The organism is Micromonospora pallida (assembly GCF_900090325.1).
Taxonomy (GTDB): Bacteria; Actinomycetota; Actinomycetes; order Mycobacteriales; family Micromonosporaceae; genus Micromonospora; species Micromonospora pallida.
The window spans coordinates 805,189-1,035,874 of record NZ_FMHW01000002.1 but is presented as its reverse complement, the minus strand read 5'-3'; the positions used below and the strand labels follow the sequence as shown (position 1 = coordinate 1,035,874).

Below are 230,686 nucleotides of genomic sequence, written 5' to 3'. Positions count from 1 at the left end.
TGCGGACCCGGTCGCGGACGAGTATCGCCGCCTGCTGCTCGTGCACACCCGGTGGGTGCAGCAGCAGTGGGACCCGGCGATCGGCGCGTACCGGGCCGCGGATTTCCGGTTCGCTGCCGTCCTCGGCAACGCCGTGCTGCTCACCACCGACGGCTACGACGCCGGTCTGGCCGGTGTCGACGCGACCGTCCTGCGCGGGCAGACGCTCGCCACGATCACCCGGTTCGCCGCGACGAACCGGCTCGCCGGTGGCACCGAATGGGGCCGACGGCTGTTCTGGGACTCGACGTTCGAGTTGTACTTCGTGCTCGCCGCCCGGCTGCTGTGGGCGGAGCTAGACGCCGCCACCCGGTCGAACGTCGACGCGATCGCACGCGGGCAGGCCGCCTACGCGTACGGGCTGGGCACCGGCAACGACCCGCTCAGCGGCTCCTGGACCCCGAACGGCAGCGCCGGCGGGTACCGCGGCGACACCAAACTCGAGGAGATGGGCGTCTACGCGCAGGCCATCGCGCCCGGCCTGGCCTGGGCTCCGGCCGGTGACGCCGAGGCGAGCCGCTGGCAGGAGCGGTTCGTGTTCTGGGCGGCCAACGCCAGCGGGCTGCCCGCCGCCGACCGCGCCAACCCGGCCGTGATCGACGGCCGCCCGGTCAGCGCCTGGAACGTCGCGCACAACCTGCACGACACGTTCGTGGTGGAGAACCACGAGTCGGTGAACCCGCACTACCAGGCCGAACTGTGGCGCACCGCCGGGCGGGCCGCCGCGCACTTCCTCGCCGCCGGCCGGCCGTTGCCCCAGGTGCTGACCCGCCAGCCCAACGGGCGGGAACTGTGGGCAACCCTGCGGCTGCTGGCCAGCGACGCCGGTGAGCCGGTCATGCCGATGATCGCCGACCGCTACCACCTGTACGGCCGTGATGTGCTACCTCTGGCGTTCCTCGCCCAGGTTCAGGGCGACCGGCACGCCGCCCGCGCCGAGGCGGACCTGGCGGCGCGGCTGATGCCCTACCTGCGGTACGCGCCGGAGAACCGGCTCACGAAGTTCAGCGGCGAGGAGAAGTACGAGCCGGAGGCCCGCGCCGAGCTTGCCATCGCGTACCTGTTCCACCGCTGGCGGACAACGCCGGTACAGCCGGTGACCAGCGCCGAGTTCTTCACCGCCGCCGCCGGAACCCGGTTCTTCGGCACAGCCGTCGGTCTGACCGCGCACCAGAGCACCACCGGCTTCGCTGCCGCCGTCACCAAACCCGGTCAGGTCCGGTTCCTGTGGCAGCCCGGCCACGACAACTGGCTGATCGACACCCGGGCACCCGCCTTCCTGCCCGCACAGACCGCGCCGCCGATGCGGCAGTGGACGGCCGCCTACACCGCCGCCCGCGACGGCGTCGACTCCACCGCCACCGTGCTGCAGACCGCCGCCGGGTGGGCCGGATACGCCACCCTCCCGACCGGCACCGTCGTCTACACCGGCCCCGGCCCGTCGTCACTGACCCTGTTCAACCTGACCATGCCCGGCGTCCCCGGCCTCGACGGCTCCCGGACCTTCACCGGCCCGGCAGGCACCGTGACACTCCCTGCCGGGCTCGGTGACGGCGGCACCGACACGATCACCTTCACGGCCCGCAGCGCCAGACACGTCCGGTTCCTCGGCCAGGCCGCGTCCGGGCAGTACGGCTACTCCCTGTTCGCCTTCGAGGCGTTCGACGCCACCGGCACCGACCGGGCTCGCGGCCGTACCGTCACCGCGTCGTCGGCCGACCCGGCCTATCCGGCCACGAACGCCGTCGACGGCAACGCCACCACTCGCTGGGCGGTCTCCCGCGACGAGCGCAGCCGCACCGACAGCTGGCTCGCCGTCGACCTCGGCGCTACCGTCCAGCTCACCGGCGTCACTCTCACCTGGGAGGCCGCGTACGCCACCTCGTACCTCGTGCAGACCTCGACCAACGGCACCACCTGGACCACCGCTGTCGCCGTGCCCTCGACCACGACACTGGGCGCCTGGGCCGGCATCGACGGCCGCGCCGGCCTTGTCACGCACGGCGCCACCGGCCCGATCACTGCGTCACCGACGCGGATCACCATCCCGCCCGCCACCCTCATCGAGGGCTACAGCGGTGCCGGAACGGACCTGGCCGCCGCGGCGGCCAGGCGGCTACCCACCGGCGGGCCGGCCACCCTGCGCGTCAGCGACGCCGACGGGTACCTCACCCTGCTCAACCTCTCCCCCACTGCCGTCAACGGCGCGGTCCTGACCCTGCCGCGCGGCGACCGGCTCTACCGCGGGGTGTCCGTTGCCCGCGCCGACGGCGGCCTGGACCTGACCGCTTCGGTACCCGCCGGCGGTGGCGCCGTACGGCCCGCCCGGTTCACCGTGACCGGCCGCGCACCGACCGGCGCCCGATTCTCGGTCGCCGACTCGCACAACGTCACGGTCACCGCACCGGCAGGCGCCGCCATCGACGTTCGCCTGACCGCCGGGTCCTGGTCGGCGCAGGCGCAGGTACCCGCAGGCGCGACCCGGAGTTTCACCAAGCCGGTCGACGGGCCGGTCACCCCCACCACCGACCTGGCTCGCGGCCGCACCACCTTCCCCACCTCGCCGCTACCCGCAGGCATGGGCGAACCGTCGCACGCCGTCGACGGCGACCCTGGTACCTCCTGGCGCCCCGGCCCGAACGGGCGGATGGTCGTGGATCTGGGCACGTCACGCACCGTCGCGGCCGTGTCGCTGGCCTGGACCAGCGGCACCCGCCGTGCCGTGCGCGTCGAGACTTCGACCGACGGCACCACCTACAGCATCTTCAGCGGGCCGTTGTCCGCGCGGTACATCGCGGTGGCTGTGCCCGGCTGGACCACCGGCGACGCGGAGATCGTCGAGTTGTCCGTCACCGCGCAGCCCGCGTCCCCCGAGCCTTCATGACGACACGAGCACCCGTCGCGCACGGAAGGAACCCATGAGAGAGCGTCTCCTGGCGGCCGACGCGGCCACGAGCGTCGCCACGGCCGCCATGATCGCGGCCGTCGCCCCCGTGACGACCCACGGCGCGCCCGCCGCCGCATGCCAGCCGGCGTACGTTGCCGGCGCAATCTACGCCGCCGGCCTCGTACAGGAACAAGAACTGGACCGTCAACTGGTGGACACAACATGAGGTGCCCAGCACCGACGGCTCCGATCCTCACAGGCCGAATTGCCAAGCGGACCGGGCTACAGGACGGGACACGCTCCCCCGTAATGGAGGAGCAGCGTCGAGCGGCTGAACTCGCGAGGCTGGAGGCGAGGTCGCCGAGACCGAGGCGAACACGATCCTGCTGCGACGCCTCTACGCGCTGGTGGGACCTGGGTGGGGGTGCCAGCAGTTCCAGTTTCTTGTCCGCGACGGGTGTCCGGCTGACCGGCGTAGCTTCGTCGCCGGTCCGCCGGAGACGATCGACCGGTTGGTCAAGTTGGTGACCGCGGCTCAGCGGATCGAGCCTCAGGTTCGCCAGTTCACGCCGATCGGTTTTACCAGCGTCGGCTGGTGAACGGCGGCAGCGGACGTGGGACGTTGGCCGGTCAGGTGGACGGGTCGAGCAGCAGGGCGGTGACGCTGGCGGTGGTGGCCAGGGCGGCGAGGACGGCGCTGGTGGCCACGAACCGGCCCAGCGGGACCGCGACCCCGGCGGCCCGGCAGCGCTCGTACCAGATCAGCGTGGCCAGCGACGCCCACGTGGCCGGCACCAACTTCAGACGGGTCGGCACCGAATGACTGCGACCAATATGTTCGAACCGGCCCGGGTCGGTGAGAAATAGGTTCGCGAGACGAGTGGAGCGGATGGCAGGGTGCGGCGCATGGCACCCCAGTACCAGATCCGCGCCGACTACGATGCGCAGACCATCGTGGTCTACCAGGCGTACTCGCCTGCCATCGCCGACGCGGCGCTGCGAGCGGGCCGCTTCGTTGCGCCTTTCTCCTTCCACAGGATGACATGGATCAAGCCCTCCTTCCTGTGGCTGATGCACCGCAGCAACTGGGCCCGCAAGCCCGGTCAGGAGCGTGTTCTTGCCGTGCGGATGACCCGGCAGGGCTGGGAAGAAGCGCTGTCCCAGGCGGTGCTCACGACGGCCGACCCGGCGACCGTGGCCGAGGCAGCCGTACATGTCCAGTGGGATCCGGAACGCTCGCCGCGCGGCGCGGCCCTGAACCACTACAGCATCCAGGTCGGCATCGGCCGCCGTCTGATCCGCACGTTCACCGACGACTGGATCGTCAGCCTCACCGACCTGACGCCCCAGGTTCGCAAGGCCGCGGCACTGACACAAACCGGGCATGCCGCCAAGGCCCAGCGGCTGTTTCCCGCAGAGCGCGTCTACACACTGCCACGGGCACTGGAAGGTCTTCTTTCCCCGGGTAGATGACAGCCGACTGTCCGACGATCGAGGCGTTCACGGACTGCGGGGCGGCCGACTCGCCGGGCGGCCCTGCGTACCCGGCGAGGGCGGCCGGTGGGGTGAACGGTCGCCAGTCGAGTCGGCCGCCCCGCAGAAATCGCAGTTCACGCACCGGTTGCTCCCGCCAGTTGCGGGAAGAGCGCTCGTGCTCGTCGCCGGTCCGGGGTGAGGAACAGTCCGTCGACGGTGACCAGGGCGGTGCCTGGAGCGGCTGCGGTGGTGATCGAGCCGGTCACCTGAATTGTGCGGTCCCGAGTGGTGGTGACGCGGGCCGTGACGAGGAGAGGGATGGTCAGCCGGACGCGGTCGAGGACGGCGAGTTGGGTGGCGGAGCATCGGCACCGGGCCGTTGCGGCTGCCAGACCGAACGAGGAACCGTTCGGGAAGGGTGCTACGACGTTCCGGGAAGCCGGACCGTGACGAGGAGACCTCCGTTGGGGCTGGGGACGAGGTCGAGGGTCCCGGCGTGGGCGCGGACGATGCTGTGCACGATGGCGAGGCCGAGGCCGACGCCGGCGTGTTCGTCGGTGCGTACGCGTTCCGTTCCGCGCTGGAAGGGTTCGGTGAATGTCGGTACCAGTTCGGGTGGGAGCCGACGACCCGTGTTCTCGATCCGCAGCACGCTCGTGTCGCCGTGCGCCTCGGTGTGAACCGTCACGGAGCCGCCAGCGGGGAGGTTGTGGACGATGGCGTTCTGGACGAGGTTCGTCACCATCCGCAGCAGGAGTTCGGCGGAGCCGCTGGTTCGGGCCGCCCCGCCGGAGACGTCCAGCGTGATCCGACGCCGTTCAGCGAGGGAAAGCAGCGTTTCGGCGGCTTCTTCGGCGACGAGGGAGAGGTCGACGCTGTCGCGGGTGAAGTTTCCGCGGCCGCCGCGGCTGAGCAGCAGGAGGGCCTCGGTGAGGTCGATTGCCCGCTGGTTGACGGTGTGCAGTCGTTCGATGAGTTCGGCCCGCCCCTGTGTGGGGTCCTTGCGGGCGACGTCGAGGAGCGTCCGCGAGATCGCGAGCGGGGTGCGCAGTTCGTGGGAGGCGTTGGCGGCGAACCTCTGCTGCTCGGCGACGTGGGACTCGAGTTGTTCGAGCATCGAGTCGAACGCGTCGGAGAGCTCACGAAATTCGTCCCTGCGGCCCTCCAGACGGATCCGGTGGGACAGTGATCCGCCTGCGGCCACGCATGTGGCACTGGTGATGCGGGTCAGCGGCGCGAGCATCCGGCCGGCGAGGATCCATCCGCCCAGCAGGCCGAAGACCAGCAGAAAGGCCAGCACCGCGACTGCTCTCGGGGCGAAAGCGCGGAGCAGGTCGGAGCGATTCGGTACGAACATCACGGGGACGGGGACGGGGACGGGGAGGCGGGAGCGGTTGGGTGCTGGTGCGGGCATCTGGGGGTTGTCGATCACCTCGGGTACGTAACGCAGCAGGAACACCCACACGGTGACGAGGAGCAAGCCACCTGCCAGCATGACGAACCCGGCATAGCTGAGGGTCAGTTTGAGGCGGACGCTCAAACCGGGCTCCCTATTCACGGTCCTCTCCCTCACGCCCGGTGCCGGGTGCGGTGTCGATGCGGTAGCCGACGCCGGGCACCGTGGCGATGATCCATGGTTCGCCGAGCCGTTTGCGCAGTGCGGAGACGGTGATGCGCACGGCGTTGGTGAAGGGGTTGGCGTTCTCGTCCCAGGCCCGTTCCAGCAGCTCTTCGGCGCTGACGACTCCGCCCTCGGCGGCGACGAGGACTTCCAGCACCGCGAACTGCTTGCGGGTGAGCGCGACGTGGCGTCCGTCGCGGAAGACCTCCCGGCGGAACGGATCGAGCCGCAGGCCCGCGATCTCGCGGACCGGGGGCCGGGCGTACCCACGTCTGCGGTCGAGCGCCCTCAGCCGCAGGACGAGCTCCCGCAGGTCGAACGGTTTGGTGAGGTAGTCGTCGGCGCCCAGCTCGAACCCGGAGGCCTTGTCGTCGATCCGGTCGGCAGCGGTCAGCATGAGGATGGGGGTGCCGCTGCCGGAGGCGACGATGCGCCGCGCGACCTCGTCGCCGGAGGGGCCGGGAATGTCGCGGTCGAGGACCGCAAGGTCGTAGGAGTTGACGCTGAGCAGTTCCAGGGCGGAGTCGCCATCGGAGGCGATGTCGGCGGCGATCGCTTCCAGCCGCAGGCCATCCCGGATAGCTTCGGCCAGGTAGGGCTCGTCCTCCACGATCAGTACGCGCATGCCGGAACCCTATGACCGCGCTGGTATTTCATGCTGGACACACGGCTCAGCCTGCCGGTGCCGGCGCGGGGCGAGGCCGGTCCGACGGCGCCTCCGCCGTAGTGCGCCACCAGTGGCGCGACGCCAGCGCGGCCAGCACGGCGCCGGTGGCGTTGACCAGTACGTCATCCACGGAGGACACCCGGTCCAGCCGCAGGACGTACTGTGCGGTTTCGACCAGGACCGAGCAGCCCGCCCCGAGCGCCAGGATCCGCGGCACCGACGCCAGCGCCGCGAACCGCATCGGGGCGAAGAACCCCAGCGCCGCGAAGATCAGCAGGTTGCCGCCGATCCCGACCGGCCCCATCGTGACCAGGTCCCGCAGCGGCATCAGGCTCACCCGGCCGGGGACGATGCCCGCCCCGGACCCGGCATCAAGGTCATCCACACGAACGGCACCGTCCCGTAGACCATGCCCACCTCGGCCAGCGACATCCGCCACGCCGAGGTGACGCCGGCAGCACGCCGAAGGCGCGCCAGAGCCCACACCACCAGAGCCGCCAACGGCAGCCCCACCAGCATCATGAGCACCACACCGTTGAACGTGTCGTAGCAGCCGTGCCACCGCCCGGCCATGCACCTCGGCACGGACATCATGAGCGGCCGCCGCACGGCGAACGCCGCGCTCGCCAGCCCGACGACAGCCAGGCTGGCGAGCACGATCCGGCCCGTACGGCGGGACGGTGCGGACGGGAATGCGCTGTGGTTCATGCCCCCATCAAAGCCGGAGGGCCGTTGCGGTGGCGTATGCGATTTTCCATACGTCCGCGATACACACAGTGCCCGGCGCCACTCAGCCACCACCCCCGCCGCCGGGTGGGCCGACTGGCCCGCCGGTGACGGCCTCAGCCTCCCGCAGGCAGATGTCCAGCATCGGCACGCCGTCGTGGTTGCTGAGGACGACGCCGACCCAACCGGTGTCCGGGTAGATGCTCCAGTTGGCGCCGATGCCACCGCCCCCGCCGCCGCGCCCGATCACCCACTGACCGTTGACGATGCTGACCGGCATCGTGTACGCCTCGTACGATGTGGGCTCCGGGCCGGGGAGCTTGGGGCCGGCGAACAGGTCGGCGTAGGGCCGGTCGAGCACCGTGCCGTCGCGCAGCGCTTCCGCGAACCGGACCAGGTCCGGCGCGGTGGCGAAACCGTCACCCGAGGCGTAACCGATGAAGCTGCGGCCCGGATTCCTGCCTCGTATGTTCGGATCCAGGCTGCCCTTGTCCAGGTTGCGGACGGCGTCCACGAGGCTGCCGTCGGCTTGCCGCATGTACGGATGCGCGATGTGCTCGTCGGTGAGCCACTGCTCCCTGGTGTAGAACGCCGAGCCGCTCATGCCGGAGCGCTCGAAGACATGCTCGTGCACGTAGTCCCAGAACGTCACGCCGGACACGGCCTCCACGATCTGCGCGGCCATGGCCAGGCCGACGCCGCCGCCGGGACGGTGGCCATTGGACCTCGTGCCGGGAACCCCCACCAGCGTCGCCTGCCGGGCCCACTGCTCGTTGTACTCGTGCACCTCCTCCCGGCTGTGGAAGACGCGTTGCCAGTCCGGCATCGGGGCGTCCAGCCCGGAGGTGCTGGTGAGCAGGTGGTGGATGGTCACCTGCTCGGCGATCTCTCTGGCGAAGCCCGTCAGGTGGGTGCCCACCTTGTCCGACAGCGTCACCCTGCCCTGCTGCACCAACTGCAGGACGGCCACCGACAGGAAGGGCTGGCTCCCCGAGGAAAGGTTGAACGCGACGCCCTCGTGGTTGCGGATCCTCTTCTCCTGGTCGGCCATGCCGTAGCTGCGCGACAGCACCGTCCGGCCCCGGTACGACAGCAGCACCACGCCGGAGAACTTGCCCTCGGCGGCCAGCCGCGCCACATACCGGTCGTAGGCTCCGCCGGGCCGGGTCTCCGGCGGGATCCGGTCGCGCCCGGACGAGCCGGTGGGGGCTGAGTCGGCGTGGCCGATCCTGGCGCCTACCAGCGGCCCGCCCGCCGCCACCATACCGGCGGCGGCCACCCCGCCCCATGTGACCAGCCGCCGCCGGTCGATACCACGTGCGGTGTCCGAATCCATGATCACGCTCCTTTCCCGGTCGACGAATCGTGCGCTGACAGTGATGCGTTCGGCTCCACTCCTGCACCTAAGACGCACGACCGTTGCGGTGGCATATGCGTTTTTCGATACGCCCGCGATACAGCAACATGTCCTCCTGGCGCTCGCCTTCGCCATCAGCACATGGACCTTCGCCGACCCACACGGAAGGGAACTGCGTGAAACAAGTTGCGGCGCCCGCCACCTCACCAGACCTGCGGCGGATGCTTCTCGCATACACGGTCAGCACCGTCGACACGCTGCTCGGCAGCGGCGTCGTCTGATGGATCGCCATCACGGAGGTCGGTGTCAGCGGCGGGTAGCCGGAGCGAGGACGGATCCAGCACGCGATGTTGCACAGTCTGGATCGGCCGCAGATACCGCAACCGCGTGTCTCCTCGCCAGCCGGCCGCGAGGCGGACAGCGAGCACCCCAGCCGCTCGGACCGAGGTCAGGCACGTCGCCGTGCTGCCGACATTCACCCTGCCCCGCATCCCTGTTCCTCATCTGACAGGACCATGGGGACACCCCACCCGTGAACGACAGGCGCTGGTACGGGCCTCTGTGCGCAGCAAGCCATTGACATCAACTCGGGTGGCCTCCACGATACTGGCCTAGGCCGGTATTTGGTCGCGCCGCGGACAACGACGGCCGACCCCGAAGGGAGCCCGCCATGCGTATCCCGCCCATCCGCCGCAGCCAAGCCAACGCGGCCTCGCTCGCAGTGCTTGCCACCCTCGCTCTGGTCGTTCCGGCCGCGCCGGTCGTGGCAGGCCCGAGCGCCGTCACCGCCGTAGCCGAAGGCCCCAGAAAGCTCATCGCCCAAGGGTTCGCAGACCCGGACGTGGTCCGCATCGGCCAGACCTGGTACGCCTATGCCACCAACGACTTCAGGCACCTCCCGGTGGCCAGCGCGCCTACCATCGACGGGCCGTGGCAGGTCCTCGGTGACGCGATGCCGGGCGGGCCCGGCAGCTGGGCCGTCGCCGGCAGGACCTGGGCTCCCGACGTGCAGCCCAACCCTGACGGCAGTCTGACCCTCACCTACACGGCCCAGGACGCCGCCTCTGGTCGTCAGTGCATCGGCGTCGCGATCGCGACCTCGCCGCTCGGGGGGTTCGTGCCCTACGGATCGGGGCCGCTCATCTGCCCCCTCAGCCAGGGCGGCGCGATCGATGCGAACACCTTCGTCGCACGGAACGGAACGCGCTACCTCACCTGGAAGAACGACGGCAACGCCATCAACCGGCCGTCCACGCTCTGGGTCAGCCAGGTCACCAACAACGGCACCACCCTGGTCGGTTCGACGACCGCGATGCTGACCGTTGCGGCAGGTCAGATCATCGAGGCGCCGGACCTGGTCCAGCGTGACGACAAGATGGTGCTGTTCTACTCCGGTGGGTCCTTCGCCAGCTGCGGCTACTACACGTCGTACGCCACGGCGCCGGCGGTCACCGGCCCCTGGACACCGGCGCCGCAGGCCTTCATGACCCAGGCCAACACGGGACTCTGTGGTCCAGGCGGCGCGGACGTCGTGACGGCCCAGGATGGGCTGGGCGGCGGCGACAAGGTCGTGATGCACGCCGCGGTCGCGGACGGCAGCAGGCACATGTACTCGATCAACCTCCGCTGGGTCAACGGCCTACCGGTTCAGGGCGGCAGCCGGAAATCCTCGCTCGACGGCAACGGCCGCGCCGAGATCGCCCTGATCCAGACCGACGGCCAGATCAAGGCCTGGCACAACTACAAGGGCTTCGACACCATGCCGTACGGCGCCGCCGCGGTCATCGGGACCTCCTTCACCGACCCGGCCAGGGTGCGCTTCGCCGACCTCGACGACGACGGAAAGTCCGAGCTGATCCAGATCCAGGCGGACGGCCAGATCAGGGCCTGGCACAACGACCTCGGCTTCGCCACCTCGCCATACGGGAACTCCGTCGTCATCGCGACCGGATTCACCGACCCGGCCCGGGTACGCTTCGCCGACCTCGACAACGACGGAAAGTCCGAGCTGATCCAGATCCAGGCGGACGGCCAGATCAGGGCCTGGCACAACGACCTCGGCTTCGCCACCTTGCCATACGGGAACTCCGTCGTCATCGCGACCGGATTCACCGACCCGGCCCGGACCGTGTTCACCGACCTGGACGACGACGGCCGGTCCGAGATCGCCCTGATCCAGACCGACGGCCAGATCAAGGCATGGCACAACGACCTCGGCTTCGCCACCTCGCCATACGGCTACACCGTCACCCTCGCGACCGGATTCACCGACCCCGCGAGGGTACGCTTCATGGATCTCAACGACGACGGCCGCGCCGAAATCGCGCTGATCCAAACCGACGGCCAGATCAAGGCCTGGCACAACTACAAGGGCTTCGACACCATGCCCTACGGCGCCGCCCAGATCATCGCGACCGACTTCCTCGACCCGGCCCGCACGATCTTCATCTGATCCGGGCTCGGGTGACCAGCACCGCAGGTAGGTCCTTCCGCGCGCCGGGTCCGCAGCTGTGCAGCTACCACTCCGCGGTGGGGGCGGCGAGGTGGTCGGCTCACACGGAGGCGCGGCCGGCATGACGGTGACGCGTCGGGTCGCAGCCGACACCACGGAGCTAGTTGTACTGCCCAGGGAGGTTGGTTGAGGTGGTATGACGACACGGTCTGAATCTGCTGGATGACGAAGGCCTCCGGTTGTGGAGTGGAGCTGTCTAGGAACCGCTCCGCCAACCAGGAGGCCTTCGTCATCCACCCTAACGCCGCGTTGACCCTCCCCGTGCACGTCCTCGTCTCGCGCGTCTGGTCGGCCGGCTCGGCATGGCCGCCTCGACGGTGCACGCCGTGTGGACCCGCTGCCGGGCGAACCGGCTGTCCCACATCGACCAGCGAACCGGCGATCCCATTCGCCGCTACGAACACGACCAGTTGAGGCGGTCCACAACCTTTGCTCGGTTTGTTTGAGACCGAGCTATGCCCGCGCCGCCCGGTGGGGCGGCGCGACGGCCAGAGCCCGTCGCGGAAGCCGCAGCCCGGGTTAGAACGGCTGGGTGCCGCCGCTGGCGCGAAGTTCGCCCTCGCTCTTCACATCGATGATGTAGGCCATACCGTCCGAGCCCTTGCAGCGGGTCGACGAGCCCTGCCGGTTGGTGAGGCCACCCTCGCACTGAAGGGTCACATCCTTACCGAGGTCGCGCTTGACCGCGGTGGACCCATCCTTCTGTAGCTGCTCGTTGGACCAATTACCCTCGTGTCCGCCACCACAGCCGGCAAGGACGAAGGCCATGGTGACGGCGAGGACCACGCGGGATGTTCTCATAACAGCTCCTCTGGACGGGCGGCTGACCTTACCTGTCAGGTCCGACACGACCGTGCGCCTCGAACCCCGCATCAGGACAACCCACCAGACACCACTGCTCGCCGCCGACGGTGGACCGGTGACGACCGGAGTCGGCATTGTGGTCGACGCGTATCCCTCCCTGGACACCTGGCCGCAACGCGCCCACCTGGTGCGGGCAGTCTCCGGCCACCACGGTCCAGTGGTCACACCAGTGATGGCAGCCATCCTCGACATCCCCGACGACGCAGGCGGATCGGACGACCCCGACATGGCACGGGAAGTCCGAGCCATCGCGCTGACGCCAAGATCCTCGCGCTACGCCCCCAGATCATCCGAGAAGCCCTCGCCGACGGGCAGTTGGCCCTCCAGACGTTGAGGATCTTGTCGCCGTTCTGCGCAGCACCGATCTTCTCGTAGAAGCGCTCCGCCTGCCGTTGTCACGATCGGTTGTCCACTCGATCCGACTGCAGTTCGTAGTCGCCACGCCCAGTCAGGATCCCCGCTCGCCGCCCTCGGCACCAGCCCAGACGAACTCCCTCGCAGTTGGAAGGAGGATCGCCACGAGGAGGCGACAGCGGCCATTCGCTGCGGAGTCACTCGCCGGCGAGGTCGCGATGGATCGCGGCGATGGCACCGACGACTGCCAGGGTCGCCCAGCCGGCGAAGATCAGCAGGTGGAGGCGGTCGCCGGCGCTGGCTTGGAGGAAAGCGGTGAACGGCCACGGCTTCTCCAACGTACTGATCAGTCCTTCGATGATGATGAACCAGGCGCCGGACGAGAGGAACAGCCACGTCGGGCGGCGGAGGATCGTTGCGGTGGCAGTGGCGAAGATGGCCATCAGCGGCACGACGACCAGCGCGTCCCGATAGTGCTCGACGTGGCCCTTCCCGAGCACGGTCGCTCAGGGCGGCGAAAGCCACGGTCACGATCACGCCTGCGATGAGCTGAGCGACGAGTGCCAGCACCCGGTTGGGGCGGCCCAGGTGGAGCAGTACGGCGGTCTGGTGCTGGTAGTGCTGAGCTGTCTGCATGGTGGCGAGGCCGAAAGCGCGAACGAGGGCGATCACCGGGTCGTCGCCAGGCTGAGAAAGACCTGCTCGAGGTTGGGGGTGTCGACGGTCAGCTCGTAGAGGGATACCTGCACGTCGAGAGCGATCTCGCCAGCGTCCTCGGCGGAGAGTCCGGTCACCTCCAGGGTGTGCCCGTCGGTGCTGACGTGGCCGCCGGCCCGCTCGTACGCCTGCCCGAGACGCCCTGGATCCCGACTGCGGATTCGTAGCGCGGTGGTCGCATAGCCGTACAGGTCAGCCGACGTACGCGATCAGCTCCTCGACCCTGGCGTAGCTCGCGTCGGTGAGGATCGCATGGCTGATGAGATGTGCTCGGCCGGTCTGGCCCGGATGGCTGATGCCTTGTTCGAGGACCGCTCCGACCTGCCGGAGCGGTTCGGGAAGGTCGCGGTATCGCCTGCCGTTGATCAGTTCGGTGCCCGATGTCGGGCGGATCAGGCCGAGCAGCATCCGCAGGCATGTCGTCTTGCCTGAGCCGTTGAGCCCGAGGAAACCGGTGACCCGGCCGGCTGCGGCAGTGAAGGTAGCTCCGTCGACGGCCGTTACCGACCCGTACCACTTCGTGAGTGTTCTAACTTCGATCATCAGCGAGTTCGTCCGTTATTCAACATGAGCTACACCGTTTCCTGTCTGCGACCTGGGCGGTTCGTCTCTGCGACCTGGAAAGGTCGTCGCCGGACGCGACCAAGGACTCGCTGATGTCACAACTTTGCCGGCTGTCGGCCCAACGCCGACCGCCTCGACAGCCCGCCAACGCCACTCTCGCGGATCCTCGCTGGCCGTGGAGATCTTCCGGTGTGGTCTGCTACGGGCTCAGGGCCTGACTCCTCGTCTCGGGTGATCGCTCGGAGGTGAGGCGTCCGAGGAGTTCGACGAGCTGGGCGAGATCCTCGGTCGACCAGTCCTGTGTGCGGGCGTAGAACTCCTTGCCGCGCTCCTCGATCGTCGCCGCGACCCGTTCCTGGCCTTGGGGACTGAGCTGGATGATGATGCTGCGCCGGTCGTCCGGGGCCGGTGAGCTGTCCAGCAGGCCGAGTGATCGCATCTTGCCGATCAGGGTGCTGGTGGAACTGCGGTCCATGCCGACGGCCTCGGCGACCTCGCTGGGTCGTGCTGGGCCGAAGGCGTAGAGCCAGCGCGCGATGTGAAACGCGGCTGGTTGCAGCTGCGGGTGGAAGTGCGCGGCGCTGCGTTCGCTCAGCGCCCGGGTCGCGCTGATGAGGGCGTTGATCCGCTCACCGAGGGCCAGTTCGATCCGGTGTCGGCGCTCGTCCCCGGACGACGAGATGGTTTGCATATCCCCACTATATCAGGCTACGGTGATGGGCATCAGCAAACTACTTCGAGGGAGATGCTGGTGACCACGGACATCGCCCGGACAACCAGAGCCAGTGGTCTGCCGTTGCTGGCCGTGACGCTCGGAGCGTTGATGCCGGGACTGGCCACGACGATCCTGGCGGTCGCGAACGGCGCCATCGCGACGGACCTCGGTGTGGGACTGGGCGACCTGCAGTGGATCACCAGCGCCTACCTGCTCGGCCTGACCGGTTCCTTGGTGTTGGCCGGCAAGCTCGGTGACCGGTTCGGGCGACGTCGGGTCTTCCTGCTCGGTATCGGCGGCTTTGGCTTGACATCGTTGCTCATCGGGTTGTCAACGCCGGTCGTCCTGATCGTCGCACTTCGCGTCGCGCAGGGTGTGTTCGGTGGGTTCCTCACCACCAATGCGCTGTCGTTGCTCCGCGTCAGCGTGACCGAAGAACGACTGCCCTCAGCGATCGGAATCTTCAACTCCGTACAGGGCCTGTCCATCGCTGCTGGTCCGGTCCTGGGAGGAGTGATCGTCCAGGCGCTCGGCTGGCGCTGGACAATGTTCATCAACGTTCCGATCGCGGTTCTCTGCCTGGTCTTCGGCGCTGCCGCACTCCGAGAGGTCCGCCTCCGTACGGCGGAACGGTTCGACCTCGCCGGCACCGTTTCGCTGGTCGTCACGCTGACCGCGCTGGTCTACGCCCTTATCGACGCACCGAGATCCGGATGGACGGCCACCTCCACAGTCGCGCTGTTCGTGGTCGCCGCAGTGGCCCTCGTCGCGTTCCTCCTGATCGAGACGCGCGCCTCGGATCCGCTCGTACCGCTCTCGCTGTTCCGGAACCGTTCGTTTGCGGCCGGCGCGGTGTTGAGCGTTCTCGCGTTCTTCGCGCTCAACGGCGGGCTGTTCGTCGTTTCCCTGTTCTGGCTACAGATCCAGCACCTGTCAGCAACCATGGTCGGTGTACGGCTGCTCCCGCTTGGCCTGGCCATGCTGGCCGGGGCGATCCTCTCCGGCCGCATCATCACCCGCATCGGTGACCGGTGGACCCTCGTCATCGGCTGTCTACTCGTGGCAGCCGGCCTGACCAGCAGTTCGTTCGCCCGCCCGGACGGCGGTTACCCACAACTCGCCGTCGGCCTCACCCTGATCGGCATCGGGCTCGGCCTGCTGGTCACCGCCACCGTCAACGCGACCGTCGGCACCGCACCCGTCAACCTCGCCGGTCCTGCAGCGGGTGCGCAGCAAACCGCCAGCCGCCTCGGGGCCACTCTCGGAGTCGCCGTGCTCGGCGGGTTCATGGCCGTCGCCACCAGCGCACACTTCAGCGATCTTCTCGACCACTCGGGCCTACCCGCCGCGCTGACCGGGCCGATCAAACGATTCGGCAGCACCGCCGTCGCTGGTGGCGTGGCGCCGATCCCCGACGGAGCCACACCCCACCTCGCCGCCACCCTGACCGACTACACGAACGTGTCCTTCCTCGCCGGCATGCACACGACCATGCTCGCCGGGGCCGTCATCGCCGCTGCTGGCGCACTCGTGGCCCTGGCGGTCCGGCGAAGCGCCCCATCAACGGGACGCTGACACCGTCACAGCCGACCACAACTTTCGTCACCGCATAAGCCAGCGCCGACAACCGGGAACAGGACTGTCATGGAACCCACGATCGTCATCACCGGCGCCACCAGCGGACTCGGCCGCCTGGCCGCCATCACACTCGCCCAACAGGGCGCCCGCATCATCATCACCGCCCGCAGCCGGGAAAAGGCGGAACAGACCTGCCAGGAGATCGGCACGGACCGCGTGGACGCATTCCTCGGCGACTTCACCCGGCTCGACGACGTCCGGCGCATCGGCAACGAGATCGCCGGCCGCTACGACCACATCGACGTCCTCGTCAACAACGCCGGCCTCCACGCCTTCCAGCCGCGCACCACCCCCGACGGCCACCCCGAGATGGTCGCCGTCAACTACCTCGCGCCCTGGCTGCTGACCCACACATTGCTGCCCGCACTTCACCGGGCCCCTGCCGCCAGGATCGTCAACGTCGTCTCGCCGGCACCACCATCACCGCGAACTGCCTCAACCCCGGCTTCAACACCACCGGCCTCGGCCGCGAGCTCCGCTTCGCCGGCGCCCTCGAAGAAGTTCTCACCCGGCTCGGGATCGGTGACCCTGCGCGCGGCGCCGGCCTCATCGTCACCCTTGCCACCGACTCCCGCTTCACCGGACACACCGGCGGCTACTACACCGTCCGCGGAGCCCGCCAGATCAACCCCACACCACCCGGAAACGACCCGAGCCTGCAAGCCGAACTCTGGCATGAGACCCACCGACTCCTCGAACCCGAAGCCAGGTAGACCTCCGCGACGATGCGCGGGCTCCACCGCGCGTCACCTCACCCCACTTCCGCCAGAACCTGAAGGGCACGATGGGATCCGCGTACCTAGTCAACTTCCGACCGCACGCCGCAGCCTCAAGATCAGCGGCCGGCGGTGGCACCCGCCGACCAGGAGTAGCGGCGTGATCAGGAACAAGACCGCCAGGCATCCGACAAAGCCCAGGCAAAAGCGAAAGCAGTGGCGACGAATCCTCCTGGGGCCCATGCTCGCGATCGCCGTGGCCACTCCGGCCGCGGTCCTTGGCAGCGGAGCGTGGGTGGGCGCCCGCGCCGACGGCCACATCTACAGAATCGACGACGTACCTGACGCGCCGGTCGTACTCGTCCTCGGCGCGCGAGTCGACCCGGACGGCACCCCGTCCAGCTTCCTCGCCGCCCGCCTCGAACTCGCCCGGCAGCTCTACGAGAACGGCACCGCGCGGGCGATCCTCGTCTCCGGGGACCAAGGCTCCAGGGCAGGCTACGACGAGCCGGGCGCCATGCGCCGCTGGCTGGTGGAGCGAGGCGTGCCGAACCACAAGATTGTCCAGGACCACGCCGGATACGACACCTACGACTCGTGCATACGAGCGCGACAGGTCTTCGGCGTCGAGCACATGATCGTGGTCACCCAGTCGTTCCACATCGAACGGGCGGTCGCCCTGTGCCGCGAGGCGGGCATCGACACGACCGGGGTCGGCGACAACACCGTCCGCCACCAGCAACTCGCCTGGCTGCGCGGCGCCATCCGGGAGCGGGCCGCAAACATCAAGGCCGTCGCCGACATCATCACCGGACGCGATCCGAGCTTCCTGGGCCCGCGCCAGACCGGCATCGACGACGCAATGACAACCCCCTAAGCCGGGCCGGCAGTGGTCTCTCGACCTCGCCGACCGGGTGCTGCTGGTGGCCGCGTACTGGCGCACGAACCTGACCCATGCGCCAGATCGGCCCGCTGTTCGGGGTGTCGCACTCCGCCGCGCATCGGGTCATCGACACCGTCGGCCCCCTGCTCGCCCTGACGCCGGGGCGCCGATGTCGAGTCGACCAGCTCACCATCGTCGACGAACGGGCGGCAGCACCCCGACGCCGAGCCCCTCCCCTTCGTAGTCGAGCGTGCGTCTACCGCATGATCGCGCTGATGACAGCCGGCGCGACGACTCCGAACAGCAACGGGATCAGGCAGCCGACGACCGCGCTTCCACGCACCCTCGTCCTCTCGAACAGCCCTGCTCTGCGCGATCGACGCGCCTCATCCGCGACTCGCATGCCCGGCACGGCAGAACCGCCCTGTCGGTCCAGTTGCTCGCCCACCAGCGCGGCGAGGTCCTCGATCCACTCCCAAAATGCGGGAGTTGTGTTCGGCAGCGCCCGACGGGCGATGAAGAAGACCCGGCCGTCGACGATCTCGACGTCGCAGTTCCCCGCGAGCTCGACGAGCGTCTCCTGCACCTCGGGGGTGAGCAGCCTCCGGACGGCGTCGTCATCCTGCGGTGCGCAGTGAACCTGGAAATGCGCGTCGAACGAGCCGCCTATCACCAACGGCCGCTGCGACGGCGGCACCGTCCACGCGCACGACGGGATATCTCGCGCGGCGGTCACCAGCGTCATCGGCGGCAACGCTGTCCGCACCGTGAACATGACGTAGCAGGCCGTGTGCGGCATGCGCGTCCGTGCCGTCCATGTGTCGTAGGCGTAGTTCGCGACCTCGAACGGACGATGCGCAGTCGCCGTCACCAGATCGCCCGCGACACGCGACGATCCGACGCGGAACAAGGCCGCCGGTCGGACCGGATCCTTCTCGATGGCTGTGTAGGACATCCCATTCGCCTCGGTGAAGCGCCTCAGCCGGTACCAGCCGACCTCCGCGGCCCGACGCCCCCGGACGACACCCCGGATCTGCATCACGGCGAGCGGCACCACCATGAGACCTGCGATCACCACCGTCGTGGCATCGGCGCCGGGCGCCCCGAACATGAGCTGCACCATTAGCACGTACAGGGCGGCCAGCACCCCCGCACCGACCACAAGTACGGCAGCCTGGAACACGATCCGACTTCCGGCCGCGGCCTCGCCGAAACGTCCACCTTCGTGACGTATCAGATCGCGACCCTCCGCACGGGCGAGCGCAGGATCGACGGGGACGCGAAGCGCGACGTCATCGAAGCGCGACGTCATCGGACCACCTCCGCCACGGGTCCACGGCAAGGTCCGTCGAGCTGCGTCAGCGATCCGGCTGCCGTGACCCTCCTTCGACCAACGGCATCTGCACGGTGACCTGCCGCCCCGCCTGCTTGAAATCGCCGATCCACACGTCCGGCTTCGACTCCGCCACCGTGGGGCACGAGTTCAGCGTCCCAGTCGGTGCTAACCGTTTGGTGAACCATGTGACTCCTATTTCGCCTGAGGCATGAGCACTCCCAGCATGCCTGTACGGCGCTAGAACCCGCGCACATCGCGTGAGCTGCTCAAGCGCGGCCCAGACGAGCGTCCGGCGCAGTCCGCGACGACCTCGCGTACGCGAGCCGGCCGATGCGCCGTGTGGCCGCGTTCAGATCCTCGGCGTGCAGCCGCGAGTAGGCCGGTGGCTTCTCGGGCGTACCGCCAAGCGGTCGTGACGCTGACTGCGAAGCCGCAGGCCAGACGGGTGACGGTGTCACCGTTACGGAGATGGGCCAGCGCGAGCGCAGACGGGTGAGACAACACAGCGAGGCTCCCGGTTGGGGCATCGGACGCTTCTATAGGTGTGCCGGTTCCGGGAGGGACTGGTGCCGGTGATCTTGGTCGGCTGCTGTCTTACCGGGCACCTCGCCCTACGTCGATCCCCGCACCACCGTGCCACCCGTGACCAGCGCCGTCACGATGAGAAGGCCTCAGTACTTGTGATCGTGGCGCAATGTGGCGTCGTGATTCTGGTGCTCAAGAGGCCGCCTGGTTAGAACAGCCATCGTCGCGATGCCCCACAGAGACGTGCCTGCCATATGGTCTGCGGGTGCGTGGACGAATCGAGCATTGGGCACGTCGGACGCCGATCGGGGTCGCTGCCGGATTGACGCTGGCATGGCACGTCGTGTTGTTCGCCCTGGCAGATCTCGTCGGGGGCTTGTCCGCCTCCTGGTTCCCGGATCTGGGTCCCGCGCTGGTCAACGCCGGCACCGCAGCCGGGGTCCTCGTGCTGGCCGCCTGGATGGGTTGGTGGCGCCGTGCCGCTCTGGGCTGGCGGAGCCCTGATCGCTCGTGGTGGTGGTGCCTGCCGATCGTGGCCGTCATCTTGTCGTACACGGCCCCGGGCCTCACCGGTTCGGTCACCGTGTTGATCAGTACTGCCGTGACCATGCTGGCCGTCGGTGTCGCCGAGGAGTCTCTCAGCCGTGGGGTCAACCAGCATGTGCTCGCCCGCCTCGGTCCGACGCGCGCTGCTGTCTGGGTGGGTGTGCTGTTCGGACTCGGCCACGCCTTGAGCGCCCTGTGGTTCGGACGTCCTTGGGACGACACGGTCGCACAGGTGATCAGCACCACCGCGTACGGATTCGGGCTAGCGGCGATGCGCTGGCATCTCGGCACGATCTGGCCACTGGTCGTGCTGCACGCGTCAGACAATTTCGTGCAGCTCCGCAGCCCGGGCGCAGCCCCGCTGTGGTGGCAGGCGGTGATCGCTCTGCTGTTCGTCGTGTACGGCTGGTGGCTGATTCGACGTCTGCCCGAACGGCTGAGCCTGCCGGTGTCGAGCGACCTCGACCCACGGTAGGGGTCTCCCCGGCTACGGCTACCACGGATTCGTCACCAGTCGGTGATCGGCGAGCGCGTCGAAACGCTGATTGGCACCGCCGACGTGGACGACATCGGCGCGTTACGCATGTGGCCCTCGACCCGACGGCGCCGCGACTGGCTCACTCCACTGCGGTCATCGGCCCAGGCAGCGCAGCGAGCCTGAGTCTTGTCGGTTCCACGTGCAAGTTGACCCCGTGGCAGGACGGGCCCGGGCGGGCGTCCGGATCTTTCGATGAGCGGATGCGGTCATCCGTCCACCGGCAGAACCATGAAGTGACCGACTTGTAACCAGGGCTCTGGGTTCGCTCGTGAAGTGACTGCTGCCTGTGGGTTGGCTCCAAGAGGGGTGTGTGACCCGGTCTGGCGCCGGCCGCGGTCTGACTCAACAGAGGCGTGAAGGTGTAGGGGACTGCAAGTCGGTCCGAGGTTCCCCCGGTAGCTCGGAGGCTTTCGATCATGCTCTGCTGGCGCTGAGGGAAGTCATCCGTGGCAGCACCGAAGAAGTACCCCAATGAGCTGCGTGAAACGTGCAGTGCGCCTGTACCGGGACCCGGATCCGAAGCCGGTGATCCGGCAGTTGGCACGGCAGCTCGGCGTGCATCACGAGGCGTTGCGCAACTGGATCCGCTAGAACGAGGCCGACCGGGGCCAGCGTGACAACCGGCCGACCACCTCGGAGCTGGAGGAGTTGCGCAGGCTACGACCACGAGACCGCCTTCTCAACACTTTCTGAGGCGTATCCGGGATCGCTGTCCGCGGCCGAAGGCGGCTCACCGCGGGCTGGTCGGCGATGGGCAGGCGCTCCCGGCGTAGGCAAAGAGGGAGTCAGCCACACCCACTCTGATCGATCTGCGCCGAAACATCGAATCTGCGTTCACGATCGGGGCCGAGGCCAGCGGGTCCGGGTACACCGGGCAAGCGTTGATGCGGTCGAGTAGCCACGCCCGTTGCCCGCTCGGGCCGGTGCCGGGGCTGAAGGACAGGCTCAGGGCGGTAGTGCCGATGTATCGCGGCACCGGGGCCTCCCCTGGTGTCCGGGTCAGGCAGGACGGGGTCGTCTCGACCACCCGGACGTCGATCACCGTGCCGCCGCCCGACGTGGCGCTCACCCGCACCGTCGAACGTTGCGGGCGCACCTCGATGCGCTGCGGGTCGTCCCAGAAGCCCACCGGTGGCCCGGAAGCTTCCGGCGTGGGCGTGGGCGTGGCGGTCGGCAGCACCGCCTGGCAGGACCGGACCGCCCGATTCGCCGCGCGGAGAGCGGCGGCGTGGTCGTCGTCCCGGTGCAGCGCGCTGAGGTACGGCCCGACATCCCCGCCGGGAACCTGGGCGCCGAGAAGGACGAACAGCCGGTCCAGGTAGGCGTCGACCAACGCCGGGCCCGGGCGAACCTCGTCAGCCGGTATCGAGAGCAGGTGTCGCAGCCCCACCGGACAACGGCTGGCGAAGGTCGGCATGTTGATCACCATGGCTGCGGCGGAAACCGGGTCGTTGCACGCCCGTTCGAACAGGGCCCGCTCGTCCTGGCGCCGCTGCTGCTCCAGCGAATCGGACCGCCGTTCGATGTACCAGGTGGCCGTCGATGCCAGAAGGAGGAGGGCCGCCGTAAGCATGGCGGTGACCGGGCGGGCGGGCCGGCCGAGCGGCCGATCGCCGCGGGGACCGGGCGGGGCGTCTTCGGCGTCTGCGGTGCGGCCTGCGTCATCCATGCCCCGGCACCCCCTCACGACTGCGCCCAGAATAGCCGGGGCCCGCGACCCGGGCCGCTGCCCAGCGAGTCCCGGCCATCCTCGTCGGATCTCACAGAGTGACGCCGACGCCGTCTCCAGCGGCAGCCAGACGCAACGGTCGACGACCAGCAGTTGATCTGGACGAACACCAGCCCGGGCCGGCGGACCCAGCCGGACCCGCCAAACGGACAGGATCCTCGTCGCACGAGCACCCACCGAGCACCGCAGAATGAAGGGGCCTGACCCGCGCTTCCGCGAGTCAGGCCCCTTTGTTGCTTGCGCGCCCGAAGGGACTCGAACCCCTAATACGGCAGCCGCCGTTTGAGATTCCGCTGGTAGAGCGGGGTGGACGCGAGGCGGCCACCGCGTGATCGTCTGTATGTTGTGGACATAACTTCAGATTCGGCGGTGGCCGCGTGCCACAGCGTAAACCCTGGTGGGTGGGAGCGGGTTCTGGCCGGGGTGCTCGCCTCGTTCGCGGGCCGGTTCGGGCGGGTCGAGCCGCGTCGGACGGCGGCGGCGTTCGTGACCGGGCTGCTGTCGGATATCGAGGTCAAGACGTGTTGGCAGTTGGCGGAGCAGGCCGGACACGCCCGCCCGGATGCGATGCAGCGGCTGCTGTTCCGGGCGGTGTGGGACGCCGAGGCCGTCCGTGACGACCTGCGCCAGGTGATCGTCGGCCGGTTCGGCGCCCCGGAGGCGGTCCTGGTCGTCGACGAGACCGGTGATCTGAAGAAAGGCGTGCACACCGTCGGAGTGCAACGCCAGTACACCGGCACCGCCGGCAGGATCGAAAACGCGCAGGTCGGGGTGTTCCTCGGCTACGCCGGCCGGGACGGGCACACCCTGATCGACCGCAGGGTCTACCTGCCGGTGTCGTGGACCGAGGACCGGGGCCGCTGCCAGGCCGCCGGTGTCCCGGACGAGATCGGGTTCGCCACGAAGTCCGAGTTGGCCGCCGAGATGATCACCGCAGCCGTTGACGCCGGCGTGCCGGTGGCGTGGGCCGCAGCGGACGAGGCGTACGGCAACAGCAGCGTCTTCCGCAACCGGCTGCGCGGACAACGGCTGGGCTACGTCTTGGCCGTGTCCCGCAGCCATCTGGTGCCGCTCGACGGTGGCAAGGTCAAGGCTCGTGCCGACCGGATCGCCGCCGAACTACCCGCCTCGGCGTGGCAGCGCCGCAGCGCTGGGGCCGGGTCGAAAGGGCCCCGCTACTACGACTGGGCCTGGCTCGATCAGGTCACCACGGACGCCGACCCCGACGACGGTGGCCGGCACAGCCTCCTGATCAGGCGCAACACTTCCACCGGAGAGTTGGCCTTCTACCGGTGTTGGACACCACAGCCGGCCACCCTCGCGCAGCTCGTGCGGGTGGCAGGGATCCGCTGGACCGTCGAGGAAGCCTTCCAGGCCGCCAAGAGTCAGGTCGGTCTGGACCAGCACCAGGTCCGCCGCTGGGACTCCTGGCACCGCTTCACCATCCTCGCTCTGGCCGCCCTCGCCGTCCTGGCGATCTGCGCCGCCGACACCGCAGGCAAAGCCGACGACGACCCGGGGCGCACCGGGCTGATCAAGCTCACGGTCAACGAAGTCCGCCGTCTGATCAACGCCTTCATCATCCGCCCGATCAGCGACCTCGCCCACCGTTTGCGCTGGTCACAATTCCGGCGCCGCCATCAAGCCCGAGCCCGACGATCCCACTACACGCGACGCCTCAACCCCGGATTCCAGCCATGATCCCGAACGGCGGCTGCCGTACTAACCTTCTGATTCCGTAGTCAGATGCCCCAACAGCAAGGGACCTCTCAACAACCGGCGGTCCAACGTGCCCTGCTCAACGAGTGGCCAGTGCCCAACGCACTGGCCACTTCTCTTTGCCCAGCAGAACGACCGGCACACGGCCAACTCTCGGAGGACATCCACCAATGGCAGCCCACCAATCCGCTACGGCACTGGCTACGGACTCTTCGCCATCGCCGAAGGACTGACCGCCAACCACGTCCCGTGCCCCTCAGCACACGACCGCGCCCGCAACCCACACCGCAGCGGCATCGCCTGGTCCAAGAGCGCCATCCGCGTAATCCTCACCAACCCCCGCTACACCGGACGGCAAGTCTGGAACAAACAACGCACCGACGAGGTACTCCTCGACGTCGACGACGTCGCCCTCGGCCACACCGGCGTCATGCGCTGGAACAAACGCGACAAGTGGATCACCTCCAAAGAGATCGTCCACCCACCCCTCATCGACGACACCACCTTCGAACAGGCACAGACCCTCCTCGGCCAACGCGCGCGACGAGAATCCGGCAACCAACGGCTCCGACGCGCCCGCAACCCGTACATGTTCCGCGGACTCGTCTAATGCGCCGCCTGCCAACGCCGCATGCAGGGCCAACACAACCACGGCGACGCCTACTACCGCTGCCGGTTCCCCCAGGAATACGCCCTCGCCAACAACGTCGACCACCCCCGCAACGTCTACCTACGCGAAGACGCCCTCATCGCACCACTCGACACCTGGCTCGCCACCGCCTTCACCGGTCGCCTGGCTCGGTATGACTTGCTCCCCTGCCGTAGGGATGTTCGGGAGTGTTGTAGCCGGGCCGGGTGGCACCGGCGGACAACTGATAGCGCCTCTGTTTGTCAAGCGGTCGCTGGGTGCACTTCCTTTCGATCTCCCTCAGGATCCGTCGGCAGGGATCAGGGGGCACGGTCCAGTCGACCATCAATGGCCGGGTTTCCGCTGGCAAGGGCCTTGAACCTGTCGGGACGGCCGGATTTGACCCGACGACCCCTTGTTACCAACCGTAGCCATCCAAAGCTTGTCATCAATCGCCACAAGTAAGCATTTACCTGCACAGACATGCTCGGACAGCAACCACCTCTTGTCACTGCTAGTCACTGTCGGGCCAGGGTTTTCGGGGGGTAAACGGGGGCCGCCGTCATGGCGTTTCCAACCGCCACCCGCACCGCTCCCCCGCCAGCGCCCCGTCAACGACATGACCAACTTGCTCGCACCGGGAAGGGCCCCGGCGGTCAACCGCGGCCCGACTGCTGCCGGAACCCTCCATCAACACGCCGGCCACAAGCAGCCGATGTGAGCCCGCGCGCTCTCGGCTGCCAGGGGCTACAGTCAGGCCGACGTCGTCGTGAACCCCTACGCAACAGGCGCGAACCACGTCGACGAGCCGGGAGAGCTTCGCTATGGCGAAGTACGACCCCCTGACCGACTTCCTGAAGCGGCACGAACGAGGCGAGATCCGGATGTCGTTCCAGCGGCTGGAGGAAGTTCTCGGCGCACGCTTGCCGCCGAGCGCCCGGTACGACAGGACATGGTGGGGCAACACCTCCCACCGGACACGCGTCCAAGCACACGCGTGGCTGAACGCCGGATGGAACGTCGAAACGGTCGACCTGACGCGCGAGCTGGTGACCTTCACCCGAGGCCGGTCGTAGCACTCGCCCTAACCGGCCCAGACGTCCCCACCGGCCGATGAGCGCGAGTCCGAGAGGTTGCCCGTTTCTCTGGGTGCCGACATTGGCCGCGATGGGAGGGGCGGCTATCCGGCGGTGGTGGGAGGTCGGGTGAACGCTTGGTCGTGGGGTGTCAGGCGGTGGCGTGGTCCGGCGGCGCGGAGCACCACGTCAAGGACCTGGTCGGGGTTGGCGGCGTAGCTGGTGCTGAACCAGGCCATGTTCGCCTCCACCACGGCCCAGTGTTCGTCGCCCCGGTCGGCGTCGCTGGCGAGGCCGACGTCGACGACGACCGCGCTGGGCAAGCTGTCCGCGCAGGCGCCGAGCAGGCTGGCGGCGAAGTCGAGCACAGCGGTCCGGTGCGCGCAGGCGTCGAGGGGAGCCGGGTCGAGCCGGCCGTTGACGGCGTAGCGGCTGGCGGCGTGCACCACGCCGTCGAGGACGAACAGCCGGTACTCCACCAGGAACGTCACGATCTCGCTGACCAGCACCGGAGTGTCGGCGGGGTAGCGCTCGTTACCGGGCAGGCGGGAGCCGTCGGCATAGACACCAGCCGGCAAAGTCTTGTCCCGGGGCTGCTTGACGAACATCGGCGTACGGGACCAGCGCGCCTCGCCGAGAGTGGTCAGGATGATGTCGCGATGGGTGTACTCGTACGGCAACCGCGCCAGCCAGTCGTCAGCCGGTTCGAGCAGCGCCAGGTCGAGATCCTCAGCGACCGCACCAGCGAAGCTGGGCCCGCCGTAGAGGTGCCCACCCACGGCATGCCGCAGCCGGGCCGGCACGACCGGACTGGACAGGTGCTCCACCGCCAAGCCTCGTCGCCAGGCCGCCTCGGCATGCAGTTCGGCGGTCCGGTCAAGGCGTGGGGGCACCACCAGGAAATCGGCGACGGGGACAGCGATGGTCATGACCCACGATTCTGGTGATCCGCCCACCCTGCCGTCGCCCGATTATCCCCGCCGCAGCAGACCACCGACCCGAGCGCAACAGGGCGACACGCGCCTCCAATACCTCTAATACAGGCCCGGATGTGCAGGTTGGCCATCACAACGACCATTGCGGCACCCTCCGGTGCCGCCGCGATCCAGACAGACCCGGAGTCAACCCCAGCCGAGCGGGTCTCTGCGATCAACATGCGTGGCACTGCGGTCCAGGTCCTCCCGGCCCTGGTCCCGACCGCTAGCGAGCGTCTCCCGATGTGTCGGTACCGCCGCTTCTCCCTCGCACGGTTCGTGCAGGTCGGAGATGCTGACGCACGCTCTCTAGAGCGTCCTAGTACGGCAGCCGCCGTTTGAGATGTCGCTGGTCGCGAGGGGTGGACGCGAGGCGGCCACCGCGTGATCGTCTGTACGTTGTGGACATAACTTCAGATCTGGCGGTGGCCGCGTGCCACAGCGTAAACCCTGGTGGGTGGGAGCGGGTTCTGGCCGGGGTGTGCGCCTCGTTCGCGGGCCGGTTCGGGCGGGTCGAGCCGCGTCGGACGGCGGCGGCGTTCGTGGCGGGGCTGCTGTCGGATATCGAGGTCAAGACGTGTTGGCAGTTGGCGGAGCAGGCCGGACATGCCCGGCCGGATGCGATGCAGCGGCTGTTGTATCGGGCGGTGTGGGACGCCGACGCCGTCCGTGACGACCTGCGCCAGGTGATCGTGGGCCGGTTCGGCGCCCCGGACGCGGTCCTGGTCGTTGACGAGACCGGTGATCTGAAGAAGGGCGTTCACTCGGTCGGGGTGCAACGCCAGTACACCGGCACCGCCGGCAGGATCGAGAACGCGCAGGTCGGGGTGTTCCTCGGCTATGCGGGCCGGGACGGGCACACGCTGATCGACCGCAGGGTCTACCTGCCGGTGTCGTGGACCGAGGACCGGGGCCGCTGCCAGGGCGCCGGTGTCCCGGACGAGGTCGGGTTCGCCACGAAGTCCGAGTTGGCCGCCGACATGATCACCGCGGCGGTCGACGCCAGCGTGCCGGTGGCGTGGGCCGCCGCGGACGAGGCCTACGGCAACAGCAGCGTCTTCCGTGCCCACCTGCGCGGACACCGGCTGGGCTACGTCCTGGCCGTGTCCCGCAGCCACCTGGTGCCCCTCGACGGCGGCAAGGTCAAGGTTCGCGCCGACCGGATCGCCGCCGAACTACCCGCCTCAGCGTGGCAGCGCCGCAGCGCAGGGACCGGATCGAAAGGGCCCCGCTACTACGACTGGGCCTGGCTCGATCAGGTCACCACGGACGCCGACCCCGACGACGGCGGCCGGCACAGCCTCCTGATCCGCCGCAACACCTCCACCGGAGAGTTGGCCTTCTACCGGTGCTGGACCCGACACCCGGCCACCCTCGCGCAGCTCGTGCGGGTGGCAGGAATCCGCTGGACCGTCGAAGAGAGCTTCCAGGCCGCCAAGAGTCAGGTCGGTCTGGACCAGCACCAGGTCCGCCGCTGGGACTCCTGGCACCGCTTCACCACACTCGTCCTGGCAGCCCTCGCCGTCCTGGCGATCTGCGCCTCCGACGCCGCCGCCGCACGCGACATCGACAACTCGGGAGACACCGGGCTGATCAAGCTCACCGTCAACGAAGTCCGCCGGCTGATCAACACCTTCATCATCCGCCCGATCAGCGACCTCGCCCACCGTTTGCACTGGTCACGGTGGCGACGCGGGCATCAAGCCCGAGCCCGACGATCCCACTACACCCGACGCCTCAACCTCGAACTCCAGTCATGATCCCGATCGGCGGCTGCCGTACTAGGGCAACACTCGAGCCAGCGAGCCACCGCTACGGCGATTCGACGTGCGATCTCGCAGCATCCATCGTTCCGTAGGTCCGCGGGCGAGCGCTACAGCATCGGGGCCCCTGCCGCAGGCTGACAATCGCGGCGGGGCGTCCACCAGCGGGCTGTCACAGTCGAGCTACCGTGACGGGCATTGCTCGGACGGCCGGACTGCCGACGAGCCCAGCCGCGACCCGCTTCCCCCGATATCGATCGGCGTTACCTCGGCGCCTTGCCGCCGGAACAGGTCGACGAAACTCATCGGCAATGCCTGCGGCACATGGCGCAGGACTCTGAGGATGACGCCGTCAGGCAATTCGGTGTCCCGCACCCTGTAGCTCTACATGTAGTAGGCGTAACGCGTGGCAATTCGAGCGTTGGTCGGAACATGCTTGAGGATGGAGCCGACCCTGTAGGCGGTGCGTAGGGTGAGCGGGTCGCGTTCGTCGAGTTGGGCGTTGTTCCAGTTCATCTTGGATAGGGCGAGTATGTCGGCGCCGGCGGCTAGCAGGTCGGTGCCTGGCGATGCTGACCGGATCAACAGCGGCTGCGGGACGTACATGCCGGGGTAGGTACGGAAGTAGGGCACCGATCCGCGGGTGTAGAGCAGCAGCGTGCGCGCATCCATTTGAACGGTGGTACCCCGCAGGGGTGGAAGTTGCCCGGCGCGGTATAGGTGTGGGGCACCGCGTCGCTGGATCCACAGCATGTCGACGTGGTCGATGTCGCGCTGGTCGGCGGCTTCATGGAAGCCATCAATCTCGCCGGGGGTGAAGTTCGAGGTCTTGTGCACGGCGATGCGCGCGGGCTGGTGGCCGTGGGTGCTGCGGTACTCGGCCAGCGCGTCGAGCAGCAGCCGGCGGGCGTCGGAGAGCGCCAGGTGGGGCTGCCGGTCGCTCTTGGAGATCTGCGCGGTGCCGCCGCGTACGACGACGCCGTCGCCGCGCTCGTTGAATACCTGGGCGACGGCGGTGTGGAGCTCCTGGCCGCTTTGGGTGCGGTAGAAGCTGACGCCGACGTAGCAGGTGGCGAGGTCTGAGCTGTGGCGCTGCATGCGCCAGGGTGTCCCGCCGGCCTTGTAGTACAGGGCCGTGTGTAAGTTCCAGGCCCTGGTGGCTTCGTCCTGCAAGGGCCGGGCGGCCTGCCCGCCGGTCCTGGCCCGGACCCCGGTCCAGGTCTCTCTGCGCATCAGCTGCAGGGGCGCCGGCAGGGTGAGTGCGGTGGCTTTGAGCAGATCATGAAAGTCGCCTCCGGCCTCACGCTCGTCCTGCTCATCCTGGTGTTCGGCTGCGCCTTCGACCGACGGCGGGTGGTTTTCCCTGTCGTTAAGCTCATCCGGACGGGCGCAGATCACTACCCGGCAGCGCCCGGTCTCGGCGAGCGATCGGGCGGCATCAGCGTAGATCTCGACCGCATCGGCGGTTGCGGAGATGACGTCGGCGCGGGCCAGGCGGCGCAGCTGGCGCTCGGGGATCTCGCGGACGAGGGAGTCATCGAAGATGAGCTCGGCGCCGAACTGCGCGTCGCTGCTGAAACCGGGAAAAGGCTGGTGGAGGTTCTCCTGCCCGGGCTTCGTGTCTTTGGCGTCGATTTGATTCTGGCAGCGCTGCAACCAGCTCCGGATGCCATCGATGGCCTGGGCGGGGCCGACCAGGGCGACCGGGATCTGGTGCGGCGCGGCCGGGGAGTCGGCGTCGGCCGGGCCAAAGACGCTGATGCCGTAGCGCGGGTCGATGTGCCGGTTTCCGGTGCGAAACTCCAGCTCCGGCTCGTGAAGCACGTGCGCCCTCATCGTGGCAACTCCCACAGCCCCTTTGTCAGCCCGCTCACGCTCGGCTTCGGGACCGGCTCCTGCGGAATCCAGACCGTCTCGTCGATCGTGGCGTCGCAGTCCAGCTCGAGGAGCTGGCCGAACCGGATGCGCTCGTCTCGGCGGCTGAACAGGGTGTCCTCGCCTTGCAGATAGTCGGCCCAGGCGCGCACGAGCTGGTAGACGGCGTTGTTGCGCTCCATGCGCTTGATCTTCTTGACGTATTCAGAGTCGTACAGAGAATCGCGCCAGCCGTCGATGGTGAAGTGGTAGGTGGGGTTAATCTCCAAGTACCACTGCTCGCCCCAGCGGCGGAAGTACAAGCCGGCGGCGTAGTGACGACAGAAGCTGATCTTCGTTTCGTCGTCCTTCCCGAAATAGGGGGTGAAGAAGCTGCGCCCACGGCTGCCCCGATAGCGGCCCTTAATTCTTCGGTTGGAGCGGTCGGGTGGGGCCTGCATGTAGACGACCTTCTTCTTGAGATGCCAGACCAGCTCAGGGTGGTGCGCCGCTCGCAAGGTGAAGTTCAACAGGGACACGAAGCGGCGCTGCAGGTCGGGATCCTCGGTGCTCGCCCAGGTCTCGGTCGGGATGGAGGTCACCGGGCCGTCGCACAGGATAGCCAGCGGGCCCTCGTCCAGTCGGCACAGTGAGAAGATTCGCCCGGCGGCCAGGTGGAAGCCGCCCTCGAACTTGTTGCCGTTCGAGCGCATCCGCTCCCAGGCGTCGCCCCGGTCACGACATGGCGTCGACGCCTCGTAGATAAGGGGAGCGAACCCTTCGACAGTGAGCAGGTTCGAGACCAACCGCTCGCTGCCCTCTAGCCGCGGAAGTTGCTCCCCCATCGGCACGCCCAGGGCCGACATCTCGCTGAAGGCGTCTGGATCGAACCGATCCGCCGACTTGTCGAACTGGACGACGCGGCGCGCCCTGCGCTCGGGGTCGGCGAACCAGGTGTCCACGCGCTTCCACCACGCCTGCTGGCTGCGAAGGTCCACGCAGATCAGCACGACTGGTCTGCCCAGCCGACACCAGTAGTCGATGTGGTCGGCCTTGCACGGGAACCTGAAATGAGTTGGCGTCCCGCCCGGAAACCCAGCTTCCGTGGCCTTCACCTGGGCTAGAACGGCAACTCCAGTAACTTCCCGATGGGTGTCCACGAACTCGATCTGGCCGTCAATCGCGAAGTCACGCCGGGTGTCGTTCCACACGTGGCCGGCGTCGGAGACGGCCTTGTCGACGAAGGCCTCGCCCCGGTATCCAGCCCGCTGCTGGACGCTACGCTTCGGCATCCGATCACGACCCCAGCGGTAGGGCGGGTGTCTGTGTCGCAGCCCGGCCGGGTCTGATAGGCCGATGCTTTCGTACGCGCTTGTTCCACGCCATGCGCTGATCCTTCGCTGTCAAGGTGTGGCTCGAGTCAGCATAGGCAGGCCCACCGACAACTCCGGCGGGTGCGGCAGCGGACGTGCGCATGCGTCAGACCCACGCCCCTGATCGGGCGCAGAAGTCCGGTTATGTGGCGGTACCAGGCGTCGTGCCGCCGGACCTGGTAGTGGTCCAGGCCGACCTCGGTCTTTGCGCTCTGGGAGCACTCCTCGATCGCCCAGCGGTCCCGGCGACACGGATTAGGGTCTGTCGTCGGTGTCGGCGGGACCGAAGCACAGGTAGTAGGCGCGGTCGTCGGGGTTGCTGATGCTGCGGCGGATCAGCAGCCAGTGCCGGTAGCCATCGGTGCCGGTGTCCGGCAGGGTGGCCGCGGCCCAGTCGTAGAGCCGGGGGCCTCTCGCTCCATCGCCGCAGCTGCGCCGCTTCCACGCCTCGATGGGGGCACCGGAGGCGAGGACGTCGAGCCGGGAGCTACCCATCACGGTGAAGATGCGCTGGCCGCGGGGCACGGCCAGGACGTAGCCGACGCGCTGCTCCTCAGCCAGGTGCGGAACTTCGAGTCCTGGCCGTAGGCCTCGTCGGCGGTGACCCACCGGGCCGGCAGGCCAGCGGCGATGGCGCGGCCGAGCATCCGCAGGCCAAGGGCGGGCTTGGTGGCGAACCCGACCCGGCGCCGATCGCGGCCTCGGCACGGCGGGCGGGGTCGTCGCACCAGCCGCGCGGCAGGTACAACTCCCGGTCGACCAGGGTGCGACCTGCCGGGGTGGCGTAGGCGAGGAACACCCCGAGCTGGCAGTTCTCCGTCCGCCCGGCCGTGCCGGAGTACTGACGTTGCACCCCGGCCGACTTGATGCCCTTCTTCAGGAAGCCGGTCTCGTCGACGATCAGCACTCCGTCGTCGTGGCCGAGATGCTCGGCCACGTAGGCGAACAGGTCTTCGCGGACCGCGTCGGGATCCCACAGTGAACGGTTGAGCAGCCGCTGCATCCGGTCCGGCGTCGCGTCACCGGCTGCCTCAGCGAGAGTCCAGCCGTTCTTCGCCGCCAACGGCGACAACAACCCGACCAGGTAGCTGAGCGCCTTCCGGCGGGGCTCCGCACGAACAAACCGGTACGCGATGCGCGCCAGCAGGTCGTCCAGACCCGCCCACCACCCGATGGTCTCATCGACCAACACAAGCGCAAAGCCTGCCCGGCCTATGCAAGACGTAGCATCCGAATCCTATGTGTTCGGAAGAGGTCGTTCCATGCAAACAGGACGTTCTTCCCGATCTACGCGCATCGCGCTCAGAGCAACCGCGAGAACCTTGCGGTTATCCACTATGGTCTTCGAGTGCGCGTGACCTCCCCACTTGCCCATGCAGTCTCATTGCCAGCAGCCGACATCGTGCGCTCGGTTCCTGAGCCAGGCCAAGTAGTCGAGGTGCGCGGGTCGACCTGGGCGGTGGCGCAGATCAGGCAGCAGGGTCTGCCGCGGAGCCCGGCGGACGAAGCCGTGGCTTCGCTGAACCACGCTGTGACCCTTCAGGCGCTTGACGAGGACCGGCTGGGTGAGGAGTTGACGGTCGTGTGGGAGCTGGAGGTCGGCCACACCGTCACGCCCGCTCAGGGATTACCAACGCAGGTCAACCCGGACGCCTTCGATGACCCGAACACCCTGGCTGGTTTCGTCGATGCGATGAAGTGGGGCGCGGTAACCTCGGCCGACGATCGAAGCCTGCAGGCGCCCTTCCACAGTGGTGTGACAGTGGAGGCGTATCAGCTGGAGCCGTTGCGGCGAGCGCTGTCCTCGCCCCGGACGAACCTGCTGCTGGCCGACGACGTGGGTTTGGGTAAGACCATCGAGGCCGGTTTGGTGGTGCAGGAGCTGTTACTGCGGCACCGGGCGCGGACCGCGATCGTGGTATGCCCGCCGAGCCTGGCGCTGAAGTGGCAGGACGAGATGCGAGACAAGTTCGGTCTCGACTTTACGATCATCAACAGCGAGATGATGCGGGAAGTACGGCGGCGCTACGGGTTGCACGCAAACCCGTTCCAGCTGTATCCGCGTGTGATCGTCAGTATGGCGTGGCTGCCGCAGGTGCGCGCCCAGCGGATGCTGCGTGACGTGTACGCACAGGCGTCGAGCACAAAGACCGCCCGGCGGTACGCGTTTGACATCCTAATCGTGGACGAGGCGCATCACGTCGCGCCGGCCAGCCCGTCGGCGATCGGGGGTGGGCGCGGCTACGCCGTCGACACGCAGCGCACGATCGCCGTGCGGGAGCTGGCGGACAAGTGCGAGCACCGCTTGTTCCTCAGCGCCACCCCGCACAACGGGCATCCGGAGTCATTCACGGCGCTGTTGGAGATGATCGATTCGCGCCGGTTCAGCCGTGGTGCGCTGCTGGACGAGCGGGCGTTGCGCGAAGTGACGGTTCGGCGGTTGAAGTCGGACCTGCCGGAGAAGGGTTTCCGCCCTCGGGAGCTGCGGATCATCCCGTTCACACCGCGCGCCGACGAGCAGGAGATGTTCGCTCTGCTGGATCGGATTCTCACCGAGAGTGCGAAGACGAACGGGACCGGCGAGTCCGGTGACATCACCGCGATGCTTTTCAAGAAGCGGTTCTTGTCGAGCCCGTGGGCGTTCGGCATGACTTTGCAGTCGTACCTCGCCGCGCGGTCGGTGGGCCAGGCGCCGACGGACTGGGACTACGACGACATCCTCGGTGAGGGGCAGGCCGACGAGGAGGAGGGGCTGTGGGAGCAGGACGAGGCGACTGCCCTGCGGCACAGCAAGGCCACCGATCCGCTGGTCGCCGCCGCGCCAGGCGAGTTGCAGCGGCTGGCCGAGTGGGGGCTGAGCTTCGAAAGTCGACCCGATTCCCGTCTCGATGAGCTGATCATGGCCTTGGACGCGATCTGCCGGCCGGGCGGGTTCTGGTCCAACGAGCGCGTCGTGGTGTTCACCGAGTACGCCCACACCTTGGAGTGGGTGCACCGGGTGTTGGTGCAGCAGGGCTACGGCGAGGTGTTGAAGGTCATCCAGGGGCAGACGCCGACCGATGAGCGGGAGCTGATTCGCGAGCACTTCACCACCGAGCCGTCGGCGAGAAACCCCGTGCGGGTGCTGCTGGCCACCGACGCAGCCGGTGAGGGCATCGACCTGCAGGACCACTGCTACCGGTTGATCAACCTGGACATCCCGTTCAACCCGTCACGGTTGGAGCAGCGCATCGGTCGGATCGATCGGTACGGGCAGCAGCAGACCCCGCTGGTGTTCCAGTTCTCCCCTGACCGTTCGGCGACGTTGTACGCCGCGGACATGGAGTTCATGGGCCGGATCGCCCGCAAGGTGGTAACGGTCGCGCGTGACCTCGGGTCGGTCAACCAGGTCATCGCTGACGAGATTCAGGAGCACTTCGCCCGTTCCACCGGGGGGCGGCGTAAGAAGGCCGCGCTCGACGGCAACGCCGTAATCAACAAGGCGTTGGCCGGTGGGCTGGACCTGAACAGCCGGTTGACCCAGTTGGAGAAGGGCTACGCCGACAGTCGGGCGGAGCTGCACCTGGAGCCGGAGAATCTACGGCGGGTGGTCGACACTGCGCTGCGGATCAGCCACCAGCCGCCCTTGGTGGTGGCCGGCGACGACCGGACCGACGCAGCCGTGTTCACCGTGCCGCCGCTCGGCCCGGCCTGGCAGTCAACGTTGAAGGGCCTGGACACCCGCTCCGAGCCGGGCGTGTTGCGGCCGATCACGTTCGACGACAAAGCCGCGGCCGGTCGCAAGGACCTGGTCTACGTCCACCTAGGCCATCCGCTGGTGAAGAAGGCCCAGCGGCTGCTACGCCGTTCGCTGTGGAGCGCGGACGCGCCGTTGCACCGGGTCACGGCAGTCGTGGTGGATAGGCTGGAGGAGTCCTTCGTCGCGGCCGTCACCCGGATGGTGTTGGTCGGCCGGGGCGGGCTACGCCTGCACGAGGAAATCTTCCTCGCCGGCGTACGCCTGCGGGGCCGCCGGACCATCGCCGAGGAACGCGCCGAGCAACTGCTCGACCAAGCCCTCGACACCGGCAGGCTGACACTGGCCGCTGCGGACGTCCGCGTCGACCTGGCCAGGCAGTGGAACGAGCCGGAGTCCCCGCTGCGGTCCCGGCTACTCGACTCGATGACACGCCGCGCCGAGTCCCGCCACCAACGAGTCAGCGACCAGCTCGCCAAACGCGAGGAGGCCGACGTCACCCGGGCGCGGGAGATCTTCGCCGCGTTCCGCCGCAACCTAGACGAATCGCTGGACCAGCTCACCAGCGCCGAGCTGCAGGACCAACTGGCTCTCTTCCCCGATGAACAGCAACGGCAGCGCCGCCGCGACATCGACACGATGCGCCGCCGCCGGGACGAGCTCGGCGATGAGGAGCAGCGGGAGATCGCGGCGATCATCGAGCGGTATCGCGACGTCAAGCCACACACCACCGCCGCGGCGGTGGTGTTCGCGCTCACCCCGGCCGACGCCCGGCGAGGAGGTTCACGCTGATGCGGACCGCCCGCACCTTCCGTCCGAAGACGGCCGCCGAGCTGCACCGGGCGTGGCTGGAACTGGTCGAGACCGACGGCCCGTTCCTGGCGATCCCGCCGCTGAAGCGTGTGTGGCCGCAGGGCATGCCCGTCCTGGGCCCCGAACGCCTCGACGTCCTTCGCGAGGCCAGGCCGGCGTTCGACCACGCCTGGGAGGCCCTCGACATCGACCCGGGCGACGAGATCGTCCAGGCCAAGTACGCCGAGGTCCGCGATGTCTGGGTGCAGACCGTCCTGCGGGACGTCGTCGGTTGGCGTACCTCGCTGGCCTGGGGTCCCGACTGCGCGCCCGGGGTGAATGCGCACTCGCCCGATCGGCGGATCTCCGTCACCCCGCAGGCCGTACTGCACGGGCCGGACGGCATCGGCGCGTTGGTGGGCGTGGTCGACAAGTGCGACAGCCTGCACGCCACCGGCACCGACGGCTGGGCCGCCACCGCTATCGACCGGATGGAAGCGATGCTGCGCGGCGCCGGCATCGCGATCGGCATCGTCACCGACGGCCGCTGGTGGGCGTTGGTCTGCGCCCGGCCAGACGCGATGGTCGCCTCCGGCATCGTCGACGCCCAGACCTGGGTCGAGGAACCGCTGACCCGCAACGCCTTCCTCACCGTCGTCGCTCGGCAGTACATCATCGGCGGTGACCCTAACGAGCGGCTCCCGAAGCTGTTCGAGGAGTCCGTCGCCGCCGCCGAGGAGATCACCGAAGCTCTCGGTGCCCAGGTCCGCCGCGCCGTCGAGCTGCTGATCCAGGCGTTCGCCGAGACCGCCGCCGACCATCACAGGCGCGGCCTACGCGATCCGCTCCCGGACGACCCGCACGACACCTACTCCGCGGCCGTCACGGTCATGATGCGCGTCGTCTTCCTGCTCTTCGCTGAGGAGCGCGGGCTGCTGCCGCAGAGCGAGCTCTTCCTGCAGGGGTACGGCATCAGCGGTGAACTCGACGACCTGGAACAGCGCCGGCTGCGCGACGGCGAGGAATCGCTGGACAGCACCTATCTGACCTGGCACCGGCTGCTCGCCACCAGCCAGGCCCTCTACCGGGGCGCTTCGTTCGAGAACATGCGAATGCCCGCGTACGGCGGGTCGCTGTTCGACCCGGACCAGTACCCGTGCCTGATCGCCGCGAACGACAACGGCACCCTCGCCATGCCCGTCTCCGACCGGGTCATGCTGCACGTCCTGCGCTCGGTGCAGGTCGCCCAGCTCAAGGGCGGCGACGCCCGCCGGATCTCGTTCCGTGACGTCGACGTGGAACAGATCGGCTACATCTACGAAGGGCTGCTCGGCTACTCCTGCACCCGGGTCACCGGCGACACTCATGTCGGCATCGTCGGTGCCACCGGGGCCGAGCCGGAGATCCCGCTGACCGTGCTGAAGCAGCTCGCCGACGCCAATGCGACTCCGGCGAAACTGGCCACCGCGATCATCGCCTGGCTCAAGGAAAACCAGCCTGCTGCCACCCCGCCGGGCGCGAACGCCTTAGCAAAGCGGCTCTCGGCCCCGCCCGGCGACGACGCCGACCGCATGCTGCGCGCGGTAACCGATGACGACGACCTGCGCGCACGCCTGCTCCCCTGGGCCACCATCACCCGGCCCGACCTGCGCGACCGCCCCACCGTCGTCCTGGACGGCGGCCTGGTGGTCACCGAGACGCCGTCACGGCGCAACGCCGGCGCCCACTACACCCCGAAAGACCTTGCCGAGGAAGTCGTCAAGCACGCCCTCGAACCGCTCTGCTACTCCCCCGGCCCGCACCAGGTCCCCGAGAGCAGCGGCGCGTGGAAACTGCGCGGCTCGGACGAGATCCTCAACCTCAAGGTGGCCGACATCGCCGCCGGCTCCGGCGCATTCCTGGTCGCCGCCGCCCGCTACCTCGCCGCCCGCCTCGTCGAGGCATGGATCGGCGAGGACCCCGCCAACGCCCACCGGGACGACCTCGGCCAACACGCGATCCGTGAAGTCGTCGCCCGCTGCCTGTATGGCGCCGACATCAACGCGATGGCTGTGGAGATGTGCAAGCTGTCGCTCTGGCTGGTCTCACTCGACCGCGACCTGCCGTTCTCGTTCGTCGACGACAAGATCCTGCACGGGAACTCCCTGCTCGGCCTCACCGACCTACGCCAGCTCCGCACCCTGCACATCGAGGCGCCCACCCACCAACAGGCCAGACTGACGGCCCAGGACGTGGACAGCACCATCCGGCGGGCCGTCGATATCCGCCGCGACCTCGCCAGCGAGGTACGCGAACATGACCCCATGCGCAGCGCCACCGCCAAGCGCCGCCAGCTCAACCAGACTCGCAAGATCACCGCCGACCTACGCGCCGCAGCCGACGGGGTGATCGCCGCCGGCCTCCGCCTCGGTGGCAAACCCGGCAAGGCCTTGGACGAAGCGTACGAGAACCTGGCCGAGGCGGTGACCGCCGCGATGCCGGCCGACGTCACGGCGGCCAAACGCAAGTTCCTTGACTCGATCCTGGAGGAGGGGCTGACCCCGACCGTCGCGACGGATTACGAACGCTGGCAGCCTCTGCACTGGGTGCTCGAAGTCCCCGACGTGATGGTCGATCATGGCGGCTTCGACGCCATCATCGGCAACCCACCGTTCCTCGGCGGCAAAAAGCTCACCGGTGCAATGGGCACCAACATCCGGGACTGGCTGGTCCACCAGTTGGCAAATGGGGCGCGTGGCCACGCCGACCTCGTCGCGTACTTTCTTCTGCGCGCGCTCGTGCTACTGCGGCCGTCCGGGACAATCGGCCTGATCGCCACCAACACCATCGCTCAGGGCGACACCCGCGAGGTCGGCCTCGACCAGGTCGTCACGGCCGGGTTCGCCATCACTCGGGCCGTGCGGAGCGCCACGTGGCCGTCGGCCAGCGCCAACCTGGAGTACGCGGCGGTCTGGGGCAGCCTCGGCCCCGTCGCCGATGCCGCCGATCGGGTCGCGGACGGGGTGGTCGTGCCGCGCATCTCCACGCTGCTCGAACCGGCCGGGCAGGTTGACGGCACTCCGGCCCAGCTGACCGAGAACGAGAACATGGCGTACATCGGCTGCTACGTGCTCGGCAAGGGCTTCGTCCTGGAGCCCGAGGAAGCCCGGGTGTGGCTCGCCGAGGATGAGCGCAATGGTGAGGTGCTGTTCCTCTACCTCAACGGCGAAGATGTCAACTCCCGGCCGGACTGCTCAGCCTCCCGCTGGGTGATCGACTTCAATGACCGCTGCCAGGTTTGCGCCGCTCGGCACAGTAGCCCGTTCCGACATGTCGAGCAGCTCGTCAAACCCGAGCGGGCGAAAGCCGCTAAGGCCGTCGCCGAAGCAAACTGGTGGCAGTTCTTCCGGACGCGCCCGGCGCTGCGCAGCGCGATCGCCGGGCTGGATGAGGTGTTGGTGATCACGCGGGTCAGCAAGTCGGTGATGCCGGTGCGGGTACCGACCAGGCAGGTCTTCAGCGACAGTCTTGCGGCTTTCGCGACCGACTCGTTCGTAGATCAGGCGGTGTTGTCGTCGAGTCTGCATCAGATGTGGGCGATCAAGTACGGCTCGGGGATGCGCAACGACCCGCGATACACGCCGTCGGACGTGTTCGAGACGTTTCCACGGCCGGAACCGACGACTCGGCTGGACGAAGTAGGCCGCATGCTGGACCTCGAACGGCGCGAGATCATGCTGCGGCGCGGGCTGGGGCTGACCAAGCTGTACAACCTGGTCAACGACCCAGGGGTCGCTTACGGCGACGACGCGGACGTGGCCCGGTTGCGGCGGATTCACGTCGAGGTGGACGAGGCGGTGATGGCGGCGTACGACTGGTCGGAGATGCCGCTGGAGCATGGCTTCCACACGTACCGTCAGATGACGCGGTGGACGGTGAGCCCGGTGGCGCGGGTGGAAATCTTGGACCGGTTGCTCGCGGAGAATCTTCGCCGCGCGGCGGCGCAGCAGCCAAAGGCTGCAAAGAAGGCCGCTGCCCGCCAGCGAAAGCCGGCGGTCCACGAGGGCCAGGAGGCGCTGCTATGACTGACTCGGCGGCGGGTTTCCAGCTCGTACATGAGCCGGATGGCACCTCGTACACGGTTCGGGAGAACCTGGTCGACATCCTGGAGCGTGAGCTGCTCGGGCCATCGGGTGGTCCGGAGGAGCTGTTGGCGGTGAGCCCGCGTCAGCTGTACCTGGTAGGGCACATCGCGCCGGTGAAGCTGACCGAGCCCGATGCTGATCCGGCCGGCTCTGAGGACGGGTATGGCCTGGTAGGCATCCGATCGGATGCGGCGGGTGTTCATGCCCAGCGTGGGATTCCGGCCGAGTCCGCCGACGGCACCGACGTCGAGGGTGAGGAGGACGACGCCGACGACAAGGCTCCGCGGCAGGGGCTGATGATTCCGTCGTCGATGGGGTTGCGGTTCCAGGTGCCGAACGATCTGGCCGAGTTCACGGTCACCGCGTCGTGGGGCACCTACGAGAGTGTGAAGACCGGTGAGGTCGACAAGCGGGGCCGGGCGGTGCGGCGGTATCGGCGCACGCCGGTTGGGATCGTCGAGAAGATCGCGGTGGCCGAGCTGACGTCGGGCCGGACGTACACGCGGGTGCTGACCGGGCAGATCTGCCTGCGGATTGACGCCTACGACGACGCGCGTTTCGGCCGGCGGTTGATCGAGATCGCGCTGGTCAATGACCGGGAGACGCCGCCGACGATCCCGGTGCACGAGTGGCTGTTCCAGACGAAGCTGCACATCGACGCGGGCGGTGCGGCGGTGTTCCTGCCGGTGCGCGATGTCATGGAGCAGGAGTGGCCGGAGCACGACGACGAAATGCGCCGGTTGCACTTGCAGTACCGCAACCGGCTGGAGTTCGCGGTCGGGCGAACCTGCTCGGTGAACTGGCGGGCGGAGCCGGGGGCACGGCGGGCGACGGCGGTGTGGACGACATGGCTGCCGGTCGCGGAGACTCCGCAGACGCAGGCACGGTCGGTCACGGGCGCGATGCTGTCCATGGACGCACTGGCCAAGGCCAGCCCTGAACAGGTTTGTGATGGGCTCGCCCCGCTGGTGAACGGGTACCGGACCTGGCTCGACGGTGAGGCTGCGAAGGCGGCGCAGCTTCCTGAACATCTGCGGGACCTGGCCGAGGAGGTCGTGGACGAGGCACGCGCGGCACAGCAGCGGCTGGCGGACGGGCTGGCGCACGTGGTGGCTGATCCGGAGGCGTTCGCGTGCTTCCGGTTCATGAACGAGGTCATGCGGGACCAGCGGGTCCACTCCCGGATCGGGGCATTGCGTAGCTCCGACCCGAGCCTGTCGTTCGACAGTGCCCGCGGCCAGATTGAGGCCGACGAGCGCGAGAAGCCGTCGTCGTGGCGGCCGTTCCAGCTGGCGTTCATCCTCATGCAGTTGCCCGCGCTGACTGACCCAACGGCGCCTGCGCGCAGCGGTGAGCTGTCACGGGTGGAGTTGTTGTTCTTCCCGACCGGTGGTGGCAAGACCGAGGCGTATCTAGGTCTGGCGGCGTACACGTTCGCAATCCGGCGGCGGCAGCAGGTGGTGGCGTCGTCGGATGGGCCGTTGGACGGGCGTGACGGGGTGGCCGTGTTGATGCGGTACACGTTGCGCCTGCTCACCGCGCAGCAGTTCCAGCGGGCCACCACGCTCGTGTGCGCCGCGGAACTGATCCGCCGCCGAGACGAGGCAACCTGGGGTAGCAAGCCGTTCCGGATCGGGCTGTGGGTCGGCACCGACGTAAGCCCGAAGCGTTGGGAGGAGGCGAACGAGCAGCTACTCAAGGCCAACGCGTACGGCGGGCACCGTTTGACGGTTTTGCAGGTGCAGCGGTGCCCGTGGTGCGGCAGCCCGATCGGCGCGGCGAACGTGAAGCCGGTCAAGATGAGCCGGCGGGTGCTGGTCTTCTGCGGCGACGACATGGGGCAGTGCCCGTTCGCCCAGGGCGGTCAGGTGGGTGAGGGCCTGCCGATGCTGACGGTGGACGAGGAGATCTACCGGATGCCGCCGGCATTCGTGATCGCGACGGTCGACAAGTTCGCCCGTCTGGCCCGCGAGGGTGAGGCGGCGGCGCTGTTCGGCTACGTCGGCAGGTACTGCGGCCGGCACGGCTACGTGCACCCCGACTATGACGGCTGCAGCGTCACCACCAGACATCAAGCCGAACCGGGCCTTCCTGCCGCGACCGTACGCCCGGTCGGACGTCTACGGCCGCCGGATTTGATCATTCAGGACGAGCTGCACCTGATCACCGGGGCGCTGGGAACCGCCGTGGGGCTGTTCGAGGTGGTCGTAGAGACCCTCGCCTCGTGGCAGACCGCAGACGGCAACCCGGTCCGGCCGATGATCGTGGCGTCGACGGCCACCGTGCGCCGCGCCGACGACCAGGTGCGAGGGCTGTACGGGCGCGGCGTTCAGATTTTCCCGCCGCAGGTGTTGGACGTGGCGGACACATACTTCTCGCAGGAGCTGCCGATCGGGCCGGCCACTCCAGGTCGACGCTACATCGGGGTGAGCGCGCAGGGGGTGCGGCTGTCGAGCGCGGAGATCCGGGTCGCCGAGGTACTGCTGCTTGCCGGGCAGTTACTGTTCGACTGCAGTGGGTCCGCCGCCGATCCATACATGACGTTGGTGGGCTACTTCAACGCGACCCGGGAACTGGCCGGTATGGCCCGCTATGTGGCCGACGACGTGCAGAACCGGGTCCGGCAACCCCGCCCCGGATCGGGTTTCCCACGGCGGCTCGGCTCGTACGGACGGCTGGTCACTGGCGAACTGACCTCCCGCATCGCCTCGGTCGACATCGGACGCACGCTAGACAACCTGGCCCTGGAATTCGACCCGGATTACGCCACGACCGCAGCGATGCGGCAGCGGCTCGAACAGCAGGAGGCTGGCGGGCGGATGGAGCGATCCAAGGCCGACCCGTTCGACGTGGTGCTGGCCACCTCGATGCTGCAGGTCGGCGTCGACGTGCAGCGACTCGGACTGATGTTGGTGGTCGGGCAGCCGAAGAACACCGCCGAGTACATCCAGGCGTCCTCGCGGGTGGGCCGCGACGTGGGCCGTCCGGGTGAGGATTGCGGCCGACCCGGGCTGGTCGTGGCGCTCGGGAACTGGGCGCGGCCCCGCGACCTGGCCCACTACGAGCAGTTCCGGCACTACCACGAGACGTTTTACGCACAGGTGGAGGCGCTGTCGGTCACCCCGTTCTCGCCGACCGCGCTGGACCGGGGCATCGACGGGGTGCTGGTCAGCGCGGCGCGGGTGCTGCAGGCGCACCGCGACGACGGGCTGTCGCCGGAGCGGGCCGCGTGGCGGGTCCGTGACGAACAGGACGCTCTCGCCGCCCTGGTCGATCGGCTCTACGCCCGAATCCGGCCGGCTGCTCAGCTGGACGACCTGATGGCACAGGCGCACCAGCGGCTGATCAACCGGCTGGACCAGTGGAACGCTCGGGGAAAGTACGCCGGAAAGCTCAGCAAGACCCTGGTGTACGAGCGCACCGGCGACAACGACAGCTATCTGCCGTTGCTGATCAGCCCGGAGAATGCGAAGGCCCACCAGGGCCTGCCGGACCGTGCGCCGTTCGTCGTCGCGCACTCGATGCGGGAGGTCCAGCCGGAGATCAACCTGCTGGTCAGCCCCATACCCGAGCGGCTGTTCGTCGTCGAACCCGACGACGCGCCGGCGTGGGAGTTGCCCGAAGGAGAAGACGAGTGACGGACGACGACGCGACTCAGATGATTTTCGAGTCGGCGCAGCCGTTGGACCCACTCGCCGATAGCGAGCAGTCGAACGTCAAGAACCGGGCCAAGGTCGGCTCCGCCCGCCCGTCGTCGTTGCTCTACACCTACGGTGTCGGCTCGATCATGGACCTGCCGCAGTTCTCGATCATGCCGGCTGGCCTCGACGACTGGGAGCCGATCTGGCGACGACGGCCCACCGTGCCGACGATCGAGGAACCACGGCTGCTCAAGGTGGTCCAGCTTCACCTCGGGTCCCGCGTGCAGCAACTGCGGCCGTTCCCGTGGCAGCCGAAGGCCCGCGCGATGTCACAGGAGGGCTCCGACCTCGGCATCCCGGCCCGGGTGTTCCCGCAGTGGCTGCGCTGCACCGGCTGCGACTACCTCGGGCCGCTGTCGCGGTTCAGCTACACCAACACCCACCCGTTCCGGCCCGACCTGGCGACCTTCGAACACGCAAGTTGTCCCGGCCGTACGTTCGCGGGGGCGGCGAAGGGAAAGGCCAAGGATCCCGCGAAGGGACAAGCTAGGCGCAGCCCGGCGGTGCCCGCCCGTTACCTGCTCGCCTGCGCCAACGGCCACCTCGACGAGTTCCCGTACGCGCTGTGGGTGCACCGCGGCAGAACCTGCCCCGCCGCCCCGCACCCGGACCTGAAACTGCGCGACAGCAACATCGGTCAGGGAGCCGGCGCGGTCATCACCTGCGAACGTTGCCAACAGCGGCGCGGCATGGGCGAGGCTCAGGGCGAGGCCGGCAAGCGGAAGCTGCCGACCTGCCGGGGCCGGCACCCGCACCTGAACGCCTTCGACCCTAAGTGCGGGCTGGACACCTCGCTGATGATGATGGGCGCGTCCAACCTCTGGTTCGCCTCGACCCAGTCGATCATCGTCATGCCCCGCAGCGAGGAGCAGAAGCAGACCGCGCTCGCCACGAACCTACGCACGTACCTGACTCCGGAGGAACTGGCCGACTACGCGGCCCTGCCGAAGATGCTTCGTTCGCTGCTCGCCGCGCACAAGTGCGACATCGCCGGAGTCACCGACGAGCAGCTGACCGCAGCGGTGGCCGAGGCACTCGCCCCACCACCGTCGGAGGAGGAACGCCGGGAGAGGCTGCGCGACTGGGACCCGGTCGAGCTGCTTGTGCCGGAGTGGAACTACTTGCAAAACCCGAGCTTGTTCGCGCAGCAGCAGGACGCCAGCGGGCTGATGGTCACCGAGATGCCCACCGCCGCCGAGCTGCCGAAGCAGGTGCACCGGGTCATCGCCGTGAACCGGATGAAGAAGGTCAACGCGGTGATCGGCTTTACCCGCATCGACGAGATGGACCGGGTCAACGACCTCGCGAGCCGGCTCGTCAAGCTCACCCGGGACGGCCGCCCCACCTGGGTCCCAGCCACCGAGGACCGCGGCGAGGGCGTCTTCCTGCAACTCGACGAAAACGCCGTCTCTGCCTGGGAAGCGCAGATCCTGCCCACCGCGCTGTGGCGGGCGCACCGCGGAGCCCATAGGCACAACTTCTCTCGACGCTTCTCTGCCACCGCCGCGCAGATCAACCCCGACACCCGGTTTCCCGCACCCCGCTACTGGCTGATCCACACCCTCGCGCACATCCTCATCCGCCAGATGGCGATGTCCTGCGGCTACGGCGCCGCCAGCCTCAGCGAACGCCTCTACGCCTGGCCCGCCACCCCCGACCGCCCCGCTGCCGCCGGACTTCTCATCTGCACCACCGCCTCCGACAGCGAGGGCACCCTCGGCGGTCTCGTCGCCCTCAGCCAACCGGAACGACTCCACGGGCTCCTCCTCGACGCGCTCCGCAGAGCAGGCCGCTGCTCGTCCGACCCCGTCTGCGGCCAACGCACACCACGGCACGGCGAGGACTTCCTACATGGTGCGGCCTGCCACTGCTGCTGCTTCGCCTCGGAAACCTCCTGCGAACGCGCCAACCGATTCCTCGACCGACGGTTCCTGCTCACCCTGCCAAGCATCGACGACGAACGGGTCCCCGGCTTCTTCGGCACCATCGATGTCTACTGACCCCCACACCGAGCTCGGCGCCTTCCTGACCGCCTACGAAGCACAACGACTCGCCACCGTGCTACAAGCCGGCGGCACCACCGGCCAAGCACTGAAAGAGGTACACGCCGCCCGCCGCAGCGAGGTCAAACGCCTGCTCACCGCAGCCAAAGTCGGCGTGGAGCACCGGGACAACTCGGTCGCCGTGCTCCGAGCCATCGCCGGTGCACGAGCGGTCCGGACCGCCATCACCCCTGTCTGGACCATGCCCGGCGTCGAGGCCACCACCGGCCGCCTCACCAGCGAAGCCCAACGCATCATCGACGACGCACGCATGTCGATCGTCTGCTCAAGCTTCAACTTCACCCCGCACTCAGGGATGTGGCCCGCCCTGAAGAACGCCGCAGCACGCCCCGGCCTGAGCGTCACGGTGTACCTCGACGCCCACGCCGGCTCCCCGGCCGCCGTCGCGGCACACCTGCCTAAGGCGACCGTATTCCGGACGCTCACCCCACCCGGAGGCCGCCATCCGCTAGTCAGCCATGCCAAGTTCATCGTCGTCGACCGCGCGGTCATATTGCTGACCAGCGCAAACTTCTCCTACAGCGCCGAGACCAACAACATCGAACTGGGGCTGCTGGCACACGACACCAACCTCGCCACATCGATCGAGACCCTCATGCGGAGCAAACACGGCATCCTCTATGAACAAGTCAGATGACGAGCCGAAGCGCACCAATCTGCCTGTTTTGGCATATTCGGCGCGCGGATGGCGGCCGGGCCTGGGTGACCGCGATCCGCCTGCCAGCCCACGCCCCCGACCTCAATTGCCCGCCACTGTGGTGCATTAGTTAAAACCGGTCGTCAACAGCACATCGCAATCAGTCCGCCGATGACCAATCCGGCCAGCGCCACTACAACACCTCTCCGCCCTCGATGAATCTTCTCGGCAATGTCGCCGCAACACGTTCATTACATGCGAATAGGGCCCAACCCGGCGGCAGCCGAGATCAATTAGTCCTCGGGTCCGGGGGCGCCTAGCTGCCCAGTTGCGCAGGCCCGAAGATACCGACGGTGAAAGAGTTCAATGAAGTCGGATAGCTTCTCAACGCGGGAAAGATCCCTGGTTGTTACCACGATCATCTTGATCCCACGTGAGGCTGCGCCCAGCCCGAGAGCGTGAGCATGAAGGCCTTTGGTGAGGTCTCCGGTAACCCCGTTGGCGGCGATGAGTACACCTAGTTCGAGTGATCGACTTGCAAGGATGTTGAAGAAGTAGCCAACTGCCTGGCTGTCGACGGGTTCATCCCAGTTCTTGCACTCCACCAGGAAAACCGGGGGGAACAGGCGCAATCCGCCAACTTCATGGATGTTACCGACCGCTAGGTCGATCTGCTCGGTTCCAAAAACGTTGGTAATATCGCGGTCCACAATACAGCCGGGCACCGCTTCGAACAGGTAGGCGATCAGGTCCTCATACGCCTTGCCCTTGGCCTGACTGTGTGGCGCTTCGGCCGCCGCCTCTAGCAGGTTCTTGATCGAGCTCGAATCCACGTCTCACACACCGTGAACCACTCGGTTGCGCGCTTCGCGGAGCAGCCGCTCTAGCCCGGTCGTCCGCAACGCCTCACTAAGGTCTTCGAGCGAGTAGACGAGGATGTTCGCAGGGGCCTGACGCACAAGCGGTCCGGCAGGGGACTTGTCAGTGATCAAGAGGCCAAGGTCAGCGCCAGTTTCCTCGATGTGCCGGGAGAGTTGCTGGATAGCCGATGTCGGTGCCCAGTGGCCACTGAAAGGCTTCACTTCCACAACGACGGTCGTGGGAACGCGCTGGATATCGACAGCGAACGCCAGATCGACTCCGGGTTGATCACCAACTACGGCGGCACCGAGTAGCGCTCCGGAACTGCTCAATAGAGCGGCGACATCTGACTGGAGTTTGTGGCCAGCAAAGGTCCAAGAGTCGGATGTTTCAACATGGGTCGTCACCGTATCGGTGTGCCGCGTGGGGCGACTTCCGGCCGCCTGGGACACCTGCCGGGCGCCGCGCAAGAACATCCCGATGTGGAGACGCAATGAGTCTATGTCATCTAGCCTGGCCCGCGCGTGCCGCACTGGGGCGAGCGCCGGAGGCAGCTTTTCACTCGGATCCACGATTAGCAACAGAGGGATCGCCATTCCGAGGCAAATGCCCACCTCGACCATTATCGCCGACCATCCTGGATGCTCTGCGGACCGCTTGGGCAAGATAGCGATCGCAGCACGAGCCTCCGGTTCGATACTTGCGGCCAAGTAGGCGCCCGCCCCTAGAGCGCCGGTCGGGACGAGTTGGACGTTCTCGCGAGCCGAGATGTCCACGACGTGCCGTAGCTCATCGCTGTCAACCTCGGTCAGAGTGGTGATGAGCAAGGCCCGCATGGCCGGAGTGTAGTACGCGGGACTACTCGTGTTCATCGATCGCGTCCTTGAAGCTGCACAGTGCCGAGGCGCAGAGCCGACCGATGGACCTCGCGGTGGAGCCGAAGGGCTGCCGCAGCCGGCATGCTCGCACTGCGATAGGTTGCCGCGTGCTGCCGAACAACACACTCCAGGCAGCCCAGGTCAGAGACCAGCGTCGGAGAGCATCCATACCCTGCGCAGTGGTACCTGGGCGCGGATCTCTTCCGGCAGCCGGTCATACGTACGCAGGACTGCCTCGACCACGTCGCCTGCCTCCCACACCCGTACCCGCAGGTGCTGGTTTTTCAGGGCGTCTCGGGCGGGCTTCGTCAGTCCGCCCCATGCGACGAGCAGGCCCTGCTCGGCGCCGTGGGTCGTCATGACGCCGTGGAGTTGAGTGACGGTGGGCGCCCCGATCTGCGAGCCTGACTTGACCTGGGCGAGCAGGCGGGGACTGTCGAGACCAAGCGGGCCGCGTCCGGCAGTGATGTCGATGCCGCCGTCCGGACCGGGGGGTGCCAGTGTGCAGTGGAAGCCTTCGGCGGTAAGGATCGCGGTGACGAGCGTCGCCAGGTCGTGGCCGGTGAACTCCTCTGCGATGCGGGCGGTGATCTGGTCGAGGGCGACCTGTTCGATGTCAGCTGCCAGCTCCGGCTCGTCAACATCTGTCTGTGCGGCGGTATCGCTCGCCTGGCTAGTCGCGGCGGTTTTTGGCGTGGTGCCGCTCAGTGCGGCATTACCGGGGTCGGTGCCGTAAGTAAGCAGGTGCTCCAGCCGAGCAACCGCGTTGTTCTTGCTCGGCGCGAAGATCGACATGGCACTGCCGAGGGTAAAGAGCAGGTCCTGCTTGACCGCAGCGCGTGGCAAGTCGATACGTTGCCAGTCGACGGTGACGACATGCCGCCGATCGGCCTCCGCCTCGCCGGCACGATACTGGTAGCCACCGGTCACTCGCCCGAAGGCGATCTGCTTCGTCGTTTTCAGCGGCATAACCAGTAGATCCTTGGGATGGATGCGGAACCGCAGAGCACACAGTTGCCCGGTAAAATTGTGGCGCTTGCCCACAGACGCGCCCGGCCACGTCGCTTCAACGACCTTCGCAACGTCCTCACGGCTCGCGCAGGCGCTCAGGTCAGGGACCTCGCGCCATCCGCCGCCCGAGAACCCGTTGAGCAAAGCCCACTGGTCACGCTCACCATGCCTACCAGACCGAATCACCCACGCATGCGCCATGCGGTGCATCCTCCTATCTCGGCCGTCTCCCGTCGACATGTCCGGCGCAGAAGCGATGTTTGCCGGGGCGGCAGCCCAGCCTGGCACGGCGTGAAGAACGACCTGCCGCCTGGGCGGCGCGGCATGATGGCCGGATGGCGGCAGTAGAGGCGTGGTTTCTGGGTGGACCGGTCGACGGGAGACTGATGCTCGTGGAGGTCGCCGCCGACGGCAGGCCGTCGGCGGTGGTCAAGCTGTCTCAAACAGGCTTCTACCTCGGGACGAGCAATGTCGCTGTGCCCACGGTTGAGCACGTATATATCCTCACGGACAGACTCGACGACGTCGAGGTCTACCAGTACCGGCAGCCTGTTTCGGAGGAAACGGGCTGACAACCCTCCTCTGGCGGGGGTGACCGAAAGGTTTACTGCAACACATCCATAATCGTATGGAGCAGTAGTTCCGGCACTGCGGTCAGTAGTGGCTCGCTCGATACCGCGGCTTTTCTGCTCGACGCGATTGGGTCCGCCCATGCCTCTGGCTGGCATCGGGCAAGCATGGACAGCGCGAACAGGACGGCCACCACGCTCGCCGTAGGCAGACGAACAAGCGCTCCCGCAGGGCGCGCCGGACCTGCCGGTGCTCGCCCCACGCCGAAGCCTGAGCTACGTCGTGCTGGTGAGAGCTGGCGGTGGCAATCGGTGGCCTCAGCAGCGACGGGCAGCCGAGCCGTGTGGAGAAACTCCGCCAACACGGGCAAGGTGTCTGTGGGCTGTTCGGTGGGGATAACGCTTGGGGGTCAGCATGCCACGCAGTCCGCCTCTCTCGTTCCTGTCCGCCGTACGGGTTTCACCTCGCCACGCTCGTTTCGAGTCGACCGGCCATGGAGGCATTGAACTGGGTTGACCAGGGCTGTTGGGTGGCGCCAAGGGCGTGTTCGGCCAGTCGTAGGAGTTGGATGTCGGTGGTGCCGGCGGGGGCGAAGATGTGTAGGGCGTCGCGGAAGTAGCGTTCGATGGGTGATTGCGCCGGGTGGAGGCCGTGTGCGGCGTGCATTTCCATGGCGGTACGGGCGGAGTCGATCGTGAATTCGGCATTGATGAGCTTGGCGTTGATAAGTTCGGCGTCGCAGGGTTGGCCGTGGTCGAGTAGGTGTGCGGCGTGGTAGGCGGCCAGGCGGGCGGTCATGAGCCGGGATTGCATGGTGCCGAGCCGTTGTTTGATCGTCGGCAGGTCGGCCAGTGGTTTGCCGTAGCGGTGCTGGTTGGTCGTGTAGGCGATGGTGGTGTCGAGGGTCGCTTGGTGGATGCCGAGGGCGACGGCGGCGAGGTTGGGTCTGCCGTACAGGACGCTGGAGGAGTAGGCCACGTCGAGGCCGTCGCCTTCGGCGCCGAGCCGGTTGGCTGCGGGGATGCGGCAGTTGTCGAAGGCCACCTCGCCAAAGCTGAAGCCGTGCAGGCCCATGCTCGGCTGGTGTGGAGTGAGGTGTACGCCGGGTCGGTCGGCTTCGACGAGGAAGGCGGATAGTCCGCGGGTGCCGGGGCTGGTGCGTGCGACGACGCCGTGGAGGTCGGCGATGTGGCTGTTGCCGACGAAGGTTTTCGTGCCGTTGATGAGGTAGTGGTCGCCGTCGGGGACGGCGGTGGTGGTGATGCCGAGGACGTGGCTGCCGGATCCGGGTTCGGTGACGGCGATGGTGGGCAGGCAGGTGCCGGCGGCGATGGCGGGTAGCCAGGTCTGTTTCTGCTCGTCGTTGCCGAAGTGGATGATCTTCGCGGCGCCGAGTTGGGATGCTTGGAGCATGGCGCCCATGGCGGCCGAGACGCGGGACAGTTCCTCGATGATGATCGTTTTGGCGAGGTGGCCGAGTCCGAGTCCGCCGTGGGTGGGGTCGATCGTGACGCCGAGCCACCCTTGGCAGGCAATCTGCCGGGACAGGTCGTACGCCACGCTCCGAGACGCCTCCAGCTCCGGGATGTGGGGGCGGACCTCGGTCTCGGCGAACACGCGGACGGTGTTCCGCAGGTGCGTGTGGCGGGGGGTGAGGTGGTAGCCGTCGGTCATGCCGGGTCTCCTCGTGAGTCGCCCACGGTGCCGTCTGGTGGTAGTTGCGCCGCAAGGTCGGGCCGTGGTGGAGGTGCTGTCACCAGCAGTTCCTGGAAAGTGAGCTGCCGACCTGGGCGGCGAGGCAACGCGGGAAGGTCCAAGGTGCCTGGGGTCGGTGGCGCGGCGGGAGGCTGTCGGGCACGCCCCGGGTTGTTAGCCGGGGCGGTGTTCCCGCTGGTTGATAAGGGCTGACAGTTCGGCCGCCAGGGTCTTGATGGTGGTGAGCCCTTTCTGGCCCCAGGCGCGGGGTTCGGGGCCGACGACGCAGATCGTTCCGAGGGCGGTGCCGGTGTGGTCGATCAGTGGGGCGCCCATGTAGGTGCGGATGCCGAGTTGGTCGACGACGGGGTTGCCGGCGAACCGTGGCCAGGCGCAGACGTCTTCGAGGACCAGCGCGCGGCGTCGGGCGACGACGTGTGGGCAGAAGCCCTGGTCTCGTGACATGCGGCGGCCGGGTTCGATTGGGGTAACGGGTGCGGACACCCCTGGCTGGGTGGTCGGGGTGGTGTAAAGGCCGGCGAAGAACTGTCCGTGCTCGTCGAGGAAGTTCACCATCGCCCAGGGCATGTCGGTGGTCTGCGCCAGCTTGTGGGCAAAGTCGTCGAACTCCGGCTCCGGCCGTCCGAGTCGGAGGGCCTGCAGCCGGTGTAGCCGCTGCGGCGCCTGCAGGTCGGGCGGGGTGAGGAGTCGGGGTTCGTAGCTGTCGTTGATCATGCTGGGCTGCCTGCCTCTATCGGATCGAAGCTCAAGGGTGTGGGAGGGGGTTGGGTGAGCAGGTGCTGCACGAGCGTCGCCAGGACGGCGGTGGCGGATCGTTGGTGGCGGGCGTCGCACGTCACGACCGGCACCTCGGGCCGCAGTCCCAGGGCTGCGCGTACCTCCTGAGGGTCGTATCGGTAGGCACCGTCGAACTCGTTGACGGCGACCAGGAACCGGAGGCGGCGGGACTCGAAAAAGTCCACGGCGGCGAAGCAGTCCGGCAGGCGGCGGGTGTCGACCAGCACCACCGCGCCGAGCGCGCCCTGGCACAGTTCGTCCCACAGGAACCAGAACCGGTCCTGCCCCGGTGTGCCAAACAGATACAGGACGTTCTCGCAGTCGATAGTGATGCGGCCGAAGTCCAGCGCCACGGTGGTGGTTGTCTTGGCTTCCACTCCGGCGAGGTCGTCGGTGCCGACGCTGGCCGCGGTGAGGAGTTCCTCGGTGCGCAGCGGCGGGATCTCGCTCGTCGCCGTGATGAAGGTGGTCTTCCCGACTCCGAACCCGCCAGCGACCAGCACCTTGAGCGCGTTCGGCGTGCGGTCAGAGTCGTTGCTGTAGGCCGACAAGGAGCCTCTCCAGGATCGATCGGTCGGTCGGGTCGGCGACCGGGCTGGGTGGACGGGTGCGTACCGCGCCGACCGCTACCAGGTCCGACAGCACCACCTTCGTGACCGCGGCTGGGAGTCTCATCCGGGCGGCCACCTCGGCGACCGTGGTCGCCTCGCCGCACAGGCCCAAGGCCACGTCGTGGTCCGGCTCCAACCGCCCGCGCGGCCGTACGCCGGTGGCGACGACCCACGACAGCAGGTCCATTGCTGTGGTGGGTCGGGTCCGCCCGGCGCTGACCGTGTAGGGGCGTACCAGCCGCCCGGCCGCCTCGTCGACCCACGTCTCCTGATGCGCGCCGCCGAATCTCATCGCACGGCGGGAGACGGGACGGCAGTGCCGCGGGTGGGTGTCGCCAGGTACGGCCGGACGCTCTTGACCATCTGCGACATCTCGTAGCCGAGGACGCTGACGTCAGCCTGGCGGCCCGCCAGTACCGCCAGTACCGCACCTTCACCCGCGGCGGTGACGAACAGCAGCGTGTCGTCGAGCTCGGCCACTACCTGCCGCACGCCGGAGCCTTCGTCGAACATCTCGCCAGCGCTGCGGGTCAGGGAGAACAGCCCGGAGGAGATCGCTGCCAGGTGGTCCGCGCTGTCATCGGTCAGTCCGTGGGCGGCCCGCGGCAGCCCGTCGGAGGACAGCAGCAGTGCGCTCCGGGTGTGCGGTACCCGTTCCACCAGGGCGGACAGCAGCCAGGTCAGTTCCTGGCCGGGCGTCGTGGTCATCACAAGACAACTCCTTCTGAACATCGGCGGTCAGTGGTCAACGGGCAGGAGGTCCTGTGGGCGGGTCGGCGTTTCCGGAGTTGGCGCCGCGTAGGAAATTGGCCATCAGAGTGGGGTCGTGGCCGCCGGTCGGCTGGTTCCCCGACCCTGGGCGGGCCTGCCGTAACGGGGCCGCCATGTGTGCCTGCCGTGTCCGGCGCGGCAGCACGGGACGCACGCCGTCCCCGCCCGCCTGGCCCGTGTCGGTGCTGTTGTGGGGCGCTGGCAACGCCCCATGTGGCGCGGCCCGCGTCAGCTCCGTCAGGGGCGCAGGTGGGCGGTGACGAGGGTCGGCCGGCGCAGGCGCAGCACCGATCAGCGGTGATGGCACGGTCGCCGCGCCGCGTGGGGGCGTTCGGGCCGCGTCGACGGCCGACGGTTCCTGGGCCGTCTGGTCTCCGAGCAACGTCGTCGGCAGGATCACCACCGCCTGCACACCGCCGTAGACGTTGCTCTGCAGTTTGACCGTGATGTCGTGCCGGCGGGCCAGCGCCGAGATCACCCAAGCCCCGATACGGCCATCGCGCAGCAGGTCCCCGACATCCACCCGGCCCGGATCCGCCAGCAGAGCGTTCAGCCGGTCCTGCTCGGGATGCGGCATGCCCAGGCCGCGGTCGTCCACCTCGACCGCCACGCCGGCCGCGACCCGCCGGGCCCGCACCGTCACCTCCGTGTGAGGAGGCGCGAACGCGGTGGCGTTCTCGATCAGCTCGGCCAGCAGGTGCACCACGTCGGCCCCGGCGTGGCCGCGCACTGTTCCCTCGACCGGTGGCACCACCCGAACCCGCGGGTACTGCTCGACCTCGGCGATGGCGGAGCGCAGGACCTCGACCAGCGGCAGTGGCCTGCTCCACTGCCGCCGTGGCACGGCCCCTCCCACCACTGCGAGGTTCTCCGCGTAGCGGCGCATGCGGGTCGCGAGGTGATCCACCTGGAACAGGCCCTTGAGCAGGTCGGGGTCCTCGACCTGCGCCTCCAGGACATCCAGCAACTGGATCTCCCGATGCACCAGTCCCTGCAGCCGGCGCGCGAGGCCGACATACACCTCCTGCTGCCCCACCACCGGCTGAACGGGCTCAGGCCGGGCAGCCACCGCAGTCCGGGCAACGGACCGGGCGAGTCCACGACCGTACGACGCAGCACCCGCGATGACCGCGGCGCAGGCCACAGCCGCGCACACCAGCACCAGCCCGGCCATCGCCGGAACGTGCCCCGGTGACAGCGCCACCACCCACGTCGCCGCACCGAGGCCGATCATCGCCACCACAGCGGCCGGCGCCACACACATCCCCAGCAAGCGGGCGCGCAGGCTGGTCGCAGGCGGTTCTTCAGCCGACGCGTCGAGTCGGACTCGCACCCTGCCTCCCCAAGTAGTTAGGTGGCGCCGAGCAGCAGCTCCCGCCACCGGCTGCGACCCCGCCCTCATTCACAGGTGTCGGCCACCTGCCGGGTCCGGTTGGTCCCGGCGTCGCAGCGATCGATGCCATTGGCAATCAGTTATGGCGGGCGCGTGGAGTGTCGAACACCGTCGACACGAAGAACCGACACGGAACCCGCACCACTTGGCCCGTATGGAGGGACCAAAGCGCCTCTCGGCTGGCCACTCCGATCCTTCGGGATCGGTCGATGTTGCTGGCCAACGCAGATCGGGACCGGGTGAACGCGGGCACGGCCGGGTCTGCCGCGGTGTCGGATTTCGGTGTCGAGGGTGTTCGACACGAGCAGACGCCCCGTTAGCTGGACGAGGAATCCCGTGACCCAGGCCAGGCGATGTCAACGCCGCTGGGAGCGGGTGGGCGCTGGGAGGGTTCATGAGCAAGCGTCTGGTCGTCGAGACACACGCCAGCTCCTGCTATTTCCGCACCTCGGTAGAGGGCGACGAGCGTAAGGCGCTGGTACAGATCACGGAGCGGTGCAACCTGCACTGCGCCCACTGCTTCGTGTCATCCACCCAGGTCGGCATGGATATACCGCTGGAGGAGATGATCGAGACGGTGCTGCCCCGGCTGCGGCGGGCCCGGGTGACACGGTTGACGTTGACCGGCGGGGAGCCGTTCGTGCACCCGCACCTGGTGGAGATCTGCGCGGCGACGGCGCGGATGGACCTATCGGTCAAGATCTGCACGAACGCCACCCAGACCAGCGACGCGCAGATCGCCGCCCTCGCCGCGCTGGGCAACGTGCGAGTCAACGTCAGCTTCGACGGGTTCCGCCCCTCGTCGCACGGCCGGTTCCGGGGTGACCGCAACTCGTTCGCCATCACCCTGGAGACGACACGACGGTTCGCCGACGCCGGTCTGCTGCACGGGATCCTGTCGACGCCCAACGTGCTCACCCGCCCCGAGGAGTTCGCCGAGCTGTGCGCGTTCGCCGCGGACTTGGGCGCGGAGTATGTGCTGATGAACCCGCTGTCGAGCTTCGGCCGGGGCGTGAAGTCCCACGGCCGGCTCGCCGCGCCGGAGCAGACGATGCGGGCGATCGCCGCCGCCACGGCGCCCCTGGCCGGCCGTGTCGAGCTGGTGCCGATCCGCTTCCCGAACGACAACCGGCCGTTGTCCGGCTGCGACGCCGGCACCCTGATCTACGTGTTCGCCAACGGCGACACCGCCGTCTGCCCCTACCTGGTCTTCGCCGCCCGGACACCACAGTCACGGCACGCCGACCGCGAGTTCCTGGTCGGCAACATCCTCCACGGCGAGATCGCCGACGCCCTTGACCGCTACCGCTTCCACGACCGCTACCAGGTCGGGGCCAACCCGACCTGCGGCGCGTGCGCGTTGAGCGACTCCTGCGGCAAGGGCTGCCCAGCGGCGGTGGTCGCCGCCGGCCAGCCCATCGGTGGCCCCGACGCCGACCAGTGCCCGCCCGAGACCGTCCGGCGTCCGCTGATCCCGATCCAACCTGTCAGGGCCTGACCGGTCATGCTCATCGTGATCGAGGGACCCAACGGCGTCGGGAAGACAACGGTCGCGGGGCTGCTGGCCGAGCGGCTGCGCCACCGCACCGGCCAGCCGGTCCACCTGACAACCGAACCCACCAGGACCCGCCTCGGGGAACTGCTGCGCGAGGCCGAGGCCGTCATCCACGGACGGGCCCTCGCCCTCGCGATCGCCGCCGACCGCACCATGCACGTCGAGGACGAGATCATCCCCGCGCTCGACTCCGGCACTATCGTGATCAGCGATCGTTACGTGCAGTCCTCGCTGGTCCTGCAGCGCGTTGACGCGGTCGACCTCCGCGAGATCTGGAGCTACAACCGGTACGTCCTGCAGCCTGCCATCTCCGTCTACCTGGTCGACGACCCGCGGGTCATCGCCACCCGGCTCGCCGTACGCCGGCGCCTGACCCGGCTCGAGGCGACCGGCACCCCCGCACGCGAGCTGCAGCTCTACGACCAGGCTTTCGACTTCCTCAAGCGGCAGTCGTGGCACCAGGTGAAGATCGACTGCCGGAACCGGGACCCGGACCAGGTCGTCTGCGCCATTCTCGACACGCTGACCCCCATGCTCGCCCGACGCCCTGCGGCCTGAAAGTCTCGCCTCGTGTTGTCGTTCCTGACCGTGAACATCCAGGCCGCCTCGCGGCGGCGCGCCGAACCGCTGCTGCGGTGGCTCGCCGGCCGCCCGGAACAGATTCTCCTGCTCACCGAAACCAGCGGGGGCGACGGCAGCGCCTACCTGCTCGACCACTTCCGCCGCGCCGGCTGCCACGTACTACACCCGCCCTTGCCCGGCGACCGCGGCGCGGCGATGATCAGCCGCGTACCGGTCACCGCCCGCCCGGACATCACCGCTGGACTCACTATCCCGGGCCGGGCCGTCGCCGCCACCGTTCACACCGACCCGCCCGTCACGGTCCTCGGCGTCTACGTGCCGTCCAGCGACCGCGCCCCGGCCAAGGTCGAACGGAAACGGGCGTTCCTCGCCTCCCTCGTCGACACCCTCGGCCGCCTGAAGGCCGACGAGCGGGCACATCTGGTGCTCGGCGGGGACTACAACGTCATCCCCCGCGACCACCAGCCGCCCTACCCCGGGGTGTGGCTGCCGTTCGAGTACGCCCTGTTCGACGCCCTCGCCGACGCCGGCCTCACCGACGCCCACCACCACCTCTACGCCGGCGTCCCGCAGCACAGCTGGTTCGGTCGGGCCGGCAACGGCTACCGCTTCGACTACCTGCACGTTGGCACCGCCCTGCGCGGCCGGCTCCAGGGCGGCGGCTACCTGCAGGAGCCCCGCGAGCAGCGCCTCACCGACCACGCCGCAGTCACCCTGAACCTCGACCTGCCCGTCGACACCCTCGACATATGCCCCATGCCGCAGGTAGCCGAGCCGGCGACCCTGTTCTAGACCCCGGCCATCCTCGCCGCCCGGATCAGCGAGTCATAGGTCTCGTTCGTCCGCCGTAGCGGCGCGCCCAGCGCGACGGCGAACCGGTCAAGCTCGGCCTGGACCCGCTCACCCGACTCGCCGCCATCGACGATGCGCTCGATCTCCAGGAACGCGCCGATGCCGTCCACCTGATCGACGCACAACGACATCAATCCGAGAGTCGCGGTGCGGCGGGTCTTACGGATGCGCACCGTCGGGTAGAAGCCCAGCTGCTGGATCGCGGCGTGCATCTGCTCCCGATCGGCCACCTCGGTCTCGTGCTCGACGCACGACTGCTCGTTGGCCACCGGCGTCTTGACCGTCAGCAGATGCCGTCCCCGCTCGGTCCGCAGCCGCGCGAACGGAACCCCGATCTTGGACTGGCCGTAATCCCAGCCGACCCGCGCGTATGCCTGATCATCCTGAACGACCGGCGCTGACAGGACGACACCGTGGGCGGCCAGAGCCGCTTCCAGCGCCGCGAGGTCGCCGACCTGGTACTTGACCTCCACCTCGCACGCGGCCACCGCGGTCGTGCCCGTCGTCTGGGCGATGTCGATGCTCGTCACGTCGTGGCAGCCTACGGCGCGACCGGCGAACCCGCGTCTCGCCCCGCCCAACCCTCGGTGGCAGTTCACAACTATTACCGCGCGACCGGTCCACCCTTCGGCGGTCAATGCTGCACCACCTTGGGCGGGTGAAGCCGGCATCAACGGTCCGGACGCTGCCAGCAAAGCGACCAGCTCTTCCGTCCGGTGCGCTAGCGAACCCTGACCGCCCCGCAGACGGTGATGCGGCACCTCGGCCCCTGGCAGGCGATCGCCAGCGCGAGACGCCGTGTCGAACACCCCCGACACGCACCTTCGACATGCGCAGCACCACGAATCCCGCCGCTCCCGCAGGTCCTGGGCGCTACAGAGCATCAACTCGACGCTGCCGGCAGCGTATGGGCGAGCCATTGCCGCCAAGGTCGATACGAATCGGTGTCGAAAGTCTGTGTCGGAGGTAGTCGACAGGCGCGCCCAAGCGGTTACGTGAATGTCGCGGCACAAGTCTCCGCAATCGTCGGTGACCACGCAGTGCCCGAATCCAACACTGCTCGCGAGCAACCCTCGGGAGGTATCGATGACTCTGCAGCCAGGACAGGCCGCCACCAACGGCCAACGTGGCAGCCAGCAGCGGGCGTCCGGTCGGGACGCGGACCTGCCGGTCGGGACCGCCGAGCGTGACCAGTTCGCCGAGCCGATAGGCGACCAGCGCACGCCAACGTCGTTAAACGCCAGCCGTCTCGTCGCCGCAGGAGCCAACCGGTGAGCACACCAGTCGCACCAGGAGCAGCTGTGTCGGGGCAGAGCGGGTTGAAGATCGCGTTGACGGGGCCGTTCGGGGTCGGAAAGACCACGCTGGTGCAGACGGTTTCGGATATCGCCCCGTTGAGCACCGAGGTCGCTGTCGCCTCCGACGATGTCTCCCACGCGCCGGGCAAGACCACGACCACGGTGGCGATGGACTTCGGTCGGCTGGAGGTCAACGGCGTCACCCTGTTCGTGTTCGGCACGCCGGGGCAGAGGCGGTTCTGGTTCATGTGGGACGCGATCGTGCGCGGCGCGGTCGGGGCGGTGGTGCTCGTCGACGTTCGTCGTCTGCAGGACTCGTTCGCGCACTTGGACTACATCGAGCATGTCCGCTTGCCGTTCGTCGTCGCGGTCAACACGTTCCCCGGTGCCCGCAGCTTCGCCGCGTCCGACATCCGCCAGGCCCTGGCCCTGTCGGGAGAAGTGCCGATCGTCGAGCTCGACGTGCGGAACCGCGACAGTGTCCGACGGCTGTTGATCGCCCTCGTCCAGCACCTGCTGACCCGCCGTCCCGCTGCGGTCCGTGCTGGCGGGTCCGTCTCTCCCTGAGCCACTCGGTCGGCGTCCGTGCGCCTGTTGTCGGACGTCGTGGCCGTCATGGTCGGCGTACGAGCTTCAGCCCGCCGGGTTAGCGGCCATGCCCACCCGCGTCCGCCGGGCAGCCGCCCCGGGCCGAGGCTCCCATACCCACCCATCCACGAGGACCACCACGTGCATATTCATCACCACCTGCGCCCCACGCTCTCCGAGGAGGGAGCCCCGCACCACGACCCAGACCGGTTCGCCGACGGCACGACAGACGCAGTCGCGCGCGGGAGGCTGCCGGAGTTGCGTGGCTATCAGCGGGAGGCCGTTGACGCGGTGGTCGCGGCCTTGGTCGGTGGTGGTCGTGGTCAGGTGCGGGCGGCCTGCGGCAGCGGGAAGTCGATCGTTGGGGTGCACGCTGGGGTGCGGTTGTGTCCGTCCGGGCTGGTGGTGGTGGCGGTGCCGTCGCTGACCTTGTTGGCGCAGACCCTCGACGTGTGGGTCGGGGCTGGTGCACCGACGCGGGTGCTGGCGGTGTGCGGGGACGGCAGCGTCGCCGATGACGCCGTGCGGGTGGTCGACCTGCCGTGCCCGGTAACCACGAATCCGGGTGAGATCGCCGAGTGGGTGCGACAGCCGGGTCGGCCTGGGTTGGACCTTGTACTGGTCACCCACCGCTCGGCCGAGATGGTGGGCAGGGGTCTTGATGCCGCCGGCATCACCGCCGACCTGCTGATCGTGGACGAGGCCCACCACACGGCCGGCTGGGCGGGCAAGCACGGTGCGCTGGTGCACCGGGACGAGCATCTGCCGGCGCGGCGGCGGCTGTACATGTCGGCCACGCCCCGGCTGCTGCCGGCCAGGCGACGCGCCGCCGACGGTAGTGGCGATGTGCTGTCGATGGATGAGGCGTCGGTGTTCGGGCCTGTCTGTTACACGTACCCGTTCTCGCGGGCCATCGACGACGGCTGGCTCGACGACTACCGGATCCTCGCCATCGGCGTCACCTCCGCGCAGGCGTTGGAGATGCTGCGGGAGCTGGATCCCGCTGCAGTGGTGCATGCGCGTGCCGCGCCGTTGCGGACGGTGGTGGTGCAGACCGCCCTGGCCCGGGCAGCGGCGGAGTTCGGTCTGCGGCGGGTGCTGGTGTTCACGCCCCGGGTGCGGGCCAGCCGGGAGTTCGCCCGCACGTTGCCGGCCGCCGTGGGATCCCTGCCCGAGGAGGAACGTCCGAAGGGTCGGCTGACGGTGGGACACGTCGACGGCACCCAGAGCACCGGCCAGCGGCACCTGCATCTGCGGCGGTTGGCAGACCCGCCCGAGGACGGGTGGACGGTGCTCTCCAACTCGCGCTGCCTGGGCGAGGGTGTGGACGTGCCTGCGGTGGACGCGGTGGTGTTCACCGCGCCGAAGGAGTCCCAGGCCGACGTCATCCAGGCTGTCGGGCGGGCGTTGCGCCGCAACCCGGCCGGCTCCGGCATCGCCACCATCCTGTTGCCGGTGCTGCTGCCGGACGACCCCGCCGACACCGCCTCCGACCTCGCCGGGGACATGGCCCGGTGGGCCACCCTGCTGCAGACGCTGCGGGCGTTGCGGGCGCACGACAGCGGCTTGGCCGCCGACCTCGACCACCAGCGCACCAAAGCGTCCACCGGGGCCGCGGAGCTGCCGCCGCGGCTGCTGGTCCGCCTGCCCGACGGATACGCCCCAGAGCAGTTGCTGCGGCAGCTGACGGTGCGGGTTCTGGAGGAGACCACCTCCGACTGGATGGTCGGCTACGGCGCTCTACGCGACTTCCACACCGCGCACGGCCACACCAGGGTCCCGACGGGTCACGTCCGGCACGGCGTCCGCCTGGACCGGTGGGCCGCTCGGCAACGCGCCGACCACAAGGCCGCCCGCCTGGACCACGACCAGGTCGCCTACCTCAACGCGCTCGGCTTCGACTGGGCGCCCCGGGAACGGATCTGGCCACGGGGACTCGCCTGCGCGCAACGATTCCACGCCGAGCACGGTCACCTACGCGTCCCCCACGGCCACCTCGTGGATGGTGTCGACCTCTACGGCTGGCTGTGGCAGCAACGCACCGCCCACCGCGCTGGCACCCTGCCGGCCGACCGGGTCGCCGCGCTCGACGCCCTCGGCATCGACTGGACCATCCGCCCCGCCCACCACGACGGGTACGCCGCCGCCCAACAGTTCCACGCCGAACACGGCCACCTGAACGTGCCCTACCACCTCATCGTCAACGGCGTCGACCTCTACAACTGGCTGGCCACCCGACGCGTCGAGCACCGCAAGGGCCGTCTCAGCGCCGACCGCGTCCGCGCCCTGGAAGCACTCGGCATCCAATGGTCCATCCGTGAGGCGGCCTGGCAACGGAACCTCGCATCAGCCGCCGCCTACCACCAGCGTGAGGGGCACCTGCATCCCCGCAAAGGCCACCGGGAGGGCGAGGTCGACCTGTCCCGGTGGCTCAGCAGCCAGCGCACCGCACGACGCGACGGCACTCTGACCGGCGATCAGATCGCCGCCCTCGACGCCATCGGCATGCACTGGGAGATCCCTCTCGGCTGGGGCGGCGTGCGTCAGGTCATCGCCCGACGCGACCACGCCACCCCCAACCCCGACCGCGAGCAAGCTCCCGGGCCCCGCCCCGCCGCCAAGGAGGGACAATCATGATCATTCCTGTCGCGTTGTTCAACTTCGAAGCCGGCGGCCTCCGCAACGGCCACCGCGACCTACGCCCCCTCGTCGACGCCTTCCACGACGTCGACACCCCGCCCGCGCTGATCCTGCTCTGCGAAGCCAAAACCTGGCACGAACACGGCCAGCACCCCCTGCACCAGGCCGCGGAACTGCTCGCCGACCGGTTCGACCGCCCCTACGTCGGCATGCTCGGCCACGACCCACGCGGCCCCATCCCCCCAGCCATCCTCTACGACCCCACCCTGCTGACCCTGCGCTCCTGGCACACCCCCGACGACCCCCACGCCTTCACCGACAAACGCAACATCGCCCTCTTCGCCATCCGCGACACCGGCACCCCCGGCAACCCCGACAGCCGCACCGTCTTCGCCGCCGCCGTCGCCCACTGGGACCCCCACTGCGGCATCCGCCGCCGCCAACAAGCCGCCCTACTCGACCGCTACGGCACCATCGACATGCCCCTCATCCTGGTGGCGACCTCAACTCCACCGCGTCCGCACCCCACCTGCCCCAACGCGACTGGGCAGCCGCCGGCTACCGCGCCCGCGCCCAGAAAGCCCGCCAACACCCCGACGGCACCTGGACCGCCGACACCGACGCCGGCGACCACCTCATCGGCCGCTGGAACCCCGACACCCACCGCCGCGACAACGGCTGCGGCTTCCACGCCATCGCCGAACTCGCCTGGACCGCCAGCCCCCACACAGCCCTGCTATCCACCGTCAACAATGATGTCGACGCCGGCGGGAGCCTGCTCATCGACTGGCTCCTCGCCAACACCGCCATGCGACCCCACGTCCACCCGGGCAGCTACCGGGTTCATGTGCCGGCACAACGCCCCTACCCCTCTGACCACCGACTCGTCACCGCCACCCTGGCCTTCGACACCCCCACCACCAACACCGAGCCACGGCCCCCGCGACAGGATCCCTCTCCGCTAGGGAGCAGCCGGTGACCCGCCCTCGCTCCTGGTATTCCCCGCCGCCCGGGCTGGGCATCCACGTAGCCGGCGCCGTGGTGTTGAGCTCGGGATCATGCGGGCAGGCCACCGTGCACCACGGCCATCCGTCACCGACGGCCCCGCCACCAAGGTGTGCGAACACCTTGCCCTGCCAGCACTGACTCACGCTGTCCGACCAGTCCTGCCATGTCGAGGAGAACACCAATGACCACCAGAGCATCGCGGTACCAGTTCCGCAACCACATCACCCAGTTGCACCCCCTGCAGGACATCCTCGACCCCATCACCCGCGCAGAGCTCCGCCGAATCGGCATCACCGCCGGACAGCACGCCCTGGACGTCGGTGCCGGTGCCGGATCCATCGCGGCGTGTCTGTGTGACCTCGTCGGTCCCGCCGGCAAGGTCACCGCCGTCGACATCGACACCAGCCTGCTCAACCCCACCGGCATCCTCGACGTCTACCAACGCGACCTGCGCACCCAGCCCCTCCCGGTCAGCACCGGCAGCGTCGACGTGGCCGTAGCGCGGTGCGTCCTCGAACACCTACCCAACCGGCACGCCCTGCTCCAGCAGATGATCACCACGCTGCGACCCGGCGGTTGGCTCGTCCTCGGCGAGATCGTCTACGCCCCCGTCATCGCCCACGGCCCCCGCACCGCAGACAGCGATCTCGTCGTCCACGTCGTCCACGGCATCCTCGACGTCCTGTCCGCGAACGGCGTTGACCTGCACTGGGGCGACAAGACCCCTGCCATCCTCACCACCAACGGGCTGGAGCAGGTACGCACCCGGTGGACCGCCGAGACCTGGACCGGCGGCAGCCCTGGCTGCCGCCTCCTCGCCGACAACGCCCGCCAGCTGCACCACAAACTTCTCCACGAAGGTCTCACTCACGCCGACCTGGACCACTTCGCCGTGCTCATGACCGATCCCGCCGTCCTCGTGCGCGGCTACCAGTTCGCCTCCACCACCGCCCGCAAGCCTGCTGCGGCGATCCTGACCGGCCAGCCGCCCGAGCAGCCGCGAGACCACCGCACCACCGCCATCGAGGCACCCAGCCCACGGCCGAATCCCAACCGGGGAACTCGCTTCCCGGAACCGTCTACGCCCGCCACGGCCGCCGTCCGGATGGCACCCCGGCCAGCGCCGCGTGCCGGTCGATAAGACCAGCAACATGTACGTCCGGCCATAACTGGCCCCAACACGTGCCAGTCTCGCCGAGAGCCACGTAACGGTGTGTAAGGGCCAGGGGCTACCCGGTGCTGCCGCACGACAGCGAGCGGATCTGCCGATGAGCGGGCGTCTGCCACGCCGGTAGCCGCTGCTCGCCCGTCTGAGGGGCAGCGCCTCAACCGACGTCGGCGAAATCACGCAGGGCCATCAGAGCGACGGCAGCTTCGATCGCTTCCCTGGTTACCGTCGGTACGACGGCGACAGCCCGCTCGGCGAAGTAGCCAGGCACCCTCATAGCACTCTGCACTTCCTGAGCCAACCGGGTCGGATCGTAGAAGGTAATCGCCTTCTCGCGCCCGGACCAGTGGACGACTACCTCGATCCAGCCCTTGGCCTCAGTCATCGCCCAGTCGTAGTCGTCCAGCGAAGCGGGGTAGACGACCTGCACGGCTCCGGGCTGGGCGGGGCTGTGGTTCGCCGGATCAGACGAGTACCACGACTCACCCGTCTCCCCCTGCCCGAGCGACCGAAGAATCTGCTGGGGCTTGCTCCCGTTCGAGGCAGCCAGCTCGATGACCGCGTCCGCTACAAGGGCTGTCAGGTTCAGCGCTGCGGCCATCGCATTTTTCTGCACGGCGGCATGAGTGAGGTTGTGGACCTCTGCATCGTCGTCTGCAAGATAAGCAGCCACACTTTCGACAGCGGCTTGCCTACCGTCGCTTGCTCGTCCGGTCTTTCGCACAAGGTCAGTCTCTCGCACGCATGCGCCCGGATCTGCCGCGAGGCGCGTGGTGCAGGGCGCCGTGGCCGCCCAGGATGTGCTTACCTTCTGGCATGCCGCATCCCATCATGTTTGACGAGGTAGACCCGGTCCTGGGCCGGCTGCGGACGCTCGCCCTGGCCTTCCCCGACGCGGCCGAGAAGATCTCCCATGGGCGTCCCGCCTTCTACACCACCAAAGTCTTCGCCTACTACGGGGGATCGGTGAAGGTCGACGGCGTCAATCAACAGCACGAACAGTCGATGATCGTGCTGATTGACCCCGACGAGCGCGCGGCGCTGCTGGCGGAAGACCGTTGCTTCGTACCGGCCTACCTGGGCGCCTATGGGTGGGTCGGGGTGGACCTGACCGATGACATCGGCTGGGACGAGGTCGGCGAGCTACTCGACGCCAGCTACCGACATACCGCCGGGGCACGCAGGATCGCGCTGCTCGACTCCGGACGGCCCTGAGCACCCCGCAGCTGCTCGGCAGCCCAGTCGAAGGCACCGACAGCGTCAACCCGCGCCATACTCCGCATGGTGGGACCCGGTTCCGTTACCCTGATCGCCCTTGATCCGGTGCCCGCATAAGCCGCAAACTGCGTGTCGTGGAGCGCAGCCGGCTGACGGGTAGTGCCGCGCGGACGTGCCGGTGATAGTGAGCCAGCCGGAGGAAGGGCCCTATCGCGACGACCAGTCGGTCAGAAGCTGCAGTAGGTGTAGCTATAGGGGCGGCCTCGGTCGTAGATGGCACGTAACCGTGGTTGCCTGACCTCGGGCAGTCGGGCCAGAACGCTGAGGAAGATCTGGCCGTCCGGCTCGAACCGGTGACCCGGGAGCAGTGCCGGCAGGGCCTCCGGCGGGATCGGGACCGACCGCCCAACCGGCTTCGGGGTTCGGTGAAACGCGAGGTACCGCCAGGCGTCCCAAGCCAGCGGGATCGGCTTCACCGGCGGGGCCACCGGCCAGAGTTCACCGGTCTGCGGATGTTCCGGGATGAGGGCGAAGTGACCGCCGGTGTCCGGGATGTCGGGCCCGGCCAGGACCAGGGTGCGCTCCGGCCCTGTGCTGCCCGGGTCGAGGAGACGGTCGAGAGTGGGCCGGAAGACCTTGGCGACCTGGTGATTCGGAATCGATATAGGGTCGCCGCCCGAGGCAGCCAGCAAGTGTGCCAGCGCCGAGGCTGCGGCGGCCGCCCACATCGGGTGCCAGCCGCCGCCCGGTTCAGACGGTGGGATACCGGGCCGCTGGTCGATCAGGTCCGCCCAGTCGAGCACCGGGTGCGGGCCGGGACCGTCCTCGAGCACGTGGGTGGTCAGCGGGTCCAGCCAGGTAGCCTGCCGCAGGCCACAGTCGTCGATCCGGATGGCCACCGGCGCGCCGCAGGTGACGCAGACCATGTTGGGCTCCCCGCCATCGAGGCCACAACACGCGGAGTCGCCGACCAGCGCCGGGTCGATGACGGCACCGTGGACGTCCCCCGGGGCGAGCAACACCTGGCCGACCGGCCCGGCTGAGATGCTGAACCTCGGCGCGTACCAGCCGAGCGCCTCGGCTTCACCGGCTTCAAGTTCGGCCCACCGGCGCCATGGCGAACCGGAGGGCAGCGGATTCACCGCGAACGTGCCGGGCTCCAGTGCCGGGGCGAGCGATCCCGGCCCGTTCCCGTACTTCTGGTTCGCATGGACAGGCAGCGCCACCCTCGACACCGGGACCGTCAGAGCGGTGTCGCAGATCCGGCAGCCGAAAACCGTCATGCATCCCCCCGCGCGTTGGCTAAGATCAATCTACATTCTCGCCCTGCCCCGCCAGCCGCGATGCGGCCCCGTGCCGCGCTGATCTCACGCGGCAATTCCGTATCGGCAGGCTGCGCGCACAGCAGTGCCTGACAACGAATTCAGGTGGAGCCTCCTTCCCCATCTGCCGCTGAGTGTGTGCGGATCTGCCGAGGAGCGGCTCGTCACCGAAGGCAACGAAGACATCAGACGTTGCATGCCGGATGATCGTGGCGTGGAGTACTTCGACCTGTCGCCGTACGACTACCTCGACTTTCCGCTGCCGATGCGGGCCGTAGGGTGGCTGGGGCCCCGTTACGGGGTGCAGGGCGCTGGCGCGGCGCCGATGACTGGTGCCGAGATGGAGCGGCTCAGGGTTGCCTCCTGGCGGATCGGCAGCGTCACGCTCGGCTGGCACGACTGTGACTTCTGTGGGGCATTCGAGGGGAACGGCGAGTATCGCTACTACCTGCCCGACGGGGAGATCTACGCCGCGCCGATGATGATCCTGCATTACGTTGAAGAACACGGATACCGGCCGCCCAGGGAACTGCGCGACGGCTTGCGGGCGGCCGGGCAACCGCGGTGGGACTGGCGCGCCGAGCGCTTACACACGGTGCTGCTGGACCAGTCGGAGGACCCGGATTTCCGGTGCCAGGCCGCAGTCGACCTCGCGAACTGGAACGACCCGCGCGCACTGGACGCGTTGTGGCACGCCGCGCACGATGAGGACTTGGCCGACGCAGCGGGAGACGAAATCGGCCGATCGTTAGCAACGTTCGTGGACCGTGGCCTCATGAGAGATCTACTACCCGAGGGCCTGCACGACATGGTGCGATACGGCATCGGCGAAGCATCGAGCCGGTGACGTCCACGGGCATCCGCATCTGCCGCCGACAACGGCGCGAGTCGGTGCCATCGCCGCTCGGTAAGCACCAGCACACGCGCACGTTCGGTAGCCGAGAGCAGCGACAGCCAGCCCGTGGTGGGACCAGTTATGGCCGTCACGGTGGAGGCCATCTCGTCCGTCACGGCCACCGGGTGCCATCGCGGGCTGGCGTCCTGCATCAGTAGGACACCGGCCAGCGACGGCACCGTCGAACGGGGCTACGCCGCCTTCGGACGGTTCCGGCGAGGGATGATCTTGGTCGTAGCCTCGGCGGTTGTCGTCTTCATGTCCTGCAACACAGACGTGTAGACGTCGGCAGTCATCACGAACACGAGCGACGATCGAAGGTCGCGAACGGCTCTGGCGACGTGTGTCCAGAGGCTGGAGTGTTCCCCGGTGATGCCTGCGCGTTTTCCGGCGTTGCTGATGTCCTGGCAGGGGAAACCCGCGGTGAGGATGTCGATCGGTTCGGCCTGGGTCCAGTCGACGGCGCGGATGTCGCCGAGGTTGGGAATGTGGGGCCAGTGGTAGGCGAGGACGGTGGTGGCGTGCCGGTCGGTCTCGGCGTACCAGGCGAGGTGGCCGCCGAGCACCAGCTCGACGGCCAGGTCGAGTCCTCCGTAGCCGCTGCAGAGGGATCCAATCCGTGGGCCGGTGGTGTGCGCAACGCTCACGCCACCCCCTTGTGCCCGGCGTCGACTGCGGCCGGCGCGTCGTGCGGGCAGGTTCTCGGCCCGCAGGCCGGCGCGTCCACCCCGGTGCCGAGGGGGAGATAGCGGTGTGTGGGTGCGATCACGCCACCACCTCGGTTCTCGGCTCCGGCGGCTGGGGCTTGCCGAGGACCAGGACGTCCTCGTGTGCGATGAGGTGCATCGGTACGCCGCCGGCCCTGGCCTTGCGGACCTGTTGGAGTTGGAAGAACGACGGACGGGCGACGAGCTGCCCGTCGCGGACGGCGGCGAGCAGGGCGACGCACCGCTCGAGCGGTGTGAAGCCGGCGGCGGTGCCGGCCGCGAGGACAGCCGAGGGCAGGTCAACCAGCTCGCCCCGTTTGCGCCACGGGCGGGCGGTCACGACGACCACTCCGCCGGGGCGCAGCAGGGCGTGGCAGCCGCGCAGGATGTCGGTGAACCCGTCGACCAGCCCGGCCAGGGAGGAGCGGTAGGCGAGGTTGCCCTTGTCCTCGCCGTAGCGGTTGTCGAACTTGGCGACCCCGTCGGCCCCGGGCCGGACGAGGCCGTGAACGGTCGGCCCGTACGGCGGTGAGGTCACCACCAGGGACACCTGCCCCTGCAGGGCCGCCGGCAGAAGGGCGGTGAGGCGAGTGGCGTCCCCGCGGATCACCGACCCACGGCCAGTGGCACCGTGCCGGTGCGCGTGGGCGATGTTGGCATCGGCGATGTCGGACCAGCGGGACTCGTACTCCACGCCGATGGCGTCGCGGCCGGCGTGGATGGCCTCCACGATGGTGGTGCCGATCCCGCACATCGGGTCGAACACCAGGTCGCCGGGCTGGGTGTAGGAGCGAACCGCGTGGGCGGCGATCGCCGGCAGCATCCGGGCCGGATGCTTGACCGACTGGGGCACGTACCGGCCGCGGCGCTGGACCGGACCGGTCGACTGGGCGGTCGCCCAGACCGACAGGTCCTGCGGCCAGGCCGCAGTCGTCTCGTTGAGACCCGGCGTTGCGGTGGTGTTGTTGGTCGAGGGTTCAGGCACGCCGGTCACCGCCCTGCCTGCTTGTGAAGACGAGCAGGTCGGCGTGGACCTTGACGTGGAGCACGAACTGCTCGGCGCTGGTGGTACGGGCCAGGGAGAGCAGCTCCTCGTCGGTGGCGTGGTAGGTGAACCGGTCGCCGTCGGTGTCGGCGGCGACCGCGACGATGTGCTGCAGGTAGCCGAGTCCGGAACCTGCGGCGGCGTCGACCACGGGGGTGAAGTCCTCCGGGGTCGCGACCGCGCCGGCCGGGACCCCGACGACGAGGACCAGGCACCCGCCGGGGCGCAGCAGTCGGCCGCAGGCGGCGAGCAGCCACGCCAGGCGGGCATGGTTGGCCGCGTCGCTGCTGGCGTCCAGCGGCCAAGTGGCCACCACGAGACTGGTCCGCCCCTGCAGGTCATCACCATCGCCCGGAACGCCGGACGGTTCGTCACCCGCCACCCAGTCCGGGTCGGGGTCGGTGAGGTCGTCGCCGAACCACGCCCGCACGTCCGGACCGTCGGAGTCCGGGCCGTCGGAGTCCGGGCCGTCGGAGTCCGGGCCGTCGGAGTCCGGGCCGTCGGAGTCCGGGCCGTCGTCGGGCTCGCTCAGGTGCTGTGGCGTCTGCGGCCCGACGAACGGCGCCGAGGCTCCGGTGAACCAGGCCGGGTGGTGGCGGCGCCTGCCGCGCAGGCAGGCGGTGTCCAGGACGTGGGTGTCGGTGAGGTCGACGACCGCCTCGCCGGACCGGCTGTACGCGGCGACGAGTCGGTACGCCAGCCGGTGGGAGATGCTCGTGCTCTGGTCGTCGCCGCTGCGGGCGGTGCGCCAGACGGTGATCGGTACCGGCGGTTCGCCGGCGACCAGATCCATCGAAGGGATGTGGGGGGTGCCGCCCTGGTGGGCGGGCTGCGGCGTGGAGTGCTCGTTCATGTGGTGTCGGCTCCGCGCCGCGCCGTGATGCGCTGACGTCTACCAATCGGCGTTTGTCAGCCGTGGCGAACACCTGGCGATCTGACAGCGACCTGAACCGGTCTGACAGCCCACGTTTCGCCCGATTTGCTCGATGCCACCTCATCCATGTGGGTGCGCCTCGCATACGGTGACGGACGCGGCCCGCACCTGTCGGCACCTCCCTGTCAGGCGGGGCACGGCGCGCCGCTTGGCCGGCATCGAGGGTCAGCCCCGCCTGTCAGACACTCTCCGCATCTGTCACGGCTCCCGGCGGACGACCCCGCTCCGCGATGACTGCTCCCGCCCGACAGACGGCTCTCGCTCTTGTCACATCAGTGGTCGCCACTCGGACACTCGCACCGGACATCTGCGGAGATCGCTGACATGGACACGCGGGCAGCAGCCCTGACGTCCACTCTCGCCACCGACATCGACGTGTCCGGCGAGCGTCCGGCATCGGCGTCCAGCGGTGGCATGGCGATGCCGGCTTGTCCATGTCATCGATTGGTGCAGTTGACATCCCTGGCCGGACGCGCCGGGGGTGGGCAGGCGGATTCTGTCAGCGAGTTGGAGGTGCCTGGCCTGGCACTCGGTCGGGTCCTGGGATCGACTGCTGCGGTCCTTGAATGATCGCGATAGCGCTTGCTCTACCCGGCTGTCACTGCCGACCGCCGAACTGACAGGGCAGCTCAGGGGCGGTCTACGAGGGGAGCACGGGCAAAGCTCACAGGCCGTTCGAGGGCTGTGCCCGGAGTACGTGTCAGATCACGGTGAGCCTGGCGGCGAGGGCTGGTTCCGCGTTTGTCATGACCGTGTCAGACACCGGTGTCGTACTGCTGGCACGGGATCCGCCGATGTCCGTCGGCGGCATCGCCCGCTCTCGTATCCCTTCTGTCATTGGAGTTCTGACATGTCCGTGTCCGACACCCCGGACTGGCCGACCTCTCATCTGCTCGCCGCTGACGTGGCGTTCGTGGCGCTGACGCGCGAGCCGGCTCCGTTGGCCCTCGACTGTGACAGCCTGCCGCGTGACATCGGCAAGGACATGGTCCTGCCGTCCGGTGTCGTGCCCCTGTCGGTGCTGCGGGACTGGCTGCTCAAGCACCCAGGCGAATACCTGGGTCGTGACGCTGTATGGCGGGAGCTGGTCCTGCGGGCCCGGTTGCGGGGCAAGGAGTGGACGATCGCCGCGGTCGGGATGGCGATGCCCGCGCTCGTGCGTATCGCCGGGCAACTGTCCGCCGGCTACCGGGGCGACCCTGCCGACATCGGCAACGAGGTGCTGACCGGTTTCCTGGAGGCGCTGCGCGATCACCTCGACCTGACCCGGCCGGCGCTGTACGCGTCGCTGACCATGGCCGCCTTTCGGGCCGGGCGGCGGGTGCGGCTGGCCGACGAGCAGGCGGTGCCGGTCGAGGACATCGAGCATGCGGCGGCCGGGCCCCGGGCTCCGAAGGTTCCCTACGGCCACCCGGACCTGTTGGTCCGGCGCGCCGGCACCCTGCGGATCATCGACCGGGCGGACGTGCAGCCGTGGATCGAGGTCCGGCTGGGCCGGCGGGCGCCCGAGCCGATCGCTGCCCGGCTCGGCATCACCGTGGACGCGCTGCGGATGCGGCTGGCACGTGCCGATGTTCGACTCGCGCGGGCCATTTCCGAGGGCAGCCTCACCGAGATCGCTTCGACCGATGCCATCGAGCGGACGGTGACGCAGGCCAAGCGTCGGACCAGCATCCGCGCCGGCAGAGCCAGCACGCGCGGCGCGGCCGGGACTCGTGGGATCGCGGTAGCGGCCTGACTTCTTCTTCTCTCTGACGGTTGTGGGCCTGGCGCCGATGATGCGCCCAGGCCCACAACCGTTCTGGTCTTTCCACGCTCGGCTCTATGCGCCAGGTGGGACGATTCCAGCGCGCCCAACCGATAGGCCTCGCCTGCGAGGACCCCGGAACGTCCTGTCAGACCGCTGTCAGACCGGCAGGTGTTCGCCACGGCTGACAAACGCCGATTGGTAGGTGCGGGACAAGACGAGCGCAGCCAACGAGCGCTGGTCCGGGTCCCGTCCGCCGTCGAGCGCGGGGCGATGCCTGCCGTGTCGCTCCGGGTGCCGCGCCATCGCATGCGCTGACACCTCATCGATTACCGCAATCACCCAGTAAGGGAGGACGAGCTCCTCCCGGGGCGGGTGCGGCAGCCGGCCTCGCGCTCGGCGGCGTTCCTTCGACCGTTGCTGGCAATCGCCCCGCCCGGCGCCGTTCGGTGGCCGGCGGCGGGGCGGGAGGTGACCACCCATGCTCCGCATCCGCACCAACAAGATTGTCCGTCTCCCCGTGATCCGCCGCGTCGGCGCGGCAGTGGGCGCCGCCGTCTTGGTCCTCGCCGCGCCGAGTGCCGCCCAGGCCGCTCCGGGTGACGTCGCCTACCTGGCGGCGAACACCCTGCCGGTCGTCATCGCCAACCTGCAGACCCAGATCATGCTGCTGCTGGCCGGGATCGCCACCCTGTTCCTGGTTCTCGCGGGGGTCTACTGGGCCACGGCGGGCGGTGACCCGGGCCAGGTCGACAAGGCCAAGAGCGCCCTGCGTAACGCGTTGGTCGGCTACGGCCTAGCCGTCCTCGCCCCGGTCCTGCTGCAGTTCGTGCAGGGCATCGTGGGGGGCTGAGCGCCATGAACTGGATGGGCGGGATTCTCGACCAGGTCCTCGAATGGCTGATCGAGGCGGTCCTGGCCTGCCTCAACGCGGTCTTCGGTCTGATCACCGATGTCCTCCTCACAACCCCCCAGGTCACGGCGCTGCCCCAGGTACAGGCTCTGACCGGCCGGTCGATCTGGATCGTCGACACCGCGTTCGTCCTGGTGTTCGTCGCCGCCGGAGTCATGATCATGGTTTCCGGCGGTGACGAGCGTTCCCGGTACACCGTCAAGGACCTCGCGCCGCGGCTGGTCGTCGGCTTCGTCGCCGCGCACTTCTCCCAGCTGTTCTGCGGCGAGCTCATCACGCTCGCCAACGCCCTGACCGGGGCGATCAGCGAGGGCAACTACAACGGGGACAGTGCCTTCGGGGCCGTGCGCAACCACATCGAGATCGGGCGAGACCCGACGGCTCCGCTGCTGTTCCTCATCCTCGTACTGGCCATCACGGTGCTAATCGTGATGACGGCGTTCCAGCTCATCGGCCGGTTCGTCGCCCTGCTGGTGATGACCGCGATCGCACCGCTGCCCCTGGCCTGCCACGCCGTCCCCGCCCTGGAGGGCGTCGCGCGGATGTGGTGGCGCGCCTACGGCGGCTGCCTCCTGATCCCGACCGCCCAGGCGTTCACCCTGACGGCCGGCCAGTGGATGCTGCTCGACTCGGCGCACCTACTGCCCGTGCTGGGCCTGCCGGTCGAGCCAGGCGGCGTGTTGAACCTGTTCATCGTGATCGTCCTGCTCTGGACGACCGTGAAGATCCCCAGCCTGGTCGGCCGATGGGTCGGTCAGGGCGGACGCGCCGGGAGTAACGCCCTCGGCGCTGTCGTGCGGGTTGTCGTCGTCCAGCAGCTCACCCGCAGCGTTCCCGGCCTCAACACCCTCAGGAGGGTCATGAAATGACCGACAACGATTCTGTCGACGTGGTCGACCGGACACGGATGCCCGCCGACGTCGACGCTCCGGACAAGGTCGCCTACGGGCTGACCTGGCGGCAGCTCGCCATCCTCGCGGTCGCCGGAATGCTGTTCTACGGCGCCTGGAACGGCCTACGCCCCGTGGTCCCGGCGCAGGTCATCGTCTTCGCCGGCGTGGTCTTCGGCGGTGTCGTTTTCGGGCTGGTGGTCGGACGCCGTGACGGGCTGCCGATGGACGTGTGGCTGCTGCACGCGGTCCGCCACTCCCGCAGCCCCAAGGGGCTGTCGTCGGCAGGGGAATCCGCCGTCGGAGTGCCCGAGTGGGTGCAGCGGCCGAAGGGACGGATTCCGCTGCCGGCTCCCCTGCGGCTGCCCGCCGACGCGATCGGCGACGACGGTGAGATCACCGTAGGCGGTGACCGGGCGGCGATCGTCGCGGCCACGAACATCAACCTGACGCTGCGCACCGCCAGCGAGCAGGCTGCCCTGATCGAAGGATTTGGCCGCTGGCTCAACAGCTTGTCGGCGCCCACGCAGGTTCTCGTGTCCGCCCAGCCGGTCGACCTCGCCTCCCACGCCCGCGCGGTCGCCGACGCCGCCCGAACCCTGCCGCACCCCGCGTTGGAGGCGGCGTGCGCGGACCACGCGGTATTCCTGGCCGACCTGGCGGAGCACCGGGATCCGCTGCGCCGCCAGGTCCTCGTGATCACCCGCACCGCGCCCGGTGAACAGGGCAGCCATGTGGCGCGGCGGCGGGCCGACGACAGCGTCCGGGCATTGTCCGGCCTCGGCGTGACCGCCCGCGCGCTCGACGGGGCGGCCGCCACGGCGGCGCTCGTCGCCGCCGCCGACCCCTACCGGCCCCCACGCCCCGGTGGCCTGGCCGCCCCGGACGCGGTCATCACCCTCACCGCCAACAGCAGGAAGCCCTGAGAGGAGAAACGCTGCGATGGGCATTCGACGCTCACGTGCTCACCCGAACGGGACTGCGCCCTCCGGCGGCGCGGCGGCCGGGCTGGCCAGCGCGGTCGCTCCGGCCTCGGTCGAGGTGACCCCGCGCTGGCTGCGGGTCGGCGACGGGTACACCGCCACCCTCGTGGTCACCGGGTACCCGGCCGAGGTCGGCCCGGCGTGGCTGGAGCCGCTGCTGTCCTACCCCGGCCGGGTCGACGTCACCCTGCACATCGAGCCGCTGCCCGCACCGGTCGCCGCCGCCCGGCTGCGCAGGCAGCGGGCCCGGCTGGAGTCGTCTCGGCGGGCCGACGCCGAACGGGGCAAGCTGGTCGACCCCTACACCGAAGCCGCCGCGCAGGACGCCACCGACCTGGCCGACCGGCTCGCCCGCGGCGCCGCCAAGCTCTTCCGCGTCGGGTTGTACGTCACGGTGCACGCCCGGTCTGAGGAGGAACTGCTGCAGGCGTGCGCCCGGGTCAAGGCCGCCGCGGCCTCCACCCTGCTCGAGGTGCAGCCGGCGACGTGGCGTCAGCTCGCCGGCTGGACCACCACCCTGCCCCTCGCCAGCGATGGGCTGCGGATGCCGCGGACCATGGACACCGCCGCTTTGGCCGCCGCGTTCCCTCTCGCCTCACCCGACCTGCCGGCGCCGTTGCCGGGCGAGCCGGCGGCGACCGGCGGCGTGCTGTATGGGACGAACCCGGCCGGCAACGGTGTGGTCTGGTGGGACCGCTTCGCCCAGGACAACTACAACAGCGTCGTTCTCGCGCGCAGCGGTGCCGGAAAAAGCTATTTCGTGAAGCTGGAGACGCTGCGGCACCTCTACACCGGCGTCGAGGTGTCGATCATCGATCCGGAGGACGAGTACCTGCGGCTGGCCGACGCGGTCGGCGGGACGGTCGTGCGGCTCGGCGCGGCAGGTGTCCGGGTCAACCCGCTTGAGCTGCCCGCCGGTGACACCCGTCCCGACGTGCTCACGCGCCGCGGATTGTTCCTGCACACCCTCATCTCCGTACTGGTCGGCCACCTGCCGCCGCCGGCCGAGCGGGCAGCGCTGGACCGCGCCATCCTCGCCGTCTACCGGCAGGCAGGGATCACCGCCGACCCGCGCACCCGCCGCCGACCCGCTCCGCTGCTGCGGGACCTGGCCGCGACCCTGGCTGCGGACACCGATCCGGCCGCCGCGCAGCTCGCCGCCCGGCTCTCACCGTGGGTCGACGGATCGTTCAAGGATCTGTTCGACGGGCCGACCACCACCCGGCCGGATGGTCACCTGGTCGTGTGGTCGCTGCGGCAGCTCCCGGACGAGTTGCGCACCGTCGGCACCCTGCTCGCCCTCGACTCGATCTGGCGGCAGGTCGACGCGCCACCGGCCGGCGGCCCGCCGCCGCGACGCATCGTCGTGGTCGACGAGGCGTGGCTGCTCATGCGCGACGGCGAGGGCGCGAAGTTCCTCTTTCGGCTGTCCAAGGCGGGCCGTAAACGGCACACCGGGCTGACGGTGGTCACCCAGGACGCGGCCGACCTGCTCGGCACCGATTTGGGCCAGGCCGCCGTCGCCAACGCCGCCACGCAAATCCTGCTCCGCCAAGCACCCCAGGCCATCAACGCCGTCGGCGACGCCTTCAACCTCACCGCCGGTGAGCGACGGTTGCTGCTCGCGGCGCCACGGGGCCACGGACTCCTGGTCAGCGGTACCAACCGGACCGCCTTCCAGGCGATCTCCAGCACTGCCGAGCATCCCCTCGCCACCGGAGGCCTCGAGTTCATTGAGTCTGATGACGACTCCTAACGAACCCCGGGTTCGACTCCGGCTTCTGACGACGGAACTCTCTGGAATCGACCCTCCGACCAGAACGTCGGGAAGACCTACAACGTTCAAGGTTGCAAGTGCTTGGCTTTTGGTCGAAGCATGAGCTCGCGCCAAGAAATCAACCGATACCAGAGCCAATCAGCGCGCGGGGGAAGCCTACCGCCGGCACCGCAGGTCAACTAGCTTCCTGGTAGAAGCGTCCGCCGGATTCCTGGTATCGCGCTCCGTAGGCTTTCGCCGCGCCGGTCAAGGAGAACTCCGCTTCGCCTGGGATGTGGGCGATGTCATCGTAGAGGCGTCCTTGGCTGTCAAGATAGCTGGTGACGTGGGCCCCAGAGCCGTCGATGTGATCAATAGCAAAGACCCATCGGTAGCCGTGCAGCCGAGCCGACACAGAGATCCGCAGCGTCTCGCGCTCCTCTACCGTGACGTCCAGGTCGTGCCTGTCGAAGTACGGGGTCTTGCCGCGCATCAACACCCTCGGCGGCGTATCGAGGTCGAGTTCCACCGCGCGAGTCGGCGGGTCGCCGCCGCAGGAGGTCCGCAGTTCGGTGCCGGCAAGGTTTGGGGTTGTCTTTAGACGCGCCATGCGGACATCGAGAATCCGGGTGGGACGTTGCAGCCGGCCGGTGAAGACGATCTCTATGGTGATTGTGCCGATCGGACTGGCGTTCTGTCGGCGGAGGAATTCGTCAAAGCTTGGTCCGCCTCTATCCAGTGCGAGTAGCTCGGCGGCTTCGCTGCGCGGGTCGATAGTCCGGCCGATGGCGTAGCTCTGCCCGCACTTCGGGATCCTGCGAACCGCAGGCTCAAACCCATTTCCGGGAGTCGGCGTCGGCTCCGGGGGCGGTGGTACATGTCGGTTGATATATGCCGTGACCGCGGCGATAGCGGCAGCTGCCACGACAGCGCCCAGGGTTGTGATCATCCAAGTGCTCAGGCGCCGCCACAAGGGCTTGCTCTGCTCATCTGGCGTGCTGCTAGCCGCTGGGGCGGTGCGTGGTTGCTGAGAACGTCGTCGCTTGCTCATGAGTGTCCTTCCCCAGCCGCGCTACGCGGAACAACCCGGACTCACGACCGGATTGGCCAGGCTGTCCGCCACTGATCCAGCGAGTGCAACCAAGGGACTGCTGTCGCCGAGCGTCTCAACGTTGGCAACGCACCGGCCCACGGCGAACGACACCCGGATGCGCTCCATGAGGTCAACCCCGGTGTTCGTGTCATCCCATTGCAGCGCCGGGCGCTTCGCCTTGCCGACAGCTACCGCGACGGGGTCGCGGCCGTACGGATTCTGTCCTTCGGCCACTCGCCGGGCCTCGTCGGCGGCGTCCGCCAGCCAACTTACTGAGACCGTCACCTCTGTGCCGTCGATGGCCGAGGGGAGATAGCGACAGCGTGGCGGGGCAGGCAGCTCCACTCCGGGTAGACGCAACGCCTCGGGCTGCAGGGTTGGCGTCACACCGGGATACGCGGATCGGTACTGGGCTGCGGAGAGAAGCCGGCACGCGTCGGGCCATTGATCCGATCCCAGCTGGCTACCCAGAAACCCCGAGGAGCTGCCGGTCACTCGTAGCGCGGTGAGCCGGCTCTGGCCGTATGGGCCGTAGGTCAAGTAGAGCGTCCCGTCCACGCCGGTGCCGATCAAGTCGACGTTGCCACGCCCGGCCGCAGAGAGCGTCATGTCGCCGGACTGTCCATCAATGAGCGCGATTACCGCAGGCCAGAGCAGGGGCACAACGCCCACGACATACAGGACTCCCCCGGCAAAACGATACAAGTAGGTTCCTTTTCCTTCGGGGTTATGCTCGGCCGGGAACGGCAACGCCCGTTCCCACACAACATGACCAGCGGCCGGGTCGACCACAGTCAGCGTGAGGCCCCGTCCGTCGTCTCTCTGCAGAAGCAGGCCGGCAGGTCCTGGATATCCGCTGTAGTAAACCGGGACCAGTCCAGGTGGCAGCGGCACAGGCTTCCCGTCGAAGGCCGCGTAGACCTGGCCAGGACCGAGAGCGGCGACCATCGGGGTATCCCCGGCCAACACCACCGCGACGCCGGCTGCTCCCTGGTCCGGGTCTGCCGGGTCGGCTCCTTCCTTGTCCCAGTCGATCGCCCGCGACCAGCGTTGCGCCCCAGAGTCGCCGTCGACAACATGCAGCGCTTGGTCGTCTCCGCAGGTCACGATCGCGGCCACGATTCCGGCGGCCGAGGATTCGTTTCGGATGATGCATCCGTTCCGGACAGACCATCTCCACGCGGTAGTGCCGTCGGCGACCTTGATGTGGTAGATAGCACCTCCGCACTTCGCAGTTATCCCTCCGGAGTTCATTTCGTTCAGCTCGGGCCCGTACTCACCGCAATCGTCGTCTGCAGTCCACTGCCACCGCTCCGCACCGGTCTTGGCATCGAGCGCGAGAACGCCGGCGTCAGTCTCGAGCATAAGCAGGCCCCCCACCAGGCGTGGCTCCGAGTTCGAACTGGGCCGCGCGCGCCATACCAGTTCGCCTGTAGATAGCTGCACTCCGTACACCGGGTCGTTCCCGTATAACACGTCCGTGGTTAGGAAGGCGAGTCCATCGGGGGTGGCCGCCAGCGTCCCGTCCGGGTTCGTCACCCACGTGACATCAGCAGTGACCGCCCAACGCACCGTACCCCGTACTAGGTCGACCACCTGTAGCTGGTTCGGCTCGTTCGGCCCGACCCCATAGTTTGTCAGTGCAATGCTGTCGGACTGCTCATCGATCGCGGTCCCGCTGAAGCTGCCCACTGCTAATTCCCATGGAGAGACGATCCCACCCTTGGGCAGCGAGGCTCGAGCGGCGCTCGGCCGACTGCCCGACGAGCCGTCTTGGCGCACGACCACCAACACCAAGACGGCGATCACGAGTAGCACCACCGGGCGGGACGTGATCGCAGCGACAATACGGGGGAATCCTCCGAAGGGCATGCCCCCAACCTGATCCACGTGACCTGCAGCGACTAGCAAAGTGTCACTGTTCGGACTCAATGTCAGCGTTAACCAGCAGTTAGCGCGCTCCGCTCGACCTAGCCGACGACGACAACGCCTAGGCCAGCCCAATGACGCCGCCGGCAGCGATGTTCCGCACTCATTCGGGGTGCGTCATCGCGTCCTGCCGCGCGCACATCCGCAAAGGACGCCCCTCATGACCTCCCTCATGCCCTTGCCGTCGATCACTTCGACCAGCCTCGATCCCGGCTCGACGACCCCCCCGCTACCGACAACTCGCTGGATACCGGGTGCAGCGGACTGGGTCATCGAGCGGCCGTGGCTGCTCGGCGTCGCCGCCGGCCTGGTCTGTATCTGGGTCGCCGGCCGGAGCCTCGCCACGCTGTGGCGACACCATTATCACGCCACGGGTTCCCGGCTGGTGACCATCGCCCCGCCGCCCGAGGTCGATGAGCACGGTGCCGCCGCCCTGTGGGCGAACCTGGCCGGCATCTTCACCCCGTCCCGCCGTCGACGGCTGCTCTACGGCACCCCGCACGTTGTCCTGCAGTACGCCTGGACCGGCCGGCAGCTGATCATTTCCCTGTGGGTGCCCGGCACCGTCCCGAACGGGGCGGTCGAGGCCGCCGTTCGCGCGGCGTGGCCGGGCGCCGCAACCACCACCAGCGAACCCGCCCCGGACCCCGTCCCCGCCGACACAGCCGCTGCGGTGGGTGGTCACCTGCTGCCCGTGGCCGCCGAGTGGCTCCCGTTCACCAGCGACCACCATGCCGACCCGCTGCGCGCCCTGATGGCCGCGGGCGCCCAGCTCCGGGACGGCGAGTGCGCCTGTGTGCAGGTCCTCGCCCGCCCTGCCGCGCCCCGCCGCGCGGGGCGTGCCCGGCGCGCCGCCGGGCGGCTGCGGCAGGGCAAGACCGCCGTGCCGTCGGTCAATCTGGCTGGGCCGTTGATCGAGCTGATCGAGATCTTCCTGCCTGGACGCTCGCGCAGCCATGCCAGCGCGGCGCCGGCCAGCCGCCGGGACCCGACCGTCGAGCGGGACGTGCGGGCGGTCCTCGACAAGACCTCCCACCAGTTGTGGGAGACCAGCATCCGGTACGCGATCGCGTCCCGCGCCCACCGGGACGGCACCCTGCCCAACCACCGGCTGCGGGGCGTCGCCGACGCGGTCGCGTCCTCGTTCGCCGTCTACGCGGGGCGGAACCGGCTCGCCCACCGAACCCGGATGCCTCGGCCCGTCGCGGTCCTGGCCGCGCGGCGGCTCGGCGCCGGGTTCCTCACCTCGGCCCCCGAACTCGCCGCGTTGGCGGGGCTGCCCCGCGACCTGGCCGTGCCTGGCCTGGACCGCGCCCGCGCCAAGTCGATGCCGGTCCCGGTCGCTGTGCCGACCGGTGGACGGGGACGCAAGGTCCTCGGCGACGCCGAGGTCGGCGGCCATGCCGTCGCGCTGTCCGTGGCAGACGCCCGCTACCACACCCACATGGTCGGGCAGACCGGCTCCGGCAAGACCACCCTGCTCGCCAACCTGATCATCGACGACATCAAGGCCGGCCGCGGCACCATCGTGCTCGACCCGCACGGCGACCTCGTCCTCGACGTCCTCGACCGGATCCCCACAACCATGGCCGACCGGGTGGTGCTGTTCGACCCAGCCCAGCCCAACCCGCCCGCGATGAACCCCCTCGAAGGCGACGACCCGGACCTGGTCGTCGACAACCTCGTCAGCATCTTCGGCTCGATCTTCTCCAAGGCGTGGGGGCCCCGGATGGACGACGTGATGCGCGTGTCCTGCCTGACGTTGCTGCGGCACGCCAACGTCACCCTCCAGCACATCCCGCCGCTGCTCAACAGCGCCCAGTTCCGGTCGGCGATGACCGTGGACCTGAACGACCCGGACGGGCTGCACGGCTTCTGGCAGTGGTACGACGACCTCTCCCCCGCGCTGCGGTCGCAGATCATCGGCCCCGTCCTGGCCCGGCTGCGCGCCTTCCTCCTCAGGGATTTCGTCCGCAAGACGATGCGCTACCCCAGGTCCAGCTTCGACATGTCGAAGGTCCTCGACGGCGGGGTGCTGCTGGTGCGGATCCCGAAGGGAGAACTGGGCGAGGACACCAGCCGGCTGCTCGGCTCGCTGATCCTGGCCCGCGTGTGGCAGGCCGCGACCGCTCGCGCCAGCATCCCCGCCGACCGGCGTAAGGACTGCTCGATCTATCTCGACGAGTGCCAGAACTTCCTCACCCTCGCCGCGAGCCTGGACACGATGCTGGCCGAGGCCCGCAAGTACCGGCTCGCGATGACCCTCGCCCATCAGGACCTCGCCCAGTTCCCCCGGGAACTCCTCGCCGCCGTATCCGCGAACGCCCGAAACAAGATCTACTTCAGTGTCGCGCCGGAAGACGCCCGCGTGCTGGCCCGGCACACCCTGCCGGAACTCGACGAGCACGACCTGTCCCACCTCGACGCGTACACGGCGGTCGGTCGCCTGGTCGTCAACGGCCGGCAGACACCTGCGTTCACCATGCGGACCCGACCGCCACTGCCGGTGGTCGGTGAGGCCACCGCGATCCGCCAGCAGGTCGCCAAGGCGGTTCCCGTCCAGGACCCGTCCGCCATCGACGCCCTGGTCAAGCAGCACAGCCAGAAACCGGACGACCGGCGCCGCAGAGGCGGCAAGAATCCGTCCTGACCGATCTGTCACCGCGACAGGCACCGGCTTCCGTAGCGGGATCCCTGTGGGGATCCGCCACCCCTTCCACCCTCATCTCCGGCACCGGCCGACAGATCACCGGTGGTGGTCGGTTGCTGCCGCACTGCGGCCTGTCAGCCAGCCACTGTGGTCGAACCCCACTCAGACACCCTCCGTATGGAGGGCTCTCCTCCCCCTGGAGTACCTGCCGTGTCCAGCCGTCTTCCGCCTCGCTCGCCCTCGTCCGACCCGTACCTGCACACCCGTCGCCTCACCCCACGCGACCGGCTGCTGTTGTCCTGGCTCGCCGAGCACTACCTACTGTCCACACGCCAGGTCACCAAGGCCCTGTTCCCCTCCGACCGCAGCGCCCGTCTGCGGCTGACCCTGCTGCACCGCATCGCCGCCGTCGACCGGTTCGTCGACACCAGCGCCGCAGGCTCCACCCAGTACCTGTACGCGCTCGGGCCGCTCGGCCTGCGACTGCACCGCGACGCCTACCACGACCCCGACAGCCCCGCCGCGAAACCGCCGCGCAGCAGCCGCGACCGGGCCGACCGGATTGTCGGCAGCCGCAAGCTGCGCCACCTGCTCGGCGTCAACGACTTCTTCACCGACCTGCTCGCCCACGCCCGCACCCATCCGCTGGCGCGCCTGGAGCGGTGGTGGTCCGAACAGCACGCCACCGACGCCTACGGCGGCGCCGGGGTCCAGCCTGACGGCCACGGTGTGTGGACCGTCGGCGATACCACGGTCGGGTTCTTCCTCGAGCACGACAACGGCACCGAACCCCTCGGCAGAGTGCTGGCCAAGCTGCGCGCCTACGAGCGGGTGACCGAGTTCGGCCCCCGCTACCCGGTCCTGTTCTGGGTTCCCAGCCAGGGCCGCGAACGCAACCTCCTCGACGCGCTCGCCGGTACGTCCGCGCGGATGCCGATGGCCACCGCCGTGCACGGCACCGACCCCGCAGGGCCCGTCTGGACCCTGACCAGCGACGCCGACCGGCTCCGACGTCTGCACGAACTCCCCAGCGACCACGGCCCGTACGCGGCCACGAATCCGAACCGGTTCGTCCGCCGCGACACCGAGCCGCCCACCGAACAGGTCGCCCACACGCCTCTCTGACCGACACGCGCACCTGGCAGACCGCATACCCCACCTGTCCGATCGCGGTGATCTGTCAAGAGCCGGCACGTCGCCGTCCTTGACCACCGCTCCTATCTGACAGTGCAGCTCAGCGGCCATGTACGGGATCTGCGGCTCGACGAGCGCTGACAGATCAGGCCGCTACGGTTCTCGGCACCACAACACCCACATATATCTCCACCCGGTAGGTCCCACCCTCGGACCCTTCGCCGCATTCCGGCACCTGACGCCCACCCGCCCTCGCGGCCGGTCGGCCCAGCAGCCCGCGACGAACCCCGACGGTCGCGCCCACCACCTCGCACCAACCCCAACCCACCCACCAGCCGGCGCCACGCACCCAGTGGACCGGCTATCTCCGCGTGCCCACAGCACGCCCAACCCCGAAGGAGACCCGCATGAACAAGAGGACGGCCGCCGCGGCCACCACCGTCATCCCGGACGCAGTCGTTCGCACCATGATCGTCTGCGTCACCGACGAGCTGTCCCAGGTGCTCGACAGCACCCGGAACCTCGAACGGCACCTCGGCGTCTCGGGTACGAGCTGCCCCCGGTACTGGGCCTCCCCGGCCATCTACCCATGGCAGCGACGTCAGCTCATCGACCTGCGCAAGGCCAAGACCGGACCCCGGTACTGCGCCGGAGGCCCCATCGGCCTGCTCGATCTGGCCGGCATGCGTCACGGCGCCTACGTCGGGGCCAGCGTGCGTCACGCGCACTGGGCCCGCGTCGTCGCGGGAACGAAGGCCGCCACCCCGTGGCCGAACTTCCTGCAGAAGCACCTGTCCGACCCGTCGGCGTACCCGATGGACACCGCGACCGCCGAGTTCAACCGGCAGCCGCGGGTGCAGGTCATGCGCATGCACAACGCCGTCACCTACGGCCCGGGGCAACTCGATGTCGGAGACCTGGAGATCTTCCAGGCCGGCGCCAGCGCGTACGCCAACTACCACGCCCTCTGGGCGCTGTGCACCGACGCCTTCCTCACCGAGGCCGGCGACCGGATGCAACCGGCCAGCGCGTTCTTCGCCGACCGGATCACCTACCTGGAGCAGGCAGCCCGCTACCTGGAGTCGCTCGACGAGTCCCAGCGGCTGTTCGCCGTCACCCTGCACGACTCCTGACCGCAAGCCGGTCGGGCCAGCAGGCGGCGTCCCCCTGAACCCGAAAGGGACTTCGCTGCGGCCCGACCGGCTCCGCCCACGGCGGGACCAGACAGCAACTCCAACGATGATCGGAGGACCTTGATGGCGGAGATCGTCAACCTGACGCCGCACCCTGTCCGAATCTTCCCGAGTGACACCCCGGATCGCATCGAGCCGGGCAGCGTCACGCCGCTGCGCGTGATCACCCCATCCACGCAGCACCAACCGGTGAGGTTGGGCCAACGGGTCATCGGACCCGACGACCTCGATCTCGGCGTCCCCGTCGAGCGAGTCGCCTTCGGTGCGGCCGACGACGGCGTCCCGCCGCTACCGCCGCCGGTCGAGGGCACCTACTACCTGGTGTCCCTGGTCGTCGGCCTCGCCGCGTACGGCCGCGACGACGTGCTGGTCTGCCACGACACCGTCCGAGACCTGGACGGATCGATCATCGGCGTCCGCGCGCTCGCGCGTCCGCACCGCCTCTGAGCGTCGACCGCAACACCTGGACCGGTCGGGCCAGCCACACATCCCTCGTACCCAAGGGGACCTGTGTTGCTGCCCGACCGGCTCCACCCACCAGCCACCAACTCCCACGACACCTGAAGGGATCGATCCGCATGTTTCTACGGCTCTGGTTCGACCTGGCGACCGTGCTGCACCTGGCCGAAACCGCGATCAGCACGCGCCACCGGCTCGACTTCGACGGCAACGTCGACACCCACGCTCCGCCCGCGCTGCACCTCATGCGTGACTGCAGCGGAGACCTCGACGACCGGCTCTACATCGACGGGAACTTCCACCCGAGCCTGTCCGAGTACAGCCTCAGCGCGGAGCCTTTCCGCAGCACCACCCCCGGTCGCCGCTACGGCCACGGCATCACCTGGACCGAATGGCTCGGCAGCCCACCACGCCACCACCGCCCGATACAGGCGCAGATCGCCCTCCTCGACGACACCAGGCTGATCGACCTGCTCCGCGCCGGCCACACCGCCGGCTTCGACATGTTCACCATCGACGCCGACGCTGGCCTGCGGCCGGCCATCGCCCGGCGCCGCGCATGGCGGTCCCGCCGGGTGCCCCAGGCTGGGGCATGCCACCAAGCCCGGCCCGTGCAAGGGCCGCCCTATACCTCTTCCAGCGGAGTGGATCAGCAGTGATCGTCGACAAGGGCTTCGACGTGGCAGACCGATTCCTCGGCCGCTCCCACACCATCCTCGCCGGGCTTCCCAGCCCCGGCTGCTGACCGCCTCCGGCGTCGGCTGAGCCGGCCGCCGGAAGTCTCGCACCACCTCAACTCGCACGACCTGGCCGTAGCCCGGCCGACCCGCGCACACCGCGCACCCCGGGCACGGCCGTACGGCTGTGCCTGGGTTCCCACCTCCCGCAGAAGGGAACCCTGATGGACTTCAACCCCGCTCCGGCCGCCCGCACCACCGGTGGCACCCGCCGGCTGAGCGTCGCCGTGATCGGCGGCAGCCTGACCGGCCCCGTCACCGCCCTGCTGTTGCTGCGGGCCGGCTTCGACGTCGCCGTCTACGAAGCCACGCCGGCTTCCGCCCCGCTGGGCGGCGGGCTCATCGGCCTGGAACACACCGCGCTCGACGTGCTCGACCGCCTCGACATCCCGCAGCGCGAGTTCATCGCCTACGACTCCGAGACGATCCGGCAGGTCGCGATCCGCGACCGCCAGCCGGAACAAGCCGTCCTTCGCACCTACCCCGGCCGTAACACCACCTGGACCCTGCTGCACCGCGCGTTGGCCGCCCGGGTCCCGGCAAGCGCCCTGCGTAGAGGAATGCGGGTCACCGGCCTGACCCACCATGCCGGCCGGCCCATCCTGCAGTTCACCGACGGGCGCACCGAAACGGCCGACCTGGTCGTGTTCGCCGACGGCCGAAGCTCGATCGGCCGCCGCCTGCTGGACCCGGGCCGCAAGCTGCGCTACGCCGGCTACGTCGCCCACCGCGGCATCGCGACCAGCACCCCGCAACCCGACCTGCGGGACTTCGTCCGGTTGGAGCCCTGCCCCGGAGCGCAGTTCAACATCGCGCCGGTGCCCGGCGGCTGCGACTGGACCTTCTACCTCGGCTGTACCGCCGCCGACTACGAGCAGCGCTTCGGCGCGAAACCCACCCGCCGGGTCTTCGCCCTGCCTCAGCACATCACCCCGGCCGCCCGCACCCACGTCGACGAGCACGCCGACCAGCTGCTCCCGTCCAACCACGCGGCGTCGTGCACGCCACGACCGCCCGCATGGCCGTACCGGTGCTGGACATCGATCCACCCACCCGAATGGTGTGGCCGGTCGGCGACGGGCACGCCGTCCTGCTCGGCGACGCCCTCGCCCCGGTACGCCCACACACCGCCCGTGGCGCCAACAACGGCATCGAACAGGCCGCCGGACTGGCCGTCGCGCTCACCCAGCACCGCCGCTACGGCGCCGACCTGCCGGCTGCCCTGCACGGGTGGCAGCGCCGGCACCTGCCCACTGCGGTCGCCGCCGTACGGCAGGGGCCCGTCATCGGCGACAAGCTCGGCCTCGGCGCCCGATAAGCCGCCGTCGCCCGTGGCCAGAGCCCCACCGAACCCGCCTGTCCCTTGGCCGGGAACCCCACGTCGGACCGCCCCCGCCGCCGTACCCGGCCGGGGGCTCTTTTACATCTCCTATCGAGAGGACACGGCCCGATGGCCATCAAAACGATCAGCGTTGTCTACGACGACCTCGACGGATCCACCGACGAGGTCGACAGCTACCGGTTCGCCTTCAACGGCGTGTGGTACGAGATCGACCTGTCCCGCCCCAACTTCGACCGGATGGCCGCCGCCTTCCAGCCCTTCATCGCCGCCGCCCGCCGCATGCCGAAATCGACGGCGGGAAAGCAGACCGGCCACGGCACCAGCGCGGACCGCCGCGCCCTCAACGCCCGCGTCCGGCAGTGGTGGGCCACCCACTGGCAGGAGCACCACCTGCCCGAGCCCCGGACCCGAGGGGCGATCCCTCCGGCCGTCCACGACGTCTACAACGGCGCCCACTAGCCCTGCGGAGCGCGAACGCGGGCCGCGACACCAGGTCGCCCCACGACCGCACTGGCTGTCGCGGCCCGGCGTACGCGGGAGTCCACCCCAACGACTTGATCGAACCCCGCTTCGAAGCGTGCATGAGTCCACGCCTCGTCCTCGCGCCCTGGTAGCAGGGAGAAAGGAAACCCGTCGCATGATCGACAGCACCAAGACCCCGTCCACCCTGGAGCGGGTGCTGACCGCGCTCGCCGAGCTCGGTCCGGCCACCGCCGCAAGCATCGGCGAGTCCGTCGGCATCGCCTACCCCACGACCACCCCCAAGCTGCGAGAGCTAGAAAGCGCGGGCCACGCCGAGCGGGTCCGCGCCGAGCAGCGCACGACGCTGTGGCAGCTGACCGAAACCGGCAAGGCGGCAGCCGCGTCGGTCGTCGCCGGCAGTACCAGCACGCAGCTGCCACCGGCTGCCTCGACGGGTGCCGACGACCCGGCCTGGGGCGAGTCGCAGCAGCGAGCCGACCTCCGCCCCGAGGCGGAACCCGAGCCCGGCGCCGGAGCACCCGCCGAGGGCCAGACACCTGGGAAACCGCCTGCCGACCAGCAGACCGGCGACTCGACGGCGGACGCCGGCCAGGCCAGCCCCACGCCGACCGAAGCGGCAGGCCCAGCCGGAACCGTCGAGCAGGCCGACACGCCGCAGGCCGAGCCCGAGCCGGGGCCGATGACCGGACTGGAGAGTGAATCGGCGCCGGAGACCGATCCACCGGCGTCAAGCAGCACCACGCGGGACCAGCCGGCCGGTGAACCGCGCGCCGACGACCGGGTCGGCGGGTTGGCAACCGACTCGACGGCGCGAGGCGAGCACCAGGCACCGGCAGTGGCCGGGCCGGAAACCGGCACGCAGGAGCGCGACGGCCGCCGGAAGCCGGCCCAGCCCCGACGCCGCAAGGGGGAACTCCGCGACGAGGTGCTGGCGCTGCTGCAACGCAACCCGGACACCGCCTACAAGGTCGGGGAGATCTGCAAGCTGATCAACCAGGCCCGCGACGGCGCCCAGGTCAACAAGGCCAGCGCGGGGGCGGTGGCGAACGCCCTGGACAAGCTCGTCATCGCCGGCAACGTCACGCGACTCGACACCAAGGTCGCGACCTACCAGGCCAATTAGCGGCGCCTTCACCCTTGGCAGCCCGGGGGCGGGCGTTTGACGTTGGCGCGCTCACGCCTGCCCCCGGTGCTCCTTCAGCCACAAGGAGCGACAACCAGTGTCTCAGACAGCGAACTCCCTTATCACCGCCGCAGGCGGGCTCCTCGCCGGACTGGCCGTCGCCGGCCTCTGGGCGCTGCGCCTCTGGGCCCTGCTGACCCGCGCCCGGACCCGGCTGCGGACGCTGGACCGCGTCGTCCGGAACGCGCACGGCCTGGTCGAGACCCTGCGGGCCGAACGCGACACCTACCACCGGCAGGCGACCGAGGACGACACCACCCGCCTGCCCAACCGTCGCGCGGCGATCGAGCGGCTGACGCACGCGGTGACGACCCACAGTGAGGTCGGCGTCATCGTCCTCGACCTCGTCGGGTTCAAACTGGTCAACGACCGTCTCGGGCACCGGGCAGGCAACACCCTGCTGGCCCAGGTTGCTGAGAGGCTCCGCCGCCTCGGGCAGTCCGACGTCTTCCCCGCCCGACTCTCCGGCGACGAATTCGCCCTCATCGTCCAGGGCGGTCTCGACAGAACGATCTCGGTGGCCGGCCGGGCCTGGAGGGACATCAGCCAGGTTCCGTTCGTCCTCCACGGCAGGCAGATCGACATCGTCGCCAGCGTCGGCTACACGACCACCGACCAGGCCGGCCGCGATCCCGAGTCCCTGCTGCACCTCGCCGACATCGCCATGTACTGGGCCAAGGCCAACGGCGGCGCGGTGCACGGCTACGCCGAGCACATGGGAGACGCCCCGAGCGACGGTCGCCCCCGCGACTGGCCGCCGCCGTACGACCGGTGACCCGCCGGGGCCAGGCCCGGCTCCGCAGGCGACAACTACCTCGTCCAGGCCTGGCCCCTCCTGACCCGCCGTCGGCCCGGCGGCGTCGTCAGCTTCCCCGCCGCACGCCCGCCGGGGGATTCCACCCATCCACACCCGTTCTGGAGTGAATCGTGAACGACGTAAAAGACGTAGTTGTCGTCCTACAGCATCTCGCCCGCCTCGACGGCGCCACGCCTGACATGGAGCAGATCTGCGTCACCACCGCGCTCAACACGGCTACGGTCCGTGACTTCATCACCGCAGGTTGCGCTCTGGTGGCCGCCAACGTTCAGGAGAGACTGCTCGTTGAGGCCACGCAGGTGCTCTGGAACGTCTACGACGGGGCCAACGGCCCTGAACTCGTCACCGCCGGTGAGCGTGTGCGGGCTGTCGGGCTCGCGCTTATCCAGGTACAGGAGGAGCGAGAAAGGGCACTCGTGCGGTTCCGCGAGGCGTGCTCTTCGCTCCGCCACGACGGCGCGATCTTCGAGGCGGTTCCGAAGCTGGCAACCCCGCCGGACGAAGTCCACTGATGGGACACGTGCTGCTCGCCGTCCTCGTGCCGGGCACCGCGGCCGCCGGCACCGTCGACGCCGAACTGGACCGCGTCATCCAGCCGCCGATGCGGTTCGGCACGCCCCGCATCGATGACTACCGCTTTGGTGGCGGCGTCGGCGCGTGGACCCGGACGGCGACCTCGCCGACGGCGACTCGTCCCTGATCGACAACCTGCGCCGGGGACATGCCTGGGGCCACCGCTGGCTGTGCCCGGCGGTTGCCCGAGGAGCACTACGACATCAGGGTCACCCGGGCCTGACCGCAGGTCCGCTCCGCCCATCCCGCCGCCGTCTGCGCGGCGGACCGCCCTCTCCCACGCCCACCCGCGCCCGGACATCGGGCACCGCTGCGTCGGCAAGCCTCTGGAGGCATCCATGAAGATCCGCTCCCTGGTGTCGCTCATCATCGCCGTCGTCGCCGTGTTCGTGCTCTGCGCGGGTGGGCTGGGCGGCCTGCTCGCCGGCGGTACCGCCGCCGGGTCCTGCCTACCGATCTCCCTGCCATCAGCGAGTTCCACTGCGGCCAGCCCGCCGAGGATGCCCAGCGACTGGCCGACGATCGGCGAATGGGACGGCGAGCAGGTCGCCAACGCGGCGGCAATCGTCACCATCGGCACCCAGCTCGGGGTACCAGATCGTGGCTGGGTCATCGCGGTTGCCACCGCGATGCAGGAAAGCACGCTGCGGAACCTGCCCGGCGGCGACCGGGACTCTGTCGGGCTGTTCCAGCAACGCCCCAGCCAGGGCTGGGGCACCCCGGCACAGCTCCAGGATCCGGTCTACGCGGCCGGCAGGTTCTACGCCAAGCTGCTCACGATCGGCGGTTGGCAGACCATGCCGTTGACCGAAGCTGCGCAGGCCGTGCAAGTCAGCGCCTACCCCGATGCGTACGCCAAGTGGGAGGGCCCGGCAGCGGAGCTCGTCACGGTCATCGCCAGGACGGTTGGCCTACCGATGGGCGGCCTGGCCGGCTGCGGGGCGGTCGGCCCGTGGACCCAGCCCGTGCTCGCCCCGGTCGGATCCGGGTTCCGCAGCAGTGACCGGCCCGGCCATGACGGCGTCGACCTCAGCGCCCCGCGCGGGACGATCATCCGCGCCGCGTCCGCTGGCACCGTCCGCACCGTCCGCTGCAATGCTGTCTACGCCAGCACCGGCGCGCCGTGGGGCTGTGACCGCGACGGCGACCCCGTCCTTACCCGCGGGTGCGGCTGGTACGTCGACATCGACCACGCCGGCGGGCTGCTGACGCGCTACTGCCACATGGACCAACCCCCGATGGTGACGGTCGGCCAGCAGGTCGCCGTCGGACAACCCCTCGGCGTCGTCGGCTCCACCGGCCACTCCAGCGGCCCGCACCTGCACTTCGAGGTGCACGTACGCGGCGACGCCAGCGAGGCCGGCGCGATCGACCCGGTGCCCTTCATGGCCGCGCAGGGCACCCCGCTCGGCGCCCGGCCGTAAGCGGTGATCGCGCACCAGACACGACACCCAACCACTCCCCTACCCCCAACGGAGGAGCTCATGAAAAGCGTCGACGATGACGGCGCCAGTGTTTCCCGCCCCGAGCACGACTGCGAAGCAGCCGGAACGCTCGAATTCGTCGCCACCTACGGTGCCCCGGGCGTCGGACAGGCATGGTCCTGCACGGCGTGCGGAAGGGACTGGTCGCGGGTCGGCGGCACGTTCTGGCCGGCCGAGCAGGGCGTGCACATCCTCAGCCTCGGAGACGTCGAGTAGGCCCAGCAGGCAGCGCCGCCAGCTCCGGCCGAGGCGAGTCCGGCAGCAGATTCAAGGCGGCGGCACGGCGGCATCGAATAGCAGCCCGATCGGAACCTCCCGTCTGCCGGCGTTGGCCGCGAAGGCGCAGTCCGCCCACCGAGTCCTTTCATTCCTATCGGAGGAACAGCCAGCATGACCTGGCAAACCACGAACCCACTGACGCCGCTGTCCACCGGCTTCGGGGTCTGGTCCATCGACGAGTACACCGAGCGGATCCGTCGTGGCGAGATGATCCTCGACGCCCCGTACCAGCGTGGCCGCCGCTGGACCGACGACCAGCGCATCGCCCTCATGCGGTCCTGGCTACAGGGCGTCCCGATCCCCGCCGTCCTCCTCAACGACCGCACCGGGGCCGCCTGGCACGACAGCGACCCCGACGCCCACGTCACCTACGCCGTGGTGGACGGCCGGCAGCGTCTCGAAACCGCCCTCGCCTGGCAGGCCGGCAACCTGGCCATCCCCACCTCGTGGCTTCCCACCGACTGGATCCGCGTTGCCGAGGACACCGACGACGGTCCCTACGTCCGCGTGACTGGACTGCACGCACCCCGCCGGATCGCCCGGCTGATGGACCTGCCCTGTGTGCGGGCTCGGGTCGGCACCGTCGCGGACGAGGCCACCATCTACCTGCTCGTCAACGGTGCCGGAACGCCGCACGCCGGCGCTGACCTCGACCGCGCCGCGCGGATCGCCAACTCGCAGGCGTGCCCGCCGCCGATCAGCAGCATCCGGTAGCCGGCTGCTCGGCGCGGCGTTCGTCCGGGCGCGGGCGTCAGCCGACGGCGCACCCGGCAACAGCGCGGACCTTCTCTGACCTCACCTTCGAACAGGAAGCAGACCATGATCGACACTCAGCTCGTCCTCAAGTACTGCGACGTACGGATCAGCGTTCAGGCGCTCATGGACGCCGTCCCCGCCGGCGTCGACCAGCCGTCCGTGGCCTCGGAACTGTGGCACGCGCTCACCGCGCTCGCCAGCACCGAAGCGCAGATCGCCCAGCTCGTCCCGACCCTCCGCGACGCGCTGAGCGACGTCGAGAAGGTTCTCGCCGCCGGTCCCGACGACCGGATCCCGGTCGTCGACTCCACCGGCGCACTCCAGGCGCGTGGGCCTCGCCTCGACGCGCTGATCGGTAGGCGGGCCGCGCAGGTCGAGCACCTGCGGGCCATGACCCGGCTCTGGGTGACGCAGCACCCCGACCAGGCCACGACCACCCCGGCGCCGCGCTGAGGCGCGGCAACCCGCCCGGCGCGACCGGCTACGGGCAGGCCACTCCTCATCACCACCGCCCACCGTCTGCCCGGAGAGCACTCGCATCCCGTCCACGACCTGTTCGGCGCGCGGTTCACCTCGGGGACGCAGGCCTGAGCCGGCATCACCTGCCGCGCCGCTATGACGGCCCGTTCCGACAGTTCACCCTGACACGCACAGCCCTGGCCGGGGCCCGAGCACCTGCTGCCGCCGGCCGTGAGCCGGTCCCGTGTCCGCAGGCGCCCGTCCCCGGCCGGGGCTGTCGTTCCGCCCCGCGCGCATCGTCGCGCTGAAGGACCGACATGTTCCTGGACCCCGATACCGCCAGCTCCGCCGTCCGGCGCTCGCCCTCGACGAGGCGGTGACCGCCTCGTGGACGACACCTTCCCGCACCGGGCGGCCACCGCCTCGCACCCGGCCGGCTGGCCCGTGCCGCGACCAGGCAACCCGCGCACGTCGCGGACTGGATCGTCGCCGCCGCCCGCTGCACCGCGACAGCCAGGATCCACCGCCTGCTGACCGATGCCGCAGAGCCCCTCGAGCACGGTGATCGGCGACTCTCTCACGCCAGCCCCGCACCCACGATCACCCCGGGGCATACACCCTCACGTGGTGCCGCCAGCCCGGGCCACCCTCCGACGACAACCTGTGGACGACTTGATCGCGCCGCAGAGTCGAGCGTTGATCGTCGCGGTCACCACCGCTCCGACCGGACGGCGGTAGGACGGCTCCCAGGTCACGAGCCGAGACGGCCACGTCGGTGGTGACCACCCCGATCCGCTTGTCGAAAGGACCCGCTCCGATGCTGCCCGCCACTCCCGTCGATGTGCCCGAGAACGTCACGGACGTCCTGCTGTGGCGCATGGCCGTCCGCGTCACCGCCGACCACCAGCCCGACCCGCGCCACCCCGGCCGGTGCGCCAACCTGCGCTGCGCCCACGAGGCGTACCCCTGTCAGCCGCTGCGCGATGCACAGCGGGCACAGCATGCCGCCACCCGGCCGCCTCGGTTCACGCCGGGACGCGCCCGCGTCCCCGTCGTCGCCGCTGTCGCGCAGAGGTTCGCCGGCTGGTTCCGCCCCACGCGCCCCACGCCGGCAGTGGTCCGGCCCGCGCCGGAACCGCTGCCCCGCCGGCAACCCATGGCCGCTCTCCGCCTCGCAGCCTGACGGCCACCGTCCCCGAACCCAGCCACCGGCGCGCGCCCTGCCCCGCCGGTTCACCACCCCTTGAAGGAGGCACATGACCTTCCACACCGAAACAACCCTGGCCGGCTACGCCCGCGCCGCCGTCCATCTCAAGGGCCGAATGGTCGACTACGGCCGTACCAGCTTCGCCCGCCAGTACCTGAGGGCCTATCTCGACGCCGCGTTCGAGGGATCGGACGCGACGACGACACCAGAGGTACTCGACGCCGTCGACAGGCTCACTCACCAGCCCTGGCAACTCGGCGAGCCCTACGTTCTGGCTCCCGAGATGAGCGCGGTCGTGGCCGCCGCCGAAGCACTCAACCTGACCGGCGACGTCGTGCCCGACGACGTCGCTCCCAGCGACGGCGGCGTGCTGTTCCTGCCCGAACCGATCTACCACCGCGGACTGCACGGGCAGGTCACCTCGATCGGCGCGGTCACCTGGGCCAAGATGCGCAACCGCGCCACCGGCAGCACTGACTGGTGGATCATCGGCTGGGCGGACCGCGACGACCCCCTCGATCCGTCCGCTGCCCGCCGCCGCTCCCTCTACGCCGAACAACCCCAGCTCGCGGCAGAGTTGGGCCCCTACGTCCTGACGTCGTCCGCGCGGCTGCCCATCGGCAGGCCGGTCCAGGACCGCCCCGGCCCGCCGGTGGTCGACGATGACGACATCGAGTGGGAACCTGCGCCGGACGGGCGGTTCTGCATCGACGAGTCGACCGTCCGGGTCAACGCGGTGGCGGCCATCGCCTACGCGTTCTGGGTCATCCAGGCCCAACCCCTGGCCACCGTGTCCGCTGCGCCGCTGGACCGGGCCGCCCGCCGTCGCGCCCAGCGGGACAACGTCGTCCATGAGACCCGCGTCGTCATGCTGCGCCGCCGCAAGGCCATCACCGACCGCGACGGCGGCGAGGCCAGATGGCACTACCGGGTCCGGTTCTTCGTGAAAGGCCACTGGCGGCACCTCGTCAACGCCGACGGCCAGCCCTACAGGATCTGGATCCACCGACACATCAAAGGGCCGGACGGCGCTCCGCTGCTCCTCGGCGACGCCGTGTCCATTCTCGCCCGCTAACCACCCTCAGAAGGAGAACGAACATGCCATCCCTCGACGAGTTCTTCCGACGGCAGCAGGAGCACATCGACACCATCGGCTGGGCGGTGACTGCCGTCGTGCCGGATCGCGGTGAGACCGACAGCCCGTTCGCCTACACCGTCGGCCTGACCGAGCGTGACCTCCCCGAGCTGGTCATCGCCGGACTGGACCCCCTCATCGCGCACGAACTGCTCAACGACATGGCCCGCCGTGTGTACAGCGGGACGCAGCCGCTCACCCACGGTCAACGCGTCGACGACCTGCTCGTCGGCTACGACGCGGTGATCGTCGAGGGGCCAGCCACCGAGGCGCTGCACCCCGGCGCGGCCTACGCCCGGTACGGCAAGGATCGCGTGTACCTGCAGCAGATCGTGTGGCCGGACCAGCATGGCCGGTTCCCGTGGGACTGCGGGTACGCCTACCCCTGGCACGTCCAGCCGCTGCTCACACACCCGTAGCCGAACACACGGCGCCAGGCATCTGCCTCCCACGATTCGTTCTGCGGCCCGACAACACCAAACAGAAGCGCCGCCGTCGACACAGCCATCGATCCGCCCCACGCGCCCCGCGTGGGGCTTTGTCATGTCCGACGAAGATCCAGTCAGGAGCGTCGTTTTCCATGCCCAGCCACACGTTCACCACGGACGATCTCGTCGTCATCGACCCGGCCTTCGCCCGGCCGGGCGAGGAGACCGTCGTCTATCGCGTGCGTGAAGTGCACCGTGTCAACCTCATCGCCGCGCCCGTGACCGGCGGGCGCCCCATCCGGGCCCCCAAGGACATGTTCCAGCCAGCACCCGACAACACCATCACTGCGGCCAGCCAGCAGGACAGCACGCCGCCCACCCCCGAGGCCACCCCCACCATCCTCTGGCCGGGCAGCGTCGTCATGGTCGCCGGACCCGGCTGGCACGAGCCCGCCGGGCAGCTCCATGTCGTGCTGCGCGTCACCGGCGACAAGGTTTCCCTCGTCCAGCTCGGCGGCGACAACGGCCGCTACCGGCGGGGAGTCCACCGCAGCTTTTGCACCGTCGTCAACCCGAGCCGCATCAACCACACCCCGGTCTCCGACTGACCCCGTCCTGCGGCGCGTCAACCGGATGACGAGCGTCCCCGCCCCCGCTGTCGGTCGCCCTCGCGGCCAACGGCGGTGGCACCACGTTGGCAAGCCGGCACCGCGACGCCCCCAGGTCTCCTGGCTCGCCCCTCTCGTCCACCTGGCGCCCCGAGGACGGGCTGCCCGCGGCCTCCAGCGCCGTGGGCCCGTCCTCGTGGGCACCGCCGATCTCTGTTGGAGAACTCCATGCCTCCGTCGCGAAGCCCGCTCGTGCGGGTCGCCACGCAGTTCGGCTACGACCTCGACGAAACCTCCCTCCTGGCCGACCCGCGCGTCGCTGCGACCGACACGCAGTCCGCCCGGCTGTGCGCGGTCCTGATCGAGCACGTCAGCGGTACCGCCGATGCCGCCCTGCGGTACACGATCAGCCAGGACCCGGACTACCTCGGCGGCGTCGTCGCCGACACCGTCACGGCGATCGAGCGCGCCTGGCGGGCGATCGCCGCGCTCCTGGCCGCCGCGGTCACCGCCGGTGCCGCGCGGCAGCTCACCCCGGACGGCACGCGCGCCGCCGACTCCTCATCCTGGCGTCCCGCTGTGGTCCGCATCGCCAACGCCAGCGGCGGGCCCTACCCCTGCCAGGTCGGGCCACAGCACTGGAACGGTTGGGCCAGGCCCCGCTTCACTCGCGATGTGGTCGCGCGGCTGACGGCTGACGTGGACGAGCAGTGGCGCCACGATGGCGCGCAGCCCGACTCCATGCCGGGACAGCTATTCGTCAGCGGCGACGTGCTCCTTCTGCACGGCGAGGGCGTTCGGGAGGTCATCGCACCGGACGACGACGACATGTTCGCCGTCGGCGCCGGCACCTGGATGTGGGAGGAGTGGCCGGATTAGCGACCAGGATCGGCGCACCCGCGGCCGCACTCCCGCAGCAGGTCGAGGGCCGCGTGGCGCGCACCCCTTTGGAAAGTAAGCCTCAAGCTCCTGGAGAGATGACATGTTCAGGATCCTCGCGGTGTCGATACGAGGGCACCGCTACCTGGAGGGCAACCCGACATCTCACCCGATCACCGAGGTCCCGCCCGGTGTCGGAACCCGGTTCCCCAGCCTCACCGCAGTGAAACAGCACGTGCAGCGCGAGTACCGCAGCCTGTCGGTGGTCTGGCGCGTCGAGGTCATCGACGAGCGTGGTGAGGTCGTATCGCGCGGCACGCGTGACGGCGTCAACGGCACCGGCAGCCGCTGGGTGTGGCAGACCACGTAAAGCCGCGATCGACCCCACCACGCCCACCAGTCGCAACCACCTGACCCGCTCCGCGCACAGGCTCCTCGACGCGCGACGCGAGCGGCACTCGCTCCACCTGTTTACGCGGCGTCATCCGTAGCTGACCGACGCCCGTTTCCGGCGACCGCCACCGGTTGCCCGCCCCGTCCTCCCCCGGGCGGTTCGGCGCGGCACCAACCCATTCCCAATCGGGAGGTGGCCGCGCCGGAGGCGTGGCCACCTCCTGCCCGTTGTCAGGAGGAACCACGCGTGCACCCTCAACCCGCACCAGAGCACACCAGCCCCGGCCGCGACTTGAACACCCAACCGGGTGGCGGTAGTCGTGTCCCCGCCGCACCAACCGGCGGCGTCAGGGGACCGGCGATGACGACACCAACAGCGGGCACGCCCGCCACGCCCAGCGGCTCCACGCCCAGCAGCGGGATCAACGCGGTCAGCGGGCTGCCGAGGTTACGCGCCGGCGAGCTGCAGAACCAGGTCCTCGCCGTACTGTCCAGCGCCGGAGTCGCCATGGACGTCGGCGACATCGCCGCGATCCTGGTCGGTCGGTCCTCCGGCGCGATCGGTCAGGCCTGCGACCGGCTCGCCGAGCGCGGCCACGCCGAACTCCTGCCCGGCTCGCCCAAGCAGTACCGCATCACCCAGGCGGGAACAGCCGAACACCGGGCCAACCCGACGCCGCTACCGCCTGCGCCACCGCCCGCCACCCGACCCGCGCCCGCCACCCGTCCGGCGAACCCCGCCCCACGGCCGGCGTCGGCGTCGACCACCCGCCCGGCTGTGTCGACCCCGCGACCGGGCACCCCCACCCCCACGCCGCCCGCGCCGGGTAAGCCGACCACCGGGCCGGTGCGGCGCCCGAACGGGCAGCTGTACTACCCGCGGCTGCTGGCCAAACGCCCCGACGTCGACGTGCTGCGCGACCTGCGCGACGCCGACGTGCCCGTGCTGCTGTACGGGCCACCGGGGACCGGCAAGACCTCGCTGATCGAGGCCGCGTTCGGCGCCGACCTGCACACGGTGCCCGGCGACGGCGACACCACCGTCGGGGACATCGTCGGGGACTACGTGCCCACCGACGCCGGCGGCTACGAGTTCGTGCCCGGTCCGCTGCCGCGGGCGATGGAAGCCGGCGGAGTGCTGTTCATCGACGACGCCACCCTGATCCAGCCGAAGGTCCTCGCCGTGGTCTACCCGGCCATGGACGGCCGCCGGCAGATCATCCTCAAGGCCGCCGCTGGCAGGGTTGTCACCGCCTCCCCCGGCTTCTACGTCGTCGCCGGCCACAACCCGGGCGTGCACGGCGCCGTGCTGACCGAGGCCCTCGCCTCCAGGTTTTCCACCCAGGTCAAGGTTTCCTCCGACTACGACCTGGCCGCCGCGCTCGGCGTCGACTCCCGGATGGTGCGCGCCGCCCGCAACCTCGCCACCCAGTACGACAGCGGCGAGATCGGCTGGGCGCCACAACTGCGGGAACTGCTCGCCTTCAAGCGGATCGCCGACGTGCTCGGCGTCGACACCGCCATGGCCAACCTCATCGGCCTCGCCCCGGTCGAGGACCGCGAGGTCGTGCACAAAGCCGTCTGCCAAGCCTTCGGCCTGGCCAAGATCCTGCCGCTCGCCCTCGGCAACCAGCTGTAACCCCGGAAAGGAGGGCAGCACCATGTCGCTGTCGAAACACCTCAACGCTGACCCCGACGCCGCCTCCACCCCGCTGCCGGCAGACCACGCCTGGCTCCGCATGTCAGCTGCGCTCAGCGCGCACATCCCACCGATCGCCGGCCGGGAGGACCTGCTCGTCGTCATCGAACCCGGTGCCGGCGGCGGCGCACCCGCCTGCTTCATCCGCGAACGCGCCACCATCGAAATCGACGGCACGTAGCTCGGCGTCGACCCCCGCACGGTCGACCCGCACGACCCGGATGCTCGAGAGAAGTACCCCGTGGCGTGGGGGCTGCTGGTCCACGAGGCCGCGCACTCCCAGCACACCCGCTGGGAGTTCGGGTCCGGACCCGCCCGGGTGGCCGAGGCCGCCGCCCTGCTGGAGGAGTCCCGCATCGAGGCCGCCCAGCTGAGCCGCAGGCCCGGCGACCGCCGCTGGCTACGCGCCGCCGTCACCAGGATCCTGCTCGACGACATCCCGACCACCGACGACGCGTGGGCCGCCGCCGCCAGCGCCGCCCTCGTCCTCGGCCGGGTCGACGCCGGTGTCATCGACCCCGACGAGGCCGAACAGCTACGCAGGGCTGTCGTCCGGATCCTGCGCCCCGCCCTGCTCGGCACCCTCACCCGGATCTGGCGCGACGCGCATCAGGCGCCCGACGACGACACTGAGGCCATGCTCGCCCTCGGTCGACGCTGGTGCGACGCGCTGGGCGTGGACCCCGACGCCGCGCTGCCCGCACCGGGGCCTGCCCAGGCCGGGCAGGGCAGCACGGGACAGGCAGGGCAGGGCACAGGCGGCAGTCCCGCTGGCAGAGGTGTGCTGCGCAAGGCGGCTGGCTCCGTCGTCGGCGCCGTGGCAGTCCACGACGCCGAAGCCGCCCAGGCCGCTGCGGCTGCCGCCGCCCGCGCCGAACAGCGGGCCCAGCAGCGCCAGGCCGAGGCCGACCAGCAGAAACGGTCCCAGGACGCGGCCGGCGCGGTGTTCGGGAGCGACTCAGGCGCGGGCGGCGGAGGTGGCGCGAGCACCAAGGGGTCACCGCTGGTACGCAAGCAACCTCCCCCGCACCGGAGCCGGCAGCCCGACGACGACGAGCGGGCCGCCGCGCGGCAGCTCGCCCGCGCACTGCGGGAAGCCGCCTACCGGGAACCGACCGACGCAGTCATCACCTCGGTGACACCGCCCGGCCGGCTCGTCACCCGCGCCGCGCTCGCCGCCGACGCACAGCGCGCCGCCGGGCAGATCCCCACCTCCGAACCGTGGCGGCGTAGCGAACGCCGCCGCGTGCCGCAGCCACCGATCCACGTCGGGATCGTCGCCGACGTCTCCCCCTCGGTGGAAACGTTCGCCAGGCCGATCGCCTCGGCGGCGTGGATCACCGCGCAGGCCACCGCCTGGGCCGGCGGCACCAGCGCCACCGTCACCTTCGGCCAGTACGTCACCGCCGTGACCCGCCCCGGCCAACCACCCGAGAAGGTCCGCCTGTTCGGCAGGGAGAACAACACGCAGGGATTCCCCCTCGCGGTCGACGCCCTCGACGCCGCCCTCAGCCTGGCCGACCCGCGCGGCGGCGCGCGGCTGCTCGTTGTCGTCAGCGACGGCGAATTCACCGCCGCCGAGATCACCGACGGCCAGAAACGTCTGGACCGGCTCGTCCGCGCCGGCTGCGGACTACTCTGGCTCGGCCCACCCGACGCCCGTCCACTCAAGGGCGCCCACGCCACCGTCCTCGGCAACCCCGCCGATGCAGGACGGCTCATCGCCCGCGCCGCCGCCACCGCCCTACGCAACAACTGAACCGACGCCGGGATCGGCACTGCCAGCACCGCCACTCGCGGTCCGGGCGGTGCCGGCCGGCCCGCCCCCGTGGAGTCCCGGCCTACAGCGCAGCGCCCATCCGGCGATGCTGGCGCCGGCGAGCTCCGTGCCTCCCCAGGCGGCCTCGCACACCCCACTGCAGAGGCCGGCGTGTGGATCGGCAAGGCTACGTTGTTGGGATCCGCTTAGAACGGGGTGACAGCACTGTGGGCGCCATGAATCCCGAACGCCGTCGTCGTCTGGTCGCGCTCGGCGAGTGGCACCGGGAGTGGACCGCCCGCCACGAGAGTTCGACGCCGTTCGACCCGAGCAGTCGCCCAGAGGGCAGCGACTACGCCCAACACCATGTCACCCTCGACGCCGACGGCGCAGCGCAGGACGAGTTCTTCGCCCGCGCCAACCACATCATGGGCATTGACCGATAGGCCCGCCCGACTGGTAGTTTCCGGACCGAAAACAACTCCAGCGCTGTAAGGCGTGATGGAAATCCAAGTTCCCGGGCGTTCATTCGGTGCCGCGACCAGGGAGGGCGGGCGTTGTTTCGGCCCGGTAACTACGGCGCGGCCGACTCGGGGGAGGTGTCTGGTCGCAGCGTGGTGAGGTAGACGTCGACGTCGGGGCGACTGACCTGCGGCGAGTCCCGTCCGAACGCGGCCAGCCAGGCGAGGTAGTGCGCGAGGTCGGGGCACGGGGTGGGCTCCTGAGACGGGTTTCGGGCCCGGTCGCTCTTGGCAATCTGCGGAAACGTTCATCAACTCTGGTTTTGATCAATCGTACTGTTATTAGTCGTTTCCGAGACAGCTTCCGACGATGGGCTGCCCTGCCCTGCGAGCAGGTCGGCCAACCGCCTGGCGGCGTGCCTGTCGCCGGTGTCGGCCCGAGCCCGCAGCTCGTCAACCCGGCCCTGCTCGACAATCAGGTCGACCAACCGCCCGGCGGCGTACTCGTCGCCGGCGTTGGCCCGAACTCGCAGGATGCCGATCGCCTCATCAACGTGGCCCTGCTCGACAAGCAGGTTGGCCAACCGCTCGGCGGTGTGCCTGTCGCCGGCGTTGGCTCGAGCCCGCAGCTCGTCAACCTGGCCCTGCTCGATAAGCAGGTCGACCAACCGCCGGGCGGCGTGCCCGTCGCCGGCGTTGGCCCGAACTCGCAGGATGCCGATCGCCTCATCAACGTGGCCCTGCCCGATAAGCAGGTCGACCAACCGCTCGGCGGCGTGCCAGTCGCCAGCGTTGGCCCGAACTCGCAGGATGCCGATCGCCTCATCGACGTGGCCCTGCTCGACAAGCAGGTTGGCCAACCGCTCGGCGGTGTGCCTGTCGCCAGCGTTGGCTCGAGCCCGCAGCTCGTCAACCCGGCCCTGCTCGACAAGCAGGTCGACCAACCGCCGGGCGGCGTACTCGTCGCCGGCGTTGGCCCGAGCCCGCAGGATGCCGATCGCCTCATCGACGTGGCCCTGCTTGACAAGCAGGTCGGCCAACCGCCGGGCGGCGTGCACGTCGCCGGCGTCAGCCCGAACTCGCAGGATGCCGATCGCCTCATCAACGTGGCCCTGCCCGATAAGCAGGTCGGCCAACCGCCGGGCGGCGTACTCGTCGCCGGCGTTGGCTCGAGCCCGCAGCTCGTCAACCCGGCCCTGCTCGACAAGCAGGTCGACCAACCGCGCGGCGGTGTGCCTGTCACCGGCGTCGGCCCGAGCCCGCAGCTCGTCAACCCGGCCCTGCTTGACAAGCAGGTCGACCAACCGCCGGGCGGCGTGCCTGTCACCGGCGTCGGCTCGAACCCGCAGCTCGTCAACCCGGCCCTGCCCTGCGAGCAGGTCGACCAACCGCGCGGCGGTGTGCCAGTCGCCGGCGTCGGCCCGAGCCCGCAGGATGCCGATCGCCTCATCGACGTGGCCCTGCTTGACAAGCAGGTTGGCCAACCGCTGGGCGGCGTGCCTGTCGCCGGCATCGGCCCGAGCCCGCAGCTCGTCAACCCGGCCCTGCCCTGCGAGCAGGTCGGCCAACCGTCGGGCGGCGTGCCTGTCGCCGGTGTCGGCCCGAGCCCGCAGCTCGTCAACGTGGCCCTGCTCGACAAGTAGGTCGGCCAACCGCGCGGCGGTGTGCCTGTCGCCGGCGTTGGCCCGAGCCCGCAGGATGCTGATCGCCTCATCAACGCGGCCCTGCCCGATAAGCAGGTCGACCAACCGCAGGGCGGCGTGCACGTCGTCGGCGTCGGCCCGAACCCGCAGGATGCCGATCGCCTCATCAACGCGGCCCTGCCCGATAAGCAGGTCGGCCAACCGCAGGGCGGCGTACTCGTCGCCAGCATCGGCTCGAGCCCGCAGCTCGTCAACCCGGCCCTGCTCGACAAGCAGGTCGACCAACCGCCGGGCGGCGTGCACGTCGCCGGCGTCGGCCCGAACCCGCAGGATGCCGATCGCCTCATCAACGCGGCCCTGCCCGATAAGCAGGTCGGCCAACCGCAGGGCGGCGTACCCGTGGCCGGCATCGGCTCGAGCCCGCAGCTCGTCAACCCGGCCCTGCTCGACAAGCAGGTCGACCAACCGCCCGGCGGCGTGCACGTCGCCGGCGTCGGCCCGAACCCGCAGGATGCCGATCGCCTCATCAACGCGGCCCTGCCCGATAAGCAGGTCGGCCAACCGCAGGGCGGCGTACCCGTGGCCGGCATCGGCTCGAGCCCGCAGCTCGTCAACCCGGCCCTGCTCGACAAGCAGGTCGACCAACCGCCCGGCGGCGTGCACGTCGCCGGCGTCGGCCCGAACCCGCAGGATGCCGATCGCCTCATCAACGCGGCCCTGCCCGACAAGCGGGTCGACCAACCGCAGGGCGGCGTGCACGTCGCCGGCATCGGCCCGAACCCGCAGGATGCCGATCGCCTCATCAACGCGGCCCTGCCCGATAAGCAGGTCGGCCAACCGCCGGGCGGCGTACTCGTCGCCGGCATCGGCCCGAGCCCGCAGCTCGTCAACCCGGCCCTGCTCGACAAGCAGGTCGACCAACCGCCCGGCGGCGTACCCGTCGCCGGTGTCGGCCTGAAGTCGGAGGTGTTGGACGTGCGCGGTGTGGGCGAGGTGGTCTTGGAGGATGGCGTGGCGGAATTGGTAGACCGTGCCTGCTTGGCGTAGGACGCCGTGGTGGTGGGCGCTGGCGAGGAGAGGTTTCAGGCGCCAGGGCAGCCAGCCTTGCAGTGCGAGACGGGTGTGGGTCAGACGGAACCGGGTCCAGGTCCAGCCGCCGGCTACGAGCCCGGCGGTGATGCCGTAGACCGCGGCGGCCGTGATACCGATAGCCAAGGGCGTCGGGGTATGGGCCAGCGCCCCTATGAGGGTGAACACGGGGCCGCTGGTCAGAGCCTGTTGAAACGCGGTGGCGGTGATGTTACGGCGGTTGTGGGCCAGGTCAGTCGGGGACGTGGTGGCCCGGCGGCTTGGTGGGGCCGGTCGCCAGGACGGCAGGACGGCGGTGAGTAGCCCGTAGACCAGTCCGGCCGGTAGCGCGGCCTCCCAGCCGGTGGTGATCAGCCCAGTCAACAGTCCACCGACGACCCCGTATCCCAACGGAAGGGCGACCTGTTCGATGCGGCGCTGACGCCGAGTCTGGAAGGCCACACGTACATAGGGCGGGTGGCCGTGCGGCCACATCGGCCGCAGCCAGCCGCTGGCCGCCGTCGACATGACGAGGATTCCCGTCAGAGCGGACCAGATACCGCTGACCCCGGCGCTGGCACCGACCAGTCCCGCGAACAGCCCGCCCATCACTACCGCCACGGCGGTGGTCATCACCGACACCCGGCGTGGGCGGGCCGCGAGCAGGCCGGGGTCGATCTGCCACCAGTGCCAGTCGCGGGTACCGCTCCGGTACAGGTGGTAGGCCAGACAGGTCAACCACCGGCGGGCCTGCGCCGGGTCATCACGTCGCCACCGCGGACCGGTTGGATCATTCCGCCGCCCGGGTGGGTGGGTGTAGGCGGCGGTGACGAACGCGTCCATCAACCGGCCGGTGATCGCCTGTCGGGTCGCCAACTCGAGCAGCTCGGCCGGATCCGTCCTGGGGTCTTTGTAGGCGGTGCGGGCCAGAGCCACCATCAGCGGCGTGGACAACGCCTGCGCCAGGGGATCCGCCGGCACGTTCGTGCGGGGCTCGTCGCCGTCGGGGCGGGGGCGTAGGCGGGCGAATACCGGTTCCCAGCGGAGCCGGGCTTGTTCCGGGTAGGACAGGTACTCGATCGCCGCGTCGGTGGTGACCGGTTCGAGTTCCACCACCGCCGCGGTCGTCAGGATGGTCTCGCTGCGGGTCACCGCCCGCTCGTACTCGCCGATACGGCAGGTCACCACCAAAGGTCGGCCCGCTGCGGCGTGAGCGTCCAGGGCTTGCAGCGCGGGGCCGATGGCCGGGGCGGGCAGTTCATCCAGGCCATCCAGCACCGGGATCACCTGCCGATGCTCCACCAGCCGTTCGGCCACCGACTGCGGGTCGCCGAAGCTGGCCAGTACGTCGGCGTAGTCCTCGGCGAGGCGGCGGGCCACGAAAACGTCCACCGGCTCGGCTGGATCCCACACGTTGATCGCCAACAGCACCGGCACCGGTTCCCCTTCGGTCCGGGTACGGATCAACCCGAGAGTCAACAGCATCGCGAACACGCTCTTGCCCGCACCCGGCTCGCCAAGCACCATCAACTGCCGGCGTGGCAGGCCCCGGAAGGCGTTCACGATTTGCCGGTTGATTTCGCCAGGCTGCCCGGGTAGCGGCACGTCGGTCTGTCCGCTGAGCGGGAACCGCTGCCAGCCACCGTCCGACCGGTCACCGGTCACCGCCTCGCGGCTGGCCGCCGGACGACCCGTTGACGACCAGGACACCCGCAATGGCGCCGGCCGGGTCACCTCCCGCCGTACCGCCTCCCCAGCCCAGTCCCGTTCCAAGCGGGCCGCGAGATCCGTAACCACCCCAGCGTCACCGAAAACAGACCGGGGCTGGGCGGCCCGCACCGTCGCCATGGTGCCGACCATCGTCGCCACGGTGCCGGCCACACCCAGCACCATGCTGAAGACCCAGCTGACCTGCTCGGTGCCACCCCACCCCGGCTCCGGCAGGACCGGTGGCCGCCACCACACCCACACCACGACGGCGGCGCCCAGCGCCGCGACACCGAGCAGGACCAGCCGTAAGGGACGCCGCAGCCGACGACCGAACACTTGAGCCACCGCACCATCATGGACAGTCGCCGCACCATCGGGATCACTCGCCCCACGCCCACCAAGCCTGACGCCGGGAAGGAGTCAGACCCCAGACATGCCTCGCCGTAGTTTCCGTGGCCGAAACAACGCCTGCCCTGAGTCTTCAGGGCAGCACCGCCTGCCCGCTAACGCTCGTGAACCTAGGGTCGGTCACGCACGCTCGACCGGCGGAAGCCCGGAGGTAGGTTACGGCGGACGGTACGTTCCGATCGGCCGATCCGCCGGGCGATTTCGTCCAACCTCATCCGCGGGTCGACGTTAAGCCAGTAGGCGACCGCGGCGACGGTGTCGGTCGGGCCCTCGGACCGCTCCTCGGCTTTGGCTGGCGTTGACGTTTCGTCCCAATCGTGGTCAGTGTCGCCCCGGAAGGCTTTCGGCTCCTCAGGGCCGACTGGTGACGCACCGTCCACCGTTCGTTTCGCCCCGTCTGGAGCCAGATCGCGCTGCGGTGGCTTCGGGGCCGCGTCGTCAACGACATGCTCGGTCGCCGTTGCGGCCGGCGGCTCGGGTAGGTCGGATCCGGGACCGCCGGCGACCTGTCGATGTCGCCGCCCTTCGGTGGCGGGTGCCAGTCGTTCCGGCTCGACGAGGCCGCCCACAGGAGAATCGTCCTTGGGCAGGGGTTCGGTCACCGTGCCGGGACGCCCGAGCCGTGAAGAACACCAGCTGACGATCCGACGCGGACGTCGTTCGGGCCCGCTGGCGATCCGTGCGGGGGTCAGGTCGGCGGCGATGAGGGTGGTGAGGCCGTCGTAGTCGGCGGTGTCGGCCAGCCGGGCGGCGATCTGGTCGAGGTCGTAGACGTGCACGGCGATGGTGGCGGTGGTGGGGTCGACCGCTGTTCTGATCTTGCGGCGGAGGATCTTGGCGATCGCGGCGTTGCGGTGTTCGCGGCGCAGGGCCGTGCGCGCGGCGTCGAGTGACCCGTAGAGGCCGAGCCCTGGGTCGGCTTTGGCCATGGACCGGGCTCGTCGGGTGATCAGTGGGTGGCGCAGCCAGTGGCCGAGCGGCTCGTAGGACGGTGTGGTGGCCGGTAGGGCTCCGATCGCCCGGAGTCGGTCCCGGCGGACGTTCTCGACGTGCGTCAGCCAGACCAGGTATCCGAGGGCGGACATGCCGGCGAAGAACCCGCCGAGGAGGTGGTTGTCGTGGGCCAGCCAGTTGAATGCTGTCGCGCCGGCCGCGATGGCGGCGGACAGCATCCGGGAGGCGAGCGCGCTTTCACCGAGGCGGCGGCGCACGTCGGCGTTGGCCATCACCACGACGCCGCCCAGTTCCAGGGCGCCCACTGCGGGGATCGCGATGAGTAGCGGGATGTCGAGTTTCTGGGTGGCGCCGGTGACCTGCCCGGTGAGCGCGACGAGCAGCACGACGACGTAGAAGATGGCCCGCATCTGGGCGGCTCGCCGTACGGCGTGCGTCAACTCGGCGTCGAGCTGGCCTATGGCCGGCTGGTGGCTGAGTCGAGCTGGGGGCGTGCCGAGGAGCCCGGGCGGTTGCCAAGGTCTGCCGGTGGCGCGGGTCCGACCCGTGTAGGTGCCGGTCATCGGACCGCCCCGTCCTGTTCGGCGAGGCGCGGGCCGCGCTGTAGTCGGTTGATCAGGGTGGTCGCGAGGGTGGCCGTGTCGTCGCTGACATCGGTGTCGATCTCGTCGAGGGCGCGGGCGAGTTGGCGGTGCAGGTCACGGATCGCGGCGGCGTCGCCGAGGGTGGCGTGGGCGCGCATTGCTGCCTGGTACAGCGCCTCGGCGTACGGGTGGTGTCCGATGGCGGTGGTGAGCGCGGCGAGTGCCTCGCGGGGCTGGTCGTGCAGGGCGTCGGCCAGCGCGAGCGTGGCGTCGACGGCCTGCCGTTGAACGGCCTCCCGGTAGGGCTCGATCCATTCGTAGCCCTTGTCGCCAGCGAGGGGTCCCTGGTAGGTGTCGATGGCGCGGCGTAGGGCGGCGATGCGGTCGGCGGCGGTGGTGGCGCGGTTGGCCTGGTCGAGGGCATCGCTCATTCGCCACAGGTCCACGTCGACCGTCTCCCGGTGCAGGATGTACCGCCGGTCGGGGTGGGACAGGTACGTGGTGGAGCCGCCGGTGCGTTTGAGGACGCGGCGCAGGTTGTAGACGTAGGTGTGCAGCCGGTGGGGTGCCTTGCTCGTGGCGGCGTCGGGTAGCAGGTCCTCCAGGATTGCCTCCTGACTCGCGGTGCCGCCTCGGGCGGCCAGGTAGACCAGCAGTTCCAGGGACTTGCCGCGCAGCGGCTGGGTGGTGTCCATGTCGACGATCCGGGCGTCCCCGAGTACCTGCACCTCGACGCGTCCTGGTCCGTCGCTGGCAGGGGCCGGGTGCGGCGAGGCGTCGTCCACGTCGAGGTCGGGGTGCTTGTCGTCGGTGGGGTTCGCCTCGTCGGCAGGTGCCGGCTCGCCGTCGTCAGCCTGGTGATCGTCGCTGTCAGGTGGCGAGGGGTCGGCGGGTGGCGGCGGGGATTCGCCGGTGTGGGACTCGGCGAGGACTCGGAGCAGGTCGGCAGCGTCGTCCGGATCTATGACGTTGAGCCGGCCGACGTCGGCGAGGTGGCGGCCACCACCGTGGGCGTTGCCGTCAGCGGGGCGAGTGGTCCCGTCGTCGGCGACGATAACGGTGTCGCCGTTCGGCCAGGCACCGAGTAGGACGCCGTGGATGTCGAGACGCTGCCCCTGGGTGAGCAACGTGGAGACGGCGCGCTCGTCAGGAACGTCGTCGACGTCGGCGATGACCAGCAGCGGCGGCAGCGGTGCGGCGAGGCCGTCGGCGTCGCGCAGCTCGGCGACGGTGTCGACGTCGTGATCGGCGCACCAGCGGGCACGGTGCAGGATCTCCTCTTCCAGAAGCGTCACCGCGTCGGTCTGCCGGTGGGTGATCGTCAGCCGTGGTGTGTCGGGCACGGTCGCGGCCGATGCCAGCAGCGTGGACAGGGCGGTGGAAGAGATAACGACGTGGGCGCGCTCGTAGGGTTCGTCGGTGCCGCCGGCGGCGAGCGCGGCGACCAGGAAACCTCGGGCTGCCGCCTCGGCTCCGGGTCCGGTGACCCCCAGCCCGGACGGGGGCCACATGTCGCCCAGGTGGTTGGTCAACGCGGGCGTGAGCGGGCTCGGAGTCTGCTCGGGGTGAAGCATGTCGGAGGGCAGGCCGGTCCGGTCGGGCTCGCTGCCGGGTGTGCTGGGGTCCGTGCCCGGCTGGGTGGTTGGTGTCGCTGCGGCGGCCAGGTGGCGCAGCGCGCGGCGGATGCCGGTGACCAGCGGGGGCATCGGTGCCACGCTCGGATCGTCCAGACGTAGCAGTGGCGTTGGCGGGCGTGGGTGGTATCGGCGGCGGCGGTGCGCCCAGACCAGGGCGACAGCCGCTAGCACCGCGGTCGCTAAGCCGAGGTCGATCCAGCCGCTGCGACCGACCTGGACACCGCAGGGTGGGGCCGGAGCAGACGACAGGTCGGGCATCGGATGGGCGGCCGGCGAACCGGCCGTCGGGCTGGTCACCACTGTTGTCGGGGAGGTTGCTGGTGGCGCCGAGGGTGCCTCGGACGTGTTCTCGCCGGCGGGGTTGCCGCTGCGCGGAGTGGCGGGGGCCGAGTCGTGGGGAGTGGCCGGCGGCGCGGACGTGGGCGGCTTCGCTAGGGGTGGCGCAGGCCGCGTAGCGGTGCTGGCGGGCAGGTCGAGGACCCAGCCGGGACGGATCAGGTCCGGGTCGGTGAGGGTGCCGCCGGTGGGAAAGCGGGTGCCGCGGTTGAGGGCGAAGATGTCGTCCCAGCGGTCGCGGTCGCCGAGGCGATGCGCCGCAATCGTGGACAGTGACTCGCCGCGCCGCACCTTGTGGGTGGGGCTGCCATCGGCAACCGTACGGTCGCCCGCCCGGGTGTCGGATGCCGAGCGCGCGGCATCCGGTGCGGGATCGTGGAGCGTCGCCGTAGCCGGTGCGGGCGCGGCGTGCGCGGCCACACCACTGGTGGTGATGGCGGAGGCCCCGAGGACCGCCGCAGTCAGGCCCTGCAGCGGCCGGGGCAGGTGAATCGGCGGCAGCCACCGCGTAAGGCGGGTGGCGGCGACGTAGAGGCGAACCGCGACGGCGGTGGCCAGCAGCGCCCACACCAGCCACGCCGCGACCAGGACGACCACGGCCAGGAAGCCGGGAGTCAGGGGCTGGTGAATCCACGCCCGCAGCAGGGCCATCGAGGGACGCGGGACAGCGTCGCCGCCGACGCGTATCAGGATGGCCGGTACCACGGTCACGAGGACGGTCACTGCCGTGGCCCGGGCCAGAGCAGACGGACGCGCCACAGGGTGCCTCCTTCGACAGGGGTGTGAGAAACAGTCCGGCGGGAGGGTGCGGCTCCGCCGGTGACAGGGGAATGTGCGGTGCCATCGACGGTATGACCGCAGGGTGCCGCCAGGACACGGTTGGCGGGCTTACAGCACCTCACACGGCCTTACAACCCCAGCTCAGCGGCCTGTCACGCCAACGCGTTCGGGCATCGGATGCGTCGATGGACCTGCCCTCGGCAGCGATGGATGGCTGCCGTCAGCCGTTCACCGCACTGCGCGCCCCGCCTCAGGAGGAAGATCGGTGGCGGTGAGCCCGGCGTGGGCGAGCCGCTTGCCGTAGGCGTCGAGAAGGTCGCTCGCCGCGACTTGGTCACCGAGGGCTGCCAGGATTTGTGCCGCTCGTTGGTGCAGGTGCTCGTTGTAGGGGTCGACGCGGATCGCGTCCTGCAGCAGCGCCAGCGCCTGGCGGCGATCGGGCTGCGCGTCCGCCAGGGCGACGTGGGCATCGATGACGTGCCGGCGGACGACCTCACGATGCGCGTCAAGCCACGGCCAGGCGTACCCGTCGGCGAGGGCACCGTCGAACTGGTCGATGACCGCCTGCCAGGCTTGCGGCCGGTCGGTGAGGGCGGTCGTGGCCTGCTGTACCGCGTGGTGCAGCCGCCACAGGTCGACGTCCAGGTCGGGGCTGAGCCGGTAGCGGTCGTCGGCATGCTCGATGAGTGCCATACCGCAGGTGTCGCGTATCGCCTTACGGAGGTCGCTCATCGTCGTGTAGAGACGGCCGGTGACCCGGTGGGCGGGCAGGCCCGGCCAGATCGCTTCGACCAGGTCCCGTCCGGTGACGCCGTCCGGGTGGACCGCGAGGAAGACGAGGGCCTGCAGGGCGGCGCTACGGCGGATCGTCACCGCCGTGTCCTGGAAGGAGACGCTGACACCGCCCAGGACCCGCAGCCGCACCGTCGACGGGTCCGATCGTCGGGCGTCGCTGCCGGTCTGGTGGTTCGGGTTTCGGGCGGGGCTTCGGGGATGTGGCAGCAACGGCGGCGGAGACGGCTGGGTGAGCGAACCTCCGATGGTGATGGCCTCGGGCGGGCTGATCACCGTGAGAATGTCCCTGACCGCCGCCCGGTCCAGCACACACATACGGCGGCGGACATCGGGGCTGTGAGGGCTGCGGATACGCCCGGACGGATCCACACTCCAGGCCTCACCGGCGGGATACTCCCCGACCACGATCAAGGCGACGTCGCTGTCGGCGGTAGCCGCCACGAGAGAGCCGTTGACCGGGGCGTGGGTGAGCAGCAAAAGCCTGCCGCGACTCGTCTTCTGGCCCTCGCCCGGGTGTGGGGGCACAGGAGGGGTTTGCGATGCCACCACGGCGAGGGCGTCGTCGAGTGTCGGCACCACGTGGATTCCCGCCACGGCGGACACCGGCGGGTGTGGGCCAAGGAGCGCGTCGATGTCGACGCGGGTGGTGACAAGCCGCATCGCCGAGGCCAGGTCGCGTAGCGCCTGAAGGGCGGACGTGACCAGGATGCCTCGGGCAGCGTCGGACGCACCCGGCCCGGTCAGGCCCACCCCGCCGGGAGGGAACACCACAATCGGCTCATCGCCGTCCTGCCTACCTACTGCGGGGGTGTCCTGGCCGGTGTGGTCACCCTGCTGGTCGGTATCGGTGGTGACGGCCGTCTGGGCGACGGCGACAACGGCGGGAAGTGGTGCCAGGTCGGGGTCACGTGGTTGCGGGCCGGGTGCGGCGGGCCGGTAGAAGCGGCGGCGCCGCAGCCACAGCAACGCCCCAGCGGCGGCTATCTGCTCGGCAGTCTCCCGGGGCATCCAGCCACCCGGCACCACCACCCCCGCCACCCCGGCCTGCCGGTCCGGGGCCCGCTCGTCCAGCGGCTCACGGGAATCACCAGCGGCTGGGGCGGTAGCCGTGGGCTGGTCCGCTACGGGGGCGGCGGTTGCGGCGTTCGTGCCGAAAACCGCGACTCCGGCGAGCCCGGTAGCCGTGGCCTGCAACGGCGTCGGAAGCGGCACCCGCCGCATCCACCGGGCGACCGCCTTCACCCGGGCCAGCACACGCAGGACGACCGCCGCGACCACCAGCAGCCACAGCAGCCATCCACCGATCGTGAGTGCCGCCGTCACGGTCTGGGCGGTTATCGGTTCCGCCACCCACCGCTGCAACTGTGCCAGGCTGGGCCGGGAGGGCAGCGGCCAACCGGCGAGGCGCACCAGCAGCACCGGAGGCAGCACCACCAGCAACACGACCACCATCACGGACGCGACCTGCCGCGGCCACCGCACCGCTGATCACCTCACCCGGGCCGCTGGTAGGGCCGCAATCACCCGGCCGCCCTCATCGAGGCTGGCGGGGTGGCGCGCACGACGCGGGTCCACAGCCGCTGCAGCCACCACACTGCCGCCGCGATGGCGTAGACGGCCCCGAGGATGCCCGACGCCCGCCAGCTGACGATCGCCGCGCTGATCACCGCCACCGGCGCGGCCAGGACCAGCCGCAGCATCAGCGGCCCCACCACCGCCATCACCACCGCGACACCCAGCAAAGCGCCGCCGACCCGGCCGGCCAGGTCGATCCACAGCACCATGTCCGGCCACCGGTCCGCGGTCAACGAGTACTGCACCAGCACCATGCCGGCCGCCGCCGTCACCGCCGAGCCGTTCGGGAACGCCAGGAACTCCGCCCAGCCGCCTGCCGGGGTCCGCCATCCCCGCGCCGCGACCACCGCCGCCACCAGCGCGCACACCAACATCGGCGCGACCGGCAGCAGCGTCCACCGCAGGAACGGACCCACATCGAGGCCGAGGTACAGGCTTCCCACGATCGCGTACATGCCCGCGACCGCGACACCCAGCGACACCGCCGCGAGAATCCCCGTGCCGACCTGCCCACCCTGCGACCGGCTGCCCTCGGCAGACGGGGTACGAGCAGCGGACAACGCGCCGAGGACCGTGCCGGCGTTCAGCGCCGCGACGACCGCAAGCACGGCGGCCAGGGCAAGCTCACCCCAGTTCAACAACGCCCACCTGTACACGAGCGCGCCGTTCCACTCCGCCGTGAACAGAAACTGCGCCACCAAGCCCAGCGACACGAAACCCGGCACCACCATCGCCGCCGCCCGCCGCACCGACGGCACCGCCACCGCATCCGCGACCTCGGCGGGCGGGGCGGGCATGCCCACACCGGCGGCCCCCCGCACGGCCGCGGTCACCGGGTCGTTCACGACCACCGGTGTCACCTTCGCCGCCTCACCGATCACAGCAGCGGTCATCGGCAGCAGGGACGTGCCGCCCACGCAGTAGACGCCCGAGATGTCGTCGGGCAGCAGGTCCGCCGCCGCGATCGCCTCCGCGGTCAGGCGCCCCGCCCGCTCCACCACCGGCAACGCCACCTGCTCCAGCATCACCCCGTTCACCACCACGCCGGCACCCGACGGCAGGGGAACCGTCACCGCCGGATGCCACGACAACGACTCCTTCGCCGCCCGCACGCTCGCCAGCACCACCCACCGGCCGTCACCAGCCGCGCCAAGCCCGCTGTCACCGCTGCTTCCGGCCAGCGCGTCGACCAAGTCCCGGTCGACGGCATCGCCACCGACGTCCGCATCAGCGAGGGTGGCCAGGACCTCGAACCCGGTCGGGCCCCGCCGCAGCACCGTCACCTCCGCGCCAGCGCCGAGGTCACAGACCACGACGAACGCGCCCACCACCACCTGCGTACCAGCCGCCACCAGGTGCTCGGCGACAGCGACCGGAGCCTCCACCAGGGTGGGCTGCCCCAACCCCGCCCGATGCGCGGCATGACGCATCCACGTCCGCCGCCGAGGCCCCCACCCCGCCGGCACCACCAACCGCACCTCACCCACCGGCCCACCCACCAGCCGCGCCGCCTCCTCGGCCACCCGACGCAACACTGTGGCCAGAACGTCGACCGAGTCCACCTGAACATCGCTGACGGTCACCTGGTCACCAGAAGCGATAGGCGACGCGATAAACCGGCCGGGAGGCACCGATGCGGCTCGCCACGCCGCTTGCCCCGTCAGGAAGGACCCGTCCTCGGCCACCACCACCGCGCTCGACAACACCGGCCCGCCCTCGAACGTCAGCGGCGTCCACCCGCCGTCCGGGCTAGCGACGACCGCCACTACCCCAGCCCGGCCGACATCGATCGTCAGACGCGCTTCCGCAGGTCGCATGCGAGGTAGTCAAACATGAATCTCTCACTCATGTCACTCCGCTTTGACCTTGAACGCAACATCGATGGCCACCCTCGGCGGTCGAGTGGAGGTTGCCCGACCATGTCGAAATCCTCGCTGGCTGCGCTCGGTGAGCAGGTCGCAGCCGGGTGGTGGGCGCTGTCAGACAGCGCCCACCACCCGGACGTCAGCTGACGGTGCGGTGCTGGGTGTCGGGGACCTGAGGCAGCCAGGAGACCGCGTCGTCGCGGAAGGACTGATTGACCGGGACGAGGCGGGGGTCGTCCTGACCGTCCAGCGCGCTGAGGTTGATGCCGATGAGCGTGTCGCCGTAGTCGAACGCAGCCACCGAGCTGCCACAGACGGCGCAGAACCCTCGCTTGGTCTCACCCGGGAACGTGTCGAACCACGTCGGCTCGCCGCCTTCGCCGGTCCAGCACAGCCCCTCCAGCGGGAAGCTGACCCACGACTGGATCGGCCCACCGGCCCGCTTCTGGCAGTGGATGCAGCTGCAGACGTGGGGATAGTCGGGCTCGCCGCTCACGGTGAACCGGATCTTCCCACACAGGCAGCCGCCGGTCCGGACCTCGCTGGCGACGACCGACTCGGGCATCAGCTGAGATCCCTCGCAGGCCGCCGCGGCGGCGGACTCGTCGGATTTGCGGGCGCAGTGCCGGCAGCGCCGTGGACAGGGCGTCTGGGGTGCCGCGGCGGTGAGGCCGCTGGTGTGCAGGATCGTGGTGACGGTCTGTTCGAAGGTGCTGGTCTCGGCAATGACAGTCTCACCGGGGACATCGAGCAGGTCGCGGTGGGCGTACCAGGCACGCATCTCGTCGGCGGTGACGGGGATGGGCTCAGCGCGGCTGAGGTGGCGGCGGACGGTCTCGTCGAAGGACACGTCCAGGTAGAACACGGCAGCCGGTCCGGGATGGTTATCGATGAGCTGGTGCAGGACGTCGGCGTACCGTTCGGTGTGCAGGATGCCTTCGAGGATGACGTGGTAGCCGAGGTCGAGGGCAGTGCGGGCGGTCGCGGTGATGAACGCCGGAGCAACCGGGTCGATGTGTGAGCTGTCATGTTCGCGGAGCACGATCCGACGCAGGTGGTCCTGTTCCAGGAGTGCGATGCCACGGCCGTAGCGCCGACGGGCCTCACGGGCAGCGGTCGTCTTCCCGCTACCAGAGTTCCCGCGAACGACGACGAGGGTCGGCTCGGTAACGGTCACCGCTGATCCCCGGCGGCAGTCCAGGTGACCGCGGCGGTGGTGTGGTGGCGAGGAACAAGTAGTTGTGGTTGCCGGGTGGGCGGGATGGTGACGCCGGCGGGGTACACCCTGATGTCCGGGCCGGGCTGGTTGCGGTGGTCACGGTCCCACACGGCGATGAGGTCGACGACATGCTGGGTCAGTGGTATGGCGTCGGGGCCGTAGCCACGGGCACCGAACTCCCAGGTGCTGTCGTCGAGTTGGCGAATGGTGAGGTAGGCGATGCTGTCGCCGGTGAGAAGGGCAGGGCAGGAGACCCAGTTCTGCGGGTCCATGTCCGCAGCGCGGTCCCGGTCGACGGCGAGGAGGCCGTAGGGGTGGGGTTGGCTGGCCAGCCAGAGGTGCAGCGACTCGAACGACGTCGCGGGTGGGACGGTCACCTCGGACCAGACATCGACCCCGGGCCCGTCCAGCGCGGAGGCCAGGGCGTCGAGGTTGAGGGATCGGGTCTCGGGGTCGTCGATGCGCAGGGTCACGTCGTCGCCGCGCAGCGCCCGCCGCGTCACGGGGTTGGCGCCAGCGCCTTGCATGGGAACGAAGCCGCAGAGGACCGCGTCGGTGGCGGTGAGGTGGTCGCCGTCGCGGATGAGCGTGAGGCATCGGGTGTTGCCGCGCATCCGCAGCGGTACGACGAGGACACCGTCGGGGGCGAGCTGGTCGGTCCAGGCGGGTGGGATGTCGCTGGCCTCGACGGTCACGATGATCGCGTCGTACGGTGCCCTTGCCGGCCAGCCGGTGTCCGCGTCGGCCTGCACCACGTGGACGTTCGGGTACCCGGCGATGTCGAGGGCAGTCCGGGCGTTGCCGACGATGTCGGAGTCGATGTCGATGCTGGTGACCGTGCCGCGTGGTCCGACGACCTCGGCGATGAGCGCGGCGTTGTAGCCGCCGGATCCGATCTCCAACACCCGTCCGCCCGGGTGTAGGCGGGCGGCGTGCAGCATCATGGCCTGCAGCCACGGGGCGGAGATGGAACTGGTGGCGCGTCCGTCCGGGCCGCGTTTCGTGATGACCACGTCGTCGGCGTACGCGGCGTTGACGCTGACCCCGCCGGGGGCGAACAGGTGCCGCGGCACCCGACGAAACGCCGCCTCCACCTCCGGTGAGGTGATCCGGCCGTCAGCGAGCAACAGGTCGACCAGCCGGTTCCGAACCTTCTCTGGGCTGTTGTCGGTTTCCGAGATGGTGTCGAGCGCGAAATCAGCCATGATCAAAACCTCCGGTCGGTGGGGCCTCGGCACGAACGGCGCGACAATATAGGGCGCATGCGACATAAAGCGCCTTTCCCGTCGGGTCGTGGTGCTCACGTCGATGTGCCGGCAGTGAGTGCTGCCCGGATGACGGCTTCGGCGGTGTCTAGGGCGTCGGCGATTTCGGTCAGCAAGCGCGCGGGTATATGGCCGGCGTCGAGTCCGCAGGCGGTGACCTGCTCGGTGAGCTGTTCGGTCTGTCGTTGGTTGAGGATGGCGCGGCATCCGGGGTGGGCGAGGACGTCTCGGGCGGCGTATCCGTCGCCGTTGGCCCGCTCGATGAGATCGGCGGTGATGGCCTGTGCCGCAGGCTGCTCGACGCCGCCGAGCGCGTCGGCGAGGCACATCCCCAGGCGGGTGTGGAACACGACGAGGTTTGCTGCTGTGGTGTCCAGCCTCTGGTAGGCGGCGACGGCGTGTCGTTGGGTGGTGCTGGTGATGGCGGCTTGCTGGCACAGCAGGGTCAGGGATGCGGTGACGGCGCGTTCCCACGGTTCGCCTGGCTCGGTGTCGTGCAGTAGCTCCAGGGCGCGGGCACGTCTGCCTGCGGTGGCGTGGGCTATGACAGCGACCTGCCGGCCGTCGAGGATGCGGCGGCCGATGCCGTTGTGTTGTTGGAGCCGGTGGTAGGCGTCGTCCCATCTGCCGGCGGTGACGAGGGCGTGCGCGCCGCTGGACAGCAGGACCGTCCAGAGCCATTGGCGGAGTTTGCGGTGTGCGGTGGGCTCAGGCGTCAGGTGTGCGGCGGGGACGGTGACGCCGTCGATGGTGGTGTCGGTGCGGGACGCGATGGCCCGGTAGAGGGTTTCGAGGAGTCTCCATGCTCCGGTGCCGTCGCCGGCGCGGGTGCGTAGCCGAGCGAGGTTGATGATGGGTTCGAGGCTGTGACTTGCTGTTTGGAAGTCGGGTGCGGGGTGGACGAGCGCGGAGCGGGCGAGCCGTGCTGACCAATGCCGGGCCAGGTCGGATCGTCCGCAGTCTGATGCGAGCAGGGCGGCGAGGTTGACCACGGCGGTTGCGGCGGCAGGGTCGTCATTGCGGGTGGCGGCGGCAGCGCGGCGGGTCAGGTCGGTTACCCGCTCGGGCAGTGGGGTGCAGGCGGGTCGGGGCCGGGCGACGAGGGGGAATCTACGAGCTTGCGCGCCGGTCGGGTCCATCAGCCGGTTCCCGCTCTGGCTGCGGTGACCGTCGCGTGGGCGTGCTGGTAGGTGGCGTGTGTGGCTGGTTGGACGGTGGGGTCTGGGCCGAAGATGACGGTGGCGGCGTGGGTGGCGAGGACGGCCTGGGTGGTCGCGGGGAGGCTGATCCGGTTCATCGCGAAGATGACGTGGTGGGCGAGGATGTCGCGCAGCCCACGGCGGAGGTTGCCGGTGCCGGCGAGGTGGGCTAGGTCGTGGCCTGCGGTGGTGAACGCGGCAGCCCAGTCGGCCAGCATCAGGTGCGGCGATGCCGGTTGGTTGAGGTTGGTCAGGTCCGTGCTCATCAGCCGGCGCAGCCTTGCCTGGAAAGCCGGGGTCTTGTCGGGGCTGGGGTTGTCGGGCGGGGTCCGGTGGTGGGCGATCTTGGACCAGACGTCGCCTTGCTCGTACCAGTCCAGGCCGGCCGCGCGTAGCAGGGTGCTGGCAAGCAGGATCGCGAGCTCGCGGCGGCGGCGGGTGGTGGGGTCTGCTGCGGTGGTGGCGAGGTAGCCGAGTACGTGTCGGCTGTCGGCGTGCCACAGTTCATGCGCGACGGCCATCGCTTGGTCGCCGCCGAAGGCGCGGGTTTCGGGTTCGTAGACGGCCTCGACCGCGCGGGTGATGTGCCGTTCACGGATGAGGGCGTCGAGGCGGGTGAAGAGGTGCTCCCGCGCGATGGTGGTCTCCTCGGTGGGGAGGTAGCGCAGCCGCCACTGGGGTGTCTTTCGGATGAAGAACCAGCCAGCGATGCGCCTGTCGGCTTCCGCCTTCATGAGTACGGGGGCGAGGTGGGTGACGGCGGTGTGCTCGGCCCGGTCCGGATCGGGCAGCTCGATGGCGATCTGGAGCCACGGCGACGGCATCATCGCGTTCCTTTGGCGGTGAGTGGCGGTTTGCGGGTCGGGTGGTGTTAGGCGAGTAGGAGGACTGCGTCCCACGCGGACATGGGTGGGGTGCCGGTGCCGACGGCGTGCAACGCGAGGGCAGCTCCGGCCGCGCCGTCCATAAGTTCCGGTTCGGTTATCGGCTCGCCGAGTAGTTGGGCGGCGAGGCGGCCGGACAGGTCGGGTAGTTCGGCGGCCAGTACCGGGCTGCGGGCGTCGACCGCCATGCGGAATGCGGCGTGGAGCAGGCCGGCTTTGCCGTGGCACAGGCCGATCTCAGGGAGTAGGGCGGGTCGGGTCGGGTCGCGCAGCGCGGCCAGGATCCCGCGTTCGGCCGTTGCCTGTCGGCGGGCGTCGCCGAGCGCGATGCCGGCCAACTGTTGGGCCCGGGCGGCGCCCGCGATGCCGTAGCACCAGGAGGGCCGGGGACGAAGCGACGGTTCGAGGCGGCCGGTGTGGTCGATGGTCAGGTATCCGGGCCACCACGGGCCGGCGTCGTCGTCCCGGCGCCACTGATCGGTCCAGGCGCAGAGCCGGGCGAGAGCGTCGCGCAGGCTGGTGGTGGTCAGGTCGTGAAGGACAGCGAGGGAGAGCAGCGCGATGACGGCGCTGATGCCGTGGGCGACTCCCAGGTTCCCGTGCCCGTGTGGGTGGTCGGAGTCGGGTTCGCCGGACAGGCCGACCGACATCCACCACGGCGGCAGATTGGTGGTACCGCGTTGGCCGGGGAGAGGGCAGGTGAGGCGGACCAGGTAAGCGAGCACGTCGCGGGTGACGGGGTGGCCGGGATGGCGGTGCATGTGGTAGACGCCGAGTCCGGTCAGGCCGTGGATCAGGTCGAACTCGCGCATTAGCAACGGGTCGCCCCGGTCGATGCGGGCATTGGCGTCGGCCAGGCGCCCTCGGGTGAGGGTGATGGTGGTGTCGTCGAGCGCGGCCAGCGCGCGCCGGTACCGGGTCGTGCCGGCGGCGTGCAGGGCGAGGCCGAGGGCTGGTGCGCCGTGGAACAGGTTGGCGTTGCCGCCGGCGCTGATCGGCTGGGACGCGGCGAGTTTCAGCCAGGTGTGGGCAACGGTGTCGTCGCCGTGGCCGGTGCGGGCTCGTTCGATGTGCAGCAATGCGATACCGACCGCGCCGCCCGCGAGGGATTGTGGCCTCGCTCGCCCCTGGAATGCGGGCTGGATGGCTTGTGGGTCGGCCAGTGCCTCGGCGATGGCTGTCGATGCCGCGAGCGCGCTCGGGTCCGTGGGGCTCATGGTTGGCTCCGGGCGCGGGCGGTCCAGCTCAGCGCGGCGGCACGGGCCAGGTGCAGGCAGGCGCGTTCGCTGTCCGGGTCGGGGCCGATCATGCGGGTGTGGTGCAGGTGCAGCAGGTCAGGCAAGACACTGTCCACGGCGGCTCCTGCGGCGTGCAGGGCGTCACGGTAGGTGTTCAGCGCCTCGCGGCGACGCTGCCAGACAGTCCGCAGATCGGTGCCGTCGCCGAGTATGTCCAGGCCGGTCTGGTCGGGGTTGGCGAGCGCGACCGTGCGCTGGTAGACGTCGCGGGGTGGAGCGGGCCGGTGCGGGCGCGTGTGGTCGATCAGCCATCGCATACCGGCGTTGGTGTCGCCGATCAGGGCGGTAGTGATGTCCAGCAGGCTCGCCGCGGTCACCGCACGGACAGCGGGTGCCAGCCTGCCATCGATGGCGAGCAACTGCGTGAGCGCGGCCGCGGAGTCGGCGGCGAAGACCCCGTCGGCGGCGGGTCCGGCGGCGGGTCCGCCGAAGCGAGCGGTCTCCGGGTAGTCGGTGTCAACCTGTACCCGCGCGAGCAGGCCGACGCGGCGCAGGTCGTGTGTCCACTCGGCGAGCGTCGCGGTGCTCGCGTCACCGGTCAGCCTCAGCCGCAGGTGCGGTTCCGGGTCGCCGTAGCGCAGAAACCACCACCGTGCCCTTGGGCTGAGCTGGCGGATCAGGGACGGAAGGTGTCGGGTGAGGATCGGTGTCTGCCGGTCGGGATGGCCATACAGCTTGACGAAAAGGCGGTCACCGCCGCCGGGGAGGTGTCCGTATTCGCGGACGTCAACCACGGGTGCGGTGGCAAGCATGCGTGGTGGTGCTGCCGCGTCGACCGTCGCGGCCAAGGGGACGACGATCTCATGGGCGTGCCCGCCCATCCAGCCAGCCGTGTCAGGCGGAGGCGCGGCGCGCAGCACGGCGGTCGGGGTGCGACGCAGGTGGTCGCGCAGCAGTGCCTGATGAGCCGGCTCGGCGAGATCCAGGTGGATGCGCTGGTCGCTCTCGCCGAGGTACACCCCAGGCGGGCAGCCGGCCGTGTCGCGCCAGGAGGCCAGGGCCCGGCTCCACTCCCGCCAGCTAGTGGCGGGGGCGGGCAGGGCGCTTGCCGGTAGCAGCCAGCGTGCCGGCGACAGGATGCTCCGCTGGTAGCGCAGGGCGGGTAGGAACGGCAGACCGCTGGCAGCACCCCAGTCGAACCCGCCACACGGTGTCGTGAAGGCGGTGGTGGCCTCGGTGAGGAACCGCACGATCGGCAGGGTGTAGTGCACCTGCTCGACCGCGTTGAGCACGATCGGCTCCACCACACACCGCTGGGAGACCGACACCAGGTAGACCCGGTCCGCGTCAGCGGTGACCGCGATGTCGTCCAGCGCGATCCGGCTGGGTGCGTTGACGTGGTACTCCCCGAGCGAGACCTGGTGCGGCATCACTTGTGGGGCGCGGGCCACGTCCTCGGTGACCGTGTAGAAGGTCGCTGCCGACACCTGGACACGCAACGCACCACGGGTCACGCCAGGTAGGGCCGCGTACTCGCTGGCGATGCGCTGCCGATCCGCAGGGTCGAGCAGGTCGATGAACCGGCCGGTGACGGTGCCGGCGTTGCGGGACACTCCGACCACCTCCAGCCGAAACTCACCCCGGTCGAGGTCCCGCGCGGTACGGGCGTGCACGGTGACGGTCAGCTCGGTGCTCGGCTGGACGTGCCTGACTGGTGCGCTGTCGGCGAGGTCGGTGATGGCGGCGTCATCGAGCACGATCTCGCGTTCGCGTCGCAGCGCCGCTTCCTGGGCAAGGGTCAGCAGCTTCCGATCACGCGCGGTCAGGGCCGGCGGCGGTGTGGGAGTGGTGCCGTGGTAACCGGCGGGGTAGCCCAGGCCAAGGTCGGCGTCCACCGCGTCACGGACCGGTACGACCGCATGGGGTCCGTAACGCTCGAGGAAGCGGCCGTGCCAGGCCGCCCACCCTCCTCGACCGACAGTCGCGAGACGCACCAGGGCACCGGCCGCGCTCGCCGCCTCTACCGCGACGATCTCAGGAACACGCACGTCGGCGTCCAAGCGCAGATCGACTGCGACAGGTGACTCGTCGGCGGGGTGTAGACCAGTCATCGCCTCGGCCACCTGCGCGCGCTGCCGCGCGCCGGGCGTCGCGGTGTCCGACGCAGCCCGCTGCGCAAGGGTATGCAGTACGCCGAGCGTCGCACGTGCCCGGACGAGCACGCCGTCGCCCGGGGTGCTCTCGGCGGCGTCGGCCACCGCCTGCTGAAGGCCAACGGTGACGGCGGACAGGGGATCAGTGCAGGTAGTCGCCGGCCGTAGCGCGCTCAGCAGAAGCCGTTGCGACACCATCTGCGCGAGCAGCGCGTGCACAACGTGAACGGGCACGGCGTGGTCAGTGGCGAGTTTGCCGGCCAGATCGTCCAGTCGAATCGGTTCCTCCGCCGCCGTCAGCGCCGCGAGTACCGGGCCGGTGGCGCGTACCTGTACCTGGGTGGGCGGCTCCCCGAGAATCTGGTGGGGGCGGTGCTCCAGCACGATCTGCCCATCCCGGCGCGCCAGGAGGTTGTTGGCGCGGACCGTCAGATGCGGCCGAAACACCGGATCAGCCTCCAGCCGGTCGACCAGGCCCGAAAGCCACGCCGCCCGTACCCGAAGCACCGCTCGGTGCCCGTCACCGAACCGGACGGCGGCGGTGGGGGCCAAGCGGGCGGCGGCGACCCCGGCGAACAAGCCGTACGGCGTCGCCCGGCCACGCGCCCGCAGCAGGTACCGCAGGACCGACACGACTACCCGCCGCGCCTCACCCTCCCCGACCCGGCTGGCGCAGACCGAGCGGACACGGTCGGCGAGCACGGGGCTGGCCAACTCCACTGCCGCCGCGAACTGCGGCACCGCGAACATCTGCTCCAACCATCGCTGCCACGACCCTGCGGCCTCCGCGCCGGTCAGGTCCGGCCAACCGCCGACCAACCAATCGGGAGAGCAGGTCGACGCGCGCACCACCAGCGCATCCAGGTACCGGTACACATGTCCTCCCCTGGGAACGGGAGGCGTCTGGCCACGCGGACGATACCCCACTTGGCCAGACGCCCCAGGTCTCCGGCCTACGCCGGGCAGGTGGTGCTGCAGGCGGACTGGCAGGTCTTGCCGCACCCGTCGTTCGTCATGTAGATCAGCTTGTCGACGCTCTCGCCGGACTCGATGAACGTGATGTCCAGCTCCCAGTCGTCCGGCCCGAACTCGTCTTTCTTCCCGTCCACCGCCACCGGCGACGCCAGCGGGGCGGTCCGCTCCTCGGTCATGATCGACACGAAAGCCTCCTTCGAAAGGGTTGTGATCCATCCGGTGTCCCGGCTGGGACGCCGGTAGCTGTCAGCGCCAGGACACGGCGACGGCGCCGTGGCGCTTCGGCACATACCAGCCGTCCGGCACGCCTGCGCTGGTAGGCAGGTACTCGATCCGCGCGGTCCCGCGACGGCGGAAGTCGGCCGCCCAGCGGCGCAGCAGCCCGACATACCTGTCAGCGACCGCCTCGGCCTGCGGGCCGTAGGCGTAGACACCGCTCTCCCATCCGCCGAGGCCCTCGTTCTCGCGTTTCGTCCGGTAGGCGAAACTGCCGCCCTCGACCACGGCGGCCGTGCCGTAGGTCACCGCCGGGCTGAACACGCCCTGGTCCACCAACTGCTGGCTCGCGTACAGGAAGGGCACGTGGGACGCGCTGGTCACCACGAACAACTCCAGCTCGTCGGGCATGTCGAACGCCGCCCCGGACCACCGCTCGATCCTCGGTGCGTGGACCGCCTTACGCAGCGCCGGCACGTCGAAGCCCGGATCCGGCCCGTCCATGCGCAGCGTTGCCTCGCCGTTGATCGGCACCAGCGTCTCGGAGTACGTGCCCGCGCCCTGCATCGGCACGAACCCGCCAAGGCAGTAGCTGTGACTGACGAGGCGCCCTCCGGCCAGGTCGAAGGCGACGCAGCGGGACAGGCCGGCAAACCGCAGTGGCACCACGATCCGGCCGCGTTCGGACAGCTGGGCGATCCAAGCCGGTGGAATGTCCCACGCCCCGACCGTGACGATGATCCGGTCGTACGGTGCCTGCTCCGGTACACCGTATTCGGCGTCGGCCTGGACGACCCGCACCCGGTCGTAGCCGGCGGTCTGCAAGGAGGCGCGGGCCCGAGCGACGATCTCCGGGTCGATGTCCACCGACGTCACCGCACCCTGCGGGCCGACCAGCTCCGCAATCAGCGCCGCGTTGTACCCACCCGAACCGATCTCCAGAACCCGCATCCCCGGCTCAATCTCGGCCTGCTCCAGCATCACCGCCTGAATGTGCGCCGCCGACACCGAACTGAGCGCCGTACCGTCCGGACCGGTCTTCGTCACCAAAGGGGTGTTCGAGTCGTACACCACATCCAGAGACTCCCCTGGGGCGAACAGGTGACGCGGCACGACCGAGAACGCGGCAGCCACCGCCTCCGACCTGATCGTGTCCTCGCTCAGCTCCGCCACCATCGCCGTCCGCAGCGCCATGGGATCTCGCACAGCGTTCCCACTTGCGGTAGTCATGTGATCACATCCTGGCCATGTGGTTGGTTGCCGCCGCCGGCCAAAGTCGACCTGCAGGCGGGTTCGTGAGAGGTTGCGAAGCGGCCGCCGTCGCACCGGCCATCAACCTCCGCTGCTCCGAACCGTTCCGGCATCCGCGATGCCAGGAACCAGTAGACGCAACCAAACACATGTCGAACACCCTCGACACCGATTTTCGACACGACCCGTTCGTGGATTGGCGACCGGCGCAAGCCTTCGGCGAGCATCAACGCCGACCCGGTGATGACTACGGCAACGAACGTGCTCACCGCGATGGCAAATCCGCGACCAGCGCAGTCACCACCGCCTTGGTGCTGGCCGTACCAGCGGCACTGGTGGACCCAATGCCGCAGCTACAGCCGGTGCCGACAACACACTGGCGGCCCAACAGGCCGACCCACGGGCGTATCAGGCTCAGTAGATGCGACGGCGGGCGTAGGCGCCTGCGGCAGCCACACCGATCGCGGCGAAGCGATCGGGATGGCGAGTTCGCCCCAATCGATGCCTCGGGTGTCATCGACACCGAGGGCCCCGGCGAGGAGAGTGCCGAGGATGGCGGCAAGCACGCCGCTGACGGCGTTGACAGCTTCGGACCGGAGATCGGTTGGGTTACCGAACAGCAGCCACTGCCAGAGCTACGTCTACTGGTGTGGTTCGCCCCGCAGTACGGCCAGAACGTCGGCGAACGTGGCAGTAAGGCTTTCCAGCACGGCTTTCCCTTTGTCGGCGGTGGCGAGGGACGGCTGGCCGATGACCCCGCTGTCGGTGTAGCCGCGCATTCCCAGGACCAGCAGGTCCGGACGTTCCGCAAGGTGGTCGGCGTTCTGATAACCGTCTCGAACGAGTTCGGGACAGAGATGCAGGAGCAGGGAAGTCTCGATCTCCCCGGCGTGCATGTCGTCGTGGCTGCTGCTGACCAACCCGGCCTGCTGGCGGGCGGTCTCCCAGTCCTGCCGTCGCGGGTACAACGCCATGCGGCGCTCGCCGACGTTGGCTTCCTGCACGATGTTGGACAGCACGTAGTTCCCGCCATGGCCGTTGACCACGACCAGCCGGTCGACACCTGCACGGCGCAGCGATTCCCCGACGTCGGCGACGATGCGGGTCAGGGTGGATGAGCGGATACTCACCGAACCTGGCCAGCCGGTGTGTTCCTGCGAGCAGCTGATGGTCACAGGAGGAAGGAGCATCAAGTCGTACCTGGCAGCGGCAGCCTTCGCGATAGCGCAAGCAACGATCGTGTCCGTGAGCAGAGGTAGGTGATCGCCGTGCTGCTCGAAACTGCCCACCGGTAGCACGGCGACGTCCGAGGCGCGGTTGGCCTCGTCAGTGGTCGTCGCGGTGGTGATCAAATCCATGATCACAGTCTGGCCGTCGAAGCGACGAGTGAGAAGGCGTTCCTGAACCCGACTACCTCGGCAGATGCCGTTTTCCCCGTGAGCTGGGCATGCAACTGGCCCAGGGTACGCATCGCCCGCGCGGAAGAGGTTGCGGCGGCAAGGGACAACGCTCGGCTTCCCTCGACGCCCGCCTCGGCCAACCGGTCGACGGAGACGTAGGACAAGGCGAGCCAGGATCGCGCCAGCGTTTCATCCTGTCGGTATTCGACGGGCCAGCCGTCGAGGACCTCTTCAAGGGCACGGGCAGCCGCCTTGGCTTGACCGAGGCGTAGAAGGCAGTAGCCCTCGTGTGCCCGTAGGTAGGCAAGGGTGCAGTGGCGGCCGATGGTGTCCGAGTCGTCGGCACCGACGCTTGCCGCTCGGTCGATCAACTTGTGTGCGATTTTGAGGGCGGTGAGGGAGCGTGGTTGATCGCCGAGGAGGGCGTGTCCCTGTGCCTGACGAATCAGGCACAGGGCGCGGTCGCGGTCGGCGAGTGACACGATGGCCTCGGCCGTCCTGGCGAGTCGCGTGGCGTGAGTGCCGTCGAGTCGGTCGGCGGCTTGCTGCGCCTGGCGCATGAAGACATAGGCGGCCATCCGTCTGTCGCCCGCTCTGCGCGCCAGTTCGAGTGCCTGGTCAAGCCAGTACGCCGCGGCCGTGGCGTCCCCCAGATTGTCGGCGGTCCATGACCCGAACTCCGCCCATCGCGCCTCTACCGCCAGCAGACGCGACTTGAGGTCGTCCATGGCCTCGTGCCGGTAACGGCGGATCACGGCCAGCTCTCGGCAGACGGCGTCGTAGACCTGCCGGGAACCGAAGACGTTGTGGGAAGCCGCCAGGAGCCGGAGCATCTCGCTCCAGTGCAAGGCCAACGCGGGATCAACATCCACCGAGACCTGCCCCAGCCCGGGCCAACTCAGACCAGTTGACCGGTCGGCCGGCCAGCCCGTCTCCACCGGACCGCCTGCCGATGTCGACGATCGCACTACCTGTGCAGGTGGAGGCAGCGCCTGGCCCGCCCCGGTCGGGACACCATCCATGCCTGGCCGCGAATCGCCTTCAACCTCACCCCACCGGGCGCGTTGCCTAGCCTCGATCTTCTCCTGATCATGCCGCTGCTTGAGACTCCGGTAACCGTCGTACCCGGCGAGCAGTTCCCCACCGGCGTCCAGAAACGTCTCACACCGCTGCCAGAAGATCCGATCAGCAACCTGCTGACCACACTCAACCCCAGCGATGGTGCTCCGAGTGCTGTACACCCGCTCGGCTACATCGGCCTGCGTCAGGCCACGTGACTTGCGCCAACGCGCGAGCTTTGCGCCGAGCGCCCGCTTGACGTCCTGGACCTGCTGCGGATCGATCACGAAGAAGCCCCGATCTTCCACAACCCACGAGGGGGTATAGCCATATCGACGCAGAAGAAAGCCACCCTAGCTGACCTCAGCGCAACCGGGCGAGCACCCATCGCAGCGGGAACCGCCCTCCCTCACTGGGACAACCAGACCTACCGCGTGGGGCGCCACGGAGAAAGCGCTGGGACCAAACGTGGTGCCACCGGACGGGGCGGAACGTGCGGGATGTTCGTCGCACGAGCACCCACCGAGCAGCCAGACGTCCACAGGGGACGAAGAAGTCAAGGGGCTTGACCTTCCGCAAGTCAGGCCCCTTGTAATCTGCGCGCCTGAAGGGACCCGAACCCCTAACCTTCTGATCTGCAGCTCCAGGCGATGCGATCTCCTACGGTTCCCCCGACGTCGGACAGTTCCTGGTCGCCACCTGGCAGCCGATGCGGCTCGCTCGGTTGCTGTATATCGCTGCTGTACTACTGATCCCGTTCACGCGGTCAGGCACGGCCCGCTGGAGCCCGCGGACCACGCGCCTTCACTGTCTCGCGTCGCCCCTTACCGCTCGCTGCTGAATCTCTCGCTGCCTTCTGGCTGCGTCGCCTACCAAAGATGTGGCATCGGTGAAGATCGGCTAATCCGCCCGGTGGCGCTCGATCAGCGAGATGAGTTCCTCTGGGGTCAGCCAGGGCGAGGATCGGTGGATCATCCGATGGCAGTTCGAACACAACAGCATGAGATCCTCTGGCCGCGTGCGTGTCGGTCCGCTGACATGGAGAGGCGTGCGGTGATGACACTCGATGTAGTCGGCGCCGCGTTCGCCATACGTCTTCTGGAAGTCGAACCCACAGGCTACACAGGCAACCACCGCGTGTCGGCGCTTGTACGCCTCGATCACCTTACGGCGCAGCTTCGGGTCTCGTTCCCGGCGAAGGTGCAGCCGCTGGAGCACCCGTCCCTCTTCGGCGCTAAGCCCGTCAAGGTCTACGTCTGCCACCTCCGCCGGGTCGGCCGACTCGTCCACGATGGCCTGCCGGATTGCGACGGCCTGTTGCTCCATCTCGACCGGCCGGTCTAGGAAGGCGACGAGTACCTCCCGGTCGTACCGACCACCGTTGGTTGGCTTGCCGGTGTAGTTCGGATGCTGAGTGGCAATGTCAGCGGTCTTGCGAGCCACGCCGTTAGGGTTGCGAAAGTCATGGCCGCGCTCTTCTACCGGATGCGTGGTGTAGAGCTGGAGCAGCTCAGACAACTCAATCACGCGGGGATCGTTAGGCGTCAGCCACCGCCAGCCGTTGTCACGCACGAGTGCGCAGGCCAAAACGACCTCGTCCCACGTCCAGGGCGGGTTGCGGTGAGTCCGGGTGACGAAGCCGAGCCGTCGAAGGTGGTGGACGACGCTCGCCTCCCCGCCTGTGAAGTCACCGGACCGCAAGAACTCACCCTGGCTGACGCCGTGCGCGTAGCCCATGATCGCCTTTGAGTCGTACCGGCGGCCATTGACCTCTAGAAAGTATGTCCGGGCGGTCCCAAAGCCATACTTGTCCAGGAACGCGTCCCGGCCGAGTTTGTCGAATTCCTCAACGGCAGCGAGGACATCGGAGCGTGTCACATCAGCAAGGCCCACGGGCAAGATCGTAGGAGACTGGAGGCCGCCGAGGCCATGGCCTATCCCTGCCTTGCAAAGATCAAGACCGCTGTCGGTCGGCGTCGGTAACCGCCGTTGAGCTGCTCGTCCTGTCGCCCCAGTCGGCCTTTGACTGGTCCGGCCGGCTGGCTTGGCTGTACGGATGGCTGCACAGCCAAGGCGCCCCTCATGATCTGCAACCGTTGCTGTCGACCGTTGCTAGAGGCAGATCCAGCAGTAGATGCTTTCCCCGCTCGTACGTGCTCTGCGGGCCAGCCCAACGAACTCCCGCAAACGCGACAGCATGACCTCCGGCGACGTGTCGCTGTAGCGGGACAGCTCATCGATTTGTGACCATCGATCGGCTAGGCCCGGCAAGCGGTCGTCCGGGATTTCGGCAAGCGCGTCCCGGGCGGGTTCGCTGAGTACGACGACCCAGGGCCCTTCGTACTCAGGGTCCTCACCAGCACCGTCCGGGCAGACAAGTCGTTTCCCAACCAGGTCGGCGTCCCACGGCACGTCGAGGGCGAACGAGACGACCTTGCCGAGGACGACGGTCGGATCGATCCCCTTGCCGTCCACGGCATCCTCGACGTGAGAATCTCCCTCTCGCACTACCGGCCCGCCATCGGTGGCGGCCATCAGCTTTGCGACAGCCTCGTCGTCAGAAGCGCGGAAGTAGTCGTACAGAACACCCACAGAAGCCTCCCGATCGGCTGCCATGCCGCCACTTCTAGGACGACCAAGAGAACATAAAACCCGGCCGCCAGGGGAAGCGGATCCCCTCGTCGGGCAGTCGCCAGACCGTCCAGCCTCCCCGCACGGGGTAGCCCTTGTGGTGCCCGATGAGGTGATCCGCAGCGGCATCTCTGAGGAGGGCCGGGGTTCGGGGCAGAGCCCCGAGGTCTTCGAGGTTCGGTGCTCCGTCAGCGTGGCCGGCCGGCCCGGCCGATGCCGGCTGCTCGGGCTTCCAAGCCCCGTCTCTCCTGCTTCACATACCGCCACCTTTCCTGAAAGCCTGGAAACGCCCTAACCGCAGCAAACGGGAACAAATTTTAGGTATAAATCATACACAAGTCGGCCACTTGCCTTGCAGTATGCAACTTGCACGTGGCAACAGATTTGAACGTTCAAATAAGGACATAAGGTGATCCAACAGCACTATTCCTGCAAGGAAGCGTCGCACAAAAAACGCGGAATATTTCACGCACGCAAGGTGACCTTCGCAAACGTGAGTCGTTGCCCTAATGCGCAGGTAAACCGCCTGCGTGGGGAGGGGGCGGCACCACGGGCTTGGCTGGGCGCGGAGCGCCGCCCCCGACCTGCACTCGCAACTTGAGGAAGCACAGGTTCATGTCGGTAACGAAACTATGGGGCCAGAAGCATCGGGCGACACGCAAGGATCAGCGGAGGAGGCGCAGCCGCCTACCTGGGTGGGCTCCGCTTCTCGCTTCCATCGGCACGCTGCTGAGTGGCCTGGCTGCGGTGATTATCGCCATCGCGCACATCACTGCCAGCCTTTGACGTAACGCTCAAGGGGCGGCTCCAAACTGGAGCCGCCCCTTGGCTTTGCATGCAAGCAGGGCGAAGAGGGCTTCGTCCTGCTGGTTCTGGCTGGTTGTCAGGCAGCGAAGCTGCGGACTTCGTCTCGTAGGTCGGCTGCCAGACTCGAACCCTGGCACCTTTCGGCATTCAACTCGTCCACAATTCGCTTCAACCTCTTCCTAATTCAGAAGATTTTCCGGTCCTCGGGCAGGTCAAGGATCGGGCGTAGTGCGGCGACGGTTGCGTCCAGCTCGCCAAGGTGAAGATGGACGGTAGCCTGGTAGACGTGGGCCAATGCCTCGTCGTCGAGCGAACGGGCTTCGGGCGACTCGGTCTCCCATATGCGGATTGCCTGGCTGGCTTCGCCTACGGCCCGTTCGGCATCGGCCGTGCCGGGTAGCCAAATCAGGCTGCTACCGGCGTAGTAGCGCTGTTTGGCCTCGGAGAACGTGAAGAGACCGTCGACAGAGTCCGTAGTGGTCAACTTCTCGCGTTCGCGCTGCGCTTGGTCGAGTGCGGCGCTGGCGCCCTGGAGTCACCGAGGTTGGCACGGCACTGTGCCAGTCCGCAAAGAAGCCGCAGCCGGCCGGTTCCGGTCGTGGATCGCCGCAGAACGTCAATTACGCATTCAGATGACCTAACAGCAAAGACGTTCCATCAACGATCAGCAATTTAAGTATGCCCTACTCAACGAGTGGCCAGTGCCCAACGGCACCGGCCACTTTCTTTGCCCGCCGGAACACCCAACTCTCGGAGGACTTCTCCCAATGACAGCCCACCCGTTCGCTACAGCACGAGTCGCCGACGCATCAAACGACAGCCCCACCGACCCGGGCGACGCGGCCACGGCAATGAACACCTGGCGACCTCTTCTGCGCCCCGGCGAGTTCCTACTCGTCGAGCTCATCGCCGGGCAGCCGCAGCCAGGTGAGTTCAGCCACCGCGCAGCGGTCACCGCCGGCCGGCACCGGCCGGCCTTCCGGAACCTGCTCGTGTTCGCCACGACCGCACCCGTAAGGAGAACCCTCGTGCCTGCCCCTCGTCCACTGCTCCACACCGCCGTCCCTCACGGCTCCGCCCCGCCTCGCCCCGACGCCCCCGCCCTGACGGCCCTACTCGCCGAGGGTTACCTGGGGCCAGTCTGGTTCACCGGCCAACCCCCATCTCGTGACCTACTGCGCGGCCGAACCCACCCCGTGTCGATGAACCACCCCGGCAAGATGCTGCCGACCATCCCCCGATACGCCGTTCGCACCTGCACCAATGCCGGCGACATGGCACTCGACCCCGTAGCCGGAATCGGCACCACCGTCACCGAGGCCATGCGCCTGAGCCCTCACAGTGTCGGAGTCGATTACGAACCCGAGCCGGTGGCCCACACGGCGGACAACGTCCGCCACACCACACAGGCCGGAGCATCAGGCCCGGGCCAGATTTACCGCGGGGACTCCATGGCGCTGCTGTCCCTGTTCCCAGTGACCTCGCACGGCCAGGTCGCATTGGTAGTCACTCCGTCGCCATACGGGCCGTCCAGCGGCCCACAGTGGCTCGTCCAGCATGAGGGTGCCCTGATCCTCGAGGCCCCGACCCCGCCGGGCCCAGGGCCCGCGGGTGCTCGGAATCAGCCGGTCACCGACCCGGACCGAGGCAAGGCAGCCCGCCAGCACTGGCCGCAGACTCCGCCACGCCCCGCCAATGCGCAGCCCGGAGACGGACTTGACTCCTCCGGACCCCAACGCGTTGATCGACGTCCACAACCGGCACACCCCACAACCACGCGTCGCAGCAACAACGCCAAGGGCCCCCGGTCCCAACCCGACCGGGCACTTGAAAGGACACCCGATCCGTGCCCGCCCTATCCCCTACCCGCGCCAGGGTCCACACCGTCAGACGCCACCAGCCGCTGGCGGCCTGCCGGCCGCGCCGCGCCACGTCCGCAGCCCGGTTCACCCGACACGGGAGGCCGGCAATGAACGGCCCGACCCCTCCCGTATGGCGGCCAGACCCCCTCCTGACCATCGATGACCTCGCCGCCTGGCTCGGCAAGCCCAAGAACACCCTCTACGCCTGGCACAGCCGAGGCAAGGGACCCCGCGCCATCCGCGTCGGCAACACCCTGCGCTACCGGCGCAGCGAGGTCGAACGCTGGCTCGACGCCCACACCGACGCCGAGAGGTGAGCCATGGCCCGACCTGAAATGCCCATCGGCACCTGGGGCAACATCCGCACCGAGAAGATCGGCCCCAACCGGTTCCGCGCACGAGCCCGGTTCCGCGACTACGACGGCAAGACCCGCGACATCGAAGCCACCGACACCACCGGCCCGGCTGCCGTCCGAGCCTTGAAGGTCAAACTCCGTGACCGCACCACCCCCAACGATGACGAGATCACCCGGGAGACCCGCGTCAGCAGGCTCGCCGAACTATGGATCGAAGAGATCACCGCCGAAGAGCGCATCACGCCCCAAACCATCCACCGCTATCAGACCAGCCTGCGCACCGCGATCCTGCCCGCCCTGAGCAACCTCCGGATCCGAGAAGCCAGCGTCGGCCGCCTCGACCGACTCCTACGCGACATCGCCAAGGACCGCCCCTCAGCGGCCAAAGGCGTCAAGGTCGTCCTCGGCCAGATGTTCGCACTGGCCGTACGGCACGGCGCGATCCCCACCAACCCCGTACGCGACACCGGCCGGCTACGCAAGCCACGCCGCACAGTCGTCGTCCTCACCGACGAACACCTCCAAGCCGTCCGCACGGCAATCCGCGACTGGCAGAAACCCGTCCCCGGCAAGCCCGGACCCCGGCACACCGGCGACCTGGCCGACATCGTCGACCTCATGCTCGCCACCGGCGCCCGCATCGGTGAAATCCTCGCCCTACGCTGGGAAGACCTGGACCTCGCCGCCAAACGCCCCACCCTCACAATCTGCGGCACGCTGGTCTTCGTCAAAGGCAAGGGCTTCTTCCGACAACCCTGGACCAAAAGCGACGCCGGCTACCGGATGATCGTTCTCCCCCGGTTCGCGGCCGGCATGCTGCTCGCCCGCAAACTCGGCGCCGCCGACAACCCCCATGACGCGATCTTCGCGTCCCGACGGGGCACCTGGCTCTCCCCCAACAACGTCCGCCGTCAGTGGCGCCAAGCCCGCGCCGACACCGACCTCGACTGGGTCACCCCCCACACCTTCCGCAAGACCGTAGCCACCCTCATCAAGGAAGAGACGGACACCAAGAGCGCGTCGGCGCAGCTTGGACACTCCAGCGAAGAGGTCACCGACACCTACTACATCGCCAAACCCGTCCAAGCCCCCGACGTCTCCGACATCCTCGAACGCCTCGGCGCCGACCGCAACGGGCGCCCCACACCCGCAAAACACGACGATGCACATGGATGACGAACCCGGCCGCCGCCCCCCGTAAGCGGGGGATTTCCGAAGCGAGGTTCACAATTTCTATTGAAGAAGGCCAAAGCACCGGCCAGCTTTGCCCTGGCCGGCTTGTGCCTACCGGGACAGCCGGATTCGAACCGTGTACCTCCTGCCGGCATGTGCCCGCCCAGATCCGGGCCGGCAAGCGCGGCCGGACCAACGCCGCGGTGGTCTACGACGCGATCGAGGACGCGCAGCAGCAGATCCCCGCGCTCCTGGGCGCCCGCCGCGCCGCGCCTCAACCGGCCGGCGGGAGCCTGTTCGCCCGGCACGCCAGCGACCACCGCGGCGACGCGGGACGGGTGCCTTGGACCTTGAAGAGCACACCCACGAACCGCCGCGTCCTGGACCAGCTCGTCGACGCGCACGGCGCGGTGTCCCGCAGCGAACTCGTCTCCACGGTGCTCGAACACGCCTACCCGCCCACCACCGACTGACTACGTCGACCAGGTGCCCCGGCCCGCAAGGGTCGGGGCGGCGGGTGCCGGACACACGACGGCGGCCGGGACGGAACGGCACCCGACACTGCCGCCACACGGCGACTAGGCGGCGCGCTGCCGACGTCGTGGGCTGGGCAGTGGCACGGACGGAGGCCGTCGCAGTACGTGCAGGTCCAACCGCGGGCGCGGCGGTCACGACATCAAGGTGGGCACGGTTACCGATCTACACCGTTGTCCCCGATGATCTGGTTGAAGAGCAAGAGCGCACTGCCGGCCGCCGCGCCGCCGGCGAGCAGTGCGCTCGCCCAACCTCCGCCCGACGCGAAGGTCAGCCCAACGGCTGCGCCGCCGGCCAGCACGCTCAGCGCCAGGATGATGCTCGCCCGAACGCTGAGTAGGTACGAAGGGCTGTCGGCTTGCGACCGCTTTGGCATATCAACTCCGATCGGGAGTAGCTCACAACTCCCGGACAGAGTACATTGTGGAACGAAGTCAAGGATGACTCCCTTTCGGAGTCGAGCGAGGGGGGAGCGGGATGCCGACGTTGGATTCCAGCAGCCAGGTCGCGGAGTACTTTGCGATCAACTTGCGCAAGACCCGCGAGACCCGGGGCCTGTCCCAGGCCGACCTAGCCCAGCGGGTCAAGGAGCTTGGCCACCCCTGCACTCAGGCGACGATTTGGAAGCTCGAGCAGGGACATCGCGAGCCGAAGCTCTCCGAGGTGGCTGCCATCGGCGCAGCGCTTGACCTGTGGAGTTGGACAGAGTTGACCACCAAACCTGCCACGTTCAACGCCGCGCTGGTCGTTGATCAGTGGCGTCAGCGGGCGTTCGCGCTTGCCGAGCAGACCCGCGCTGCTGCCGTTGCCCAGCTCGAAGCATTAGAACAACTCGCGTTCGCCGTCCGTGCAGCCCTGGACGCTGGCTTGCCCGTGGAGTGGGCGGAACGTCGTTCCGGTGGCTGGCTCGAGTTCACGCCCGAGGCGACGGTCCTGCGTGCAGTGCTGGCCGGCAGAGTCGACTTCGAGGTGGAGGACGAGGAACTCGACCGCAGGATGGCCGAGCAGGAACGTCTGGCGGAGCAAGTGTTGGGTGCCCTCGAAAGCTCCGGGGTGCCGTTGGCGATCAAGCCTGACGACATCGAGTTCGTGGAAGCTGAAGACCAGAGGCACGACGAAGGCAGCGAGGCGTCCGCCTGACCTGAAGGCGCCATGCACATATCAGAGCAGGGCAGGTCATCACCGCAATCCGGCCCCGCGATGGGCCGTACCGGGCACTGTTCGAGGCTCAACCGGGGGTCGTCCTGGTGCGCCTGGCGGACCTCGCATCACCCACCAGGCGGTCCGGTTTTGCGCGGCAGCATGCGTCCCGTTGGAGCGCAGCGACCGCCGTAAGGCTGCCGTTCTCTCCAGCTTGCTCCGCCGCCAGGCGCGTGCAGTTGGAGGGCGGAGGTATTACTTCTTTTCCAGCTTGCTCCACCGGCGTTCGGTGGTGGTGGCGTGAGAACGGATGAGGGCCCCTTCCCGCGGGAAGGGGCCCTCATCGTGTTCGTTTGCGTCACTTGCTCCAGAGCTCGGCGACCAGGTCGGCGGCCTGCTTCTCCCACTGCGCGTAGTGGTCGGGGTAGGCCGACACCTGCACCGTCTGCGCGGCCTGCGTCAGCGGCATGTCCTTCCAGCCGTCGACCTGCTTCAACCCGTTGAGGAAGGCGGTGGTGGAGATCCGGGGGAATTCATCGCGCGCCGGACAGGGGATCAGGGGATCCGCCAGACCCTCGATGCGGGCTACTCCATCGGCGCGGACATGGTGTAACGACCGGCGGGCCGGCCCGATTCCCGAGGCCACCCGCCCGCTCACCAGCGAAGGGCTACGGCCGCGCCGGGGACACAACCAGCGCGCCCCCACGGCCATTCCCCCGCCAGCGAACCCCGACCGCCACGCCACGTCACGCGGCCCGTGGTGGACCTGGACGACGTCGACGAGCTGAGGCGAGCGACACCGACGGCACCGCGCACTCCTTCGAGGGCGGCCACTACATCAGCGTCGTCGGCTACCGCGACAACGGCGACATCGTCAAGATCGCCGACTCCGCCAACCCCGACCAGGCCTCCTACTGGATCACCACCGAGGCCCTCGCGGACTGGACCGCCACCCGCGGCTACTCCGCCTGACCCAATACGCACGCGATAGAGGGCCGGGGCGGGACGGCGGCCAGGCCGCTAACGGACGCGCCCGGCCGGGCGCTCCCCTGAGCGCCCGGCCGGAACGTTGGCTTGCTGTCAGTTCTCGCTGGCGAATGGCCCGTTGGCGTCGTACCAGTCGATGAACTTGCTGACCGAGCCGCCGAAGTCAGCCCTGATGCGGTCGTGGATAGCGCGCTGGTCGTGGCCCTGCAGCCACTCCCCACGAGAGACGGTAGCGCCGCAGCCGCAGCGGCAGGTGGCTTCGTCGACCGGGTCGGCGAGGTACAGCACCGGGAACCGGCTAGTCGAATTGGCCGGGTCGGGCTTGCCGACGAACTTGTCGTGCACCAGGTCGCCGGGGCCGAGGATGTCGCCGGCGAAGGCGCGCCGATCGCCTTCCTGCTGCCACTTAGTGATGCGGATCGCCAGTCGGCACTGCCCGCCAGCGACCACGACCGCGTACCGCTCCTGCTCGGCCCGCTGGTTGAGTCGCCACCATCCCCGGGCGGCGTCGTAGACCTGCTGGTCCGTCATCGTCGGGTCCCATCCCGCGTGCATCCGCGGCAGGAACTTGTGCGCGCCCTGCTCGTCACCGACGTACGTGCGTGGCCCCAGCTTGATACGCAGCAAGAACACCACCCCTTCCGAGGGTTGCTAGGTTCTTGGAACAAAGACCATGTAACCACTAATGGGTTTTGAAAACAAGACCCGTTCTAGGGATACCACCCGATCGGTTTTAGGGGAGAGGTGGATAGTTCTGCCTGCGTACCGCGCAAACCTGGGTGGTAGGTGGGCGGGTGGCCCCGTGGTGTGGTGACTGTCCATGATGGTGGCGTGGCTCGGGTGTTTGGTCGGCGGTCGTGGCGTCCCCTACGGCTGGCCCTGGTTGGTGTCGCGATGCTGGGTGCCGCCGTCGCGGTGTGGGCCTGGTGGCTGTCGGGGTGGAGCCTGCCGGAGTGGGGATGGGGCGGCACCGAGCAGGCGAGTTGGGTCGCCGGGATCGTCAGCGGGGTGCTGGGGGTGGTCGGCACCGTAGCGACGGTGGTTGGCACGGTGGTTGCGGTGCGGTCGTCGCGTCCTGACTCCCGGCGGCCCTCGGGTGCGGATCGGGTGCGGGTGGGGCGGATTCCACCTGCGGCGGCGTCGTGGCAGAACCGTCAGGAACGGCTGGCTCTGGTCAAGGCGGCGAGGGCGGGCCGGACGGCGGTGTTGACCCAGGTGCTGTCCGGCATGGGCGGTGTGGGCAAGACCCAGTTGGCGGCGTGGTTCGCGCGGGAGGTCCGCGACGAGGTGGACGTGCTCGTGTGGGCCACCGCAGTGGGCCGGGATCCGATCGTGGCCGCCTATGCCGAGGCCGCCGCCGCTTGCGGGTTGGTCGCCGACGGTTCTGATCCGCAGCGGGCGGCGGAGCGGTTCCTGGCCTGGCTGGAGGAGACCGACCGGCGGTGGCTGGTCGTGTTGGACAACCTCGACAACCTGGCCGATGCCAAGGGCCTGTGGCCGCCGGCCAACCCCTGCGGCCGGACCGTGGTCACCACCCGCCGCCGCGACACCAGCCTGAACACTGGCGGTCGGACCCTGGTCGAGGTGGGCCTGTTCAACCCGGCCGAGGCAGTCGGCTACCTCACCCGCGCCATCGGCGACCGGCACCGGATGGCCGAGGCCGCCGGCCTGGCCGAGGACCTCGGTCGGCTGCCGTTGGCCTTGGCGCAGGCCGCCGCGTTCATCCGGGAACGCAACGACCTGGACTGCGCCGCCTACCGCCGCCGGCTGGCCGACCAACGGAAACAGCTGACCGATCTTCTGCCGGTCGAGGACGAGCTGCCCGACGAGCACCAGGCCACGGTGGCGGCCACCTGGTCGCTGTCCATCGCTGCCGCCGACACCGCCAGACCGCAAGGGCTGGCCCGACCGGTGCTGGAGGTGGCCGCGCTGCTGGACCCCAACGGCATCCCCACCAACCTGTTCACCACCCCGGCCGTGCGCGACCACCTGACCGCCCGCCGGGACGCCAGCCAGCCGGTGGACGAGGACGACGTGCGGGAGGCGTTAGGGAACCTGCACCGGTTCAGCCTCGCCACCCTCGACGGCGGCACGCTACGGGTGCACGCCCTGGTGCAACGGGTGGTACGGGAAGCCACAGCCGAGTCGGACAAGCCCTTGGTGGCGGTCACGGCCGCCGACGCGTTGTGGGCCATCTGGCCCGCCATCGAATCCGACCAGCAGACTGCACAGCCGCTGCGGGCCAACACCGCCAGCCTGCGCACCACCAGCCACCTCTACCTGTGGGACAACGACAGCGGCGGACACCCCGTACTGTTCCGGGCCGGACTCAGCCTGGGCGAGACCGGGCAGGTCAACGCCGCCGTCGTCTACTTCCGCCATCTCCACGCCACTGCCCTCGCCCACCTCGGACCCGACCACCCCGACACCCTCCTCACCCGCAACAACCTCGCCGCTTCGCGCGGAGAGGCCGGCGACCCCGCCGGCGCCGCCACCGCCTTCCAGGAACTCCTCACCGACCGGCTGCAGAGCCTCGGACCCGACCACCCCGACACCCTCCTCACCCGCAACAACCTCGCCTACTGGCGCGGCCACGCCGGCGACCCCGCCGGCGCCGCCACCGCCTTCCAGGAACTCCTCACCGACCGACTACGGGTCCTCGGCCCCGACCACCCCCACACCCTCGCCACCCGCGGCAACCTCGCCTACTGGCGCGGCCGCGCCGGCGACCCCGCCGGCGCCGCCACCGCCTTCCAGGAACTCCTCACCGACCAGCTGAGGATCCTCGGACCCGACCACCCCGACACCCTGGGCGCCCGCCACAACCTCGCCCTGTACTGCGGCCGGGCCGGCGACGCGGCCGGTGCCGTCACCGCCTTCCAGGAACTCCTCACCGACCGGCTGCAGAGCCTCGGACCCGACCATCCCAGCACCCTCACCACTCGCAACAACCTCGCCTCTTGGCGCGGCGAGGCCGGCGACCCCGCCGGCGCCGCCACCGCCTTCCAGGAACTCCTCACCGACCAGCTGAGGATCCTCGGCCCCGACCACCCCGACACCCTGGCCACCCGCAACGGCCTCGCCCTGTGGCGCGGAGAGGCCGGCGACCCCGCCAGCGCCGTCACCGCCTTCCAGGAACTCCTCACCGACCAGCTGAGGATCCTCGGCCCCGACCACCCCGACACCCTCCTCACCCGCAACAACCTCGCCCACTGGCGCGGCCGCGCCGGCGACGCGGCCGGCGCCGTCACCGCCTTCCAGGAACTCCTCACCGACCGGCTGAGGATCCTCGGCCCCGACCATCCCAGCACCCTCGTCACCCGCGGCAACCTCGCCGGCTGGCGTGAAGAGGCCGGCGACCCCGCCGGCGCCGCCACCGCCTTCCAGGAACTCCTCACCGACCAGCTGAGGATCCTCGGCCCCGACCACCCCGACACCCTCCTCACCCGCGGCAACCTCGCCGACTAGAGAGGCGGGCCATAACGTGAGGCTAGGGACGGTCTTCTCTAGCGACCGCCCCGCCGACCGTCCACACCAGCGTGATCACTTACGCAACAAATGAATGACTATGGTGCGCCGCGAGAGCCACATTCCGGACACAAAGCGAGGCTGACCAGAGCCTCTCCAGACGTCTTGTTACTCGCCGGTAGAGGTACAGTGGGCCAACTCCGGTACGGTCCCCAGCCATGGGATCTCCTGAGTACGGCAAGGTCATCCGGCTTTCTCCCAGTGACACGGTCACATGCCGCCCACACGGCCACACACGTCTGGTCGAAGACCTCGCGGGTGAGCCGGTGATCATCGAGATCAACGGCTACCAGTATTGGAGTTGGCCGTGCGGAGAAGACGGTGAGTTCACCAGGCCGGTCCTCGTGACCGCCGCACTGAAAGACGCCACACACCTGCTTGACTGACGGGCGAACGGATCGTGGTCGGTTAACAAGGGCGCGGACCTGGCCGCGCTGAGCGGTTCGGGGTGGAAGCGGGCGGACGCGGCAGTCGCCGTCACCCGTCCTGGGCCTGGTCGAGCTGGGCTTGGAGCCGGGCGGCGTCGGCACGGGCGTCGGCGGCAGCTCCGCCGGTCGGTGTGGAGCTGCTTGACCTGGCGGCGCACCTTGGTCAGCGCGGCAAGGGCATCGCGCAGTTCGGGAAAGTCTGTTGACCTGATCGGGGACCAGGCGGTCGCCTACGCCGGCAAGCCGGACTGATCGTGGCGGGCGGCCAGCGCGTCGAAAAACCCCTCGAGGAGACGTTCCGCGTCCTCGCCCTCGGTCAGCTCGTACCCGCCGAAGCGGTAGACCTCGTAGCCGCGCAGCCGCAACGCCCGGTCCTCGGCGACCATCTCGGCATACCGGCGCGGACTGGCGTACGGCGGTGCGCCCGACGTGGCCGGATCGTCGGCGTAGTGCTGGACTCCGTCGCATTCGATCACCACTCGAACCCGCTGCGGAAAGAGCAGCAGGAAATCCATACGCTGCCGGGCCAGCGCCGCGGTGCCCGGGCCGTAGCGGGCCTGTGGGTACGGGTCGTAACTCAAGTACACCTGCGGGAGCAGCACCGGAATGTCCCCGCCCAGGCGGAGATACCGCCGGGCGTACACGTTGAAGATCCGCCGCTCGGCGTTGTTGTCCAGTGAGCGGGCAAGCCGCTCGAGCAGGTTGCGCCACACGTCGATCTCGGAGACGTCGGCGAGCCTCTCGCGGTCGGCCCACCAGGCCCCGAGTCGGCGCAACGTAAGCGCCTCAGAGCGCCATGGCCGGTCGTAGACCAGGCAGTATTGCTCGTTCGCGACCAGGTCGAGGTCGTTGTTGATCGCGTCGCGCAGTACGACCTTGGGCTTGGGGCCATCAGCGGCAAAGATCAGGTTCTTCATCTCGCCGGCGACACCGCCGCTCTCGGCCTGGGCTACGAGTCGGGCGAGCTCGTCAGCGGTCTCGCCGCCGTTGCACTCGTCCAGCACATGCGAGGCAATCCGGAGCAACTCCGGCAGTTCCTTGCCGGCCAGACGGCGCGCCACGTACTTCTGCTTGCTGTTGAATGCGACGTCGTCCTTCTTCGGGTTCGGCGGAGCGAGGCCGATGCCAGTACAGAACTGCTCAACGTCCGACGAGGACATCGCATCGCGCAGAGCCGCCCCGGCCGCATTCCGCAGCTTGCGCAAGGTCAGCGTTTCCACCTCACAGAGCCTACGAGCCGACGGTCCGCCGTGAACACCTACCGCGCCCTGTTCAACCGCGAACTGAGCAACCTCAACGCGGTCGCCCTGCCCGCCCTGCCCGACGGCGGCCGCTACGACCACCCCACCGCCGCAACACCAGGCACAACGTGAACCACCTCGACGACATCGCCGACGGCGACGTACACCGACGCGACGCCCTCACCCCGACTCGCCGGCGGACCCCACGAACTCCTGTGCGAGCTGGCCCGGGCAGTCCTCGACGGTCACGTCAGCCTCCGCGACGCCGTGACGTCCGACGCCTACCGCGACGAGCTGACCAAGCCGTTCGAGACCTTCTGGACCCGGTACCAGGCCATGCCACCCAACGAACGCGACCAGCTCACCACAGCGCGCCCCTGCCCACCGGCACGAGCAGCCCTCGGTTCGTTCCTTCTGGTCGTGATGCCTGGGTGTGATCGCGTGGTTGGGTCTACTGTCTCGACCGGATCCTGAAGCCTGCGGCATGTCACAGGCGACCCTCCAGGGGATTTGAGATGATGATCGCGATCATCACCAGTCCGATCGCGGCGATTACCACAGCGAGAGGCCGGTCCCGCCTGAGTAGGGCGACCCCGGATGAGGCGGCCGTCGACAGGATGATGATGGCGACCGCCACCAAGAACCGGTTCGCGGTGATGCCACCGCCGATGCCGCTGTCGATGACCCTGCCGATGGCGCTGGCGATGACGGCGAGCAGGTAGATGACGGCCGCCGCGATGAGGTTGGCCAGGACGTTGACCGCGATGTCGCGGGCGAACCGCCGGGGGCCAGCGGATGGTGGTTGTTCCGTCACCAGTACATCGTGACGGGTGTCCGCCATCGCTTAACGCACCGTCCACACCACCGCGTTGCCTTACGCATCAAACGCATTATGATGTCGCTGGATTCCGGCATTTCGGGTGCCGCTCCACCTGCGCCCGGGGAACAGACAGCGCATGGGTGACGACGCCCCCCCCTATTGAGCACGACCAAGGCGGCGGCCAGGCCCCCCGGCGCGTCGTCCTCGTCGACGTCCACACGGCCCCGCAATTGGGTGCGACTACCCAATCATCCTTGATCCGACAGACGTAAATTTTATGCGCTTTAATCACCTCCATTGATTCCCTTCGTTTATTCGCGGCAAGATAAGATCTTATGACTGCGCGTGCGGAACGCCCCTCGATAGGGCACCTCGCCCGCCAACCTGTCCAAGGAATAGAGAGATCTTCGCGTGAAGTTCAGATCGTTCGCCCCTCAGTCGGAACCTAGGAGGTTTCGTGAGGACCACCAGAAGGGCAGCCGCTGCGCTCGCCGCGACTGCAGCGCTTCCGCTCGGAGGCACGCCCGTCACGGCCTACGCCGCCCCAACCGGCAACACGGGCGGTGATATGCAGGCCAGCACGACCGCCGCCGGCTATACGCAGCGGAACTTGCGGAAATTGTCAAAATACATCCGACGGCTAGGACGATCGATAGCAACTCGGTAGAACCGGAGCCCGGGGTCGCACTTCACAAGGTTCCACCTACTGATATTGACACAACCGTCGGCATCTGCGGATACGGATACCTCCGCCTATGGCAGCACGCTCAGTACAGTGGCTATATGATCAATTTCAAAGCGTGTGGGTACCGCAACCTTCAGGACTTCTCCCCGCCTAGTGGCGGCGGCCTAAATTGGGACAACAGGATCAGCTCGCTGGTCAACAATCAAACGACGGGCACAGTCTCTAAGTTCTGGGATTTCACTAACGGGACCAGCTATTTGGGCGATCAGAAGGCGTATGGCTATCGGGAAAATCTGGTCTACGACAGCGCAGCCTCGGGTGGTACGTGGAATGACCGCATTTCGCGGGTATTCGTCTGCTGACTGGTAGTTCGAGAAGGGGGTGAAACTCTCCTGCCGCTGAGGGAGCCTACCCCTTCTCCCTGCTGTCGACGTTCCGCCCTGGTAGCAGGGTGCTCGTCGGGACAATGAAGGGGCCTTACGGGGTGTCCAAAGACGGGTCGTTCGGCAACTCGTCGCCCCTGGTCGACGTCGAGCACCGGATCCGTTCGGCAACTCCGCGCGGCCTGCCGGCCCGTCTGGCCGGCCTCCCGTCCCGGCTGGCCACAGGCCGGGCCGGGACGGGAGGCCGCCGGGCCGGGTCACCGCGCCAGCGCCTTGATCCCCGTAAAGGTCAATTCGGCAACGCTATTCGGCGACTGGCTTCGGTCCGTCGTACCTCACCCCATTAAGAGTCGCCCCGTTGAATTCAGCGTCACCACTGAACGTGGCCCCGTCAAACGCAGCGATGACGCTGAACGTGGCCTCCTCGAACCAGGCGTCACCGCCGAACGTCACCCCGCTGAACACAGCGGCGGCACCCATCGCCGTCCTGTTGAACCTGACATCACCGCTAAACGTCGCCCTAGCGAACCAGGCTGCGCCGCTGATCGTCGCCTTGTTGAACCAGGTGACGCCGCTGAACGTCGCCCTGATGAACAAGGCAGCACCCCTGAACGTCGTCCTATCGAACCAGGCAGCACCGCTAAATGTCGCCCTGCCGAACTCAGCGTAACCGTGGAATGTCACGGCGGTGAAGTCGGCGTTGTGGAGGTGGCAGTCGGTGAAGTCGGCGTTGATAAGGGTTGCTTCGGTAAGGTCCAAGACCAGTTTCGGGCCCCAGTACAGACGGTTGGGTTCTCCTTCGGGGGTCGTGGGGCGGAGGTGGCGGGCGAGGATGCGTTGGGCGGCGAGGCGGACCTGGCGTTCTCCTCGCGGGTCTATGACTGGTTCCTCAGGGTCGTCGCCGCTGGCGGCCGCAGGGAGAGCCGAGGTGGGATCGGTCGCTGGTGGTGCCTGGCTGGCGGGTCCGGGCTGATCGTCGGGTAGGGCGTAGGGCATGCGCAGGTAGGCACAGATCACCTCCACGATGCTCTGTCGGTGGATCGGGTTGTCCTGGCCGAGGCGTTCCAGGGCGTACAGGCCCGCGAGGCGGACCGGAGCCTTGTCCGCGCCGAGCTGGTCGGCGGCCTTGACGTACAACTCGGTGACCCGCTTCTCCCCGGCGTCGTACTCGGTGGCCTGCTGGGTCCGCTCGGCCAATTGCTGACGGCGAAACGCCAACAGCAACGCGAACGCACCGGTCACCGCCGCACCGATGGTCAACCCGGTGCGGATGGACTCCACCCGTAACCGTTCCCGCTGCACCCCGTCACCCACCGCCGGCACCGAACCCTGCAACCAGGCCACCGCAGCCCAGGTGACCACCCCAACCAGGACCACCCCGACCGGGATCACCCACGACCGCAAGGGCCGCACCTGCCGACCCGGCGGCAGCGGCGCAGCGGACACCTCAGACTTCACGCCGTCGCGCCGCCACAGCAGCACCCCCGCGACCAGCACCGCCACGCCCACCGCCGTCGGCGCCAGCACCGGCCATCCGGAAGCCAGGACGCCCCACCAGGACCGGGGAACCAACGTCAGCGCGACCGACAACAGAACCAGTCCGCCGACCGCCATCAGAGCGACACTCAACCGTCTCGTCACACTGAGGAATCGTGCCCGTACACGACAACCCCTGTCGTGCCCATCGACGGGCACCAGGCGCGGCCGGTGTGGAGCACGAGCGGAGCACCGGCCGCGCGCCCTGTCGGCCGGCGCGAGCGGCCCGTCCGGGCCGCCGTGGGGTCGGCCAGCGGCGCGGTGCCGGGATTGCTCTCGGTCCGTTTCCGCTGGCCGCCCGCCCGAACCGGACGTGCGGGTTGTCCCCGCATCCGGCTCTCCGTGTGTCTTGCCCGTTGATCACGCGGTTGTGGTGGTCGTGATGGTCCAGGGGTTGGGGATCTTGCTGCCGCGGTAGCGTTCGATCTTGACGCTGGCTGCGTCGTGGAAGGTGATCCCGTTGTGGGCGTATCGTCCGCCTTGGGTGAAGCGGCGGCGGACCTCCCGCCAGGGATGGGGTGGTGCTTGCGGCGGATCCAGGCACCGACGCGTTTCCAGGCGTGGTGGTCGACCTGCTGGAAGTGGCGACTGGACGAGCCGTGGCGGAAGTAGTTGGCCCAACCTCGTAGCGACCGGCCGAGGGTCAGGAGAATCTCGTCGAGGTCGCGGTAGAGGGTGGATCTGTTCTGGGTGCACTCGCGTGTCCGGTCCCGCACGCCTCGCATGGATTTGCGAGACGGGTAGGTGAACACGTAGGTCCTGGCCGTGCAGGCGGGAGAGTCCATGGTGGAGGTGGCGGCCCGGATCGGTGTGTCCCCGGCAGACGGTCCATTCCTGGCTGGCCCGTTATGCGGAGGTGGGGCTCGCGGGTCTGGAGGATCGGTCCCGCCGGCCTCGGGGGTGTGCGCATCAGGCGTCGGCGGAGGTGGAGGCGTTGGTGTGTGAGCTTCGCCGTCATCATCCGCGGTGGGGCTCGCGGCGGATCGCGTTCGAGTTGGGTCGGCATGGCTGCCCAGATCCGGTGCCGTCGCGGATGACGGTGTATCGGATTCTGGTCCGTAACGGCCTGATCGACCCGGCCAAGCATCGCCGTGGGCGTAAGGACTATGTGCGGTGGCAGCGGTCCCGGCCGATGGAGTTGCGGCAGATGGACATCGTCGGCGGGATCATGCTCGCCGACGGCACCGAGGCCAAGGTGGTCACCGGGGTGGATGACCATTCCCGGTTCTGCGTCATCGACCAGGTCGTGCGCCGTGCGACCGGCCGGGCTGTCTGCCTGGCCTTCGCCGACGGGTTGCAACGGTTCGGGGCGCCGGAAGAGGTGCTGACCGACAACGGCAAGCAGTTCACCGAGCGGTTCGGCAAGGGCGGGGAGGTGATGTTCGACCGGATCTGCCGGGAGAACGGGATCATCCACCGGCTGACCCAGCCTGCCTCGCCGACCACGACAGGGAAGGTGGAACGGCTCCACCAGACCCTGCGCCGTGAACTCCTCGATGAGGTGCCGGTCTGGCCCGACCTCGAGACCGTCCAGGCCGCCGTTGACGTCTTCCGGCACGAATACAACACCGACCGGCCGCACCAGTCCCTGGACATGGCCTTCCCCGCCGACCGGTTCATCCCCGTGCCGGAGCGGGTCGTACCTGTGAAGCTGCCGGCGCGACTCACCCAGACGGCCGACCAAGCCCTCGTCTCACCTCCAGCGGCAATCCCCCTGCCGATACAGGTATCGGGTCCGGTGGAGTTCGAGCGGGTCGTGCCGCCGTCGGGCAACCTGCAGGTCGCCGGGAAGCAGTTCTAGCTCGGCCCGGACCGCTCCGGTGTGACGGTCACGTTCCGGGCCGACACCGACCTGATCCACCTACTCATCGCCGGCACCCGCATCAAGACGATCCGGTCTCATCTGTCGGTGACGGACCTGGCCGGGCTGCTACGCCACGGCGGCCGCCCAGCTGGCCCGTCCCCGCTGCCGCTGGACACCGCGGGCCGTCCGGGAGTCGTGGAGGTCGACCGCACCGTCAACCGGGACGGGAAGGTGTCACTGGGCCGGCACGTTGTCCTGGCGGCCGAGATCCTCGCCGGCCGCCGCGTCGGTGCCCGCATCGATGCGGGCACCCTGGCGTTCTTCGACCCCGAGACCCGGCACCTGCTGCGCACCCGCCCGAACCCGCTCACCTCCGCGCAGATCATCGGCCTGCGGGGCGCCCGACCCGCCGGGCCTGCCCCGCAGCCATCCACCGAACCGGTCGGGGTCCAACGCCGCGCCTCCAACAGCGGCGTGGTCATGGTCGCCTGGCAGAAAATCGCCCTCGGCCGCGTCCACGCCGGCAAGACCGTCACCATCACGGTCTCCGACACCGAACTGGCGATCGAGTGCGACGACGGCACACGCACCGTCCGCCGCACCAACCACCACCCCGTCACCCGCATCAAAGCCCACCGCCCCCGCACGGCCGCAGCCCATGCCTGAACCAACCCCGATGCGACCCGCACGCCGCGCGCAGCCGAGCCGCCTCAGCACGGGCAGCTTCCGCCTCCGCCCAAGCAGCAGTGCGATCCGCCTCGAACAGCAACACCCCGGCCAGACCGTCCAACGCCTCCGCCACAGCTTCCCGCCACTCGGCCAGGTCACAGGGATCCGCAGGATCAGCGGGCCGCATCGAGCGCACCCGGCGAAGCTCCCGCAGGGCGGCCCTCAAGGGACCAGGAACCATCAAAGGTCTTCTCTCACCGCAACAGCGACCCCGCAAGGTCGTGCCAACAACCTAGACCAACCGTCGAACATGAGCTGGGAGGAATCCGTCAAGCATGTGGTGGGACTAGACAGAGAAGTCAACCAGAGGCCATCGAGGGCCTGACCTGCCGAACCATCATGCAGGCAAAAGCGCAACGCCTATCGCGTCCATCGCTCAACGTCCTGCCTGACCGACGTCCACTGACTGGCGAGTGACGCCAGGCTCCAACCAGTGCACAATGGTGAGCCAAACTCATGGAGGCTGGGCAGTGGATCTCGTCAAACTACTGGGACCGGCTATCGGAACCCTCGTTCGAGTTGCCATCGAACGGCCCGTAGGTGCAGGAGTTACGAGAAGTCCAGTTTATCCCGAAGGCCGGGTCAAGCTTCCGGGCCGTCGGCTGGACGGTCTGACGCGCGCCCTCAGTGGAAAAATGGCGGTCAAAGTCGGCGAAGCACTGTCTGGGCTGCGCGAGATCGAGTTTGGCTCCCTTGGAGAAGATGCCTGGGGCAGCGTTGTAATTGCCGCCTGCGACACCCTCGGAAAAATGCCAACGGTAACGGCCTCAAGTCTCCTGGAGATTGACTTAGACCCCGATCGCCTGTATACACAAGTCCGTAGGAGCGATCCCGATCGAGCCGCAAAAGCAGCATTGAGTGGCGAGGAAACGATCGCCTATGAGCGCGTGCTGCGAGAGTGCTGCTGGCAGATCGTTGAGTTCATTACGCGGCAGCCAGAGTTCACGCGTCGGGTACAGGTAGAGCTCGTACGCCGCACGGGAGAGATGGCTAACTCTCTGGATAGACTCTCGGAAAACTCAGAATCTCACGACCTCCTCAACTTCGAGCGAAGATACTTGGAGATGGTGCTCGACAAGCTCGACCGCCTGCAACTCTTCGGTGTAACCCTGCGGCACAGCGATGCCTACTCTTTGAGCACTGCCTATCTCAGTCTTAACGCATCCTCCGAGCAGGCGAATCGACGTAACGGGCGCGCTGGCGCGGATCGGCTGAGAGTCCATGAAGCTCTGGCTGACGCAAAACGCGTTCTAATACGAGGAGAAGCTGGTTCAGGAAAAACGACCTTACTGCAATGGCTGGCAGTTAACTCGGTGCAGTCTCCCGAAAGCCTTCCGGAAGGATGGTCGGCGGGCATACCCTTCCTGCTTCCGCTCCGCCGGTACGCGCTACAAGACTTGCCCACGCCCGACCTGTTTCCGCGAGAGATCGCCCCCGCCCTATCATCCGAGGCACCTCCGAAGTGGGCGTCATCGGTTCTGAATTCGGGACGTGCTCTCGTCCTAATCGACGGGGTTGACGAACTGCCTCAAAATCGACGAGGAGACGTCTGGATATGGCTCAACGACCTAGTGAAGACTTACCCGAATTCCACATACGTGATTACGTCTCGTCCACCTGCCGTCGACGGCAAGGTTCTTGTACCAAGCAAATTCGATACCTTTATGCTTCTACCGATGGGGGCGTCTGATGTTCGAGCATTCGTCGGTCAATGGCACAAGGCAATCCGGCAGGTTCGTGATGATTCTGGGCATGCATTGGCTACTTACGAGTCAGAACTCTTGGACAAGCTCGCCCGGCGCCGGGACCTCCGTAGGTTAGCCACTAACCCGCTACTATGCGCTCTGATTTGCGCCCTACACCTTGAGCGCTTCCGGCAATTGCCACAGGACCGGATGGGGTTGTATCGAGCCGCCCTTGAAATGCTACTCGTGCGCCGCGACGAATCGCGGGGCATCAACGCAGATAGAGTCAACCTGTCTCAGCAGGACCAAGAGGCCTTGCTTGGCCAGCTGGCGTATTGGCTCGTGCGCAACGGTTGGACGGATTGCGACAGGCGAGACGCGACCAATCGGCTGTCGCGATACATGAAGGCAATGCCGTATGTCGATTCCCGACCATCTGATGTCTTAAATTTCCTGCTTCTTCGGTCCGGAATATTGAGGGAGCCAGTCGTCGGAAGAATCGATTTTTTGCACAAGACGTTTCAAGAATATCTGGCTGCGCAGGCCATCCTTGACGATGGCGATATCGACGCCATGATCAAGCATGCCCACGAGGATCACTGGCGTGAAGTCGTAGTGATGGCCGTCGGACACAGCCGTAGAGACGAGCGAGAGCGGGTTATACGAGGGCTAGTGGAGCGCGGAGAGGAAGAAGATGACGTTAGGCGACGGCTTTATCTGCTGGCAGTTTCGTGCCTAGAGCACCCTGGCGCCCTCGATCCGACACTCGTATCGGAAGTACGAGAGAAGGCTTCGCGGCTCGTTGTTCCGGAGGACTGGCGGCAGGTCGATCTAATTGCCGCCGCTGGCGAAGTGGTGCTGGACGTGATTCCGGACCCTACCCTGCTGACGGATACAGAGGGCACCCTACTCATCGAGACCGTAAACCGCTTCGATATCGAGGATGCCCTCCCCGTGCTGGCTCGGATCGGTAAATCGCAAAGCCGGGCGGTGAGGGGCAAGCTTGCCGCCTACTGGCCTGAATCTGCAGTGGAATCCTACGCCAGTGCCGTTCTCGGTGATATGCGTCTTGATGATGTATCCGTCCGGGCTCACGGCCCACGCCAACTCCAAGCCGCAGCAAAGCTGGAGGCACTAAACACACTCGTAGTGCAAGAGGTGCCCGGTGCTGAAACCGTAGCCCTCGATCAGCTTTCTCACCTCAGGGGCCACCGAAACCTTCGCACTCTTATCCTCGATAGCGTAGCCGTCACTGATCTGGAAGACGCGGCGTCTTGCCCTGAACTAGACACCCTAATAATTCACGAATCCTTTATTCAAAATGGCCTTCAGAGCCTACACGGAACCCGCTTGCGGGAATTGGCACTGCTCGGTATTCCAAATAGCGCATCCATTGAGGCTCACGTCAGCGCGATAGTCTCGCTTCCCGACCTCCGGCGCTTGACACTAGATGTCAGCGCGATTCCCAGGAATGGCCTCGATCTACCAAATAACTCCACCCTTGAACGGATAGATTTTCTAGCCCAGCGTTGGATGGCGTCCGCGGTCGACTATGCGCACCGCGCACCGGCATGGTTTTGCATCGACTCAAGCCGGACTGTTCTGGATTGGCACCGTCCGAGCCTCGCAAAAATTGGCAATCTTCCCTCATTGAAGGAAGTGTCTATTTCTGGATGGCCATCCGGGGCGGAAGTTGAGCTGCTGCGCAATCTGCCCCGACTTGAAGTTCTTCGAGTTGTGGTCGCAGAGGATCAACTGCGTGATTCTATTCTGTCAGGCGGACATGAGTACAACTACCCAACGGTCAGTTCGGGCGCGATACGGACAATCCGCGCACTAGGAGGGCTGAAGCGCCTTGAGATCGGAATCCTCGTCCCAGACTCAGTAGCCGATCTTTACTCACCCGTCCGGCATAATCGAATCCGATACGTCCGCACTGAAAGCTTCCCGACGATCGCCCGAGAAATCCGGTCGAACCTTCCTCACGGTGCGAAGATTTGCTTGTCGATCAACGGGTCGACGGTTTAGCGGTCGGCCACTTAACCAGACCCGAGCAGGGCTCTGGCTCCGACGTCAAGGCAGGTTCTATCCTTGAGAGCGTGATGTCTTTCGCGCAGCGAGCCGCTCAAAGCAGCTGAACGTCAGTTGGCGGCCGCGCTTCCACGGCGTTGGCGGCACGTGCAAGCTGTTGCGCAGAAGGCCGCAGGGCTGAAGCTAGGGCTGAGCATTAAAGAGCAGGATGTCCTCACACCTTCGGCATGGCTGCACGACGTCGGATATGCGCCGGACATCGCTGAAACCGGCTTCCATGCCTTGGACGGGGCACGGTGGCTCCTGAACGAGGGCTTTGGCTATCGCCTAGCTGGGCTAACGACCTCGTGCACGGTTGCGAATCCTTGAGTATCGATGATCGTTGTTCCGGCCATGGTTGGTGCTGCGATCATGACGAATCGTCGGCTGACGGGTCTGTCCCGCTCGGTGATAGAGAGCCTGGTCAGCGAGGTGGGGCCGCAATGGCGGGCACGGCACCGTGACCGGCTCGCCTCGCGGACACGCCGTCGTCGGATCGGAGCTGACGCCAAGCACCGGTTCGGGTTCGTTGATCGGCTGCTGGCCACGCTGGTGCATCTGCGGCACGGGCTGACCCACGACGTAGTCGCGGCTTGGTTCGGGGTGCACCGCTCGACGATCAGCCGCAGTATCGCGGAGATCCGACCGCTGCTGGCCGAGCGTGGCTGCCGGGTATACGACGGCATCAGGCTACGCACCCTCGCTGACGTCGTGGCCTACCTCGGGCACCACCCGCAGGCGTTGATGGACGCCACCGAAGTGCGGGTACGCCGGCCGATCGCCGGGCGGAGCGGGCGGGACCGGTTCGTGTCCGGCAAAGCCCGGCTGAACACGATGAAAGCCCTGGTGATCTGTGATCCGCTCGGCCGGCTGCTGTTCTGCGGCGAGACACGTCCAGGCTCGATGCACGACATCACCCAGGCACGCACCGCCGGACTGGTCGACCTTCTCCTGCAAGCGCCACTGGGCGTGCAGATTCTCGCTGACGCCGGCTACCAGGGCCTGGGAGCCGACACCGGCGGCGCGGTCATCACCCCCAGACCCAAGCCGCGAAAACGCCAGACCTCACTGCCACCGAGCGTCATCGCCGCGCACGAGGCGACCCGCAAGCGGCACTCCTCCCAGCGCATCCGCGTCGAGCATGCCATCGGACACCTGAAGAACTGGCGGATTCTGGGCCGCTACCACGGCCGACGCGAATCCTTCGACGCCAGCATCCGCGCGATCGCCGGCCTCCTGTCCGAGCACCAACACACCGACCGCATCGAACACAACGCCCGGCGAATCAGGGCCCTACCCGCCGCACCCCACGTTCGGTGAGACGACGCTCATCTTCGTGCGACCAACCGTGCACGAGGTCGTTAGTGATCGAATGTAGTTTGCCATCGCCGATGGCGGTTTCTCACGGCTTATGGACCGCCTGACTTGGCGCTTGCGTCAACTCAGTGAGAATCGTCCGAACTTGGCTTCCCGACCGTTCGTGTGGCCCGGTTGGGGCGTTTGCTGGTGCTTCAGCGTTTCTTGGATCGCCGCGCGTTGACGGGTCGCTGGCCGGGGCGGGGTTTGGCAGCGGGAACGTGGACGGCGGTGAGCCGTTCGGGAACCCGCGAGGCGTGTACGGCGCTCATACTCGGTTCAAGAGCGGAGGTGCATCGCTGCCCAGCCGGCTGAGCGCAGTCGGGGCACGCGGCTTCGAGCAGCGCTGACGGTTTCGCGAACGCCCAGCGAGGAAGCTCGTCAGGGGTCCATCGCTCAACGGCGCCCAGGGCATGAAGGAGCGCGGCAGTGTCTGGGTAGTTGACCCACACCGAGTCCGCCATCGGCGGTGAAACCTGGTAACCGAGGTGGCTGCTGCTAACGGTGATGACCGTGCCGTACTTGGCCTTTGGGTTGGCGAGCCGCCAGCAGATCGTGCCCCGGCTCAAGACGTCGCCTTCGGTAAGGTGGACGCTGCGCTGCCAGCCCTGCGTGGCGAGTGCAGCTTCAGCGTCATCGAGCCCGGCGGGGTAGCCCGGCTCCCAGAACTGCACCCATGGATCATCTTTCGACGGCAGGGTATGCGGCCATCGCCATCCCTCGATCATGTCGATCATGTCGCGGATGTGGCTCGGATCTTCCTCCCCCACGTTCATCGAGGTCACCACGTCAGCGGCGGCAGACAGCTCCGGACCGCCCGTGACCTCCCGCTCGCTGGGCGTGTCCGTGTACTTCCAGCTCTTTGGGCTGTCGTCATAAATGTCCTCGCGGCCGTCGAGCGCGAACTCCACCAGCGGCGGATAGACGGATAATTCGGTGTCGATGGTGGTGGGCTTGCACGGGTTCGCCATCGGCGACACGACGGTGATCAGACACGGTGGCCGCGACGGCGGGTACTCCAGCACGCCCTGGTTGTCGGACCAGCCGCGCTGGCGTAGCCAGTCGAACAGCTCGTCCCGGCTGGCGCTCCAGGCCTCGTCGTCGAGCCACGTTTCGGTGACCTCGGTGCTCATACCGACATCATCGTTGACATGTTTCACCGGTTCAGGAAGGCACGCCGGGCGTCCTGACCGGTTGGGCGCCCGTTGCGCCGGACCTCGGTAGGACGGCCGATGGCCGCAGTGCCACCGGTCAGAGCGCTCTGGGCGTCGACCGCCAGCACGGGCAGGTCCGCGCCGGGCGTGTCCGGGCTCCACAAGACTACTCAATCAGCAATTCGCAAAGCTCCGAGCAGATCGGGTAGGCATAGCTCTTCTGCCCTCGATGTTCTGAGTTCCGTCAAGGCGCGGTCTTTGCACGGCTTCCACTCGTGGAACTTAATGGTCTGCCCGAACAACGTTCCCTTGATTTTTCTCCCTACAGCATCGTGATCGGCGTGAACCTGGACGACACAGCCAGCGAAACCGAGTCCGAGTAGGAGGTATTCGGTCGCCTTGCCTGGAAAACCTCCGAGCACAATGAGCGGCCGACTGCGAACTCCCAGGGTTCGGATGACGGACTCGACGACCACATGGTTCTCGCAGACGAAAACTTCCGTGCTCCCACTAGGAAACCAGGTCCCGCGCAGGTCTTCCAGCGTAAGACGTACCGGGCTTCGATGGTCGGTCGCCGCCGTCTTGACCGTGGCGGGAGCATCGCCGCTGAGGCGCAGCCCGAACGTTATGGCCGCAGACGTCGACAACTGGCTGGCGGGAAGGCTCGCTGCGAAGGCATCCCACAAGGATGCCGACGGCGCAACGGGTATGCCGACAGCACGGCAGCTAGCGATGGCGTCACGAGCACGTGACCACCGATCGCCGCGCACTGGTTGCCACATGCGACGAATCTGCTCGATCTGCCTCGCGGCGCTTGGCCCCAACACCTGATACTCAGGAATGTTCAGCTTGAACGCACTGGCTGTGGGCTCTGCATCGATCTCGGTAACGTGCGCCCAGTACGCCATCCCGGTTCGCGGGTCAACAAGAACCACAAGAACCGGCAGGTCATGCCCGAGCCAATAGAGCCGGTGCCGCTTGGTGCCGTAAAAGGTCCAACCGTTGTGGGAACGATGTTGAAACCATGATTGCCCGGCCTTGATTTGCAGGGCGACAATCTTGCCGGTTGGGTGGCCGTTGCTCACGATCTCCACGAGGGCATCGATTCCCCAATCGGACTCATGCTGTTCGCGAAACCTCCAGCCGAGCTGACCCTCAAGGATCGCACCAGCCACGTGAACGCCAACACGGCCCATGTTCGTGGCATCGATGCTCACCCAGGCAGCATAACGCCTGGCGTGGTTCCTCGAATCGGCGCGACAACCGAGCAGCCGGCTACAAGTCCGCCGCACAGCAGTATAGCCTGGTTCGCATACAGGCGCTCCGCAGTTACCTATTGACCGAAAAAGCGGTGGTGCGCCTACTTTGGGCGCACCACCGCTCGGCGGTCAGGCGGCCTTGTCGCTCGGCGCAGGCTGGTCCGAATGGCCTGCCACCACCAGTTCTACGATCCGAAGCGCGGTCGCGCGGCGGTCGGCGGTCGGCGGTCGGCGGTCGGCGGTCGGCGGTCGGCGGTCGGCGGTCGGCGGTCGGCGGTCGGCGGTCGGCGGTCGGCGGTCGGCGGTCGGCGGTCGGCGGTCGGCGGTCGGCGGAAGAGCCTGAACACACGCGATCACCACCTCGGGATGCCCGGATTTCCAGCCCTGGTCTCCGACATCCTCGAGCGCCTCGGTGCCGACCGTAACAGGCGTCCCACACCCCTCACAGGCAGCGATGCATACCGATGACAAACCTGGTTGCCGACCCGGGTAAACGAGGGGTTTTCGGGGGGAGGTTCAAAACTCTATAGAAGACGATCAAAGCCCTGACCAGCTTTTCGCTGGTCAGGGCTTTGCGTCTGTCGGGACGGCCGGATTCGAACCGACGACCCCTTGTTACCGGCCGTGATGATCCAGGACTTGTCATTGCTTGTCGAAAGCTGTCATTGAGCTGGGCAAACGCGGCCACGAACCAGTCATCGCTTGTTACTGATTGTCAGCATCGGGCCAGGGTTTTCGGGGGGGGGGGGGTAACGGGGGGGCGCCGAGGCGGTTCGGCCCGACCGTCAAGACCGGGCATGGGGGTTCGTGTCGGTTGATCGATACAAGCCGAATCCCAACGCCGGTTGCGCCGTTTCGGCGCCGTCACGCTGGCCTGATAGCCACTCTCCCTGGTGGATGGGGTCCCGGGCCGGCAACGGAAGCCAGTTCCGGTGCGGACCCGCCCGTTCACCTGGCACGCCTATCCGTCGGGCGACCACTCTTCTCCGGGAGCCATGCCCGCCGGAGGCAGCAGGAGCGGTCCACCGCAGGTGCCCCGGCCGCAGGGGCAGCATCTCCAACTCGGGTTGATCGCTCCATGCACCGCGACCGCGATGGCGAGCCAGACGACGTACGCGACGAGGGGGCGAGCATGCCCGGATGTCTGGCGGGGCTGACGTCAGCGTTCGAGCACCAGGGCCAGCCCCTGGCCGACGCCGATGCACAAGGCGGCGAGCCCGGTGCCCGTTCCGGCGTCGGCAAGCTGGTGGGCGACTGCCCCGGCGATGCGGGCACCGGAGGCGCCGAGCGGGTGGCCGATCGCGATCGCGCCGCCGCGTGGGTTCACCATTGTCGGGTCGAGGTCGGGCCATTCCCCGAGACACGCGAGCGCCTGCGCGGCGAAGGCCTCGTTGAGCTCGACGGTGTGCAGGTCGGCGAAGCTGCGGCCGGCCTTGGCCAGAGCCCTGCGCACCGCCTCGATCGGTCCAGCCCCGAAGTACTGGGGCTCGATGCCGGTGACCGCCGAGGCCCGGACCCGGGCGAGCGGTTCGCGGCCGGTGGAGCGCAGGCCGTCTTCGTCGGTGAGTAGCAGGGCGGCTGCCCCGTCGTTGAGCGGCGACGAGTTCCCGGCGGTCACCGTGCCATCGGCACGGAAGACGGGCTTAAGACGGGCGAGCGCGTTGGCGGTGGTGTCGTCGCGGATGCACTCGTCGCGCAGCAGGTCAACCCCGGCGTAGGCGACGACTTCCGCGTCGTAGCAACCATCCGTCCAGGCATGGACGGCCTTCTCGTGGCTGGCGAGGGCATAGGCGTCCTGCGCTTCGCGGGTGATCCCGTACCGGTCGGCCACCAACTCGGCGCCCTCGCCGAGCGGGATCGTCCACTCCTTCGGCATGCGCGGGTTGACCATCCGCCAGCCCAGGGTGGTCGAGTACATCTGCTGGTGGCCGACGGGGAAGCCGCGTTCGGGCTTGGGTAGCACCCACGGGGCGCGGCTCATCGACTCGACGCCACCGGCGATCACGATCGAGGCGTCACCGTGCGCGATGGCGCGCGCCGCCTGGATGACGGCCTCCAAGCCGGACCCGCACAGCCGGTTGACGGTGGCGCCGGGAACGCTGACGGGCAACCCGGCGAGCAGCACCGCCATCCGGGCCACGTCGCGGTTCTCTTCACCGGCGCCGTTGGCGTTGCCGAACAGAACATCGTCGATACGTGCCGGGTCTAGGTTGGCCGTGCGGTCGACAAGCGCCCGGACCACGTGGGCGGCGAGGTCGTCGGGGCGGGTGCCGGCAAACGCGCCGCCGTAACGGCCGATCGGGGTGCGTACGGCGTCGACGATGTAGACATCGCGGAGACGGTCGGTCATGAGGAACTCCTTCTGGCCGTGAAAGCACGCATCGTGGTGCGTTCGGTGGCGGTGGGCGGCTCGGCGGGCATCCTGCGAGAGGGCAGGCGCGCCGTTGTCCTGGTCACAAGCTCACGGGTGTGGATCGAAAGCATCGGGGGTGGCTGACGGTGCCGCAGCCCGCCGCCTGGGGCCATCCCACCGGAGGTTGGCACCGCTACGCTCACGCGGCTGTGGGCTGAGATGCGCTTGGTGCTTGCCCGCCCCGGCTACGTCGCGGCAGGGGTCGGGGCTCAGATGTTTCGACCCCCGGAGATCTCGATGACCGTGCCGGTCAGATAGCTCGCCATGTCACTGGCCAGGAACAGTGCCACCGAGGCAACCTCCTCGGGCCGGCCAAACCGGCCGAGCGGCACTTCCTTGAGGCGGGCCTCGCGGATGTCCTCGCGCATAGCGGCCGTCATTGCGGTCTCGATGATGCCCGGCTGGATGGCATTCACCCGGATGCCGGCGAAGCCCAACTCCTTCGCCGCCGCTTTGGTGAGACCTACGATGCCCGCCTTTGCCGCGCTGTAGTTCGTCTGCCCCGGGTTGCCAACCTTTCCGGAGATCGACGACACATTCACGATCGAGCCGCCGGTCCCCCGCTCGCGCATGAGCGCGGACGCCGCTCGGGTGCCGAGCCAGGTGCCCTTGAGATGCACGGCGATCACCGAGTCGAAATCTTGCTCGGACATCTTGCGCATCGTCGCGTCCCTGGTGAATCCCGCATTGTTGACCAGGACATCAAGGCTGCCGTACCGCTTGAGGGCCACGTTGAGTAGGGCAGACACGTCGTCGGCGTCGGTCACGTCGCAGGCGATACCGACCGCTCGCTCACCGATGTTCAACGACCTGGCCGTGGCGGTCACATGTTCTGCGGAGATGTCACCGAGGACGACATTTGCCCCCTGCGCGGCGAACGCCGCCGCGATGCTATGGCCCAAGCCTTGAGCCGCTCCGGTGACCACGGCGGTTCGTCCCGCCAGCAACTGCATGTGCTGTTCCCCTCACGTCTGATGCCGGATCAGTTGATCCGACGGATCGGTGTTCCTGTGAGGTACGCGCCGATGTCTTCGACGGCATCCTCGTAGTAGATCCGGTAGTTCCCGTCGGTCAGGTAGCCGACGTGTCCTGTCGCCAGGATGCCGGGGGTGCGCCGAAAGGGGTGGTCGTGTGGCAACGGCTCTTGGTCGTAGACGTCCAGTGCCGCACCGGCGATCTGGCCCTTGCGCACGGCGTGTAGGAGGGCGGTCTCGTCAACGATCGGCCCGCGGGACGTGTTGATCAGGTAGGCGCGTGGCCGCATAAGTGCAAGTTCGTGCGCGGTGATGAGGTGACGGGTGCGTTCGCCGAGCTTGAGATGCACCGTGATGACGTCAGAGTTGGAGAAAAGTTCCTGCTTGCTGACCCGCCGGGCATCTGCCGCGGCTGCGGACTCCTCAGTAAGGTTCTGCGACCAGGCGACGACATCCATGCCGAACACTCGTGCGATGCGAGCCACTCGCCGCCCGATGTGCCCGAGCCCGACAATGCCGAGTCTCTTGCCTTCCAGTTCCGTTCCGATCGTCGTCTGCCAGCCGCCTGTAGCCATGGCGGCCAGTTCCTCGGGCAGACGCCGCAGGCATGCCATGATCGACGCCGTAGGCATGCCATGATCAGGGCCCAGGTGAGCTCCCTGGCGGGGCCGGCGAGCGAGCGGGTTCCGCATACCGCGATGCCATGCTCACGCGCAGCGTCCATGTCGATGGCCGCGTTGACCATCCCGGTGGTGACGATCAACTTGAGGCCCGGCAACAGGTCAAACAGGTCACGGTTGATGGGAGTGCGCTCGCGCATTGCCACCACGACGTGCGCGCCGGCGAGGAAGTCGATGAGCACCTGCCCGCGAAGGAGTCGACGGGCGACCGTCACCTGGCAGCCCGGCGGCAGGGTGCGCCAGTTCGCCGAGGTGAGGGCGACCCTCTGGTAGTCATCGAGAACCGCGATGCGGCATGTGGAATCGACGCTCATGGCACGAGTCTCATGAGTCTGCCCGCCCGTCAGCGGACGTTCGCCAGGCGACCGAGACCGCCTCACCGCTGCCGTCGGTCGCCCACTGCCCGGTCGGCAGCGCTGCCACAAGGAAATGGGTGTCGTACCGGCGTGGGGACCACTCGGGTGTCACCCAACGCGCCCACGGATACAGGAGCGCCGGCGAGAGCACGGCGCCAGTGGCTTCTAGGACGTCGGCGAAGGTGCGGGTCTTGGTCACAAGTTCCTGCCGACAGGCGGCAAGACCGGCGCCCGGGATCGGGTGGCCGGTGCGCGTGTCCAGGGCGAGAAGGACGCCGGATTCCTCGAAAACCTCGCGTACGGCGGCGACCAGTAGTTGCGCTGCGTGCTCGAGGTCGCAGCCGAATCCCTTGCCCCAGGACGCCAGTTCTTCGCAATCGGCGAAGGCGCGCACGTGTGCGTCGGCGGCGTCGAGCGACCCGCCCGGAAACACTGTCTGCCGTGGTGCGAAGGCCATTGTGGATGCGCACTCCAACAGGAACGCTTCAAGACCCGGTTCGCCATCGCGCAGGAGCACGACGGTAACCGCCGGTCGCGGAGCGGTCCGTGCTACCGGCGTGTGGAGATGGGCGCGGACGAGATGCTCGACCTGTGCCAGCCCACGACGTTCATAGGCGGGCCTGGAGTTATCGACCGTACGCACGAAGCTCACGCTTCTGAATCTTTCCTGTGGGTGTCCTAGGCAGGTTGTCCTGCACCACCACCTCGGCCGGCACCTTGAACGCCGCCAGACGCGCCTTGGTCCAGTCCCGTAGCTCGTCGGGGGATGGCCGGAAGCCGGGCCGTGGGACGACAAAGGCCACCGGCACCTCGCCCAGATCCTGGTCTGGGCGTCCGACCACGGCGGCCTCCAGCACGGCCGGGTGGCTCGTTAGAACCTTTTCCAGTTCACCGGGGTAGATGTTCTGCCCGCCGCGGATGATGAGTTCCCGGATCCGGTCGACGATGGTCAGCCGCCCCTCCTTGAAGAACCCCACGTCACCGGTGTGCAACCAGCCGTCCTCCACGGGCACCGGTTCGTCGGTCCCGACGTACCCGCGCAGAACGGAGTCGCCCTTGATGAGGATCTCACCGCGCTGGTCGTCCCCTGAGGGCTCGTCGATTCGCACCTCGATGCCGGACACGATCGGGCCCGTACTCGTGAAGTCGTCGTGGTGGTCGGCGGCGGTACCGATGTGGTTGAGGCTGGCGATCGCCGTAGCCTCGGTGAGCCCGTAGCCGAGGTACAGGTGGGCCCGGGGAAACACGGCCCACGCGTCGGCGGCGATTTCGGTTGGCGAGGGGGCTGCGCCGATGCCTACCTTGATGGGCCCGTCGTACCGGACGTCGGCCTGCCGGAGCCGGGCCAGCATCGTCGGTACCATCGGCAGGAACGTCGGACGGCTGTCCCTGAGGGCCTCGGCTACGGCGTCGGGTGAGAACCTGCGCAGCAACCGCATCGACGCGCCGGACATCGCCATCATGTTGATGCCTTGGTTGAGGGCGTACGTGTTGAAGATCGGCAGCGCCAACAGGATGGTGTCGTCCTTGCCGACTCCGATCCAGCGATAGGTCGGGTCGTAGTTGGCGGCGAGATTCCGTTGCGCCAGCAGCACGCCTTTCGGCTCGCCTGTCGAGCCGGAGGTCTGCAACAGCATCGCCGGGTCGTCGATGCCGAGTTGAGCCGGGGCGACGTACTCGGTGACCGTCGGCACGTCGAACTCGCCGGTCACCAGGTGGGTCGCGACTTCCGGACCGAGGTCCAGCGGCGTGTCGCACACGACCACAGAGATGCCGAGCCGTTCGACCAGACGCTGAACCTCCTCCTGCTTCATTGCCCGGTTGATCGGTGTCACCACGCCGCCGAGGTAGAAGACGGCGTACTCGTACAGGATGAAGTTGGGTGTGCTGTCGATGAACAGCCCGACGCGGGTGCCCGAGCGTACCCGGTCGGCGAGCGCCGTGGCGGCGGCCTTGACAGCGGCCCGGACCTCCGCGTAGCTGTAGCGCTCCGTGTCGGTGACGATGCAGTCCTTGCGCGGCTGGCTGAATGCCCAGTCGAGGAGGGCGGTTGATCGGTTCATGCGTTCTCCTCGGAGTGGAACCATCCGATGGCGCCCTTGAGCCCAAGCTCCTTGATCTTCTGGGTCATGGTGTGCGTGCCCTGCGCGGTGTGCGCCACGGCGTCCCACTCGGCGCCCTGCAGGATCGCCTCCCGGAAGCCCCGCTGGTCCATGTGCCGGTTGAGCGCCATCTTCTTCAGCCGCAGCAGGTCCAGCGGCATTTTCGCGATCTGCTGCGCGAGCGCCTCCGCGCGCTTGAGGGCTGTCCCGGCAGGCACGGCGTAGTTCGCCCACCCGAGCGCGGCCGCCTCCGCGCCAGACATCCGGCTTCCCGCAATGAACGACAGTTCCTTTGCCTTCTTCGGGCCGATGAGCCAGGCGGTCGTCGGGCTCAGGAGCCCCCCGCCGAGCGGGATCGCCGGCCATCCGATCACCGCGTCCTCGCCGACCACGGTGATGTCGGTGCAGACCGCGAGCATGGTCGCCCCGCCCATGCAGTAGCCCTCGATCGCGCTGACCACCGGCTTGGGGGTGTCCCACACCGCCAGCCACCGCTGGATATTGCGGCGCAGCGACTCCCAGTCCAGGTACGACTCGAGGCCGGATGCCGCGTCGGATCCACCGTTTCCGGGGTCGACATCGAACCCCACACTGAACGCCCGTCCGTTCCCGCTGATCACGATCACGGAGATGTCCGGGTTCGCTCCCAAGGCGGCGATCTCCGCCGAGAACTCGTCCAGGAGTTGGTTGTTCATTGCGTTCAGCTTCTCTGGCCGGTTGAAGGTGAGATAGCCGATCCGGCCGGCGGTGTGGGTGGTGATGAACCGAGGCATAGTTACTCTCCGATGAAATTGACGGAGTCGAGGGGTCGCTTTTCCCGGAAGGCGCTGACCGCGGCCCGGTGGTCGTGCGTGGTCGCTACGACTGCCTGCCCGAGGGACTCCTTGTCGAGGGCCGCCTGCAGCGATCCTTCGACGGCGCGGTTGGTGAGCAGTTTGGTGACTGCGAGTGCCTGGGTGGCGCCGCGGGCGAGGTCCGCGCAGTAGGCGAGGCACTGTTCTGCGAAGTCGTCGCCGTAGACGTGGGAGACAAAGCCGAGTTCGAGCGCCTCTTCGCTGCGGATTCGGCGCGCCGACAGCAGGATCTCCTTCGCCCGGTACAGGCCGACTTGCTGGGCCAGGAAGTACGTGCCGCCCATGTCGGGGATGAGTCCGAGCCTCACGAAGGACTGCTGGAACCATGCCGAGCGGTGCGCCAGCACCACGTCGCAGGCGAGGGCGAGGTTGAAGCCGGCGCCGGACGCGATGCCGTTCACGGCCGCCACCACGGGCTTGTTCAGCGCCACGATCCGTTCGGTGATTTGGCGGCCCTTGGCAAGCACCTGCACCGTCTCGACCGCGGTGCGCTCCCCCATCGCTCTTACGTCGCCGCCCGCGCAGAAGGCACGGCCGGTGCCGGTGAGCATGACGACTCGGGTGGTGTTGTCGGACGAGACGCACGCCAACGCGTGAAGGAGTTGATCCTTCGCTCCCTCGTCCAGTGCGTTGAGCGTGTCCTCGCCGTCCAGCCGCAGGCGCAGTACGCCTGGGGCGGGCCGGTCGGACACCAGGGTGGTCACTGGGCCGATCCCAGCAAGGACTCGATCTGCAGCACGTGGTTGAGGAAGTGATGTAGTCCCACCTCCTCGGTGAAGCCCACACCGCCGTGGACCTGGATCCCGAGTTCGATTGCGGTCGTTGCCAGCTCGCACGTCTGGCGCGACCACATCCGCGCGGTGTCCGGCTCGTGGGCACAGGCGATCGCCGCGGTCCAGGCCTGCTCGCGGGCGATGTGGAGGTTGGCGAGGTGGTGTCGGACCGCCTGGAATGCCTTGATCGGACGGCCGAACTGCTCGCGGGTCTGTGCCCACTCCACCGACCGATCAGCCACCGCGTCCACGCAGCCCACCGCGACCGCCGCCAGGACGGCGTGCAACTCGACGGTGTGGTGGGCCGCCAGCGCCGTGTCTGCGGGCGGGCCGTCGAGCACGGCTAGCGGCATGGCGTGTGAGAACTCCTCACGCCGGGCACCGGATGGTTCGACGGGCAGGGGGTTGCCCTGCACATCGAGGATGACGATGGTGTCGGTGATGTACGGGGCGACGACCTCGTCGCCCCGTGGCAGGGCGACGCTCACGCCGGACGCCAGGGTCTGCGGGTCAGGGCGGAACCAACGCCCAGCGAGCAGGGTCGGCACGAGCGGGGTCGCCGTCTCGTAGCGGCCGGCGGTCCGGGCGATCTCCTGGAGGCCACGGATGCCGAGTTCGGCGTCGGGATCGGCGCCCAGGGCGGCCCAGCCGCCCTCGACGAGTTTCGGCCAGGCCTGCGCCGGCGCGTTGGTCAGGATGGTCGCTACGTTTTCGGCGGCAAGGGCGCCGATCTCGTCGACGAGGACTGTCATGGCGGTCACCTGGGGACTCTCAGGACGCGGTCGGTGATGATGTTGCGTTGGATTTCGTTCGTGCCGGAGTAGATGGACGCGGCCCGCGCGTTCAGGTAGTGATGCCGCCAGTAGTCGCGATGCCGGGCGCACCCGCTCTCGACACCGAGGCGGCCGCAAGCCTGCAGCAGTTCGCTCCAGATCACCTTGAGCGTCGACCCACTGCGGAACCAGTCCTCGCCGGAGGCCTTCTCCTCGGTGGCGCGCAGGACGTGCCAGCGGAGCAGGTCGTTGCGCTCGCGGAGGTGCACGGCGCGGGCCCGGTGCTCGTCGCAATTGGCACAGCACGAGGTAAGGGTGTCGACCTGAGCCGTGATCTCGACCAGCCGGGTGCCAGCCTCGGTGGTGCCGCGTTCGTTCGTCAGCACGGTCATGGCGACCTGCCAGCCTTCGCCCTCCTGGCCGACCCGGTCCGCATCGGGGACGAACACGTCGGTGAAGAAGACCTCGGAAAACTCCTCGTCGCCGGAGATCTGCTTGATAGGGCGGACGTCGACGCCCGGCTGCTGCATGTCGAGCAGCAGGAACGTCAGGTTGTGGTGGCGGGGACCGTCGGAGCTGCGGGCCAGCATGAGGCAGCGCCTGGAGTACTGCGCGAAGCTGGTCCAGATCTTCTGGCCGTTGACGAGGTAGCCACCCTCGACCCACTTGGCAGTTGTGCTGACGGCGGCAAGGTCTGAGCCCGCCCCGGGCTCGGAGAACCCCTGGCACCAGATTTCAGAGCCGTCCAGAATCCGCGGCAGATAGGTCGCCTGCTGCTCGGGCGTACCGCACGCGATGATCGTCGGCCCCGCGAGCACGCGACCGATCCGGCCGAAACCGTCGGGAGCGTTCGCCCGAGCCGACTCCTGATAGTAGATCAGCTCCTCGATCGGGCCGAGACCACGGCCACCGTTCTCGGAAGGCCACGCAAGGCCCGCGTAGCCGCCTTTGTGCAGCAAGTGGTCCCACTGCTGCTGGAACTGCCGCGCTTCCTCCGAGGTGAGGCGCTCGCGCTCGTACCGCCATCGGTCGGGGATGGTCGCCTCGAGCCAGGATCGGATCTCCCTGCGGAAGGCCTCTGCGCGAGGTTCGCTGAAGCTGGTGACTGTCATTCGAGTAGGTATCCCTTACGGTTGGTGCGTCATGCTGGGGGCCTGGCGACCGACCGCACGGCGAGGTCGGCGTAAGTACGCGCGACGTCGACGGCGGCGAGCCGACGGTCGGGGTCGAACCAGTTGACGACGGACTCCCCCATACCGAGGATCGCGAAGCAGGTGGGGGTCACGTCGAGCGGACGGAATTCGCCGGCTTCCATCCCGCAGCGCAAGATGTCCTTGAACGTTTCCTCGTACCTCTTGAGCAATCCCACGATGTCTGCGCGGCGGTCAGCACTGAGGTGGACCAGGCCCTCGCGTACGAGAACCACCTTGTTGCTCGAGCAGTAGTGCTCGGTGTGGGCGAAGGTCGCCGCCCAGAGTTGCGCGGTCGGTGCCGAGTCGGCCTCCGCGACGGCCTTGTCGACCGCTTCCTGAATGGCGAGGGTGCCCTGGCGCATCAGGGCCACGACAAGGTCCTGCTTGGACTTGGTGTAGTTGTAGAGGCTCTGGGCCTCGATGCCCACCCCCGCGGCAATCTCCCGCAGGGTCATCCCGACGTATCCCTTCAGGTTGAACAGGCGGCGCGCCTCGGCATAGATCTGGGCCTCGGTTTCCGCCGAGTTTCGCTTGTAATCGGTCACGGCTGACTCGCCCCCGCAGACAGGTATCGGTCGATCAGGTCGGAACCATTCTCAAGCTCCGACGTACTGCCGGTCCACGCCACCCGTCCGGTGCTGACGATCGCGACACGCTGCGCGAGTGCCGCGACGAACGCGAAGTTCTGCTCGGCCAGCAGAATGCCCACACCGAACTCGCTCGGCAGTCGCGCAATGGACTCCTGCAACTGCTCCACGATGAGCGGCGCCAACCCCTCGGTCGGCTCGTCCATCAGCACGAACCGCGGCGCCGACATCAGCGCACGCGCGATGCTCACTGCCTGTTGCTCCCCGCCGCTGAGTTCATAACCGCGTCGCGACAGCAGTCGCCCGACGAGCGGCACGCTCGCCACGACCTTGGCCAGTTGGTCAGCAGGAGCGTTCTTGGTGTGCGCCAGTTCGAGGTTTTCCCGGACACTCAGCGCCGTGAACACCCGCCGATCGTCCGGCACCCAGGCAACCCCGTGCCGGCTAATCCGGTACGTCGGCAGGCCCCGCAGCGCCCGATCGTCGATCGCGATCTCGCCGGCCACGGTGACGGACGGTTCGGCGATCACCGACTTGAGCAGCGTCGTCTTGCCAGCCCCGTTGCGTCCGAGCAAACCCACCGTCTCGCCTTGTTCGAGGGTGAGGCTGACGCCGAACAGGGCCTTCGCGAGCCCGTACGACGCGGTGACGTCGGACAGTCTGAGGATGCTCATGCGGATCCTCCCCGGTACGAGTTACCGAGGTAGATCTCCCGCGTCTGTGGGGCGTCGCGGACCTCCTCGGGCTTGCCGTCAATCGCGATCCGCCCGTTAGCCAGGAGCACCACCCGGTCCGCCAGCGCGAAGACGACATCCATGTCGTGAGCGGTGATGACGATGGCCAGGTCGGGTCGGGCCTGCCGCAGATCTTTCAGGATGGAGATGGTCCGGGGCAGGTCTTCCATCCCCATGCCCGCCGTCGGCTCGTCCAGCAGCAGCAGCTTCGGCTGCTGCACCAGCGCCATCGCGATCTCCAGGTTCTTCCGGTTGCCCTGCGACAGGGCGCTGGCCAGCACCCAGCGCAGGTCCGTGAGGCCGGTCGCGTCGATAGCGCGTCCCACCCGGTCGTCGGGGCGGGGCGCGCCGGCCCAGAACCGGCGGTAGCGGCGATGCGTACTCTGCAGCGCGATCGTCACGTTCTCCTCGACGGTCCTGCTTGGAAAGAACCGCGCGATCTGGAAGGTGCGGGCCACGCCCGCATGGGCCAGTCGACGCGCTCCCGCCCGGGTCACGTCCTTGCCGAACAGTTCGACGCGGCCCAGGTCGGCGAGGCGCTCGCCGGCCATCACGGAGAACAGCGTCGTCTTGCCCGCGCCGTTCGGGCCGATTATCGCGACCGTCTCGCCCGGCTCGACCGCCAAGGTCACGTCCTGCACCACGGGCGGACCCCCGTAGTGCTTGTGCACGCCGTGCAACGCGAGCAGGCTCATCAGCGCACCACCTTGACTCGGTCGCGGATCCAGTCGGCGACGCCGAGGATCCCTCCGGGCATCAGCACGACGATGAACAGCAGGATCACCCCGAGAATCAGGGTTCCGTGCGACGTCTCGCCGAAGATCTGGTTGTTGAGCAGCAGGAAGACGATCGCCCCGATCGGCGCGCCCCAGAACCGGTACAGACCACCGAACAACGCCATGATGATGATCTGGCCGCTGAACGTGAAGGAGAGTGTCGAGGGGGTGACGATGCCCTGCTGCTGCGCGTACAGCACCCCGGCGACCCCGGCGACCGCCCCGGAGAGCACGAAGGCGGATAGCCGGAGCGCGCGGACCGGCAACCCTACCGCAGCCGCCTTGACGGGGTCGTCACGGACGGCGTTCAGGCTGACGCCGTAAGGCGACAGTTGGATCCGGCGCAGCAACCCGAGCAGGACGGCGACGACGGCGACGATGTACCACCACAGGTTGTCCTCGGTCGCGATGTCCCAGCCCCCGATCGTGCCGCTTGGGATGCCGAAGATGCCGTTGTCACCTTGCAAGCCCTCGATCTTGAAGGTGAGAAGGTAGACGACCTGACCGATGATCAGCGTCATCATCGCGAACTCCACGGCGACGATCCGCGCCCCCAACAGGCCCACCACCAGCGCGATGACGGCTGCCACGGCGGCCCCAGCGAGCAGGAACAGCAGTGGGGACATGTCCCGGTCCTTCAACAGTCCGGCCGTGTAGGCGCCGATGCCGAAGAACGCCGCGTGACCGAAGGTGTAGATACCGCTCCAACCGAGCAGTACGCCGAGACTCGCGGTGAGCAGCGCGTACACGACACCGGTCATGAGCACGAACTGCAGGCTCTGGTCGAACGAGAAGTACAGGATCGACGTGACCGCGGCGAAGATGATCGGCTCGGCCACCGGCCGCAGCGACGACCAGGCCCGCCCGGGCGTCTTCGCGGCCGGGGGTCGTGCGGCCGTCCGCCATTTCGCCGCCAGCAGTACGGCGGGGCTCTTGAGCGTCCTCACGGCTAGGCCCTCCTGACCCGTGCGTTGCCGAGCAGGCCCTGGGGGCGCAGCACGAGGACGACGGCGACGAGGATGTAGAAGGTGAACCCGGTCAGGACCGGGGCGTATGCGACCGCTGCCGTTTCGGCGATGCCTACCAGCACGGAGGCGACCAGGGAACCCTCGACCGAGCCGAGACCACCGACGATCACCACCGCGAAGCACTGCAGGATGAACGCGTTGCCCAGGCTCGGAGAGATGGCGACGTTGGGTGCCATCAGGGCGCCCGCGACACCGGCGAGCAGGCTGCCGAACCCGAAGACCAGCAGCAGGACGGTCTTGGCGTTGATGCCGATGGCCTGGGCCATGGTGGCGTCCTGGGCAATCGCCCGGACCGCCCGGCCGGAGCGGGTCCTGTTGATGAGCAACCAGAGGCCGACCGCGACCACGATCCCGACGACGACGAGCACCAGGTCGTACATGGTGATCGCCGCGCCGGCGACGCGCACGTCGCCGGCGAGCAGTTCGGGCTGCCGCTGGGACCGGCTGTCCGTGCCCCACACCACCTCGCTCGCGCCTTCGAGGGACAGCAGGACCGCGTAGGTGGCGAGCAGCATCGTCATGTGGTCGGCCCGGTATAGGCGACGCACGACGGTCATCTCGGTGACCAGCCCCACCGCGCCAGCGAGCAGGCCACCCGCCAGCACGGCCAGGATGAACATCACGAGCGAGGGGGTCGCCCCGCCGAGCAGGCTGGCGGTCAGGAGCGCGCCGAGCACGAAGAACGCTCCGTGCGCGAAGTTGAGCACCCCGATCACGCCGTAGATCAATGTGAGCCCACTGGCGACCAGGAAGATCGGGACGCCGTACGCCACGCCGCTCAGCAGGACGGAGACCAGCTGACTCATGGTCGGTCAGTCCTCCGGCTTGACGAGTTGTGTCTCGAGGATCTTCACGGTCTCGGTGGCGTTGGGGTCACCGGCGCTGTGCGTCACGACGACCGGGGTGTTGGCCTGGTGGGTCTTCGCGTTGATGGTGAGCTTGCCGGCGGGCGAGTCAAACTCGATGCCGGGCAGCGCCTTGAGGACCTTGTCGTAGTCCGCCGAGCCGGCCTTCTCGATCGCCGCCTTGTAGGCGTACACGGCGAGGTAGGCGTCGTAGCTCCACGACACCGGCTTCTTGCCGGTCTTCGCCTCGAAGTCCTTGACGAAAGCGTCGTTCATCTCGCTGTCGAACGCGGCGTAGCTGTAGTCGTACGCATTCCACACCTCGGGAGCCCGGCCACCGAGGGTGCGCGCGACCGGGTAGTAGCCGCCCGGCTGAACGATGAACGCGTACTTCGAGGCGAGGTTGAGGTCCTGGGCCTGCTGCAGGAAGCTCGCGGTGCCCGCGCCGTACGTGCCGAGGTACAGGCCGCGGGTCTTCGGGTCGCCGGAGACGCTGGCTAGCGCCTGGACGTACGGCTTGAAGTTCTGCTCCCCGAGGGCGACGAAGGTTTCCTTCTGGGTCCGCAGCGCGACCCCGTTCTCCTTCACGGTCTCCTGGAAGATCTTCCACTGTGAGGTGCCGGTGACGTAGTTGTAGCCAAAGGCGTCGTAGTCCGTGACGGTCGGGAACTTCTGAGCGATCACCTTGGCGAGGCTGGTCACCATGAGCGTGTCGGCGTTGCCGACGCGGAAGAAGTTCGGGTGCGGTGCGTCCTTGCCGTCGTGGCCGGTCAGACCGTCGTTCGTGCAACCGGCGTCGACCATCACGACCTTGAGTCTCGGCAGCGTCGGCGCGGTGGCCAAGCAGTTGGCGCTGGAGAGCATCCCGAGTTGCAGCGAGACGCCGTCGTTGGCGAGCTTACGGATCGCCGCCGCGGCGGTCTCGGGTGAGGAACCCTCGTCCTGGGTGACGAGCTTGACGCTCCGGCCGTTGATCCCGCCCTTGGCATTGATCTGGGCGACGGCGACCTCGGCGCCGTTGACCTGGTTCTGGCCGATCTGGGCTTGGGCGCCTGAGATGGGGCCCAGAACGCCGAGGGTGATCTCGCCGGAGTCGGAACCACTGGCGTCCGAGCCGCCACAGGCCGCCGCGCTGGCGGCCAGCAGCCCGACCGAGACCGTCGCAACGACCGTTCTGAAAGACCGTTTCATGGGGGTGGTGGTCCTCTCTAGAAGATGGCGAGCGCGTTTGCGGGGGAACCACACCCGCCGGGGAGGTTGACCGGGGCAGAGGTGAACAGGAAGGTGTAGCGGCCGTACTCCTGGCACCGATCGGAGAGCCCTTCGAGATCGAAGAGTTCGCCGAGGGGAATGCCCAGCAGCGGAAGCAGCCGGCGGTGCAGTGATCCGACTGCAGGGTCGCCGGGGACGGGCTCGACTGCGGGGACGTCAGTGATGAGTGCGGAAACGCGCCAGTTCCACAGCAGGCGGGCGGTCTCCTCTCCGGCGTGCAGTCCGGGAAAGGCCGGGGCCTCCGCGAGTTCGGTTCGGCGTTCCCCGGTTAGCTGTGCGTACTTGCGGGGCCACCCGGTGCGCACGAGCAGCAGGTCGCCGTGACGCACCTCGACGCCCTGCTCGGACGCGACCTCGCGCAGCAGTTCTGGCGTGATGGCCCGCTCCGCGTCGCAGCGCAGCTCGTCGCCGGATCTGAGCAGGTACGCGGCGACGTCAAGCAGCACCCCGCGCCCGACGATGCCCCGGCGGGCCCAGACGTCGATGCCGAGCCACGACTTGTCCTGCGACGGGTCGGCGGTTACCCCGCCGAAGAACCCGAACTCACGGGCACGGACGTGGCGGAAGCCGTCCCACTGGCTCGACCCTTGCGGGAAGTACGCGTCCAGCCGGTCGTCCCACGTGTTCCGGTCGTGGGTGAAGAAGTCGTGCTTGGTCGGCTCGCGCCCGAACAACGGCGGCGCCGGCTGGTCGATCGGCAGGTTCAGCGCCACCACCACCCCGCGGGAGGCCTCCGACAGTGCGGCGGCCACGACGTCGGGCGTGAGGTAGTTCAGCGTGCCGAGGTGGTCATCCGCACCGAACACGTCCCACGCGTGGGGATACCCGAGGCGCTCGATGACCGGCAGGTCTTCGTAGGCGGGGATGTCGTCGGCTGTGAGTCGATGCACAGCCAGAGTCTTGACTTACGAACGCTCGTAAGTCAAGACTTCGTTTCCAGACGGTTTCCGGATGTGGACGCCGCTCGGGACGCAGCCGAGCGGGCCCGGATGCGCAGCCCGCGAGCAGGCGGATCGAGGCCGCGGGTCGACTGCTCCGTTACCGGGCCGAGCACGATGTCCTGCGCCTCACGCGGTCGGGAGCACCCAGGAAAGGAACGGATCCGTTGTGAAGACGAGAATCACCGAGCTGCTGCACATCGAGAAGCCGATCATGCAAGGCGGAATGCAGTGGATCGGATACGCGGAACTCGCCGCGGCGGTGTCGAACGCCGGGGGCCTCGGCCTCATCACCGCGCTGACTCAACCGACGCCGCAGGACCTCTACAACGAGATCCGCCGGTGCCACGATCTGACCGACAAACCGTTCGGCATCAATTTGACGACGTTGCCAACCATCAACCCTCCCCCATACGACGAATATCGTGACGCGGCGATTCAGGCCGGGATCACCGTCGTGGAGACCTCGGGTTCCAATCCTGCGCTATTCACGTCGCACTACCAACAGGCCGGAGTCAAGGTCATTCACAAGGCGACGAGCGTCCGGCACGCACTCAAGGCCGCCGCCGCCGGCGTCGACGCGATCATCGTCGACGGCTTCGAATGTGCGGGCCATCCCGGTGAGGAGGACATTCCGGGCCTGGTGCTCGTCCCCGCCATCGCCGATCGGGTCAATGTGCCACTCCTCGCCGCTGGCGGGATCGGCGACGGCCGAGGACTTGCCGCCGCCCTCGCACTCGGCGCGGACGGCATCGTGATGGGAACCCGCTTCATGGCCACTCAGGAGACCCCCATCCACCCCGACGTGAAGAAACGCATCGTCGCCAACGATGAGCACGAGACGAATCTGATCTTCCGGGAACTGCAGAACACCGCCCGGGTCGCCCGCAACTCTGTCTCTGAGAAGGTCGTCGAGATCCTCCGGAACGGAGGCGCCTTCGAGGACGTTCGTGACCTGGTAGCGGGCGCTCGCGGAAAACAGGTGTACGAGACCGGCGACCTCGAGGCCGGCATCTGGTGGGCGGGGCTGGCACAGGTGTTCGTGCACGACGTACCCACCTGCCGAGAGTTGCTCGACCGCATCATCGCTGAGGCCGAGGCCATCATCTCCGGACGACTCACCGGGATGACACAGAAATGACACCCTCGCCGCGAGACGCACGGCACGACCTTCCGGCGTTCACGACAGCCTGCCAACTCCCGGCGCCATTCCGGCTGGTCATCCCGCCCGAGTTCGAAGACGCGAACGAACACATGAATATCAGCCACTATTTCAGCCTTCAGACCGCGGCGGTGCGGTGGCTCATGGAGCGACTCGGCTTCGTAGCGGACTACCGGGAGCGGAACAGCCACACACTGTTCACCGTGGAACACCGGCTGCAATACCTAGCCGAGGTGAAGGTTGGCGACGAGGTGAGCGTCCACCCCACCCTGCAAACCAGGACAAACAGACTACTTCGCGGAACCTCACTACTACTCAACCACTCCCGAAAACAGATTTCGAACAGACTCGACTTCGACATCCTTCACATCAATCTCGAGACGCGTCGCTCCTCTCCTCTGAGCCCAGAACTCGCCCTCGCGGCCGACAAGCACATCGCCCAGCTGAGAACCTATGGAATCGAGAAGCCTTGACCATGAAGATCGTCGTACTCGTCAAGCAGGTGCCCGACTCCGGTGCGGAACGCAACCTGCGTAGCGACGACAACACCGTCGACCGCGGGTCGGCCAACAATGTGATCAACGAGATGGACGAATACGCCATCGAGGAGGCGCTGCAGGTCCAGGAGCAGACCGGCGGCGAGGTCGTCGTCCTGACAGTGGGCCCGGAGCGGGCGGGCGAGTCGATCCGCAAGGCTCTGTCGATGGGGCCCGATTCCGCTGTTCACGTAACCGACGAGGCGATGCACGGCTCCTGCGCGGTCGCCACGTCGAAGGTCCTGGCGGCGGCAATCTCCCAGATCAAGCCGGATCTGATCATGTGCGGCGCAGAGTCCACCGACGGCCGGGTGCAGGTAATGCCGCACATGATCGCCGAGCGGCTCGGCATTGCCGCACTCACCGGCGCGCGGACGCTGACCGTGGACGGGTCGACGCTGACGATCGAACGGCAGACCGAGGACGGCTACGCGGTGGTCTCGGCCGCCATGCCCGCCGTCGTGAGCGTGTGGGACACGATCAACGAGCCACGGTACCCGTCGTTCAAGGGCATCATGGCCGCCAAAAAGAAGCCCGTGGCAACCAAGTCGCTGGCCGACCTGGGCATACCAACCTCCGACGTGGGCTTCGACGGTGCCACCAGCACCGTGGTGGAGCACAGCAAGCGGCCGCCGCGGCAGGCCGGCAACAAGATCACTGACTCGGGTGACGGCGGCGTGAAGCTCGTCGAGTTCCTGGCGTCCGAGAAGCTCGTCTGACAGAGAGGCTCCCAAAGATGGCAGAGGTACTCGTCGTCGTCGAGGCCACACAGGCATCCGGCGTCAAGAGGGCCACCCTCGAACTGCTGACGATCGCCCGGGAGTGGGGTGAGCCGTCCGCGGTCGTGCTCGGCGTGCCGGGTGCGGCCGCCGCGGTCCAGGACAGGCTCGCCGAGTTCGGCGCGCAGAAGATCTACGCTGCGGAGAGCGAAGACATCGACGCCTACCTGATCGCCCCGAAGGCCACCGCGCTGGCCAACCTGATCACGTCGATATCGCCGGCTGCGGTACTGCTTGCTTCCACTCAGGAGGGCAAGGAGATCGCCAGCCGGCTGGCGATCAAGCTCGACAACGGCATCCTCACCGACGCGGTCGGCCTCGACGGCTCCGGTGTGGCCACGCAGCTTGCGTTCGCCGGCTCGGTGATCGTCAAGTCCAAGGTGACCAAGGGAATCCCGCTAGTGACCTTGCTGCCCAACTCGGTCACCCCGGTCCCGGCGCAGACATCACCTGCAGTGGAGAACGTTGCCGTCGAGGTGGCCGACAACGACAAGCTCGCGCAGGTAGTCCACCGGGTCGCCGAACAGAAGGGCTCCCGCCCGGAGCTCACCGAGGCTTCCATCGTGGTCTCCGGCGGACGCGGTGTGGGCAGCGGCGACAACTTCAAGCTCGTCGAGGAGATCGCCGACCTGCTCGGTGCCGCCGTCGGCGCGTCCCGCGCCGCCGTCGACTCCGGCTTCTATCCGCACCAGTTCCAGGTCGGCCAGACCGGCAAGACCGTCTCACCGCAGCTGTACATGGCTCTGGGTATCTCAGGCGCCATCCAGCACCGCGCCGGCATGCAGACATCGAAGACAATCGTCGCGGTCAACAAGGACGAAGAGGCACCCATCTTCGAGCTGGCCGACTTCGGCGTCGTGGGCGACCTGTTCAAGGTCGTACCGCAGGCGATCGAAGAGATCCGCAAACGCAAGGACTGACCGAGGCCGTCGAGGATGCGTGATGAGTGCGATTTTTATCGGGATCGCGAACTAGGGGTCACATCGGTTGACGTGCAGTTCTGGGGGCTCTGCTGCATTGAGCGCTGACATGAGCACGGGAGGCGCGAGGGTGAAGATGCCAGGCAGCCCCGCCCCTGGTTACCACCGCGATCGGTGCTCACCGGGTTCCAGTTCCCACCTGGGGTAACCAACCACTAGCGCAGCGCGTTCTCGTCGAGCCGAGACGAGGCCCAAGCGGCGATCCGGCAAGGCAGCCGTCGGTCCGGATACGGGTGTTGTATCCGGACCGACGGCCAGCGCCGCCAGGCGTCGTCTGGGTTCCGCCGCAAGCCAGCGAACGTCCGAGAGACACGACCTAGGGCGCACCGGTACCTGCGCCGCTGCCTGGGCCCGAACCTTGCTCATCAAGGCCCGCCTCGGCGTCATCGACGAACCGCCCGACTACGGAAGGCAGGGCACCCGCAAGAGCCGATCGGGGCTACGAAGACTCCATCACCAGTGCGTTCGAGACGAACGTGGGACACGCCCTCGCTCTTTGCCAACAACCTCGCGTCCCACGCGAACAACTTGTTGTTCAAGTGCCGCGAGCCAACTCGGACGCCGTCCTAGTCGTCCACCTGCGGGACGCGTTTCGAGGTTCTCTACATCGCCAGTGGACCCGCAGCCCCACGAAGTGAGTCCGCCGGGCATCGAAGACCAAGAGGAGTACCAGACTATGAGGATCTTTCACGGAATCGAGGAACTGAAAGGTGCCGTCGGGACGCACCTCGGCTACTCGGACTGGCGGACGATCAACCAGGAGCAGATCGATGCATTCGCCGACGCCACCGGCGACCACCAGTGGATCCATGTCGATCCCGCGAGGGCAGCACAAGGTCTCTTCGGCTCAACGATCGCGCACGGTTACCTCACGCTTTCCCTGGTGCCATCGTTCCTCAACCAGGTCTATCGGATCGAGGACACCACGATGGCAGTCAACTACGGTGCCAACCGCGTGCGGTACCCCTCCCCGGTCCCGGTGGGATCGCGGCTCCGCGGCGGCGTGGAACTACTCGCTCTCCAACAGACCACGAGCGGCCATCGGCTCACGTCCCGCGTCACCATCGACCGGGAAGGTAGTGACAAGCCGGCCTGCGTAGCAGAAGTGCTCAGCTTGCTGGTGCCGTGATGACTACTGCGCTAAGTCCAACCTGCGGCACTGCTCACAGCTGGAGCGGCTCATGAATCGGCACTCGAACGTCAAGCATGTCACCGGCAGGGGCGGCGGGTCCGTGACAGTGGTCCGGTGCTCACGGCACCGGCGGCCGAGAATTGATTGACCTGGAGTGTTGGGGCGTTTTCCCAGTTCAGGGCCCAGCTATGACAGTCACGGCGGTTCGGCGACGGGCGATCAACACCCACGTGAGGGTCGGCGACTGACCGTTGACGACGGACGCCCGCCCGCCGTCGTCCATCCGGCGCGTGGGGTTTGTGTCGGAGCTTCACCACGAATCCATGATCACCAACCGGAGCGAACTACAACTACGCCCCGAACGGCATCGCCGATACGCCGGGAGCCGCCGCCACAGGCTCATTCGATTGCTGCTCGCTGATGTGAGACGCCTCAACCGCTGCAAAGATCCCTAGGCCATCACCACACGGACGTGGATGGCTCACTCCGACAGACTCCGGGCCAGTCGAGCGTCGTTCAGCACCACCAAGGAGCACGGCTCCTGCGGCCCGCTGCGCGCCAAGGCCGCAATGCAAGCCCAGGTGACCACGCAAGGACGCCACCTCGGCGGACGACCATCTCATCGCCACCTGCGCCGCCGGCGGACACATCACCCCGACATCAATCGTCGGACCGCTGCGCGTCGTTTGAGCTCTCCCCGGGCGAACGCATTCTTGTGTACCTCATCCGGTCCGTCAATAATGCGGAGCGTCCGGACGTTGGCGAAGTACTCGGCGAGCGGAAAGTCCTGGCTCAACCCGCCCGCACCATGCACCTGGATGGCCTTGTCCAGGATCCACTCAACGGTCCTCGGTGTGGCGATCTTGATCGCCTGGATCTCGCTGTGCGCCGCCTTGTTGCCCTTGGTATCCATCAACCAGGCGGTTTTCAGCACCAGCAACCGCAGCTGCTCTAGCCTCACCCGCGCCTCCGCTATCCAGTCGCGAACGACGCCCTGGTCGGCCAATGGCCGGCCGAACGCGATCCGGGCGTCGGCCCGGTCACACATAAGCTCGATGGCCCGCTCGGCTACACCGATGGAACGCATGCAGTGGTGGATTCGTCCCGGGCCCAGCCGGGCCTGCGCGATCGCGAAGCCGTCGCCCTCGGCGCCGATCAGGTTGCTCGCATCGACCCGTACATCGTGGAACACGATCTCGGCGTGTCCGCCGTGGTTGTGGTCGTCGTACCCGAACACCTCCATGCCTCTCTTGACGACCACGCCAGGGGTGTCGCGCGGGACCAGGATCATCGACTGCTGCCGGTGTCGGTCTGCGTCCGGATCGGTCTTGCCCATCACGATGAAGAGGGCGCACTCCGGGTTCATCGCGCCGGTGATCCAGCATTTGCGTCCGTTGACCACGTAGCCGTTCCCGATACGGTTGATCCGGGTGGCGATGTTGGTGGCGTCGGAGGACGCGACGTCGGGCTCGGTCATCGCGAACGCCGACCGGAGCCGACCAGCGAGGAGTGGGTCCAGCCAGGCCTCGCGCTGAGCGATGGTGCCGAACGACGCGAGCACCTCCATGTTTCCGGTGTCCGGTGCGGCGCAATTCAACGCCGCAGGTGCGAGGTGGAGACTACGCCCGGTGATCTCCGCTAGCGGGGCGTACTGGAGATTCGTCAAGCCGGCACCTTCCTGCCCAGGCAGGAAGGCGTTCCACAAACCCGCGCCCCGCGCTTCGGCGCGCAGTTCTTGGAGGATCGGGACGGTGGACCAGGCCCACTGGTTCTCCAGGACGGCGAGTTGCTCACGGAAGGTCGCCTCCGCCGGATAGATCTTTTCCTCCATGAGGGCGAGCAGGCGCTGCCGCATTCGCTCGGTTGTGGCGTCGAAGGCGAAGTCCATCAGGCATTCTCCTTGATCGATGAGAGACCGACCGAGATCAGCGGTTCGACGATGTCGCCGATATTCTCGAACCCGGCCCCGACGGTCTGTCCCTGAAGGAAGCGGAAGTGGATGCCCTCCAGCACCACCGCCAGCTTGAACGCGGCGAGGCCCAGGTAGAACCCGATCTCGTTGACGTCGCGGCTGCTGAATCGGGCGTAGTGCTGGAGCATCTCGACGTCCGTCAGGAACCCGGGTGCCGTTCCTGCATCCGCGACGGCGCTGGCCGAGCCGAACTCGGCCATCCGGCGATAGGTCATGAGCAACGCGATGTCGGTGAGCGGGTCGCCGATCGTCGCCATCTCCCAGTCGATGACTGCGGCGACGTGGTCCTCGGAGATGAGCAGGTTGTCGAGGCGGTAGTCACCGTGCACAACCGCGGGTGGCTGTGGCTGCGGCGTCCGCTCGACGAGCCGTCGATGCAGTTCTTCCGCGTCGGGCAGATCCCGGCTGCGCGATGCGTCGAACTGCTGGCGCCACCGGCGTACCTGCCGCTTCAGGAAGCCGTCCGGGCGCCCGAAATCGGTCAGCTGGACCGCGGCCGGATCCACTTCGTGCAGTGCCAGCAGGGTGTCGATCATCCGGGTCGAGATCACTCTGGTGCGGGCGGCGCCGAGGGGCATGAGTTGGCTCGCGTCGCGATAGGGAGTGCCGATAACCCGCTGCATGACGAAGAACGGCGCGCCCGACACCTCCGGGTCTTCGCACAGCGCGTAGGTGCGCGGTACGGGCACCGCCGTGTCGCGCAGGGCGGTCATCACGCGGAATTCGCGCCGCATGTCGTGCGCGGTGGCGAGGACGTGCCCCAGCGGCGGGCGGCGAACAATCCACCAGCTGTGGCCGTCGGTCACCTCGTACGTCAGGTTCGACTTGCCGCCGGCGATGAGCCGGCCGCGCAGTGGCCCGCGCAGGTCGCCTGGGCGTTGCCGCTCGTAGTAGCGGCGGAACCGGTCCAGGTCCAGACCGGGCAGCTCGGTGACGAAGGGACCGTTCCGGTCGGCTAGGGATGACATCTCAGGGCACCAGCATGACGACGACTTCGGCGACGCAGACCGGCTTGGTGGCGTCGTGCCGTTCGACGGTGACCCGCACGACGGCCTGCACGCCGTCTGGCCGTTGCTCGACGCTGACCACCTCCGCCCCGGCCCGAATCCTCGAGTCGACCGGGACAGGTGCCGGGAACCGTACCCGGTTGCAGCCGTAGTTGATGCCCAGGCGGACGTTCTCGACGGCGTAGATCTCGCTCAGGAACTTCGGGACGAGCGACAGCGTGAGGTATCCGTGGGCCACCGTCGTGCCGAACGGGCCGCCGGCCGCCCGTACCGGGTCCACGTGGATCCACTGGTGGTCATCGGTGGCTGCGGCGAAACGGTCGATCTGGTCCTGGGTGACCAGGTGCCACGCGCTGTACCCGAGGTGCGTGCCCACGGCCGTGCCGAACTCGTCGATATTCCGAAACGTACGCACAGCGGGTCCTTCCTCTCTCCTCGTCATGCCCGCGGCCCGCCGGCTACGTAAATGACTTGTCCGGACACGAATCCGGCCTCGGGCCCGGCGAGGAAGGAGACGGTGGCGGCGATGTCCTCCGGCTGCCCGACGCGTCCGACCGGTATCTCGGCCGCGGCGGCGGCCTTGAACTCGTCGAACGGCATGCCGATCCGGCGGGCGGTCGCGATAGTCATCTCGGTTTCGATGAACCCCGGGGCGACCGCGTTGACGGTGACCCCGAACCTGCCCAGTTCGATCGCCAGGGTCTTGGTGAAGCCTTGTAGCCCCGCCTTGGCGGCGGCGTAGTTGGCCTGGCCACGGTTGCCGAGGGCGGAGGTGCTCGAAAGGTTGACGATGCGTCCCCATCCGGCGTCGACCATGTGCCGCTGGATGGCCCTACTCATGAGGAAGGATCCGCGCAGGTGCACGGTCATCACCGCGTCCCAGTCGTCGGTGGTCATCCGGAACAGGAGGTTGTCACGGGTGACTCCGGCGTTGTTGACCAGGACGGTCGGGTCACCGAGGGCAGTGGCGACCCGCTCGACCGCGCGGTGGACGGCGGCTTCGTCGCCGACGTCCACGCCGACCGCCACGGCGGTTCCGCCGTCGCCCCGGATGCGCGTCACGACGGGTTCACACGCGGCCTCGTCGAGATCGGCGACCGCGACCTGGTAGCCGTCGGCGGCCAGTCGGAGGGCCACGGCCGCGCCGATGCCGCGGGCCGCGCCGGTCACGACGGCGGTACGGGTTTCGGTACTCATGTCATGTGCTCCTGATGCCCTATGAGAGCCGCTCGATGATCATTGCCATGCCCTGGCCGCCGCCGACGCACATGGTCTCGAGGCCGAACTGCTTGTCGTGGAATCGCAGTGAATTAATAAGGGTGCTGGTGATGCGGGCGCCGGTCATGCCGAACGGATGACCGACCGCGATGGCCCCGCCGTTCACGTTGAGCTTGTCGATGTCCACACCGATCTGCTCGGCCGCCGGTATCACCTGGGCGGCGAACGCCTCGTTGATCTCGACCAGGTCGATGTCGTCGATCGTCATTCCGGCCCGTCGCAGCGCCCGCCGGGATGCCTCGACCGGACCCAGGCCCATGATCTCCGGCGACAGGGCGCTCAGGCCGGTGGCCACGACCCGGGCCAGCGGGGTCAGCCCGAGTTCGACGGCCCTGCGATCGGACATGATGACGAGCGCCGCCGCGCCGTCGTTGAGCGGGCAGCAGTTGCCGGCGGTGACGCTGCCGTCGGGCCGGAAAACGGGACGTAGCGCCGCCACCGCCGCCATGGTCACGCCGGAGCGCGGGCCGTCGTCCTTGGCTACCGTGCCGCCGTCGGGCAGGGTCACGGGCGTGATGTCGCTGGCCCAGAAGCCGTTGGCGATCGCCTGCTCGGCCAGGTTCTGGCTTCGTACGCCGAACGCGTCCTGGTCGGCCCGGGTCACGCCGAGCTGCTGCGCCACGTTTTCGGCGGTCTGCCCCATCGCGATGTAGACGTCGGGCAGGGCTCCATCGTCCCGCGGGTCACTCCACACCTGTCCGCCGGCGGCAAACTTCTCCGTCCGTGCCTCGGCCTCGGCGAACGCCCCGTTGTGGGTGTCCGGGCAGTCGTCGGCGCTTCCCCTGGCGTGTCGGCTGACGGTTTCGACGCCGGCCGAGACGAAGACGTCGCCCTCGCCGGCCCTGATGGCATGCGCTGCCATGCGGGTGCTCTGCAGGCTGGACGCACAGTAGCGGGTGACGGTGGTTCCCGGCAGACTGTCGATGCCGGCGAGCACGGCAGCGACCCGGGCCAGGTTGAAACCGGACTCGCCGCCAGGCAGGCCGCAGCCGACGATCAGGTCTTCGATCTCTCCGACGGGTAGGGCCGGGACCTTGGCCAGAGCGGCCTGCACCATCTGCACGACCAGGTCGTCGGGACGCATGTCCTTCAGCGACCCTTTGACTGCGCGCCCGATCGGTGACCGGGCGGTGGCGACGATCACTGCTTCCGGCACGACGTCCCCCCTTCCTGGGCAGTGCGGAGTTGCGGGGTCTGATCCGGGCTACCGGACTCCCGTCAAGCGGCGGTCCAGCCGCCGTCGATGGCGATCACCGATCCGGTGATGTAGCTGCTGCCCGGACCGACGAGCAGGCGCACCACGTCGACGATCTGGGACGGCTGGCCGAGGGTGCCCAGCGGGATTCGGGCGAGGAGGCGGTTGCGCTGGTACTCGCTGTTGCGCAAGTCGTTGGTCATGTCGGTTTCGAAGTATCCGGGGGCGATGCAGTTGACCCGGATGCCTCGCTGGGCCCAGTCGAGCGCAAGTGACCGGGTCAGCGCCTCGACCCCGCCCTTGGTGGCGCTGTAGGCCGCGAGGCGCCGACCCGCCGAGCGGGCGTGCACGCTAGACACGGTGACGATGGACGCGCCCGTGCCCATCAGCGTGGCCGCCGCCTGGCAGACCAGGAACGTGCCGGTGAGATTGACCTCGACGATCTCCCGCCAGGCCGCCGGGGTCAGGTCGTCACCGCGGTCGAAGGTCGGGCTGATTCCCGCGCAGTGCACGAGGGCATCGAGCCCTCCCCACCGTTGCCGGATCGTTTCGGTGATGGCAGCGACCTCAGCCGCGTCGGCGACCGAGCCCGCCACCCGCAGCGCGCGGTCGGCTCCGCACTCGTCGTGGACCCCGTCGAGTGCGCCCTCGGTGCGGGCGGTGAGGGCGAGCTTGGCTCCAGCGCGGCTCAGGTCGACGGCGATGGCCCGACCGAGGCCGCGGCTGGCTCCGGTGACCCAGATCCGGGCCCCGCCCAAATCTGAGGCCCCGGCGGCACGGCTGGCGTCGTTGACGCTGGGCGCCGGTGCAGGTTCAGAGACCGAGGTCACGGCCAACAAGCTCCTTCATGATCTCGTTCGTGCCCGCCCAGATCTTCGACACCCGGCCGTCCAGCCAGGCGCGGGCGACCGGTGTCTCCCGCATGTAGCCGTAGCCACCGAAGAGCTGCACGCAGTGGTCGAGCACCTCGTTCTGCACCTGGGCCGACCACCACTTCGCCTTGGCCGCCTGCACGTTGGTCAACTCGCCCTCGACGTGCGCCATGACGCAGTCGTGCAGGAACGAGCGGGTCACGTCCAGCGAGGTGGCCATCTCGGCCATGGTGAACCGGTTGTGCTGGAAGCTGCCGATGGGCGAGCCGAACGCCTTCCGGGACTTCACGTACGCGAGCGTCTGGTCGAACACGGACTGAGCGTGGGCGAGGTTCGAGACGGCGCAGTTGAGCCGCTCCTGGGTGAGCCGCTCCATCATGTGCGGAAAGCCCCGCCCGGGCTCACCGATGAGGTTGTCCAACGGGACCACCGCGTCGTCGAAGAACAGTTCGGCCGTGTCAGACTCCTCCTGGCCGACCTTGTCGAGCTTTTGCCCGCGGGTTAAGCCGGGTGTGTCCCGTTCGACGACGAACAGGGAGATGCACTGCGACGGCCGGCCGACCCCGGTGCGGGCCGCCACCACCACCAGGTCCGCCCGGGAACCGTTGGTGATGAAGGTCTTCGACCCGTTGAGGATCCAGCCGTCGTCCGTCCGCATGGCCGAGGTACGGAGATTGGCGAGGTCGCTGCCGCCGCTCGGCTCCGTCATGGCGATCGCGCTGATCAACTCACCGGAGGCGAACCCGGGCAGCCACCGCTGCTTCTGCTCGGGCGTGGTGAGCTCGCACAGGTAGGGCGCCACGATGTCGCAGTGGATCCCGAAGCTCGACGACAGACCGCTGCTGAAGCTCGACAGCTCCTCCAGGACGACCGCGGTGAACCGCCAGTCCCCCGCCTCGCTGCCGCCGTAGGCCTCCGGCACGTGCAGCCCGAGCAGGCCGAGCTCGCCCGCGGCCAGCCACAGCTCCCGATCGATGAGCCGCTGCTCGCAGTAGCGTGCGTAGTTGGGCATCACGTGCGACTGCACGAACTTGCGGACGGTCTGCCGGAAGTCCTCGTGGTCCGCCTCGAAAATACTCCTGGGCATTACGGCGATGACCTTTCGGAGCCCCCCGGCATGAAGATGCGGCAGAATTCGCGCGCGATGTGCTCGGGCGTCTCCGGTCCCTCGGGCCGGAACCAGAAGACAGTCCAGTTGAGCATCCCGAGCAGGGCCAGGCGCACGGTATGGGTGGGCATGCCGGACCACCGACCGGATTCGGTTTGCACCGCGCCGATCGCCTCGTCGATGAGCTTGTCGTAGCTGCGGCGCATCGAGGTGACGTGCTGGCGCTGCTCGGGCGAGAGCGAACGCAACTCGACCAGCGCGGTCGCGTGCCGGCTCCGGTCCATCAGCAACGCCTCGACATGCCGGATGATGATCTCGCGCAGGTGCGTTTCCGGATCGGGATTCGCGGCGGAGAGGGCTGCGTCGATGATGTGGTGCATGCTCGACACAGACATCTCGTAGAGCAGGGTCTCCTTGTTCTTGACGTGGTGGTAGAGCGAGGGCTTGCGCATGCCCATCGCGTCCGCGACGTCGTTCATCGACGTAGCGTGGTAACCCTTGGTCCAGAAGATTTCCGCGGCTACGCCGAAAATCTCCTCCCGGCGTCCGGGAACGCCGTCTCCTGCCTGCGTACTCATATTTATCACCTTAGTGGCCCTTGGAAGCTAGTGGCCGACATGCCAGCCGATGATGATCAACGTGCTGTATAGCCGCCGTCGATCGGCATCGCCAGTCCTGTGATGAAGCTCGACCGGTCGCTCGCCAGGAACACGGCCGCGTCTGCGATCTCCTCCGCGGTGGACAGACGACGCAGCGGCACCGACGTCTCGATGAACATCTTCACGTTGGCCTTCGGGTCTGAGTCCGGGTCCCGCCCGAAGAATCCGTTGAGCATCGGGGTGTCGACGGCACCGGGGCAGATCACGTTGACCCGGATGTCCGGGGCCAGTGACAGCGCCAACGCCCGGGTGAAGCCGACGATCCCACCCTTGACCATGGAATAGAGCGGGCTGAACAGGGAGCCCACCATCCCGCTGATGGACGACGTGAAGATCACCGATGCCTGGCCGGCGGCTGCTCGGAGCAGCTTCTCCCCGGCCCGCGTGCAGTAGAAGGCGCTCTTCATGTTCAGGTCGATCGTGCGGGCAAACTCCGCCTCCGACACGTTCAGTCCGGCCGGCCCGGGGGTGCCCACGTGGTTGAAGAGCACGTTGAGCCGCCCGTACTCCCGGCCGACGAAGTCGAACATGCCGTCGATCTGCGACACGTCACTCACGTCGATCCGGTAGGCGACCGCGTCGCCCACACCGGCGTCCTTGATCCGCGCCACGGTTTCCTCGGCACCGTCGAGGTTCACGTCGGCCACGACGACCATCGCGCCCTCGCCGGCCATCTTGACCGCGCTGGCCCGACCCATCCCCGATCCGGAACCGGTGATCAGTGCGATTCGATTCTCCAGCAACATCGCGTCGGGGCTCCTTCCGTTCAGACTGCCCGGCCCGGTTGGGCCGTTGCGAACTGCACGTGCTGTGGTTCGAGGTACTCGCGAATCCCGGCTTCACCGATCTCGCGGCCGATGCCGCTGGCCTTGAATCCGCCGTACGGGGCGTCGGGGCGCATGCTGCCGCCCCCGTTGATCTGGACGATCCCCGCCTGTAGCCGGGGCGCCACCTCGAGCGCCTCCTGCAGGGGGCCGAAGATGTAGGCGGCCAGGCCGTACGTCACGTCGTTGGCCAGGCGTACCGCCTCGTCCACGTCGGAGTAGCTCAGCAGGACCGCGACGGGGCCGAAGATCTCCTCCTGGGCCACCCGGGCCCGCGAGTCGACCCCACCGAGCAGGGTCGGGGAATAAAACCAGCCACCGTCGATGTCCAGCCGGCCACCGCCGGCGAGAACCGTGGCACCCTCGGCCACCGCGTCATCCACATAGGACGCGACTCGATCTCGGTGCTCCGACCGGATGAGGGGCCCGACCAGGGTGTCCCGCTCCCACGGATCGCCGACCTTCATGGTGGGCCACATGTGGCTCGATCGCTCGACGAACTCGTCCAGTTGGCTCTCGTGCACCAGCAGCCGGGTGGGCGAGGCGCACCCCTGCCCGGCGTTGCGCGAGTACCGCATGTGCACGGGTGCGACCAGGGTGGTCAGGTCGGTGCCCGGCAGGATGATGTTGGGCGACTTCCCACCCAGTTCCAGGACCACGTCCTTGAGCGACTCGGCCGCCTGGCTCATCACCCGCTTGCCCACCTCGGCGGAGCCAGTGAAGCTGACCTTGTCGATGGACGGGTGAGTGGTCAGCGTCCGGCTGACGTCGAGCCCGCCAGCAACGATGTTGACCACGCCCGGTGGCAGACCCGCCTCCCGGATGAGTTTGCCGAGCAACAGAGTGGCGAACGGGGTACGGGGGGAGGGCGTGGCAACGACCGTGCAGCCCGCGGCGAGGGCAGCCCCGATCTTGAGCAGGATCAGGTGCAGCGGGTAGTTGTAGGCCGCAATCGCCCCGACCACCCCGATCGGCCGGTAGTCGACGTAGCTGACGCTCGGCAGGATCTCGAAGTCCGGCCCGAGATGTTCCCGCCGGTCCCGCGCGGCCGCGTCCGCGTTCCAGCGCAGGATTCGCAGCGGCACCTCGAACTGCAGCGCCTCCGCGGTGGTCACCGGCGTCCCGGCCTCGGAGACGATCGCGGCAACCAGGTCGTCGCGATGCTTCTCCATCTGGTCGGCGATGCGATGCATGGCCGCCGCCCGCTCGGCCCCCGACATGCGGGGCCAGGGGCCTGAATCGAAGGCCCGCCGGGCCGCCGCGATGGCCGTTTCCAACTGGTCGGCGGACGCGCCGACCACCGTGCCGAGGACTCCGCCGGTCGCCGGGTTCCAGACCGTGATCTCCTCACCGGTTCCGGCCATCGCCGCCCCGTCGATGGTCATCTCCGTGACCAGGTTGATGCTCGTACGCCTGCTTGCCGCCTCTGTCATCTCGACTCGCCTCGTTTCTTCAACAGCGGCTTGATCATCGGTCAGCGCCTTGCGCGGTGAAGCTTCCGGAGTTGCCGGGTGATTCGCTGTCGGCGAGCAGGTGCTCGGCCAGGGCGACCAGGTCGGCACGGCTCAGGTCATTGGCAAGCAGCCACTCCCCCGCCCCGCCGTGCCGGGTGTGCAACTCGGCGAGGAAGTCCGTCATCGTCGCCGCCCGCGAGCTGTACATCTCGGCGGGAAGCTTGGCCACGTTGGCGGCGTACGTCCTGCTGGCCCGCAGGCGGGCCATGATGCGATTCATCGGCTCGGTGGTGAGTTCGTAGTCGTGCGCGATCTCCACGGGGTCGACGCCGAGGGCGTCGAGGATCACCGCGATCACCACGCCGGTGCGGTCCTTCCCGGCCCGGCAGTGGACGATCGTGCCCCCGTCGCTGTGCGCGACGGCGCGCACCGCGCCGACGATCGCGTCGGCATGCCGGTCGAGGTATTCGAGGTAGCGCAGGGCAAGCCGGCTCCCCTCGGGCGCCCCCTCGATCGCGCCACCCGGACCACCGTCGATCGGGAAGTGCTGATGCCTGACCGCCGGCGGGATGAGCGGGTTGGTACCGTCCGCGACCAGTTCCCGCTCGGCTCGCAGGTCCACGATCGAGGTGACGCCGAGGGTATTCACCAGGTGGTCGACATCGGCCTCGCTCGCCTCGTGGGGGCTGTCGCTGCGGAAGAGCACGCCGGGTCGGATCGGTCGCCCGTCACCGGCCCGCAGGCCGCCCAGGTCGCGCAGGTTGTAGAGGCCGGTGAACTCGAACGTCTGCTCACTCATCGATGTTCACCGTCACTCGTCCGGTATCGCCGTTGACGGTGATCGTGGCCCCGTCTGGGATCTTCTGCATGGCGTTGGGCAGGGTCACCGCGGGCAGGCCGTACTCCCGAGACAGGCACGCCCCGTGCGACAGCATGCCGCCGGCCTCGAGGATCAGCCCCGAGATGAGGCCGAACACCGGGGTCCAGCCGGGGTCGGTCGAGTTGCAGACCAGAATCTCGCCCCGGTTGACCCGGCCGATGTTGCGCAGGTCGCCGATGATCCGGGCCGTTCCGGTCACCGTACCGCGGCTCATCGCCACGCCCTGGAAGACGCCCTCCAGCCCGGTGTCGGTGCCGTCATCGACCTCCAGCACCGAGTTGCCCCGCAGGTAGTCCGGTGGAACCTCGGTACGGGCCAGGAACGCCTCGAACACCTTGCGCCGGTTGCGGATCTTCGCCCGGGTCAACTTGCGCTTCGCCCGCCCGTCGAGCAGGTCGTAGATCTCGTACTCGGCCAGGAAGAAGTACTCGTCCGGGGCGTCGATGAGGCCGCGCTCGTACAGGCGGCGGCCCAGTTCCGTGGTGGCCCGCTTCTTGCCCATGGTGATGGTGTCCGCGAACGGGCGCTCGTCGTCGCGCAGGATCAGGAAGCGGTGGATGTAGTCCAGCACCGTCTTGAAGATCTCCACCCGGATCATGCCGAACGGCTTCTCCCGGATGCGCTCCAGCACCTCGGCCGTGGTCTCCTTGCGCTTGGCCACCAGGCGGTGCTCGTTCTCGACCGGGGACGGGGCGTTGGCCGCGACCATCGAGCGCAGCGCCAGGAAGTCGATGTCCGGGCTCTCCGACCGGCGGGGGTACCACAGGTCGCGGTCCTGGTGACCCCGGTGCCCGTGCATCGCGAGAAACTCGTCGTAGCGGTTCACGAATTCAGCGGCGGCGGGGTCGTCCCGCACCGCTGCGAAGAACGCCGCGCCGTCGGCCGACGAGTCGAGCAGCTCGACCACCCGGGGCGTACGGCGGACCAGGTCGGCCAGCTCCCACAGGTCGATCTGCTCCTGCAGCATCGCGGTCCGCTTCGGCAGACCGCTGATGAGGTCCTGGAAGGCGTACTCGTTCTCCCCGTCGTACCAAGATTGGAGCAGTTCCCGGAGAATGCCGAAGGCGGTGGCCGAGTAGACGTGGAAGGCCGGGCGAAGAATGGTGAGGTAGTCCTCGAAGAGCTTCGCCTTGCGGGTCAGTTCACGGCGCAACTCCGCGTCGGAGTAGTGGCGCAGCTCCTCGGCGGTCGGGCTGGTCGCCTCCGGCGTACGTTCCTTGATGAAGGCGTACACCGATTTGATGGTCCGCAACGGGCCGTGGTCCTTGGTGAGCGCGCGGACCCGGGCGTGCATGCGCAGCAGCCCGGCGAGGTTGAGCGGAGCGACCGCCGCATCGTCGCGCCAGTCCGGTGGCAGGTTCGCCAGCGAATGCTGGCGCAGCGACGGCGGCATGAGATAGCGGTAGTAGAGCAGATCGGCGTCGGAGCTGAAGTAGACGGTGGAACGCCGGTACTTGAATCGGCGCATCTTGGCCAGGTCGTCGAAGCCCCAGAGGGCGAAGAGGCGTTCGTCGCTGTTACGCAACTCCCGACCGCGCAGGGAATAGAACAGCGGGGTTACCCCGCCGGTCCAGAACGCCTTGGCCCAGGTGTGGGACCAGACCGTGTCCTCCGGGTCTGGGGCGGTCTGCCACGACTCCACGTCCTCGTCCCATTGGAAGTCGACGCCGGTGATGTCGCGCGACTGGACGATGGAGAACTCGCCGTCGGCGAGGGTCCACTCAAGGTCCTGGGGAATCCCGTCGGCCATCTCCAGCACCTGCAGCCCGATGCGGCCGAGCCGGGCGGCGTCTTCGGGGCTAAGCGAGAAACGGCTCCGGTCGGGGCCTGCGGTCTCGGTCTTGGTGGTGCCGGCACCGTTCGCCGCCCGGTCGATCCGCCATTCCTTGGTGCCCAGCGTGGTCCGCTTCACCTTCAGGGTGTTCATGTCGAGGACGAGTTCGTCCGGGGTGACGATGCCGGAGGCGATGGATTCGCCGAGTCCCCAGTTGGCGTTGACGACCATCTCGTCGGTGCGCTCGTTGACGGGGTTGGCGGTAAAGAGGACGCCGGCGCAGTCGGCCGCCACCATCTGCTGCACCACGACCGCCACCTCGGCGTTGGCCGGGTCGAGGCCGAGCCGGTTGCGGTAGAACGCGCAGCGCGGGGTCCAGAGTGAGGCCCAGCAGCGGCGGACCGCGTTCACCACGTCCTCGGCACCCCGGATGTCCAGGTAGCTGTCGTAGAGGCCGGCGAAGGAGGCCTCGCCGGTGTCCTCGGCGGTGCCGGACGAGCGGACCGCCACGTAGCTGTCGCCCGCCCCGATCCCTGCGTACGCCTTGGCGATCAGCTCGTGCAGCCCCGCCGGCAGCTCGCCGGCCACGATCCGTTCCTGGATCTGCCCCGTGGCGACGGCGAGTTGGTCGGGGTTGTCGTAGTCGACGCCGGAGATCAGCGATTCGATGGTTTGGTTGAGTCCGTTCAGCTCGACGAAGGCCACGTACGCCTCGGTCGTGACCACGAACCCGGGTGGCACCGGCACGCCGGCGGCGGCGAGCCGCGACAGTCCCGCGCCCTTGCCTCCGACGACGGCCCGTCCCGGAGTGCCCGGATCGTCCAGGTGTTTGATGTAGTTCACAGGAACCTCCTCGGCATTGGTCAGGACGCGGTGGGCGATGGAGTGGAGGACTCGACATCGCCGCCCAGGTAGATCTCTTCGACCCGGCTGGACGAACGCAGAAACTCGGAATCTCCCTGCTCTACGATCTGTCCGGTTTGGAGCACATAGGCGTAGTCGACGGAGCGCAGGGCCAGCCGGGCGTTCTGCTCGGCCAGCAGGATCGAGGTACCCCGCGACTTGAGCAGCAGGACCGCCTCGTAGATGCGCTCGATCACCAGGGGGGCGAGGCCGAGTGACGGCTCGTCGAGGACGAGCAGCCGGGGCCGGGCCATCAGGGCCCGACCGAGGGCCAGCATCTGCTGCAGCCCGCCGGAGAGTTCCCCGGCCTCCCGCCGCAGCAGCGGCTTCAACTCGGGAAAGAGGGTGAGCACCTCGTCGATGCCAGCCTCGGCCTGCCAGAAGGCGGTACGCCCCAGGGCGTACGCACCCATCCGCAGGTTCTTCTCCACGGTGAGCGTCTTGAACACGAGCCGACCCTCGGGCACCAGGGCGATCCCCCGAGCCACGATCTTGTGGGGTGCGAGGGAGTCGATCGGCGTGCCGTCGAAGCGAACCCGCCCGGTTGCCGAGCGCTGGCCCATGATCGCCCGCATCGTCGTGCTCTTGCCGGCCCCGTTGGCGCCGAGCAGCCCGACGACGCGGCCCTCGGGGACGGTGAAGCTGATCCCGTGTACGACCGGGATGCGCCCGTACCGGACGTGTAGGTCATCGACCTCGAGCAGCGCGGTCATGCCTCTTCTCCCGTGCCCAGGTAGGCCTCGCGGACCTTGTCGTTGCGGCGTACCTCGTCCGGTGTTCCGTCGGCGATCAGGACGCCGTGGTCGAGGACGTAGATGTAGTCCGACACGCTCATGATCAGTTGCATGTCGTGTTCGATGAGGACCACGCCGGTAGTGGGGCTGAGCAGGCCGCGTATCCAGTGGCCGAACGCCGCCTTGCGGGCCGAGGTGAGACCGGCCGCGGGCTCGTCCATGACGATCATGGACGGCTCGGCCACGACGACCCGGGCCGGCTCGACCATCTTCGCCCGTCCGAAGGAGAGGGAACCGACGTCCTGGTCCCGCTGGTCCGCGAGGGTGAGCGTGCGCAGCGCCTCGGTCACCGCGGGCGCGTCGTGCCGGCCGGGGCCGGTGAACCAGCGCAGCCTGGCCGACCGGTAGCGGCCGAGGGTCACGTTCTCCGCAACGCTCATGCCGTGGAACAGCTCCAGATTCTGGAAGGTACGACCGAGACCGAGCGCGGCCCGTTGGTGGACCCGTTTGCGGGTGAGGTCGTGCCCGGCGAAGACGACCCGGCCGGAGTCGGCCCGGACGTACCCGGAGATGATGTTGGCAAGCGTGCTCTTGCCGGCGCCGTTGGGCCCGATCAGGGCGGTGACCCGCCCCATCTCCGCCCGCATCGAGACGCCATGCAGTACTTCCAGCCCGCCGAAACGCTTGCGGATGTCGACGACTTCGAGGTGACTCATGAGCTGACTCCGGCTGGGACGGAGGCGGATTCCTTCGCCGCGCGGTTCGGGGTCCCGGGCGGGCGGCGCCGGGCCCGGACAAGGGCCCGCAGTTTGTTGAGGGCCGCACCGACGCCGCCGGGCAGGAACCGCAGCGCCACCAGGAACACCATGCCGAGCAGTAACGGTTTGAGCTCCGGGTAGGGAGCCAGCCAGCGGGTGAAGACGTACAGGATGGCCGCGCCGACGATCGGTCCGACGAAGGTGGCCATGCCGCCGACGAAGAGCACGACGAACAGGTCGATGGACTCGTGGAGGGTGAAGCTCGACGGGCTCACGTAGAGCGTCTGGTAGGCCAGCAGGGCCCCGGCCAGCCCGGCGATCGCTCCGGAGAGAGCGAAGGTGCCGAGCCGGGCGGAGAAGATCGGCACCCCCGCGCTCGCGGCGGCCGGCTCCGACGTGCGTGCCGCCTTCAGACCCCAGGCGGTCCAGGTACGGACGAACAGCCGCTCGAAGACGAGGACGGCCGCGGTGATGGCGAGGGTGAAGTAGAAGAAGTCCTCCGGGTTCGAGTAGTTGCGGATCCCGATGGTCAGCGGGCCGACCAACTTGCCGTCCGGTCCCCCGGTGATCGGAACCGCCCGGTTGTTGAAGAAGTCGACGATGACGGCGAAGGCCAGGGTGCCGACGCCGAAGTAGAGGCCGCGCAGCCGCAGCGTCGGGACGCCGATGACGACCGCGAGCAGCGCGCCGAGGGCCGGCGCGAGCAGCAGCGTGACCGGTCCGGACAGGCCGTGGTCGGTACCCGCGACGGCCACGGTGTACGCACCGACCGCCATGAGGGCGGCGTATCCGAGCACCAGTTGGCCGGCGTGACCGGCGATGAGGTTGAGGCCGATCAGGGCGACAAGGTTGATGCAGAGCGTCGATGTGGCTCCGTAGTCATAGCCGGAGTCCGCGGTGCCGCCCAGCACCAGCAGAACGGCTACCACCACGAACGGCCCGCCGACGATGGCCCGGCTGGTGGACAGAAGGTTGCTAAACCCGTTCAACGGCCAACTCCTTGAACAGCCCGGACGGCCGGAAGACCAGCACGACCAGAAGGACTCCGAACGCGACAGCGGGTGCGTAGGTGCTGCTGAAATAGGTGGCCACGAGAGCCTCGGTGAGACCGATGATCAAGCCGCCGACCAGTGCGCCCTTGGTGCTGCCGAGGCCGCCGAGGATGGCGGCGGTGAAGCCCTTGAGGGCGAACAGGAAGCCGGTGCTGAACGCGACGAGCGTGACCGGTGTCATCGCCAGGCCGGCGATCCCGCCCAGCAGGCCGGCGATGCCGAAGGTCCAGAAGGTGGTGGTCGAGTGGGAGACGCCGAACAGGGTCGCGGTCGCGGGATCGTCGGCACCGGCCTGGAGCGCGATCCCGCGCCGGGTCCGGGTGAAGAAGCTGTGTACGAGGAAGGCGAGCACCCCGGCGAGGAGGATGTTCCAGGTCGTTTGTGAGCTGACGGTGACCGGGCCGAGGGGGAAACTCAGGCCCGGCCACTCGTCCAACCCGTACGTCTTGCCGGCGGTCACCTTGAGGACGACCGCCTCGATGACGATGCCGACAGCCACGGTTGCGATGGTCACCGTGATGGGGTCGGGGCGCCGCAACATCCTGATCGCGACCGCGTCGGTCGCCAGGCCGAGCACAGTTCCCACGACGAGCACGACGAGGATCGTGGGAATCAGTGGCCAGCCCAAGGTGCGCTGCAGGGTCGACGCCAGCACGCCCGCCACGACGAGGTACTGGCCGTGCGCGAAGTTGACTACGCGGGTGGCCTTGAACACCACGTTGAAGCCCATCCCGATGATGGCGTAGATCGCGCCCGCTCCGAGACCGGTGACGATGATCTGCAGCACCTTGTCCATCGGGTCAGCTCGTCGTTTCCAGCTTGAAGGTGGTTCCGTCCCACATCATCAGGATCGGGACGGACGGGTCGAGCCCGCGGTGGTCGGTGGCGCTGTAGTTGTAGGTGCCCTGGGTGCCGACGAAGCTGAGGCCCTCCATCGCCTTGGCCACGTCCGTGCCCTTGGTGCTGCCGGCCTTCTTGATCGCCTCCGCGGTCACGTTGAGCGCGTCGTAGGTCTGCGAGGCGTAGATGGTGGCTTCCTCGTTGTATTTCGACTTCAGATCGGCGGCCATCTTGTCGAGCGGCGCCTTCTGAGGGTCCGACGCCGGTAGCGAGTCGAGCACGGTCGCCTTGACGCCCGCCACGGTCACGCCCTTGCTCGCCTCACCCGCCTGCTTCATGAGCGCCGGGTTCGAGTAGGTGAACGAGCACATGATCGGCCCCTGCGCGGCCAGCCCCAGGCTCGCCACGTTCTTCATGAACAGGACCGCGGACGGGCCGGAGGTCCAGTTGATCCACGCCTTGGCGCCGGCCGCGGTGAGCTTGTTGATGTCCGGGGTCAGGTCGGTCGCCGCAGGATCGTAGGTGGCTTTGACCAACTCGATGCCGGCAGCCTTCGCGGCGGCCTCGGCCGAGGTGACGCCGGCCTGGCCGTACGCCGTGCTGTCACCGAGGATGCCCGCCTTGGTGATGCCCTTCTGCTTCAGGTGGTTGAACATCGCCGCGGTCACGATGCTGGTGGAGAGCGTGGTCGCGAACGTCAGCGGGGACTCGGCCGCCGGGGCGACGATGTTCTCGGCCGCCTCGGTGGACATGAAGAAGATGCCGGCCTGCTGGAGCAGCGGTTTCATCGCCAGGGCGATGCCGCTGGAGGTGCCGCCGCCGACCACCACGTCGACCTTGTCCTGGTCGATGAGGCGCCGGGTCAGCTGTACGGCCTTGGCGGTGTCGCCGGCCGGGTCGTAGAAGACCATTTCGAGTTGGCGGCCGTTGATGCCGCCCTGCTTGTTGATCTGGTCGATCGCGATCTCGGTGGCGCGCTGCTCGGCGATGCCGTACGGCGCCAGCGTGCCGGTGATCGACTGCAGCACCCCGACCTTGATGGGGCCGGAGGTGGAGCCTGAGCCGTTCGAGCCGGCGGGTTCGCCTGTCGATCCACATGCCGTGAAGAGCAGGGCGGCCGCGGCCATGGCCACGACCCGAAGTCCGGTCCGGCCGCGGACCGACCAGCGGCCCGACGTGCCTTCACACAGTGTCATTTATCCGCTCCTCCGTGCAGAAGGGCTGGGGGAATGTGCTGTCGACCAGTCGTGGCGATCTGTCTACCGTCCGGTCGGTCGGCTGTCAATGGTTTGGAAACAGCGCGGCGATAATTTCGTAACTTCAGCGGAACGAAGTGCTCAGCCGCGCGACCAGGAGGTCAGCCGCGGCGTACACGTCCAGTTCGCCGCGGCCCACCCGCCCGGCAAGCTCGGCCACCACACCCGCGTCGTCCCCGCGCAACAGCTCGTCGCACCGGTGCAGCGCTGCCGCGCGTACGGCCGCGGCGGTGCGCTGAGCCCGTCGCCGCGCGCGGCTTCCCGACCTGTCGAGATGCGTCCGATGTGCGGCCACGGCCGCACGCAGCTCGGCCACGTCGTCGGCCGACGCAACCGTCCGGACGACCATCGGGCGCCATCCGGCGGGCGCCGTGTCAGTCCCGTTCAGCGACGCTGTCCGCCGGAGCTGGCGCACCACCCGGGCGGCGTCCGGCAGATCGGCCTTGTTCACGACGAAGATGTCGGCGATCTCCAGTACGCCGGCCTTGGCGGCCTGCAGTTCGTCCCCCGCACCGGGCGCGAGTGCCACCACCACGGTGTCCGCCGCGTCTGCGACATCCACTTCGGACTGCCCGACCCCGACGGTCTCGATGATGATCACGTCGAACCCGGCCACCCCCAGCACGCGCAGGGCCAGCGGCGCGGCGCGCGACAGGCCACCGAGCTGTCCCTGGCTGGACAGGGAGCGGATGAAGACGTTCGGATCGGTGGCGTGCTCGCGCATTCGCGTACGGTCGCCGAGCAGCGCGCCGCCACTGTACGGAGAGGACGGATCAACCGCGAGAACGGCGACCCGCAGCCCGTCGCGCCGCATCGCCCGCAGCAGCGCGGAGACAATGCTCGATTTGCCCACCCCCGGCGGCCCGGTTATCCCGACGACGTGTGGACCACCGCCCTCCGCCGCAGGTGTGGCGCCCTCCGCCGGAGGTGCACGACCCTCCGCCGCAGTTGACAGTGCCCGGGCCAGAACACGCGCCGAGGCCGGATCCTCGGCAAGCGAGAGCAGTCTGCCGACCACCCATGGCGTACCCGTGGTGACGGCATCCAGCAGCGCCGCCACGTCCGCGTCGGTCTTGGGCTGGCGGGCGCGTGCCATAGCTCACCCACGTCCCGCGGTGGACCCGGTGGATGCGCCGCCCGCTGTGGCGTCGCCTCCGCTGGACCCGATGGCCGCGCCGGCTCCGGCGCTCAGCCTGGCACGGGCCAACAGCCGGGGCACGTCGGTGTAGCGCTCGGCGATCAACGCACCGGCGGTTCGCAGGGTTTCGATCTTCGACGCGGCCGTGCCCCGGTTCCCCTCGGACTGGGCCCCGGCATGGCTGTACCGGATGCCCGGCGGCGCGGCCCGACCGGCGATGTAGACCACGATCGGCTTCGTCAGCTGGCCCGCCGCGATCAGCGCCGCGACCCGCTCCTCCTGCGTGGTCCCGATCTCGCCGAACACCACGGTCGCGTCCGTGTCCGGATCCGCCTCGGCGAGGCGCAGCGCGGCCGGCATGTCCAGGCCGATCACGCTGTCCCCGCCGATGCCGACACACGTTGACTGGCCGAATCCGGCTGCGGTCAGAGTATGCGCCAGCGTCGACATCATGCCGCCGCTGCGGGAGACGATGGCCACGCGGCCGGGGGTGAACCGACGCGGGTCCAGCGCTCCGAGCAGACATCGGCCGGGTGCGATGACACCGGGACTGTTCGGCCCGACCAGGGTCACCCCGGCGTCAGCGGCCGCCGAGATCAGGTCCAGACTGAGCCCGAGCGGGACACCGTCGACCATCAGGGCCACGGTCGACAGCCGCTCGTCGATCGCCTCCAGGACCGCGTCGCGCAGACCGGCGGCCGGAACGAGGACAAGCGACGCGTCCGCGCCGGTGGCCCGCCTGGCCTCGTCGATCGTGTCGAAGACGGGTACGCCGTCCACGCTGGTGCCGCCCCGTCCCGGAGTGACTCCGGCCACCGGCGCCAGTCCGGCCCCGGCCATCATCGACACCACGAAGCGGCCGAGCGTGCCGGTGATGCCCTGGATCAGCACCCGGGTGTCCCGGTCGATGAGGAAGGTCATAGCGCGTCCACCTTCGTGAGCAGGACGGCCAACCGCCGTGCCGCCTCCCATTCGTCGGTCTCCTCACCGACGGTGTCGATCGGAACCCCCCGCCTCCGGGCCCAGTCCTGGACGATGTCGCGGGCCTCCGCCGACTGGTTGCCGGCGAATCGGACCACGGTGGGGCCGCGCCAGCCCACGTCCTCCCAGCCTCGGACGAGCCCTCTGGCCGTCACCGCCAGCGGCTGGTTGGCGATGCAGGTGGAGAAAAACAGTCCGTCGATGTGGGACTGCCCGGCCACCAGAGCGGCTCCGGTGGCCACTTTCTCCTCGGAGGGGGAGCCGGAGGTGTCGCAGTAGTTGGTGGCGACCAGGTTGGCCGCGGCGAGCGCGTCGAGTACGACCATCGACTCGCCGCCCCCCACCGAGTGCGAGGCCACCTGCACCGGCCCCGCCCGGTCGGGTTCGGCGACCAGCTGGACATATCGCAGGCTCCCCCGATGGTCGGTCTGCTGGCAGTCCCGGGCCGCCCGCTCCCGCGCATCCTGCTCGGGGCGGTTGAGCAACTCCGGTCGCGGGAGCAGCTTCTTGGAGTAGTCGTCCAGTTCGGCCTTGGCGTCCAAGGCGACTACGCGACCGTCCGCGTACGTCACCGGGTTGGTCTCCAGCGTGTAGGCGCACCACCGCAGCGCACAGTCGACCAGCTTTTCCAGGTAGCTGGTGATGGCCGGTAACTGGGCGGAGTCGATGCCGATCCGGCGTAGTTCCCGGCGGATCCGGTAGCCCTGCGGTCCATCGGTGAGGGCCAGTTGGACCTCCGCCGTGGACGGGTCGAAACCACCCCCGCCAGTGGTGGAGAAGACCAGCATCCGCCGGGGCGGGTCCTCGGCGATGGTGACGGCGGCGTACCCGAACCACGCGCCCAGCACCGCGCGCTCCACGAGCACGCACTCGACCAGCGACCCGCGGATCCGGCGGCCGAGGATGTCGGCGGCGGCGGCGCGGGCCTCGGCGAGCGTGTCGACCCGCAGCACTCCACCCGCCGTGGCCCGGTCCCCCACCGCGACCTGTGCCTTGACGAAGAAGGGGCCCGGCGCGGTGGCATCGATGACGCCCTGCTCGCCGTCGGGGTTGACCAGCATCCCCTCCGGCACCGCGACGCCGACGCAGGACAGCAGCTCCTTCACCTCATGCTCGAACAGTTTGCTCACGACGTCTCCGCGGTTGGATGGAAGTGCACGGTAGTCAGCGCGGGTGCCCGGAATGGCTTCTCGTTGAGGCGTTCCTCCCGCGCGTGGGCGGCCAGCCCCACGGCCCGGCCGAGCGCTGTCACCAGAGTGACCTCCGCTGCGCCGAGTCCCGCGTCCAGCAGGAGCGCCCCGACCGCGGCGTCGGCGTTCATGTACAGCGGTTTGCCGGTCTCGGCCAGAAGGGCCCGCTCCACCGCACCCGCGATGTCCCGGTGCGTACGCGTCGGCTCGATGCCGTTCATCAGCGCCGGCACCCGGGGATCCCGATCGTGGTACGGGTGTCCGTAGCCGGGAACCCGGCGCCCCGCGGTCAGCTCCGCCGACACCACGGTCGATACCGCCGTTTCGGTGCCGCCCAGGTCGGCGATCTGCACAAACAACTCGGCTGCGGCCTCGGCCGCGCCGCCGTGCGCGGGGCCGGCGAAGGCGATGAGCCCGGCCGCGATCGACAGCGGCAGCGCGCCTCGGGTCGACGCGGTGGCCCGGGATACCAGGGTGGATGGTGCCGCCACCCCGTGGTCGAGCGCGGCGATCAGCGCCCGGCGGAGCGCGTCCACCCCGCCGGGCGACGACTCGTGGCCGAAGAGGACCAGCCAGAGCGCGTCGGCAAGGTCGGCTTCCTCGATGACCTCACCGATCGGCGTGCCGCGATAGGCGATCACGCCTTGGGCGATGTCGGTGACGGAGGTGTCCCAGGAGTTCAGGTCGGGCATCAGGCACGTGTCCTTGCCGAGGTGGGGCCGGCCGGTGTGGTGGCCGGAGGGGGATCCAGTTCGAGGAACTGCAGGTCGTCGATCATGTCCTGGTAGGACAGCTCCGGTCCGTCTCCGCGCCTGCGGGCCAGCCGTTCCGCCTCCAACCGGGTCGCCTCCGCGGGGATGGGCAGGTTGCCGTGGTCGAGGAAGCGGACCGCTCCGGCGGCGTCCCGGATGGGCAGGACGTTGCCCTTGACGTGAATGTTGGGTGAGAACGGGATATCCAGGACGCCGAGCTCGAGGGCACGGACCGCTCCTCGGACCGGATCACCGTCGCCGGCGTCGAGCACCGCGTCGAGGATGGCACGGGCCTGCAGGAGGATGAGGTCGAATTCGAACTGCACGTCCGGTGAGCGCAGCGAGTCGGCCTGCAGACCGATGAGCCGCAGGAGGTATCGGGTGACCCGGATGCTGGCCGCGTTGGCCGCCGCTGTCGGTACCCCGATCCCCTCCTCGATCGTCTTGACGTAGTTCAGCGGGGCTTTGGCGATCGCGGCCGCGACGATGTTGGCGGCGATCAGCCCATAGGCGTCGGGAGTCCGCCGCGGAAAGGCACCGTTCCAGTCGCTGGAGGCAACGTAGGTTGTCACGTCGTCGAAGCCGAGCCGGCGCAGATACTCCTGGGTCAGCGCCTCCGAGGCGAGACAGCAGGCCACGTCCTGGGCGATGTTTCCCTGCAACATGGCGTACGGCATGATGTGCTTCACGCCCTGCCCTGCCATGATGAGCGCGTCTATTACGGTGCCGACGAGCATGAGCGACGGGACCGAGCAGGTGCCGCTCTGGGCGAATCCGACCGCGTCGTCGCCGGCGGGTACCCCGGCCTCCGTGTAGTGGCCGAGCAACCGGAACACGTACTGCCACTTCGGGATCGACTCGGCCAGACTCGTGTGCTTGGAGTACTCGAGCGTGGCGTACATCGGCCCGGAGACGAACGCGGTGCCGCCTGCGGCGAGACCGGTCTCGGCGACGATGCGCAGGTCCACGGCGTTGGCTCTGATGATGACCGGCTTGTCGAAGCTGGCGATGAGTTCGCGGGTGGCGTCGATGCCGTGTGCCACGATGGGGAACCCGTTGAGCTGGGAGTCGGTTGCGGTGCTCGCCGCCAGCCGGCGAGCGGCCTCGTCGAACTTGAGTTCGCGGGTGAGGCTGTCGACGGTGATGGGCAGCACCCCGGCGCCTGCCTCGTCCAGTTCCCGCATGAGCGCGCGCTGGCCGTCCATCGTGGCCACGCCGGCCCGCGGGACAACCACCGTTCCCCCGGCGGCCTTGGCATCGGCCAGCAGGCCGCTCATGGTGCCGCGTTGCGCGTTGCGCACGGCCCAGGCGGTGCACTCGTCCAGGTCGTACGGCTCCCGGTCCAACTGCTCCCGGAAGACCCGCTCGCGTCGCCGGAGAAAGTCGGCAAGTTCGATCTTTTCGTTGCTTGGTAGCTCAGGCACGGCTGGCCTCCCGGAACTCGTCGGTGTCGCGTGCCCGGAGGTCCTCGGCAAGAACCCGGATGGCCTCGGCGGGCTGGGTGGCCGGGCCGAAGGCACGGTCGAACCCCATGTCGAGGAATCTCGCCTCGGTTCCCTCCCACGGGGTGAACGCGCTGACGGCGAGGTTGCCGCCGACGTAGAGCAAGACGCCCTCGCCGCCTGCGGCGTCGAGGTCGGCGCGGAGGGTGTCGCACCAGATGGCGGCGTGGCCGTTGGACGAGGACACCATCACCACATCGGCGTCTTCCGCCACCGCGGTCGCGACGAACTCCGCCGGTGGGGTCTGGATGCCCAACTGGATCACCTCCGCTCCGGCGTTGCGCAGCGCGTGCCCGAGGATCGTGATACCGACGACGTGAATGTCGTCGCCGATCGATCCGATGACCACACGTACGTTGCGCAGGGGCACGTCCATGGCGGCTCCGTTCCGACGAAGGCTGACTCCCTACGTCCTACCGTCCGGTCGGTCGGAAGTCAATACAATCGTGTTACGAAGGTTTCCCTGGGGTGAACAGCTAGCGCTCCCGTGAGAGCAAGGCCGCGCTCGGTCCCATTTGCGTCGCAGCGCCCCGCGCAACACGAAGCCCCACCCGGGGTACCGCCCCGGGGCCCCTCACGCCCCCGCCATCCGACCCCAGCGCCGGAACCGATCGGCCCGGCGGCACATGCCGCGCCGGTTTTGGGCCATTGCTATCAAAGGATTCATATGAGAGGAACGAGAGGCTTCCTGCTCGTTCTGGGCGGGCAGGGAAGCACCCGATGCCCTGTACGGTGGCGGTTGACCGGCCCATTGCGTCCGGCACCCCGGCTCGTCGAGTTGCTCCGGGAGCAGTTCGCCGTTTCCGAGCGGGTTGAGCAGGACAAGCTCGAACGGGCCTCGGCGAGCTCGTCCCGTTGGCCGCCGCCGTGGACCTGGCCGGTGCGGCCAGCCTAAACACGCTGGAGCGACGCGGGCTGCTCACCGTGGAGATCTCCGGACGGCGCCGGAACGTACGACTGAGCCAGCTTGATCAGGCGGCTATCCACAGTCCCGCTGTCCACAGGCGGCCTGGATCCGCTGGACGGACCGCCCGGCACCCGGCACGCTGACCGGGTCGGCGCGGCCCCCTCCGAGCCGCCGGCCACACCCGAAGGCGGTGGGGCGGCACCGGTCGGCAGACCACCGACGTCCGGGCCCGGACACGCAGCAGCGCACCGCCGCCGCGGCGTAGACGCAGCAAAGCGCCCCCGCTGCCTCGCGGCGGCGGGGGCGCTGGGTTGTCAGCGGGTGCAGATGATCTGCGCCGTCACAGAGTAGAGGCCCGGCCACGGCTGCGTCGTGTAGCTTCCGCCAGGGCTGCACTGCGTGCTCGGCTCGAACCCGTCCGCGCTGGCGAGGGAACGCGCGTTTTCCTGGGCCTTGAACAGCGCCGTGAAGTAGTTGTTATTCATTCCGTTGCCGTAAAAGGACTTGGTTTCGACGGCGACCGCCGGCCCGGAGAGCAGGACGGACGCGGACACCGCCCCGGCCAACGCCGTGGCGACGATCCGACGAAGTGCAGGCATGCGAGCTCCAGTCTCTTCGGTCCGAAGCCCGAGCTTGACAGATGAATCGACGAACATCAACTACTGCACGAAGCGGCCCCCGCCCTCCCGCCAGGGGAAAGTGAAGGCCGCTGAGGCTGGTCGGTACCGGAAGCACCGCGCTGGTGATCCTACCGGCGGCCGGCCAGCAGCCGCGCCACGGTCGCCGGGGCGTGCACCTTCCCCCGGCCGATCACGGTCACGATCAGCGGCGCGGCCACCGCCACTACGCCGAGGATCGCCAGGCGGAAACCTCCCCTCCCCCGTTACCTAATGAGTCCCGGACGGCTCACCGTGGTCCATGGGATGCCTGCCCGTTACCTGGCCTGTGGAGGTCTCCAAAAAGATCGGCAACGTGGGCTCGGCGAGCCGTTCAGGTGGTGGTCCGGCTCGCCGGGGACATGCCTGTACACCTCTGGACCGCGGCAGGTCTCGTGCAAGACCGGCAGATCTCGGTGGTGCCGGACCACCTCGCGACCTTGGGCAAGATGTTGATCGTGGTTGCATCCCGCCCGCACGGCGAACACCTCGCGTACCGGGAGCCTACGAGCTCTGACTGCGAAGACCGGGACCGTGCGGGTCGCTGGAATCGCGAACGGCTCATCGGAGGGTAGGCCACAGAGCCTCGTCATTAGGGCGCCGCGCGTTTCCGCCAGGGTTGCGCACCGGTACGAGCAGAGTGGGAGGGACTGAAGTTGGCGGTGTACTGCGGCATCGACTGGGCGGAACAGCATCACGACATCGCCCTGGTCGACGAGCACGGTCACCTGGTCGCTAAGGGCCGCATCGGTGACGACCTGGACGGATTCACCACGCTGGTGGAGATGCTGGCCACCGCCGGCGACAGCGCCGACCACCGGATCCCGGTGGCGATCGAGACCCCGCGCGGACTGCTGGTCTCGGCGCTACGCGCGAGCGGACGGCAGGTGTACTCGATCAACCCGATGGCGGTGGCCCGCTACCGGGAGCGGTACTCGGTGTCACGCAAGAAATCCGACCACGCCGACGCGGTGGTGCTGGCCAACATCCTGCGCACCGACACGCACGCCCACCGGCCGTTGCCGCACGACAGTGAACTGGACGGATTCAACCGGTCGTCGCAACACCTTGTCGGAGAGGTGGAGCGATGGCGTACGGGCCTGGGCAGAAGCGGGTTCGGGAGTATCGGGGTCAGATCCCTTCGCCGGGGCGACCGACGGTGGCGTGGCGTCAGGACAGGGTCAAGTTCTGGGCTGCGATCAGTCGCGGTGTGATGACCGAGGACGCGGCCGCGGTGGCGGGTGTGTCGTCGCCGGTCGGGTTTCGGTGGTTCCGGCACGCTGGCGGCGTGAATCCTGCCTTGCCGCCGACGGTGTCGGGTTGCGTCCACGGACGTGGTGTACGACTTGCCCGTGATGGGCGTGTTGCGTAGATGAGAGACGGCCATCGCGTCGATCCTTCAAGACGACCAAGTCAGAGAAGGAAGAGAGGACGCGATGGCCGCATCTGAGAGTGTGAACCCCGTTGACCTGCTGCGCGAGCAGCTTGAGGGCGCGTCGCCGGATGTGTTGCAGGCGATGATCAAAACGTTCGCGCAGGCGTTGATGTCCGCCGAGGCGGACGCGATCTGCGGTGCCGGCTACGGGCAGCGCAGCGACGAGCGGGTGAACTCCCGTAACGGCTACCGGACCCGGGAGTGGGACACCCGCGCCGGGACGATCGACCTGGCGATCCCGAAGCTGCGTTCCGGCTCGTACTTCCCGGACTGGCTGCTGACCCACCGCCGGCGGGCCGAGCAGGCCCTGGTCTCGGTCGTGGCGACCTCCTACCTGCTCGGAGTCTCCACAAGGCGGGTGGAGAAACTCGTCGAACAGCTCGGCATCCGGCAGCTGTCGAAGTCGCAGGTGTCGGAGATGGCGCAGCATCTGGACGCCCAGGTCGAGGCGTTCCGCAACCGGCCCCTCGACGCCGCCCACTACACGTTCGTCTGGACCGACGCGCTAACGATGAAAGTCCGCGAACACGGACGCACCGTCAACGTCCACGCCCTGATCGCCGTCGGCGTCAACGCCGACGGCCAACGCGAGGTCCTCGGCCTGGACGTCGCCTCCGACGAGGACGGCGCCGGCTGGCTGGCGTTCCTACGATCACTGACCGCCCGCGGACTGACCGGCGTCCAACTGGTCATCTCCGACGCCCACCGCGGCCTCGTGCAGGCGATCGGCGCCGCGCTGCCCGGCGCATCGTGGCAGCGCTGCCGCACCCACTACCTACGCAACCTGCTCACGAAGGTGCCCAAGTCGGCGCAGCCATGGATCGCCACCCTCGTGCGCACGATCTTCGACCAGCCCGACGCCGACGCCGTCAAAGCCCAGTACACGCGGGTCGTGACCACGATCGAAGCGAAGTTCCCGGCCGCCGCCGAGCACCTCGACGCGGCCCGCGAGGACCTCCTCGCCTTCACCGGGTTCCCCCGTGAGATCTGGCGACAGATCTGGTCGAACAACCCCCAAGAGCGCCTGAACAAGGAGATCCGCCGCCGCACCGACGTCGTCGGGATCTTCCCCAACCGGCCAGCGATCATCCGCCTCGTCGGCGCGGTCCTCGCCGAACAGACCGACGAGTGGACCGAAGGCCGCCGCTACATGGGCCTGGAACTCCTCACCAAAGCCCGAATGATCGTCGTCCAGCCCGACCAACACGACACCAGCCACCTGCTCGACGCCACCGCGCAGTTCCTCACCGAGATGCTCATCATCGAGATCACCTCACCGGACATGCACCGACTACCGAACCCCGACCTGCACGACGTACCGCAACTGCACTTCGGCCAGCCACCGCAGCAACCCGACGTTGAGCCGTAGACAACGAACGCCGGACCGCAGTAGCGCACAGGAAACCAACCCTCATCGCTGGACTTCGACACCAACACGGCCAACCATGATCAAAGATCCACCTGGGCTCGTTGAGCAGATCATCTCCACCGATCTGAGGAGCTTCCCGCAGCGCCGCCTCCTCCGGCGCCTCACCGACGGAAGGTGGCCGCGGCGACCAATTCTTGGGTGTAGGGGTGTGCCGGGCGGGCGAACACGGTGGGTGTCACGCCCGTCTCGACGATCTTCCCGGCTCGCAGTACCACGGTGTTGTGGCACAGGTCATGTGCCAGCGCGAGGTCGTGGGTAATGAACAGCATGGTGAGCGCGGTCGACTCCTGGAGCCGCCGAAGCAGCGACACGATCTCGGCCTGGACGGAGACATCAAGTGAGGAGGTCACCTCGTCGCAGACGAGTATCTGGGGGTCGACGGCAAGTGCCCGGGCGAGCGCGATTCGCTGTCGCTGGCCGCCGCTTAGCCGTCGTGGGAGCGCGCCGCGGTAGCCGGCGTCGAGTCCGACCTGGTCCAGGACTGAGTCGACTCGCGCCGACGCGGCTTGGCGGTCGCGGGTAACGAGCGAGCGGACGGCGAGTTCGATCGTGACGCCGACGGGGTGTCGCGGGTTCAGGGAGGCTGCCGGGTTCTGGAAGACGTACTGCACCGCCCGTCGCTGCGCGGGTGTCCGGCGGCGGACGTCGGCGGGCAGGGGCGTCCCGGCCCAGCGGATGTCACCGGTGTACTCCGGGTGGAAACCCGCCACGCAGCGCGCAAGCGTGGTCTTGCCGCTGCCGGACTCGCCGACGAGTGCGGTGGTCCCGCCGCGCGGGATGGTGAGCGAGCAGTCGTGTGTGACCGGCCGGCCGCTGTACGCCGCGGTGATCCCGTCGAGGACAAGCCCGGGCTTGTCCTCCGCTTCGGGGGCTGCTACGGCGGCCGGGTGCGGGTACGCGCCGGGCAGGGCCGCGAGGAGGTGGCGGGTGTAGTCCGCTTCCGGGTGAGTCAGCACGGAGGCCGTCGGTCCGCTCTCGACCACGCGACCGTCCTTGAGTACCACCAGCCGGTCGGCGACCTCGGCCAGCAGGCGCAGGTCGTGGCTGATCAGGACTATCCCGGTGCCGTGCTCGCGGCGCAGCCGCTGGATGAGAGCGATGACGCTTCGCGTCGTCGACACGTCGAGCCCGGTCGTCGGTTCGTCCATGACGACCACCTGCGGGTCCACCGCGAACGCCAGGGCGATCGCGACCCGCTGCTGCTGGCCGCCGGAGAGCTGGTGCGGGTAACGCGTGGCGAAGGCATCGTCGGTGGGAAGGCCGACCTCGCCGAGCAACCGCGACCGCCTGGCCGCCTGCTCGGCCGGCGAGCCGGCGTCGTGGGCGCCGAGGACCCGCGCAAACGACACTTGCAGGGTCGAGCCGGGGTCCAGGGCTCCGGCCGGATCCTGTGGCACGTAGCTGATGACGCGGCCGCGCAGTGTCCGGAGCACCCCTGGCGCGGGGTTGCGCAGATCGGTTCCGGCCACCTCCAGCGTTTCCGCCGTTGCGTCGAGTCCGCGGGCCCAGCGTCCGAGCAGCGAGAGGCCGAGCGTGCTCTTGCCGCTGCCGGTCTCACCAGCCAGCCCGACGATCTCGCCCCGGCCGACCTCGAGGTCGACGCCGGACAGCAGGTGTCGCGCTCTCGCTGTGACAACCGTCAGGCCGCGGACCGCGGCCACGGCGCTCACATCGAGCTCCGCACGGCGAGCGCCCGGGCGAGGGCGTCCCGGCCGAGGTTGACCCCGACCAGGAACGCCGACAGGCAGAGTACGGGCACCACCACCGCCCACGGCTGGACGGCAAGGCCACCCTGGTTCTCCTGCACCATCCGGCCCCAGTCGATCGAGGAGCCGCCGAAGCCGAGGTAGGCCAGCGAGGCGATGAGGACGTACGACGCGGACAACCGCAGCCCGAACTCGACCAGGCCGGCGGCCGCGATGTTCGGCACGACCTCGCGCAGCACCAGCCGGGCCCCGCCGCTGCCCGAGCCGCGCGCGGCGAGCACGAAGTCCTCGCCGGCGACCCGGGCCGTGGCGACCCGCACCACCCGCGAGGTGTGGAAGACGTGGGCGAACGCGACGACCAGGGTGAGGATCACCGGACCGGTGCCCAGGCGGGTCATGACCAGCAGTGCGACCAGGATCTGCGGCAGCAGGATCACCGTGTCGTTGACGGTCGAGAGCGCCCCCTGGGCGCGCCGGCCGCTCACGCCGAGGAGCATGCCGACGACGGCACCGCCGGTCACGCCGAGGGCCGTCGCGATCAGTCCCTGCAGCAGGAACGCCCAGCCGCCGCGCAGGACGAGACTCAGGACGTCGTGGCCGACGGAGTCCGTCCCGAGGGGATGGCCGGAACCCGGCAGGGTCAGGGGCGCGCCGACGTACTCGCCCGCCTCGTGCGGTGCGAGCCAGGGGCCGAGGACGGCCAGCACTACAACGAGTACGGCAAGGACCGTTCCGACGACGAAACGCCGGTCGGAGCGCAGGTGCGACCACAGCGACTCGGCGTCCCGGACGACCGGGATCGCGGTCGGTGGCTCCACGGTTATCACAGACGAGTCCTCTCGCGCGGGATCAGGAGGGTGCTGGCGAGGTCGGCGATCACGTAGACGGCCAGCGACACGGTCGCGACGACCATGGCGATTGCCTGGACAACCGGGATGTCGCGGTTGGCCACGGCGTCGACGAGGCCGGAACCGGCTCCGGGGAAGGAGAAGACGGTCTCGACCGCGACGGTGCCGCCGACCAGGTAGGTCACGGTGAGCGCGACGACCTGCACGCTCGGTGCGAGCGCGTTGCGCAACGCCATCCGCCACACGACCGTGCGGCGCCGGACCCCGGACAGTTCCGCCCAGGTGGCGTAGTCCCGGGTGAGCTCCTCGCGGACGGCGGACTTCACCGACTCGGCCAGATAGGGCAGCGCGGTCACCGCAAGCGTCAGCACCGGGAGCACGAAGACGTCGAGCTGGCCGAGAGGCGGCCGGTTCGGGTCGATGATCGAGGTCGGCGGCAGCACCGGCAGCACGTTGATGCCGAGCACGATCACCACGAGGATGCCGAACACGAACTCGGGGATGGAGAGCACCACCGCGACTGTCCCCGAGATGACGTGGTCGAGGACGCCGCCGGGCCGCGACGCCGCCGCCGTCCCGAGCGCGATCGAGGCCGGGACCACGATGCACACCGTCATCAGCACCAGCAGCGTGGTGTGCAGCAGCTCGCCGCCGACCAGGGTGGTGACCGGCTCGCCGGAGGTCAGCGAGTGGCCGAGGTCGAAGCGCAGCAGGCCGCCGAGCCACTCGAGGTACTGCTGCCACACCGGCTGGTCCAGGCCGAGCTCGGCATTGATCCGGGCAATCTGCTCGGGCGTGGCACTCTGCCCGAGCACCGAGCGCGCGACGTCACCCGGCAGCGCCTGGGTGAAGAAGAAGACGAAGGCCGAGACGATGAACAGCATCGCGACGGCGCGAATGGCACGGACCGCGAGGCGCCCGAGCGCCTCCCGGTGACCGCGCCGCCGGCCGGCGAAGAGCTCGGCGGATGGGGACGTCATTTGGCGATGAAGCCCAGGCCGGCGAAGTGGTAGCCGTTACCGCCGTCGGTGTTCGGCCAGGTGGAGTAGCCCGAGACGTCGGCGGCGTACGCGCTGATGCTGTCGAGGAAGGCGGGCACGAGGTAGGCGCCCCGGTCGTACTCGATCTTCTGCATCTGGGCGACCAGAGTCTTCTGCTCGGCCGGATCGACCGACCGCACCGCCTTGTCGTACGCCGTGTTGAACTCGTCGTCCTGCCAGTGCGAGCTGTTGTACGGCGCGTCCTTGGTGACGGTGAAGGCAGCCTGGTTGAAGATCCCCAGAAAACCCCAGTAGGAGAGCGACAGCGGGTACGTCCCGTAGCCATCCCCGTAGAACGTCGACTCGTCCACCTTCTTGAACGTGATATCGAAGCCCGCCGCCTTGCCCTGCTGGACCAGCAACTCGTTGGCCGCGTTCGACCAGGCCGTCGTCGGCGCTCCGACCAGCTCCACCTTCACCGGGAGAGTGAAGCCGGCCTTCTCGAGCATCGACTTCGCCTGGACCGCGTCGGGCGTACGCTGCGGCAGGTCCTTGTTATAGAGCGGGTCGAACGGCGAGAAGTAGTCGTTGCCGATCGTCGCGTACCCGTCGTACACCTGGTCGATGAGCTGCTGACGGTCGACGGCGAGCCGCAGCGCCTGACGGGCGACCGGGTTGTCGAACGGCTTCTGCTTGACGTTCATCACCCAGGTGAGCGTGCCGCTGGTCGCGTACGACTGGACGTTGAGCCCACCGCCAGCGGCGTGGATGACCTTCGCCTGGGTCGCGTCGATGCCGGAGGCCACGTCGATCTGGCCACCGATGAGCGCCTTGGCCTCGGCGGCGGCGTCGGCGAAGCTGATCAGTTCCAGGCCCGAGGTGTGCGGCCCGTCGCCCCAGTAATCCTGGTTGGCGGTGAAGGTGACCCGGTTGCCGGCGGTGTAGTCGCCGAGCTTGAACGGCCCCGAGCCGATCGGCTTCGCCGCGTCGAAGGTCTTCGGCACGATGCTCAGCGTCGGCGTCGCGAAGGCCTCCGCGAAGACCGAGGTCGGGTACTTGAGGTGGAAGGTCAGCGTGTGGTCGTCAACCTTGTCGATCCTCTTGGGGTCGACGAACGGCAGGCTCGACGCCGGCGGCAGCTTCTTGTCGAAGATGCGGTCGAGGGTGAAGAGCACGTCGTCGGCCGTCACCGGCGAGCCGTCCTGCCATTTCGCGTCGTCGCGAAGCGTGACGGTCCAGGTGGCGGCGTTGTCCCCGGCCTCGACCGACGTGGCCAGGCTCGGCTCGACCGCGCCGGTCTTGGAGAACACGGTGAGGGTGTCGTAAAGCTGCGAGGCGATCGCGTAGCCGCCGGACGTGGTGATCTTCGCCGGGTCCAGGGTGTCGCTCGTGGACAGCGAGGCGATGCCGACACGCATGCTGCGGTCGGTGTAGTCGGCGATCGCCGCGGTCGCCGAGGATCTGGTCGTGAGGGGCTCGCCGCCCGAACCGGACGTACACGCGGCCAGCGGCGTGGCGATGGCGAGAACCGCCAGCCCCGCGCCGAGGCGCCGGGCTGTCACGACGCCGCCTCGGCGTGCTCCTCGAGCAGCGACAGTTCCACCTTCGCGCCCGGCTGGAGCCAGGCGCGCAGCCCGATCAGCTCCAGCTGGTCGGCGCCCTCGACGACCCACCCGATCGCGGACACGGGCAGCGGCTCCGGCGGGATGTCGTTGCCGTACATGATCGAGATCTGCTGGCGCGGGCCGTAGTAGGACACCGCGCCCCGGATCTCGGTGTTGTCGGCGGTGACCTGCGCGGCCAGGTCCTCCGGGTAGAACATGTTCTCCCAGTCCGCCAGGATCTTCGTCTGCATCAGCAGCAAGTCGCCGGTCAGCTTCCCGTGCTGCAGGTAGGTGGTGAACGGGAGTGCTTCCCGGATCTTCTCGGCGAGCTGGGGGACCTTGTCCTCCCAGATCTCGATGACGGCGGCCTGCTCGCCGTCCAGGTTGAACGCGAGCTTCACGACGCCACCGCCTGTCCCGCGCCCTGGGCGCGCTCGAGGAGCCGCTCCAACGGGTTGGTCCGCTGGAAGCCGTTGACGATCCCCCACGGGAAGACGATGTCCACCCAGCCGTGAAGGCGGTTGAAGTACGTCATCGCCGACTCGGTGAGCCGGGCGAAATCGTCCAGCGAGGACGCGAGGCGGATGCCGCCGACGTACAACTTGAGAATCCGGCAGCCCTCGGGCAGGCCGACGTAGTCGTTCATGTTCGCCTTGTACTGACCCATCTCGTCCATGTACAAGACGAGCGTGGCCAGGTCGGCCTTCGGGTTACGGGTCGCGGTGACCCAGGCGAACCAGAGGATCTCGTCGGTGAGCGTGCGCAGTTCGTTCTCGGCGAAGATCAACGTGGAGAGGTAGTTGTTCTTGGCCCCGGTCCCCATCGGGACCTGACCACGCCCGAGGGCGAGCACCTCGGCCGGCGGGAGCTCCCAGATGTCGTCGCGTGCGGCGTTAATCTGGTCGATCACGTCCTCGACCGAGGCAACTTCCGTTCGTAGTTCTGCGCGTGCTGTCACGTGGCCTCCATCCAGTTGAGGCGCGGTGGTGATCACCGGCCCGATGTCAGGAGGCTAGACGCGAGTCCGCTAGATTCTCACTAGGTGCCAACGAGTTTCATGTGATGGTAACGGCCGTGAAACTATTTTCCACCTGATGACAATAGGGTCATTGCCAGCAGAGGTCCGCGCGTCAGCGAACCCACGAAAGGATGGTCATGAACGAGTTCGAGAAGGGGTCCGACCCAGAATCCGGGGGCGGCGCAACCCGCAGCGTCGATCGCGCCCTGCGCGTGCTCATCGCGGTACTCGAACCGGAGGCGCAAGACACCACCCTCTCCGGCATCGCCCGGGCGACCGAACTGTCACCGAGCACCGCCTCCCGGCTGCTGGCCACCCTGTCCACCCACGGCCTGGTCAGCCGCGACACCGACGGCCGCTACCGGACCGGCGTCCGGATGAAACAGATCGCGGCCGAGGCGCTGCGCGACGACCCGCTCTACGAAGCCAGCGGACCGCACCTCGCCCAACTCGCCGCGGAAACCGGCGAAACCGCCAGCCTCGGGATCGCCGCCGAGCCGGGCGCGGTGCTCTACCTGCGCCAGGCCGCGTCCGACCGGCAGGTACAGACCAAGGTATGGACCGGCCGGACCATCCCCCGCGAGGGCACCGCCCTCGGGGCCGCACTCGACGGACACGCAGAACCCGGCACGGCGCACGTCTCCCATCGCACCGACAGCGACGTCGTTGCGATCGCTTCGGCGATCTACAGCGCCCACGGCGAGGTAATCGGGGCGATCAGCGTGAACTCCCCGCAATTCCGCACCACCGACGACGAGATTGCCTCCTTCGGGGCAGCGGTCTCCAAGCAGGCGATCCTGCTCTCACGGGCGATGGGCGCCCCGCCCGCGTTGTTCAGCCGGACCGCCTCCGGCACGGCGTAGACGCAGTTCCCTCCGCAGCGGACGTCGAGTGCGATCGCTCGCGTACGGATTTACTACGGCACCGGTATCTACTGCCCGCATCAGGCAACGTTCGCCCTGTTGACTACCTGACGTAGGCGTTCGTCGGCGGCGTGCTTGTTCCGCCAGATGATGCAGCAGCGGATCATGCTGCCCTGCTCTCTGTGGCTGGTGTGATCGGTGCCGTCCAAGGCGAAGTAGCGCAGGGCGGTGAACTGGGCCTCGATCCGGTTGAGCCACGAACTGTTGGTGGACTCCCACCAGCAGGCCGCTGCGTCACCAGCCACCCTCGCCAACCCCCACGGACGCGCCCGAACACCACCAGACAGGACGGGACGTAGGAAATGCTCGTCGCACGAGCACCCACCGAGCACCCAAACGTCCACAAGGGATGGAAAAGCAAAGGGGCCCGACCGCTGTTCCAGCAGGTCAGACCCCTTGTGATCTTGCGCGCCCGAAGGGACTCGAACCCCTAACCTTCTGATCCGGTGCGCCGTGAGGCGCTGTTGTTCGAGTGGAGGTGAGAGACCGCCACCGTCTTCCTGTCGCAGCAGGTGGGCGTAGCTGAGGGCAGCCTGTTCTGGGTGGTGCCGGGACGGGTGGGAAGCGGCCCTGACAAAGCCGGGACGTGCCAGCACTACCAGATGGTGCGGGCCCGGCGAGCGAGACGAAGAGGAGTACGCGAGGAACCGGCGTCATTACGTCCCTTAATGGGTTACCGGCTCGAACCTGGTGGATAGGGGCCGGATGGCGGTGTTTCCCCGGTCGCATGCGTGGTCGGGGAGCTTCCGGGCCGGACAGGATCGCCGGTCCGGGAGGCCATGGGGAAGGTCTGCGGCGTACCCATGGCAAGGCCGCAGGGGCAAAGTCGGGCTCCTCCTTCGACGAACGAGCAGCAGTGAACACGGGAACCACCCGACCACAGCTCCCGGTGCCGCCCGTATCCAACGGACGGTCTGGGATAGGCGCACCGACCGCCGAACGGGCCGGGTGGGGCGGAGCCGCCGTAGTACTCCGAGCCGGGGAAAGCCCGTGCACATGGGGAAGGGCGGCAGCGGTTACGCGAAGGGATGGATGCTGCAATGCCGCAAGACGCGCCGCCGAACGGCGACGCCCGACCGGACGCGAGTCCGGTTCGGCGGGTAGCGGAGATGCAGGCCAAACTTCATCGTTGGGCGGCGGCCGATCCCGGCCGCCGGTTCGATGACCTGTTCAACCTCGTGCACGACCCGGCGACGCTGGTCATGGCGTTCGACCGGGTCGCCGGTAACCGGGGCGCACACACTCCTGGCGTCGACGGCCTGACCGTCGACCATGTCGAGGAGTCGATCGGCGTCCCCGGGTTCCTGGCCGACCTGCGTGCCCAGTTGAAGGCGGGCACGTTCCGGCCGCTGCCGGTGCGGGAGCGCAAGATCCCGAAGCCCGGCGGGTCGGGCAAGGTCCGCCGCCTCGGTATTCCGACCGTGACGGACCGGGTCGTGCAGGCGGCGTTGAAGCTGCTGCTGGAACCGATCTTCGAGGTCGACTTCGAGCCGGTCTCCTACGGGTTCCGGCCCAAGCGGCGGGCCCAGGACGCGATCGCCGACATCCACCTCTACGGCACCAACGGGTACCAGTGGGTGCTCGACGCGGACATCGAAGCGTGCTTCGACTCCATCAACCACACCGCGTTGATGGACCGCGTCCGAGCCAGGGTGAAGGACAAACGCGTGCTGGCACTGGTGAAGGCGTTCCTCAAAGCCGGGATCCTCACCGAACTCGGTGACCGGCAGAACACCCACACCGGCACGCCGCAGGGCGGCATCCTGTCTCCGCTGCTGGCCAACATCGCGCTGTCGGCGCTCGACGAGCACCTGACGGCGCCGTGGAAGCTGGGCGAGACTATGTCGACCAGCGGCCGCCGTAACTACCGGCGCAGCCGAGGGTTGCCGACGTGGCGCCTCGTGCGCTACGCCGACGACTTCGTGGTCCTGGTCCACGGAACCCAGGACCACACGGCCGCAGTGCGCGAGGACGTCGCCGCCGTACTCGCTCCGCTGGGCCTGCGCCTGTCGCCGGCCAAGACGCGGATCGTGCACATGAGCGACGGGTTCGACTTCCTCGGCTTCCACATCCAGTGGCAGCGCAAGCGAGGATCGAACCGGTGGCACGTGTACACGTTCATCGCCCAACGACCGACCAGGTCGCTGAAAGCGAAGATCCGAGCACTGACCCGCAGGACATCACAGCAGGACCTCCGGTCCGTGCTGACCAGGCTCAACCAGGTCACGCACGGCTGGGCCAACTACTTCCGGCACGCCGTCGCCAAGCACACCTTCCACACCCTGGACCGGTTCGCCTGGCAACGGCTGATCAGGATGCTCATGCACCGACACCGCTGGAACTGGAAGGCCGTCCGCAGACAGTTCACCACGCCAACCGGCCGGTGGCTGCCCATCACCGCGGACGGGACCGAGCACCAGCCGATCGCGGCCACCCCGGTGACCCGCTACCGGCAACGCTCGATCCCCAGCCCCTGGCCTGCACTCGACAACGCCTGACGACAGCAACCGTGGAGAGCCCGTTGCGCGGAGACGCGCACGGCGGGTTCGGCGAGCGGCCTGGAGAAACGGACCAGCGGCAACGCGGCACCGCGCTCCAGGCCGACTCAACTAGTCAGATGCCCCAACAGCAAGGGACCTCTCAACAACCGGCGGTCCAACGTGCCCTGCTCAACGAGTGGCCAGTGCCTTACGGCACTGGCCACTTCTCTTTGCCCGCCAGAACGACCGGCACACGGCCAACTCTCGGAGGACATCCACCAATGGCAACCCACCAATCCGCTACGGCACGACTCGCCGACGCATCAGACAGCCTCGCCGCCTCGCCCGATCGCGGCACCGGCGCCAACATCCCGCCCACCGAGACAGCAGAGACCCAGGAGCGAAACACGCACAACCACCGACCTGCCTCCCGACTGGGTCAACCGCCGGATGGAGGCGCATGAGTACGCCTCCCAAACATCAACATCCCAGGCAGGCCAGTCCGGCAACGGCCGCGGCACACGACAAGCGACTTGACCAGAAGACCGAAGACACCGGTTCATGGACGGTCGGCAACGACGACCACACCACAACCAACGGGGTCACCTCCGTGGTGACACCCAGCGAACCAGCCGAACTGCACCCCAGGGCAGCCGCCGCCCTACTGAACCTGCTCAAACGAGTCAACGACCGCCGCACCAACACCACCGACCAGGAGAACCAATGACCACCCCTCGACCAAAACTCTTCGCCTTCTACGGCCGTGTGTCGACGGAGGACAACCAGGACCCCGAATCGTCCCGAAGCTGGCAACTCAGCCGGGCGACCGCACTCATCCAACCCCACGGCGGCCGCATCGTCGCCGAGTACTTCGACATCGGCCAGAGCCGCTCCCTACCATGGCAACGCCGCGTCCAGGCCAGCCAACTCCTCACCGCGCTACGCACCCCGCAACGAGGATTCACCGCCGTCGTCGTCGGCGAACCCCATCGAGCCTTCTACGGCAACCAGTTCGGCCTCACCGTGCCACTGTTCGCCCACTACGGCGTCGAACTCTGGGTACCCGAGATCGGCGGCCCCATCGACCCCGACAACGAGGCCCACGAACTCGTCATGTCCGTCTTCGGCGGCATGAGCAAGGGCGAGCGCAACCGCATCAAGCTCCGCGTCCGCACCGCCATGGCCGCCCAAACCCTCCTCGAAGGCCGCTACCTCGGCGGCCGCCCACCATACGGCTACACCCTCCGCGACCTCGGCCCTCACCCCAACGCCGCCAAAGCCGCCGACGGCAAACGCCTACGCGCGCTCACCCCAGACCCCGACACCGCACCGATCGTCCGCCGGATCTTCGACGAGTTCCTCGCCGGCTACGGACTCTTCGCCATCGCCGAAGGACTGACCGCCAACCACGTCCCGTGCCCCTCAGCACACGACCGCGCCCGCAACCCACACCGCAGCGGCATCGCCTGGTCCAAGAGCGCCATCCGCGTAATCCTCACCAACCCCCGCTACACCGGACGGCAAGTCTGGAACAAACAACGCACCGACGAGGTACTCCTCGACGTCGACGACGTCGCCCTCGGCCACACCGGCGTCATGCGCTGGAACAAACGCGACAAGTGGATCACCTCCAAAGAGATCGTCCACCCACCCCTCATCGACGACACCACCTTCGAACAGGCACAGACCCTCCTCGGCCAACGCGCGCGACGAGAATCCGGCAACCAACGGCTCCGACGCGCCCGCAACCCGTACATGTTCCGCGGACTCGTCTAATGCGCCGCCTGCCAACGCCGCATGCAGGGCCAACACAACCACGGCGACGCCTACTACCGCTGCCGGTTCCCCCAGGAATACGCCCTCGCCAACAACGTCGACCACCCCCGCAACGTCTACCTCCGCGAAGACGCCCTCATCGCACCACTCGACACCTGGCTCGCCACCGCCTTCACCCCCGACCGCCTCGAGGACACCATCACCGCGATGGCCAACACCGAGCCGGACCACAACCCCACAGCCACCGCCGCCACCCGCGCCGCAATCGCCGACTGCGACGCGAAACTCGAACGCTACCGAGCCGCCCTCGACTCCGGAGCGGACCCCGCAGTGGTCACCGGATGGATAGCCCAGACACAAGCCGAACGAACCCGAGCAGAAGCCCACCTACAGACGCTTCAAACGACCGGACCGCGCCCCATGAGCCGAACAGAGATCACCAACCTGGTCCACGCCCTGGGCGACATCACCACCGTGCTCCGCGACGCCGACCCCGCCGACAAGGCCAAGGTCTACCGACAACTCGGCCTCCGCCTCATCTACCATCCAGAAACACAAACGGCCCGCGCTGAAGTGAAACTCAACGCGGACCGTGGGTGTATGGATCGTGTCCGAGGGGGGAAATAAACCCCCACGCGTAGCACCCAGACGCAAAAATGGGTGCTCATGCGATTAAGGATAGCTCAATACAGAGCGTAAACGACTGCTCGGGTTCTTTGGGCGCGATTACCTGGCTCTTCATCGGGCGGTCACCGCACCGGAATCGCTCCGGCAGGGCAAGCGGCCGGCATCGACGACGAGACCGCCATCAAGGTGACCGACGGCGACGGGTCTCCGAAGGGTGGAGGCTGTTCACGTAGGGATGAGGCCCGACCGTCATCGGCCGGGCCTCAACTCGTGGTCGTGCTACAGCATCCCAGGCGCCTTACATCGATACATCGGCATTGGCTATAAGTATTTGACGGCAACCGTGACGGCAACACAGGCAGACCGCAGCGTCGGTCGACACACATCGCCAACCAGTCGCTACCCAGCGCCACCACCGATTTGATGGCGAATTCACGCCCGTCGCCCGGGAAAGCAGCACGATCGCTCGACCCAACGGGACCACAACAGACCACATGAAGCTCGCGTGCTCGCCATCATCCGAGCGCGTTCAGGATTGATCCATCCAGACCAGGAATTCTTGTGGTTCCTTTAACCTGAGAAGGTCGCCGATCGCCGACCTTGACACGGAATCCAACCAAGAATCGAGAGGCGTTCCATCGCCTGGGAACCACCACTCCGAATGGTTCCCCGCCATTTTGAGTTCGCTATCCAGCAAATACCTATACTCAAACTGCACCTGGACATAGGACTCGTGCTCTCCGTTTGTGTCAACAACTTCTAGTTGTCGCACCACACTCAGAACGAAGGTAGGCTCTGGAAACCAGTTTACCTCCCCGTACTGAAAGAGATATCCGTCCGAGTCCTGGCCACCGGGGACATCGAACTCCGTCGCGGCGAACCTCCGGGCGAACTCTGTCAGTGCCGGGACAGGCGGGCCAGCAGGGACTTCATCGCCGACAAGGTCGCGAGCGATGTCGACCGCCTCGCCCACCTGACGTTTGTTCGACACTCGAACCTCCGTGTGCGATGCCAACAAGTTGGGGGGGTCCGCCCCTCCGCATCATCGTACGACAGGGGCGGACATAGCAGTTGCTACGGCCAGAAGCCGCCTTGGAGCTGCCTTCTAACGTGGTTGATCACGTCCAGTGCCTCACTCCTGTTCCTGGCGCCTCCCATGAGGTCGTTAACGTAATTGTAGTACTCATTGGTATGGATCCGGGAGTGCACCGATGCACCCGTAGGATTGGGCGACGAGCTACTACGCGGCAGCCAAACACCATTCTCGGCGTCGTTCACCCCAATACCGAACCGGTGGAGCTGCGCCCTCGCAGGAGTGGCCTTTGGTGAGTTGCCGGCAACGATATGGTGCGGGGAGTGCGGCGTGCTTGGTTCCAGGTCACCAGCAGCATTTAGAGCATTTCTCAACTTCTCCGCAGATCCCGGATCACAGTTGTGCACGAGGACCGGCGTGTTGCCGGCGATTACATAGTACGTGTGGATGCCGGAAATAGTAAGGTTGTGAGCACGGGCTGGCGACGTCCAATGGGTTACCGCCAGGACTTGGACGGCCCGTCCGTCCTCCATGCGGAGCCAGTTGCCGGCGCGAAGGTCCTCGGCATCAATCCATCGACCCTCATCTTCGACCCAGAAGGGGTGGCCGCCGGTGGCGACGACGCTGCCCTTCCCGCTGCCCTTTTCGCTGTCGGTGTCGACTGTCACCTCCACGAGGGCCTTCAGCCCATCGCCCACGATCAGGGCTTCGACTCGACGAGCCTCGGTGCGTCCCGTTTCCGGGTCCGTTGCGAGGACCTGGTCCCCGATCCGGATATCCTCGATGGCCCTGCTAGAACCGTCCGCCATGAGCACGGGCGTCCCAGCGGTGAAGCTGTTACAGCCAGGCGATTTACGGCCCAAATTACCGGCCTTGGCCCCTCGGACACCGGTAACGCTTGTGCCGATGGTCAGCGCGTTCTTGGTGCCCGCGCGCACTACGCCCTCAACATCTCCTTCGCTTGCCGCCTGCACCCCGCTCCACCAGGTGGAGCCAACGTCAGACACCATCCCCCACGCCGCCTTGTAGGGCGCCGTGACCGTGTTGAGGAGGACACCACCGCCGCGCTTCGCGGCACTGCCCCAGTCGCCATTTGCGGCATCTTCGACAGCCCGACCAGCTTCTACGTAGTTATCCTTGATATAGGTGGCTCCGCCTTTGACTCCACCCCAGAGGCTGCTTCCGAAATCCTTGGCCCCCTCCTTCACGCCATTCCAGACATCAGTTAAGAAGTTGTGGCCATCAATTTCGATAGCACTAATCGGGTTGCCGCCGCCAAACCCGTAACGACTACCCGTCCACGGGTCGAGACTGAGGGCCATGTCATCCAGGGCACCGTTGTAGCTGTCGCGCGACAGGAAGCGGTTCAGGCCCGGGCTGTAGTCGCGGAAGCCCATGTCGTAGGTGCCGGAGCCCTGGTCCCAGCGCTTCGCGTTGAACCGGTAGGCGTTGTAGGGCTCCTTGGTCGGGTTCGCGGCGTCCGGCTTGTCGATGCCGGTGAAGTGGGCGTCGTCGTTGTTGCCGTAGGCGGTGTAGCCGTAGGTGGCCTTGGTGTTGCCGGTTTCGTCGGTCAGTGTTTCGACGTCGGTGTGCGGGTTGTAGCCGTAGTAGGCGTCCTCTTCGCTGCCGTCGTCCTTGTGGGTGACCTGCGACAGGCGCTGACCCCACGGGGAGTACTGGTACGACTTGGTCAGCTCTCCGGCGACCTCCTCGTTCAGGATCTCGTTAGACAGACCGAGGTAGTTGAACGTGGTGGTCTTCTCGTCCGCCGCATCGGCGTCGGTGGTCTTTGTGGTGGTGCGGTCGAGCGGGTCGTAGGTATACCTCGTGGTCGACGCGCTCGCCCCGGTGCCCTTGCGGTTCTCGATGACGTGGTCGAAGCCGTCGTAGACGTTCCGCTCGATCACGGTGCCCGCCGAGGTCACCGTGTCAAGCCGGCCGAACGGGTCGTAGTTGTACGACGCCGTCACTCCACCTATGGAGGCGGTGAGCAGGCGGTTGCGGTCGTAGTTGAACGTCGTCGTGACGTTCTTGACGGTCTGGTCGATGACGTTGTTGTTGGCGTCGTGCACGTAGGTTTCCGTGTCGGCGCCGTCACCGGTCTTGACCAGCCTGGACAGGCGGTCGCGGGGGTCGTAGGTGTAGTCGCTGGTGGTGTTCAGGTACGCCGCGTGGTTGTCGGCGTTCATCTTCTTCGCGACGTCCCGGGTGCGGTTGCCGTTCGGATCGTAGGTGTAGGTGTGCTGCGAGACGAGCGTCGCGTTCGGTTTCCTCTCGACCTGGGTCTTGAGCAGCCCGTCGAGGAAGTACGTGTACTCGACGGTGTTGCCGTTGCCCTTGACCTCGGTGGCCTTCTCACCCCGGTCGGTGTAGGTGAAGGTGGTGGTCTTCTTGTCCGGGTCGGCCTCGGACTTGCCGTTGACCACCGTCGAGACCAGGTCGCGTGGGTCGTAGCCGTAGCTGGACCACTGCCGGTCGTGCTCGGTGGTCAGCGGGGCGCCGTTCTCGTTGTAGGTGAACTCGGTGGTGTTCCGGACCGTCCCACCATCGCTTTCGGTCACCCTGTCGACCTGGTTCAGCCCGGTGTACTCGACGGTGTAGCTGTCGACGCGGGCGTTCGGGGACGAGTCGGTGATGGTCTTCAGGTTGCCGTTCGGGTCGTACTCGTAGGCGTAGTCGGTTTGCTCGTTGTCGGCCTCGCCCGCGTTGTTGCGGACCAGCTTCACCGCGTCCGCGACGACCGTGCCGCCGGCCTGGTCGGACAGGGACACCTTGTGGGTGTTGCCTTCGGCGAAGCTGTACGAGCCGAGGCTGACCCAGGTGCCGGTGTTGGTGGCCTGGTTGACCGTCCGGTCGGTGTTGCCGCCGCTGTGCGCGACGGTGTACTTCGCGTTGGTGGCCGCGCCGGCGACCTGTGGGTAGCGGGCGAACACCTCATACGTGCCGGCCTGCGGCACGTTCAACTGCCACGTGAAAACGTTCGCACCAGTGCCCGCCGGGCGGGTGGCGTAGTTGTGGCCGTAAGTCCCGGTGTCCGGCGTCGCCGCGCCCGTCCACAATCCGGTCGCGGCGGTGTTGTTGAAGTCGGAGTTGTCGACCAGCACCACCTGCTTGCCGACCGGCACGCCGTCGTCCGCGCGGGTCTTCAGCTTGCCGTCCAGGTAGTAGGTCCAGGTCATCGTCCGGTTCGACGAACCACCCGCCGAGGTCACCGTCCGCTCGGTCTGGGCGCCCAGGTCGTTGTAGTCGTAGGTGGTCAGGAGGTCCCACGGGTCGGTGCTGGTTTCGGCCCAGCCGTTGTCGAAGTAGGTGTAGGTCGTGTCGTTGCGCACCGTCTCACCGGACGACGGCGGCATGCTCGTCTTCGCCAGCCTGCCCACATCGTCGTACGAGTAGGTGGTGACGTCCGCCGTGGTGTAACGGGTGTCGCCCTCGTCGTACGCGGTGTGCGTCTCCTTCACCTGGTTCAGCTCGTCGTAGACGGTGACCGTGGTGAAGTCGGTCGGGTCGTTGGTGGTCGCCACGCCACGCGGGCTGATCACCTTCGTCTGGTTCCCGACCTCGTCGTACTCGTACCTGGTCGTCCGGTAGGTGATGGTGCCGGCGTTGTCGACGTGCGGCACCTTCACCTCAGTCGGCTGGCCAACCGGGTTGAGGGTGACCTCGGTGGTGTTGCCGAGCTGGTCGGTGGTAGCCGTGACCAATCCGTCAAGGTCGTAGGTGCTGGTGATGGACTTGCCGAGCGCGTCGGTCGCCTTGGTGAGCCGGTGCGCCCGGTCGTACTCCATCTTGGTGCTGTAGTCGGTGGTGTCGGCGGTCGCGTTCTTCCGCGGGTCGATCACCGTCACCACGTTGCCGACGTTGTCGTACTCGTAGCTGAGCGTGTCGCCCTCGGCGTTGACGACGCTGGTGAGCTGGTAGATCTCGTCGTAGTGGTTGGTGGTGACGTAGTCACCGTCATCGGGCGTCAGGTTGCCCTTCGGCTCGGTGGTGGTGACCAGGTTGCCGACCTTGTCGTAGGTGAACGACGTCTTCCGCTGCGGGTCACCCGCGACGTCGACCGGGGCGAGGGTGTACTCCACCTGGTCGGCCTCGTCGTACACAGCGCTGCTCACCGCACCATTGGGGGCGAACGCCTCGAGGACGTTGTCGTTCTCGTCGTATGTCGGTGCGGGGGTGGTGACGAACCGGCCTTCGGCCTGCTTGACGGGAACGATGTTGTCCAGCGGACGACCGAACGTGTCGTAGTTCTGCCGGGTCACCTTCTGGTACGCGTCGGTCACCGTCTTGACCTGCCCACGCACGTCGTACGTGAAGGTCGTCGACTTCTGCTTCGCGTCAGTGATGGTCTCCGGATAACCGTTGTCGTCGAACCCGTTGTAAGCGGTGACGTTGCCGTTGGCGTCGGTCGCCGTCAGCATCTGACCCCACGCGTCGTACGTGTAGTGGGTCGTGTAGTCGTCGGTGTCGGTGGTGGTGCTACCCACCGGGTCCGTGACCGAGGCGAGGTCACCGTCGCTCTCGTAGCCGAAGGTCCACTTCCGCCCCTCGGGGCTGGTCTTCTCGACCATGTCAGCGACGTAGCCGTTGAGCTGCCGCTGGTACGTCAGGACCGTGCCCGCCGTGTTGTTCTCGACGGCCTCCGCGTCCCTGATCTCCGTCGGGTAGCCGGTCTTCTGGTCGTACTGCCAGGTGGAGACGGCACCGTTGGCCTCGGTGAGGTTGGTGACGTTGTGGTCGTCGTCCCACTCGAGCGTGGTCGTTTCGTTCTTCGCGTTGGTGGTCTGGACCGGACGGCCGTAGCCATCCATCTGGTACAGGGTGGCGTGGTTCTCCGCGTCCGTGACCGTCGTGTGGATCGTGTTGCCCTGCGGCCCGTCCGGGTCCACGTAGGCGAACTGGGTGGGGTGGTCGAGCCGGTCGGTGTAGGACTTGGTGGTCCAGTGCCACTTCGAGTCGTCGCCGGCCTGCGGGAAGTTGTAGACCAGGTCGGTGTCATGGCCGCGCGGGTCGGTGACCTTGACCAGCTTGACGTTCTTGTTCCCCTGCGTCATGTCGTAGGCGAACTTGAACAGCTTCGGCGCACCCATCGTGCCGCTGGATCCCTCACCGTCGACCAGCTCGGCCAGCAGGCCCTTTTTGGTGTACGTGAAGGTGAGCTTGCGGCCGGAGATGTCGGTGATCTGCGAGACGTGGTCGATGATGTGCGGCTCGGTCAGGTTCGTCGCCGACTGCCGCGTCCAGCTGGTGTCGTCGACGAACTGGTAGTTCTGGCCCTTGGCGTAGTAGTCGATGGTCAGCGTCCGCCGGCCGGCCGGGTCGGTGAGGTACCGCAGAAACTTGGTCGGCTTGTTGTTGGACTTGCGCTCCTCGTAGGTGAAGAGCATCTCGTTGTCGTTGTTGTCGACGATGCTGGAGAGGAAGCCCTCACAGTCGTAGAAAAAGCGGGTACGGTCCGGGCGGGTGAGCACCCAGGCCTTCCGCTCCTGCGACTTGTTGTCGCAGACGACAAGCCGCTGCAGGTGCAGGTGCACCCCCTTCGGGGCCTTCCACTCCGAGGCCGCGGTGTCCCAGGTGAACCAGTGGCTGGTGCCGTCGCCGTCGGTCAGGGTGACCTTGGTGGGGTTCGGGTTGGGGTGGAAGTCCAGCGGAGTACCCAGCCGCATCATCGACGAGGCCTGGAGCGACCAGCCGTACCCGGCGACGCTGTCGGTGGTGTCGAGCGAGTTGTACGCCAGCCGGACGAACGTCGACAGGCCCCGCGACGGGTTACTGAACGCGTTGTACGACCACACGGTGTTACCGGCGTACAGGTTGTTCATCAGAGTGCCGCCAGCGCCGGTGTTCTTCCCCGCGTACGAGTAGAACTTCTCCAGACCGAGCTGGTCGGAGGTCGGCTCCTCCACCGTCACGTTCTGCGGCAATGGCTGGATCGCTTGGACGCTTTCGGACAGTTTCTTGCGGGTCAGTTTGTTGCGTAGGTCCCAGTGGATCACGTAGTTGGTGCGTTTGTTGCCCTCCGTCGACGACGGCGGGGTCTTCACCTGCGCGTTGACGTCGACGGTGCCGCCGGCGGGGACGCTCTTGGGGAGTGGTGTGACCACCTCGAAGGTGGGGTCCGCGCCGTCGGTGGTGCCGTCGGCGCGCTTCCAGTCGTAGCCCAGTTCCCAGTCGCTGGGGTTCCAGGCGGTCAGGGTGGGGTTGGACAGGGTCACCGGCACCGTGTAGGTGGCGTTCGGCGTCGCAAGCTGCGGGGTGGAGGCCGCGTAGTAGGTCGATTCGGCGGTCTGCTCGAGGTAGGTAACCTCGAGGGTCGGCCGCAGCAGCCGCTCTTCGCCCTCGGAGGACAGCAGCATGGGCCGGGCGGTCTGGGCGACCTCGTCGCGTTGGCGCAGCAGCAGACCGTAGTTGGTGGTCGGGTTCTTCAGCCAGCCGTCCACGGCCGGGCTGACGTCCCAGGTCGCCCACTCCGGGTCGTTGGTGAAGCCGTTGAAGCCGGCCTTCCAGGTGGTGTCGTAGTCACCGCCCGCCGTGGTCCACGCGTTCACCCCGTCGTAGGTGTTCCACGTCGCCTTCGTCTCGTTGAAGACGCCGGTACCGACGGTGCCCGCGCGCTTGAGTTTGTAGACGTCGACGTATTCGTCCTGGTCCAGGCCGTCGTACAGGTAGGTGTTGAACATCCGCAGCTCGGCGCCGACGATCTTCGCGTCGGCCGGGATGCCGGTCAGGGCGGGGAACTTGACGAGGCCGCGGGTGTCGCCGTAGACGGTCGAGTTGTTGCCGGCGCTGACGTAGGGGTCACCGTCGTAGACGTCCACGTTCTGCGTCGGCCGCGCGGCGGAGAGGGTGGTGTCGATGACACCGTCCGTGCCGGTCGCATTGGTCGCCGCGGTGCGGTAGATGCGGGTGATCTGGCCCGCCTTCGGCAGCATCGCCGGCTGGGTCGGCCCGCCGACGAGCTGCCCGTCGCTGGTCTTTACCGCGACCATGTAGTAGTAGAACTGCCGCGCCATCGGGTCGGTGTTGTCCGCGTCTGTGGGCACCGCCGTCGTGTCCTGATACGTCAGCGTCCCGCTGGAAACCGGAGCGATCAGCGTTGCCGCCGACGGGACGAAGTTCTGGTGGACGCTCCGGTGGACCTGGTACTCGACGATGTCCGAACCCGGATACGCCGGCCAGTCCAGCACCGCACCGGTCGCGGTGATCGTGGTCGGCGGGTTCACCGCCACACCCGGACGGCCGTAGGTGACGACCAGCTTTGGCAGGTTGAAGTCCCGGCGGTCGTTGTTGTACGAGTACTCCGACGCCTCGTAGATCGGGCCACCCCGACCCTTTGTCGCCTCGTCCAAGGCCTTGACCATGAACCCGTGATTGTCGTACGTGTCGTTGACCCAGTCCTGCACGAGGTTGCGTACCGGGAACGAGTTCCACACACTCGACTTGCTGTCCTTCTTCACCGCGCCGGCCTTGGTGAACCGCACCGCGTCAGCGATCGCCGAAGTGCCCGGCACACCGTTGAGCACCACCCTGCCGGTGGTGCCCGCCACGAACGGATACGTGCCCAACGTGTACCACGTGCCCAGGCTGGCAGGCTCCGTCTGGTCGACGGTGTGGGTCTTCGAGCCGCCCGAGTAGTGCACGGTGTACGGGGCGTTGTCCGGCCGGTCGACCGGGGAACCCACGTAGTGCACCTCGACTTGGTAGTCACCCGCCTCGGTGATCGTCGGCACCCAGGTGTGGGTGTCCGAAGCGCTGGAACTCCCGTGGTAGCGGTAGTCCCCGCCGAAGCCCTTCGGCGCCAGCGTGCCCGTGGAGAACGGCCAGGACCCGACCATCGACGTCCCGGAGTCCCCGTCGTCCTTGATCACCACGTTGCCCGCCGCCGCAGCGATATCGGCGTTAATGCTGGTCCACGTCGCCGTGTCCTCGTTCCAGTCCTCAGTGATCCGACGCGCCTCCATCGGCACGTCGTACTTGTAGTCGGTGTGCGTCTGCGAGTAGTACAACTGCAACTGGGCGTCATCGATCGGCGTGTTCTGCGGAATCGAGTCCAGGTTGAACTTCAGCAACGACCGCCACGCACCCGTCGACGTGGTGCCCACGCTCAGCGGCCACGTGACCGGATCCTCCCCGTAGGCGTGGTTTGGGTCAGCCGAGTAGATCTGCGTGTCCTGCGCGTCGGCCGGCACCGGCTGAATCTTGATGGTCGGGTCGATGACCACCGGATACACCCGCGCCGGGTCCGCCAGCCACGCCGCGTCCGCCGACACGGTGACGGTGGTCTGCCCGTACATTTGCTGCACCCGCTGGGAGACCTTGTCCGACCACACCTTGCCCAGCGGAGAGGACTTGTCGTCCTTCGCGTCGTACATGAACGGCGCAGGCATCACGAACACCGGCTCACCACCGGACGGACGCACGAACGCGATCGACCCGTCCGCCCGCTGCCGAGCGGTCAGACCAGCAGTATCGAGGGTGAACGTGTACGACACCGGCCCGGTCGGTGCCTTCCGCAACACGATCATTTCCTTCAGGGCGGTGCTGGACACGTCGTAGACCACGTCCGCGCCCCCGGCCACTCCCGGGTAGGTAACCGTCGACCCGGACACCGTCGGCGTCACGCTCTTCGCGGCACCCGTCAGGCCCAGCTCGATGCTCCTGCCTTCGGCCTCGAACCGGACCAGATCCTTCGAGGTGTCACCGAACAGGCTGGTGAAGGTGTTCGTGCGGTTGCCCTGCACATACCCCTTCTCCGAAGTGGGACGCACGGTGGTGTCGATGGCCTGCCACCGGCCCTTCGCGTCCCGGTAGTGCACCGGCTCCGCCGAGATCTCCGCCTGCGTCCGGCCATCCGCCAGTTGATAGACCCGACCGTTCGCGGTGCGCTTGCCGGTCAGCTCGCGCACCCGCTTCTGCGCCGGCCATTCCTTCCCCGGCAAGGCCTTCTCGGACCGGAACAGCCCCGCGCTGATCGCCTCCGGCCGCGCCCGGTCGGGCCCGCCGTCGACCAGCCCACGTGCGGCGTCACCCAGCCGCGACAGCAGACCGCCCTCGTCATCCTTTGCGCTGTGCGCAGCCTGGTCGGTGCGGCCGGGATCGCGGCCCGTCACGGCCTCCATCCCGCCCAGTGTGGCCACCAAGGCCACGACCAGCCCCCCGACCAGGAGGCCCCGTGATCGACCCTTCACCATCACCCTCCGCTCCACCAAAGACACGACGGGTGCATGCTAATGATCGTCGATATACACAGAGCTATCGCCCAAATACATTCCGTCCTTGACCTGGGCAGCTTCAGGCGAATAGACCACGGGCAGCGGTAACTCCATCCGGGCGGGCACTCGGGCGTGAGATCCGCAGACACAGTGGTGGTCGCCGACCCACCGGGGTGTTCGACGATGCCGGATGCGCCTCCGTAGCGCTGGCTAGGGCCGGACTGTCACGACCCTGCTCTCACGCTCGTCGGACTGTCCCCATGAGAGCCGATCGGTCCTGGTCCAGACAGGTCGCCGCGACCCATCAGGCAGCCAACCGGACGACGCGCCTTCCAGTCACGAGGGTGAGCGGCGACGGTGGACGCGGCGGCCAACTCGGCGGCGTACTCCCGGACCAGCGCCGGCAACCGGCAGCCCCCGGACTCGTCTGGCTGCACCAGATGCGCATCGGCCAGACCGTCGAGGGTGCGGCGCAACCGAGCGGAAGAGATCCCGAGCTGCCGGGTGACCCGCTCGGGCTGCAGCAGGGCATCGGGCGCCGCGCCGAGCAGGACGAGGAGCCGCCCGGCCACCTCGTCCTCGGCACGGACGGCGGCCACCACGCTGTCGAGGCTGCGCCGTACCGACAGGTCCTCGTAGTCCAGCAGGTCCAGCCGTTCCCGCCCGTCGCCGAGCTGAGCGACGAGGGCCGCCACGGACATGGCCGGGTAGGCGGCCAGGCGCGTGCCGGCGACCCGCAGGGCCAGCACCGACCCCGCGCAGAGACGTACCAGCTCGCCCATGGCCGCCGGGTCGACGGCCAGCCGCCCGCGGTCGACCAGCGCCTCCAGCAGCTCACGCGCACCGATGGCGGCGAGCGAACGCAACGTCACATGCCGTACCCCATCCAGGCTGCCCAGCCGACGCTGCCCGACCACGACCAGAGCCGGACCAGGCCCGGCCGGCAGCAACGCGCGGACCTGGGCGGACCGGGTGACCCCGTCCACCACCAGCAGCAACCGCCGGTCGGCGACCAGCGACCGGAACCAGCCGGCCCGCTCATCGACGTCCTCCGGCACATCCGCGGGGGCGACACCGAGCGCGCGTAGCACCCGAGCCAGCACCTCCCCTGGGTTCACCGAGGTCCGCTTGTCCAGGTCGACGAAAACCTGCCCGTCGGGGAACTCTGCGGCGACAGCGTGCGCGGCGCGTACCGCCAGGGCTGTCTTGCCGCTGCCGGGCGGGCCGGTGATGACCACGGTGATCGGGGCGGCACCGCGCAGTGCGGTAACCACCTTGGTGGTCTCCCGCTCCCGGCCGACGAAGGTGACCAGGTCGGCGGGCAGCTCCCGGGGCACGACCCAGCCGGCAGCCCCGATCGGCCCCGCTGGCGGCACCCGCGCAGCGCTGGCCTGCGGCGACGGGAAGGTGACGCTCGCCGTGGTGACCGGCGCGGGCGCAGGGGTGTGCGCGAGCTCGGATGCCCGGTCGAGCACAGCGCGGTGCAGAGCGACCAACTCGTCACCGGGCTCGATGCCGAGCTGCTCCTCGAGTACCGCCCGGGCGTCCTGGTAGACCGTGAGCGCCGCCGAAACGTCTCCGCACCGGTAGAGCGCCAGCATCAGCTGACCCCAGGCCCGCTCGCGCAGCGGATGGCCAGCAAGATGCCTGCGCAGCTCAGATAGCAGCTGCCCGTGGTCGCCAACCGCCAGCCGCGCCTCCGCGAGTTCCTCGAAGACCTGCAGCCGCTGCTCGTCGAGCCCGGTCCACCAGCTGTCCAGCGCGGTGCCCCGCGGCAGACCCTCGCCGGACGGGCCGCCCCACTGCGCCAATGCGGCGGTGAGGGTCGCGACGGCGCTGGCCGGGTCGGCCGCGGCGAGCAGGGCGCGTCCCTCGTCCGCGAGCCGGTGGAACTCGGTCACGTCCAGCTCGTGCGTCGCCAGCCGCAACTCGTACGCGTTGCGGTGCGCTATCAGGCGCCCGCCCAACGTCCGCC

The 230,686-nt window shown here is 68.4% G+C and carries 192 protein-coding genes and 12 pseudogenes (2 of these 204 running past the window's edge); 87 read left to right on the top strand and 117 right to left on the bottom strand.

Features of this window, described 5'->3' with window-relative positions; all coding sequences use genetic code 11:
* A protein-coding gene (locus tag GA0074692_RS04685; RefSeq protein ID WP_091639701.1) for a discoidin domain-containing protein crosses the window boundary here: on the top strand, positions 1-2,923 show its 3' portion. Its footprint begins 95 nt before the window's first position; the window shows 2,923 of its 3,018 coding nt (coding positions 96-3,018); its start codon lies off the left edge, out of view; the stop codon is at positions 2,921-2,923.
* A 34-nt stretch (positions 2,924-2,957) separates the two neighbouring features.
* Positions 2,958-3,152, top strand: coding sequence for a hypothetical protein (locus GA0074692_RS04680; protein WP_091639699.1), 195 nt, complete (start codon positions 2,958-2,960; stop codon positions 3,150-3,152).
* 404 nt (positions 3,153-3,556) lie between these two features.
* Here GA0074692_RS04680 and GA0074692_RS04670 read toward each other — a convergent pair whose 3' ends face one another.
* Positions 3,557-3,742 (bottom strand): hypothetical protein, encoded by a 186-nt coding sequence (locus GA0074692_RS04670; RefSeq protein ID WP_091639695.1) that lies wholly within the window; start codon positions 3,740-3,742, stop codon positions 3,557-3,559.
* Positions 3,743-3,832: 90 nt separating this feature from the next.
* Here GA0074692_RS04670 and GA0074692_RS04665 point away from each other — a divergent pair, with 90 nt between their 5' ends.
* Positions 3,833-4,399: a DUF4291 domain-containing protein gene (locus tag GA0074692_RS04665; RefSeq protein WP_091639693.1), complete on the top strand. Its 567-nt coding sequence runs from the start codon at positions 3,833-3,835 to the stop codon at positions 4,397-4,399.
* Between the two features lie 137 nt (positions 4,400-4,536).
* On the opposite strand, the gene GA0074692_RS36405 is transcribed toward GA0074692_RS04665, so the two are convergent.
* The 6 genes from GA0074692_RS36405 to GA0074692_RS04645 form a co-directional block, all read right to left on the bottom strand.
* Positions 4,537-4,668 carry a hypothetical protein gene (locus GA0074692_RS36405; protein WP_281198768.1) on the bottom strand — a complete coding sequence of 44 codons (132 nt, stop codon included), beginning with the start codon at positions 4,666-4,668 and terminating at the stop codon, positions 4,537-4,539.
* A gap of 155 nt (positions 4,669-4,823) precedes the next feature.
* Entirely contained in the window at positions 4,824-5,942 is a 1,119-nt protein-coding gene (locus GA0074692_RS04660) for a sensor histidine kinase (RefSeq protein ID WP_281198767.1), read from the bottom strand.
* A 10-nt stretch (positions 5,943-5,952) separates the two neighbouring features.
* Positions 5,953-6,648, bottom strand: coding sequence for a response regulator transcription factor (locus GA0074692_RS04655; RefSeq protein ID WP_091639687.1), 696 nt, complete (start codon positions 6,646-6,648; stop codon positions 5,953-5,955).
* Between the two features lie 46 nt (positions 6,649-6,694).
* The gene (locus GA0074692_RS35710; protein ID WP_245730159.1) at positions 6,695-7,075 is read right to left on the bottom strand and encodes a VanZ family protein; all 381 of its coding nucleotides are present in this window, start codon (positions 7,073-7,075) and stop codon (positions 6,695-6,697) included.
* Positions 7,024-7,398: a hypothetical protein gene (locus tag GA0074692_RS35705; protein ID WP_245730158.1), complete on the bottom strand. Its 375-nt coding sequence runs from the start codon at positions 7,396-7,398 to the stop codon at positions 7,024-7,026. Before GA0074692_RS35705 ends, GA0074692_RS35710 begins: the two co-directional genes overlap by 52 nt.
* Positions 7,399-7,480: 82 nt before the next feature.
* On the bottom strand, positions 7,481-8,752 hold the full coding sequence (locus tag GA0074692_RS04645) for a serine hydrolase domain-containing protein (protein WP_091639684.1): 1,272 nt from the start codon (positions 8,750-8,752) through the stop codon (positions 7,481-7,483).
* A 691-nt stretch (positions 8,753-9,443) separates the two neighbouring features.
* Here GA0074692_RS04645 and GA0074692_RS04640 point away from each other — a divergent pair.
* Together GA0074692_RS04640 and GA0074692_RS35700 are read left to right on the top strand one after the other, a co-directional pair.
* Entirely contained in the window at positions 9,444-11,225 is a 1,782-nt protein-coding gene (locus GA0074692_RS04640; protein WP_091639682.1) for a family 43 glycosylhydrolase, read from the top strand.
* Positions 11,226-11,545: 320 nt separating this feature from the next.
* Positions 11,546-11,689 (top strand): annotated as a pseudogene (locus GA0074692_RS35700) (IS481 family transposase); the annotation flags it as partial.
* 115 nt (positions 11,690-11,804) lie between these two features.
* Here GA0074692_RS35700 and GA0074692_RS04630 read toward each other — a convergent pair.
* The 5 genes from GA0074692_RS04630 to GA0074692_RS04615 form a co-directional block, all read right to left on the bottom strand.
* Positions 11,805-12,086: a hypothetical protein gene (locus tag GA0074692_RS04630; RefSeq protein WP_141725157.1), complete on the bottom strand. Its 282-nt coding sequence runs from the start codon at positions 12,084-12,086 to the stop codon at positions 11,805-11,807.
* Positions 12,087-12,700: 614 nt separating this feature from the next.
* The gene (locus tag GA0074692_RS04625) at positions 12,701-13,003 is read right to left on the bottom strand and encodes a hypothetical protein (RefSeq protein ID WP_091639678.1); all 303 of its coding nucleotides are present in this window, start codon (positions 13,001-13,003) and stop codon (positions 12,701-12,703) included.
* A 168-nt stretch (positions 13,004-13,171) separates the two neighbouring features.
* Positions 13,172-13,297 (bottom strand): hypothetical protein, encoded by a 126-nt coding sequence (locus tag GA0074692_RS36400; protein ID WP_281198766.1) that lies wholly within the window; start codon positions 13,295-13,297, stop codon positions 13,172-13,174.
* Between the two features lie 115 nt (positions 13,298-13,412).
* Positions 13,413-13,763, bottom strand: coding sequence for an ATP-binding cassette domain-containing protein (locus tag GA0074692_RS35695; protein ID WP_091639676.1), 351 nt, complete (start codon positions 13,761-13,763; stop codon positions 13,413-13,415).
* A 220-nt stretch (positions 13,764-13,983) separates the two neighbouring features.
* Complete coding sequence (locus GA0074692_RS04615) at positions 13,984-14,475, bottom strand: MarR family winged helix-turn-helix transcriptional regulator (RefSeq protein ID WP_091639673.1); 492 nt, start codon at positions 14,473-14,475, stop codon at positions 13,984-13,986.
* Between GA0074692_RS04615 and GA0074692_RS04610 the strand changes: the two genes are divergently transcribed.
* From GA0074692_RS04610 to GA0074692_RS04595, 3 genes and pseudogenes are all read left to right on the top strand, one after another.
* Positions 14,470-16,074 (top strand): MFS transporter, encoded by a 1,605-nt coding sequence (locus GA0074692_RS04610; RefSeq protein ID WP_141725156.1) that lies wholly within the window; start codon positions 14,470-14,472, stop codon positions 16,072-16,074. The genes GA0074692_RS04615 and GA0074692_RS04610 overlap by 6 nt on opposite strands.
* A 69-nt stretch (positions 16,075-16,143) precedes the next feature.
* Complete coding sequence (locus tag GA0074692_RS36665; protein WP_218106549.1) at positions 16,144-17,730, top strand: SDR family NAD(P)-dependent oxidoreductase; 1,587 nt, start codon at positions 16,144-16,146, stop codon at positions 17,728-17,730.
* A gap of 4 nt (positions 17,731-17,734) precedes the next feature.
* Positions 17,735-17,901, top strand: a pseudogene (locus tag GA0074692_RS04595) (helix-turn-helix domain-containing protein); the annotation flags it as partial.
* A gap of 91 nt (positions 17,902-17,992) precedes the next feature.
* Here GA0074692_RS04595 and GA0074692_RS33815 read toward each other — a convergent pair.
* Together GA0074692_RS33815 and GA0074692_RS04590 are read right to left on the bottom strand one after the other, a co-directional pair.
* Entirely contained in the window at positions 17,993-19,048 is a 1,056-nt protein-coding gene (locus tag GA0074692_RS33815; protein ID WP_141725155.1) for a hypothetical protein, read from the bottom strand.
* 338 nt (positions 19,049-19,386) lie between these two features.
* Positions 19,387-19,555: pseudogene (locus GA0074692_RS04590) on the bottom strand (transposase family protein); the annotation flags it as partial.
* Positions 19,556-19,862: 307 nt separating this feature from the next.
* On the opposite strand from GA0074692_RS04590, the gene GA0074692_RS04585 reads away from it, so the two are divergent.
* Together GA0074692_RS04585 and GA0074692_RS33810 are read left to right on the top strand one after the other, a co-directional pair.
* Positions 19,863-20,618 carry a CPBP family intramembrane glutamic endopeptidase gene (locus tag GA0074692_RS04585; protein WP_176738291.1) on the top strand — a complete coding sequence of 252 codons (756 nt, stop codon included), beginning with the start codon at positions 19,863-19,865 and terminating at the stop codon, positions 20,616-20,618.
* 543 nt (positions 20,619-21,161) lie between these two features.
* On the top strand, positions 21,162-21,272 hold the full coding sequence (locus tag GA0074692_RS33810) for a transposase (RefSeq protein ID WP_176738290.1): 111 nt from the start codon (positions 21,162-21,164) through the stop codon (positions 21,270-21,272).
* A 139-nt stretch (positions 21,273-21,411) separates the two neighbouring features.
* Here the strand turns inward: GA0074692_RS33810 and GA0074692_RS04580 are convergent, their stop codons facing one another.
* The gene (locus GA0074692_RS04580) at positions 21,412-22,350 is read right to left on the bottom strand and encodes a hypothetical protein (RefSeq protein ID WP_091639664.1); all 939 of its coding nucleotides are present in this window, start codon (positions 22,348-22,350) and stop codon (positions 21,412-21,414) included.
* 474 nt (positions 22,351-22,824) lie between these two features.
* Here GA0074692_RS04580 and GA0074692_RS04575 point away from each other — a divergent pair, with 474 nt between their 5' ends.
* From GA0074692_RS04575 to GA0074692_RS04565, 3 genes are all read left to right on the top strand, one after another.
* Positions 22,825-24,111: an IS701 family transposase gene (locus tag GA0074692_RS04575; protein WP_141725475.1), complete on the top strand. Its 1,287-nt coding sequence runs from the start codon at positions 22,825-22,827 to the stop codon at positions 24,109-24,111.
* A gap of 88 nt (positions 24,112-24,199) precedes the next feature.
* Positions 24,200-24,739, top strand: a complete 540-nt coding sequence (locus GA0074692_RS36860; protein ID WP_091639659.1) for a recombinase family protein — start codon at positions 24,200-24,202, stop codon at positions 24,737-24,739.
* Between the two features lie 842 nt (positions 24,740-25,581).
* The gene (locus GA0074692_RS04565; protein ID WP_091639657.1) at positions 25,582-25,833 is read left to right on the top strand and encodes a DUF7662 domain-containing protein; all 252 of its coding nucleotides are present in this window, start codon (positions 25,582-25,584) and stop codon (positions 25,831-25,833) included.
* 104 nt (positions 25,834-25,937) lie between these two features.
* Here GA0074692_RS04565 and GA0074692_RS04560 read toward each other — a convergent pair whose 3' ends face one another.
* Positions 25,938-26,762 (bottom strand): ATP-grasp domain-containing protein, encoded by an 825-nt coding sequence (locus GA0074692_RS04560; protein ID WP_091639655.1) that lies wholly within the window; start codon positions 26,760-26,762, stop codon positions 25,938-25,940.
* Positions 26,763-27,277: 515 nt separating this feature from the next.
* On the opposite strand from GA0074692_RS04560, the gene GA0074692_RS04555 reads away from it, so the two are divergent.
* Complete coding sequence (locus GA0074692_RS04555; RefSeq protein WP_141725474.1) at positions 27,278-28,567, top strand: IS701 family transposase; 1,290 nt, start codon at positions 27,278-27,280, stop codon at positions 28,565-28,567.
* Positions 28,568-28,954: 387 nt separating this feature from the next.
* Here GA0074692_RS04555 and GA0074692_RS04550 read toward each other — a convergent pair whose 3' ends face one another.
* The 4 genes and pseudogenes from GA0074692_RS04550 to GA0074692_RS35235 all read right to left on the bottom strand — a co-directional run bounded on the left by GA0074692_RS04550 (position 28,955) and on the right by GA0074692_RS35235 (position 32,989).
* Complete coding sequence (locus tag GA0074692_RS04550) at positions 28,955-30,406, bottom strand: argonaute/piwi family protein (RefSeq protein WP_141725153.1); 1,452 nt, start codon at positions 30,404-30,406, stop codon at positions 28,955-28,957.
* The gene (locus GA0074692_RS04545) at positions 30,403-31,716 is read right to left on the bottom strand and encodes a DUF4365 domain-containing protein (protein ID WP_091639649.1); all 1,314 of its coding nucleotides are present in this window, start codon (positions 31,714-31,716) and stop codon (positions 30,403-30,405) included. The genes GA0074692_RS04550 and GA0074692_RS04545 overlap by 4 nt, the downstream gene beginning before the upstream one ends.
* A 336-nt stretch (positions 31,717-32,052) precedes the next feature.
* Positions 32,053-32,292: a hypothetical protein gene (locus tag GA0074692_RS35240; RefSeq protein WP_218106548.1), complete on the bottom strand. Its 240-nt coding sequence runs from the start codon at positions 32,290-32,292 to the stop codon at positions 32,053-32,055.
* Positions 32,292-32,989: pseudogene (locus tag GA0074692_RS35235) on the bottom strand (IS701 family transposase). The gene GA0074692_RS35240 and the pseudogene GA0074692_RS35235 overlap by 1 nt, the downstream one beginning before the upstream one ends.
* A 156-nt stretch (positions 32,990-33,145) precedes the next feature.
* Here GA0074692_RS35235 and drmD point away from each other — a divergent pair.
* The 5 genes from drmD to drmC are packed head-to-tail and all read left to right on the top strand — an operon-like array spanning position 33,146 to position 46,850.
* On the top strand, positions 33,146-36,325 hold the full coding sequence (gene drmD, locus GA0074692_RS04535) for a DISARM system SNF2-like helicase DrmD (RefSeq protein WP_342672825.1): 3,180 nt from the start codon (positions 33,146-33,148) through the stop codon (positions 36,323-36,325).
* The gene (locus tag GA0074692_RS04530; RefSeq protein ID WP_091639647.1) at positions 36,325-40,389 is read left to right on the top strand and encodes an Eco57I restriction-modification methylase domain-containing protein; all 4,065 of its coding nucleotides are present in this window, start codon (positions 36,325-36,327) and stop codon (positions 40,387-40,389) included. The genes drmD and GA0074692_RS04530 overlap by 1 nt, the downstream gene beginning before the upstream one ends.
* Positions 40,386-44,087 (top strand): DISARM system helicase DrmA, encoded by a 3,702-nt coding sequence (gene drmA / locus GA0074692_RS04525; protein WP_091639644.1) that lies wholly within the window; start codon positions 40,386-40,388, stop codon positions 44,085-44,087. The genes GA0074692_RS04530 and drmA overlap by 4 nt, the downstream gene beginning before the upstream one ends.
* A complete protein-coding gene (gene drmB, locus GA0074692_RS04520) occupies positions 44,084-46,150 on the top strand; it encodes a DUF1998 domain-containing protein (protein ID WP_245730152.1) in 2,067 nt (688 codons plus the stop codon). Before drmA ends, drmB begins: the two co-directional genes overlap by 4 nt.
* Positions 46,140-46,850 (top strand): DISARM system phospholipase D-like protein DrmC, encoded by a 711-nt coding sequence (gene drmC / locus GA0074692_RS04515; RefSeq protein WP_091639640.1) that lies wholly within the window; start codon positions 46,140-46,142, stop codon positions 46,848-46,850. The genes drmB and drmC overlap by 11 nt, the downstream gene beginning before the upstream one ends.
* Before the next feature lie 293 nt (positions 46,851-47,143).
* On the opposite strand, the gene GA0074692_RS04510 is transcribed toward drmC, so the two are convergent.
* From GA0074692_RS04510 to GA0074692_RS04500, 3 genes are all read right to left on the bottom strand, one after another.
* Positions 47,144-47,683 carry a restriction endonuclease gene (locus tag GA0074692_RS04510; protein WP_091639637.1) on the bottom strand — a complete coding sequence of 180 codons (540 nt, stop codon included), beginning with the start codon at positions 47,681-47,683 and terminating at the stop codon, positions 47,144-47,146.
* Between the two features lie 3 nt (positions 47,684-47,686).
* Positions 47,687-48,547: a hypothetical protein gene (locus GA0074692_RS04505; protein WP_141725152.1), complete on the bottom strand. Its 861-nt coding sequence runs from the start codon at positions 48,545-48,547 to the stop codon at positions 47,687-47,689.
* A 183-nt stretch (positions 48,548-48,730) separates the two neighbouring features.
* The gene (locus GA0074692_RS04500; protein WP_091639633.1) at positions 48,731-49,801 is read right to left on the bottom strand and encodes a restriction endonuclease; all 1,071 of its coding nucleotides are present in this window, start codon (positions 49,799-49,801) and stop codon (positions 48,731-48,733) included.
* A 134-nt stretch (positions 49,802-49,935) separates the two neighbouring features.
* Between GA0074692_RS04500 and GA0074692_RS04495 the strand changes: the two genes are divergently transcribed.
* Complete coding sequence (locus tag GA0074692_RS04495) at positions 49,936-50,172, top strand: hypothetical protein (protein WP_091639631.1); 237 nt, start codon at positions 49,936-49,938, stop codon at positions 50,170-50,172.
* A gap of 457 nt (positions 50,173-50,629) precedes the next feature.
* On the opposite strand, the gene GA0074692_RS04490 is transcribed toward GA0074692_RS04495, so the two are convergent.
* From GA0074692_RS04490 to GA0074692_RS04465, 6 genes are all read right to left on the bottom strand, one after another.
* Complete coding sequence (locus GA0074692_RS04490; protein WP_091639629.1) at positions 50,630-51,844, bottom strand: acyl-CoA dehydrogenase family protein; 1,215 nt, start codon at positions 51,842-51,844, stop codon at positions 50,630-50,632.
* Between the two features lie 195 nt (positions 51,845-52,039).
* Positions 52,040-52,600, bottom strand: a complete 561-nt coding sequence (locus GA0074692_RS04485; protein WP_091639626.1) for a GAF domain-containing protein — start codon at positions 52,598-52,600, stop codon at positions 52,040-52,042.
* Positions 52,597-53,214, bottom strand: a complete 618-nt coding sequence (locus tag GA0074692_RS04480; RefSeq protein WP_091639625.1) for a GTP-binding protein — start codon at positions 53,212-53,214, stop codon at positions 52,597-52,599. Before GA0074692_RS04480 ends, GA0074692_RS04485 begins: the two co-directional genes overlap by 4 nt.
* Complete coding sequence (locus GA0074692_RS04475; RefSeq protein WP_091639622.1) at positions 53,189-53,566, bottom strand: DUF742 domain-containing protein; 378 nt, start codon at positions 53,564-53,566, stop codon at positions 53,189-53,191. Before GA0074692_RS04475 ends, GA0074692_RS04480 begins: the two co-directional genes overlap by 26 nt.
* Positions 53,563-53,982: a roadblock/LC7 domain-containing protein gene (locus GA0074692_RS04470; protein ID WP_218106546.1), complete on the bottom strand. Its 420-nt coding sequence runs from the start codon at positions 53,980-53,982 to the stop codon at positions 53,563-53,565. Before GA0074692_RS04470 ends, GA0074692_RS04475 begins: the two co-directional genes overlap by 4 nt.
* Before the next feature lie 37 nt (positions 53,983-54,019).
* Positions 54,020-55,279: a sensor histidine kinase gene (locus GA0074692_RS04465; protein ID WP_245730600.1), complete on the bottom strand. Its 1,260-nt coding sequence runs from the start codon at positions 55,277-55,279 to the stop codon at positions 54,020-54,022.
* Between the two features lie 553 nt (positions 55,280-55,832).
* Here GA0074692_RS04465 and GA0074692_RS35675 point away from each other — a divergent pair.
* From GA0074692_RS35675 to GA0074692_RS04450, 3 genes are read left to right on the top strand one after another with little or no spacing between them, the layout of a single operon-like run.
* Positions 55,833-56,936 carry a radical SAM protein gene (locus GA0074692_RS35675; protein WP_091639617.1) on the top strand — a complete coding sequence of 368 codons (1,104 nt, stop codon included), beginning with the start codon at positions 55,833-55,835 and terminating at the stop codon, positions 56,934-56,936.
* 6 nt (positions 56,937-56,942) lie between these two features.
* The gene (tmk, locus tag GA0074692_RS04455; protein ID WP_091639614.1) at positions 56,943-57,551 is read left to right on the top strand and encodes a dTMP kinase; all 609 of its coding nucleotides are present in this window, start codon (positions 56,943-56,945) and stop codon (positions 57,549-57,551) included.
* Between the two features lie 12 nt (positions 57,552-57,563).
* The gene (locus GA0074692_RS04450; protein WP_091639612.1) at positions 57,564-58,367 is read left to right on the top strand and encodes an exodeoxyribonuclease III; all 804 of its coding nucleotides are present in this window, start codon (positions 57,564-57,566) and stop codon (positions 58,365-58,367) included.
* On the opposite strand, the gene cyaB is transcribed toward GA0074692_RS04450, so the two are convergent.
* A complete protein-coding gene (gene cyaB / locus GA0074692_RS04445) occupies positions 58,364-58,957 on the bottom strand; it encodes a class IV adenylate cyclase (protein WP_245730150.1) in 594 nt (197 codons plus the stop codon). The genes GA0074692_RS04450 and cyaB overlap by 4 nt on opposite strands.
* Before the next feature lie 556 nt (positions 58,958-59,513).
* On the opposite strand from cyaB, the gene GA0074692_RS33805 reads away from it, so the two are divergent.
* From GA0074692_RS33805 to GA0074692_RS04425, 5 genes are all read left to right on the top strand, one after another.
* On the top strand, positions 59,514-59,702 hold the full coding sequence (locus GA0074692_RS33805; RefSeq protein ID WP_141725151.1) for a hypothetical protein: 189 nt from the start codon (positions 59,514-59,516) through the stop codon (positions 59,700-59,702).
* A gap of 26 nt (positions 59,703-59,728) precedes the next feature.
* Positions 59,729-60,292 carry a GTP-binding protein gene (locus GA0074692_RS04440; protein ID WP_245730149.1) on the top strand — a complete coding sequence of 188 codons (564 nt, stop codon included), beginning with the start codon at positions 59,729-59,731 and terminating at the stop codon, positions 60,290-60,292.
* 162 nt (positions 60,293-60,454) lie between these two features.
* Positions 60,455-62,950: a DEAD/DEAH box helicase gene (locus tag GA0074692_RS04435; RefSeq protein WP_176738289.1), complete on the top strand. Its 2,496-nt coding sequence runs from the start codon at positions 60,455-60,457 to the stop codon at positions 62,948-62,950.
* Positions 62,947-63,918, top strand: coding sequence for a hypothetical protein (locus tag GA0074692_RS33800; protein ID WP_141725149.1), 972 nt, complete (start codon positions 62,947-62,949; stop codon positions 63,916-63,918). Before GA0074692_RS04435 ends, GA0074692_RS33800 begins: the two co-directional genes overlap by 4 nt.
* A 224-nt stretch (positions 63,919-64,142) precedes the next feature.
* Positions 64,143-65,102 carry a methyltransferase domain-containing protein gene (locus GA0074692_RS04425; protein ID WP_176738288.1) on the top strand — a complete coding sequence of 320 codons (960 nt, stop codon included), beginning with the start codon at positions 64,143-64,145 and terminating at the stop codon, positions 65,100-65,102.
* Between the two features lie 184 nt (positions 65,103-65,286).
* Here GA0074692_RS04425 and GA0074692_RS34535 read toward each other — a convergent pair whose 3' ends face one another.
* Positions 65,287-65,802 (bottom strand): hypothetical protein, encoded by a 516-nt coding sequence (locus tag GA0074692_RS34535; RefSeq protein ID WP_176738287.1) that lies wholly within the window; start codon positions 65,800-65,802, stop codon positions 65,287-65,289.
* A 143-nt stretch (positions 65,803-65,945) separates the two neighbouring features.
* Between GA0074692_RS34535 and GA0074692_RS04415 the strand changes: the two genes are divergently transcribed.
* Positions 65,946-66,344, top strand: coding sequence for an MmcQ/YjbR family DNA-binding protein (locus tag GA0074692_RS04415; RefSeq protein WP_091639602.1), 399 nt, complete (start codon positions 65,946-65,948; stop codon positions 66,342-66,344).
* 230 nt (positions 66,345-66,574) lie between these two features.
* Here the strand turns inward: GA0074692_RS04415 and GA0074692_RS04410 are convergent, their stop codons facing one another.
* Positions 66,575-67,630 carry a hypothetical protein gene (locus tag GA0074692_RS04410; protein WP_091639600.1) on the bottom strand — a complete coding sequence of 352 codons (1,056 nt, stop codon included), beginning with the start codon at positions 67,628-67,630 and terminating at the stop codon, positions 66,575-66,577.
* A gap of 253 nt (positions 67,631-67,883) precedes the next feature.
* Here GA0074692_RS04410 and GA0074692_RS04405 point away from each other — a divergent pair, with 253 nt between their 5' ends.
* On the top strand, positions 67,884-68,516 hold the full coding sequence (locus tag GA0074692_RS04405; protein ID WP_091639598.1) for a HEAT repeat domain-containing protein: 633 nt from the start codon (positions 67,884-67,886) through the stop codon (positions 68,514-68,516).
* Between the two features lie 239 nt (positions 68,517-68,755).
* Here the strand turns inward: GA0074692_RS04405 and GA0074692_RS04400 are convergent, their stop codons facing one another.
* The 4 genes from GA0074692_RS04400 to GA0074692_RS04390 are packed head-to-tail and all read right to left on the bottom strand — an operon-like array spanning position 68,756 to position 71,169.
* Positions 68,756-69,211 carry a DNA cytosine methyltransferase gene (locus GA0074692_RS04400; protein ID WP_091639596.1) on the bottom strand — a complete coding sequence of 152 codons (456 nt, stop codon included), beginning with the start codon at positions 69,209-69,211 and terminating at the stop codon, positions 68,756-68,758.
* Positions 69,208-69,333, bottom strand: a complete 126-nt coding sequence (locus GA0074692_RS36395) for a hypothetical protein (protein ID WP_281198765.1) — start codon at positions 69,331-69,333, stop codon at positions 69,208-69,210. Before GA0074692_RS36395 ends, GA0074692_RS04400 begins: the two co-directional genes overlap by 4 nt.
* Complete coding sequence (locus GA0074692_RS04395) at positions 69,330-70,265, bottom strand: TRM11 family SAM-dependent methyltransferase (protein ID WP_091639593.1); 936 nt, start codon at positions 70,263-70,265, stop codon at positions 69,330-69,332. Before GA0074692_RS04395 ends, GA0074692_RS36395 begins: the two co-directional genes overlap by 4 nt.
* Positions 70,249-71,169, bottom strand: a complete 921-nt coding sequence (locus tag GA0074692_RS04390; RefSeq protein ID WP_091639591.1) for a hypothetical protein — start codon at positions 71,167-71,169, stop codon at positions 70,249-70,251. The genes GA0074692_RS04395 and GA0074692_RS04390 overlap by 17 nt, the downstream gene beginning before the upstream one ends.
* A gap of 931 nt (positions 71,170-72,100) precedes the next feature.
* On the opposite strand from GA0074692_RS04390, the gene GA0074692_RS04385 reads away from it, so the two are divergent.
* The 5 genes from GA0074692_RS04385 (at position 72,101) to GA0074692_RS04365 (ending at position 77,539) form a co-directional block, all read left to right on the top strand.
* Positions 72,101-72,988 (top strand): hypothetical protein, encoded by an 888-nt coding sequence (locus GA0074692_RS04385; RefSeq protein ID WP_091639588.1) that lies wholly within the window; start codon positions 72,101-72,103, stop codon positions 72,986-72,988.
* A gap of 490 nt (positions 72,989-73,478) precedes the next feature.
* On the top strand, positions 73,479-73,850 hold the full coding sequence (locus GA0074692_RS04380; RefSeq protein ID WP_091639586.1) for a pilin: 372 nt from the start codon (positions 73,479-73,481) through the stop codon (positions 73,848-73,850).
* Between the two features lie 14 nt (positions 73,851-73,864).
* The gene (locus tag GA0074692_RS04375) at positions 73,865-74,779 is read left to right on the top strand and encodes a TrbL/VirB6 family protein (RefSeq protein ID WP_091652579.1); all 915 of its coding nucleotides are present in this window, start codon (positions 73,865-73,867) and stop codon (positions 74,777-74,779) included.
* Positions 74,776-75,726 carry a PrgI family protein gene (locus tag GA0074692_RS04370; protein ID WP_245730146.1) on the top strand — a complete coding sequence of 317 codons (951 nt, stop codon included), beginning with the start codon at positions 74,776-74,778 and terminating at the stop codon, positions 75,724-75,726. The genes GA0074692_RS04375 and GA0074692_RS04370 overlap by 4 nt, the downstream gene beginning before the upstream one ends.
* 16 nt (positions 75,727-75,742) lie before the next feature.
* Entirely contained in the window at positions 75,743-77,539 is a 1,797-nt protein-coding gene (locus GA0074692_RS04365; protein ID WP_245730145.1) for a VirB4 family type IV secretion system protein, read from the top strand.
* 196 nt (positions 77,540-77,735) lie between these two features.
* On the opposite strand, the gene GA0074692_RS33795 is transcribed toward GA0074692_RS04365, so the two are convergent.
* Together GA0074692_RS33795 and GA0074692_RS04355 are read right to left on the bottom strand one after the other, a co-directional pair.
* Positions 77,736-78,488 carry a hypothetical protein gene (locus GA0074692_RS33795; protein WP_141725148.1) on the bottom strand — a complete coding sequence of 251 codons (753 nt, stop codon included), beginning with the start codon at positions 78,486-78,488 and terminating at the stop codon, positions 77,736-77,738.
* Between the two features lie 123 nt (positions 78,489-78,611).
* Positions 78,612-80,441: an outer membrane protein assembly factor BamB family protein gene (locus GA0074692_RS04355; protein WP_176738286.1), complete on the bottom strand. Its 1,830-nt coding sequence runs from the start codon at positions 80,439-80,441 to the stop codon at positions 78,612-78,614.
* A 280-nt stretch (positions 80,442-80,721) separates the two neighbouring features.
* On the opposite strand from GA0074692_RS04355, the gene GA0074692_RS04350 reads away from it, so the two are divergent.
* The 25 genes and pseudogenes from GA0074692_RS04350 to GA0074692_RS04235 all read left to right on the top strand — a co-directional run bounded on the left by GA0074692_RS04350 (position 80,722) and on the right by GA0074692_RS04235 (position 102,664).
* Complete coding sequence (locus GA0074692_RS04350; RefSeq protein ID WP_091639580.1) at positions 80,722-83,211, top strand: type IV secretion system DNA-binding domain-containing protein; 2,490 nt, start codon at positions 80,722-80,724, stop codon at positions 83,209-83,211.
* A gap of 210 nt (positions 83,212-83,421) precedes the next feature.
* Positions 83,422-84,336, top strand: a complete 915-nt coding sequence (locus GA0074692_RS04345; RefSeq protein ID WP_091639578.1) for a replication-relaxation family protein — start codon at positions 83,422-83,424, stop codon at positions 84,334-84,336.
* A gap of 416 nt (positions 84,337-84,752) precedes the next feature.
* The gene (locus GA0074692_RS04340; RefSeq protein ID WP_091639575.1) at positions 84,753-85,478 is read left to right on the top strand and encodes a hypothetical protein; all 726 of its coding nucleotides are present in this window, start codon (positions 84,753-84,755) and stop codon (positions 85,476-85,478) included.
* 123 nt (positions 85,479-85,601) lie between these two features.
* A complete protein-coding gene (locus tag GA0074692_RS04335) occupies positions 85,602-85,985 on the top strand; it encodes a hypothetical protein (protein WP_091639572.1) in 384 nt (127 codons plus the stop codon).
* A gap of 131 nt (positions 85,986-86,116) precedes the next feature.
* Positions 86,117-86,656 (top strand): hypothetical protein, encoded by a 540-nt coding sequence (locus GA0074692_RS04330; protein WP_091639570.1) that lies wholly within the window; start codon positions 86,117-86,119, stop codon positions 86,654-86,656.
* A 242-nt stretch (positions 86,657-86,898) separates the two neighbouring features.
* A pseudogene (locus GA0074692_RS36855) lies at positions 86,899-88,052 on the top strand (FAD-dependent monooxygenase).
* 132 nt (positions 88,053-88,184) lie between these two features.
* Positions 88,185-88,535, top strand: coding sequence for a histone-like nucleoid-structuring protein Lsr2 (locus GA0074692_RS04320; protein ID WP_091639568.1), 351 nt, complete (start codon positions 88,185-88,187; stop codon positions 88,533-88,535).
* Between the two features lie 178 nt (positions 88,536-88,713).
* Positions 88,714-89,682, top strand: coding sequence for a MarR family winged helix-turn-helix transcriptional regulator (locus GA0074692_RS04315; RefSeq protein WP_091639566.1), 969 nt, complete (start codon positions 88,714-88,716; stop codon positions 89,680-89,682).
* A gap of 97 nt (positions 89,683-89,779) precedes the next feature.
* A complete protein-coding gene (locus GA0074692_RS04310) occupies positions 89,780-90,517 on the top strand; it encodes a GGDEF domain-containing protein (protein ID WP_091639564.1) in 738 nt (245 codons plus the stop codon).
* Positions 90,518-90,669: 152 nt separating this feature from the next.
* Positions 90,670-91,071, top strand: coding sequence for a hypothetical protein (locus tag GA0074692_RS04305; protein ID WP_091639561.1), 402 nt, complete (start codon positions 90,670-90,672; stop codon positions 91,069-91,071).
* On the top strand, positions 91,071-91,259 hold the full coding sequence (locus tag GA0074692_RS04300; protein ID WP_091639558.1) for a hypothetical protein: 189 nt from the start codon (positions 91,071-91,073) through the stop codon (positions 91,257-91,259). The genes GA0074692_RS04305 and GA0074692_RS04300 overlap by 1 nt, the downstream gene beginning before the upstream one ends.
* A 211-nt stretch (positions 91,260-91,470) precedes the next feature.
* Positions 91,471-92,556 (top strand): M23 family metallopeptidase, encoded by a 1,086-nt coding sequence (locus tag GA0074692_RS04295; protein ID WP_091639556.1) that lies wholly within the window; start codon positions 91,471-91,473, stop codon positions 92,554-92,556.
* Positions 92,557-92,616: 60 nt separating this feature from the next.
* Positions 92,617-92,832, top strand: a complete 216-nt coding sequence (locus GA0074692_RS04290; RefSeq protein WP_091639554.1) for a hypothetical protein — start codon at positions 92,617-92,619, stop codon at positions 92,830-92,832.
* A gap of 174 nt (positions 92,833-93,006) precedes the next feature.
* On the top strand, positions 93,007-93,609 hold the full coding sequence (locus GA0074692_RS04285) for a DUF262 domain-containing protein (protein WP_091639552.1): 603 nt from the start codon (positions 93,007-93,009) through the stop codon (positions 93,607-93,609).
* A gap of 105 nt (positions 93,610-93,714) precedes the next feature.
* A complete protein-coding gene (locus GA0074692_RS04280; RefSeq protein WP_091639550.1) occupies positions 93,715-94,104 on the top strand; it encodes a hypothetical protein in 390 nt (129 codons plus the stop codon).
* Positions 94,105-94,927: 823 nt separating this feature from the next.
* Complete coding sequence (locus GA0074692_RS04275; protein WP_091639549.1) at positions 94,928-95,293, top strand: hypothetical protein; 366 nt, start codon at positions 94,928-94,930, stop codon at positions 95,291-95,293.
* Between the two features lie 73 nt (positions 95,294-95,366).
* Positions 95,367-96,392 carry a hypothetical protein gene (locus GA0074692_RS35660; protein ID WP_091639547.1) on the top strand — a complete coding sequence of 342 codons (1,026 nt, stop codon included), beginning with the start codon at positions 95,367-95,369 and terminating at the stop codon, positions 96,390-96,392.
* A 23-nt stretch (positions 96,393-96,415) separates the two neighbouring features.
* The gene (locus GA0074692_RS04265) at positions 96,416-96,871 is read left to right on the top strand and encodes a DUF4262 domain-containing protein (protein ID WP_091639542.1); all 456 of its coding nucleotides are present in this window, start codon (positions 96,416-96,418) and stop codon (positions 96,869-96,871) included.
* Positions 96,872-97,032: 161 nt separating this feature from the next.
* Positions 97,033-97,488 carry a hypothetical protein gene (locus GA0074692_RS04260; RefSeq protein ID WP_091639539.1) on the top strand — a complete coding sequence of 152 codons (456 nt, stop codon included), beginning with the start codon at positions 97,033-97,035 and terminating at the stop codon, positions 97,486-97,488.
* Between the two features lie 228 nt (positions 97,489-97,716).
* On the top strand, positions 97,717-98,367 hold the full coding sequence (locus tag GA0074692_RS34520; protein WP_176738224.1) for a hypothetical protein: 651 nt from the start codon (positions 97,717-97,719) through the stop codon (positions 98,365-98,367).
* A 103-nt stretch (positions 98,368-98,470) separates the two neighbouring features.
* Entirely contained in the window at positions 98,471-98,737 is a 267-nt protein-coding gene (locus GA0074692_RS04250) for a hypothetical protein (protein WP_091639533.1), read from the top strand.
* A 384-nt stretch (positions 98,738-99,121) separates the two neighbouring features.
* Positions 99,122-100,399 carry an AAA family ATPase gene (locus tag GA0074692_RS35655; protein WP_245730140.1) on the top strand — a complete coding sequence of 426 codons (1,278 nt, stop codon included), beginning with the start codon at positions 99,122-99,124 and terminating at the stop codon, positions 100,397-100,399.
* A gap of 22 nt (positions 100,400-100,421) precedes the next feature.
* Entirely contained in the window at positions 100,422-100,640 is a 219-nt protein-coding gene (locus tag GA0074692_RS35650; RefSeq protein ID WP_245730138.1) for a hypothetical protein, read from the top strand.
* Positions 100,641-100,700: 60 nt separating this feature from the next.
* Positions 100,701-102,218, top strand: coding sequence for a VWA domain-containing protein (locus GA0074692_RS04240; RefSeq protein WP_245730137.1), 1,518 nt, complete (start codon positions 100,701-100,703; stop codon positions 102,216-102,218).
* 236 nt (positions 102,219-102,454) lie between these two features.
* A complete protein-coding gene (locus GA0074692_RS04235; RefSeq protein ID WP_091639531.1) occupies positions 102,455-102,664 on the top strand; it encodes a hypothetical protein in 210 nt (69 codons plus the stop codon).
* A 326-nt stretch (positions 102,665-102,990) separates the two neighbouring features.
* On the opposite strand, the gene GA0074692_RS04230 is transcribed toward GA0074692_RS04235, so the two are convergent.
* From GA0074692_RS04230 to GA0074692_RS04135, 20 genes and pseudogenes are all read right to left on the bottom strand, one after another.
* Positions 102,991-107,445 (bottom strand): tetratricopeptide repeat protein, encoded by a 4,455-nt coding sequence (locus GA0074692_RS04230; protein ID WP_141725147.1) that lies wholly within the window; start codon positions 107,443-107,445, stop codon positions 102,991-102,993.
* 173 nt (positions 107,446-107,618) lie between these two features.
* On the bottom strand, positions 107,619-109,025 hold the full coding sequence (locus GA0074692_RS04225) for a hypothetical protein (RefSeq protein ID WP_141725146.1): 1,407 nt from the start codon (positions 109,023-109,025) through the stop codon (positions 107,619-107,621).
* A complete protein-coding gene (locus GA0074692_RS04220) occupies positions 109,022-111,778 on the bottom strand; it encodes an AfsR/SARP family transcriptional regulator (protein WP_245730135.1) in 2,757 nt (918 codons plus the stop codon). The genes GA0074692_RS04225 and GA0074692_RS04220 overlap by 4 nt, the downstream gene beginning before the upstream one ends.
* Positions 111,779-112,027: 249 nt before the next feature.
* The gene (locus tag GA0074692_RS04215; RefSeq protein ID WP_091639523.1) at positions 112,028-114,076 is read right to left on the bottom strand and encodes an AfsR/SARP family transcriptional regulator; all 2,049 of its coding nucleotides are present in this window, start codon (positions 114,074-114,076) and stop codon (positions 112,028-112,030) included.
* 38 nt (positions 114,077-114,114) lie between these two features.
* Complete coding sequence (locus GA0074692_RS04210) at positions 114,115-115,752, bottom strand: Hsp70 family protein (protein ID WP_245730133.1); 1,638 nt, start codon at positions 115,750-115,752, stop codon at positions 114,115-114,117.
* A 421-nt stretch (positions 115,753-116,173) separates the two neighbouring features.
* Positions 116,174-116,557 (bottom strand): annotated as a pseudogene (locus GA0074692_RS36850) (GFA family protein); the annotation flags it as partial.
* Positions 116,558-116,674: 117 nt separating this feature from the next.
* Positions 116,675-117,235, bottom strand: a pseudogene (locus GA0074692_RS36845) (AAA family ATPase); the annotation flags it as partial.
* The gene (fxlM, locus tag GA0074692_RS04195) at positions 117,208-118,458 is read right to left on the bottom strand and encodes a methyltransferase, FxLD system (RefSeq protein ID WP_091639518.1); all 1,251 of its coding nucleotides are present in this window, start codon (positions 118,456-118,458) and stop codon (positions 117,208-117,210) included. The pseudogene GA0074692_RS36845 and the gene fxlM (GA0074692_RS04195), both read right to left, overlap by 28 nt.
* Positions 118,459-118,553: 95 nt before the next feature.
* Complete coding sequence (locus GA0074692_RS04190; protein ID WP_091639515.1) at positions 118,554-119,657, bottom strand: hypothetical protein; 1,104 nt, start codon at positions 119,655-119,657, stop codon at positions 118,554-118,556.
* On the bottom strand, positions 119,657-120,541 hold the full coding sequence (locus GA0074692_RS04185; RefSeq protein WP_091652557.1) for a thiopeptide-type bacteriocin biosynthesis protein: 885 nt from the start codon (positions 120,539-120,541) through the stop codon (positions 119,657-119,659). The genes GA0074692_RS04190 and GA0074692_RS04185 overlap by 1 nt, the downstream gene beginning before the upstream one ends.
* A gap of 47 nt (positions 120,542-120,588) precedes the next feature.
* On the bottom strand, positions 120,589-121,818 hold the full coding sequence (locus GA0074692_RS04180; RefSeq protein ID WP_091639513.1) for a lanthionine synthetase C family protein: 1,230 nt from the start codon (positions 121,816-121,818) through the stop codon (positions 120,589-120,591).
* Entirely contained in the window at positions 121,815-124,868 is a 3,054-nt protein-coding gene (locus GA0074692_RS04175; RefSeq protein WP_091639510.1) for a lantibiotic dehydratase, read from the bottom strand. Before GA0074692_RS04175 ends, GA0074692_RS04180 begins: the two co-directional genes overlap by 4 nt.
* A 77-nt stretch (positions 124,869-124,945) precedes the next feature.
* Positions 124,946-125,143, bottom strand: coding sequence for an FxLD family lanthipeptide (locus tag GA0074692_RS04170; protein WP_091652553.1), 198 nt, complete (start codon positions 125,141-125,143; stop codon positions 124,946-124,948).
* Between the two features lie 70 nt (positions 125,144-125,213).
* Positions 125,214-126,377 carry a methyltransferase, FxLD system gene (fxlM, locus tag GA0074692_RS04165; protein WP_218106543.1) on the bottom strand — a complete coding sequence of 388 codons (1,164 nt, stop codon included), beginning with the start codon at positions 126,375-126,377 and terminating at the stop codon, positions 125,214-125,216.
* A 32-nt stretch (positions 126,378-126,409) separates the two neighbouring features.
* Positions 126,410-126,703 (bottom strand): hypothetical protein, encoded by a 294-nt coding sequence (locus tag GA0074692_RS33790; protein WP_141725145.1) that lies wholly within the window; start codon positions 126,701-126,703, stop codon positions 126,410-126,412.
* 372 nt (positions 126,704-127,075) lie between these two features.
* A complete protein-coding gene (locus GA0074692_RS04155; RefSeq protein WP_091652548.1) occupies positions 127,076-127,792 on the bottom strand; it encodes a creatininase family protein in 717 nt (238 codons plus the stop codon).
* A 2-nt stretch (positions 127,793-127,794) separates the two neighbouring features.
* The gene (locus GA0074692_RS04150) at positions 127,795-129,180 is read right to left on the bottom strand and encodes an NsdA family TPR-like regulatory protein (protein WP_245730130.1); all 1,386 of its coding nucleotides are present in this window, start codon (positions 129,178-129,180) and stop codon (positions 127,795-127,797) included.
* 613 nt (positions 129,181-129,793) lie between these two features.
* Positions 129,794-130,786, bottom strand: coding sequence for an HNH endonuclease (locus GA0074692_RS04145; protein ID WP_218106542.1), 993 nt, complete (start codon positions 130,784-130,786; stop codon positions 129,794-129,796).
* A 219-nt stretch (positions 130,787-131,005) separates the two neighbouring features.
* A complete protein-coding gene (locus GA0074692_RS04140) occupies positions 131,006-131,509 on the bottom strand; it encodes a hypothetical protein (protein ID WP_141725144.1) in 504 nt (167 codons plus the stop codon).
* A gap of 1,006 nt (positions 131,510-132,515) precedes the next feature.
* The gene (locus tag GA0074692_RS04135; RefSeq protein WP_245730129.1) at positions 132,516-132,815 is read right to left on the bottom strand and encodes a hypothetical protein; all 300 of its coding nucleotides are present in this window, start codon (positions 132,813-132,815) and stop codon (positions 132,516-132,518) included.
* A gap of 283 nt (positions 132,816-133,098) precedes the next feature.
* Between GA0074692_RS04135 and GA0074692_RS36655 the strand changes: the two genes are divergently transcribed.
* The 5 genes from GA0074692_RS36655 (at position 133,099) to GA0074692_RS04105 (ending at position 137,396) form a co-directional block, all read left to right on the top strand.
* A complete protein-coding gene (locus tag GA0074692_RS36655; RefSeq protein ID WP_342672824.1) occupies positions 133,099-134,304 on the top strand; it encodes a DNA methyltransferase in 1,206 nt (401 codons plus the stop codon).
* A complete protein-coding gene (locus tag GA0074692_RS04125) occupies positions 134,301-134,510 on the top strand; it encodes a helix-turn-helix transcriptional regulator (protein WP_091639502.1) in 210 nt (69 codons plus the stop codon). The genes GA0074692_RS36655 and GA0074692_RS04125 overlap by 4 nt, the downstream gene beginning before the upstream one ends.
* Before the next feature lie 3 nt (positions 134,511-134,513).
* On the top strand, positions 134,514-135,725 hold the full coding sequence (locus GA0074692_RS04120) for a tyrosine-type recombinase/integrase (protein WP_091639500.1): 1,212 nt from the start codon (positions 134,514-134,516) through the stop codon (positions 135,723-135,725).
* 152 nt (positions 135,726-135,877) lie between these two features.
* Positions 135,878-136,195 carry a hypothetical protein gene (locus GA0074692_RS04115; RefSeq protein ID WP_091639498.1) on the top strand — a complete coding sequence of 106 codons (318 nt, stop codon included), beginning with the start codon at positions 135,878-135,880 and terminating at the stop codon, positions 136,193-136,195.
* Positions 136,196-136,733: 538 nt separating this feature from the next.
* Positions 136,734-137,396, top strand: coding sequence for a helix-turn-helix domain-containing protein (locus tag GA0074692_RS04105; protein WP_091639494.1), 663 nt, complete (start codon positions 136,734-136,736; stop codon positions 137,394-137,396).
* Positions 137,397-137,754: 358 nt separating this feature from the next.
* Here GA0074692_RS04105 and GA0074692_RS04100 read toward each other — a convergent pair whose 3' ends face one another.
* Positions 137,755-138,054: a hypothetical protein gene (locus GA0074692_RS04100; protein ID WP_091639493.1), complete on the bottom strand. Its 300-nt coding sequence runs from the start codon at positions 138,052-138,054 to the stop codon at positions 137,755-137,757.
* A gap of 131 nt (positions 138,055-138,185) precedes the next feature.
* Between GA0074692_RS04100 and GA0074692_RS04095 the strand changes: the two are divergent.
* Positions 138,186-138,368, top strand: a pseudogene (locus GA0074692_RS04095) (C39 family peptidase); the annotation flags it as partial.
* A 108-nt stretch (positions 138,369-138,476) separates the two neighbouring features.
* Here the strand turns inward: GA0074692_RS04095 and GA0074692_RS04090 are convergent.
* Positions 138,477-139,010 carry a hypothetical protein gene (locus GA0074692_RS04090; RefSeq protein ID WP_141725143.1) on the bottom strand — a complete coding sequence of 178 codons (534 nt, stop codon included), beginning with the start codon at positions 139,008-139,010 and terminating at the stop codon, positions 138,477-138,479.
* Positions 139,011-139,214: 204 nt separating this feature from the next.
* Between GA0074692_RS04090 and GA0074692_RS04085 the strand changes: the two genes are divergently transcribed.
* Together GA0074692_RS04085 and GA0074692_RS33785 are read left to right on the top strand one after the other, a co-directional pair.
* Positions 139,215-141,851 (top strand): tetratricopeptide repeat protein, encoded by a 2,637-nt coding sequence (locus tag GA0074692_RS04085; RefSeq protein ID WP_141725142.1) that lies wholly within the window; start codon positions 139,215-139,217, stop codon positions 141,849-141,851.
* A 218-nt stretch (positions 141,852-142,069) separates the two neighbouring features.
* Positions 142,070-142,297 (top strand): hypothetical protein, encoded by a 228-nt coding sequence (locus GA0074692_RS33785; RefSeq protein ID WP_141725141.1) that lies wholly within the window; start codon positions 142,070-142,072, stop codon positions 142,295-142,297.
* 272 nt (positions 142,298-142,569) lie between these two features.
* Here the strand turns inward: GA0074692_RS33785 and GA0074692_RS04080 are convergent, their stop codons facing one another.
* Positions 142,570-143,559, bottom strand: coding sequence for a hypothetical protein (locus GA0074692_RS04080; protein ID WP_141725140.1), 990 nt, complete (start codon positions 143,557-143,559; stop codon positions 142,570-142,572).
* 30 nt (positions 143,560-143,589) lie between these two features.
* Here GA0074692_RS04080 and GA0074692_RS36390 point away from each other — a divergent pair, with 30 nt between their 5' ends.
* Entirely contained in the window at positions 143,590-143,712 is a 123-nt protein-coding gene (locus GA0074692_RS36390; RefSeq protein WP_281198764.1) for a hypothetical protein, read from the top strand.
* Between the two features lie 355 nt (positions 143,713-144,067).
* Here GA0074692_RS36390 and GA0074692_RS04075 read toward each other — a convergent pair whose 3' ends face one another.
* Positions 144,068-144,394 carry a hypothetical protein gene (locus GA0074692_RS04075; RefSeq protein WP_141725139.1) on the bottom strand — a complete coding sequence of 109 codons (327 nt, stop codon included), beginning with the start codon at positions 144,392-144,394 and terminating at the stop codon, positions 144,068-144,070.
* A gap of 789 nt (positions 144,395-145,183) precedes the next feature.
* Here GA0074692_RS04075 and GA0074692_RS35635 point away from each other — a divergent pair.
* Positions 145,184-145,447: a hypothetical protein gene (locus tag GA0074692_RS35635; protein WP_245730127.1), complete on the top strand. Its 264-nt coding sequence runs from the start codon at positions 145,184-145,186 to the stop codon at positions 145,445-145,447.
* 324 nt (positions 145,448-145,771) lie between these two features.
* Here the strand turns inward: GA0074692_RS35635 and GA0074692_RS04070 are convergent, their stop codons facing one another.
* On the bottom strand, positions 145,772-147,082 hold the full coding sequence (locus GA0074692_RS04070; RefSeq protein WP_245730125.1) for a pentapeptide repeat-containing protein: 1,311 nt from the start codon (positions 147,080-147,082) through the stop codon (positions 145,772-145,774).
* Between the two features lie 23 nt (positions 147,083-147,105).
* Complete coding sequence (locus tag GA0074692_RS36840; RefSeq protein WP_425413376.1) at positions 147,106-147,729, bottom strand: group II intron maturase-specific domain-containing protein; 624 nt, start codon at positions 147,727-147,729, stop codon at positions 147,106-147,108.
* 83 nt (positions 147,730-147,812) lie between these two features.
* On the opposite strand from GA0074692_RS36840, the gene GA0074692_RS35630 reads away from it, so the two are divergent.
* The 4 genes from GA0074692_RS35630 to GA0074692_RS04045 all read left to right on the top strand — a co-directional run bounded on the left by GA0074692_RS35630 (position 147,813) and on the right by GA0074692_RS04045 (position 154,612).
* Positions 147,813-148,805 (top strand): IS481 family transposase, encoded by a 993-nt coding sequence (locus GA0074692_RS35630; protein WP_342672823.1) that lies wholly within the window; start codon positions 147,813-147,815, stop codon positions 148,803-148,805.
* Between the two features lie 21 nt (positions 148,806-148,826).
* Positions 148,827-149,474, top strand: coding sequence for a hypothetical protein (locus tag GA0074692_RS35625; protein WP_245730122.1), 648 nt, complete (start codon positions 148,827-148,829; stop codon positions 149,472-149,474).
* A gap of 533 nt (positions 149,475-150,007) precedes the next feature.
* On the top strand, positions 150,008-153,250 hold the full coding sequence (locus tag GA0074692_RS04050) for an NACHT domain-containing protein (RefSeq protein ID WP_176738283.1): 3,243 nt from the start codon (positions 150,008-150,010) through the stop codon (positions 153,248-153,250).
* 414 nt (positions 153,251-153,664) lie between these two features.
* The gene (locus tag GA0074692_RS04045) at positions 153,665-154,612 is read left to right on the top strand and encodes a transposase (protein WP_245730121.1); all 948 of its coding nucleotides are present in this window, start codon (positions 153,665-153,667) and stop codon (positions 154,610-154,612) included.
* A gap of 191 nt (positions 154,613-154,803) precedes the next feature.
* Here the strand turns inward: GA0074692_RS04045 and GA0074692_RS04040 are convergent, their stop codons facing one another.
* From GA0074692_RS04040 to GA0074692_RS03950, 19 genes and pseudogenes are all read right to left on the bottom strand, one after another.
* Positions 154,804-155,781, bottom strand: coding sequence for a hypothetical protein (locus GA0074692_RS04040; protein WP_091639477.1), 978 nt, complete (start codon positions 155,779-155,781; stop codon positions 154,804-154,806).
* 191 nt (positions 155,782-155,972) lie between these two features.
* On the bottom strand, positions 155,973-157,019 hold the full coding sequence (locus tag GA0074692_RS04035) for a DUF4365 domain-containing protein (protein ID WP_091639474.1): 1,047 nt from the start codon (positions 157,017-157,019) through the stop codon (positions 155,973-155,975).
* Positions 157,020-158,220: 1,201 nt separating this feature from the next.
* A complete protein-coding gene (locus GA0074692_RS04025) occupies positions 158,221-159,411 on the bottom strand; it encodes a thiolase family protein (RefSeq protein ID WP_091639469.1) in 1,191 nt (396 codons plus the stop codon).
* A gap of 272 nt (positions 159,412-159,683) precedes the next feature.
* Complete coding sequence (gene fabG, locus GA0074692_RS04020; protein WP_091639466.1) at positions 159,684-160,427, bottom strand: 3-oxoacyl-ACP reductase FabG; 744 nt, start codon at positions 160,425-160,427, stop codon at positions 159,684-159,686.
* A gap of 29 nt (positions 160,428-160,456) precedes the next feature.
* Complete coding sequence (locus GA0074692_RS35620) at positions 160,457-161,080, bottom strand: NAD(P)-dependent oxidoreductase (RefSeq protein WP_245730119.1); 624 nt, start codon at positions 161,078-161,080, stop codon at positions 160,457-160,459.
* A 110-nt stretch (positions 161,081-161,190) separates the two neighbouring features.
* Positions 161,191-161,442 (bottom strand): annotated as a pseudogene (locus tag GA0074692_RS35615) (hypothetical protein); the annotation flags it as partial.
* A gap of 10 nt (positions 161,443-161,452) precedes the next feature.
* Positions 161,453-162,136: an NUDIX hydrolase gene (locus tag GA0074692_RS04010; RefSeq protein WP_141725137.1), complete on the bottom strand. Its 684-nt coding sequence runs from the start codon at positions 162,134-162,136 to the stop codon at positions 161,453-161,455.
* A complete protein-coding gene (locus GA0074692_RS04005) occupies positions 162,111-163,547 on the bottom strand; it encodes a class I adenylate-forming enzyme family protein (protein WP_176738282.1) in 1,437 nt (478 codons plus the stop codon). The genes GA0074692_RS04010 and GA0074692_RS04005 overlap by 26 nt, the downstream gene beginning before the upstream one ends.
* Positions 163,544-164,359, bottom strand: a complete 816-nt coding sequence (locus GA0074692_RS04000; RefSeq protein ID WP_091639458.1) for an enoyl-CoA hydratase/isomerase family protein — start codon at positions 164,357-164,359, stop codon at positions 163,544-163,546. The genes GA0074692_RS04005 and GA0074692_RS04000 overlap by 4 nt, the downstream gene beginning before the upstream one ends.
* 2 nt (positions 164,360-164,361) lie before the next feature.
* On the bottom strand, positions 164,362-165,144 hold the full coding sequence (locus GA0074692_RS03995) for an enoyl-CoA hydratase/isomerase family protein (RefSeq protein ID WP_176738281.1): 783 nt from the start codon (positions 165,142-165,144) through the stop codon (positions 164,362-164,364).
* Entirely contained in the window at positions 165,141-165,965 is an 825-nt protein-coding gene (locus GA0074692_RS03990) for an acyl-CoA dehydrogenase family protein (protein WP_245730596.1), read from the bottom strand. Before GA0074692_RS03990 ends, GA0074692_RS03995 begins: the two co-directional genes overlap by 4 nt.
* 5 nt (positions 165,966-165,970) lie before the next feature.
* Positions 165,971-167,098, bottom strand: a complete 1,128-nt coding sequence (locus tag GA0074692_RS03985; RefSeq protein ID WP_091639451.1) for an acyl-CoA dehydrogenase family protein — start codon at positions 167,096-167,098, stop codon at positions 165,971-165,973.
* Between the two features lie 29 nt (positions 167,099-167,127).
* Positions 167,128-167,724 (bottom strand): TetR/AcrR family transcriptional regulator, encoded by a 597-nt coding sequence (locus GA0074692_RS03980; RefSeq protein WP_176738280.1) that lies wholly within the window; start codon positions 167,722-167,724, stop codon positions 167,128-167,130.
* Entirely contained in the window at positions 167,721-168,440 is a 720-nt protein-coding gene (locus tag GA0074692_RS03975) for an ABC transporter ATP-binding protein (protein ID WP_091639445.1), read from the bottom strand. Before GA0074692_RS03975 ends, GA0074692_RS03980 begins: the two co-directional genes overlap by 4 nt.
* Entirely contained in the window at positions 168,437-169,195 is a 759-nt protein-coding gene (locus GA0074692_RS03970; protein ID WP_091639442.1) for an ABC transporter ATP-binding protein, read from the bottom strand. The genes GA0074692_RS03975 and GA0074692_RS03970 overlap by 4 nt, the downstream gene beginning before the upstream one ends.
* Complete coding sequence (locus GA0074692_RS03965) at positions 169,195-170,223, bottom strand: branched-chain amino acid ABC transporter permease (protein WP_141725135.1); 1,029 nt, start codon at positions 170,221-170,223, stop codon at positions 169,195-169,197. Before GA0074692_RS03965 ends, GA0074692_RS03970 begins: the two co-directional genes overlap by 1 nt.
* A gap of 2 nt (positions 170,224-170,225) precedes the next feature.
* Positions 170,226-171,110, bottom strand: a complete 885-nt coding sequence (locus GA0074692_RS03960; protein ID WP_091639438.1) for a branched-chain amino acid ABC transporter permease — start codon at positions 171,108-171,110, stop codon at positions 170,226-170,228.
* A gap of 6 nt (positions 171,111-171,116) precedes the next feature.
* A complete protein-coding gene (locus GA0074692_RS03955; protein WP_091639436.1) occupies positions 171,117-172,340 on the bottom strand; it encodes an ABC transporter substrate-binding protein in 1,224 nt (407 codons plus the stop codon).
* A 17-nt stretch (positions 172,341-172,357) separates the two neighbouring features.
* Positions 172,358-173,311, bottom strand: a complete 954-nt coding sequence (locus tag GA0074692_RS03950) for a cyclase family protein (RefSeq protein WP_176738279.1) — start codon at positions 173,309-173,311, stop codon at positions 172,358-172,360.
* 217 nt (positions 173,312-173,528) lie between these two features.
* On the opposite strand from GA0074692_RS03950, the gene GA0074692_RS03945 reads away from it, so the two are divergent.
* The 5 genes from GA0074692_RS03945 (at position 173,529) to GA0074692_RS03925 (ending at position 177,945) form a co-directional block, all read left to right on the top strand.
* Positions 173,529-174,500 carry an NAD(P)H-dependent flavin oxidoreductase gene (locus tag GA0074692_RS03945; RefSeq protein WP_281198763.1) on the top strand — a complete coding sequence of 324 codons (972 nt, stop codon included), beginning with the start codon at positions 173,529-173,531 and terminating at the stop codon, positions 174,498-174,500.
* Complete coding sequence (locus GA0074692_RS03940) at positions 174,497-174,994, top strand: thioesterase family protein (protein ID WP_091639430.1); 498 nt, start codon at positions 174,497-174,499, stop codon at positions 174,992-174,994. The genes GA0074692_RS03945 and GA0074692_RS03940 overlap by 4 nt, the downstream gene beginning before the upstream one ends.
* Positions 174,995-174,996: 2 nt before the next feature.
* Positions 174,997-175,776, top strand: a complete 780-nt coding sequence (locus tag GA0074692_RS03935) for an electron transfer flavoprotein subunit beta/FixA family protein (RefSeq protein ID WP_091639427.1) — start codon at positions 174,997-174,999, stop codon at positions 175,774-175,776.
* Between the two features lie 17 nt (positions 175,777-175,793).
* Positions 175,794-176,756: an electron transfer flavoprotein subunit alpha/FixB family protein gene (locus GA0074692_RS03930; protein WP_091639423.1), complete on the top strand. Its 963-nt coding sequence runs from the start codon at positions 175,794-175,796 to the stop codon at positions 176,754-176,756.
* Between the two features lie 736 nt (positions 176,757-177,492).
* Positions 177,493-177,945 (top strand): MaoC family dehydratase, encoded by a 453-nt coding sequence (locus GA0074692_RS03925; RefSeq protein ID WP_091652525.1) that lies wholly within the window; start codon positions 177,493-177,495, stop codon positions 177,943-177,945.
* Between the two features lie 652 nt (positions 177,946-178,597).
* Here GA0074692_RS03925 and GA0074692_RS03920 read toward each other — a convergent pair.
* The 24 genes from GA0074692_RS03920 to GA0074692_RS03805 all read right to left on the bottom strand — a co-directional run bounded on the left by GA0074692_RS03920 (position 178,598) and on the right by GA0074692_RS03805 (position 203,583).
* Positions 178,598-179,836 carry an acyl-CoA dehydrogenase family protein gene (locus tag GA0074692_RS03920; RefSeq protein WP_091639419.1) on the bottom strand — a complete coding sequence of 413 codons (1,239 nt, stop codon included), beginning with the start codon at positions 179,834-179,836 and terminating at the stop codon, positions 178,598-178,600.
* Positions 179,836-180,888 carry a phosphotransferase family protein gene (locus tag GA0074692_RS03915; protein ID WP_091639417.1) on the bottom strand — a complete coding sequence of 351 codons (1,053 nt, stop codon included), beginning with the start codon at positions 180,886-180,888 and terminating at the stop codon, positions 179,836-179,838. Before GA0074692_RS03915 ends, GA0074692_RS03920 begins: the two co-directional genes overlap by 1 nt.
* Before the next feature lies 1 nt (position 180,889).
* Complete coding sequence (locus GA0074692_RS03910; protein WP_091639414.1) at positions 180,890-181,342, bottom strand: MaoC family dehydratase; 453 nt, start codon at positions 181,340-181,342, stop codon at positions 180,890-180,892.
* A 23-nt stretch (positions 181,343-181,365) separates the two neighbouring features.
* Positions 181,366-182,124, bottom strand: a complete 759-nt coding sequence (fabG, locus tag GA0074692_RS03905; protein ID WP_091639411.1) for a 3-oxoacyl-ACP reductase FabG — start codon at positions 182,122-182,124, stop codon at positions 181,366-181,368.
* 19 nt (positions 182,125-182,143) lie between these two features.
* Positions 182,144-183,361, bottom strand: coding sequence for an acetyl-CoA C-acetyltransferase (locus GA0074692_RS03900; protein ID WP_091639408.1), 1,218 nt, complete (start codon positions 183,359-183,361; stop codon positions 182,144-182,146).
* Between the two features lie 62 nt (positions 183,362-183,423).
* Entirely contained in the window at positions 183,424-184,230 is an 807-nt protein-coding gene (locus GA0074692_RS03895) for an SDR family NAD(P)-dependent oxidoreductase (RefSeq protein WP_245730118.1), read from the bottom strand.
* Entirely contained in the window at positions 184,214-185,359 is a 1,146-nt protein-coding gene (locus GA0074692_RS03890) for an acyl-CoA dehydrogenase family protein (RefSeq protein ID WP_091639404.1), read from the bottom strand. Before GA0074692_RS03890 ends, GA0074692_RS03895 begins: the two co-directional genes overlap by 17 nt.
* Positions 185,359-185,958 carry a TetR/AcrR family transcriptional regulator gene (locus GA0074692_RS03885; protein ID WP_091639402.1) on the bottom strand — a complete coding sequence of 200 codons (600 nt, stop codon included), beginning with the start codon at positions 185,956-185,958 and terminating at the stop codon, positions 185,359-185,361. Before GA0074692_RS03885 ends, GA0074692_RS03890 begins: the two co-directional genes overlap by 1 nt.
* A gap of 56 nt (positions 185,959-186,014) precedes the next feature.
* The gene (locus GA0074692_RS03880; protein WP_091639400.1) at positions 186,015-186,785 is read right to left on the bottom strand and encodes an SDR family NAD(P)-dependent oxidoreductase; all 771 of its coding nucleotides are present in this window, start codon (positions 186,783-186,785) and stop codon (positions 186,015-186,017) included.
* A 20-nt stretch (positions 186,786-186,805) separates the two neighbouring features.
* Positions 186,806-188,296: an aldehyde dehydrogenase family protein gene (locus tag GA0074692_RS03875; protein WP_091639397.1), complete on the bottom strand. Its 1,491-nt coding sequence runs from the start codon at positions 188,294-188,296 to the stop codon at positions 186,806-186,808.
* Between the two features lie 34 nt (positions 188,297-188,330).
* Positions 188,331-189,116 (bottom strand): tyrosine-protein phosphatase, encoded by a 786-nt coding sequence (locus tag GA0074692_RS03870; protein ID WP_091639395.1) that lies wholly within the window; start codon positions 189,114-189,116, stop codon positions 188,331-188,333.
* Positions 189,109-191,814 carry a PEP/pyruvate-binding domain-containing protein gene (locus tag GA0074692_RS03865; RefSeq protein ID WP_091639393.1) on the bottom strand — a complete coding sequence of 902 codons (2,706 nt, stop codon included), beginning with the start codon at positions 191,812-191,814 and terminating at the stop codon, positions 189,109-189,111. The genes GA0074692_RS03870 and GA0074692_RS03865 overlap by 8 nt, the downstream gene beginning before the upstream one ends.
* Before the next feature lie 20 nt (positions 191,815-191,834).
* Positions 191,835-192,587 carry an ABC transporter ATP-binding protein gene (locus GA0074692_RS03860; protein WP_091639392.1) on the bottom strand — a complete coding sequence of 251 codons (753 nt, stop codon included), beginning with the start codon at positions 192,585-192,587 and terminating at the stop codon, positions 191,835-191,837.
* A complete protein-coding gene (locus tag GA0074692_RS03855; RefSeq protein ID WP_091639389.1) occupies positions 192,584-193,324 on the bottom strand; it encodes an ABC transporter ATP-binding protein in 741 nt (246 codons plus the stop codon). Before GA0074692_RS03855 ends, GA0074692_RS03860 begins: the two co-directional genes overlap by 4 nt.
* Entirely contained in the window at positions 193,321-194,355 is a 1,035-nt protein-coding gene (locus GA0074692_RS03850; RefSeq protein ID WP_176738278.1) for a branched-chain amino acid ABC transporter permease, read from the bottom strand. Before GA0074692_RS03850 ends, GA0074692_RS03855 begins: the two co-directional genes overlap by 4 nt.
* Positions 194,342-195,214, bottom strand: a complete 873-nt coding sequence (locus GA0074692_RS03845; protein ID WP_091639385.1) for a branched-chain amino acid ABC transporter permease — start codon at positions 195,212-195,214, stop codon at positions 194,342-194,344. The genes GA0074692_RS03850 and GA0074692_RS03845 overlap by 14 nt, the downstream gene beginning before the upstream one ends.
* A gap of 4 nt (positions 195,215-195,218) precedes the next feature.
* Entirely contained in the window at positions 195,219-196,454 is a 1,236-nt protein-coding gene (locus tag GA0074692_RS03840) for an ABC transporter substrate-binding protein (protein WP_091639383.1), read from the bottom strand.
* A 124-nt stretch (positions 196,455-196,578) separates the two neighbouring features.
* Positions 196,579-197,610 carry a methylmalonyl Co-A mutase-associated GTPase MeaB gene (meaB, locus tag GA0074692_RS03835; protein ID WP_091639381.1) on the bottom strand — a complete coding sequence of 344 codons (1,032 nt, stop codon included), beginning with the start codon at positions 197,608-197,610 and terminating at the stop codon, positions 196,579-196,581.
* A gap of 3 nt (positions 197,611-197,613) precedes the next feature.
* Complete coding sequence (locus GA0074692_RS03830) at positions 197,614-198,573, bottom strand: succinate--CoA ligase subunit alpha (RefSeq protein ID WP_176738277.1); 960 nt, start codon at positions 198,571-198,573, stop codon at positions 197,614-197,616.
* Positions 198,570-199,763, bottom strand: coding sequence for an ATP-grasp domain-containing protein (locus GA0074692_RS03825; RefSeq protein WP_176738276.1), 1,194 nt, complete (start codon positions 199,761-199,763; stop codon positions 198,570-198,572). Before GA0074692_RS03825 ends, GA0074692_RS03830 begins: the two co-directional genes overlap by 4 nt.
* Positions 199,760-200,515, bottom strand: a complete 756-nt coding sequence (locus tag GA0074692_RS03820; protein ID WP_091639374.1) for a citrate/2-methylcitrate synthase — start codon at positions 200,513-200,515, stop codon at positions 199,760-199,762. Before GA0074692_RS03820 ends, GA0074692_RS03825 begins: the two co-directional genes overlap by 4 nt.
* Positions 200,515-201,999 carry a hypothetical protein gene (locus GA0074692_RS03815; RefSeq protein WP_091639371.1) on the bottom strand — a complete coding sequence of 495 codons (1,485 nt, stop codon included), beginning with the start codon at positions 201,997-201,999 and terminating at the stop codon, positions 200,515-200,517. The genes GA0074692_RS03820 and GA0074692_RS03815 overlap by 1 nt, the downstream gene beginning before the upstream one ends.
* Positions 201,992-202,453 (bottom strand): methylaspartate mutase subunit S, encoded by a 462-nt coding sequence (glmS, locus tag GA0074692_RS03810; protein WP_091639368.1) that lies wholly within the window; start codon positions 202,451-202,453, stop codon positions 201,992-201,994. The genes GA0074692_RS03815 and glmS overlap by 8 nt, the downstream gene beginning before the upstream one ends.
* An 845-nt stretch (positions 202,454-203,298) precedes the next feature.
* Positions 203,299-203,583 carry a hypothetical protein gene (locus tag GA0074692_RS03805; protein WP_091639366.1) on the bottom strand — a complete coding sequence of 95 codons (285 nt, stop codon included), beginning with the start codon at positions 203,581-203,583 and terminating at the stop codon, positions 203,299-203,301.
* 713 nt (positions 203,584-204,296) lie between these two features.
* On the opposite strand from GA0074692_RS03805, the pseudogene GA0074692_RS03795 reads away from it, so the two are divergent.
* The 3 pseudogenes from GA0074692_RS03795 to GA0074692_RS03785 all read left to right on the top strand — a co-directional run.
* A pseudogene (locus GA0074692_RS03795) lies at positions 204,297-204,680 on the top strand (IS110 family transposase); the annotation flags it as partial.
* Between the two features lie 47 nt (positions 204,681-204,727).
* A pseudogene (locus GA0074692_RS03790) lies at positions 204,728-204,961 on the top strand (IS30 family transposase); the annotation flags it as partial.
* A gap of 115 nt (positions 204,962-205,076) precedes the next feature.
* A pseudogene (locus GA0074692_RS03785) lies at positions 205,077-206,288 on the top strand (IS256 family transposase); the annotation flags it as partial.
* A 317-nt stretch (positions 206,289-206,605) separates the two neighbouring features.
* Here GA0074692_RS03785 and GA0074692_RS03780 read toward each other — a convergent pair.
* From GA0074692_RS03780 to GA0074692_RS03755, 6 genes are read right to left on the bottom strand one after another with little or no spacing between them, the layout of a single operon-like run.
* Positions 206,606-208,174: an ABC transporter ATP-binding protein gene (locus GA0074692_RS03780; RefSeq protein ID WP_176738275.1), complete on the bottom strand. Its 1,569-nt coding sequence runs from the start codon at positions 208,172-208,174 to the stop codon at positions 206,606-206,608.
* A complete protein-coding gene (locus GA0074692_RS03775; RefSeq protein ID WP_141725134.1) occupies positions 208,171-209,037 on the bottom strand; it encodes an ABC transporter permease in 867 nt (288 codons plus the stop codon). Before GA0074692_RS03775 ends, GA0074692_RS03780 begins: the two co-directional genes overlap by 4 nt.
* Positions 209,034-210,038, bottom strand: a complete 1,005-nt coding sequence (locus GA0074692_RS03770; RefSeq protein ID WP_091639357.1) for an ABC transporter permease — start codon at positions 210,036-210,038, stop codon at positions 209,034-209,036. The genes GA0074692_RS03775 and GA0074692_RS03770 overlap by 4 nt, the downstream gene beginning before the upstream one ends.
* Positions 210,035-211,600 (bottom strand): ABC transporter substrate-binding protein, encoded by a 1,566-nt coding sequence (locus GA0074692_RS03765; protein WP_091639355.1) that lies wholly within the window; start codon positions 211,598-211,600, stop codon positions 210,035-210,037. The genes GA0074692_RS03770 and GA0074692_RS03765 overlap by 4 nt, the downstream gene beginning before the upstream one ends.
* Positions 211,597-212,043: a hypothetical protein gene (locus GA0074692_RS03760; RefSeq protein WP_091639353.1), complete on the bottom strand. Its 447-nt coding sequence runs from the start codon at positions 212,041-212,043 to the stop codon at positions 211,597-211,599. Before GA0074692_RS03760 ends, GA0074692_RS03765 begins: the two co-directional genes overlap by 4 nt.
* Positions 212,040-212,600 (bottom strand): cucumopine synthase-related protein, encoded by a 561-nt coding sequence (locus GA0074692_RS03755; RefSeq protein WP_141725133.1) that lies wholly within the window; start codon positions 212,598-212,600, stop codon positions 212,040-212,042. Before GA0074692_RS03755 ends, GA0074692_RS03760 begins: the two co-directional genes overlap by 4 nt.
* Before the next feature lie 197 nt (positions 212,601-212,797).
* Between GA0074692_RS03755 and GA0074692_RS03750 the strand changes: the two genes are divergently transcribed.
* Positions 212,798-213,523, top strand: a complete 726-nt coding sequence (locus GA0074692_RS03750; RefSeq protein ID WP_176738274.1) for an IclR family transcriptional regulator — start codon at positions 212,798-212,800, stop codon at positions 213,521-213,523.
* An 80-nt stretch (positions 213,524-213,603) separates the two neighbouring features.
* Here GA0074692_RS03750 and GA0074692_RS03745 read toward each other — a convergent pair whose 3' ends face one another.
* Complete coding sequence (locus GA0074692_RS03745) at positions 213,604-213,828, bottom strand: hypothetical protein (protein ID WP_245730116.1); 225 nt, start codon at positions 213,826-213,828, stop codon at positions 213,604-213,606.
* Between the two features lie 864 nt (positions 213,829-214,692).
* Here GA0074692_RS03745 and ltrA point away from each other — a divergent pair.
* The 4 genes from ltrA (at position 214,693) to GA0074692_RS35215 (ending at position 218,466) form a co-directional block, all read left to right on the top strand.
* On the top strand, positions 214,693-216,081 hold the full coding sequence (gene ltrA, locus GA0074692_RS03740; protein ID WP_245730114.1) for a group II intron reverse transcriptase/maturase: 1,389 nt from the start codon (positions 214,693-214,695) through the stop codon (positions 216,079-216,081).
* A 442-nt stretch (positions 216,082-216,523) separates the two neighbouring features.
* Positions 216,524-216,790, top strand: coding sequence for a hypothetical protein (locus tag GA0074692_RS03735; RefSeq protein ID WP_091639345.1), 267 nt, complete (start codon positions 216,524-216,526; stop codon positions 216,788-216,790).
* On the top strand, positions 216,787-217,839 hold the full coding sequence (locus GA0074692_RS35220) for a recombinase family protein (protein ID WP_218106541.1): 1,053 nt from the start codon (positions 216,787-216,789) through the stop codon (positions 217,837-217,839). The genes GA0074692_RS03735 and GA0074692_RS35220 overlap by 4 nt, the downstream gene beginning before the upstream one ends.
* A 21-nt stretch (positions 217,840-217,860) precedes the next feature.
* The gene (locus GA0074692_RS35215) at positions 217,861-218,466 is read left to right on the top strand and encodes a hypothetical protein (protein ID WP_218106540.1); all 606 of its coding nucleotides are present in this window, start codon (positions 217,861-217,863) and stop codon (positions 218,464-218,466) included.
* 529 nt (positions 218,467-218,995) lie between these two features.
* Here the strand turns inward: GA0074692_RS35215 and GA0074692_RS03725 are convergent.
* The 3 genes from GA0074692_RS03725 to GA0074692_RS03715 all read right to left on the bottom strand — a co-directional run.
* Positions 218,996-219,457 (bottom strand): hypothetical protein, encoded by a 462-nt coding sequence (locus GA0074692_RS03725; protein ID WP_141725132.1) that lies wholly within the window; start codon positions 219,455-219,457, stop codon positions 218,996-218,998.
* Between the two features lie 83 nt (positions 219,458-219,540).
* A complete protein-coding gene (locus GA0074692_RS03720; RefSeq protein ID WP_176738273.1) occupies positions 219,541-228,618 on the bottom strand; it encodes a golvesin C-terminal-like domain-containing protein in 9,078 nt (3,025 codons plus the stop codon).
* A 317-nt stretch (positions 228,619-228,935) separates the two neighbouring features.
* Positions 228,936-230,686 carry the 3' portion of an AfsR/SARP family transcriptional regulator gene (locus GA0074692_RS03715; protein ID WP_091639337.1) on the bottom strand. It continues 214 nt past the right edge of the window, so only the last 1,751 of its 1,965 coding nucleotides appear in the window; its start codon lies beyond the right edge, outside the window; it ends in the stop codon at positions 228,936-228,938.

What these genes read in the sequence shown, in the direction of transcription:
- GA0074692_RS04680 (WP_091639699.1), top strand. Translation starts at nt 2,958, where the DNA reads ATGAGAGAGCGTCTCCTGGCGGCCGACGCGGCCACGAGCGTCGCCACG.
- GA0074692_RS04665 (WP_091639693.1), top strand. Translation starts at nt 3,833, where the DNA reads ATGGCACCCCAGTACCAGATCCGCGCCGACTACGATGCGCAGACCATC.
- GA0074692_RS04655 (WP_091639687.1), bottom strand. Translation starts at nt 6,648, where the DNA reads ATGCGCGTACTGATCGTGGAGGACGAGCCCTACCTGGCCGAAGCTATC.
- GA0074692_RS35705 (WP_245730158.1), bottom strand. Translation starts at nt 7,398, where the DNA reads ATGAACCACAGCGCATTCCCGTCCGCACCGTCCCGCCGTACGGGCCGG.
- GA0074692_RS04645 (WP_091639684.1), bottom strand. Translation starts at nt 8,752, where the DNA reads ATGGATTCGGACACCGCACGTGGTATCGACCGGCGGCGGCTGGTCACA.
- GA0074692_RS04640 (WP_091639682.1), top strand. Translation starts at nt 9,444, where the DNA reads ATGCGTATCCCGCCCATCCGCCGCAGCCAAGCCAACGCGGCCTCGCTC.
- GA0074692_RS04630 (WP_141725157.1), bottom strand. Translation starts at nt 12,086, where the DNA reads ATGAGAACATCCCGCGTGGTCCTCGCCGTCACCATGGCCTTCGTCCTT.
- GA0074692_RS35695 (WP_091639676.1), bottom strand. Translation starts at nt 13,763, where the DNA reads ATGATCGAAGTTAGAACACTCACGAAGTGGTACGGGTCGGTAACGGCC.
- GA0074692_RS04615 (WP_091639673.1), bottom strand. Translation starts at nt 14,475, where the DNA reads ATGCAAACCATCTCGTCGTCCGGGGACGAGCGCCGACACCGGATCGAA.
- GA0074692_RS36665 (WP_218106549.1), top strand. Translation starts at nt 16,144, where the DNA reads ATGGAACCCACGATCGTCATCACCGGCGCCACCAGCGGACTCGGCCGC.
- GA0074692_RS33815 (WP_141725155.1), bottom strand. Translation starts at nt 19,048, where the DNA reads ATGACGTCGCGCTTCGATGACGTCGCGCTTCGCGTCCCCGTCGATCCT.
- GA0074692_RS04580 (WP_091639664.1), bottom strand. Translation starts at nt 22,350, where the DNA reads ATGGATGACGCAGGCCGCACCGCAGACGCCGAAGACGCCCCGCCCGGT.
- GA0074692_RS04565 (WP_091639657.1), top strand. Translation starts at nt 25,582, where the DNA reads ATGGCGAAGTACGACCCCCTGACCGACTTCCTGAAGCGGCACGAACGA.
- GA0074692_RS04560 (WP_091639655.1), bottom strand. Translation starts at nt 26,762, where the DNA reads ATGACCATCGCTGTCCCCGTCGCCGATTTCCTGGTGGTGCCCCCACGC.
- GA0074692_RS04550 (WP_141725153.1), bottom strand. Translation starts at nt 30,406, where the DNA reads ATGAGGGCGCACGTGCTTCACGAGCCGGAGCTGGAGTTTCGCACCGGA.
- GA0074692_RS04545 (WP_091639649.1), bottom strand. Translation starts at nt 31,716, where the DNA reads ATGCCGAAGCGTAGCGTCCAGCAGCGGGCTGGATACCGGGGCGAGGCC.
- GA0074692_RS35240 (WP_218106548.1), bottom strand. Translation starts at nt 32,292, where the DNA reads ATGGGTAGCTCCCGGCTCGACGTCCTCGCCTCCGGTGCCCCCATCGAG.
- GA0074692_RS04530 (WP_091639647.1), top strand. Translation starts at nt 36,325, where the DNA reads ATGCGGACCGCCCGCACCTTCCGTCCGAAGACGGCCGCCGAGCTGCAC.
- drmA (WP_091639644.1), top strand. Translation starts at nt 40,386, where the DNA reads ATGACTGACTCGGCGGCGGGTTTCCAGCTCGTACATGAGCCGGATGGC.
- drmC (WP_091639640.1), top strand. Translation starts at nt 46,140, where the DNA reads ATGTCTACTGACCCCCACACCGAGCTCGGCGCCTTCCTGACCGCCTAC.
- GA0074692_RS04505 (WP_141725152.1), bottom strand. Translation starts at nt 48,547, where the DNA reads ATGCGGGCCTTGCTCATCACCACTCTGACCGAGGTTGACAGCGATGAG.
- GA0074692_RS04500 (WP_091639633.1), bottom strand. Translation starts at nt 49,801, where the DNA reads ATGGCGCATGCGTGGGTGATTCGGTCTGGTAGGCATGGTGAGCGTGAC.
- GA0074692_RS04495 (WP_091639631.1), top strand. Translation starts at nt 49,936, where the DNA reads ATGGCGGCAGTAGAGGCGTGGTTTCTGGGTGGACCGGTCGACGGGAGA.
- GA0074692_RS04490 (WP_091639629.1), bottom strand. Translation starts at nt 51,844, where the DNA reads ATGACCGACGGCTACCACCTCACCCCCCGCCACACGCACCTGCGGAAC.
- GA0074692_RS04485 (WP_091639626.1), bottom strand. Translation starts at nt 52,600, where the DNA reads ATGATCAACGACAGCTACGAACCCCGACTCCTCACCCCGCCCGACCTG.
- GA0074692_RS04475 (WP_091639622.1), bottom strand. Translation starts at nt 53,566, where the DNA reads ATGAGATTCGGCGGCGCGCATCAGGAGACGTGGGTCGACGAGGCGGCC.
- GA0074692_RS04470 (WP_218106546.1), bottom strand. Translation starts at nt 53,982, where the DNA reads ATGACCACGACGCCCGGCCAGGAACTGACCTGGCTGCTGTCCGCCCTG.
- GA0074692_RS04465 (WP_245730600.1), bottom strand. Translation starts at nt 55,279, where the DNA reads ATGATCGGCCTCGGTGCGGCGACGTGGGTGGTGGCGCTGTCACCGGGG.
- GA0074692_RS35675 (WP_091639617.1), top strand. Translation starts at nt 55,833, where the DNA reads ATGAGCAAGCGTCTGGTCGTCGAGACACACGCCAGCTCCTGCTATTTC.
- tmk (WP_091639614.1), top strand. Translation starts at nt 56,943, where the DNA reads ATGCTCATCGTGATCGAGGGACCCAACGGCGTCGGGAAGACAACGGTC.
- GA0074692_RS33805 (WP_141725151.1), top strand. Translation starts at nt 59,514, where the DNA reads ATGACTCTGCAGCCAGGACAGGCCGCCACCAACGGCCAACGTGGCAGC.
- GA0074692_RS33800 (WP_141725149.1), top strand. Translation starts at nt 62,947, where the DNA reads ATGATCATTCCTGTCGCGTTGTTCAACTTCGAAGCCGGCGGCCTCCGC.
- GA0074692_RS04425 (WP_176738288.1), top strand. Translation starts at nt 64,143, where the DNA reads ATGACCACCAGAGCATCGCGGTACCAGTTCCGCAACCACATCACCCAG.
- GA0074692_RS04415 (WP_091639602.1), top strand. Translation starts at nt 65,946, where the DNA reads ATGCCGCATCCCATCATGTTTGACGAGGTAGACCCGGTCCTGGGCCGG.
- GA0074692_RS04410 (WP_091639600.1), bottom strand. Translation starts at nt 67,630, where the DNA reads ATGACGGTTTTCGGCTGCCGGATCTGCGACACCGCTCTGACGGTCCCG.
- GA0074692_RS04390 (WP_091639591.1), bottom strand. Translation starts at nt 71,169, where the DNA reads ATGAACGAGCACTCCACGCCGCAGCCCGCCCACCAGGGCGGCACCCCC.
- GA0074692_RS04385 (WP_091639588.1), top strand. Translation starts at nt 72,101, where the DNA reads ATGTCCGTGTCCGACACCCCGGACTGGCCGACCTCTCATCTGCTCGCC.
- GA0074692_RS04380 (WP_091639586.1), top strand. Translation starts at nt 73,479, where the DNA reads ATGCTCCGCATCCGCACCAACAAGATTGTCCGTCTCCCCGTGATCCGC.
- GA0074692_RS04375 (WP_091652579.1), top strand. Translation starts at nt 73,865, where the DNA reads ATGGGCGGGATTCTCGACCAGGTCCTCGAATGGCTGATCGAGGCGGTC.
- GA0074692_RS04370 (WP_245730146.1), top strand. Translation starts at nt 74,776, where the DNA reads ATGACCGACAACGATTCTGTCGACGTGGTCGACCGGACACGGATGCCC.
- GA0074692_RS04365 (WP_245730145.1), top strand. Translation starts at nt 75,743, where the DNA reads ATGGGCATTCGACGCTCACGTGCTCACCCGAACGGGACTGCGCCCTCC.
- GA0074692_RS33795 (WP_141725148.1), bottom strand. Translation starts at nt 78,488, where the DNA reads ATGATCACAACCCTGGGCGCTGTCGTGGCAGCTGCCGCTATCGCCGCG.
- GA0074692_RS04350 (WP_091639580.1), top strand. Translation starts at nt 80,722, where the DNA reads ATGACCTCCCTCATGCCCTTGCCGTCGATCACTTCGACCAGCCTCGAT.
- GA0074692_RS04340 (WP_091639575.1), top strand. Translation starts at nt 84,753, where the DNA reads ATGAACAAGAGGACGGCCGCCGCGGCCACCACCGTCATCCCGGACGCA.
- GA0074692_RS04335 (WP_091639572.1), top strand. Translation starts at nt 85,602, where the DNA reads ATGGCGGAGATCGTCAACCTGACGCCGCACCCTGTCCGAATCTTCCCG.
- GA0074692_RS04330 (WP_091639570.1), top strand. Translation starts at nt 86,117, where the DNA reads ATGTTTCTACGGCTCTGGTTCGACCTGGCGACCGTGCTGCACCTGGCC.
- GA0074692_RS04320 (WP_091639568.1), top strand. Translation starts at nt 88,185, where the DNA reads ATGGCCATCAAAACGATCAGCGTTGTCTACGACGACCTCGACGGATCC.
- GA0074692_RS04315 (WP_091639566.1), top strand. Translation starts at nt 88,714, where the DNA reads ATGATCGACAGCACCAAGACCCCGTCCACCCTGGAGCGGGTGCTGACC.
- GA0074692_RS04300 (WP_091639558.1), top strand. Translation starts at nt 91,071, where the DNA reads ATGGGACACGTGCTGCTCGCCGTCCTCGTGCCGGGCACCGCGGCCGCC.
- GA0074692_RS04295 (WP_091639556.1), top strand. Translation starts at nt 91,471, where the DNA reads ATGAAGATCCGCTCCCTGGTGTCGCTCATCATCGCCGTCGTCGCCGTG.
- GA0074692_RS04290 (WP_091639554.1), top strand. Translation starts at nt 92,617, where the DNA reads ATGAAAAGCGTCGACGATGACGGCGCCAGTGTTTCCCGCCCCGAGCAC.
- GA0074692_RS04285 (WP_091639552.1), top strand. Translation starts at nt 93,007, where the DNA reads ATGACCTGGCAAACCACGAACCCACTGACGCCGCTGTCCACCGGCTTC.
- GA0074692_RS04280 (WP_091639550.1), top strand. Translation starts at nt 93,715, where the DNA reads ATGATCGACACTCAGCTCGTCCTCAAGTACTGCGACGTACGGATCAGC.
- GA0074692_RS04275 (WP_091639549.1), top strand. Translation starts at nt 94,928, where the DNA reads ATGCTGCCCGCCACTCCCGTCGATGTGCCCGAGAACGTCACGGACGTC.
- GA0074692_RS35660 (WP_091639547.1), top strand. Translation starts at nt 95,367, where the DNA reads ATGACCTTCCACACCGAAACAACCCTGGCCGGCTACGCCCGCGCCGCC.
- GA0074692_RS04265 (WP_091639542.1), top strand. Translation starts at nt 96,416, where the DNA reads ATGCCATCCCTCGACGAGTTCTTCCGACGGCAGCAGGAGCACATCGAC.
- GA0074692_RS04260 (WP_091639539.1), top strand. Translation starts at nt 97,033, where the DNA reads ATGCCCAGCCACACGTTCACCACGGACGATCTCGTCGTCATCGACCCG.
- GA0074692_RS34520 (WP_176738224.1), top strand. Translation starts at nt 97,717, where the DNA reads ATGCCTCCGTCGCGAAGCCCGCTCGTGCGGGTCGCCACGCAGTTCGGC.
- GA0074692_RS04250 (WP_091639533.1), top strand. Translation starts at nt 98,471, where the DNA reads ATGTTCAGGATCCTCGCGGTGTCGATACGAGGGCACCGCTACCTGGAG.
- GA0074692_RS35655 (WP_245730140.1), top strand. Translation starts at nt 99,122, where the DNA reads ATGACGACACCAACAGCGGGCACGCCCGCCACGCCCAGCGGCTCCACG.
- GA0074692_RS35650 (WP_245730138.1), top strand. Translation starts at nt 100,422, where the DNA reads ATGTCGCTGTCGAAACACCTCAACGCTGACCCCGACGCCGCCTCCACC.
- GA0074692_RS04235 (WP_091639531.1), top strand. Translation starts at nt 102,455, where the DNA reads ATGAATCCCGAACGCCGTCGTCGTCTGGTCGCGCTCGGCGAGTGGCAC.
- GA0074692_RS04225 (WP_141725146.1), bottom strand. Translation starts at nt 109,025, where the DNA reads ATGACCGGCACCTACACGGGTCGGACCCGCGCCACCGGCAGACCTTGG.
- fxlM (WP_091639518.1), bottom strand. Translation starts at nt 118,458, where the DNA reads ATGGCTGATTTCGCGCTCGACACCATCTCGGAAACCGACAACAGCCCA.
- GA0074692_RS04190 (WP_091639515.1), bottom strand. Translation starts at nt 119,657, where the DNA reads ATGGACCCGACCGGCGCGCAAGCTCGTAGATTCCCCCTCGTCGCCCGG.
- GA0074692_RS04185 (WP_091652557.1), bottom strand. Translation starts at nt 120,541, where the DNA reads ATGCCGTCGCCGTGGCTCCAGATCGCCATCGAGCTGCCCGATCCGGAC.
- GA0074692_RS04180 (WP_091639513.1), bottom strand. Translation starts at nt 121,818, where the DNA reads ATGAGCCCCACGGACCCGAGCGCGCTCGCGGCATCGACAGCCATCGCC.
- GA0074692_RS04170 (WP_091652553.1), bottom strand. Translation starts at nt 125,143, where the DNA reads ATGACCGAGGAGCGGACCGCCCCGCTGGCGTCGCCGGTGGCGGTGGAC.
- fxlM (WP_218106543.1), bottom strand. Translation starts at nt 126,377, where the DNA reads ATGGCGCTGCGGACGGCGATGGTGGCGGAGCTGAGCGAGGACACGATC.
- GA0074692_RS04155 (WP_091652548.1), bottom strand. Translation starts at nt 127,792, where the DNA reads ATGGATTTGATCACCACCGCGACGACCACTGACGAGGCCAACCGCGCC.
- GA0074692_RS04140 (WP_141725144.1), bottom strand. Translation starts at nt 131,509, where the DNA reads ATGGCAGCCGATCGGGAGGCTTCTGTGGGTGTTCTGTACGACTACTTC.
- GA0074692_RS36655 (WP_342672824.1), top strand. Translation starts at nt 133,099, where the DNA reads ATGACAGCCCACCCGTTCGCTACAGCACGAGTCGCCGACGCATCAAAC.
- GA0074692_RS04125 (WP_091639502.1), top strand. Translation starts at nt 134,301, where the DNA reads ATGAACGGCCCGACCCCTCCCGTATGGCGGCCAGACCCCCTCCTGACC.
- GA0074692_RS04120 (WP_091639500.1), top strand. Translation starts at nt 134,514, where the DNA reads ATGGCCCGACCTGAAATGCCCATCGGCACCTGGGGCAACATCCGCACC.
- GA0074692_RS04105 (WP_091639494.1), top strand. Translation starts at nt 136,734, where the DNA reads ATGCCGACGTTGGATTCCAGCAGCCAGGTCGCGGAGTACTTTGCGATC.
- GA0074692_RS33785 (WP_141725141.1), top strand. Translation starts at nt 142,070, where the DNA reads ATGGGATCTCCTGAGTACGGCAAGGTCATCCGGCTTTCTCCCAGTGAC.
- GA0074692_RS35635 (WP_245730127.1), top strand. Translation starts at nt 145,184, where the DNA reads ATGATCAATTTCAAAGCGTGTGGGTACCGCAACCTTCAGGACTTCTCC.
- GA0074692_RS04070 (WP_245730125.1), bottom strand. Translation starts at nt 147,082, where the DNA reads ATGGCGGTCGGCGGACTGGTTCTGTTGTCGGTCGCGCTGACGTTGGTT.
- GA0074692_RS36840 (WP_425413376.1), bottom strand. Translation starts at nt 147,729, where the DNA reads ATGCGAGGCGTGCGGGACCGGACACGCGAGTGCACCCAGAACAGATCC.
- GA0074692_RS04045 (WP_245730121.1), top strand. Translation starts at nt 153,665, where the DNA reads ATGACGAATCGTCGGCTGACGGGTCTGTCCCGCTCGGTGATAGAGAGC.
- GA0074692_RS04040 (WP_091639477.1), bottom strand. Translation starts at nt 155,781, where the DNA reads ATGAGCACCGAGGTCACCGAAACGTGGCTCGACGACGAGGCCTGGAGC.
- GA0074692_RS04025 (WP_091639469.1), bottom strand. Translation starts at nt 159,411, where the DNA reads ATGACCGACCGTCTCCGCGATGTCTACATCGTCGACGCCGTACGCACC.
- fabG (WP_091639466.1), bottom strand. Translation starts at nt 160,427, where the DNA reads ATGCAGTTGCTGGCGGGACGAACCGCCGTGGTCACCGGAGCGGCTCAA.
- GA0074692_RS35620 (WP_245730119.1), bottom strand. Translation starts at nt 161,080, where the DNA reads ATGCCTACGGCGTCGATCATGGCATGCCTGCGGCGTCTGCCCGAGGAA.
- GA0074692_RS04005 (WP_176738282.1), bottom strand. Translation starts at nt 163,547, where the DNA reads ATGAACCGATCAACCGCCCTCCTCGACTGGGCATTCAGCCAGCCGCGC.
- GA0074692_RS04000 (WP_091639458.1), bottom strand. Translation starts at nt 164,359, where the DNA reads ATGCCTCGGTTCATCACCACCCACACCGCCGGCCGGATCGGCTATCTC.
- GA0074692_RS03990 (WP_245730596.1), bottom strand. Translation starts at nt 165,965, where the DNA reads ATGACAGTCCTCGTCGACGAGATCGGCGCCCTTGCCGCCGAAAACGTA.
- GA0074692_RS03985 (WP_091639451.1), bottom strand. Translation starts at nt 167,098, where the DNA reads ATGACAGTCACCAGCTTCAGCGAACCTCGCGCAGAGGCCTTCCGCAGG.
- GA0074692_RS03975 (WP_091639445.1), bottom strand. Translation starts at nt 168,440, where the DNA reads ATGAGCATCCTCAGACTGTCCGACGTCACCGCGTCGTACGGGCTCGCG.
- GA0074692_RS03970 (WP_091639442.1), bottom strand. Translation starts at nt 169,195, where the DNA reads ATGAGCCTGCTCGCGTTGCACGGCGTGCACAAGCACTACGGGGGTCCG.
- GA0074692_RS03960 (WP_091639438.1), bottom strand. Translation starts at nt 171,110, where the DNA reads ATGAGTCAGCTGGTCTCCGTCCTGCTGAGCGGCGTGGCGTACGGCGTC.
- GA0074692_RS03955 (WP_091639436.1), bottom strand. Translation starts at nt 172,340, where the DNA reads ATGAAACGGTCTTTCAGAACGGTCGTTGCGACGGTCTCGGTCGGGCTG.
- GA0074692_RS03940 (WP_091639430.1), top strand. Translation starts at nt 174,497, where the DNA reads ATGACACCCTCGCCGCGAGACGCACGGCACGACCTTCCGGCGTTCACG.
- GA0074692_RS03935 (WP_091639427.1), top strand. Translation starts at nt 174,997, where the DNA reads ATGAAGATCGTCGTACTCGTCAAGCAGGTGCCCGACTCCGGTGCGGAA.
- GA0074692_RS03930 (WP_091639423.1), top strand. Translation starts at nt 175,794, where the DNA reads ATGGCAGAGGTACTCGTCGTCGTCGAGGCCACACAGGCATCCGGCGTC.
- GA0074692_RS03925 (WP_091652525.1), top strand. Translation starts at nt 177,493, where the DNA reads ATGAGGATCTTTCACGGAATCGAGGAACTGAAAGGTGCCGTCGGGACG.
- GA0074692_RS03920 (WP_091639419.1), bottom strand. Translation starts at nt 179,836, where the DNA reads ATGGACTTCGCCTTCGACGCCACAACCGAGCGAATGCGGCAGCGCCTG.
- GA0074692_RS03915 (WP_091639417.1), bottom strand. Translation starts at nt 180,888, where the DNA reads ATGTCATCCCTAGCCGACCGGAACGGTCCCTTCGTCACCGAGCTGCCC.
- fabG (WP_091639411.1), bottom strand. Translation starts at nt 182,124, where the DNA reads ATGAGTACCGAAACCCGTACCGCCGTCGTGACCGGCGCGGCCCGCGGC.
- GA0074692_RS03890 (WP_091639404.1), bottom strand. Translation starts at nt 185,359, where the DNA reads ATGCCCAGGAGTATTTTCGAGGCGGACCACGAGGACTTCCGGCAGACC.
- GA0074692_RS03885 (WP_091639402.1), bottom strand. Translation starts at nt 185,958, where the DNA reads ATGAGTACGCAGGCAGGAGACGGCGTTCCCGGACGCCGGGAGGAGATT.
- GA0074692_RS03880 (WP_091639400.1), bottom strand. Translation starts at nt 186,785, where the DNA reads ATGTTGCTGGAGAATCGAATCGCACTGATCACCGGTTCCGGATCGGGG.
- GA0074692_RS03875 (WP_091639397.1), bottom strand. Translation starts at nt 188,296, where the DNA reads ATGACAGAGGCGGCAAGCAGGCGTACGAGCATCAACCTGGTCACGGAG.
- GA0074692_RS03870 (WP_091639395.1), bottom strand. Translation starts at nt 189,116, where the DNA reads ATGAGTGAGCAGACGTTCGAGTTCACCGGCCTCTACAACCTGCGCGAC.
- GA0074692_RS03860 (WP_091639392.1), bottom strand. Translation starts at nt 192,587, where the DNA reads ATGACCGCGCTGCTCGAGGTCGATGACCTACACGTCCGGTACGGGCGC.
- GA0074692_RS03855 (WP_091639389.1), bottom strand. Translation starts at nt 193,324, where the DNA reads ATGAGTCACCTCGAAGTCGTCGACATCCGCAAGCGTTTCGGCGGGCTG.
- GA0074692_RS03845 (WP_091639385.1), bottom strand. Translation starts at nt 195,214, where the DNA reads ATGGACAAGGTGCTGCAGATCATCGTCACCGGTCTCGGAGCGGGCGCG.
- GA0074692_RS03840 (WP_091639383.1), bottom strand. Translation starts at nt 196,454, where the DNA reads ATGACACTGTGTGAAGGCACGTCGGGCCGCTGGTCGGTCCGCGGCCGG.
- meaB (WP_091639381.1), bottom strand. Translation starts at nt 197,610, where the DNA reads ATGGCACGCGCCCGCCAGCCCAAGACCGACGCGGACGTGGCGGCGCTG.
- GA0074692_RS03830 (WP_176738277.1), bottom strand. Translation starts at nt 198,573, where the DNA reads ATGACCTTCCTCATCGACCGGGACACCCGGGTGCTGATCCAGGGCATC.
- GA0074692_RS03820 (WP_091639374.1), bottom strand. Translation starts at nt 200,515, where the DNA reads ATGCCCGACCTGAACTCCTGGGACACCTCCGTCACCGACATCGCCCAA.
- glmS (WP_091639368.1), bottom strand. Translation starts at nt 202,453, where the DNA reads ATGGACGTGCCCCTGCGCAACGTACGTGTGGTCATCGGATCGATCGGC.
- GA0074692_RS03805 (WP_091639366.1), bottom strand. Translation starts at nt 203,583, where the DNA reads ATGCCTGCACTTCGTCGGATCGTCGCCACGGCGTTGGCCGGGGCGGTG.
- GA0074692_RS03770 (WP_091639357.1), bottom strand. Translation starts at nt 210,038, where the DNA reads ATGACGTCCCCATCCGCCGAGCTCTTCGCCGGCCGGCGGCGCGGTCAC.
- GA0074692_RS03750 (WP_176738274.1), top strand. Translation starts at nt 212,798, where the DNA reads ATGAACGAGTTCGAGAAGGGGTCCGACCCAGAATCCGGGGGCGGCGCA.
- ltrA (WP_245730114.1), top strand. Translation starts at nt 214,693, where the DNA reads ATGCAGGCCAAACTTCATCGTTGGGCGGCGGCCGATCCCGGCCGCCGG.
- GA0074692_RS03735 (WP_091639345.1), top strand. Translation starts at nt 216,524, where the DNA reads ATGAGTACGCCTCCCAAACATCAACATCCCAGGCAGGCCAGTCCGGCA.
- GA0074692_RS35220 (WP_218106541.1), top strand. Translation starts at nt 216,787, where the DNA reads ATGACCACCCCTCGACCAAAACTCTTCGCCTTCTACGGCCGTGTGTCG.
- GA0074692_RS35215 (WP_218106540.1), top strand. Translation starts at nt 217,861, where the DNA reads ATGCAGGGCCAACACAACCACGGCGACGCCTACTACCGCTGCCGGTTC.
- GA0074692_RS03720 (WP_176738273.1), bottom strand. Translation starts at nt 228,618, where the DNA reads ATGGAGGCCGTGACGGGCCGCGATCCCGGCCGCACCGACCAGGCTGCG.